Below are 224,612 nucleotides of genomic sequence, written 5' to 3' on the forward strand. Positions count from 1 at the left end.
GATCCTTACCGGCCCCGGGCACGCCTTCCTGCTTCCGATGTCGGCGTTCGGGGGCGCGATCCTGCTGGTCTGGGCCGATCTGATTGCCCGGTCCGCCTTCGACGGGCGCGAGATCCCGATCGGCGTCGTCACAGGAGTGATCGGAGCGCCCTTCTTCGCGTTCCTGCTGCGGCGCCACCGGGAGTCGTCGTGACCGGGCAGGAGGAGCACCGCATGCGGATCGACGTCGAGTCGGTCGCCTGGCAGGTCAACGGCCGCACCATCATCGAGGACATCGACCTGCTCTGCGAGCCGGGCACCTTCACCGGACTGCTCGGCCCCAACGGCTCGGGCAAGACCACTCTGCTGCACGTGATGGCCGGTCTGCGCCGGCCCAGCCGGGGCCGAGTCCTGGCCGACGGTCACGACCTGCACCGGATGTCTGGAGGTGACCGGGCCCGAGCCGTGGCACTGGTCGAGCAGGACGCCAGCACCAACCTCGACCTGACCGTGCGCGACGTCGTGGGCCTGGGGCGGATTCCGCACCGGGGTCGCTGGGCAGGTGCGCCGGACGACCCGGACGCGATCGAGGTGGCGATGGAGCTCGCCAGGGTCTCCGACCTTGCCGAGCGTCGGTGGCCCACGCTCTCCGGTGGCGAGCGGCAGCGAACCCAACTCGCGCGCGCCGTGGCGCAACGACCCGCCGTACTCCTCCTCGACGAACCGACCAACCACCTCGATCTCGGTCACCAGCTCGACTTCCTCACCCGGGTCCGCGAGCTCGGGCTGACCACGGTGGCGGCCCTGCACGACCTCGAGCTGGCGCTCGGATTCTGCGACCGGCTGGTCGTGCTCGACCGAGGTCGTGTGGTCGCCGCAGGCACCGTCGACGAGGACGTGCTGACACCCGAGCTCCTCGCTCACGTGTACGGCGTGGATGCCTCCGTCGAGAAGCACCCGGTCACCGGCCGGCCACACCTGCACTGGAACGGACCGATCGCAGGGACGGTGCACGCATGAGTCACGTCGTACTCGTCGGGATGTCCGTGCGGGAGGTCGAGGCGGGGGAGCGGCTCCAGCGCGTCGCCGACCGCGTGGGGTCGGCCAGCATCGCCTTCCTGCAGATGGGCGAACCGTCCCTGCACTCGGAGCTCACCCGGCTGGCCGATGCCGACCACCGCGAGATCACCCTGGTCGGAGTCAGCCTGGGAACGATGGCGCCCGCCACCTCATGGCTGCGCCGCATCGCCAGCCACTGGTGGCGCGAGCGGACCGCAGCCACTCGTCCGACCGTCTCCGTGGCCACCGCGATGATGCGCACCGATCTTGACCTCGACCTGGTCCTCGACGTGACCCGGCCGATCACCGGCACCGAGGCACCCCTCGCCTCCGCGGCCTGGGAGCAGGTGCCCGGTCACCGTCACCAGGTCCTCGTCTGCCGCGGACCACGCTGCACCGCACTCGGGTCGGACACGACCGCCGAGGCGCTGGCTCGTGAGCTGGTCCGACTCGAGCAGGGTGACGACGACGTGCTCGTCACCCAGACCGGCTGCCAGTTCCCCTGCAACCACGCCCCCGTCGTCTCGGTCCAGCCCGACGACGTCTGGTACGGCCGGGTCACCCCCGAGGTGGTACGCCGCATCGCCGGCAGCCACCTCGTCGAGCATCGGCCGCTCGACTCCCACCGGCTTCCACGAACGACCCACCAGCTCACCGATCACGATCTCGCCCAGGACCTCGACACCCAGGAGAAGGCCCATGACTGACCAGCCCGGCACCGTCCGCATCGCGCTGCTCTCGACCTCCGACACCGACCTGCTGTCCGCCCGATCGGCCGACGCCGACTATGCCCTGGGCAACCCGTCCCGGCTCGACGTCCATGAGGACCTGCCCCGCCTGCTCGACGGGGCGGACCTGGTCGTGGTCCGCATCCTCGGCAGTGTCCGCTCCTGGCAGGACGGCATCGACGCCGTGCTCGCCGCAGGTGTGCCTGTCGTCGTGCTCGGCGGCGAGCAGACTCCTGACGCCGAGCTGATGAGCCACTCCACCGTGCCGGTCGGGACGGCTGCCGAGGCGCACGCCTACCTGGCCCAGGGCGGTCCGGCCAACCTGACCAACCTGCACGCGTTTCTCTCCGACACCGTGCTGCTGACCGGTGTCGGCTTCGAGCCGCCGTACGTCGTGCCCGAGTGGGGCTGGGCGGAGCGCCCCGTCGGTGATCGACCGATCGAGGACCGATCGATCGAGGACCGATCGATCGCGGACCGATCGATCGCGGACCGGCCCAGGGCCAGGGTCGGCGTGCTCTACTACCGCGCCCACGAGGCCAGCGGCAACGCCGGCTTCGCCCATGACCTGGCCGATGCGCTCGACGCGACGGGCGAGGCGGTCGGACTGCCGATCTTCTCCTCGTCACTGCGCACCGCGCCCGATGAGCTGTACGACGCCCTCGGCTCACTCGATGCGCTGGTCGTCACCGTCCTCGCGGCCGGAGGCACCAAGCCCGGGACCGCCAGCGCCGGCGAGGACGACGAGGCGTGGGACGTGGAGCGGATCAAGGCACTCGACATCCCTGTCCTGCAAGGGCTCTGCCTGACCTCGAGCCGCGCGGAGTGGGAGGAGAGCGACGACGGCGTCACCCCGCTCGACTCGGCCAACCAGATCGCGATCCCCGAGTTCGACGGTCGCATCATCACCGCTCCGTTCTCCTTCAAGGAGATCGATCCTGATGATCCCGCCGGCCTTCCCCGCTATGTCTCCGACGAGGAGCGCTGCCGCCGGGTCGCGGGCATCGCGGTCAACCACGCCCGGCTGCGACACATCGCGCCGGGGGACCGCAAGATCGCAGTGATGCTGTCGGCCTATCCCACCAAGCACTCCCGCATCGGCAACGCCGTCGGCCTGGACACTCCGGTCTCCGCGATTCGGTTGCTGCGCCGGATGCGTGAGGCCGGCTATGACCTCGGCCCGGCCGGCGGAGAGGTCACCCGGTTCCTCGACCTGGACGACGACACCGAGGCCGGCAACGGCTTGATCCACGCCCTCATCGCCGCTGGTGGTCAGGACGAGGAGTGGCTCACAGCTGCCCAGCTCAGCGAGAGCCACGTGCGCATCTCCGCCTCGGACTATGAGCGATGGACGGCCGACCTCCCCGAGCAGCTGCGTGACGAGATCGTCGAGGCATGGGGCGCCGCGCCAGGCGAACTCTTCGTCAACGCCGAGGGTGAGATCGTCCTGGCCACCCTGCGGGCGGGCAACCTCGTGGTGATGATCCAGCCGCCACGCGGCTTCGGGGAGAACCCGGTCGCGATCTACCACGACCCGGAGCTGGCGCCGAGCCACCACTACCTCGCGGCCTATCGTTGGCTGCAGGCCCCGCAGGAGCAGAACGGCTTCGGTGCTCATGCCGTCGTACACCTCGGGAAGCACGGCTCGATGGAGTGGCTGCCCGGCAAGAACGCCGCCCTCGCCGCGACCTGCGCCACCGACGCGGTGATCGGCAACCTGCCGCTGATCTATCCGTTCCTGATCAACGACCCGGGCGAAGGGGCCCAGGCCAAGCGGCGCGCACACGCCACGATCGTCGACCACCTGATCCCGCCGATGGCGCGGGCCGAGTCGTACGGCGACATCGCCAAGCTGGAGCAGCTGCTCGACGAATACGCCAACATCGCCGCGATGGATCCGCCCAAGCTGCCGATGATCCGTGCCCAGATCTGGACTCTGATGCAGTCGGCCCAGATGCACAAGGACCTCGGGCTCGAGACCCAGCCCGGGGACGAGCAGTTCGACGACTTCATCATGCACGTGGACGGGTGGCTGTGCGAGGTGAAGGACGCCCAGATTCGCGACGGACTGCACATCCTCGGTCAGGCGCCCTCCGGTGAGGCAAGGGTGAACCTGGTCCTCGCGATTCTCCGGGCGACCCAGATCTGGGGCGGCCAGCAGGCCTCCTTGCCTGGCCTGCGCAACGCACTGGGCCTCAAGGAGGACGCGCCCGCGACCGAGGTCGACGCCATCGAGAGCCGCGCGAAGACACTCGTGCAGGAGATGGAGAACGTCGGCTGGGACGTCGCCGCGGTGCCGCAGGTGCTGGCCGCGCACGAGCCGGACGCATCAGCCGACCTGACCGCGATCCTCGAGTTCGCCGCGACCCAGGTGGTGCCGCGTCTGGCCGGGACCGCCGACGAGCTCGACGCGGTGCTCCATGCCCTGGACGGCGGGTTCATCCCGGCCGGGCCGAGTGGCTCCCCCCTGCGTGGGCTGGTCAACGTGCTCCCGACAGGGCGCAACTTCTACACCGTCGACCCCCGCGCGGTGCCCTCCCGCCTGGCGTGGGAGACCGGTGTGTCCATGGCGGAGTCACTCGTCCAGCGCCATCTCAGCGAGACCGGTGACTACCCGCGATCGGTGGGTCTGTCGGCCTGGGGGACCAGCGCCATGCGCACCTCGGGGGACGACATCGCCGAGGTCCTGGCGCTGATCGGCATCCGGCCCGAATGGGACCCCGCCTCCCGTCGGGTCAACGGACTGACGGTGATCCCGCTGGAGGAGCTCGGCCGTCCGCGCATCGACGTCACCGTCCGCATCTCCGGCTTCTTCCGCGACGCCTTCCCGCACGTCATCGCGATGGTGGACGACGCGATCCGGATGGCCGCCGAGCTCGACGAGCCCGAGGACCAGAACTTCGTCAGGGCCCATGCCCAGGCGGACCTGGCCGAGCACGGGGACGCCCGTCGTGCCACCACGCGCATCTTCGGCTCCCGGCCCGGTGCCTATGGTGCCGGCATCCTGCAGGTGATCGAGTCGGGCAACTGGCGCGACGACAAGGACCTGGCCGAGGTCTACACGGCCTGGGGCGGCTTCGCCTATGGCCGGGACCTGGACGGTGTCGCAGCCAGCGACGACATGGAGTCCAACTATCGGCGCATCACCGTCGCGGCCAAGAACATCGACACCCGCGAGCACGACATCGCCGACTCCGACGACTACTTCCAATATCACGGCGGCATGATCGCCACCGTCCGCGCGCTCACCGGCAGGGCACCTCGGGCGTACGTCGGCGACTCGACGACTCCGGATGCCGTGCGCACCCGGACCCTCGCCGAGGAGACCGCCCGGGTCTTCCGGGCCCGCGTGGTCAACCCGCGCTGGATCGGCGCCATGCAACGGCACGGCTACAAGGGCGCGTTCGAGCTGGCTGCCACAGTCGACTACCTCTTCGGGTTCGATGCCACGGCAGGGGTGGTGCACGACTGGATGTACGAGAAGCTCGCCCAGGAATATGTCCTGGACGAGACCAACCAGGAGTTCATGAAGGACGCCAATCCGTGGGCGTTGCGCGGCATCATCGAGCGCCTGCACGAGGCCGCCGACCGGGAGCTGTGGGAGGAGCCCGACCCGGACCTGATCGCGGCCATGCAGCAGGTCTACCTCGAGCTCGAGGGTGACATCGAGGACCGGCAATGACATCGCGTGCGATCCGGGACACCCTGTGAGCCGGCGGATCAGGATCGTCGGGATCGGTTCGGGCCACCCGGACCAGATCACTCTGGAGGCGGCCGCGGCGATCGCATCGGTCGACTATGTGATCGCGGCAGCCAAATCCCCCGATGATCCACTGCTGGAGGCCCGACGCGAGATCTGCCGGCGTCACGGAAACCCCGAGGTCATCGCCGTTCCCGATCCGGAGCGCGATCGCATGGATCCCGCCGACTACACCGGTGCAGTGACGCACTGGCACGACGCCCGCGCGGCGGCGTACGAGCAGGTCCTCCTCGAGCGGTATGGCGACGCGGCGTTCCTGGTGTGGGGTGATCCGATGCTCTACGACTCGACGATCCGCGTGGTCGAGCGGATCCACGAACGCGGCAACGTCCACTTCGACTGGGACGTGTTGCCGGGGATCTCGAGCCTCCAGGTGCTGGCCGCCCGGCACCGGATCGTGCTTCACGAAGTCGGACAGCCGACGGTGATCACCACGGGTCGCCGTCTCCATGAGGCGATCGCCGACGGCGCGGAGAACATCGCAGTGATGCTCGATGCGCATTTGGCCTGCGCCGACCTCGCCGAGCCCGCGCAGTGGCACCTGTGGTGGGGCGCGAACCTCGCGACTCCGGCGGAGGTCCTGGTCGCCGGATCCTTGGACTCCGTGCTTCCACGGGTACGTCGTGAGCGAGAGGTCGCCAAGACGGCGTCGGGCTGGGTGATGGACACCTACCTGTTGCGTCGGCGCGGATCCCGACGTTGATCCCGGCGGTGGACATGGCGCGACGAGTGGACTAAACAAGGATCCTCAGTGTGACCCGGGCCACTCTCGTAGTGGGCGGTCTCGGGCCCTTTCGGGAGGGAGATCACGTATGGAACCGGGACTCCGGAGGCGGGTCGCCGCTGCTGTCGCGTGCTTGACGATGACGGCCGGACTCTCCGGCTGCTTCCTCAACGATCCGAACGACGCGGAGAGTGGCCTGGGCGGCAACGCCTTCGCCACGGGTGGCACCCAGGACGGTGACGGCAAGGTGCAGATCATGGGCACCTTCGGCGGCCCCGAGCAGAAGGCGTTGCTGGCCTCGCTCGAGGACTTCGAGAAGGAGTCCGGCATCGAGATCGACTATGTCTCGGAGAAGGACCTGCCGACCGTCATCAAGCAGAAGGCCAAGGCAGGCGACACCCCTGACATCGCGCTGTTCCCGCAACCCGGCGGGCTGCTCGAGCTGGCCGACGAGGGGCACATCCAACCGATCGACACCTACCTCGACTATGACGCGCTCGAGAAGAGCCTGGTTCCTGGGTTCCTCGAGGCAGCACGGCTCAACGGCCGGGTCTATGGCGCGCCGATGAAGATGGCGGTCAAGAGCCTCGTCTTCTATCCGAAGAAGGCCTACGAGAAGGCCGGCTATGACACCGCGCCGAAGAGCCTGGAGGAGATGCGCCAGATCGCCGGGGAGATGAAGGCGGATGGCACGGCCCCCTGGTGCATGGGCTGGAACGACGCGCAGAACACCGGTTGGGTCGGCACCGACTGGATCGAGGAGTTCGTGCTGCGAGAGGCCGGACCCGACGTCTATGACGAGTGGGTCGACCACGACATCGCCTTCGACGACCCGCAGATCATCAAGGCCTTCGAGGCCTTCAAGAAGACAGTGCTGGCCGACGGGCAGACCTACGGCGGGACCAAGACGATCCTCAACACCAACTTCGGTGAGTCGATCACCCCGGAGTTCTCCTCCCCGCCCAAGTGCTTCTGGCACAGGCAGGGCGACTTCATCCTCTCGTTCCTCCCCAAGAAGATCGGCGCGAACGTCGACGAGGAGGTCGGAGTCTTCGTGCTGCCTCCCTCCGAGAGCGGCTTCAAGGGTCAGCCGATCCTCGGTGGAGGCGACACCGCAGCCCTCTTCAACGGCAACGACAAGGAAGCGATCGAGGTGATGAAGTTCCTCACCTCGGACGAGTTCGGCGGCCCGTGGGCCAAGGCCGGTGGCTGGCTCTCACCGCACCAGAGCTTCGATGCCGAACAGTATTCGTCCGAGATGACCAAGCAGATCGCAGAGATCGTCGCCCAGGTCGACGTCTTCCGTTTCGACGCCTCCGACCTGATGCCGAAGGCGGTCGGCTCGGACTCCTTCTGGGACGGGATGGTGGCGTTCGCCAAGGGAGAATCGGCTGCCAAGGTGACCAAGCGGATCGACGAATCGTGGCCGGAAGAATGAGCAGCGCCACCTCCACGCAGACCCGGGAACCGGCCCGAGAACCGTCGAGCGACGAGCCCGAGGCCTACGGTCGCGCCAACTGGCTGAAGGTCGGCATCGGCCTGGCTGGCGTCTGGCTGCTGGGCTGGGGACTGGCCAACCTGTTCCTCTCCTTCGGCTACTACCCACAGTGGTACGGCCACAAGCTGGTCATCGCGCTGCTCGCCGTCATCGGCGGCGTGGCCGGGGCCGCGGCGATCTTCTGGTTCCTCAACATCCTCGTCGAGGGGCTGCCGGGTTGGCTCTGCACCCGGCTCCTCCCGCTGGTCTACGTGTTGCCCGCGTTCGGCTTGATCTGCCTGATGCTCGTCTATCCCGTGCTGCAGACCGTCAACTACTCGTTCGCCAACGCCGACTCCACGGCGTACGTCGGGCTGAGCAACTATCGCGAGATCTTCACCGAGGACGAGTTCCAGTCCTCGATCCTCAACAACCTGCTCTGGCTGCTGATCGTGCCCGCGGTGACGGTCGCCATCGGCGTGGTCGTCGCGGTGCTGGCCGACAAGCTCTCGGCGCGGGGCGAGAAGGTCGCCAAGTCGATGATCTTCCTGCCGATGGCGATCTCCTTCGTCGGGGCCTCGGCGATCTGGAAGCTCGTCTACGACTACCGCAACAAGGGCGAGAACCAGACTGGGCTGCTCAACGCGGTCTGGACCGGGCTCGGCGGCGACCCACAGGTGTGGCTCGCGGTCAGCGACGCAAAGCTCAACTCGATCCTGCTGATGGTGATCCTGATCTGGCTCCAGGTCGGCTTCGCGATGATCCTGCTCTCCTCCGCGATCAAGGGCGTCCCGCAGGAGACCCTCGAGGCAGCGCGGATCGACGGTGCCAGCGAGCTCCAGATCTTCTGGTCCGTGGTGGTGCCGCAGATCAAGGGCACCGTGATCACCGTCTTCATCACCGTGCTGATCCTGGTGCTGAAGGTCTTCGACATCGTCTACGTCCTCACCGACGGACGGAACCAGACCAACGTGATCGCCAACCTCTTCTTCACCGAGCTGATCGCTCGCGAACAGGCCGGACGTGCCTCTGCGATCGTGGTCATCCTGCTGCTGGCCGTGCTGCCCGTCCTCGTCTACCAGGTCCGGCACTTCCGCCGTGAGGAGGCAGCACGATGAGCCTGAGGATGAAGGACGGCCGCCCGATCAGCCCGGTCGCGATCGTCGCCACGATCGCTCTCGCCCTGCTCTGGACGATCCCGACGATCGGCCTGCTGGTCTCGTCGTTCCGGTCCCGCGACGAGCAGATCTCCAGCGGCTGGTGGACCGCCCTGGGCGACCCGTTCGGCACCGGATGGACCCTGGACAACTACAGCGGCGTGTTCGAGGGCGGCGGCTTCGGTACGGCGTTCATCAACGGGCTGGTGGTGGCAATCCCGGCCACCGTCATCCCGATCATGTTCGCCGCGTTCGCGGCCTATGCGTTCTCCTTCATGGACTTCCGCGGCAAGGACATCTTGTTCATCGTGATCGTTGCGGTGATGGTGGTCCCGATCCAGGTCGCCTTCCAGCCGATGCTTGACCTGCTCGGCCCTCGGGGCCTGGGCATCAGCGGGCAGTACATCGCGGTGTGGATCCTGCACACCGGCTTCGGTATGCCGCTCGCGGTCTACACGCTGCGCAACTACATGTCGACGCTTCCGCGCACCGTGATCGAGTCCGCGAAGATGGACGGCGCCACACACTTCCAGACCTTCTGGCGCCTGATCGTGCCGATGTCGATGCCGGCCCTGGCCGCCTTCGCGATCCTCCAGTTCCTCTGGGTCTGGAACGACCTGTTGATCGCCAAGCTCTTCCTGAGCTCGGACAACACCACCGTGATCGTCAAGCTGCAGCAGCTGCTCGGGGCGCAGGGACAGGGCACCGAGCTGCTGACCGCGGGAGCCTTCATCTCGATGGCCGTCCCGATGCTGGTCTTCTTCAGCCTGCAGCGCTACTTCGTCCGCGGCCTCACCGCGGGTGCCGTCAAGGGATGAGAGGGAATCGATGGGAACAGTGACCTTCGACAAGGCGCAGCGGTGGTATCCCGGAGCTCCCGAGCCCACCGTGCCCGGCATCGACCTCGAGATCGGCGACGGCGAGTTCATGGTGCTCGTCGGGCCGTCGGGGTGCGGGAAGTCGACCACGCTGCGGATGCTTGCCGGGCTCGAGGAGGTCAACTCCGGCCACATCTACATCGGGGACCGCGATGTCACCACGGTGCCGCCGAAGGACCGGGACATCGCGATGGTCTTCCAGAACTACGCGCTCTATCCGCACATGACGGTCGCCGACAACCTCGCCTTCGCGCTGAAGATGGCGAAGATGCCCAAGGCCGAGCGCAACGAACGGGTCAAGGAGGCCGCGGAGCTGTTGGGGCTGACCGACTACCTGGACCGCAAGCCACGGGCGCTGTCCGGTGGCCAGCGGCAGCGCGTCGCGATGGGTCGCGCGATCGTCCGCAAGCCGCACGTGTTCCTGATGGACGAGCCGCTGTCCAACCTGGACGCCAAGATGCGCGTCCAGACCCGCACCGACATCGCGAAGCTGCAGTCCGACCTGGGTGTCACCACCGTCTATGTCACCCACGACCAGGTGGAGGCGATGACGATGGGAGACCGGGTCGCGGTGATGAACAAGGGTGAGCTGCAGCAGGTGGACACACCGCTGGCGCTCTACGACACCCCGGTGAACCGGTTCGTCGCCGGCTTCATCGGGTCACCGGCGATGAACTTCCTCGAGGGCGAGAGCACTACCGACGGGGTGCTCGTCGCCGGCACCGACTACACGGTGCCGGTGGCCCGCGACCTCATGGCCAAGGCCAGGAGCGGCGTGACGGTCGGCGTACGCCCCGAGGCCTGGCACCTGGCCGAACAGGGCGAGGAGGGCCTGCCCGTCAAGGTGACCGTCGTGGAGGAGCTGGGCGCGGACGCGTTCATCCACGGGACCTGTGGCGTGGCAGGAGCGCCGAGCCTGGTGGTCTTCCGCGCCGAAGGGCGTCGTCACCTGCAGAAGGGATCCGAGGTCAAGATCGTCGCCGACCCCGAGCGGGTGCACATCTTCGACGACCAGACCGAGGAGCGGCTGTCCTGATCAGCTCGTGGCGCGGTGCGCCGTACGCCGAATCCCGTCGGTGACCGTCTCCCACAGCTCGACCGGGAGGTCGTGGCCCATGCCGTCGATCAGCAGGAGCTCGGATCCAGGGATCGAGGACGAGGTGGCCCGCCCTCCGGAGACGTGCACCATCTTGTCGTTCATCCCGTGCACGACCAGGACGGGCACCCTCACCGAGTGCAGGTCGCGCGAGCGGTTCGGCTGGGTGAGCACAGCCATCATGTGGCGCAACACGCCTGGCCCGTTGAGTCCCCGGTCCCAGGTCTCCTCGGCCCGTCGGGTGGCCTTCTGGTGCCCCTCGGGATAGGCGGGGGAGCCGATCAGCTGTGCCATCGCCACCGACTGGGCCAGGTATTCGCCACGCTCGGCGGGTCGCTTGGCCAGCAACCTCGAGAACAGGGACGGGTGCTGCCAGCCGACGGTCTTCTTGCCGGTGGTCGACATGATCGAGGTGACCGAGCGGATCCGGCCGGGGTGGTGGATCGCCATCGTCTGCACGATCATCCCGCCCATCGAGATGCCGGCGACGTGGGCCGATTCGATGCCGAGGTGGTCGAGCAGGCCGATGCCGTCCGCGGCCATGTCGACCAGCGAATAGGGCGCCCTGGCCCGCAGGCCGCTGAAGGCACGTACGACGTCTGCGCGGGAGACCCGTCCCGGCATGCTCGTGGAGCGCCCGGTGTCGCGGTTGTCGTAGCGGATGACGTGGAAGCCCTTGCTGGCCAGGAGCTCGCAGAACCCCGAGTCCCACCAGTTCATCGGGCCGCCGAGGCCCATCACGAGCAGGACCGCATCGTCCGAGGGGTCGCCGAAGGTCTGGTAGCAGAGCTCGACGCCCGTGCCGAGCGGTGCGAAGAGCTCCTCCGACACGGAGATCTCTGGTGATGTGCTCATGCCTCAATCAAACACGACGGCACCATGGAACTGGACAATTGCCCAGTTTTTGTCGCTGCTGGCCCTACCGTGAGCGAATGGGCAACTCACTCGCCGACTTCCTGGCGCCCGATGGCTTCACCCAGCCACGGATGCACGCCCTGCTCAAGGAGCTCGCCGTCGCCCCGGAATCCGGGCGGGCGATCCTGCGGGCAGCCCACGGTCGGCGCGAGCTCCGAGCCACGCCGTACGTCGACCGCTCACCGCAGCGCGCCGGCGAGCCGGTGCTCCTGGTGCCGGGGTTCCTGGCCGGGGACTACACGCTGCGGCTGTTGGCCCGGACCCTGCGCAGCAACGGCTTTCGCACCTATCGCTCGCAGATCACCAGCAACGTCTCGTGCCTGATGGGCAACTCGTCGATGCTGGAACGTCGCCTCGAGGCGATCGCCACCAAGCGTGAGCGGAAGGTCCGCGTCGTCGGCCACAGTCTCGGCGGAATGCTGGCCCGGGGCCTGGCCGTACGGCGTCCTGACCTGGTCTCCGGGATCATCACGATGGGCAGCCCGATGCTTGCCCCCGGCACCTCCCACCCGGTCCTGCTCACCGCGGCCGACGTCCTGGTCCGGTTGAGCCGTGCCGGGGTGCCTGGCCTGATGAACGAGTCCTGCGTGGCCGGCGACTGTGCCCGGTTGGCGTGGGAGGAGTCCCGCCAGCCGATGCCCGAAGGTGTCGGGTTCACCTGCATCTGGTCGCACGGCGACGGGCTGGTCGACCCGCTCGCCTGCGTCGATCCCGCATCCAGGTCGATCGAGGTCCGCGCCAGTCACATCGGGTTGGCGATCGATCCCCGCGTCGCCGACTGCGTGGTCGCCGAGCTGCGGGCCCAGGACGCGACGGTCATCGCGCGTCCGACCGCCTCCTGAGCGTGCCCGTTCCGCGCCGAGGAGGTCGGCCGGTTGCCGGTGAGGCTCAGCCGTCGAAGTCGATCGCGCTGTAGGCGCTGAGCTTGCGCAGCTTGTGCTCGCTGATGATCTGTCGGATCGTGCCGCTGCGCGAGCGCATCACCAGCGAATGCGTGGTGGCGCCGCCGGCGCGATAACGGACGCCCTTCATCAGCTCGCCGTCGGTGATGCCGGTGGCCACGAAGAAGCAGTCGTCACCGGTGACCAGGTCGTCGGTGGTGAGCACGGCGTCAAGGTCGAGGCCGGCGTCGATGGCCCGCTGGCGCTCCGCGTCGTCGGTGGGCCACAGGCGCCCCTGGATCACGCCGCCCATGCACTTCATCGCGCACGCGGTGATGATGCCCTCGGGGGTGCCGCCGACGCCCATCAGCAGGTCGATGCCGGTGTCGGGACGGGCCGCCATGATCGCGCCGGCGACGTCGCCGTCGGTGATGAACTTGATCCGGGCTCCGGTCGCGCGGATCTGCGCAACCAGGTCGTCGTGGCGGGGACGGTCGAGGACGACGACGGTGACGTCCTCGGCGGTCGAGCCCTTGGCCTTCGCCACCAGGCTGATGTTCTCGGCGACGGGCAGCCGGATGTCGACCACGTCGGCGGCCTCGGCCCCGGTGACGAGCTTGTCCATGTAGAACACGGCCGAGGGGTCATACATCGTGCCGCGCGGGGCCACGGCGAGCACGGAGACCGCGTTGGTCATGCCCTTGGCGGTCAGGGTGGTTCCGTCGATCGGGTCCACGGCGACGTCGCACTCTGGCCCGGTGCCGTCACCGACCTGCTCACCGTTGTAGAGCATCGGGGCGTTGTCCTTCTCGCCCTCGCCGATCACGACCGTGCCGTTCATCCCGATGCTGGAGATCATCACCCGCATGGCGTTCACGGCGACGTCGTCTGCGCCGTTCTTGTCGCCCCGCCCGACCCAGCGGCCGGCGGCCATCGCAGCGGCCTCCGTGACGCGGACGAGTTCCAGTGCGAGGTTGCGGTCGGGGGACTCGGGGGCGACGCGAAATTCCGGCGGGCGTGTAGGCATGTGGCGAATGTTATCGGCTCAACGCCGGGGTTCGTCGTACGCCCGCACTGATGTCTCCTTCGTGGACGCCCAGACCGCCCGTCCGGGCACCAGGCCGAGCTCGGTGGCGGCGGCCGGTGTGACGTCCGCGATCAGCTCCGGTCCGGTGCCAGCCGTGCGTACGACGACCCGCACCGCGCCGCCGTGAGTGGTCACCCGGCCCACCTCTCCGTGCCACCGGAGCCGGGCCGAGCCCTCGGGCTCACCCAGGGACAGGGTGACCGCGGAGGGTGGGAAGGCGAGCAGGGACCGCTCGCGGTGCACGACGTTGAGCCCGACCAGGCGCGCCACGTGGTCGGTGGCCGGGCGCTGGGAGACCTCGTCGGGGGTGCCGTCCTGCACCACCGCGCCCCGGTCCAGGACCAGCACCCGGTTGGCCACCGTCAGGGCGTCGATCGCGTCGTGGGTGACCAACACCGAGATCCCGCCGAACTCGGCCAGGTGAGCGGCCAGCTCGATCCGCAGTGCGGTCGCGACCCCGACGTCCAGCCCGCTCATCGGCTCGTCCAGGAGGAGCAGGTCCGGTTCGGTGGCCAGGGCTCGTGCGATCGCCACGCGCTGCGCCTGCCCTCCGGAGAGCTGTCCGGGGCGGCGCTCGGCCAGGTCGGCGACGCCGAGGCGTTCGAGCCATGCGTCGGCACGGGCCAGCGCGGCCGCCTTGGCCAGGCCACGCGCCCGAGGTCCGAAGGCGACATTGCGGCGGGCGTCGAGGTGGGGGAAGAGGAGCTGGTCCTGGAACACGACGCCCAGGCCACGCTCGCGAGTGGGACGTGTGACCAGGTCGGTGCCGTCGAGCAGCACGCTCCCGGTGGCGGGAACCAGTCCCGCGATCGCCTTGACCATGCTGGACTTCCCGGCGCCGTTGGGACCGATCACCGCGATCACGTCACCGCGCTCGGCCGCGAAGGCGGCGTGCACCCGGCCCGGGACCTCGAGGGAGACCTGCAGGTCGCTCATGGTGTGGCCAACCAGCGGTCTCGCAGTGCCACCAGCACCACGACCGAGAAGACCAGCAGGACCAGGCTCAGCGAACGAGCCGCCTCGGGGTCGGAGTTCATCGAGACATAGATCAGTGAGGGCATGGTCTGGGTGGTGCCCTCGTAGTTGCCGGCGAAGGTGATCGTGGCACCGAACTCGCCGATCGAGCGTGCCCAACCCAGCATCATCCCGGCCAGGATCCCCGGCATCGCCAGCGGCACGGTGACGGTGCGGAAGGTCAACCAGCGGGACGCACCCAGGGTCGCTGCGGCGGCGTCATACTCCTTGCGCGCGGAGCGCAGTGCCCCCTCGATCGCCAGCACGACGAAGGGCAGCGACACGAAGGTGTGCGCCACGACCACACCCGCAGTCGTGTAGGGCAGCGCGAAGCCGGTCAGCTCCCACAACGGCTTGCCGATCAGGCCGGTCCGCCCGAACGCCGCCATCAGGGCCACGCCCGCGACCACCGGGGGGAGCACGAGCGGGATGGTGACCAGGGTGCGCAGCAGGCCACGGCCGGGGAACTCGAGGCGGGCCAGGACCCACGCCAGGGGCAGTCCGAGGACCAGGCAGGCCAACATCGCCACGGTCGCGGTGAGCACCGAGAGCCACAGCGCCTGGCGCAGCTCGCGAGAGGCCAGTTGCTCGCCGAGCAAGGACCACGGTGTGCTCAGCACCAGGGCCACCAGCGGAACCAGCAGCAGCAGCGTGCCCAGCACGGCAGGGACCAGCAGTCTGGCCGGCGGTCGACCGAGCGGATCCGTCATGGCCGGCCGAAGCCTGCGTCGGCGAGGATCTGCTGTCCGGCCGGGGAACTGACGAAGGCGACCCACTTGTCGGCCAGGCCCACGCTGTCGTCCTGCTCCAACCGTGCGATGAAGTAGGGGTTCAGCTCGGTCTCGGACCCGGGGATCTCGATGACCTCGACCTCGTCGCGGGCCACGATCGCGTCCGTGGCATAGACGAACCCGGCATCGGCCTCCCCGGAGGCCACCTTGGCCAGCACCGCCTTCACGTCGATCTCCTTGCTGCTCGGCGACGCAGCGGTCTGGTTGTCGGCGAGCAGGGTCACCGCGAGCCGGCCGCAGGGGATCTTGTCGTCGCAGCGGACCCAGTCGCTGCCGGCCAGGTCGTCGATGCCGGTGATGCCTGCTGGGTTGTCTGCCGGGACGACGAGGACCAGTCGGTTGGTGGCGAACCTCACCGGGTCGGCAGCCAGGGCCTTGCCGGTCTCGGCCACCTGCATCGACTCCTCGTCGGCGGTGGCCAGGACGTCGCCCGGTGCGCCCTGGGTTGCCTGCTCGGCCAAGGTGGTGCTGGAGCCGAAGGAGAACCTGACGTTGACGCCCTCGTTCTGTTCCTCGAAGGCAGCCTCGAGCAACTGGAAGGGCTCGGTCAGCGATGCTGCCGCGGCGACGGTCAACTCGGTGTCGTCGGTGCCCGAGGAGCACGCGGTGAGCCCGAGCAGGGCCAGGAACGGTATGACGAGCAGGTTGCGGTGGCGGGGTCGGCGCACGTCTCAGATCCTCTCGATCACGACGTTCGTGGACTTCACCGAGGCGATGGCCAGGGCCCCGGGCTCCAGCCCGAGCTCGTCGGCGGCCTCGGCACTCATCAGGCTGACCAGTCGGTAGGGCCCGCAGATCATCTCGACCTGGGCCATCACCGTGTCCCGGACCACCCGGGTGACGATCCCGGAGAGCCGGTTGCGGGCGCTGACTCGCGGTGCCCTGGCGTCGCCTCGTTCGGGATGCTCGGCCAGTGACTGGGCCAGGGCCGCCAGGTCGACGCCGTTGATCACGGTGCGGCCACCGTCGAGGCGGGCGGGCAACCGGTCGTTGTCGATCCAGCGGCGCACGGTGTCGTCGCTGACGCCGAGGACATCAGCTGCTTCCGCAACCCGATAGGTGTTCACGGTCACATCATGCCGCATCTGCGGTGATCTGGCTCGGATCGTGCTGCAGGTGCGGCTTCGAGCGCTCGCCCTGCTGGCCAGATGGGTGGTGATCGGGGCGGGTCGGCTAGCGTTGCCCCGTTCGACCAGACCTTCCCAGGAGCATCGTGGATCTCGCCTCTCGCACCACAGCCCGTGCCTGCCCGACCCCGGTGACCGGGCGATGAGCGCCGGCGGATCGGGGCGCTACACCCGCAAGAACTCCGGGATGCTCGGCGCGATGATCGTCACGGTCGGGATCATCATCATCTTCGTCGCCTTCCGCGCGGTCACCCGCGATGACCTGGTGATCGAGCGTGAGACGGTCGACTACCTGTCGGTGGTCGAGGCCCTGCAGGAGGGGCGCACCGGCGAGATCGCCTATCCGCCCGCGCTTCCCGAAGGTCGCCGTGCGGTCGATGCGTCGGTGACCGAGGAGACCCTCTGGAAGCTCGACACCCTGCACGGCAACACCGACTTCCTCGGCGTCTACCAGTGCCGGGTGCCAGTGAAGACCTGCGCCGAGAGCACGCTGAAGGGTGACGCCGAGCGTGGCAAGGAGATCACCGTCGAGAGCGCCCTGGGCACGACCTGGCAGTCGTGGAAGGGCACGGACGGTGACCGAGGCATCTCGATCGAGCTCGAGGACACGGTCGTGATGGTCTTCGGGACCGTCGGGCAGGACGAGATCGAAGCGGTGGCCGCGTCCCTGGTCACCGACCCGGTGTCGCCGGACCGTCCGAAGGCTTGACTACCGGGCCGCGAGCTCAGCTCGCGTCGGACTCCACGGCGGCGTCGAGCCGCTCGCGTGCCCCGTCCAGCCAGCCCTGGCAGGTGCGGGCCAGCTTCTCGCCACGCTCCCAGAGCGCCAGGGACTCCTCGAGCGTGGTGCCGCCGGCCTCGAGCCGATGCACGACGGTGACCAGCTCTTCGCGAGCGGCCTCGTAGCTCAGGCTCTCCTCGACGGCCTGGGCCGCGGTCATGGTGTCGTCAGTCATCGGTGTCCTCGTCGGATGGGGTCTCGGTCGGGCCGGCGACCGGCTCGAGCTGGTCAACGGCGGTGGTGGTGGCATGCAGGCGTCCGTCTGCGACACGGACCGACACCTCGGCGCCGGACTCCAGCCCTGCCACCGAGGTGAGCACGTGCCCGGAGGAGTCTTGCAGCACTGCATAGCCCCTTTGCAAGGTGGCGAGGGGCGAGAGAGCGCTCACCCGCGCAGCGTTGTGGCGGACGTCATCTGCGGCACGGTCCAGTCGGTGCCGCAGTGTGCGACGGGCCCGGTCGCGCAACTGGTCGATCTCGTCGGCCCGGTCGGCCAGCAGGTTGCGCGGATCGGCCATCGAGGGGCGGCTGCGGAGCGCGTCCAGGGCGGCTTCCTCGCGGTCGATCCAGTGCCGCAGGCCGGCGCGCAACCGCTCGCGCGCCTGGGCCACCCGCTGCACCTCCTCGGCCATGTCGGGCACGATCCGCTTCGCCGCGTCCGTGGGGGTGGCGGCCCGCCAGTCGGCGACCAGGTCGAGCAACGGGGTGTCCGGCTCGTGCCCGATCGCCGAGACGACCGGCGTACGGGCCTGGTGCACCGCCCGGATCAGCGCCTCGTCGGAGAACGGGAGCAGGTCCTCGACCGAGCCGCCGCCGCGGGCGATCACGATCACCTCGATGTCGGGGTCGGCCTCGAGCTCGCTCAGCGCCGCGGTCACCTCAGGGACACACTTGGGCCCCTGCACGGTCGTGTGGAGCACCCGGAACCGGGCGCCCGGCCAGCGTCGCTTGGCCACCTCGAGCACGTCGCGCTCGGCAGCCGAGTTGGCGCCGGTGATCAGGCCGATCGCCCGGGGCAGGAACGGCAGCGGACGCTTGAGCTCTGCTGCGAACAGGCCTTCAGCGGCCAGGAGCTGGCGGCGTCGCTCGAGTCGGGCGAGCAGCTCTCCGAGGCCGACCATCCGGATCTCGCGCGCATGCAGCGAGATCGTGCCCCGGACCGGATAGAACGAGGGCCGCGCATGCACCAGCACGCTGGCGCCCTCGACCAGGGGCGGGTTGAGGCCGTCGAAGAGCACCTTGCTGCAGGTCATCGACATCGAGATCTCCGCGACCGAGTCGCGCAGGGTCATGAAGACCGTGTTGGAGCTGGCCCGTCGGTTGACCTGCGCCACCTGGCCCTCGACCCACACCGCGCCCAGGCGGTTGATCCAACCGTTGAGCCGGTCGGCGATCACCCGCAGCGGTGCGGGTGATTCGGGGGAGGTCTCCAGTGCCATGCCTGAGACCCTAGGACCTGGCACCGACAGACGGCGTACGACGTGCCCACGGGCTTGTCACCGAGGGTGGGAAGTGAACGCCTGTCGCCTAGACTCGGGCCCATGAGCACCGATCTGGGAACTCCCGTCGTCATGTCGCCCGACGAGGCGGAGCGCGCCGTTCTCCTGGCCGCGCCGCGTGGCTACTGCGCCGGTGTGGACCGGGCGGTGATCACGGTCGAGAAGGCGCTGGACCTCTATGGCTCGCCGGTCTACGTCCGCAAGCAGATCGTGCACAACAAGCACGTCGTGGCCAACCTTGAGGCCCGTGGCGCGATCTTCGTGGAGGAGGTCGAGGAGGTGCCCGAGGGTTCCACCGTCGTGTTCTCCGCGCACGGCGTCTCTCCGGAGGTGCACCGCCAGGCCGAGGAGCGCAACCTGAAGACGATCGATGCGACCTGCCCGCTGGTGACCAAGGTGCACCACGAGGCCAAGCGCTTCGCCGCCGACGACTACGACATCCTGCTGATCGGTCACGAGGGGCACGAGGAGGTGGAGGGAACCGCCGGCGAGGCGCCCGACCACATCCAACTCGTCCAGGGTCCCCAGGATGTCGCCAACATCGTGGTTCGCGACCCGAACCGGGTCTCCTGGCTCTCGCAGACCACGCTGTCGGTGGACGAGACGCTGGAGACCGTGGCCGCGATCCGCGAGCGGTTCCCCGCGCTGCTCGACCCGCCGAGCGACGACATCTGCTATGCCACCCAGAACCGCCAGATGGCGGTCAAGGAGATCTCCACCGAGGCCGACCTGGTGATCGTGGTCGGCTCGGGCAACTCCTCCAACTCGGTGCGCCTGGTCGAGGTCGCCCTGGAGGCCGGCGCAAAGGCCTCCTACCGAGTCGACGACGCCAGCGAGATCGACGAGGCCTGGCTCGAGGGAGTCAACAATGTCAGCGTCACCTCCGGTGCCTCGGTCCCCGAGGAGCTCGTCGAAGGAGTGCTGGTCTACCTCGCCGAGCGTGGCTATCCCGACGCGCGTGCGGTGCACACCGCCGAGGAGTCGCTGATCTTCGCGCTGCCGCCGGAGCTCCGCAAGGACATCCGCGCTGCCCAGCAGGCGAAGGCCGCAGGGAACTGACGATGGCCCGCTTCCTCGACGTCCACCCCGAGAACCCGCAGCAGCGGCTGATCGACCAGATCGTCGAGCAGCTGCGCGACGATGCGCTGATCGCCTACCCCACCGACTCCGGCTATGCCCTGGGCGCCCAGCTCGGCAACCGCGACGGTCGCGACCGGATCCTGCGGATCCGCGAGCTCGACGACAAGCACCACTTCACCCTGATGTGCCGCGACTTCTCCCAGCTCGGTCACTTCGTGCACGTGAACAACACGGCGTTCCGGGCGATCAAGGCCGCGACCCCGGGGCCCTACACGTTCATCCTGCCGGCGACCAGTGAGGTGCCGCGGCGGTTGATGCACCCGAAGAAGAAGACCGTGGGTGTCCGGATCCCGACCTCACCGTTCGTGCACGCCCTGCTCGACACCCTCGGTGAGCCGATCCTGACCAGCACCCTGATCCTTCCCGGCGAGACCGAGCCACGCACGATGGGCTGGGAGATCAAGGAAGAGCTCGACCACGTGGTCGACCTGGTCATCGAGGCCGGCGAGGTGCCGGCCGAGCCGACCACCGTGATCGACTGGTCCGAGGACGCCCCGGAGGTTGTCCGGATCGGCGCCGGAGACCCCTCCCGCTTCGAGTAGGTCCGTTCGGGGCGGTCGCGCTTGAACGGAACCGCCACCGTTCACCAGCCGGTGCCGACCAGCTTCCGCACCCGTATCCGCAGTGGCAGCAGGGCGCCGATGGCGCTGGCCAGGAAGCCGAGGGTGACCGTCCAGACGGCGAACCCGAGGTCCGCGCCCACCGCGTCGAGGTCGATCAGCATGCCGAAGTGGGCCACGAGGGCGAGGAAAGCCATGGTGGCAACGACGGGGCGGGCGAGGTTCGGGCGGATCCCGAACGGACGCACCCCCAGGATGACCAGCACCATCACCACGACGAGCAGGGCCAGCAGGACCCAGCCCAGCCAGCCGAAGTAGGCCTCGGAGTAGACGTGGCCGGTGAACCCCTCGTCGCGGGCCGCCTCACCGATGTCGTTGAAGCTGACGTCCTCTGCCCAGGGCAGGAACGCGAAGCCGGCGAAGCACAGCAGCGCCCCGACCGTGGTGAGCAGGGTTGCCCACACGGTGGTGGTGTGGCGCAGCGCCTGGCTGGCGAACTTCGGCGGTACGCCGCTCGGCAGCGGCTGGCCCAAACGCAGCAGCACCCTGCCCGCGAGGTCGTTGCCGGGCAGCAGGAAGGTGACCCGAGGACCGAGCAGGCCACCGAGGGCCAGCACGAACGCGCCGGGGAGCCAGAGGAGGAGCCCGAGGTCTGCCACCACGCGGCTGACCACGGAGTCCGAGTCGTTGTCCGGGAGCGAGGGACTGGCGGTGACCTCACCGGCCGGACCATCCGGAACTGCGGCACCGATGTCGTACATGCCGGCCAGGCAGACGAGCACGACCACTGCGGCGACCACGACTGCCAGCGCCCGCGCAGCGGCAGTCAGGGCCTTGCGGCGCAGCCCGATCGCGGAGATCAGGGCGAAGAGGCTGCTGACCGCTGTCAGGGCGATCAGCAGCCAACCGAAGACCAGTGAGGAGATCGTCCCGGGATCGGGTGCCCGCCGCGCCCCCTCGGTGGCGTCTCGGACGGTGGAGACCATCGAGAAGAGTCCGGCCTTGTCGGGCTCGGCCACGGGATTCTCGCTGGGCCACTCGATCAGCCCGGCGCTCACCCACGGCAGGAACAGGGCGATCACCATCAGGAGTGCGCCGACGCAGACGAGCACCAGCCCCATCCCGGGCCGCTCCTGGCGCACCATGCCGGCGTCCTCGGGCGAGCAGTCCATCGTGTGCGGTTGAGCCGTGGCAGACCCGGGGCCCTGCGGCGCAGGGGGCCACGGTCCGCGTTCGGGCAGGGGTGGGCCAACTGAGGTCATGGACCCCGTCTGCCCGTCACCGGACCAGGGCAAACCCTGAGCAAATCTTGAGGAAGGCCTTGGCAGAAACCGCGGCAGAGTGAAGGTTCAACCATCACGATGGACCGGTGAGCACTCCACATCTCGACGACCGCCTGGAAGTAGCCCTCGGCGGCTATGACGATGGCCTCGGCGTACAGCAGTCGACGGTCGGTTGTGTCGTCCCCTCGTACAACGAGGAGGCAACGATCGCCTCAGTCCTCGACTCGTTGCTGATGCAGACCCGGATGCCCGACGTGATCCACGTCGTGGTCAACAACACCACCGACGAGACGGTGGAGATCGCGGGCCACTACGCCGGAGTCCAGCGGCGGGTGAAGGGCGGTGTGGAGGCGACCACCGAGATCTTCATCCACGACATCGGGGAGAACCCCGACAAGAAGGTCGGTGCGCTCAACTACGGCTACTCCCTGGTGGAGGGCTGCGACTACCTGCTCGGCGTGGACGGTGACACGACCGCAGACCCGCACGCCATCGAACACCTCGTCGCGGAGATGGAGAGCGACGACCGGATCGGGGGCATCTCGGCGATCTACAGCATTGACGACTCCGACATCACGGGACTCATTCCCTCCTTCCTGATCGCCGGCCAGCGAGCACAGTTCGCGGCCTTCAACATGCAGAACATGCTGCGTGGGCGGAACATGGCTGTCCTGGGTGGGCAGTTCTCGATCTTCTCCACCAAGGCGCTGCGCAGGGTCATGGTCGACACCAACCAGCGCCGCCCCTGGGTCAAGGACAGCGAGGTCGAGGACTCACTGCTCTCCCTGCAGATCAAGAGTGCCGGCTTCCTGACCAAGATCAGCGCCCAGGCCAGGGCCAACGTCGGCGGGATGACCACCCTGAAGTCGCTGGACGCGCAGCAGGTCAAGTGGAACTACGGCGCCATCGAGCTGATGTGGCCGGGGCAGCGCGGCGACACGAAGGGGCAACCGTTCCATCCCAACCTGCGCCTGCGCTGGTTCGAGCACCTCTCGATGGTCACCAACATCTTCACCCGTGTCGGGTTCGTCCTGTTGCTCTGTGCCTCGCTGACCATCGACGCCTTCGTGTTCACCGCCTGGTGGCTGATCCCGCCGGTCGTCGCGACCTTCTTGAACGCTCGGGTCGCGCACTCGATGCAGGACCGCAACCGCAAGGACTACCTCTTCGCCCTGACCCTGGTCGCGGCCGAGGTCTACATGCTGGTCCGGATGGGCCACTTCCTGCGCTCGTGGTTCAAGTTCTTCTCCAACCAGCAGAGCGACAACTGGGCAGCCCAGGCTCGCGCGGAGAGTGGCAAGGGTGGTCACGGCTATCTGATCCCCGCCGCCACCGTGCTGGTCCTGATGGGCGGGGCCTTCGCGGGCTGGAGCCAGCTGGCCATCAACACCCAGTCCGACGTCCTTGCTGTCGCCTGGCCGGTGCTCGGCATCGTGACCATTGCCCAGACCGCTGCACTCATGATCAAGGCGCTCCGGCGCTACAAGGGATACAAGGTATGAACGCCACACTCACCACCACCCTCAGGGGTCTCGTCGCAGCGCTCACCTGCCTGCTCGTCCTCGGTGCCTGTTCGCCGCTGGACCAGTTCGGCAAGGGCGAGGCGACCAAGGCCACCACCGAAGAGACCGCGGCGCCGGAGCAGGAGAAGTTCGTCTCGCAGTTCACCCGCGACGGCACCTACCAGTCCCACGTCGATGTCGACGGCGTCGATTTCGTCTACACGATCTGGCCGACCAAGTCGACGCCCCGGACCAACGAGTGGTACCCGCGCGGCAGCAAGTTCTTCTCCTTCACCTTCACCGCATACGACCTGCACCGGGAGCTGCGCGACAAGTTCAAGACCAAGCGCAAGGTCTACCTGGGCAACATCCGGGTGACCAGCACGACGGCCACGACCTCCGGTGCGGTCGAGACGCCGTACCTGCTGGACGAGGAGGCCTCTCGGATAACCTTCGATCCCGAGCCGGTCAAGTCCCGGATGGGCATGCTGGTCACGGCGCCCAAGGGAGCATTCGAGCTCCGAAACCAGCAGATCGGCGAGCTGGCCAAGGACACCATCGGGCTCACCCTCGTGTTCGAGGCATCGGTCCGGATCCAGCGCTCCGCCGGTTCCAAGCGCTACGACACCGAGGTCATCCGGCAGGAGGTCCCGATCGCGATCTTCGCCTCGGACACTCCGACAGTGGCGAGCGAGATCCCGATCAATGCGAACTGACTGGCGCAGGCGTCGCCCCGGGCTCCTCCTGGTGGTGACGTCCTTCCTGGCCCTCGCGCTGATCGTGGGCACCGTCCTCTTCCTGCACGCCCGGTCGCAGGCCCCGGGCCAGGCCGACAACCCCTTCGCGCTGCGGTCGGTCTATGTCGACCCGGCCGCCAAGGTGTCAGTCGCCGCGCAGGGTGCCGCGGGCAACGAGGGGGAACTGCTGCGCAGGCTGGCAGCGGTGCCCACCGGCATCTGGTTGACCCCTGAGGAGCAGCCCGCCGGACAGGTCGGGAGCCGCGTGAAGGGGGTTGCGGAGGCCGCGCACGAGCGCAAGGAGGTCGCCGTGTTCGTGGTCTACGGGATCACCCAGCGCGACTGCACCGCGGGGGAGTCCTCGGGTGGGTTGCCCGCAGGGGAGTACGCCGAGTGGGTGCGGGAGATCGCTTCTGCGGCAGGACCCTGGACGGTGGCCATCCTCGAGCCGGACGCGCTGGCCTCGGCGCAGGAGTGCGATCTCGTCGAGCAACGTGTGCAGGCGCTCTCGGAGGCGGTCGAGGAACTGAGGGAGGCCGACGTCACGACGTACATCGATGCCGGGCACTCGAACTGGACGGAGCCGGTCGAGATGGCCGACCTTCTGGATCGTGTCGGCGTGGAGAGCGTGCGCGGCTTCGCCACGAACACGTCCGCGTTCGGCACCAACGCCGAAGAGGTGGCTTATGCGCGGCAGGTGGCCAGCCATCTCGATGGTGCGCACTTCGTCGTCGACAGCTCCCGCAACGGAGCCGGTGGCAACGGGGAGTGGTGCAATCCCCAGGGTCGGGCCGTGGGCACGAAGCCCGGCTACGTGGACGACGGTGGCCTGGATGCCTACCTGTGGATCAAGCCACCGGGCGAGAGCGACGGCGAGTGCAACGGGGGCCCTGCCGCCGGGGCCTGGTCGACCGATCTGGCCTTGGACCTGGTCCGGAATGCGGAGTGGTGAGATGACTGAAACGATTGCTGCAAGACGCCTCGGGCCACGGGACGTTCGCGTTAGGCTCCAGCCATGACAGCCACGCCCGCCACGCGCATGGCCGTCATCATCGAGGACGACGCGGACATCCGGAGCCTCCTGGACATGGTCCTCACCCAGTCCGGCTTCACCACCGTGATGGCCAGCAACGGCGCCGACGGGGTCGAGCTGGTCCGCAAGCACAAGCCGTTGTTGACGACGCTGGACGTGAACATGCCGGGCGTCGACGGGTTCGCCGCCGCCCGGTTGATCCGTGAGTTCAGCACCGGCTACCTGATCATGCTCTCCGGGCTCGGGGACGAGATCGACGTCGTGGCCGGGTTGAACGCGGGTGCCGACGACTACATCGTCAAGCCCTTCCGGCCGCGAGAGCTGCGCGCGCGGATCGAGACGCTGCTTCGTCGCCCCCGGGTGATCGAGGACCACGTCGCCGCCATGGGTGCCGCCTCCGCGGCGAACCCCCCGCTGCCTCCGACCACTCCGCCGGCCCCGCACGCGCCTGACCAAACCCTTGGGCAGCCTCCTGTCGAACCGACCCCGACCCCGGCTTCCACGCCCTCGCCCGCTACGCCTACGCGCGCGTCGGTCGCACCGGTCGCACCGGAAACGTCGGCGGGTGGCTCGCTGCACCTGAACGGCCTCGAGCTGAACCCCGAGAGCAGGACAGTGCTTGTCGACGGTCGCAACGTCGAGCTGACCCGGAGCGAGTTCGATCTGCTCGAGTCTCTCTTCCGCTCGGGTCGCAGGGTCCGGAGCAAGGCCGACCTGGTCCTCGTGCTGCGCGGCGAGTCGCACGTGACCTCGCACTACATCAATGACGCCGACAAGCGCGGCGTCGAGGTGCACATGGCCAACCTGCGCCGCAAGCTCGGCGAGAGCGCCACTTCTCCCCGATGGCTCGAGACGGTGCGTGGCGTCGGCTACCGCACCACCGCCGGAACCAACGACTGACACCCAGGAATCCTCATGACCCGCTCCTCGCGGATGGCCCGGCTCGGTGCCGTCCTCACACTTGCCCTGCTGCTCCCGCTGTTGGTCGTCATCGGGTCGGCGGGGAGCTCGTCCGCCGCAGACTCCGGACGCGTCCGCGGTCAGATCACCGACACCGCAGGCCGGGGTCTCTCCCGGATGCAGGTGATCTGGTTCAACTCGTCGGGGAAGTACCTCGGCAAGCGGAACGCCGACGCCAACGGCGTCTTCGCCGTCTCGCCGCTCGCTCCGGGTCGCTACAGCTTCCAGTTCGTCGACCGCCGGCCGCAGTACGACAAGACCAGGCGTCCGCAGAAGGACGTCACCGTCTCGGTCAAGGCCAATCGCACCACCCAGGTCCGGGGGAGGCTGCCCAGGGGCGCCATGGTGTACGGCGTGGCCACGGCCGGTGGGAAGCGTGCGGCGTCCGCGCGGATCGTGGCCGCCAACCAGTACGGCACCTCCTTCGAGGTGAAGGCGAACAACCGGGGTGAGTTCGCCATCGGTGGTCTGCCCCCGGCGAACTACTCCCTGTTCGTGTGGGATGCGAAGAAGCAGTGGGCCGGCAAGAGCACCTACGTGAAGTGGGTGAAGTCCAACACCTCGCGCAAGGCCAACGTGAAGCTGACCAGGAAGGCTGGCGGGCTCTCTGTCGACCTCTACCCGATGAGCAGTTTCCGCGGGAAGAGGCTCTGGGTCACCGCGACGAACCGAAGCACCGGGCAGTGGTACACCGCCGCGGCGAGCAGCGGGGTCGTCAGCTTCGCCGGCCTGATGCCGGGGTCCTACAAGTTGACCGTGCCCGGGGCGGGCGACCGGATCGGTCGCACGGGGCTCGTCGGCACGGTCCGCTCCGGACGGGTCACCTTCTCGAGCATGAGCCTGACCAAGCGCGGCGCCTGGATCACAGGCACCGTGGTGGACTCGGTCGAGGGCCACGGCGTCAAGGGCGCCACGGTGACCGTGCGCGACGCGCGTGGGACCGTCCTCGGGTCCGCACGGACCAACTCCAAGGGCGCCTACAAGGTGGGTGGCTCGTGGACCAGCCAGAAGTCGTTGACCGTGACGGTCACGGCCGCACACGGCTGGCTCGATTGCCCTGACCCCGATCGAGGGGCCGTCCGCTACGGATCGTCGTCCCGCACGGGGATCTCCGTAGTGACCGGCAGGGGGACGAGCGTGGCGACGATCTCCATGCGCCGGGGGAGCGTGTCGGCGACCAAGTTGTGTGTCGAGCCCAAGCCCACACCTGTCCCGACCCCGAAACCAACTGAGCCGTCGGTTCCCGCACCGGGCCCGGCCCCGACTGCAGCTCCGACCCCGACCGGGACGCCCACACCTACGCCGACCGCGCCCGCGTCCCCGGTTGCGGTACCGGCCGGCTAGAGGTTCGGAACCGGGCGTCGGCCACGCGGCGTACGTCGGGCGTCGCGACGCTTGCGATAGACCTGCTGGCGCATCGCGAGTGCGCCCAAGCACAGTGCGTAGCCGCTGATCAGCGCACCGGAGTGGTTGGCGAGCCCGGTGATCACGGCCTGGATCGTGCCGTCGACCTCGTCGGCGATGGTCGCGGAGGAAGCCAGGGCCAGCAACCAGAAGACGCTGAGCATCAGCAGGGGTGGCAGCACGCCGATCAGGAAGAAGTCGCTCGGGCGCACGCGCAGCGCCATGGCGCAGCAGGTGAGGACGAAGACCAGGTCGAAGAACCAGCCGAGACGTCCGTGGGCGACGAGCTCGACCACGACTGCGGAGAGCGCGATCGCCACCCCCATGGCGGCGACTGGCCGCCCGGGTTCGGTGCCCTCTTCCCAGAGGGTGCGTGCTCGAGCCACGACTGCCATTTTAGGCCGGTGGCGACCGGCAGGTCCTGCGGCGCGCCGCGGCAGGGACCTTCAGCCGCGCAGTGCAGCCGCTGCGGCGGCCACGGACTCGGGGTCGCCCGCCTCGGGGATCCAGGGCAGCTTGAGCCGGTCGCGTTCGGGGTCGTCGCGATAGCGGGGCACCACGTGGATGTGGAAGTGGAAGACGGTCTGCCACGCGTCGACACCACAGCAGTTGAGCAGGTTGACGCCGTCGGCACCGAGCCGCTCCACGGCCCGCGTTGCCACCATCTGCGCGGCCGAGGTGCAGGCGGCCAGGTCGTCCGGACCGACCTCGAGCAGGTCGCGGGAGTGGGTCTTCGGGATCACCAGCGCGTGGCCGTGACTGGCCGGATTGATGTCCATGAACGCGATCGTGCGCTCGTCCTCGTGGACGACACTCGAGGGGAGCTCGCCAGCAATGATCCGGCAGAAGACGCAGTCCGACATGACTGCAGGCTAGCCAGTCTCGGAGGTATTGCGGCGTGGGGGATCGAGCAGGTCCAAGTCAGGCCGGGTCTGGCCCACCGCGTCGAGCAGCTCGGCGGAGGTCAGTGGGCGGGGCGTCTCCACGACCGGTGTGGGGGCCTCGATGCGCTGGCCGTTGACGCCCAGGTCCTCGAGGCGACGGGCGGTGACGAACACGCGTGACTCCAGCGAGCCGACGGCGCGGTTGTAGTGCTCCACCGAGGCCTTTAGCGAGCGCCCGACCTTGTCGAAGTGATCGCCCAGCGTGCCCAGACGGGTGTAGAGGTCACGGGCCAGGTCGTGGATCGCCGTGGTCTGCTCCGCCAGCCGCTCCTGGGTCCAGCCGTGGGCGACTGTCTTGAGCAGCGCGATCAAGGTGGTCGGAGTGGCCAGCACGACACCGCGCTCGGCGGCACGCTCGAGCAGGTTCGGGTCGCCGTCGAGGGCGGCCGAGAGGAAGGACTCGCCGGGCAGGAAGAGCACGACGAACTCGGGGGAGCTGCCCAGCGCCTGCCAGTAGCGCTTGCCACCCAACGCGTCCACGTGGCTGCGCACCTGGCGGGCGTGGCGGTTGATGTGGGCGCGATGCTCGTCCGGGTCCTCAGCACCGGTGGCGTCGAGGAAGGCATCGAGCGGCACCTTGGAGTCCACCACCACGTTGCGGCCCCCGGAGAGGTGCACCACGAGATCGGGGCGCAGCACCGCGTCGTCGTACGTCGTGTGGTGCTGCTCGGTGAAGTCGCACCGGTCGACCAGCCCGGCCAGCTCCACGGCCCGACGCAGCTGCATCTCACCCCAACGGCCGCGGACCTGCGGCTTGCGCAGGGCAGTGGAGAGCGACGTCGTCTCGCGGCGCAGCCCCTCCGCGGAGTGCCGGACCTCGTCGACCTGCGCGCGCAACTGCCCCTGCCAGGTGGCGCGGTTGTGCTCGAGGTCGCGCATCTGCTCGGCGAGCCTGTCCAGGCCGTCCTTGATCACCGTGTCGTCGGCGACCCGGCGCTCCAGGGCGGCGATGGACTCGCGCGCCACGACCGGATCGCTGGGATGGCTCCGGACCCACAGCGCCGCGGCGAGCGCGCCGACCAGGGCCCCCAGGGCCAGACCGATGAGAAGCAGCAGGATCTCCATGCCTTCGAGCATGGACCACGCCACCGACAATCGCGGTCAAGCCGTGCGGCAGAAGCCGGTCAGTCGCTCAGGTTGACGATGACGGGAGCGTGATCGGACGGGCTGCCGAGTCCGTTGGCCTTGCCCAGTGCGGGGTCCCGCTCGTCGCGGTCGATGAAGGCTCCGGTGACCCGATCGGAGAAGGCCGGTGAGCCGATCACGAAGTCGATGCGCATGCCGCGGTTCCGCTCGAACCGCTGGCGGTAGTAGTCCCAGTAGGTGTAGCCCGCGTCGCCCGAGATGTGCGGCCGCACCACATCGGCGTACCCGTCCTCGAGGAAGGCGTTGAACGCAGCCCGCTCGGGCACCGTCACGTGCGTGGAGTTCTTGAACTGGGCGATGTCGAAGACGTCCTCGTCCAGCGGCGCGATGTTCCAGTCGCCGACCAGGGCCGTCGGCTCGTCGCGCCACTGTTGCGCGGCAGTGCGCAGTCGACCCAGCCAGTCGAGCTTGTAGGCGTAGTGCGGGTCGTCGACCTTGCGGCCGTTCGGAACATAGAGCGACCAGATGCGTACGCCGCCGCAGACGGCTCCGATCGCCCGTGCCTCCGACACCAACGGGTCCCCGAAGCCCGGCATCTCGGAGAAGCCCACCTGGACGTCCTCGATCCCGACGCGGCTGATCAGCGCGACACCGTTCCACTGGCTGAAGCCGGTCGCGGCGACCTCGTAGCCCATGGACTCGAGGCCCATCAGTGGCAGCTGGTCCACCTTGGCCTTGGTCTCCTGGACAGCGAGTACGTCGATGTCGTGGCGTTGCAGGAATGCCTCGACGCGGTCGATGCGGGAGCGAATGGAGTTCACATTCCAGGTGGCGATGCGCATGGGATGAACCTATGCGGCCAGGAACTCCTCGACGATGCCGGGCGTGGCGGCCCGGACGAAGGCGGTCGCGGCAGGGAGGGGAATGTCGCGGATGACCACCTGCTCGGCCCCCGCCGCCGTGGTGGCGACCACGGTGGCCAGGCCCCGCCGTCGCTGGAAGAAGCTCTGGGCGACGACCCAGCCGATCACTCCGTCACGCTGGAGGATCGTGCGCGTGCGCGAGGTGATCCCGGAACCGGCGACCAGGTGGTCGGGAGTGAGGGCGTGGCCGAGGTGGGCATATTCCATCCGGCCGAGCAGGCACCCGACCGGGACCACGGCCACCGCGACCGCGACGACCGGCCACCAGGGCCCGTCAAGCAGGACGACCAGTGCGACGACGGGCGCGATGACCGGTGAGAGGACGAGGACGTTGCGGACCATTGCTCGACGTCGGGCCGATGGACCGTGCATCTCGAGTCCGACCTTGACGGGCGTCTCGTCCCCGAGGATGTCCGTCGCGATCTCGCGGACCACCGGTGTCGGCGCCTGCGGCAGCACGGCGTGCACGGAGTCCTCGAGGCCGGTGACGAGAGCATGCAGCTCACCGCCGTCGACGGTGCGGAGCAGGGCGGTCTCGCGCAGCCGTACGCCGCGGACCCTGACCTCCTCGATCGTGGTTGATTGCGTGGTGAACAGCCCGCGGGTCAGGCGCAGGTTGCCGTCCTCGCGGAAGAGCCGCATGTCCCACCACTGGATCAGATAGGCCACCATCGACAGCACGATCCACAACACCAGCCCGCCCGCGAGGGCGCCCAGGATGATCAGGGTGAGCGAGGTGGCGAGCACCCGCTCGAGCACGTCACCGTCCAGCTCGATCCTGATCTCACCGGCGAACTGCGAGGTCGCGCCCAGGAAGCCGAGTGCGATCGCAAGCCGGCCCAGGCTGAACGGCGCGAAGCGCGCCCAGGCGGGCGTGAACGTGACCAGGTCGTTGACACCGCGAGCGGTCCCGATGGTCTCGGCGGGTGCTTCGCCGGCGGTATGACGATCGGTCGGCGCGGTCCGGCCGGAGAGGAGTCGGGTGCGCAGCGCGGCCGCTTGGTCCACCGACAGTGCGTTCAGCTCGATCATCGTGTCGTCGACACCGGTGCCGACCTCCACCTTCTCCAGCTTCAGCAACCGGTGCAGGACGGTGGCCTCGAGGTCGACGCTGCGGATCCGGTCGAGCGGCGCCGTGAGCCGCAACTTGTTGACCAGGCCGGTGGTGACGACGAGCTGGTCGTCTGCGATGCGGAAGCGGGTGGTGAACCAAGGGATCACGCCGAGGACGATCGAGCCGAGCACGATCAGTGGCGCGGCGATCAACGCCCACCTGGGCTGTTGGGTGCCGACACCGATCAGCGCGATGACTGCCGGGAACAGGAACTGGCGAAACGCCCCGATCGGACCGATCACCATGACCTTGGCGTCCAGGCGCTGCCATCCGCCGGGTTCGCTCACGTCGCGTCGCCCTGGTCCGCGGAGGTGATCTCGGTGAGCTCGGCGACGACCCGGGTGGCGACGTCCTCGTCCAGCCCGATGATCTCGATGGCGCCGGCGGAGGAGGCCGTGGTGATGGTGACCGCGGAGAGCCCGAAGAGGCGCATCAGCGGTCCGCGGCGGGTGTCCACGGTCTGCACCCGGGACAGCGGTGCGATCCGCTGCTTCGTGCTCAACCATCCGGTCTGGGTGTAGACGGCCCCCGAGGTCACCTCCCAGCGGTGGGTGCGGAACTTGAGCCCGGGGATCCACAGCATCAGCACGAGGTCGCCGAGCACGAGGGCCACGAAGAGCGGCAGCAACCACCACGGGTGTGGCACGAAGATCCAGAGCGCCACCAAGATCGCCATACCGATGACGAACTCGATCAGCTCCACGGTGCGCCACAGCTTGAGCTGGTTCGCCGAGACCTGGTGGGCCGGCTCGCGAAGCAGTGCAATCCGCTCGTCGCCAGCCACCTGTGGGTCAGTCATGCCTGCGAGCCTAGTCACGCCCCGGCAGCCACCGTGGGTCGGTCGATTCGGGGCAGGTCGGGGCGCGCCGTAGACTCACCGCCCGTGGCACTCACCATCGGAATCGTGGGACTTCCCAATGCGGGCAAGTCGACGCTCTTCAACGCACTGACCAAGAACGACGTCCTCGCGGCGAACTATCCGTTCGCGACCATCGAGCCGAACGTCGGTGTCGTCGGTGTGCCCGACGAGCGGCTGCCGCAGCTGGCCGAGATCTTTGGCTCGGAGAAGATCCTCCCCGCGACCGTGGAGTTCGTCGACATCGCCGGGATCGTGCGGGGCGCCTCGCAGGGTGAGGGCCTGGGCAACAAGTTCCTCTCCCACATCCGCGAGTCCTCGGCGATCTGCCAGGTGACCCGGGTGTTCCGTGACGAGGACGTCACCCACGTCGACGGCGAGGTGAACCCCGACAGCGACATCTCCACCATCCAGACCGAGCTGATCCTGGCCGACCTGGAGACCGTGGACCGGGCGATCACGCGACTCGAGAAGGAGTCGCGCAAGGTCAAGGACCTGGTCGCCAACCTGGAGGCCGCCCGCGAGGCCAAGGCTGCTCTCGAGGGCGGCACCCCGGTCATCGACACCACGATCGACCGGACGTTGCTCCGTGAGCTCTCGCTGCTCACGGCCAAGCCGTTCATCTACGTCTTCAACTGCGACGCCGAGGAGCTCGCCGACGAAGAGCTCAAGAACCGGATGCGTAAGCTGATCGCCCCGTCGGAGGCGATCTTCCTGGACGCCAAGTTCGAGTCCGAGCTGATCGAGCTCGACGACGAAGAGGCTGTCGAGTTCCTCGCCGAGGCGGGCGTGACCGAGCCGGGACTGGAGGTGCTGGCCCGCGTCGGCTTCGACACCCTCGGCCTGCAGACCTACCTGACCGCCGGGCCCAAGGAGACGCGTGCCTGGACGATCCCGAAGGGCGCCACCGCACCCGAGGCTGCCGGCGTGATCCACACCGACTTCCAGAAGGGCTTCATCAAGGCCGAGATCGTCTCCTTCGGCGACCTCCGCGCCGCCGGCACGATGGCCAAGGCCAAGGAAGCCGGCAAGGTCCGCATGGAGGGCAAGGACTATGTGATGGCCGACGGCGACGTGGTCGAGTTCCGGTTCTCGAACTAAACCTTTGGCGTGTCAGCAGTGAAGCATCACGTGGACTTCTGACTCATCTTCGCATCGCGCGTCGACCTGGAGACCCGTACACTAGGACGGGTTCCGCCGGCGGCGGAGGTCGTCGTCGCGAGAGAATGGTCCGACCACAATGAAGCGCGTCGCAGGGGCCTCGGTAGTACTCCTCTCGTCGCTCGCCCTCCTCACTGGATGCGGGAGCTCGGCAGACCTAGGCCCGATTCCGCAGCAACTGGGCGGCGCGTCGTATGCGCTGTACTTCAGCGCGCAGAGCGCAGACATCGATGGAGCGCATCACCGCGGGAGGCTGGTCCTTGTCGATGCAGATGGCTCAGTGTCTGTGTTGCCCACATGGGGGATGGATCATGGTCGACCCGTCTGGACCGACGAAGGCCTGTTCTTTAGTGATTTGAAGAACGACTATCGCCTTGATGAGACCCGGCTGACCACCATCGCGAGCCCGAAGACGGACAGCCAGTACGCGATGCTCGCGACCTCGCCGTCGACTGTGTTGGGCCTCTATAATCTGGGGTTCTCAGATGCAGGTGGCTACACGAGCCAAGTGGTCGTCACAACTGGCGACACCAGTACGCTCAGCGAGGTCGAAGGCGGCTACTACACCACTGCGAACTGTGAAGGCACGGTCTATGGCATCGGTTTGGCAACTGGGCCGTACTCGTCGACGGGCGACCCTGACACCGAGCCGGTGATGCTCAACCAGCTCACAGACACCGCTGACGGTGACGAGGAGAACGTGGGGCTGAGCGCGCAGGCCCGCGACAACGCGCTCCCCGCTAGCGCGCCGTGCCAGGGCGGGACGATCTTCTACATCTCCGATTCCATCAGCGGAGGGCTCGATTCTCCGGTCAGGCCGGTCATCTCGATGTGGGATATCGCTTCCGGGGAGTATCGCGAGGTTGCGATGGATGCTGGCCCGTTAACAGAGCGACTCATGCGCAGCGACGGCATCGGATACCCGCAGGTGAGTGCGGATTCGATTCGAGACGGACGGCTCCAATGGTTCGGTGTGAGCAACTCCATCATGTCCACCGATCTGGCGACAGGTCGGACGGAGAAGCAGTTCGACGTAGCTGGGGTCACGGACGAAGTGCTCTCATCGCAGGCATCCTTTCAAGGCGATGAAGTCGTCGTGATGGTCGACAGCGACGGATCCAATCCGTATGAGATCGTTCGATACCACCGTGATTCCGGAGTCGTGTTGTCGCGGACCGTCGTCAACTTTGCGCCGGAGGACCTCGCGGCGGGGCTGTTCCTTCGAGGATTCGCTGTCCGGCCGTAGGGTTCTTTCCGCCGCCGGATGTCTGCTCATTTATCGTGAAGACACGCCAGAGGTTGTTATCTGCGGCGACGTGGTGGTGGAGTTCCGCTTCAACGTGTAGTTGATTCTCGGCCTGACGGTTGACCGCCGAAACTGCTTACGCCGATTTGATCGCTGTCGCGGTGCTCGGCTCGTTGAGGGGTCTGGATCCGCTCCTACTAGTCTCAGAGCATGATCCAGAACGTTCATCAGCGATACATCCATGCGAGCGCTGAATCGGTCGGAGAGCTGCTGGACTCCTTGTCGACCAAGCAGGACCGGCTGTGGCCGCGTGGACAATGGCCGTCGATGAGACTGGACAGGCCACTCGGCATCGGCGCATCTGGAGGGCACGGGCCCGTGCGTTATGTGGTGGACGCATATGAGCCAGGGCGATCCGTGAGGTTTCGATTCACTGGTCCATCGGGATTTCATGGCCATCATGCATTCACTGTTTCGGAAACCGCGGATGAGTCAGTTGTGTTGCTCAGGCATGAGTTATTTATGACTGTCACCGGGCTATCCAGAGCGACTTGGTCCCTCTTTTTTCGGCCGCTTCATGACGCTCTCATCGAGGAGAGCTTTGATCGCGCTGAGTCAGAGGTAGGCAATCCGCCGGAGGTTCCTGCCAAGCGCCCGCTATGGACGAAGACTCTTCGGCTTGTGGCGTCATTGCCGAAAGCGAGCCCATTCGCATGATCCATGCTGAGCACAGGTGCGGGCCAGGCCTCCGATGGCCCCATGGGGTTTCGCTCCGACGCTGACGTGGCAGCTTCGCTGGAGATCTCTGTGTTCGAGCCGGTCTCGGTGAATAATGCCAGGGTCCCGAGGTTGGCAAAGGTTGCTAGGTGCCGGAACTCGGTGGAGTTCCGCTTCAACGTCTGATCCCCAGCGCTTCAGAACCACTCCGTCTGCTTCGACAGCCTGATGGCCCCAGCCTCATTCCGCCTGGTCCCCTCGGCAATGACAAGATTGGGCAATGACCGCAACCCTCGTGGCCCAGGGCCTGGCCGGGGGACATGGCCATCGCACCCTCTTCGAGTCACTCGACCTGACTGTCGCGCCCGGCGATGTCGTCGGCGTCGTCGGCGCCAACGGTGCCGGCAAGTCCACACTGCTCAGGATGTTGGCGGGCATCGACGAACCCCAGGCCGGAACGGTGTCGCTGTCGCCGACCGACGCCTTCGTCGGGTGGCTCCCCCAGGAGCATGAACGCGTAGTCGGCGAGACAGTCGCCGACTACATCGGTCGTCGTACCGGCTGTGCCACGGCGACTGCCGAGATGGACGCCGCAGCCGTCGCCCTCGGTGACCCGTCGAGCGCACAGGCGACAGGTATCGATCCCAACGATGTCTACTCGAACGCACTGGAGCGATGGCTGGCCAGCGGAGCTCCGGACCTCGAGGACCGGATCCCGGTGGTGCTGGCCGAGCTCGGGCTGGACCTCGGCGAGAAAGCCATCGACCAGACGCTGATGACATCGCTCTCCGGTGGGCAGGCGGCCCGGGTCGGGTTGGCCGCACTGTTGCTGTCCCGCTTCGACCTCGTGTTGCTGGACGAGCCGACCAACGACCTCGACCTCGACGGTCTTGAGCGGTTGGAAGCCTTCGTCCAGGGCCTGCGCGGCGGCGTGGTGCTGGTCAGCCACGACCGCGAGTTCCTCGCCCGTTGCGTGACCCGGGTGCTTGAGCTGGACTTGGCGCAGGGCTCCAACCGGGTCTTCGGCGGCGGGTACGACGCCTACCTGGAGGAGCGCGCCACGGTGCGCCGCCATCAGCGGGAGAAGTACGACGACTTCGCCAGCAGGAAGGCCGACCTCGTCTCCCGCGCCCGGACCCAGCGTGAGTGGTCGAGCCAAGGCGTGCGCAATGCGATGAAGAAGGCGCCGGACAACGACAAGATCCGCCGCAAGGCGGCCACGGAGTCCAGCGAGAAGCAGGCGCAGAAGGTACGTCAGATGGAGAGCCGGATCGCCCAGCTCGAGGAGGTCGAGGAACCACGCAAGGAGTGGAAGCTCGAGTTCAGCATCGGCTCGGCTCCGCGATCCAGCTCAGTGGTCTCGACGCTCAACGACGCCGTGTTCACCCAGGGCTCCTTCACCCTCGGCCCGCTCTCACTGCAGGTCAACGCGGGGGAGCGGATCGGCATCACCGGCCCGAACGGAGCCGGCAAGTCAACGCTGCTCCGCGCTCTGCTCGGTCAGCAAGCCCCGGTGCAGGGCACGGCGAGCCTCGGGACCAGCGTGATGATCGGCGAGATCGACCAGGCGCGCTCGTTGCTGGCCGGAGCCCGTCCACTTGCCGACGCTTTCGAGGAACTTGTCGAGAAGCTCTCCCCGGGTGAGGTGCGGACCCTGCTGGCGAAGTTCGGGCTCAAGGCCGACCACGTGGGTCGGCCCGTCGACGAACTGTCGCCCGGTGAGCGCACTCGTGCCGGCTTGGCGTTGTTGCAGGCACGAGGGGTCAATGTGCTGGTGCTCGACGAGCCGACGAACCACCTGGATCTCGCGGCGATCGAGCAGCTCGAGCAGGCACTGGGGTCCTACGAAGGGGCCCTGCTGCTGGTGACCCACGATCGTCGGATGCTCTCGACCGTGCAGCTCGATCGGCACTGGCGGGTGGACTCAGGAACGGTCACCGAATGAGCCGCATCCGTGGCCGCCGGAAGCCTCGTGGAGGCCGACTCTCAACCCAGTCGACCGTTCGGACGACTTGAGACAGTTGAACAGTCGATCCAGTCCTCGAGGCCGGGCGCCCGCTTGAGTGCCTCCTCGAAGGTGATGACCACGGGATAGCTGCCGGGCTGCATGTCCCAATAGGCACCGCAGGCGCGACAGTTGCGAATCTCAACCCAGTTCGCGTCTGCCACCTTCACGACCCTTTCGTCGCGCATCGCGTGGATGCACACCGCCATACAGACCTCGCAGGCACCTGCCCTGATTTCCCCCGTCACGACGTGACTCTGCGGCGAGCGGTCCGCGCCTTGCGGGTGAGGACGTGGAGCAGCAGGATCACCGCGACCAGGCCGGTGGTTGAGATCAACTGGTTCCGGGCATCGGTGTCGGTGAACATCAGCACCACCAGCGCGCCGAGTGCGACGAGAACCGCCCAGTTCGACCACGGATGCCACCAGGAGCGGATCGCCAAAGGCTGACCGCTCTCCCGCGCCTCGGTGGCCAGACGCGGGCCGAGCCGCAGCTGGGCGACGACGATCAGTGCCCAGACGACCAGCAGCGCGGCGCCGACGGCGTTGAGGAGGATGCCCAGCAGGGAGTCGGGCAGCAGCCAGTTGAGCAGCACGGCCACGAAGCCGAAGAAGATCGACACCAACACCGACACCCACGGAACGTTCGAGCGGGACACCTTGGTGAGGGCCGCCGGTCCATCGCCGCGCCGGGCCAGTGAGTAGGCCATCCGTGAGGTGCCGTAGACCTGCGCGTTGAACGCCGAGAGCAGTGCCAGCACCACGACGACTTCCATCATCGTGGCCGCGGCCGGCAGGCCGGAGAGGTCGAGCACGGCGGCGAACGGTCCGGCCTCCAGCTCGGGAGAGTTCCAGGGCATCACCAGCACCATCAGTGCGATCGAGCCGAGGTAGAAGAAGAGGATGCGCCACACGATGCTCTTCGTCGACCGGGCCACCGCGAGCTGTGGGTCCTCGGCCTCCGCCGAGGCGATGGTGACGATCTCGATGCCACCGAAGGCGAAGGCGACCACGAGCAGGCCGGCGGCGACACCGGCGAGGCCGTTCGGGGCGAACCCACCCTCGCCGAGCAGGTACGACGTACCGACCGGGTCGGTGCCGGGCAGCAGACCGAGCGCCAGCAGCACCCCGATCACCAGGAACGCGATGATCGCGGCGACCTTGATGAAGGCGAACCAGAACTCGAACTCACCGAACTGGCGTACGCCCCACAGGTTGATCACGGCGAAGAGGCTCACGACGACCAGGGCGACCACCCACTGGGGAATACCCGGTGCCCAGCCGCTCACGATGGCGGAGGCGCCGGTGATCTCGGCGCCGAGCACCATCACCAGCATGAACCAGTAGAGCCAGCCGAGCAGGAACCCTGCCCACGGTCCGAGCGCTTCTTCGGCGTAGACCGAGAACGAGCCGCTGGCCGGCCGGGCGCTGGCCATCTCGGCGAGCATCCGCATGACCAGGATGACGAGGACGCCAGCCAGGGCATAGGAGACCAGGATCGCCGGGCCGGCCGCGGCGATGCCGACGCCAGAGCCCAGGAACAGGCCAGCGCCGATCGCCGAGCCGAGGCCCATCATCGTGAGGTGCCTGGTACGGAGGCCGTGGCCGAGCTCCTCGGGGCCGGCCTCTGCCGGAACGGCTGAGCTGTCCGATGCGTCCTGCGAAGTCACCGAATCAGAGTAGGTGGCTGGCTCAGGCCGCCGCGTGGCTGGTGCTCCATTGCGTGATCAGGGTCATGGCGTGGAAGTGCCGCTCGGGGTCATCGCTGTACAGGTCGGCTCCTGTGCGCGAGTCGAGCTGGTGCGTGCCGGTGTCGTTGGTGATCCGGTAGCGATCGTTGAGCGTGCGCCAGATGTAGGTGCCGGGCAGGGGTTGTCGCACCCGGACCGGGCCGGAGGTCTTGATCCGGTGATGGTGTCGCGTCATCGGCCCGGCGTTGTCCAGACTGGTCTGGCCGGGCTCGTCAGGTCGCCCGGATCGATCTCGTCGGTAGGCGACGGTGTGGTCGATGTCCATGGCGTGCGTGGTGTTGCGGGCATAGGGATAGACGTCGGCGGGGGTGCGGGTGAAGAGGGCTTCCCGCAGGCTCCCGGTGAACGCGTAGGAGTCGGCTGGCGCAGTGGCGGCCGGGTCCAGGACCGCGGAGATGGTGACGTCGCTCAGGCGCAGCAGCTCGAGGGCTTCAGTGAGGCTGAGCGGCCCGTGTCCTTCGAGTCGGCCGACGCCCTCGGCAATCCGGCCGGTGTCGGCGGCGATCGCGAGTGCCTGGAGGGCGTCCTCGGAGAGGTGCAGGTGCAGCTGCAGGGCAGCGCGACCGGTCCTGGCACCGCTCATAGGTCCGGGTCCGGCGACGCTCGCGGGATCTGCACCGTCTCCGGCCCCCTCGGCACAGGTGGCACCCGTGGCTCCGCCCACGCCGGTCTCGCCCACGCCGGTCTCGTCCGCGCCGGCCTCGCCCTCGCCAGCCCTCTCCGCACTGTCCACATCACCAGCGGCTGCCGGGTCGATGGCGCCAGCGAGCAGCGCATGCGCGGTGGCGGGGTCGGCGATGAGCAGACCGAGGGCACGGGAGCGCGCGGTGTCGAGGGTGTCCAGGTCGTCGGACTTGATGCCCGTCGAGCGGTCGTGGGCCAGGAGTAGCTCGGCGAGTCGCTGTACCTGCTTGTCACCGGTGGCCGCATCGGCCGAGCTGAGCCGCGCATAGAGACCGCTCAGACCGCGCTGGTCGGTGCGGTTGAAGTGCGCGAACCGGAGCCGCAGCTGCGCCGTCCGCTCCGCTTCGTCACCCTCGGCATCGGCCAGGAGGACGAGCGAGTCGAGGCGCTCCAGGAGCCTGCCGGTGGGCAGCGAGGTGATCAGCGCAGCCAGGTCCTCGGCGATCTGCTGCGCCGAGGTCGGAGGGAGGTGGCGGGTCCGGGAGGCGATCTTGCGGAGCAACCACACCTCGAGCAGATCGGCGGTGGGCGACTCGAGCGTGAGCGTCCACAGGGGTTCGAGTCGATGGCGCAGGTCGAGGGCATCGGCGATCCAGGACCTGGCCGAGAGCGGATGCACCTGGAGGCTGATCCCGAGCTCGGCGGTAGCGAACTCGGAGACCAGCGGTGTCCCGTCACCGCCGAAGCGCCGGTAGGTCGGGTGCTCGCGGCGATGCTCGTCCTCACCGTCGGTCGACCCATGCCCGCGGGTCACCTCCTCGTGGTCTCCGTGCAGGTCCGCCCAGTGCGCCGCGTGGTGCAGGAGCGAGCGATCGGCGGCCCTCCGCGCGAGCACCGCGACCTCGACACCGGTGAGCGTGTCACCGGTGTCGAGGTCTGCGATCGCGTGCTCCTGCATGTCTCCAAGCCAACACGTGACCACCGACAATCCGGCTCGGAAACCGGCGCCTGGTCCCACCATCCGGACAAGTCCCGCAACTTTCTTCCAGAGCCGCGACCGCCCACGACCGAGCATGACCGCGCGTGCCCACCCGCGACGGCCCACGAAAGCCCACGACAGTCCGCGACGGACCACGCGACCGCCGTCACAAGAGGCCCACGAAAACCCACGACCGCCCGCGATGGACCAAGCGACCGCCACAACGAGCGACCCAGGAAACTCACTTGCTCGACGCTCCCGAGCCATGGCACCTTCGGCGCAGTGAACCCACTCGAACCAGCAGAACTCCTCGCGGCGTACGACGCCCAGTTGCGCACCGATGCCGAGACCCCGGGCGCTCGCTCGGTCACCCGTCTGGGCGCACTGCGCCTGGTCGAGTTCGGGAGCGGCCGAGGCTTCATCACCTACCGCGAGCTCGGAGTTGCCTCAGCAGCAGAAGTCGCAGAGCTGGTCGAGGCAGCCCTGGCCCACTTCACCGCCAACGACGCGATCACCAAGGTCGAGTGGAAGACCCGCGGCCACGACCATGCACCCGGGTTGCACGACGCCCTGGTCGCGAACGGCTTCGTCGCCCAGGAACCGGAGTCGATCATGATCGGCGAGGCGGCGCTGCTCGCCGTCGACGTCGAGCCTTCCGCTGGCGTCACGATCCGCAAGGTCACCGACGAGGCTGGCGTGACGGCCGCCTGCGCCATGCAGGACGAGGTGTTCGGCGGTGACGGGGGAGAGGACATCGCCGACGGCGTACTCAAGCGGATCGCGAAGGACGACGGCCTGGAGATGTGGGTCGCCGAGGCAGAGGGCGAAGTCGTCTGCGCCGGTCGCGTCGAACCGGTGGCGAACACCGACTTCGCCGGCATCTGGGGCGGGGCGACCATGCCGCAGTGGCGCGGCAGGGGGATCTACCGCGCGCTCACCTCGGCACGGGCGAAGTCCGCGCTGGCCAGTGGCAAGTCCCTGATCAACAGCGACTCCACGGAGTTCTCCCGGCCGATCCTCGAGCGTTCCGGACTGGTGAAGGTCTCCACGACGACGCCCTATGAATGGCGCCGCTGATACGTTGCTGCAATGGAGCAGGACACGGGCGTGGAGAACGGCGAAAGACGGCTCGAAGAGGGCGTACGGACCGACTTCACCGCGGCGATGAGCTATGCCGACTACCTCGGCCTCGACACCCTGCTCGCCTCGCAGCACCCGCTCAGCGAACCGGTGCATCCCGACGAGATGCTCTTCATCATCCAGCACCAGACCACCGAGCTCTGGTTCAAGCTGATCATCCAGGAGCTCAGCGGCGCCCGGGACTTCTTCGACGCCGACAACAACGAGCGGGCACGCAAGTCCATCGCTCGCGTCAAGCACATCATGAGGACCCTCGCCGAGCAGTGGTCGGTGCTGGCCACCCTGACGCCGAGCGAGTACGCCGAGTTCCGCGGCGTTCTGGGCAGCGCCTCGGGCTTCCAGTCCGCGCAATATCGCGCGGTCGAGTTCCTCCTCGGCAACAAGAACACCTCGATGCTCAGGCTCTATGCCGAGGGGACGCCCGAGCGTGAGCTCGTCGAAGGCGCACTGCGGAGCCCGACGGTGTACGACGCGTTCCTGCGCGCCCTGGACCGCTCCGGGCTGGCGGTGCCCCAGAGCATCCTCGAGCGCGACGTCAGCCAGGCCTGGGTGGAGCATCCGGAGCTGACCGGCGTCTTCGAGCAGATCTATCGTGACCCGGCAGCCCACTGGGAGGCCTACGCCACCTGCGAGGACCTCGTCGACCTCGAGGACGCCTTCCAGTTCTGGCGATTCCGCCACCTGCGCACCGTCCAGCGCACGATCGGCTTCAAGACCGGCACCGGCGGATCAACCGGCGTCGACTTCCTCAAGCGCGCCCTCGAGCTCACCTTCTTCCCGGAGCTGATCACGGTCAGGACCCACCTGAAGTGACCGAGACGGTCCTTGGCGGGGTGATCGATCACCATGTCCACCTGGGTCTGGTCGAACGGGACCTGCTGGCCGACTCGCCGGTCGTCGAGGTGCACGACCTGGGCTGGGATCCCGTTGCTGCACAAGGGTTTCGCGCAAATCCGCCGTCCGGGGTCGACGTCCACATCGTCGGCCCGTTCCACACCGCCCCGGGCGGTTACCCCACCGGCCGCAAGTGGGCGCCGCCCTCGTCGGTGCGCGAGATCGCCGATGCCGCCGACGCCGGAGTGGCGGTGCGGGAAGCGGTCACTCGGATGGCCTCGGGGATCAAGGTGACCCTCCACGACGACTTCGCCAACCTCTCCGAGGAGGTGCTGGAGGTCCTGGTCGAGGAGGCCCACGTCGACGGGCTCCCCGTCCTCGTCCATGCCGAGGGGCGGGGCATGGTCGAGCTGGCACTGCGGGTCGGAGCCGATGTGTTGGTGCACGCGCCGTGGACCGAACCGGTGCCCGAAGGAGTCCTCGCCGCCAGCACCCAGATGACCTGGATCTCCACCCTGGCCATCCACGCACCCTCAGACCAACAGGTCGCCATCGACAACATCGTCCGGTTCCGGGCGTTGGGCGGCACCGTCCGCTATGGCACGGACATGGGCAACGGACCGACGCCAGTGGGCGTGAACGCCGAGGAGATCCGCGCCCTCGGCCGGGCCGGGCTGCACGGCGAGGAACTGATCGACGCCGTCACGGGGGGCCCGCCGGCACTGAGTGCACCGCTGCCGCGGCCCACGAACGCAGACGAGCTGATCAGATGGCTGGGCGCCGCACGGCGCCTGCCGGCAACGATCCAGGAGGACGAATGAGCACGTATGACGACCTCGCGGCGCGGGCACAGCGGCTCGACGAAGCCGACCCCCTGGCGCGGTTCCGCGACGCGTTCGTCGACAGCGCGGACGTGGTGGCCTACCTCGACGGCAACTCCTTGGGCCGCCCGGTGCGGGCCACGCGGGACCGGTTGTCCGCGTTCATCGACGGCGCCTGGGGTGATCGGCTGATCCGGTCCTGGGACGAGCAGTGGTTCCACGCACCGACCGAGGTGGGGGACCGGCTGGGAGCTCTCACCCTGGGCGCCGCACCCGGCCAGGTGATCGTGGCCGACTCGACCACGGTGATGCTCTACAAGCTGATCCGGGCGGCCGTCGACAACGCAGCCGAGCGCAACGAGATCGTCGTGGACACCGGCAACTTCCCGACCGACCGCTTCGTGGTCGAGGGGATCGCTGCCGAGCGCGGACTGGTGCTGAGGTGGATCGACCCGGACCCGGTCGCCGGCGTCGGCGTGGACGACGTACGCGCCGTGCTCGGTCCGCGCACCGGCTTGGTGCTGCTCAGCCACGTCGCCTTCCGCTCCGGTGCGGTGGCCGACCTGCCCACGATCACGGCGGCCGCGCACGAGGCCGGAGCCCTGGTGCTCTGGGACCTCTGCCACAGCGCCGGTGCCCTCGACGTCCAGCTCGACGCGGCCGGGGCGGACCTTGCCGTCGGGTGCACCTACAAATATCTCAACGGCGGCCCGGGCTCGCCGGCATTCGGCTACGTCTCGCAGATGGCCCAGGACCGTGTGGCACAGCCGATCCAGGGCTGGATGGGAGCCGCGGACCCGTTCGCGATGGGCCACTCCTATGCAGGTGCGGCCGGGATCCGGCAGTTCGTCAGCGGGACGCCGCCGGTGCTCGCCATGCAACCGATGGTCGACATGCTCGACCTGATCGAGGAAGCCGGCATCGCCACGATCCGGGAGAAGTCGATCGCCCTGACCGGTTTCGCGATCGAGGTCGCCGACGAGCTGCTGGCACCGCACGGCGTGGTCCTCTCCTCGCCACGTGAGGCCGCCCGCCGGGGGAGCCACGTGCTGCTCGACCACCCGGACTTCCGCGAGGTCACTGCCAGGCTCTGGGAGGTCGGTGTGATCCCCGACTTCCGGCCACCCACGGGCCTGCGGGTGGGGTTGTCGCCGCTGAGCACCAGCTTCGCCGAGGTCGTCAGGGGGCTGGAGGAGACGCGCCGCCTGCTCGCCTGAGGGATTGCCTCAGAGGCTGGCCTGCCACCCGTCGTACTGTCCTCCGGCGGTCCGGGAGGCGACCTTCTCGAAGAAGGCCCGGGCCCGGCAGACCAGCTCGGGGCTGAGGATCACGTCGGTGCGTGCGGCCAGGACGAGCCAGTCGTCGCCGTCCTCGGCTTCCTCGACGGTGCGGATCTCCCAGTCGGCGGCGGTGATCTCGTCGGCAGCCTTGCGTGCGGCCCGCTCGTCGGCGGCGTAGAGCACCTGCAGCCATTCGCGCGGAGTGTCCGGCGAGCTCTGCTCGTTGATCTTCGCCAGGGTCTCGAGGTCGATCGGGTTCATGTGGGGCTCGGCCTCAGCCGCCCCGTCCCGCTTCTTGAAGAGTGCCACCCCGGCAGTCTGCCACTGTGCCGAGACTTGCGGAAAAGCGCTCAGACTCTGGTGCCGAACGCAGCGCAGTCACCGCCGCAGGGCTGCGAAGTGCGCCTCCACCTGGTCGTCGTCCCAGCCGTGCGCGTCGCGCAGACCCTCGGCGAGCATCGCCAGGTAGGCCGGACCGGGTGGAGTGTGCTCGATGGCGTCGCGCCCATGTGGCGAGGTGAAGGTGAGCATCGGCAGGCCGTCGAGCCGGCCCACCTCGATCAGCGTCTCGTAGGAACCGGGACCGGCGGCGTGCCGTCCGTCGGGAAGTCCGTCGACCAACCCGTTGAGCAGCACCTCGACCAGCGGGTCGTCCGGATCGGGGATGCGGTGCATCTCCTGGGCGGCGACGTCGGCGAACTGCTCGGCGGTGATCTTGTAGGCGCGAGCCGGGGTGGGCCCGGGGACGTCGTGGTCGTAGAACGCGACGCCGCCGCCCCACGTCCTCGACTCACCGGCGAAGTAGAGGCTCCCCGGGAGCTCCACCGCGACGTCGGCCACCGGGAGCGTGGAGTCGCGGGCACCGGCGTAGGTGACCCGGGCCCCGGGCGGACAGCCGCCCTCGAGGTAGCACCGGAGCCGGACCAGTGACATGTTGGACCCATAACTGACGTACCAGAGGTGTTGTGACATCGCCCCTCCGTTCTAGCAGGTCGGGTGCGAGGTGAGATCGGCCACCGGACCGTCACCAACGTTCCAGTGGCGCGTTGGTCCAGCGACCGGCTCCCGATACCGGCACAGGAGGAGTGGAACGACGTGGCATGGCCGATTCCCAGGTTCAAGGCTCACCCGGAGGGCCTTGAGGGGCGCGATCCGGACTTCATCCGACGGATGCTGCCGAGGCTCTGGGTCGGTACGGCGCTCTACTTCCGCCCCGAGGTGAACGGCTTCGACAAGGTCCCTGACGAGCCGGTGCTCTTCGTCGGCAACCACAGCGGGGGCGCGAACGTCCCGGACACCTTCGTCTTCACCCTCGCCTACAACACCTGGTTCACCGTGGACGGGCGGCCACTTATCGGCCTGGGCCACAAGATCGTCGCCAACGCTCCGGTGATCGGGAACATGGCCCGCAAGTTCGGCATGGTCACCGCTCATCGCGACGCCGCGGACAAGCTGCTGCAGGCCGGCGCCAACGTGCTGGTCTATCCGGGCGGCGACGTCGAGGCGCTGCGGCCGTGGACCCAACGGAACACGATCCGTTTCGACGGCCGCAAGGGCTTCCTCAAGGTCGCCCACCGCAACGGCGTCAAGATCGTCCCCGTCGTCGCGACCGGGGGACACGACACCTTCTTCGTGCTCAACGACGGCCGCCGGACGGCCAAGCTGCTCGGCCTGGACAAGCTCCTGAGGGTGAAGTCGGTGCCGATCTCCGTGTCCATCCCGTGGGGCATCGTGCCGGGGGACCTGCCGCACATCCCGTTGCCGGCGAAGATCCGGATCCAGGTGCTCGACCCGATCGACCTGCACGAGATGTTCGGTGACGAGCCGGACTGGGACGCGGCCTACGACTACGTGACCAGCGTGATGCAGGTCGGCCTGTCCAGCCTCGCCGCCAAGACCGTGCTGCCGGTGCTCGGATGACCGTCGCAGTCTCACGATCCCGCGTCGTACGCCGTGACGCCGACGACGTCGCGGCACTCGTCACCGATCCCTCACGGCTGCTGCCGTTCCTCGCCGACTTCGGGCGCTTCGACCCCCTCGGCGAAGACGAATATGACGTGTTCCTCGACATCGGCACGATCCACGTCGGTGGTCGGGTCCAGATCAGCCGACCCGATGCCCGCACCCTGTTCTGGCACTCGATCCGGGGCACCACCCACACGCTCGAGCTCCGGGTCGATGACCACGAGCAGGGCAGCCTGGTGACGATGACCCTCACGTTGACCCTGTTCGGCCTGGCCGTCGCCCGGATCGCCGAACTGATGGCCCGCGGGATCATGGACCGGCACGTGATCGCCGGGCTGGAGCAGCTGAGGCACGCACTTGAGTACGACGAGTTCGGCTGACGGTTGTGGCGCGTGACCAGTTGCGCGCGTGACCCGGTGACCCCTGCGCCGTTGTCGTTGCATGAAGCACACTTCTCTGCGGCTGGTCAGTGCCGCTGCCGTCCTGCCGATGCTGCTTGCTGCCGGCGTCGTGTCGAGTGCGGCCGACGAGGCGCGGCGTACGTCGAACGCGGACGGCAGCCGGGTCTCTGCGGCGAGCCAGGAGCTCGACGCTGCAGCGGCCAAGGCGTTGGCCGCGAAGGCGGAGTCGCTGTCGGCGTCCCAGTCGGCGAAGGCCCCGACGAGCGCCGGGGTCGGGCACCCGAAGGCCACCGGCACGAAGGCAACCGCGGCGGCCAAGGCCAAGGCACCCGCCAAGAAGCCGTTGGTCTACAAGGAATATGTCTCCCTGGGTGACTCGTGGTCCGCGGACGTGAAGCTGATCGACGCCCATGGTCTGCCCGATGCAAGGCACGCGCCGATCGATTGCGCCCAGTCACAGGTGAACTATCCGAAGCTGCTGGCCGCGGCGCTGAAGGTGAAGATCCACCGCGACGCTACCTGCGGCTCCGCCACGACCGACGACTTCTATGCCCCGCAGACCGCCTTCATCGGCGGCACCAACCCGCCGCAGTTCGACCGGCTCACGAAGAAGACCGACCTGGTCACCATCGGCATCGGCGGCAACGACGCCTCGGTCGCCGCCGCGGCCCTCGACTGCCTCAACGTGCTTCCGGTCAACGTGCCGGTGCCGCTGCCGGCCCTGGACCTCGGCCTGCCGCTGGTGCCCTCGGCGTTGCCGCTGGGTGGGTGCAAGGAGCGCTTCACCGCCGGTGGCGTCGACCAGTTGGCGGTGGCGATCAAGGCGTCCGAGCCCAAGCTGATCAGGGCGATCAAGGACGTCCGCAAGCGTTCGCCGAAGGCGCGGATCCTGATGGTGGACTACCTGGCGGCCGTGCCGCCGAAGACCTGCTACCCGTTCCTGCCGATGACCGAGTCCGACCGGGCCTACCTGGCCAAGGCCTTCCGCTCCCTCAACGCGATGGTGAAGAGCGCGGCGAGGAAGGGTGGCGCCGAGTTCGTCGACACCTACACCCCCTCGCTCGGTCACGACGTCTGTGCGGCTCTCGACAAGCGGTACGTCGAGGTCGTCGGCGTCTCGGTCAACGACCTGGGCATCGGGATCCCGGCCCACCCGAACTCGGCAGGTGCCCGGGCCCAGTTCCGTGCGGTGCTCAAGCAGGTCAACAAGCGCTGATCGGTCGCGTTGGCGCATCGCTCAGGTAGCGCGCAGGGGCTCGCCGACCGAGTGCATGTGTCGCAACGCGATCGCATAGGACTCGACCAGTCGGGCCTCGGCATAGTCGACACCGAGCTCGCGGCAGTAGTCGCGCACGATCGGCTGCGCCAGGGGCAGGTTGGCGCACGGCATGCTCGGGAACAGGTGGTGCTCGATCTGGTAGTTCAACCCGCCCAGGGCCACGTCCACGACCGGACCGCCGCGTACGTTGCGCGAGGTCAGCACCTGCTTGCGCAGGAAGTCCGGCTCACGCGCACCGGTCAGGGTGGGCATGCCCTTGTGGTTCGGGGCGAACGAGCAGCCCAGGTAGAGACCCAAGACTGCCTGGTTGAGGAGCAGGAATGCGACCGCCAGGCCGGGGGAGAGCACCGTGAAGGTGAGGCCGGTCCAGCCGACGACGTGCAGCACCAGCAGCCCGGCCTCCAGGCGCCTGGCCGAGAGTCCCGGCCGGAGCACTGCCCGGAAGCTCGAGACATGAAGGTTGAACGCCTCGAGGGTGAGCAGTGGGAAGAACAAGAAGGCCTCGTACTTCCCGATGAACCGGGCGACACCACGCGCCTCGACCGCCTGGCCCTGCGACCAGACCAGCAGCTCGGGTGACACGTCGGGGTCGAGCTCCTCGTGGTTCGGGTTCGCGTGGTGCCTGGTGTGCTTGTCCATCCACCAGCCATAGCTCATCCCGACGCCGAGGTTTCCGACCAACCTTCCGGCGAGCTCGCTGGCCCGGCGGGTGCGGAACACCTGGCGGTGCGCGATGTCGTGGGCCAGCAGGGCGAGCTGGGCGAAGACGACGGCGAGGCCGACGGCGGTCAACAGCTGCCACCAGGTGTCACCGAAGGTGACCAGGGCGGCGGCGCCGGCAACGAGCGCGACGCCGACCAGGACGAAGCGAGCGGCGTAGTAGCCCCGACGTCGCTCGAGCAGTCCCGCCGCGTCGATGCGGCGGCGCAGCTCTGCGAAGTCGGAGCCGCCATGGGTGGCACGGCCGGGTTGGGTGGGGGTCTGGATGCTCATGCCTCGAGTCTTCGCCCCGATCGCCTCGGAGGCGATGGTCCCCGGACCCGGTTCGTGGTGGTGCCAGCACCACCGTCGGGCGTGCCCGGCAACCGACCTCTGACCCGGTTGACCTACGAGCTCGGGTCGCCCGCGCGCTCGAGCACGCCGAGCACGATCAGCACCTGCGCCACGATGTAGGTGAGCATCACCCAGAACGAGCTGTGCCCTATGGTCACGTTCTCGGCGAAGGCATCGATCGCGATCAACCCGTCGGAGACGAGGAAGAGTGCGCCGCCGACCCAGATCAGTCGCCCGAGCCCGGTCGCGAGCACGGCCATCGTCCCCAGCAGCGCTCCATAGACCAGCACCGGGACGAGCATGCCGCCCGCACCGGGAGCGCAGATGGCAACCAGCAACACCACGGCGACGGCGTACGGCGTCAGCGCGATCCGGTTGATCGCCAGCACCGACTGGTCGGCATACGGCCGGAACGCCACCACGTAGGCGACCTGAGCGAGTGCGAAGAAGCCGACCATCAGCAGGAACGCTGCGTCGCCGTCCACGAAGCGCGGCGCGGTGTCGCCGAGCCAGCTGAAGGCGAGGGCGACCAGGGTGAGCCGGACCAGCCGGCTGCGCGGGGCCGAGGTTGCGGTCCACAGCGCCAACGCCAGCAACGCCATCAACACGGGCTGGGTGGGGTCCGAGACCGCGTCGACGCCGGTCCACTGGGCCCACAGGTGGATGCCGCTGACGGCACCGAGTGCGCCCAGCGCCAGCACGGTGGGGGTCGGCTGTCCGAACATCTCAGGCCTCTTTCCGGTCACGGGTGACATAACCGATGAGGATGCCGATCGCCACGCCGATCACCGTCTCGACACCCCGGTCGATGATCAACGTTCTGGTGGGAGTGGGTGCGGCCAGGTGGACCATCAACAGGGCCAGCGGGGTGATCGCGACCAGGGCGATGGCGTAGTTGCGACCGACCAGCAGCTCCGCGGCGACCTGCATCACCACCACGACCAGGATCAGTGCCAGGACGGGCAGGTCGAGCTCCAGCAACAGTGCGGCGCTGACCAGGCCGAGTGCAGTGCCGATGATCCGCTGGATGCCGCGCACCGCTTGGGGGAGCAGGTCCTTGGCGACGAGTGGGACGACTGCCGAGACCATCGCCCAGTAGGGGTGGCCGATCCCGATCGCGGTCGCCAACGACCCGGCGATCACCACGCTGGCCACAGCCCGGGCGACGTGTCGCCGGGCCGCGCGCCGCGGCGGAGGCCGCAGACGGGTGGGGCTCGACAGCGGTGCGCCGGTGCGCAGTCGGCGCCAGGCTGCTCCGGCCGATCCGACCAGGAGCGAGAAGAGTGCGGAGCTCCCGGCCACGCCCACGGCGATCGGCAGGTCCGTGGCCTCGCCGGGGATGGACGCCACCGCCGCGAAGGCGAAGATCAGGAACAACGGGCCGGGCGGGTGCCACGACTCGACGTCGGAGATCCAGGAGCCGACCCCGGCCACGAGAGCCGCGACCGGAACTGCGAGCCAGCCCCGGTGATCCGAGATGCTGACCAGTGCGCCCAACCCGACGGCCCAGGTGAGCAGCACGGCCAGGGTGACCTGCATCCGGACTCGTTCGAGTCCCACGACGGAGCGTCCGTAGAGCGAGGTCATCGCCCCGAACGCGGCATAGATCGACCACGGCACCTGGTCCACGGACCACAGGATCAGCAGGGGAACCAGGACCGAGATCCCCGCACGCAGCGCCACCCGGTGTGCGCCGTTGTGGGCGCCCAGCCTGAGCACCTCTCTGGCAACTGTCGTGTGGGCTGGCATCGGACCATTGTCCCGCGCCTCCTAGGATCCGCTGCATGGGACACGAGTTCGACCGCGACATCGCCGTCACCCGCGTTGACGAGACCACTTTCACCGCCGAGCTCGGTGCTGGCTGGGACGTCGGCGGCGCCGTCAACGGTGGCTACCTGCTGGCCACCATCGGCAACGCACTCGGCCAGGTCGCTCCCGGCAAGCCCGACCCGATCGTGGTCAGCTGCTTCTACCTCACCGCGGCCACTGCCGGCCCGGCCACGATCGTGACCCGGACGATCCGTGACGGCGGCAGCATGGCCACCCTCGCCGCCGACCTCGTCCAGGACGGCCAGCCGCGGATCACGGTGACCGCGACCTACGGTGACCTGTCCGCCCTGCCCGACGACGTGCGCACCACCGCGACCGCACATGAGCTTCCTCCGCTCGAGGAGTGCGTCCCCTCCTCGATGGCACCCGAGGAAGTACGCCGGATGGCACCGCTGATGGGCCGCTTCGACCTGCGCCTGGACCCGGCGTACGCCGGCTGGGCCGTCGGTGAGCCGAGCGGGAACGGGATCATCCAGGGCTGGATCCGCCTGGTCGACGAGCGCGAGCCGGACCCGCTGTCGCTGCTGCTGATGCTCGACGCGCTGCCCCCGGTCACCTTCGACCTCGGCATGCCCGGCTGGGCGCCGACCCTCGAGCTCACCGCGCACGTGCGGGGCGTCCCGGCGCCGGGGTGGCTCAGGGTCAGGCACGAGACCCGCAACATGGCCCGCGGCATGTTCGAGGAGGACTGCGTGGTCTGGGACTCCTCGGACCGACTGATCGCCCAGAGTCGCCAGCTCGCCCGCTCGCCACGCTCGCGCTAGGAGCCCGTGCGGGACTACTCTCGAGAGCGTCGAGAGGAGCAGTCGATGGCTGCCACAGTGCTCATGGTCGGCACCCGCAAGGGCTTGTGGGTCGGCCGGTCGGACGAAGCTCGCCAGGACTGGGAGTGGAGCGGACCTCACTTCGACATGGAGGAGGTCTACTCCTGCATGGTCGACACCCGCAGCGATCCGCCGCGACTGCTCGCCGGTGCGGCGTCGAGCTGGCTCGGTCCCCAGGTCGGCCGCTCAGACGACCTCGGCGCGACCTGGCAGAGCACACCCGAGGCGATCCGGTTCCCCAATGACGTCGACGCATCCGTGGAGCGGGTGTGGCAGCTCGTGCCCGGCCCGGTCGACGGTGAGGTCTATGCCGGCAGCGAGCCCGCCGCGGTGTGGCACTCGACCGACAGCGGGGAGACGTTCTCGCTCTTGCGCGGGCTCTGGGACCACCCGCACCGCACCGAGTGGGCGGCGGGCTTCGGCGGACAGGCCTTCCACACGGTGCTCCCGCACCCGACCCGGACCGGATCGGTGCTGGCTGCGCTGTCCACCGGCGGGGTCTATGCCAGCGATGACCACGGTGAGAGCTGGGAGCCGCGCAACGCCGGGATCCGGGCGGACTTCCTGCCCGAGGGCGAGCAATATCCCGTCTTCGGCCAGTGCGTGCACAAGGTGGCCAGGCACCCGGAACGTCCCGAACGGCTCTATGCCCAGAACCACGGGGGCGTCTACCGCTCCGACGACGAAGGACGCTCGTGGACGTCGATTGCCGAGGGACTCCCCGCGGACTTCGGCTTCCCGATCGTGGTGCACCCGCGCGAGCCGGACACGATCTTCGTCTTCCCGATCAACGGCGGCGAGGCGCGATATCCACCCGGCGGCCGGGCGCGGGTCTGGCGCAGCCGCGACGCGGGGGAGTCCTGGCACGAATCCGGAGACGGGCTGCCGGAGACCTTCCACGTCGGGGTGATGCGCGACGCGATGTCTGCCGACGACCATGACCGCACCGGCCTCTACCTCGGCGCCCGCAACGGCACCGTGTGGTGCTCCACCGACGACGGCGACTCGTGGCGACAGGTCGCCGCGAACCTGCCCGACGTGATGGCGGTGCGGGCCGGACGGGTCTGATCGACGCGCGGCTCAGGCGCGCTCGGCGAACCAGCTCCGCTTCATCGTGAACACCCAGCGCCGCAACGGGTGCTCGGTCACCGACCAGAAGGCTCCGCCGTCGGTGCCCGAGGGCCAATAGCTCAGGTCCTCGCAACCGATCGGTGTCGCCCACCTGAATCGGCGGAACCTGGCAGCCGCCCCGGGCGCCACATGTCCGACGTACACGCTGCCGGGCAGGAACGGGCCGTTGGAGGTGGTGATGTGGAAGGTGTCCTCGACCACCGCGATGCCCTGCATCCCCATGATCCCGGGGTCCGCGAGCATCGCCGGGCCGCTGTGTCCGTCGCCGCCGATCACCAGGTGCATGCTCTCGGGGTCCATCGCGAACCGCGCCAGCCGGGTGGAGGAGGTGCCGCGGCCATATTCGCCGACAACGAGCTGCGGACTCGGCCCGCTGCGGTCGATGGACATGAACGAGTAGCGCAGCCGGCCCAAGCCCTCGTCGGTGTCGGCCCGGTAGGAGAAGCGGACCGGCAGGACATAGCGATAGCCGAAGGTGGAGACCTTCTCGTCGCTGTCGGCGCCCGGATAGGTGAGCAGCCCGCGGTCGCGGATCCCGTGGTCGTCGGGAATCCGGAGGATGTCGTCGACCCGGCAGGTCATGAAGCCCTTGCCCGTCGCGGCGATGTGCAGGTAGGGACCGGCCCAGACGATGCCGCCGGCATGCACCTTCAACGGCTTGAGACTCATCCGGCCGTCCTTGTCGCGGACCGGGACCACCAGCAGGACGTGGCGATAGCGCAGCGTGTCGAGGTCCACGAAGGTCAGCCGTGAACCCTTGTTGATCCCGTCGACCTTCTTGGAATACCAGGTGACCACGGCCAGGCGGCGCTGGTCGCCGTCGGCGCCGAACGCGTCGGCCGACGTGGTGATCCCCTGTGGCCACCAGCGCTTGGTGAGGGTGTCGGACCGCTCCCAGCGAAACGCCCGGTCGACCGCACGGCCCAGGGCCCAGGCACTGCGGCGAGCCTTCCGGTTCAGGTCCGCCAGCAGTACGTCGAGACCCGCGCGGCCACCGAGCCGCTCGGCCAGCTCATCGATCTCGTCGCTGTTCTCCTCGGTGCGACGCAGGCGGAAGCCGGGCACGAAGGTGTGGGGCGAGGACATGGGTTCAACCATAGGAGGGGAGATAATGAAACGGTGAGAGGCATCTTCTTCAGCGACGACGACGCGGGCGCGGTCGTGGCCAAGCTGACCAGCCAGGGTTGGGAGGCATCCGTCGTCCGGGAGCGACTGGCCGGTGAGGACGACGACGAGGACCACCCGTGGGCGGTGGTGACCGACGCGCCCGACATCGTCTTCGAGGTGATCGTCGACCAACACGACGGCTGGCTCGACGCCGAGGAGCCGGAGCCGGCGACACCTCCAGCGCCTCTCGACCTGCCCACGGCCCCCAAGCGGATCAAGCGCCCGCACTAGTCTTGGGCCATGACCGCTGAGCCCCTTGCCACGCACCGTCTCCTGCTCGTCCACGCCCACCCGGACGACGAGTCCATCGGCCAGGGCGCCACGATGGCGAAATATGTTGCCGAGGGACGCGGCGTCACCCTGGTCACCTGCACCGCGGGCGAGATGGGGGAGATCCTGGTCCCCGAGCTGGAGCACCTCGCGGCCGACAAGGACGACAAGCTCGGCGAGCACCGCAAGGGTGAGCTCGCCAAGGCGATGGAGACGCTCGGTGTCACCGACCACCGCTTCCTCGGCGGCTTCGGGACCTACCGCGACTCGGGGATGAAGTGGCACGCGGACGGGCACGCGGTCGCTGCCGACACGCTGCACGAGAACGCCTTCTGGCACGCCGACCTGACCGAGGCCGCCAACCACCTGGTCACCGTGATCCGCGAGGTCCGGCCCCAGGTGCTGGTCACCTATGACCAGTTCGGCGGCTACGGCCACCCCGATCACATCCAGGCCCACCGGGTGGCGATGTACGCCGCCCAGCTCGCCGCCGTGCCTTCCTACCGCCTCGACCTGGGCGAGCCCTGGGAGATCGCCAAGATCTATTGGGGCGCGATGAGTGAGACCCGGATGCGCGACAGCCTCCGCGCGATCCGCGCGACCGGAGACACCACCACCTTCGAGGGGATGGACCCCGACGGTGAGATGGGTCCGTTCGTCACCCCCGACGACCAGCTGGCCGCGCGCGTCGACGCCACCGAATACGTCGACGTGAAGATGGCCGCGTTGAGGGCCCACCGCACCCAGATCGAGGAGGACGGGTTCTTCTTCAGCGGCGCGGAGAGCGGGCACGCCTTCTGGGGCGACGAATACTTCCGGCTCGCCAAGGGCACGCAGGGCCCGGTCGGTGACGACGGCCTCGAGAACGACCTGTTCGCCGGCCTGGCATGATGCCCCAGACCGGCCTGATGCCCCGGACCGGCCTGCTCCCGCTGAGGGGGCCGCTCCTGGCGCTGGCTGCCCTGGCCTGCTGCGTGGTGGGGGTGATCACCGGGGTGGCCTCGGTCGCGGTGCACGAGAAGAACTGGCTGCTGTTCCTGCTGGCGCTCGCTGCGCCGCTCAGCTGCGCGCTCGCGCTGCGACCCGGATGGCTGCGCTGCGGGTTTGTCGCCGGATGGGTCGCGTTGCTCTTCGTGGCGCTCCAGACCAGGCCGGAGGGTGACTACGTGGTGATGTCGAGCCCGCGAGGTTATCTGCTGCTGGCTGGCGCGCTGGTGTTGATCGTCCTGGCCGTGGTGACCCTTCCGCGTCCGGGGCGAGCCGCCGAATCGGAGCCTGAGAAGCGCCCAACCTAGGATGTCGCTCGTGAAGAAGCCCTCATCGGAGAGCAACGGCGGCCGCGTGGTCATCCTGACTGTGCTCGGCCTCCTCGTACTGGTTGCCGTCGGCTATGCCGCGGCCTATGCCGGGGCGGGGGCGAAGGTGCCGCGCGCCACGACCGTTGCGGGCATCGATATCGGCGGCAAGGAACGCGGCGACGCGATTGCCGCGCTCGAGAAGGGACTGGCCGAGCGCGACTCGATCCAGGTCACGGTCGACGGCAAGGCCGCGTCTGCGATCGGTGCCGAGAAGGCCGGGATCACCGTCGACACCGCGGCAACGGTGGAGCAGGCAGGCAGCGGCAAGAGCTGGTCGCCGTCGCGGCTGTGGAACTACTACACCGGCGGCGACGAGGTTGAGCCCGTCATCGACGTCGACGAGGACGCTCTCTCCGCTGCCCTCGATGAGCTGAACAAGAAGGTCGGCACCGAGCCCAAGGAGGGCCGGGTCGCCTTCCGCCGCGGCGAGGCCGTCACCATCGCCGGCAAGTCCGGGGAGGGTGTCGACCCGGACGCCGCACGGGATGCACTGGTCCGGGCAGCCGTGTGGGGCGAGAGCGCCGAGCTCGAGCTCGTCGAGATCAAGCCCGAGATCGACGAGACCGACGTGCAGGACGCCCTCAACGAGTTCGCCAACCCGGCCACCTCGGGTCCGGTCACGCTGGTCTTCGACAAGCACAAGGTGGTGCTGACCCCTGAGGAGTTCACCCCGGTCCTGTCCATGAAGGCCGCGGACGGGAAGCTCGCGCCCGAGCTGGACGAGAAGAAGCTCTCGAAGCTGGTCCGGTCCAAGTTCGCCGAGGACATGGGCCAGCCGGTCGACGCGACCGTCAAGCTGGTCGACGGCAAGCCCAAGGTGATCCCCGGCAAGCCCGGCGTGGACTATGACCAGAAGGACATCAACGAGGCGTTCCTCGCCCTGGTGAGCAAGGAGTCCGGCCGACAGGTCAAGGTCCCCTCGAAGGTCGTCAAGCCCAAGTTCACCACCGCCGACGCCAAGAAGCTGGGGATCGTCGAGGAGGTCTCGAGCTTCTCCACCTACTATCCCCATGCCGAATATCGCAACGTGAACCTCGGCCGTGCCGGGGAGCTGATCGACGGAACCGTGCTGAAGCCCGGAGAGACCTTCTCCCTCAACGACATCGTCGGGGAGCGGACTGCCGCGAACGGGTTCGTCGAGGGTTACATCATCTCCAACGGGATCCTGAAGAAGGACTACGGCGGTGGCGTCTCCCAGATGGCCACCACGGTGTTCAATGCGATGTTCTTCGCCGGCTACGAGGACGTCGAGCACCGGCCGCACTCGTTCTACATCGACCGCTACCCGGTCGGCCGCGAGGCCACCGTGGTGTGGGGAGCGTTGGACCTCGCGTTCAAGAACGACACCGAGCACGGTGTGCTCATCGACGTCGAGGTCAACAAGAGTGGCCCCGGCGGGCAGGGCGAGGTCAAGGTGACGATGTATTCCACCGAGGTCTGGGACATCACCAGCTCCACCGGCGACCGCTACAACTTCACCTCGCCCAAGACCCGCGAGCTGACCACCGACGACTGCGAGCCCAACGCGGGGTATGGCGGCTTCGACATCGACGTGTGGCGCTACTTCCACAAGCCCGGCTCGTCGAAGGTGGAGAAGAGCGAGAAGTTCCACACCACCTACACGCCGTCCGACAAGGTCGTCTGCAAGTAGCTTCAGCTGGGCGGGCTCAGGTAGGCGAGTGAGTGGTGGGTGCTGAACCCGAGCGACTCATAGAGCGCCAGCGCGGGGGCGTTGTCCACCTCGACATGGAGCCACAGCGTGGTCACTCCCTGCTCGGCTGCCCGGTCGACCAGCTCGGCGATCATCCGGCGGGCGACACCGCGGCGCCGCAGCTGGGGTACGACGCCGAAGGCGTGGATGCCCATCCAGTCCCCGGAGATCCCGGCGCGGGCGCTGGCCATCACCTCGCCGTCCACCGTGATGGTCAGCTCGAGCCGCGGGCCGTCCTCGGTGATCTGCATGCCGTCGACGTCGCCCTCGGGGTCGTCGGTGGGGCCCCAGGTTGTCACGGTGCGCAGCAGGCGCGCGGTCCGCGACAGCGAAGCGATCTGGAAGTGTGCGCTGCCGCCCTCGACCACCGACCAGCCGGCGGCCAGGAAGTGGGCCTCGACAGCCGAGTCGGTCTCCACCTGGAGCAACACGGCGCGATCGCGAGAGGCATAGAACGCGCGCACCTCCTGCTCGGCCTCGGCCAGGGATGATCCCGGGTCGCCCATGGCCAGGCAGGAGTTGGCCCGTTTGAGCAACCGGCCGACCGGAGCCGGGTCACTGCGCAGCTCCCAGTCGCCCAAGGAACGCCGCTCGACGTGGGGCCACAGCACCAGGGCGTGGCCCTCCGCCTCACGCGGGGAGACCCGGTGGCGCACCGAGGGGCGCGGGGGGACCGGCTTGCCGGAGACGATCTCGGCGATGGGGATGGCGACCTCGGGGCCGGACTCCGGCGCGACCACGCAGGTGCCCTCGCCCCACGACGTACAGGTGCCGAGCACGTCGGTGAAGGCCGGGCCGCCGGTGGGTCCGGTCTCACCGGGGACCAGACGGCGTACGACGACTCGCTGCCCGACCACGTGCGGACCGAGCAAATGCTTGCCCACGACTTGGGAGTCAGGGCGCGAATCCATGCCCGGGATACTAGACTGTGCCGCAGCAACCCGCTCTGTAGTGCAAGTCCTCAGGAGGAACTGGTGACCTACGTCATCGCCCAGCCGTGTGTCGACGTCAAGGACCGCGCATGTGTCGACGAGTGTCCGGTCGACTGCATCTACGAGGGCAAGCGGATGCTCTACATCCACCCCGACGAGTGCGTCGACTGCGGTGCCTGCGAGCCGGTCTGCCCCGTTGAGGCGATCTTCTACGAGGACGACACCCCGGAGCAGTGGAAGGACTACTACGACGCCAACGTGAAGTTCTTCGACGACCTCGGTTCCCCCGGCGGCGCGGCCAAGATGGGTGAGATCGACAAGGACCACCCGTTCATCGCTGCTCTCGAGCCGCAGAACCAGGACCACTGATCCCTCACGTGGGCACGGTCTCGGCCAAGCTGCCTGACTTCCCCTGGGACCACCTGGTCCCGTTCGCCGACAGGGCGCGTGCGCATGTCGACGGCATCGTCGACCTCTCGGTCGGCACGCCCGTCGACCCGACGCCTGCCGTCGCGCAGGAGGCGTTGACCGCTGCTGCGGACAACCCCGGTTATCCGGTCACGATCGGCAAGGTCGAGACGCGGCAGGCCGCTCTCGACTGGATGGAGCGCCGCCTCGGCGTCAGGGGTCTCGGCCTCGACGCCGTGCTGCCGGTGATCGGTTCCAAGGAGCTGATCGCCAGCCTGGCGCTGCACCTGGGCGTCGGTGCGCGAGACCTGGTGGTCCATCCGCGCCTTGCCTATCCGACCTATGAGGTCGGTGCGGCGCTGGCGGGGGCCCGTTCGCTCGCCGCGGACTCGCTCACCTCGATCGGCCCCGAGGTGCCCAAGATCCTCTGGATCAACTCGCCGTCGAACCCGACCGGCAAGGTGCTGCCGATCGACCACCTGAAGAAGGTCGTCGACTGGTGCCGTGACCGGGGCACGATCCTGGTCTCCGACGAGTGCTACATCGAGATGGCGTGGGACGCCGAGAAGCAGCCGATCTCGGTGCTGCACCCGGACGTCTGCGGCGGCAGCAGCGAGGGCATCCTGACCGTGCACTCGCTCTCCAAGCGCTCCAACCTGGCCGGCTACCGCTGCGCCTTCGTCGCCGGCGACCCGGCGCTGGTCGGCGAGCTGTTGGCCGTGCGCAAGAACCTGGGCCTGCAGATGCCCGGCCCCCAGCAGATCGCCATGGTCGCTGCGCTCGACGACGACGAGCACGTCGCCCAGCAGCACGCGCGCTATGCGGCTCGGCGGGCGAAGCTCCGCGAGGCGCTGGAACGCAACGGCTTCCGCATCGACGACTCCGAGGGATCGCTCTATCTCTGGGCGACCCGCGAGGAGGACTGCTGGAAGACCGTCTCCGACCTGGCCGACCTCGGGATCCTGGTGGCTCCGGGCGCGTTCTACGGCGCTGCCGGGCACCAGCACGTGCGGGTGGCCTTCACCGCCACCGACGAGCGGGTGGACGCAGCCCTCTCGCGCCTGGCCTGATCCACCGCAGTTTCGGGCAGTCCCGATCAGCGGGGCAACCACGGTGAGTCCCGGCGTCGCAGTTCTACGGTGGCGCGGTGTCCATGAAGAAGAACGCGCCCGCGACCCATCCCCACCTCCTGTCCCCGGGACGGATCGGTGTGATGGAGGTGAAGAACCGCGTCGTGCTGCCGGCGATGGACATGAACCTCTGCGTCGACGGTGAGATCGAGCAGGGCGACATCGACCACTACGTCGCGCGAGCGAGGGGCGGGACCGGGCTGATCATCACCGGAGCCAGCGCCATCGCCTTCCCCGCAGGCACTGCCAGTCTCAAGGAGCCCGGACTCTCCGACGACAAGTTCATCCCCGGGCTGCGCGCGCTCGCCGACGCGGTCCACGCGGCCGGCAGCAAGCTGTGCGTGCAGAGCACGCACCACGGCAAGGTGTCCCGCATCGACACCCGGCAGGGACGTGCGCTGCTGGTCCCCTCGGAGCCCGACTACACCCTCGACATGAGCGCCTTGGCCGACAACACCGGCGAGGAGCTCGCCCGGATGGGCGCAGTGACCGGCGGCAAGCAGCCGAGCCACCACGTGGCCACCCTGGAGGACCTGGCCTGGTTGGTCGAGACCTGGACCGCCGCGGCGGTGCGGGTGATGCAGGCCGGTGCCGACGCGATCGAGATCCACTGCGCCCACGGCTACATCCTCGGCGCCTTCCTCAACCGTCGCGACAACCTGCGCACCGACCAGTATGGCGGATCCCTGGAGAACCGGGCCAAGCTCGCCTGCGAGGTGATCTCCTCGGTGAAGGCAGCGGTCGGCGACAAGCTGGCAGTGCTGGTCCGGGTCGCCGGCGAGGAGTTCGGCCAGGAAGGTGGGCTCACCTCCGAGGAGGCCTGTGCCGCCTCGGTGCTCTTCGAGCAGGCCGGTGCCGACGCCATCCACGTGACCGGGTGGGGCCGCAACCCCTTCGCCAACTTCACCGACGGCCCGTTGCCCAACAAGGTCGGCGCCTATGTCGACCTGGCCGCCGCGGTCAAGAAGCACGTGTCGATCCCGGTGATCGCAGTCGGGCGCGTCCTGCCCGGCGTGGGGGAGCGCGCCCTCGCCGAGGGCAAGGCCGACTTCGTCTCGATGGGCCGTCAGCTCCTGGCCGACCCGGAGATCGTCAACAAGCTCGCCGCCGGCACGCCGCAGGCGATCCGACCGTGCATCAACTGCTACGTCTGCGTCCAGGAGAACTTCTGGGATGACAGTCCCATCTGCGCGGTCAATCCCGCGCTCGGTCGCCAGACCCCGCTCGACCTCGGCCCGACCCGGTCACGCAAGCACGTGCTCGTGGTGGGCGCGGGCCCCGGCGGACTCGAGACCGCACGCGTCCTGACCGAGCGGGGTCACCGGGTCACCGTCGTGGACCGGTCCGACCGCCTCGGCGGCACGCTGTGGTTCTCCACGCTGACCACTCCCGACAACGAGCAGCTCCTCGACTGGCTCACCAGTGAGGTCGAGCGACTGGACATCGAGGTCCGGTTGGGCACCGAGGCCACACCCGAGCTGGTCCGCCAGATCAACCCCGACCACGTCGTGGTCGCGACCGGCGCAACGCGCGGTCGCCCGGCGGTTCCGGGCGGCGACCTGCCCCACGTCCACACCGGCGACACCCTGCGCGACCTGCTCCTGGGTTCCGCCGACGGTGACAACGGCACCCGGTTCATGCGCACGATGGGCAAGCTCGGCAAGCTGTCCGGCGTCACGAAGAGCCCCGAGGCGATCCGTCGCCTCACCCGCACCTTCCTGCCGATGGGCAAGGACGTCGTCGTGATCGGCGGGTCGCTGGTCGGCCTGGAGCTCGCGGAGTGGCTGGCCGAGCGCGGCCGCAACGTGGTGCTGGTCGAGGAGGGCCAGGCGCTCGGCCTGCCGATGGCGATGCCGCGCCGCTGGACCGCCGTACGCCGTGCCGGCGAGGAGGGCGTGGTCCTGCACCGTCGCGCGACGGTCACCGCGATCACCAAGGACCACGTCGAGTTCACCGTCGGGGACCAGGCGCACACTGCCCCCGCTGACCTGGTGATTCACGCCGCGGACACCGCTTCGGGTGCCCCGCTCGCGGAGCTCCTGCGCGAGGCGGGAGTGCCGGTGGACGTGGTCGGCGACGCCGCCGAGGTGGGCTACATCGAGGGCGCGATGCACTCGGCCTGGGACGTGGCCGCGACCATCTGATCCGGCTGGATCACTCGTGCACGTCGACGTGCACGTGGTCGCGGTGCTCGAGGATGGCGACGGTCTCGTCCGACTTGCCGGATACGTCGCCGGGGTCGAAGTCGCGCCAGCCGTCGTCGGCGCGACGAGCGGTCCAGATCATGTCGTCATAGATGACGGTGGCGATGTCGAGACGGTCGGCCTGGGCCACGAGGTAGTAGGCCATCGCCCAGCCCTGCTTGCGCTGCTGCTCGTTGATCGGCCGGAAGAAGACGTCGACCGCGCGACCCTCGTAGTGCGCCGAGCCCTCCATGTGGCCGCTGCTCACGCCTTCGGGGGAGAAACCGCCGACCGACTGGTCGCCGAACGCGCCCTCGAGGTCGACCAACACGTCGGCAGCGCGTGCGGTCAGGCCGTTCTCGTCCAGCTCGGCTGAGGCCTTGGCGACCTTGGCGTCGACCTTGCAGGAGAACTGGCCGCCCTGGGAGTTGCCGGTCAGTGCCGAGGCGAGCGCGCGGGCGTCGGCGGCGTGGTCCTCATAGGCCTCAGGGAACCCGGAGCGCTGCACCCGCTGGGCGGCCTCGGTGATCCGCATCTCCTCATAGCCCTCGATCTTCTCCAGGGCGTCATAGAAGGCGTTGGTCGAGTAGTAGGGACTCATGATCTCGTCGCGAGTGCCCCAACCCTGCGAGGGCCGCTGCTGGAACAACCCGATCGAGTCCCGGTCGCCGTGCTCGATGTTGATGATCTTCGATTCCTGGTAGGCCGTGGCCAGGGCGATGCTGACCGCCCGCGCCGGCAGCCCACGACGTACCCCGATGGCTGCGATCAGCGCGGCGTTCTCGGCCTGCTCCAGACCGAGGTCAACCTTGTGCCCGTCGACCTCGACCTGACAGCCGTCGGATCCCGGCAGGGGCCCGAACCCGCGGTCCACTGCGACCGCTACGCCGACGACCACCCCGATCACCGACAGTGCGCCGATGATCCTCGTCCGGGTGGACACGGTCAGTCGTTGGCGTGCAGGGCGGCGTTGAGCTCGATGCCCTGGCCCTTCCACGCAACGGCCTCGATGGCGCCGCTGACCGAGTTGCGGCGGAAGAGCACGTTGCTGGCTCCCGAGAGCGAGGAGGCCTTGACCACCCGGGTCTCACCGTCGTCGTCCTTGACGGCGACCTTGGTGCCCGCGGTGATGTAGCACCCGGCCTCGACGACGCAGTCGTCGCCCAGCGAGATGCCCAGCCCGGAGTTGGCGCCGAGCAGGCAGCGCTCACCGATGGAGATGACCGCCTTGCCACCACCGGAGAGGGTGCCCATGATCGAGGCGCCGCCGCCGACGTCGGAGCCGTCGCCGACCACGACCCCACCGGAGATGCGGCCCTCCACCATCGAGGCGCCGAGGGTGCCGGCGTTGAAGTTCACGAAACCCTCGTGCATGACGGTGGTGCCGGAGGCGAGGTGGGCGCCGAGGCGGACCCGGTCCGCGTCGCCGATGCGGACGCCGCTGGGGATCACGTAGTCGACCATTCGCGGGAACTTGTCGATGCCGTGGACGGTGACGTGCTGGCCGGCGGCGCGCAGCCTGGCGCGAGTCAGCTCGAAGCCCTCGACGGCGCACGGACCGGCGCTGGTCCACACCACGTTGGTGAGCAGGCCGAAGGTGCCGTCCAGGGAGAGTCCGTGGGGCTGCACGAGGCGGGTCGAGATCAGGTGCAGGCGGAGCCAGACCTCCTCGGTGCTGCTCGGTGCGGCGTCCAGGTCGCTGATCGAGACCAACCGAACCTCACGGCGTACGCCGCGCAGCTCGTCGTCGCCCTCGAGCGTCGTCAGCTCGGCAGGGGCCGTGGCGTCCTGGGGAGCGGCGCCCATCTCGGGGGCCGGGAACCACACGTCCAGGACGGTGTCGTCGGGGGTCAGAGTGGCGAGGCCCCATCCATGGGCGGCGCGCTGGCTCGAGTTCTCAGTCACGCCTCAACCCTACGGAATGACCGGGAACCACCGGGCACCCCGTGTGCCCGGTGGACGTGCCCGGTGGACGTGCACAGTCCACGCAGGTCTGGCCGCGTCATCGATCAGAAGAGATAGCTCGAGACCTTCCAGGTCCCGGACGAGTCGGTGGTCAGATAGACCGTCAGCTCCCCGACGTCGTTTCCACCCGACACCATCGGCACCTCGTAGATGGCGAGGGACGGGGTGCTGGTCGTCTCCTTGGGCTCCCCGAAGGTCACGCCCTGCTCGTCGTCGAGCTTGATCTCGTCGCAGTCGGCGATCTCGGGGATGTAGAGCACGGCCTTGGCAGCGTCGCAGTCGTTGGCGACGATGGCGGCGACCAGGGTGTTGACGGTGCTGAGCGCGTCGGTGCCTCCGCTGCCGGGTTGGGAGGTGCCGGGGCTCGCGCCGGGCGCGGGCACGGTGCTACCTGAGCCGCCGTCCCCGGAACCGCCGTCGGATCCGGACGCGCCGGGGGAGGAGCTGCTCGACTGGGGCCTGACGCCGAAGCTCTCTACCTTCCACTCGTCGTCGACCTTCACCACGACCATCGCGATGGTGGTGTCGACCTTCTGGCCGGTGCTCGGGTCGGAGGCCTTCGTGTCCACGTTGAAGCTGACTCGGTCGTCGTCGCTGGAGGATTCCTCGGGATCCTCGAACGAGATGTCACCCTCCGGCGGGACCGTTGACGCGCAGTCCTCCTCGTTGGGTGTCCGCAGTGCCTGGGCGGCCTCGCAGTCGCGGTCGCGCAGGGCCTCGACGTACGCCGTGGCCACCGCCATCGCGCTGCCAGCGTCGCCATCCGTCTTGTCGTCGCTGTCGTTGTCATCGCTTCCGAGGGTCAGCACCAGGGTGATCACGATGCCCACGATCAGAAGCAGGCCCACGACGATCGCGATGATCACCTTCCAGGGCGGGCCGCCGGGCTTGTTGGGGCCGCCCGGGCCGTTGAACGGACCGCCGTACTGACCGCCGCCGTACTGGCCGGGCTGCTGGGCGCCGTACTGACCGCCGCCGTACTGGCCGGGCTGCTGGGCGCCGTACTGGCCGGGCTGCTGGCCCCACTGCTGCTGACCCTGCTGCGGGTTCCACTGCTGCTGCTGGCCCCACTGACCGGGCTGGGCGGGCTGGTCTGGGTTGTTCTGGCCCGGGTTCTGCGGGGGGAACTGGCCGCCGGGGTGCTGGTCGCTCATGGCACAAAGCATGCGCAGCGCAGCGGTCCGTCAAACCTCCCGCCACGACGCGACTGCACCGCGGGCGCCGGAGCCTGAGAACTGATTGGTCCCGGCCGCCGTGTCGGGTCTAAACTGCGCACAAGAGCGTTCGAGCCGTCATCAGCGGCGAGCTTCCGGAAGAACGGGTCCGCCAGCACCGGGACCCCACTAGAACCGGACGGGCGGGCCCGTCACAGCCTGAGTTGAGTGGCCACCGTCGCGACAGCCGGACAGTGGCAAACGAGGTGGTACCGCGGTCATCCGGCACAGCCGGTGAGTCGTCCTCGTGGCAGCAGCCCGAGTTGCACGACGTACGACCAGGAGACCCGATGACCTATCCCAAGGCTTCCACCGACGAGACTTCCGGCGTCGCGTCGAGCCCGAGGTTCCCCGACCTCGAGGAGCGCGTGCTCGCCTACTGGAAGGACGACGACACCTTCGTCGCCAGCGTCGAGCAGCGGGATGCCGGCGCCAACGGCGAGAACGAGTTCGTCTTCTACGACGGGCCGCCGTTCGCCAACGGGCTGCCGCACTACGGCCACCTGCTGACCGGCTACGTCAAGGACGTCGTCCCGCGCTACCAGACGATGCGCGGCAAGCGCGTCGAGCGCCGCTTCGGCTGGGACACCCACGGGCTGCCCGCCGAGCTCGAGGCGATGCGTCAGCTCGGTCTGAAGACCACCGACGAGATCCACGAGATGGGCATCGAGAAGTTCAACGACGCCGCTCGGTCCTCGGTGCTGAAGTACACCGGCGACTGGGAGCAGTACGTCACCCGCCAGGCCCGCTGGGTCGACTTCGACAACGACTACAAGACGCTCAACCCCTCCTACATGGAGAGCGTGATCTGGGCGTTCAAGACCCTGCACGAGAAGGGTTACGTCTACGAGGGCTTCCGGGTCCTGCCCTACTGCTGGAACGACGAGACGCCGCTGTCGAACCACGAGCTGCGGATGGACGACGACGTCTACAAGCAGCGCCAGGACCCGGCCGTCACCGTCGGCTTCGAGCTCGCGCCGACCGGCCAGGACCCGGTCCTGGACGGTGCGCTCGCCCTGATCTGGACCACCACTCCGTGGACGCTGCCCTCCAACCTCGCGGTGATGGTCGGCTCCGAGATCGCGTACGTCGTCGTCGAGGCGCCGGTGCCCGGGCGCACGGCTCCGGACGGCAGCGCGGTCACCGCCCGCTACCTGCTCGCCGAGGCCAGGTTGTCCTCCTACGCCCGCGAGCTGGGCAACGAGGACGGCGAGTTCGAGGTGCTCGGTCGTTACCTCGGCTCCGACCTGGTCGGTCGCACCTACACGCCGCCGTTCACCTACTACGCCGGCCACGAGAACGCCTTCCGCATCGTCGCCGCCGACGACGCCGTCACCACCACGGACGGCAGCGGGCTGGTGCACAGCGCCGGCGCCTTCGGAGAGGTGGACAAGGAGGTCACCGACCGCGAGGGCATCGAGGCGGTGATGCCGGTGGGCAAGGACGGCCGCTTCACGCACCCGGTCGAGGAATATGCCGGGATGCTGGTCTTCGACGCCAACCTGCACCTCATCGACCACCTCAAGGCGGCCACCCGCGGCGAGGGCGAGACCGGGGCGGTGTCCACAGGCACGGTCCTGCTGCGCCGCGAGTCCTACGAGCACTCCTACCCGCACTGCTGGCGCTGCCGCGAGCCCCTGATCTACAAGGGTGTCTCGTCCTGGTTCGTCGAGGTCACCAAGTTCAAGGACCGGATGCTCGAGCTCAACGAGCAGATCCGCTGGACGCCCGACCACATCAAGCACGGCCAGTTCGGCAAGTGGCTGGAGAACGCCCGTGACTGGTCGATCACGCGCAACCGGTTCTGGGGATCCCCGGTGCCGGTGTGGAAGAGCGACGACGAGGCCTACCCGCGCCTGGACGTCTATGGCTCATTCGCCGAGATCGAGCGCGACTTCGGCACGCTGCCCCGCAACGCAGCGGGGGAGCCCGACCTGCACCGTCCCTACGTCGACCAGCTCACCCGGCCGAACCCCGACGACCCGACCGGGAAGTCGACGATGCGTCGCGTCGAGGACGTCCTCGACGTCTGGTTCGACTCGGGCTCGATGTCCTTCGCCCAGGTGCACTACCCGTTCGAGAACGCCGAGTGGTTCGCCGGCACCGACGGCCAGGGCGGGCACTTCCCGGGTGACTTCATCGTCGAATACATCGGCCAGACCCGCGGCTGGTTCTACACGCTGCACGTGCTGGCCACGGCGCTCTTCGACAAGCCGGCCTTCCAGTCCTGCATCAGCCACGGCATCGTGCTCGGCTCGGACGGCAACAAGATGTCGAAGTCGCTGCGCAACTACCCCGACGTCAGCGAGGTCTTCGACTCCGCCGGCGCCGACGCCATGCGCTGGTTCCTGATGGCCTCGCCGATCCTTCGTGGCGGCAACCTGGTCGTCACCGACCAGGGCATCCGCGACACCGTGCGCCAGGTGCTGATCCCGCTGTGGAACAGCTGGTACTTCTTCTCGCTCTACGCCAACGCAGCCAACGGCGGGCAGGGCTACGAGGCGCAGAGCTGCCTGGGCCGTGCGGACACGTTGCAGAACCCGCTGGACCGCTACCTCCTGGCCAAGACGCGACAGCACGTCGAGCAGATGACTCGGCAGATGGATGCCTACGACATCGCCGGTGCCTGCGAGACGACCCGGACCTTCCTGGACGTGCTCACCAACTGGTACATCCGCCGTTCCCGGGAGCGGTTCTGGTCCACCGGCGACGACCTGGACAAGGACGCCTTCGACACCCTCTACACGGTGCTCGAGGTGCTGTGCCGGGTGAGTGCGCCGCTGTTGCCGCTGACCCTGGAGGAGATGTGGCGCGGGCTGACCGGTGGGCGCTCGGTGCACCTGACCGACTGGCCCAGCGTCGACGACCTCCCGGCCGATGACGACCTGGTCGCCTCGATGGATGTCGTGCGCGACGTGTGCTCCTCGACCTCCGCGCTGCGCAAGAGTGCGTCCCTGCGCAACCGGCTGCCGCTGTCGATGCTCACGGTCGTGGTCGACGGGGCCGAGTCCCTGTCGGGCTTCTCCTCGATCGTTGCCGACGAGGTCAACGTCAAGTCCGTGCGCCTGCTCGACATCGCCGACCCCGAGGCTGCGTCGTACGGCGTCTCGCAGAAGCTCACCGTGAACGCCCGCGCCGCAGGCCCCCGCCTGGGCAAGAACGTCCAGGTGGCGATCAAGGGCTCGAAGTCCGGCGACTGGTCGGTCGACGAGGACGGGACGGTCACCTCGGGAGGACTCGCGCTGGTCGAGGGCGAATATGCCCTGGAGACGGTGGCTGCCTCGGGCGACCAGACCGCCACCGGCATGCTGCCGCGCGGTGGATTCGTCGTCCTCGACACCGTGGTCACCGCCGAGCTCGCGGCCGAGGGCCTGGCCCGCGACCTGGTCCGCGCAGTGCAGCAGGCTCGTCGCACCGCCGGCCTCGACGTCTCCGACCGGATCGCGCTGAGCATCGGTGGCCCCGAGGAGGTGCTGGCCGCGGCCCGCGCCCACGAAGGACTGATCGCCGGGGAGACCCTGGCCACCTCGGTCCTGATCGAGGGCACTGTCGAGGGCGCCACTGTCGAGCTCGGCGACGGGCTCAAGGCAACCGCCGGCGTGGCCCTGGCCTGATCTGCCGACTCGGGACTTCACGCGGGAGGCACTTTCCCAGTGGTCAGGGTGCGCTGGCAGGCCGGCGCCTGATGTCGGAGAGGACCGGCGGCGTGGCCAGGACCAACAGTACGAGTCCAGTCGGGATGACCACCGGGAAACCGAACTCGAGATAGCCGACTGCGCCGAGGACGCCGCCGAGGAAGAAGAGCGCCACCAGGAGGGCCAGGATTCCGAGCTTTCGCAGGTCTGCCTCGACCGGCGGAAGCCCGGGAGTGCGTTCGCGGTAGGCGAGCTTGCCGAGCTCGATCCCGATGTCGGTGATCATGCCCGTGACATGGGTGGTGCGGATCTGCGCGCCGGACAGCTTGGTGATGATCGCGTTCTGCAGACCCATGGTGAAGCCGAGCACGGCGATGATGCTCAGGGCCCGTCGTGGACCCTCCAGGCCCTCCGCCAGGACTCCGAACGCGAGGATCAGCAGTGCCTCGAGGAGCAGGACGTTCGCATATCGCCCCTGCAGGCCCCGACGCCTGCCCCAGTTGAAGATGACCGCACAAGTGATCGCTCCCAGGACGAATCCGATCAGGGCGGTGACAGCGAGCCAAGCAGCTTGGCTGAAGCCGAGGACCAGGGCGTCGGCGACGGTGGCGGTGAGACCGGTCATGTGGGAGGTGTAGGCCGCCACCGCCACGAATCCGACAGAGTTCAGGATCCCGGCGGTCAACGCCAACAGACTGGCCAGTTGGACGTTGCGGATCGGGCTCCGCTCGGCGCCAGTGAGTCCGAACATGCTCTGGAGCCTTTCACGCCCATCCCGGGTCGGGCCGGGTGGACAGCGGCCCGGGTGTGCCAGCAACTGCGACAGGCCGGGAGCCCGACAGACTCAGGAGGTAGGGGCGGTCAGTCCCAGCTTGACGGCGAGCCGCTCCAGATGGGCGACGGCCTCGTCCTCGCCGGCGTCCGGGATGCCCCAGATCAGCTCGGTGACGCCGGCCTCGGTCCACTCGGCGTAGTCCTCGGGCGTCGGCTTCCTCGCGACCAGCACGTGGATCTCGGGGGAGCCGTCGCGACCGGCATCGGCCCAGGCCTGCTTGAGGGAAGCAGCCTTGTCGCCGATGCCGGTCTCGATCGGGGTCGTCATCCACCCGTCCGCGTGTGCCGCGATCCAGGCGAATGTCTTGGGTCCTCCACCTGCGCCGATCAGCAGCGGGACGTGGGACTGCACGGGCTTGGGCCAGGCCCACGAGGCGCCGAAGCTCACGAACTCCCCGGAGTAGGACGCCTCGTCCTGGGTCCACAGGGCCCGCATCGCCTCGACGTACTCCTTCAGCACGGTGCGGCGCTTCTTCGCCGGCACGTGGTGGTCGGTGAGCTCGTCGACGTTCCAGCCGAAGCCGGCGCCCAGGGTCACCCGGCCACCGGAGAGGTGGTCCAGGGTGGCGATCGTCTTGGCCAGGGTGATCGGGTCGGACTCGACCGGGAGCGCCACCGCGGTCGAGAGCCGGATGTGCGAGGTGACCGCGGCCGCGGTCGCGAGTGAGACCCACGGGTCGAGGGTGCGGGTGTAGCGATCGTCGGGGAGGGTTTCGTCACCGGTGCCCGGGTGGACGGCCTCGCGCTTGACCGGGATGTGCGTGTGCTCGGGCACATAGAACGTGTCGAAGCCGCGGTCCTCGGCGGCCTTGGCTGCGGCAGCGGGGGTGATGCCGCGGTCGCTGGTGAAGAGGACGATTCCGTTGCGCATGGACTGAATCTAGAACACGTTCCAGTTCTTGACCAGAGCTAGCACGCACTTCGTGTCCGAGATGGCGACCGGGGCGCAGCAACGGCGCTCGCCTACGATTGCCCACATGCCGGAACTCGATCTCTCAGCCGACGCCGTCACCCTCACCGAGGCCCTCGTCAACATCGAGTCGGTGAGCCGGGACGAGAAGGCGATCGCCGACGCGATCGAGATGGCCCTGACCGGTCTCGATCACTTGCATGTCACCCGGCACGGCAACACCATCGTGGCGCGCACCGACCTGGGGCGCGAGGACCGCGTGGTGATCGCGGGCCACATCGACACCGTCCCGCTGAACAACAACCTTCCGGCCCGGCGCGAGGGCGACCTGCTGCACGGCCTGGGGACCTGCGACATGAAGGGCGGGGTCGCTGTCGGGCTCAAGCTGGCCGCAGGCGTTCCGGACCCCGATCGAGACGTCACTTACGTGTTCTACGAGGCGGAGGAGATCGAGGCCGAGCACAACGGGCTCTACAAGCTCAGCATCTCCCATCCCGAGCTGATGCAGGCCGACTTCGCGATCCTGATGGAACCCTCCAACGGCGTCGTCGAAGCAGGGTGCCAGGGCACCATCCGGGTCGAGGTGACCACCCGCGGCGAGCGGGCGCACAGCGCGCGGAGCTGGATGGGTGTCAACGCGATCCACGGTGCCGCCGAGATCCTCGAAATCCTCAAGGCGCATCAGCCGCGCAAGCCGGTGATCGATGGGCTGGAGTTCCACGAGGGGCTCAATGCGGTCTTCATCTCCGGCGGCGTCGCTGGCAACGTCCTTCCCGATGAGTGCGTCGTGACCGTGAACTACCGCTTCGCCCCGGACCGATCGGCCGACGATGCGGAGGAATGGCTCCGCCAGCTCTTCGCCGGTCACGACGTGGTGGTGACCGACAAGTCTCCCGGTGCCCTGCCCGGACTCTCGGTCCCGGCCGCTGCGGCGTTCATCGAGGCCGTCGGCGGCACCGCCAACCCGAAGTTCGGCTGGACCGACGTCGCGCGCTTCAGCGGGCTCGGCGTACCGGCGGTCAACTTCGGCCCCGGCGACCCGCTGCTGGCCCACAAGCAGGAGGAGTTCGTCCCGATCGCGCAGATCGTCGAGTGCGAGCGCCAGCTCCGCGCCTGGCTCGGGGCCGAGGCATGAGCGGCAAGGGGGAGAAGAAGCGTGGCGACAAATATCGCGGACCGGTGATGATGCGCCGTTCCCAGATCGACAGTGGCACCACCGACCAGCGGCTGCTCGACTCCCGTGGCCCCTCGGACTGGGTGCACACTGACCCCTGGCGCGTCCTGCGGATCCAGTCGGAGTTCGTCGAGGGCTTCGGCGCGCTGGCCGAGCTCGGTCCGGCCATCGGTGTCTTCGGCTCTGCGAGGACCCAGCCCGAGGACCCCTTCTACGCCAAGGGCGAGGAGGTGGGGCGCAAGCTGGTCGAGGCCGGTTTCGCCGTGATTACCGGCGGTGGCCCCGGCGCGATGGAGGCGGCCAACAAGGGGGCCTCCGAGGCCGGTGGCGCCAGCATCGGGCTCGGCATCGAGCTTCCCTTCGAGACCGGGCTCAACCAGTGGGTCGACAAGGGCATCAACTTCAGGTACTTCTTCGCCCGCAAGACGATGTTCGTCAAATATTCCCAGGGCTTCGTGGTGCTGCCCGGGGGCGTGGGCACCCTGGACGAGCTCTTCGAGGCGATCACCCTGGTCCAGACCCAGAAGGTCACCTCGTTCCCCGTGGTGCTGATGGGCGTGGACTACTGGTCCGGTCTTCTCGACTGGCTCCGCGACTCCGTGCTCGCCGAGGGCAAGATCAGCGAGGCCGACCTCGACCTGTTCACCCTCACCGATGACGTCGACCTCGCGGTGCGGCTGATGGTCGAGGCCCGCGAAGGCCGAGGCCCCACGGCACGAGCCCCCAAGCAACCGGAGTGATCGCCCGATGATGTGGTTCTTCGCCATCCTGGCTGTGCTCGCCCTCGGCGGGGTCGCCGTGGTCGCCTCGGGCAGAGGGGCCCCGATGGCCGAGGTGCACAGCGACCGCCCCGACGTACTCGTCCCCGCAGACCGCCAGCTGCACGGCAGCGACCTGCGCCGGATCCGGTTGAGCACGGCCGTGCGGGGCTATCGGATGGACGAGGTCGACGCACTGCTCTCACGCCTGGCCGCACAGCTCGAGGCGAGCGAGGCTCGGGCCGCCGGGCCCGACGCCGACCCGCTCACCGGGGAGGTCGATGGCGGGCCGAGGGGCGGATGAGGCAAACTCACCCCCGTGCCCCTCACTTGGATCGTCTACATCCTGACCGCGCTTGCTGTGGTCGTCGTGATGCTGACCCGGGTGCGTCTGGGAGGTGACCGGGGAGCCGGCCGGTTCCGGATCTCACCTGTTCTGCTCAACATCCACACCGGCGCCGGCGTGCTGGCCATCCTCATCTGGACGGCCTTCCTCGTCACCGGCGCGGGCGAGGGTGAGGGACATTCGATCGTCGGCGTGGTGGGTCTGGCCTGCTTCTGGCTCACCACCGTCGTTGGCCTGATGATCCTCTTCCGGTGGCTGCCCAGCACCGGCAAGCACTCCTCGGAGGCCGTCCATGACACCTGGAGCACCGGTCCGGGCTTGTCCGTCCTCGCACACGTCGGGATGTTCCTCGGCGTCTGCGTCTTCACCTGGGCATATCTGACCTCTGCTGTGTGAGGAACAACCACGATGAAGACTCGGGTCCTGATCATCGTTTCCCTCGTCCTGACCGCCACCTTGTTGGCGGTCCCGTCCCAGACCAGCGCCGGAGGATTTCCGGCGGTCACCGAGACGCGGATCCTCGGCCACTCGGTCCAGGGTCGCCCCATCCGGGCCTGGCGCCTGGGCGATCCGAATGCCTCGCGAAAGGCCGTCATCGTCTCGACGATGCACGGCAACGAGGACGACACCTACCTGATCCTCAACGAGCTGCGCGGTGGTGATCCGATCAGGGGGATCGATGTCTGGGTGGTCCCGAAGTACAACCCCGACGGCTATGCGCGCCGGAGCCGCAAGAACGCGCGCGGCGTCGACCTGAACCGCAACTACCCGCACGGTTGGCGTGACCTCGACGGCAACTACGAGTCAGGTCCCCGCGCCATCTCCGAGCCGGAGACCCGCGCGATGATGCGGTTCCTCGACGAGATCAAGCCGCGCTACCTGATCAGCTTCCACCAGCCGCTCCACGGCGTCGACCTCGACACCAAGAGCAACTACCTGGCCCGCAAGCTGATCTGGCACCTGAAGCTGCCCGGCAAGCGGTTCACCTGTGGCGGCGTCTGCCACGGCACCATGACGAGTTGGTACAACTACAAACACCCCGGCAACGCGATCACGGTCGAGTACGGCCAGAGCCCGAGCCGCTGGCACCTGACCCGCAGGGCGCCGGACCAGCTGCTCAAGGTCCTCACCGCCCGCCGCTGACGGGTACGTCGTACGCCCGCGTCAGCGTCCCTCGAACTGCGGCTTCTGCTTGGCCACGAACGAGGCGACGGCGGCGCGGTGGTCCTCGGTCGCGCCGGTGTGCGTCATCATCGCGGACTCGAAGGCGACCGCCTCCTCGAAGGAGGTCCCGGCCGCGTGCGTCAACGATCGGCGGATCGAGCCGAACGACTGGGTCGGTCCGTTGGCGAGCCGGGTGGCCAGTCGGGCGACCTCGTCGTCGAGCTCCTCGGGTGCAACCACCGTGGTGGCCAGTCCCAACTCCTTCGACTCGGCCGCGGACAGGGTGCTGGGGAAGTAGAGCAGCTCGAGTGCCTTCGCCCGACCGACCAGTCGGGGCAGGGTCCACGAGGCACCGGTGTCGCAGGACAGCGCGATCCCGGTGAAGGCCAGGTTGAAGCCGGCGGTGGTGCTGAGGATCCGGAAGTCGCAGGCGAAGGCCAGGCTGGCGCCGGCTCCGGCCGCGACGCCCTGGACTGCGGCGACGACCGGCTTGTTCATCGTGGCGATCGCGGTGACGATCGGGTTGTAGTGCCGGTCCACGGTGGAGAACAGGGCATCGGTGTCACCGCTGTCGAGGAGCTTGATGTGCTCCTTGAGGTCCTGCCCGACGCAGAACGCGCGCCCGGTCCCGGTGAGCACCAGGCATCGCACGGTGTCGTCCTCGGCCACCTGAGTCACCGCATCCAGGAGTGCTTCCTTGGTGGCGATGTCGAGGCTGTTCATCGCCTCGGGACGGTTCAGGGTGATGGTGGCGATGTGGTTCTCGATGTTGAGCAGGATGGGGTCGGACATGGGGTCGGACATGGTGTTCCTTTCGGGGAGTCTCAGAAGAGGATGCGGTCGACGAAGCGGTCCGCGCCGGGCTTGAGTCGGGTCGCCTCGGCGCGGAAGTGGTCTGCGGCCGCGGTCCCGGGCCAGTTGAGAGGCAGCAACGCCTCGGGCAGGCCGGGATCGCGGAAGAGGAACTTGCGCCACTCGTGGACCAGCCGGAAGCGCTGGGCGAACTCGTCGCGATCCGGGTCCGGGCCGGGTGGGGCGACGTCGCTGCGCACGGCCTCGAGCCAGCCGGCATATTCCTCGCCCAGCGCCGCCAGGTCCCACCCGGAGAGCGGAAAGGACGGGGGAGAGAACCCGAGCGATTGGGTCCGAGCCGCGGAGGTCGACTCGCGCTCGAGCATCCCGTCGAGCTCCGGCTGGGGCCAGGGGCTCGCCCACAGACCGTCTCGCAGCTCGGCGAAACCCATCCAGCGCAGGGATGTGCGCACCCGCTCGCGCCGGCCACGATCTGGGATCGGATCGAGGACGACCAGGTGCCAGCAGCCGTCCCAGACCCGGTTGCGGGTGCGATAGATCCGCTGTCGCGCCTCTTCGAGACGGCCAACGGCCTGCTCCGTGGCGCGATAGCCACGCCCCGCGGCGAGGGTGACCGGGACCAGCCAGTCCTCGCGGACCATCCTCGAGATCGCGGTGCGCACCGCCTGGGCCGAGATGCCCGCGGGCTCCAGGAGCCGCACCAGGGCGGCCACCGGGGCCTCGTTGCCGCGCGTGCGGAGCAGGTCTCCATAGACGTCGAAGAGGGCCGACCGCGCGTGCATGGGAGGAGTCTGCCAGCCCCCGGGTGTGACGTGGGTTTCCACCCTGCAGGGGGCATGGGGGATAATGAAGGTGCGTACGGCGTCACAGGGCGCGGGCATGAACACAGGAAGAGGTTCGCTGATGGCGGCGATGAAGCCACGGACCGGTGACGGACCGATGGAGGTCACCAAGGAAGGCCGCGGAATCGTGATGCGGGTTCCGCTCGAGGGCGGTGGCCGTCTTGTTGTCGAGCTGAACGCCGACGAAGCCAAGGAACTTGGCGATCTGCTCAAGGGTGTTGTTGGCTGAACCAGTGGCCACACCGACGCGAATCCCCGTCCTACCCACCCAGGTCGAGCCCCCGGCATACTCCCTAAGCGGAGCGCCGTTCGACCACAGCGACGACGCGAGCAATGACCGAGCGGTCGTTGCCGTGCCCGTGCTGGCGGGTGAGGAGGACGGGTCGCTCGTTCTCGGCCCCGGTGCGGCAGACGTAGCCGAGGACCTCGGTGTCGACCTGTTCGCGGTCCTCGAGCACCACCGCGCAAGCGGCAAGCCCGGTGAGGTGACCACCCACCCGGTCCTTGATCACCCGCGCTGGAGCGCCGTCCACCTGGTCGGCGTCGGAAGCGGCGGGAACGACGACCTGCGCCGCGCCGGCGCGGGCCTGGCCAGGGTCGTCAAGGACCAGCCCCTGCTGGTCAGCTCGGTTGCCACCCTCGGTGACGCCGACGGGCTCGAGTCCTTCGTGACCGGCCTGAGCCTGGGCTCGTTCGAGTTCCACTGGCGCAAGGACGGCCCCAAGGCACAGCCCGTACGCCGCGTAGTGCTGGCCGGTGGACCTGACCTGCAGCCGGCCCTCGACCGGGCCGTTGCGATCGCAGGCGCCGGCTGGACGGCAAGGTTCCTCGCCTCCGTCCCCTCCAACTTGAAGAACCCCGCCTGGTTGGCCGACCAGGCCGTGGCCCTGTCCGACATCCCGGGCCTCAAGGTCACCGTCTGGGACGAGGACCAGCTCGAGGCCGAGGGCTTCGGCGGGATCCTGGCGGTCGGCAAGGGCTCTGCCACGCCGCCGCGCCTGATCCGCATCGACTACACGCCGTCACGCAAGTCGAACAAGGGCCATGTCGCCCTGGTCGGCAAGGGCATCACGTTCGACACCGGCGGGCTGTCGATCAAGCCCGGCGAGGCGATGGTCAACATGAAGCGGGACATGACCGGCGGCGCGGTCGTGCTGGCCACGATGGCGGCACTGCCGGCGCTGGGTTGCACCGTCAAGGTGACCGGCTTCATCGCCAGTGCCGAGAACGCGATCAGCGGCAACTCGTTCCGGCCTGGCGACGTGATCCGCCACTATGGCGGTCGCACCACCGAGGTCACCAACACCGACGCCGAGGGCCGACTGGTCCTGGCCGACGCGATGGCCTATGCCGTGGCGAAGGTGAAGCCCGACGTGCTCGTCGACATCGCCACCCTGACCGGCGCGATGAAGGTGGCCCTGGGCCTGCGCACCGGCGGCTACTTCGCCAACGACGAGGCCCTGGCCGAGCTGATCGCCGAGGCCGGCGGGGCAGCCGGTGAGCCGCTCTGGCGGATGCCGCTGGCCAGTGTCTATGAGGAGAAGCTCTCCTCCAAGGTCGCCGACGGCGACAACGGGGCCGGCAACCCCGGCGCGATCACGGCAGCGCTGTTCCTGCAGCACTTCGCCGGCGAGGTGCCCTGGGCGCACCTGGACGTGGCCTCCGTGGGTGACGCACCCGAGGATGACCATGAGTGGACACCCGGCCCGACCGGGTTCGGTGCCCGCACCCTGCTGCAGTGGCTGGGTGGCGAAGCGCCGCTCGCCGGCATCCGCTGAGCGGAGCCGACGAGCGGGTGGTCCCGGTTATTCCGGGATCCACTCCTTCTTGATCGCCAGCAGGCCATCGCCCACGGGCAGCAGCACCGGGACCAGGCCCTCGGACTCGACAACGAGTCGACCCAGGTCGCGGATCGCGACGGTCTCCTCGTCGCGCTGCGCCGGGTCGGCCACGCGGTCGTGCCACAGGGCGTTGTCGAACGCCACCACACCACCGGGACGCAGCAGGCGCAGCGCCTCCTTGAGGTAGTCGGCGTACTCGCGCTTGTCCCCGTCGCAGAAGACGAGGTCGTAGTGACCGTCGGTGAGGCGGGGGAGGACGTCGAGTGCCGCACCCGGGATGGTGCGCGCCCGGTTGGCGGGAACGCCGGCGTCGCTGAAGCCCTGCTTGGCCAGGCGCTGGTGCTCGGTCTCGATGTCGACGGTGGTGAGGACTCCGTCGGCGCGCATGCCGCGCAGCAACCACAGGCCCGAGACCCCGGTGCCGGTGCCGATCTCCACCACGGCGCGGGCGTCGAGGACGGAGGCGAGGAAGCGAAGCGATGCGCCGACGCCGGAGCCGATCGGGACGACCCCGACCTCTTCGGCGCGCGATCGCGCGGCGGCGAGGATCTCGTCCTCGGGCACGAACTCTTCGGCATAGGTCCAGCTGGTGGGCTTGATGGGCGTGGTGATGACGGCCTCCTGAGTTCGTACGACGCACCGTTGCGGTGACCCTACAACGAGCGGCGCCCACCGCTGCGCGCTGCGATGCAGGAACACGACGCCTGGCCCCTGCGTTGCACCTGCGGGTGGGACCCTGAAGAGTGTGCCCCCAAGAGTGGGTCCAGCGAGTGACAGGCTCAAAGCAAGTCCCTGTTGATTGCTCAGGTTCTTCTCAGTCGTGATCCCTAGCGTAGGAGTTGTCAGGTTTGAGGCTGGTTCGTGCAAAGGAGATCGCCGTGACCGAGTCGCAGGTGTCACCGGGAGTGCCGACGTGGGACGAGATCGTCTCGCAGCACTCCGAGCGCGTCTACCGCCTCGCCTACCGGCTGACCGGCAATCGCGCCGACGCCGAGGACCTCACCCAGGACGTCTTCGTCCGGGTCTTCCGTTCGCTGTCCGGCTACAGCCCCGGCACGTTCGAGGGATGGCTGCACCGGATCACCACGAACCTGTTCCTCGACGGGGCGCGGCGCAAGCAGCGGATCCGCTTCGACGCGCTCTCCGACGAACGTGCCGACCGGCTCCGGGCCGAGGGCGGCATCCCGCACGACGAATATTCCGACCAGAGGTTCGACGACGACATCGAGCAGGCGCTGGCCCAGCTGCCGCCGGACTTCCGCGCGGCGGTCGTGCTCTGTGACGTCGAGGGACTTTCCTACGACGAGATCGCCGAGATCCTGGGCGCCAAGCTGGGCACGGTCCGCTCCCGCATCCACCGCGGCCGGACGATGCTCCGCGAGGCCCTTGCCCACCGCGCACCCTCGGCCGGTCGCGAACGCTACAGCGGGCCCGGGGTCGCCACCCGGTTCGCCACCTCGACCCGGGGAGGGCGTCGATGATCGGCCCGGTGATCGGTCATGTCGGTAGCCGGGTCGGTGCCCTGGTTGACGGGCAGCTGCCCGCCGCCGAGGCCGAGAGGCTCTGGGCACACGTGGTCAGTTGTGGTCAGTGCCGCGACGCGGTCGAGCGGGAGGGCTGGGTGAAGACCCGGCTCGCCGGTCTCCGCAGTGACGGGTGCCAACCCGCGGCTCCCAACTATCTGCAGGCCGTCCTCTGCCAGCCCCCGAGCGGACCTGAAGACCGGGAGACGACGTACGCCGATCCTGCCGGTCGACGTCGAGCGGTCACCGTGGCATTCCTCGGTGCCAGCTCCGTCGGCGTTGCCGTGGTCGGTGTCCTCGCACTCACCGTTCCGGCCCAGTCGCCGTCCCTGGACCGGCGTGGTCCGGCGACCTCCATCTCGCGAGTCACCGAGGGCCCGGCCAGCGCCGTACCGGTCACCGCAACCGGTGGCTCGGTGAGCGCGACCCAGTCCAGTGCGCAGTCCAATGCAACCGCGCAGCCCGGTGCGTCCAAGACCGAGTTGCTTCCCGAATGGGTGAGGATCACCAAGTGAACGACAACCACACGCCGGAGCACGAGGACCGCGACGACGCCGAGGTGACGGCTGCGCTCCCGATCGACGACCGGGAGGACACCCTCTCCCTGGACCGCGACGAGCTGGAGCAGTCCGGAGCCTCGCCGGAGGACCCCCGCGAGGGGCCGCAGACCTACGCGCCTCCTGCGCCCGGTGCCGTTCCGGCCGGCCGACCCGCTCCGGGCTACGCCGGTCCCAGCTCCTACGCGCCGCACAACGGTCCTTCGACCCACGCTCCGGGGCAGCAGCAGTCAGCTCAAGCCGGGCAGCCCGGACAGTTCGCTCAGCCGGGGCCCAGCACCGGGCTGCCGCCCACGCAGCGCCCCGACGCTGGCCAGCACCAGGGCATGGGCGGCTACGGACCTGCCGGCGGCTACGGCCCGGGCAACACCGCGGTCCTCGCCCCCCAGCATGCCCAGGGCCCGGGGCAGCCACCGGCGACCAGGACCCGGGACACCAAGGTGCTGCCCGGCTGGTTCTGGCCGGTGCTCTGCGCAATGACCCTGGTCCTCGGCCTGATGGGTGGCGCACTCGGCGCCCTGGTGATCGACAAGACCAATGACCCGACCACGTCCGGTCGCACCAACGGCGGCCTGGCCGACGTCACCACGGTCACCGATGCGCCACTTCCCAAGGACGGCAGCGTCGCGGCGGTGGCCAAGAGCTTGCTGCCCAGCACCGTCCAGATCATTGCCGAGTCTAGCGGCGAAGGCGCCACCGGCTCCGGCTTCTTCCTGGACAAGGAAGGTCACGTGGTCACCAACAACCACGTGGTCGCCAGTGCAGCCGACGGCGGCAAGATCCAGATCGTCGACCACAAGCGCAAGCGTCACGACGCCACCGTGGTCGGCCGCAGCCCGGTCTATGACCTGGCGATCCTCTACGTGGAGGGTCTCGAGGACGTCACCCCCGCGTCCCTGGGCACCTCGGCCGACCTCAACGTCGGTGAGACGGTGGTCGCCATCGGTTCACCGCTGGGCCTCGACAGCACGGTCACGTCCGGCATCGTCAGCGCGTTGAACCGCCCGGTCACCACCGGGAACAGCCAGGACGACCAGTCCTACATCAATGCAGTCCAGACCGACGCCGCGATCAACCCCGGCAACTCCGGTGGACCGCTGGTCGACCTCGAGGGCAGGGTGATCGGCGTCAACTCCGCCATCGCCACCACCGGCGGAGGCCTGGGTGGGGAGTCCGGCAACATCGGCGTCGGCTTCGCGATCCCGATCGAGCAGGTGATTACCACCGCCGACCAGATCCTCAAGAACGGCAAGGCGCAGTACCCCGTCATCGGCGCCCAGGTCCAGAGCGACAAGGACGGTCGCGGAGCCAAGATCGCCGAGGTCATGAAGGGCCAGCCCGCCGAGGAAGCCGGTCTGAAGAAGAACGACATCGTCACCGCACTCGATGGCCGTGCCGTCACCGACAGCCCCAGCCTGATCGTCGCGATCCGCGCCCACGTCCCGGGCGACACGGTCACCTTGACCGTCGATCGTGGTGGCAAGGAGATGGAGCTCAAGGTCGAGCTGGAGGGCCAGGTCGGCTGAGCGGGCGAGCCCCCGCAGCAGCACACCCAGCCAGCAGGACTCACTCCTCGGCCCGGTAGCGCGGATCCACCTGTTCCGCGTCCAGGCCGAGGAGTTCTGCGATCTGCTCGACGACGATCATCAGCACCATCGCCTCCAGCTCCTCACGCGAACCGCACCGCTGCTCGATCGGCCGGCGGAAGAGCACCAGCCGAGAGGCCTGGCCGCCCGTGCCCCGGATCAGGGACGAGAGCGGAACGTTGTCCGGCGCCCAGTCGTCCGGGACCAGGGGAGTGTCCTCGACGGCATACTCCAGCAGCCCAAGGTGCCTCTCCCAGCGCGTCTCGATCTCGGTGACGATGCCGAGCACCAGCGAGTCGAACCGCTCCCGGCGAGTCGGCCGGGGCCGGGCTCGGAGTCCACCCGGGGTCTTGGCTGGCAGGATCTGCGGACCGCGCAGTCCGTGGTCGCGACGATCGCGCCTCGAGAGGCTCATGCGGTGAGCCTAATCCGCAGCCGGGCACTACCGGGGTAGCGTCTGCCCCGTGAATCCCGCACGTCGTTGCTCGCGTACCGCATGTGGCCGCCAGGCGGTCAACACGCTGACCTATGTGTACGCCGACAAGACGGCGGTCCTCGGCCCGCTCGCGACCTATGCCGAGCCGCACGCCTACGACCTGTGCGAGCAGCACAGCGAACGACTCAGCGCCCCGCGTGGCTGGGACGTGCTGCGTCTCGCCGCCGACCCGAGCACGCTGGAGCCGAGCAGCGACGACCTGCTGGCACTGGCCGACGCCGTCCGGGAGGCCGCACGTCCGATCGCGCCGGCGATCGAGCCCGAGGCGCCAGCCGGCCTTGCCGCCGAGTCCGGCCGGGTCACCACCCGTCGCGGTCACCTGCGCGCGATCAGCAGCGACTGACCAGCAGCGACTGATCAACGCCTCGCGGTGAGACCTCTGGTCCTGACGAGCCCTTGGCGTGTCGCTGGACCCGCCTGCGGCTAGGCTCCTGCCATGCCCGATGCAACGACGCTCGACCAGGCCAACCTGCAGGCCATCTTCAAGGCGTACGACGTGCGTGGCACCGTCGGCGACCAGATCGACGAGCTCCTCGCACGTCGCATCGGTGGTGCCTTCGTCGCCGTCACCGGCGCTTCCTCCGTGGTGGTCGGATACGACATGCGGCCGTCCTCCCCGGGCCTTGCCCAGGCCTTCGCCCAGGGCGCGACCCAGGCCGGTGCCGACGTCGTGATGATCGGCCTCGCCTCCACCGACCAGCTCTACTTCGCCTCCGGTCACCTCGACCAGGCCGGCGTGATGTTCACCGCCAGCCACAACCCCGCGGCGTACAACGGGATCAAGATGTGCCGCCCCGGCGCGCGCCCGATCGGCGCCGAGACCGGCCTGCTCGAGATCCGCGACGCAGTCTCCACCGAGGTCGTCGGCGAGCGGACCGGCCAGATCACCGAGCAGGACGTGCTCGCCGACTACGCCGCCCACCTGCTCTCCCTGGCCCCGATCAAGGGCCGCCGGCTCAAGGTCGTTGCCGACGCCGGCAACGGGATGGCCGGACTCACCGCGCCGGCCGTCTTCGAGAAGCTCGGCGACGCGGCCGAGCTGATCGAGATGTACTTCGAGCTCGACGGCACCTTCCCGAACCACGAGGCCAACCCGATCGAGCCGGCCAACCTGGTGGACCTGCAGGCGAGGGTGCTGGCAGAGCAGGCCGACATCGGCCTCGCCTTCGACGGCGACGCCGACCGCTGCTTCCTGGTCGACGAACGGGGCGAGCTGGTCTCGCCCTCCACCCTGACCGGCCTGATCGCGGCCCGCGAGCTGGCCCGTGAGCCGGGGGCGACGATCATCCACAACCTGATCACCTCGCGATCCGTCCCGCAGATCGTCACCGAGCTCGGTGGCACCCCGGTGCGCACCCGCGTGGGTCACTCGTTCATCAAGGCGACCATGGCCGAGACCGACGCCATCTTCGGCGGCGAGCACAGTGGGCACTTCTACTTCCGTGACTTCTGGCGCGCCGACTCCGGGATGCTGGCGGCCCTGCACGCGCTGGCCGCGCTGGCCGAGGGCGATCAACCACTCTCCGAGCTGCTGGCCGAGTTCGTCCGGTTCTCCTCCTCGGGCGAGATCAACTCCACCGTCGCCGACCAGGAGTCCGTGGTGGGTGAGCTCGAGACGGAGTGGTCGGCCACCCCGGGCGTGAGCATCGACCACCTCGACGGCCTCACCGTCGCGCACGATGACTGGTGGTTCAATGTCCGTGCCTCCAACACCGAGCCGCTGCTGCGCCTCAACGCCGAGGGTCGCGACGAGGCCACCATGACCCGCATCCGAGACGACGTACTCACCGTGATCAGGAGAGACCAGTGACCGATCCAGCCGTCAACCTCGACCCGAAGCTGCTCGAGATCATCGTCTGCCCCGACTGCCACGGGGACCTGTCCCTGCAGGGAGCCGAGCTGGTCTGCGCCGGTTGCGGACTGGCCTACCCGGTCCGGGACAACATCCCGGTCCTGCTGGTCGACGAGGCCCGCACCCCGGCCTGATGGGCACCTGGTTCGACGAGTCCCGCCTCGACGACGAGTCGGCACTGGCCGGCATCGACCTGATGCTGCGCGCCCTGGCCGAGTCCGGGTCCAGGGTCCGTAGGGCCTCGGGCGATGCCGCCGAGGCGGTCGAGGCCGGGCTGGAGCGGATGCAGAACACCCGCCCGCGCGCGGTCATCGCCGCAGGTCCGGACTCCCGTCTGCTGCGTGCCGTGCTCGAACCGTGGTGCCCGGTGCCGTTCGTGGCGTGGCCCGGAGCCGCCCTGCCCGGCTGGGCGGGAAGCCTCGACCTGGTCGTGATCCTGGCGCCCGAACGCTCCGACCCCGCCGCCGCGTCCGCCGTGGCCGAGGCCGTACGCCGCGGCTGCCACGTGGTCGTCGCCTGCCAGCCCGACTCGATGGTGGCCCAGCACGCCGCGGGTCGGTGGAGCACGGTCCTGCCGATCGACTCGGGGGACCAGCTGGCGACCGCCGTGGTGATGCTCGACTACCTGAACCGGGCCGGACTCGGACCGGCCTCCGACGCGGAGGAGGTCGCCGGCGACATGGACGCGGTGGCGATCGCCAGCTCGCCGCACCGGGACCTGGCCGTCAACCCGGCCAAGATGCTGGCCATCTCGCTAGCTGATGCCAACCCGATCGTGTGGGGCGGTTCCGTGCTGGCCGCCCGCGCGGCCAGGCGGGTGGCCGAGTCGATCCGGCGCGCCTCCGGGCGTGGAGCCCTCGCCGGCGACGCCGAACACCTGCTCCCGGTGATCGAGGCCACCCGGCCCCGCGACGTCTTCGACGACCCGTTCTCCGACGAGCCCGGTGACCTCCGGCCGGTGCTGGTGATCCTCGACGACGGCGCCGACGAACCGGTCGCCCACGAGCAGCGCGAACGGCTGGTCGCAGCAGCCGAGAGCCGCGGGGTGCGCGTGGAGACCGTGGAGACCGACGCCAGCAACGAGGTGGGCCGCTACGCCTCGCTGCTGCTCACCGGCAGCTATGCGGCGGCCTACCTCCAGCTCGGCCTGGTCGAGGACTAGCCAGCGAACCGGCTGCCCGCACGGTCGTGCCACGGCACGGGCTTGGGCGCAATGCCCTAATCTTTCACCCGTGACTTCAGCGGAGAACGCCCAGTGAGCGGCGGCCTGTTCGCCCTGCTCGACGACGTCGCCGTCCTGGCCCGCCTGGCGGCGGCCTCGATCGACGACGTGGGGGCCGCTGCCGGCCGGGCCAGCGCCAAGGCCGCGGGCGTGGTCATCGACGACACCGCGGTGACCCCGCAATATGTCTCTGGCCTCGCTGCCGAGCGCGAGCTCCCGATCATCAAGCGGATCGCGATCGGCTCGATCCGCAACAAGCTGATCTTCATCCTCCCGGCGGCACTGCTGCTCAGCCAGTTCCTGCCCTGGTTGCTCACCCCGATCCTGATGATGGGCGGCACCTACCTCTGCTACGAGGGCGCCGAGAAGATCATCGAGAAGTTCTTCGGCGGTCACGAAGAGTCCGAGCAGCTGGCGACCGAGATCAGTCCCGAGCAGGAGAAGACGATGATCTCCGGTGCCATCCGCACCGACCTGATCCTCTCCGCCGAGATCATGGTGATCGCGCTCAACGAGGTCACCGACCAGCCCTTCGTGGCTCGCGCAGCGATCCTCGTCGTGGTTGCCCTCGGCATCACCGCGCTGGTCTACGGCGTGGTGGCTGCGATCGTGAAGATGGACGACATCGGGATCCGACTGACCCGCACCCGCTCCGGGCTGGTGCAGAAGGTCGGTCATGGGATGGTCCGCGGGATGCCCGGGCTGCTCGCCCTGATCGGAGCCGTCGGCACCGTGGCGATGCTCTGGGTCGGTGGGCACATCCTGCTGGTCGGAGTCGACGACCTCGGCTGGCACTCGCCGTACGAGTTCGTGCACCACCTCGAGGAGCAGGTCCACGACGCCACGGGTGCCTTGGGTGCCGTGCTGGGTTGGCTGACGAACACGGCTGCCTCGGCCGTGATCGGACTGGTCGTCGGCGGCATCGTGGCCGGGATCATGCACTTCCTGCCCTTCGGGCACGGCAATGCGGCCGAGGGGGAGCACGGTACCAAGGCCGAGGGGCAGACCGGCGAGACCAGCAGTGACGTCGATGGGCAGCACGGAACCCACTGACAAGGCGTGAGCCGGAGATTCCACCGCGATGCGCCCGCGCTTGTAGGCTGGGTCCAGTCCGCGCGGGAGATCCCGAATAGATGCAGATGCAGCCGCGGATCCAGTCGAACACGTTGAGGACTCTTCGATGGACTACAAGGTCGCAGACCTGACCCTGGCCGAATACGGACGCAAGGAGCTCAGCCTCGCCGAGCACGAGATGCCCGGACTGATGGCGCTCCGCGAGCGTTATGCCGACTCACAGCCCCTGGCCGGCGCGCGCATCGCCGGCTCGCTGCACATGACCATCCAGACCGGCGTGCTCATCGAGACGCTCGTCGCCCTCGGCGCCGACGTGCGCTGGGCATCCTGCAACATCTTCTCCACCCAGGACCACGCCGCCGCGGCGATCGTCGTGGGCGACGGCACCGTCGAGAACCCGACCGGCATCCCGGTCTTCGCCTGGAAGGGCGAGACCCTGGGCGAGTACTGGGACCTCGCCGAGAACGTCTTCGACTTCACCGACGCGGACGGCAACGCCGTCGGCCCGAACATCCTCCTCGACGACGGTGGCGACATCACGCTGCTCGTGCACAAGGGTGTCGAGTTCGAGAAGGCCGGAGCCGTGCCTGGCCAGGACACCACGGACAACGAGGAGTACAAGGAGGTCCTGCGCGTCCTGGACCGTTCGCTGAAGAACAACCCGTCGCGCTGGACCAACATCGCCAACGACATCAAGGGCGTCTCCGAGGAGACCACCACCGGTGTGCTGCGCCTCTACGACCGCTTCAAGGAGGGCTCGCTCCTCTTCCCGGCGATCAACGTCAACGACTCGGTCACCAAGTCCAAGTTCGACAACAAGTACGGGTGCCGCCACTCGCTGATCGACGGCATCAACCGTGGCACCGACGTGATGATCGGCGGCAAGGTCGCCGTCGTGTGCGGCTACGGCGACGTCGGCAAGGGCTCGGCCGAGTCCCTGCGCGGCCAGGGTGCTCGAGTCATCATCACCGAGATCGACCCGATCTGCGCGCTCCAGGCAGCCATGGACGGCTTCGAGGTCCGCCGCCTGGACTCGGTCGTCGAGACGGCCGACATCTTCATCACCACGACCGGCAACTTCAACATCATCACGGTCGAGCACTTCAAGAAGATGAAGAACCAGGCGATCGTCGGCAACATCGGTCACTTCGACAACGAGATCGACATGGCCGGCCTCTCGAAGATCGACGGCATCGTCAAGGACGAGATCAAGCCCCAGGTCCACCAGTGGCTCTTCCCGGCCGCCGACGGCCGCGAGGCCAAGAAGATCATCGTCCTCAGCGAGGGTCGCCTGCTGAACCTCGGCAACGCGACCGGCCACCCGTCGTTCGTGATGTCGAACTCGTTCACCAACCAGGTGCTGGCCCAGATCGAGCTCTACACGAAGACCAGCGAATACCCGGTCGGCGTCTACGTGCTGCCCAAGCACCTGGACGAGGAAGTTGCGCGCCTCCACCTGGACGCCCTCGGCGTCGAGCTCACCGAGCTCAGCCAGGAGCAGGCCGACTATCTCGGCGTCCCGGTGGAAGGCCCCTACAAGGCCGACCACTACCGCTACTGAGCGGACCGGGATGAACGCATCAGGCGATTTCGGCAAGGGGCGCGTACTCGTCGTCGACGACGACGCGTCGCTTGCCGAGATGCTCAGCATCGTGCTGAGGCAGGAGGGCTTCGACGCCCGCATCTGCACCCGGGGCGACACGGCGCTCAGCGAGTTCCGTGACTACCGCCCCGACGTGGTGCTGCTCGACCTGATGCTCCCCGGCAAGGACGGCATCGACGTCTGCAAGCAGATCCGGGCCGAGTCCGGCGTCCCCATCGTGATGCTCACCGCCAAGGGTGACACCGTCGATGTGGTCGTCGGGCTCGAGTCCGGCGCGGACGACTATGTCGTCAAGCCGTTCAAGCCCAAGGAGCTGATCGCCCGGATCCGGGCCAGGGTCCGTCGGGCCGAGGCTCCCGGCGCGGAAGGGCTCACCATCGGTGACCTGACCATCGACGTCACCGGGCACGCCGTGTTCCGGGCCGACAAGCCGATCAACCTGACCCCCCTCGAGTTCGACCTCCTGGTCTGCCTGGCCCGCAAGCCGTGGCAGGTCTTCACCCGCGAGGTCCTCCTGGAACAGGTGTGGGGCTATCGGCACGCGGCTGACACCCGGCTGGTCAACGTGCACGTCCAGCGACTCCGGTCCAAGGTCGAGCACGACCCGGAGAACCCGGAGATCGTCGTCACCGTCCGCGGTGTGGGGTACAAAGCCGGAACCAGCTAGCCGGCCATGCGCTTCGGTCGGATCGCGGGCGCGATCACCAGGGGACTGACGTTCTGGCGGCGATCGATCCAGGCCAGGGTCGTGATGAGCACGATGCTGCTCTCCGCCCTGGTGGTCACCGTCGTCGGCTGGTTCCTGCTCCAGCAGACCCGCGACGGGCTCGTCGACGCACGCGTCGACCGGGTGCTGGCCGAGGCCGCCAACGAGACCGAGGACGCGCGCGCCCGCCTCGCCGCGGTGCCCGGGGCCGACGACGAGGCCAGCCTGCAGCTGCGGCAGCTGATCGAGCCGATCATCGCCCGCGGCGCCTCACGCGGCTTCGAGGTGGTGGTCAACGGGCCGCTCGGCGACGAGCCGACCGTCCTGGCCGCGAGCGGTCCACGTTATTCGCCGGGTCTCGACCTGGACAGCGTCCCGGACGAGCTGATCGACCAGCTCGACGAGGGGGAGAGCAGCGCCTGGACCTTCACCGAGGTCAGCTATCTCGCCGAGTCCGGGCGTGAGTCGATCGCCGGAGTGGTGGTCGGTGCCCGGATCCAGCTCCCGGCTGACGGCCGCTACTACACGATCTACTACCTCTACCCGATGCAGCAGGAGCAGGAGACGCTCGCCCTCGTCTCGCGCGCCCTGCTCACTGCTGGCGCTTTCCTGCTCGTCCTGGTCGGTGCGATGACCTGGTTGGTCGCCCGCCAGGTGGTCAACCCGGTGCGAATGGCACGGCGTACGGCCGAGCGGCTCGCCGCCGGTCACCTCGAGGAGCGGATGCGCGTCCACGGTGACGACGACATCGCGCGCCTGGCCACGTCGTTCAACCAGATGGCCTCCAGCCTCCAGCGCCAGATCCGTCAGCTCGAGGAGCTCAGTCGGGTGCAGCGCAGGTTCACCTCCGACGTCTCGCACGAGCTCCGTACGCCGCTGACCACCGTGCGGATGGCCGGTGACGTGCTGCACGACGCCAGGGCCGAGTTCGACCCGGTCACCGCACGTGCGGCCGAGCTCCTGCAGACCGAGCTGGACCGCTTCGAGGGCCTGCTCAGCGACCTGCTGGAGATCAGTCGCTTCGATGCGGGAGCAGCGGTCCTCGACCTCGACGACGTCAACCTGGTCGATGTGGCCCACCGGGTGGTGGACATGACCCGGGCGCTGGCCAAGCAGCGCGACACCACCGTGGTCGTCGAGCCACTCACCGAGCCCGTCCTGGCCGAGGCCGACGGGCGTCGGCTCGAGCGGATCGTGCGCAACCTGGTCAGCAACGCGATCGACCATGCCGAGGGCCGTGGCATCGTGATCTATGTGAACGGCGACGACCACTCCGCCGCCATTGCGGTCCGCGACCACGGCATCGGTCTCGAACCGGGTGAGGCGTCCTTGGTCTTCAACCGGTTCTGGCGCTCGGACCCCGCGCGCGCCCGCACCAGCGGCGGCACCGGCCTCGGACTCTCCATCTCGCTCGAGGACACCCACCTGCACGGCGGCTGGCTCCAGGCCTGGGGCGAGTCGGGCGCCGGCTCGCAGTTCCGGCTGACCCTTCCTCGCCGCGCCGGCGGAGTGTTGCGCCAGAGCCCACTTCCGCTCGTCCCGACGGATGCCGTCCCGTCCCGAGTCGTGGTGGAGGACGCATGATCCGGCGAATCGGGCTGCTGGTCACGGGGCTGCTCTGCGTCCTGCTCAGCGCCGCCTGCGTCTCACTGCCCGAGGACGGCTCGATCCGTGCCGGCAGCGCGACCGCGACCGGCTCGACGGACGCGGGCTTCCCCTATGACCCGCGACCGCCCCAACCGGGCGAGACCCCGATCGAGATAGTCAGGCACTTCCTCGACGCGATGCTGGCCACCCCGACCTCGACGGTCGTCGCGAAGCAGTTCCTCTCCACCACGGCCCGGGCCGAGTGGCGTCCCGAGCGGCAGATGATCACCTATCAGGACTTCGAGACCCCGGAGGGTGACGACGAGGTGACCCTGGCCCTCACCAACGCCCATCACCTCGACGCAGGTGGGCGCTGGCGCGGCGCGCTGCCGGAACAGGCCAGCACCATCCGGTTCACGATGACCACCGAGGGTGGGGAGTGGCGGATCGGTGACCTCCCGGACGCGACGATCGTCTCGGACGAGTTCTTCGCCTCGCGCTACCAGCAGGTCTCGCTGCACTTCTTCGACCCGACCGGGAAGATCCTGGTCCCGGAGCCGGCCTTCGTGCCGCGCGGCGGTCAGCTGGCCAGTGCCCTGGTCCGCGGGTTGCTGCAGGGGACCGATCCGCGGTTGCGCGACGTTGCGGAGTCCTTCATCCCCGAGGGGATGTCGCTGGACCTGTCGGTGCCGGTGTCGGCCGACGGGATCGCGACGATCTCGCTGCGCGGTGACGACGGCGCTCTGGACGCAGACGCAGTGGAACAGATGGCGATCCAGTTCGCCTGGACGCTCCGCCAGGACCCGGCGGTACGTCGACTGCGCATCCTGATCAACGACACCCCGGTCGCCCTCGAGGACGCGCCCACGGTCTTCGACGTCGACATCGGAGCCGACCACGACCCGGCAGAGGCCTATGCGTGGCCCGATCCCTTCGCCCTGCGCAACGGGCGACTGGTCTCGGTCGCCGGGGAGGTCGAGGGCCGCACCGACGGTCCGTTCGGAGCCAGCACCCTCGGCCTGCGCTCGGTCGCGGTCGACCTCGAGGGTACTCGTGCGGTCGCCGTGAGCACGGACGGCAGGTCCCTGTTGGAGGCTCCCGTGGAGCGGACCGAGGGGGAGGGCGCACGGACCCTGGTCTCCGGCGCGACGGACCTGCTGCCCCCGGCCTGGGACCACGCCGACCGGATCTGGTTGGTCGACCGGAGCGCGGGCGGTGCCCGGGTGTCGGTGGTCATCGACGGCACGAACACCCCGGTGCGGGTGCCCGGCATCTCCGGTGCCGACGTCTCCTCCTACATCGTCTCGCGGGACGGCAGCCGACTGGCCGCAGTGGTCTCCACCCCCACCGGGGACGTGGTGATGCTCAGCCGTCTCGCCGGCGCCGGCGAACGGCCGCGGGCGACGGCGGCGGTCCGGATCTCTCCGGACACGCCCGAACCGGTGCGCATCAACGACATCGCCTGGCAGTCCCCGACCAGGATCCTGGCCGTGGTGCCGGTGGCCCGGGGGATCTCGCAGGTGAGCTCGTTCCCCGTCGACGGCTCACCGGCGACCTCCGGGGTACGTCGTGCCGAGGGCGTGGTCCGCCAGGACATCGTCGAGCTGGTCGCCTCGCCAGTGGCCGACACCGATGTCTGGGGCGTGGCCGCCAACGGCAGGGTCCATGACCTCCGCGGTGAGCGGGGCGCCGCGCTGCCCGAGCCCGGCCTGGTCTCGCTCGGCTACGTGGGCTGAGCCCGCTTCTCCACAGGTTGGCCCCGGGGCCTTGTGCCGGCGTCGCGCACCGGGTCGCATTGGTCGGGTGCTTGACTCCCTGATCGACTCCCTGATCGACTTGGTGACCGGCTCCGCATGTGCCGGGTGCTCACGGCCCGGGGTGCTGCTGTGCCGGGACTGCGAGGCCGCACTGCAGGGTCATGTCGCGCGCACGCCACCGTCCCCGTGCCCACCGGGACTGCGTGATCCGTGGTCGGCGGGGGAGTATGCCGACGTGTTGCGCACGCTGTTGCTGGGGCACAAGGAGGAGCATCAGTTCGGGCTGCGCAGGCCCTTGGGCCACCTCCTCGCAGCGGCCACCGCCGGCCTGCTGCAGGCGACCGGCACACCTGCCGGACAACAGGTGCTGCTGGTCCCGGTGCCGTCACAACCCGCGACCGTCCGTGCCCGTGGCCACGATGCGACCCGGGTGCTGGCCCGGGTCGCGGCCAGGCAGCTCCGTGGCCGCGGATATGCAGCCGAGCCGGCCCACCTGCTGCGGGTGGGTCGGGTGCGCGACCAGGCCGGTCTGGACTCGAGGCAGAGACATGCCAACCTGACCGGTTCGATGTCGTGCCGTCCCGCGGCCCGGGCCGCGTTGTCGGCCCGTGGCGTACGGGCGTGGACGGTGGTGGTCGACGACGTGCTCACCACCGGTGCGACCGCCCGAGAGGCCCAGCGAGCACTGGAGTCGGCAGGGGTGCCGGTGCTCGGCATCGCCACCGTGGCCGCCACCCGCAAGCGTTTCGTCGAGGAGCGAGGAACTCGTGGCGAACTTTCAGCTCTTCCGCTGGTCTTAACCTCGCCGACCGACTAGCGTCTCGTTATGGAGTCCGTTCGGGTCCGTGGTTGCGTCGTCAGGACGCTCAGCGCGTCGTGGCGGCAAGCCGATGCCAGTCGCAGGCAAAGCGGTCCACGTAAGTCCTCCCGGGCACTCGCCCGGTGCGGACGATCACGGTGCGGCTTAGAGATAAGTCCTGCCCCGTCCCCGTCGTCAGATGCGACGGACCGGCGGGAGAGGGTGGGTAGTGGCATCAAGCTGCGAGAGCCCCAGCAGGCGATTGTGGGGTCGAAGACCAGGTCGGCCGGACGGACTCCATTCCACACCGTCGCACCACCCTCCCGGGTGGCGCTTCGGCATGCTCGCTGAACCCAATGAAAAACGGGAGGTCAACATGGATGTTGTCGTGAACGCCCGCCACTGTGAGGTGTCGGACCGTTTCCGTAGTCATGTCGAGGAGAAGCTCGCCAAGCTCGAGAAGCACGACCACCGCATCATGCGCGTGCTCGTCGAGGTCGAGAAGGAGCGGAATCCGCGTCAGCACGACCGGGCGGTCCGGGTCGAGCTGACCGCGCTGTCCAAGGGCCCGGTGATCCGCGCCGAGGCCGCCGCAGACGACAAGATGGGTGCGCTCGACCTCGCGCTGGACAAGATGGCCTCGCAGATGCGCAAGGCCGCAGACCGTCGGCGCGTGCACCGCGGCCGGCACACTCCCGTTTCTGTCGGTGAGGCGATGGCCGATGCCGATCCGACCCTGGTCACCGACTCGAGCGACGACGAGGAGATCACCGAGCGCCAGGTCGGACCGATCTCGGTGACCGGCGACGGACCGCTCGTGGTCCGCGAGAAGTCCCACGGGGCCACTCCGATGACCCTCGACCAGGCCCTCTACGAGATGGAGCTGGTGGGCCACGACTTCTACCTCTTCGTCGACAAGGAGAGCGAACGCCCCTCGGTCGTCTACCGCCGCCGTGGCTATGACTACGGCGTCATCTCGCTGGAAATGACCACCTGACTGACCCGTTCGTGTGATGGACATGTGGTCCGGCCGGGCGCTTGGAGCAACTCCAAGTGGCCCGGTCGTGCCATGATGACCGGGTGAGCGACAACCATGACGGCGAGACCGAACCGATTCGCGTGCTCGTGGTCGATGACCAAGAGCTGTTCCGGCGCGGACTGACGATGCTGCTGGGCGTCGAGTCCGGCATCGAGGTCGTCGGTGAGGCGGGTGACGGCATCGAGGGCACCGACCTCGCAGCCTCGGTCGCCCCGGACGTCGTCCTGCTCGACGTCAGGATGCCCAAGCGCACCGGCATCGAGGCCTGCGTGGCGATCAAGGAGCAGGTCCCGTCCGCGAAGATCATCATGCTCACCGTCTCCGACGAGGAGGCCGACCTCTACGAGGCCGTGAAGAGCGGAGCCTCGGGCTACCTGCTCAAGGACTCCTCGATCGACGAGGTCGCCCAGGCGGTGCGCGTCGTCGCCGATGGCCAGTCGCTGATCAGCCCGTCGATGGCGGCCAAGCTGATCGATGAGTTCAAGGCGATGTCCAAGCCCGAGAAGGACCAGATGCCGGGTCTGCGGCTCACCGAGCGCGAGCTCGAGGTCCTGCGCCTGGTGGCCAAGGGGCTGAACAACCGCGAGATCGCGCGTCAGCTCTTCATCAGCGAGAACACCGTCAAGAACCACGTCCGCAACATCTTGGAGAAGCTCCAGCTGCACTCACGCATGGAGGCAGTGATGTATGCCGTGCGCGAGAAGCTGCTCGACATCCCCTGATCGTGGTGGACTCCCTCAGCGCGGCCCAGGCACGCAGGATCGCGCTGGCCGCCCAGGGGTTCCTCGATCCCGCGCACGCGACACCGACGCTGCGCACCCTGCGCCGTACGGTCCAGCGGACCGGAGTCCTGCAGGTCGACTCGGTCAACGTGTTGCAGCGCGCGCACTACATGCCGCTCTACTCGCGGATGGGTCCCTATGACGTCGACCTGCTCCGCCGCGCCAGCCACCACACAAAGGCGCAGCCGCGCCAGCTGGTGGAGTACTGGGCGCACGTCCAGGCGTTGATGCCCGTCGACCTGTGGCCGCACATGCAGCACCGGATGGACTCCTACCGGGCCACGCGCGGCAAGTGGTGGCCGCTGGCGGCCGCGCAGGAGGGCCTCGAGCACGAGGTGCTCGCGGCGGTGGCCGACCGCGGTCCGGTGACCGCACGACAGCTCGACGAGCAGTTCTCCACCGGTCCGCGCGAACGCGAGCACTGGGGCTGGAACTGGTCCGAGGCACGCAAGGTGCTCGACTTCCTGTTCATGATCGGCGACGTGGCGGTGGCAGGTCGCAACGGCTCCTTCGAGGTCGTCTACGACCTGCCCGAGCGGGTGCTACCGGCCGACGTCCTCGCCGTGTCCCGCCCGAGCGCCGAGGAGTCGTCGCGCGAGCTGGTGCGACGCGCGGCCATCTCGCACGGCGTCGCCACGGCGAGGTGCCTGGCCGACTACTACCGGATGCCGATGCAGCCCGGAAGCGGCGGCATCGGGGCTGCGCCGGCCATAGCCCAGCTGGTCGAGGAGGGTGAGCTGCTGCCGGTCCGGATCGAGGGGTGGAAGCGGCCGGCATACCTGCACCGCGACGCGCGCATTCCCCGCAAGGTCGACGCACGCGCCCTGCTCAGCCCCTTCGACCCGGTGGTTTGGGAACGGGAGCGAGCCGAGCGGCTCTTCGACTTCCACTACCGGATCGAGATCTATGTGCCGGCTGCCAAGCGGGTGCACGGCTACTACGTGCTCCCGTTCCTGCTCGGCGATCGGCTGGCCGCGCGGGTCGACCTCAAGGCGGACCGGGGCACGGGGCGACTGCTGGTGAAGGCGGCGTACGCCGAGCAGGCAGCGCCGGCGGACACCGCGATGCACCTGGCCGCAGAGCTCGACCGGATCGCCGGGTGGCTGGGTCTCACCTCGATCGTGGTGGAGCCACGCGGCGACCTTGCCGCGGGACTCGTGGTGGAGGTCGCTAGGCTGCCCTGAGACATCGGGCTACCGAAGGAGCCACACAGTGGGCTGGTTGATCGGCATCGTCGTCCTGGCCGCAGTGGCCGCGCTCGTGGTGTGGTTCGTGCGGCGCAGGTCCAAGCCCGCGGACGGACCCTTCCAGCCGGACGACGTGGTCGGCACGGCCGACCTGGTCTCCACCGATGCTCTGCGCACGTTGCAGAACGGCGACGTGATCGAATACCTCGGCCACAAGTGGTTCGTGCGGGGTCGACTCGACTTCAACGAGGACGGCTACGTCTGGACCGAGCACCTCCTCGACGATGCCGAGGAGAAGCGCTGGGTCAGCGTGGAGGACGACGAGGGCTTCGAGGTCTCGCTGTGGCACTCCATCCCGCTCGGCGACATCGACCAGGGCACCGCGGGTGACCGCGACGTGATCGTGGCCGGGACCGCCTACCGACTCCAGGAGCGGGGCACCGCCCGATTCTCCGCCCTGGGCAGCACCGGCACCGCGCCCAGCGGCCAGATCGACTATGCCGACTACAGGAGCAATGACGGCAAGCTCCTCGGCTTCGAGAAGTTCGGGTCCTCGTGGGAGGCCTCGGTCGGCGAGATGCTGCAGCCGTTCGAGCTGACCGTGTTCCCCGGCAGCGACCGGACCGAGTGAGCCTGACCCGGATGACTGGACCCACCATCACGACGCCGGCCACCACACCGGCCCCGCACCGGCTCGCCGTCCCGTTCAGGGACGTGCGCGGCGCGGCCCTGCGCTGGGCGCTCGACCTGCCGGCGCGCGAGGCACTGGCCACCAAGGTGATCAGCCTCGGTGACGGTGCCGGCGTGCACGCCCCGGTCGTCGAGCTGAGGGTCCTCGGCGCCTCGCACCAGGTGCTGGTCCGCAACGGGACCGAGGAGTTCTCCGAGACCGTGGCCTGCGACCTGGTCGCGGGGGAGATGCTGCCGGCCAACACCGCTCGGCCCGGCTATGGGTTCACCTCGAGCACCGAGGTGTTGTCGCAGTCCGCACTCGCCGAGAGGGTGGACGACCTCGTCCAGCACCTTGACCCGAGCCCGATGGCCATCGTCGCCGGTTTCCCCGGTGATCGACTGGCCGTGACCGCACTCGAGCTGTCCGTCACCGATGACGTCCTGACCTGGCAGACCTGGCATGCCTATCCGCAGGCCGGCGAGCTCGTCCGGACCCACTCGCAGCTGGTCCTGGAGGTGACCAACCGTGTCTGACTTCCGCTCGAACCCGCCGCCACCACCACCCAACGGCCCCGGTGGACCGGGTGGTCCCGGTGCTCCTGGTGGCCCCAACGGTCCCGGTGGACCTGGCTGGCCCCCGGGCAACCCGCCGCGTTCGCCGTACACGGGTCCCAGCTCCTCGGGAGACGGACCGCGCTGGACCCTGATCGCGGTCATCGTCGGCGCACTGCTGCTGCTCTTCGTGATCCCGGTGATCGTGTCCGCGGCCGGCAACACCAGCCCGGAGAAGTGGTTGAAGGACAACTACTCCGCGCAGGGTGGCGACGTGGACTCCTCGTCCGGGCTGCGGTTCACCTCTGCGGACCCCGTCGACCAGACGGTGGCCGCGATCGACGCGGGAACTGATCCCTCGGAGAAGCGCCAAGAAGGTTCGACCTACTACCTGCGCTACAAGAGCGACTGGCTGGTCGAGGTCGAGGCAGCACCCGACGGCTCCGGTTCCGAGGTCGTCCTGTTCGAGTTCGATGCCGGCTATCAGAGCCATGGCGCAGTGCTGTTCTTCTGGAGCAGCCACTATCAGCAAGGCGGCGGACTCTTCCGCGGCGGCGGCGGAGGTAGCGGAAAGTGAAGGAAACCCGATGAACGATCTCCTTGAAGGTGTCCTGGCGTCGCTGGCATTCGGCGCTGCGGGACTGGTCCTGCTCGCGCTCGGCTACTGGCTGGTCGACCTGATGACCCCGGGCCACCTGGGCCGACTCATCTTCGTCGAGCGCAACCGGGACGCCGCACTGGTCCTGGCGTCCTCCCTGCTCGCGATCGGCGGCATCGCGGCGAGCGCGATCTATGGGGCCGAGTCCGACACCTGGGACACCCTGCTCGAGACGCTGGCCTATGGAGCGGTCGGGATCCTGATGCAGGCAGCTGCCTTCGTGGTCCTGGACCTGCTCACTCCCGGCAAGCTGGGTGACACCCTCACCGACGAGCACGACGACCCGGCCGTATGGGTCGCCGTGGCGATGAACGTGGCCGTCGGGCTGATCGTCATCGCTGCCCTGTCATGACGCTGTCCCGACCTTGACGCATCCCGCACCCGCCACAGCGGAACCCCCGGCGCCCTCGGGCGCAGGAGGCGAACGACCCGCTGGCCGGGCGATGATGGTGGTCCTGCTCGTGGCCGTCTTCATCTGCGCCGCGTGCGGACTGGTCTACGAGCTGGCCCTGGTCACCCTGGGCAGCTATCTCCTGGGCAGCTCGATCACCCAGACCTCGATCGTCATCGCGGTCACGATGTTCGCGATGGGCATCGGCGCCCTGGTCGCCAAGGGATGGCTCGGCCGCCCGCTCCTGGCGTTCCTGGCCGTCGAGCTCGGGCTCGCCGTCGTCGGTGGGTTCAGCGTCCCGATGCTCTACCTCGCCTTCGCCTGGCTGGAGTTCTACACCCCGGCGATGGTGCTCTGCGCGTTCGCGATCGGGCTCCTGATCGGGGCCGAGATCCCGTTGCTGATGGAGCTGCTGCAGCGGCTGCGTGCCCAGGACGCGGCACGCGCGGTGGCCAACATCAACGCGGTGGACTACATCGGCGCCCTGGTCGGTGGCCTGGCCTTCCCGTTCCTGCTGCTCCCGCTGTTCGACCTGTTGATCGGCACCCTGGTGGTGGCCGCGTTCAACGTCGCGGCGGCCTGGTTGGTCGCGTTCGCGCTGCTGCGGGGCCGCCGCCGGCTGGGACAGGCCAGCGTCGTGTGTGCGCTGGTCCTGGCCCTGTTGGCCACGATGGCGTGGAAGGCCTCCGAGTTCGAGGCGACCGCGCGTCAGCTGCTCTACCGCGACCCGATCATCCACGCCGAGCGCTCGGCGTACCAGGACATCGTGGTGACCCGTGGCGGCATCGTCGGCCCCGAGCGCGCGGACGTCAGGCTCTTCCTGGACGGCGACCTGCAGTTCTCCTCGGTCGACGAATACCGCTATCACGAGGCGCTGGTCCACCCGGCGATGGCCGGAGCGCACCGTCGGGTGCTGATCCTCGGCGGCGGCGACGGGCTGGCGCTCCGGGAGGTGCTGAAGTATGACGACGTCGAGGAGGTCGACCTGGTCGACCTCGATCCCGCGGTGACCGACCTGGCCCGCACCTTCGAGCCGATCAGCAGCCTCAACCGGCACTCGTTCGACGATCCCCGGGTGAGGCGGACCTCGGCGGACGCCTTCACCTGGGTCCGCGAGAACACCGACAGCGAGCGCTTCGACGCGATCATCGTCGACTTCCCGGACCCCGACTCCACGGCCACCGCCAAGCTCTACTCGCAGGAGCTCTACGCGATGCTGCGCCCGATGCTGGAACGCGACGGGCGGATGGTGGTGCAGTCGGGGAGCCCATTCTTCGCCGCCAACGCCTTCTGGTGCGTACGTCGTACCCTCGCCGCCACCGGCCTGTCCACCGTCCCGTTCCATGTCGACGTGCCGTCCTTCGGCGACTGGGGGTTCGTGCTGGCGACCCACGGCCCGAGCAAGCTCGCACTGCCCGCCGAGCGGCCGGCCGGGCTGCGCTTCGCCACCCCCGAGGTGCTGCGGGCGGCGACCGTCTTCCCGCCCGACCGCGCCGACCGACCGGGCGAGGTCTCCACGCTGCTGGATCCGGCGATCCTGGACTACACGCGCAGCGGCTGGGTCGGCTACTGAGAAGTCGCTGAGGAAGCGTGCCTCGACCGCATCGAATCTTGGTCTCGTGGGTAGCATGGCCTGCGGCGTAGGGCTGACCGGTCCTGATGCCGGCTCGACCATCTACCCAGGGAGTTCCTCCTCGTGCCTGCCATCCTCGACAAGATCCTCCGCATCGGCGAGGGCAAGATCCTTCGCGAGCTCGAGGCGATCGCCAAGGCCGTCAACGCCATCGAGGACGAGTTCGTCAAGATGAGCGACGACGAGCTCCGCGGGATGACTGCAGAGTTCAAGGAGCGCCTGGCGAAGGGCGAGACCCTCGACGACATCATGCCGGAGGCCTTCGCCACGGTCCGCGAAGCCGCCAACCGGGTGATCGGCCAGCGCCACTACGACGTCCAGATCATGGGTGGCGCGGCGCTGCACAAGGGCAACATCGCCGAGATGAAGACCGGTGAGGGCAAGACGCTGGTCGCGACCCTTCCCGCCTACCTCAACGCCCTTGCCGGACAGGGCGTCCACGTGGTCACCGTCAACGACTACCTGGCCAAGTTCCAGTCCGAGATGATGGGCCGCATCCACCACTTCCTCGGGCTGAGCACCGGCGTGATCCTGCCGTCGATGCGTCCCGCGGAGCGTCGCGAGGCCTATGCCTGCGACATCACCTACGGCACCAACAACGAGCTCGGCTTCGACTACCTGCGCGACAACATGGCGGCCAGCATCGAGGACTGCGTGCAGCGCGGCCACGGCTTCGCCATCGTCGATGAGGTCGACTCGATCCTGATCGACGAGGCTCGCACCCCGTTGATCATCTCCGGCCCGACCCAGGACGAGGTCCGCTGGTATGCCGAGTTCGCGAAGATCGCGCGTGCGATGACCCGCGACGTCGACTACGAGGTCGACGAGAAGAAGCGGACCATCTCCGTGCTCGAGTCCGGGATCACCACCGTCGAGGACCACCTCGGCATCGAGAACCTCTATGACTCGGTCAACACGCCGCTGATCTCCTTCATGAACAACTCCATCAAGGCCAAGGAGCTGTTCCGCAAGGACAAGGAATATGTCGTCATGGACGGCGAGGTGCTCATCGTCGACGAGCACACCGGCCGCATGCTCGCCGGTCGCCGCTACAACGACGGGCTGCACCAGGCCATCGAGGCCAAGGAGGGCGTGACCGTCCGCGAGGAATACCAGACCCTCGCCACCGTCACCCTGCAGAACTACTTCCGCCTCTACAAGAAGCTCTCCGGGATGACCGGTACGGCGATGACCGAGGCCAGCGAGTTCGACAAGATCTACAACCTCGGCGTCGTTCCCATCCCGACCAACAAGCCGATGCAGCGCAATGACCAGCCCGACCTCGTCTACCGGACCGAGGACGCCAAGTTCGAGGCGGTCGCCGACGACATCGCGGAGCGCCACGGCAAGGGCCAGCCGGTGCTGATCGGCACGGTCTCGGTCGAGAAGTCCGAGCGCCTGTCCACGCTGCTCAAGAAGCGCAACATCCCGCACAGCGTGCTGAACGCGAAGGTGCACGCCGACGAGGCGCGGATCGTCGCGATGGCCGGCCACAAGGGCGCGGTCACCGTGGCCACGAACATGGCCGGACGAGGCACCGACATCATGCTCGGTGGCTCGGTGGAGTTCCTTGCCGACGAGGAGCTGCGCAAGAAGGGCATCGAGCCGACCGGCGACACCGCCGAGCAGTACGAGGCCGAGTGGGAGCCCACGCTCGCGCGCATCAAGGAGCAGGTCAAGGCCGAGCACGACGAGGTGAAGAAGGCCGGCGGACTCTATGTCGTCGGCACCGAGCGTCACGAGTCGCGCCGCATCGACAACCAGCTCCGCGGTCGTTCCGGCCGTCAGGGAGACCCGGGGGAGTCGCGCTTCTACCTCTCGCTCCAGGACGAGCTGATGCGCCTGTTCAAGGCCGACATGGTCGACCGGATGCTCACCGTGCTGAAGATCCCGGACGACGTGCCGATCGAGCACAAGCGGGTCACCAACTCGATCGCCAGCGCGCAGTCGCAGCTCGAGGCCCAGAACTTCGAGTCCCGCAAGAACGTCCTGAAGTATGACGACGTGATGGACCGCCAGCGCCACGTCATCTATGACGAGCGGCGCGAGGTCCTCGAGGGTGCGGACCTCAAGGACCAGATGATCACCTTCATCGACGACGTCATCGAGGGCTACGTCAACGGCGCCACCGAGGGCTTCGCGGAGGAGTGGGACCTCGAGGCGCTGTGGGTCGCGCTCAAGCAGCTCTACCCGATCACGATCACCCTCGACGAGATCGAGGAGCGTGCGGGTGGACGGGCCGCGCTGTCGCGCACCGAGATGATCAGCGAGCTCCAGGCGGACGCCCAGGCGGCCTATGCCGAGCGCGAGGCGACACTCGGCGAGGAGAACATGCGTGACCTCGAGCGCCGCGTCGTGCTCTCGGTGCTCGACCGCAAGTGGCGCGACCACCTCTACGAGATGGACTACCTGCGCGAGGGCATCTACCTGCGTGCCTACTCGCAGCGCGACCCGCTGGTGGAGTACCAGCGCGAGGGCTTCGACATGTTCACCGCGATGATGGACAGCATCAAGGAGGAGTCGGTCGGCTTCCTGTTCAACCTGGACGTCCAGGTTGAGGAGGAGGAGCCTGCCGGTGAGGTCGAGGGCGACGCCCCGGCTGCCGAGGAGGAGCACACTCCCCGGATCACGGCCAAGGGCCTCGAGGCACCCAAGCAGGTGCAGAACCTCTCCTACACCGGTCCCGCGGAGGACGGCGAGGCCGAGGTCACCGGCCCGGCCCCGGCGAGCAACGCCGACGACCCGTTCGCCGGCACCGGCCGCAACGCCGACTGCCCGTGCGGTTCGGGCAAGAAGTACAAGAAGTGCCACGGGGCGCCGAACGGTCCGACCGGGCACACCACCCGCGTCAACGGCTGAGCAGCTCCACGAGAAACGGCTGAGCCGCTCCGCCCGAGCGGCTCAGCCGAACTCGAGCGCGGTGGCCTGCCAGCGCCCGCCGAGCACCTCGAGTCGTCCGGCGAGCACCCGGAAGCGCGGACCGCAGCGCAGCAGCGCGGAGAACTCGACGACCTCGTCGTCGAGGAAGCTGGTGTGCACCGTCTGGACCTGCGGGCGCACTGCCGGGTGCCGCGAGGGACCCTTGCCGCCCTGGTGCACCCTGGCTCGGGAGACGACGCCGGCCCGGTAGGCGAGCTCGTTGTGCACCGCCGGTGTCGTCCAGCGCAACAGCTGCGAGACCGGTCGCGCCCCGTTGGTGACCTCGGAGACGGCTTGGCTGAACGTGTGCACCCAACGCTGCAGGTCACGTCGTACGACGGCGGGCACGTCGACCACGTCGGCTCCCCGCAGGGCGGTCGTGGGGGCAGAGGCCGGGGGCTCGAGGGCGGAGTCGATCTCGAGGGCCAGGGTTCCTTGCACGCTGGTCGTGCCGAGCCCGTCACCACGGCGGGGACTCACCAGTGACATCACGGCCCGGGGGTTGCCTGCGGTGACCGAGCGCGGGCCGGTGGCAGTGCGGGGGCCGGTGGCTGTGCGGTTGCTGTTCATCACTTCTCCTTGGGTGAGGCGGGCAGGTCGAGGGTGGTGCCGGGGTGGATCAGGTCGGGATCAGAACCGATCAGGTGCCGGTTGGCAGCCCAGATTTGGCGCCAGGCCCGGGTGATCTCGGAGTCGTCGGCTCCCGGTGCCAGGCGGGACTCGGCGAGTCCCCAGAGGCTGTCGCCGGGCTGCACGGTGTGCCGGGCACGGTGCGAGGCCGGCGACCCAGTCGGGTTGCGGGTCGGTTCCGGTCGGTCGTGGCCCGAGACCGGGGCCGGGTCCTGCGAGGCGGCCCGGTCGGGGAGCGGCAGGCCGGAGAGCACCGTCCGATCGCCGGGGACCGGCGCCGGCGGTTGCCCGACCGTGGTGTCCGCGTGCGCCGGCGCGAGGCCGGCGACAAGGCTCAGGCCACAGGCGGCCAGCACCACGCGGCGCACGCCGGCTGGGCCGAAACCGATGTGGAGCGCGGTGCCGGCCTCGATGCAGGTGACCAGGGTGACCAGCCAGAACCACGCCAGGCACGCGGTGAGGACGACGGCCGCGCCGGGCACCAGGACCTCGTCGAACCGACCCGTGGCCAGGGTCTGGTCGTCCAGGGCCGCGGCACGAGCCAGGTCATCGGCAAGCAGTCGTAGGGCCGCTGCCGCCGCGGTGGTGACGACGGTGAGGACGAGCAGGCAACGCAGGAGCGGTGCCGGTGGTGATTCCCGAGTAATCATCGCAATGCTTTCGTTTGCGTGTGTTTGCTTGAGTCAATTCCTGTTCGGCGCCTTAGTCAAGCGTTTGTCCACAGGCTCCGCTCGCAAGGACCCGGTCGAAGGGAGGCCCTAGCCTGTGTCCATGACCTGGGAGAGAGACCTGTTCGACTTCCTCGACGATCTCGAGGCGCAGGCAGAGAGCGCGTTCGCCGAGGAGCGTGAGTTCGAGGTGCTCGACCGAGCGCGCGGAGAATATGCCAGCGTCGGCCTGCTCGAGCGGCTGATGGCCAGCGTCGGGGGACAGGTCGGGTTGCACCTGCTCGGAGTGGGCCACCTCGAGGGACGACTGGCCAGGGTGGCCGACGGATGGTGCCTGCTGGAGAGCGGCGGCCACGAGTGGATGGTGCGCCTGAGCGCGATCGAGCTGGCACGCGGCCTGTCGACCCGGGCGGTCCCGCCGGACGCCTGGCCGGTGACCGCCAAGCTCGGCTTCGGCTCAGCGCTGCGGCGGATTGCCGAGTCGGGGTCGCGGTGCCAGATCAGGCTGATCGGCGGGGGACAGTACGACGTACTGCCTCAGCGGGTGGGCGCCGACTTCCTCGAGGCCACGACCGGGACGCAGGGCGAGAGCGTCCTCTACCGGTTCGAGGCGATCGCCGCCGTGCACACGCCCCAGGGGTGAACCGGTGAATGACCGGCCGAGCGCAGGTCAGGTCGCCTCGGGGTCGTAGGGCGGGAGCTCACCCTCGACGAGCGCGCGCCGATCCGCCTCGGCGGACTCGTTGTCGGCATCGTTCATCGCCTCGATGATGTGCTTGCGCACGATCGTGCGGGGATCCAGGTCGCGGAGCTCCAGGTCGGAGAACTCGGGGCCCAGCTCGTTGCGCAGGTCGTCGCGCGTGGTGTCGGCGAAGCTCTTCATCTGCCGGAAGAAGCGTCCCGCTTGACGGGCAAGATCAGGCAGCTTGTCCGGACCGAAGACGAGCACCGCCACCAGGGCGATGACTGCCATCTCCGGCAGCCCGACACCGAACACGGATCAGAACCTGGCGGAAGGAGTCAGCCCGAGTTGCATGCCGGCCAGTCCGCGACCGCGACCGGAGAGGTGGTCGGCGACGCCGGCGAGTTCGCGAGCGGCAAGGGCCGACGGGTCGGCCTCGACGATCGGCTTGCCCACGTCGCCACCCTCGCGCAGGGAGATGTCGAGAGGAATCCGGGCGAGCACCTTGACGTCATAGCCGAACCGCTCCGACAAGGTGGCGGCCACGCGGTCGCCGCCGCCGGAACCGAAGACCTCGAGGCGGTGGTCCTCGCCCTTCTCGGCGCAGTGCGGGCAGGGGAGATAGCTCATGTTCTCGATCACGCCCACCACACGCTGGTGCATCATCGAGGCCATCGTCCCGGCGCGCTCGGCGACCTCGGCCGCGGCCTCCTGCGGCGTGGTGACCACGACGACCTCGGCGCTGGGCAGGTGCTGGCCCAGGGAGATCGCGACGTCACCGGTGCCCGGCGGAAGGTCGAGCAGCAGCACGTCGAGGTCGCCCCAGTAGACGTCGGCGAGCATCTGGACCAGGGCCCGGTCGAGCATCGGGCCACGCCATGCGACGACCTGGTCGCGACGCGGCTTGAGCATCCCGATCGAGATGACCGAGACGCCCGAGGAGGTGGGGACGGGCATGATCAGGTCGTCGACCTGGGTGGGGCGCGAGTCGCCCACACCGAGCATGGCCGGGACCGAGTGGCCATAGATGTCGGCGTCCACGATGCCGACCTTCAGGCCCTGCTTGGCGAACGACAGTGCGAGGTTGACGGTGACCGAGGACTTGCCGACACCGCCCTTGCCGCTGGCGATCGCATAGACCTTGGTCAGCGACCCGGCCTGGGCGAAGGGGATCTCCCGCTCGGCCTTGCCGTCGGAGAGGACGTTCTTGAGCTCGCCACGCTGCTCGGCGGTCATCACGCCCAGCTCGAGGTCGACGCCACTCACGCCGGGGACCCGGCTGACGGCCGCGGTCACGTCACGATTGATGGTGTCCTTGAGGGGGCAACCGGCGACGGTGAGGAGCACCTTGACCGACACCATGCCGGCCTCGCCGATCTCGACGGTGTCGACCATTCCGAGATCTGTGATGGGACGCTTGATCTCGGGGTCGTTCACGGTGGCCAGCGCCGCGTGGACCTGCTCGATGGTGAGGGTGCTCATGGCTCCCAAGACTACGCGCTACCCGGCGAGGAGTCGTTTCCGGGACCGGGATCTGGAGACTCGGGAGGAACCACACCGCGATCCTCCAGATCGCCCATCAGGGAGCGGAGCTCGGAGCGCAGGAAGTCGCGGGTGGTGGTCTCGCCGACGGCCATCCGCAACGAGGCGACCTCGCGGGCCAGGAACTCCATGTCGGCGTGGGCGCGCGCGTTGGCCTGACGGTCCTGCTCGGCGATCACCTTGTCCCGGGTCTCCTGCCGGTTCTGGGCGAGCAGGATCAGCGGAGCGGCGTACGAGGCCTGCAGGCTCAGCATCAGGGTGAGGAAGATGAACGGGTAGTCGTCCCAGCGCAGGTCCTCGGGTGCGAGCAGGTTCCACACGATCCAGATCAGCACGAAGGCCGTCATGTAGATCAGGAACTTGGCGGTCCCCATGAACCGGGCGAACTGCTCGGCGAAGACCCCGAACGTGTCCGAGTCGTACGACGGGCGCCGGACCAGGGAGCGACGTACGTCCTGGGGCGTGTCGAGGCGGGCGCGGCGCTGGTCAGCCATGCGTCACCCCGGTGCGGGGCATCCGGTCGCGCCAGTTGTCGGGAAGCATGTGGTCCAACAGGTCGTCGACGGTGACCGCGCCCAGCAGGCGCCCGTCCTCGTCGACCACCGGAGCGGCAACCAGGTTGTACGTCGCCAGGTGGGCGGCCACCTCGTCGATGGACATGTTCGGCCGCAACGGGTCGAGGGTGGTGTCCAGTGCCGCGGCGACCAGCGTCGAGGGCGGTTCGCGCAGCAGCTTCTGGATGTGGGCGACCCCGATCAGGCGACCTGTGGGGGGCTCCAGCGGCGGGCGGCAGACATAGACCAGGGCCGCGAGCGACGTGGTCAGGTCGGGGTTACGCACGTGCGCGAGAGCATCGGCGATGGTGGCGTCGGTCGGCAGGATCACGGGCTCGACGGTCATCATCGCGCCGGCAGTCTGCTCGGCGTACGACATCAACCGCTTGACGTCCTCGGCGCCCTCGGGCTCCATCAGCTCGAGCAGCTCGGCTGCGGTCTCCGGGGCGAGGTCGGCGATCAGGTCGGCTGCGTCGTCGGGCGACATCTCCTCCAGCACGTCGGCTGCGCGCTCGCGCTCGAGGAACTGCAGGATCTCGACCTGGTCCTCCTCGGGAAGCTCCTCGAGGACGTCGGCCAGGCGCTCGTCGTCGAGCTCGGCCACGACCGCCGCACGCCGATCGGCGGGCAGGTCGTGGATCATCGTGGCCGCATCCGCGGGACGCATCTCGTTGAGCTTGGCGAGCAGCTGGGTGGCGGCCTGGGTGTCCTGCTGACGCGTGACACCGCTCACCTCCTGCCACTCCATGACGTGGGTCTGCCCACGCCGCCGGAAGCCGTGACCCGGCTCCTGGAGCGCCACCCGGCTGAGCACCCAGTCGCGGTTGCGCGCCTGCTCCATGGCCACGTCATAGACGGTCCCGGTGATCTCGGTGCCGTCGACGCGGACCTGGCGGTCGAGCATCTCGCCGATGACCAGGGTCTCGGTCGGTCGCTGCTCGAAGCGGCGCATGTTCAGCAGGCCCGTCGTGTAGACCTGACCTGCATCGATGTTGGTCACCCGGGTCATCGGGACGAAGATCCGGCGCCTGCCGAAGACCTCGGCCACCAGGCCGAGCACCCGGGGCTGACTGATCTCGCTGCGCACCGACACGACGAGGTCCCTGACCTTGCCGACCTGGTCGCCCTGGGGGTCGAAGATCGGCAGCCCGATCAGTCGGGCCACGAAGACGCGGGAAGGGGCAGTGCTCACGAAAAGCAACCGTAGCCGGTGCGGTGCTGCCTGCGTGTTAGCGTGCCGAGGTTCGCGCGGGAACTTTGCCGCGCCACGACGTACGGCCCCTCGCGGGCCGACCCGGAAAGGAACCATTCAATGGGCCGACTTGCCACCACCGAGGGCCTGACCGACATCCAGGAAGAGATCCTGAAGACGGTCCGGCAGTTCGTCGAGGAGAAGATCATCCCCGTCGCCCAGGACCTGGAGCACGCGGATGAATACCCCACCGAGATCATCGAGGGTCTCAAGGAGCTGGGCATCTTCGGGCTGACGATCCCCGAGGAGTTCGGCGGCCTGGGCGAGTCCCTGCTGACCTATGCGCTCGTCGTCGAGGAGATCGCCCGCGGCTGGATGAGCGTCTCCGGTGTGATCAACACCCACTTCATCGTCGCCTACCTGCTGATGAACCACGGCACCCAGGAGCAGAAGGAGAAGTACCTTCCGCGGATGGCCACCGGCGAGGTGCGCGGCGCGTTCTCGATGTCCGAGCCGTCCCTGGGCTCCGACGTCTCGGCGATCTCCACCAAGGCCACCAAGGCCACCGACGGCAGCTACTCGATCACCGGCCAGAAGATGTGGCTGACCAACGGTGGCACCTCGACCCTGGTCGCAGTGCTGACCAAGACCGACGAGGGTGCCGACTCGGTCTACAAGAACATGTCCACCTTCCTGGTCGAGAAGGAAGCGGGCTTCGGCGAGACGGCTCAGGGCGTCACCGTCCCCGGCAAGCTCGAGAAGATGGGCTACAAGGGCGTCGAGACGACCGAGCTGATCCTGGACGGCCACAAGATCGCCGCGGACCAGATCCTCGGCGGCGAGCCCGGCAAGGGCTTCTTCCAGATGATGGACGGCGTCGAGGTCGGCCGGGTCAACGTTGCCGCGCGTGCCTGCGGCCTGGCTTGGCGCGGCTTCGAGCTCGGCATCGCCTATGCCCAGCAGCGCAAGACCTTCGGCAAGGTCATCGCCGAGCACCAGGCAGTGCTCTTCCGCCTCGCGGAGATGGCGACCAAGGTCGAGACCGCCCACACGATGATGGTGCGCGCCGCGCGGCTGAAGGACACCGGCCAGCGGATGGACGTCGAGGCCGGCATGGCCAAGATGGTCGCCTCCGAATATGCCAACGAGGTCGTCGAGGACTCCTTCCGCATCCACGGTGGCTACGGCTACTCCAAGGAGTACGAGATCGAGCGCCTGATGCGCGAGGTCAAGTTCATGCTCATCGGTGAGGGCACCTCGGACATCCAGAAGATGATCATCGGGCGCAGCCTGCTCAAGGACTACAAGCTGAAGGGCTGAGCCCACAGCGCGAAGAGGCCCGATCCCCGGTGGGGATCGGGCCTCTCGTCGTTGTGGGCTCAGGAGCTGGGGGTGGTCGATTCCTTGGCCGAGGGGCTGCTGGAGCTCTTCGGTGCCTTGGCCTTGGTGGCACGCCAGGACCACGACGCGAGGACGCTGTCGACCAGCTTGGTGCGTGAGGTGGCGCCGAGCTCGGGGGAGAACGAGAAGGTGATCACCGTGATCGCTCCCTTGTCGTCGATGGTGACGAGCTCCTCCAGGAAGTAGCGCACGGAGTCGACCTTCGCGGCGCCGCGATAGTGCAGCGCCTCGACCCCGTCGAGGACCACCCGGGGCTGGACATCGAGATCCGGGACGGTCTTGGCGAGCTGCGAGGCCACGGATGCCTCCAGCTCGTCCAGGGTCGAACCTGCCGGGGCCTTCTGGTGGGCCACGGTGATGTTGTCCAGGAACCCGTCATCGGCGTCGGCCTCCTCCGCGACGGAGTCGATCGAGGGGTCGGTGGCCAGCGGCGTGCCCTTCACCCAGCCCTTGGGCATCCGATAGGTGTAGCCCTTGCCCTTCACCGTCTTGCCGGTGGCAGGGCGGCCGAAGTCGGTGTCGCGCAGGGCGGTCTCGCTCGCGGACGGCTCAGCGGTGGCCGAGGGCGATGGCGAGGCCGACTTCTTCGCGTCGGGCTCGTCGTCACCGCCGCAGGCGCCCAGCAGGCTCAGGCCGAGCACTGCTGCCAGCGCAGGGGCCAACGCAGGGGCAAGGAACCTGGCCCGGGTCGGGTGGGACGGGTGCTCGGATCGCTTCATCGATCTCCTTGGACGTCGGCGGTGTTCCACTGCCACGATGCGAGCACCTGGGTGATCAGGCCCTGACGCTCGCTCAGCGATCGTTCGGCTGAGATCGTGAAGGACAGTGCATACATGGTGCCATCGTGCAGCACGGCGTACTGGTCGAAGATGAAGTCGGCCCGGCCGGTGTTGGCCTCGGCCCTCGCGTGCGCGGCCGTCAGAGCGTCGATGCGCACCCGGTCGCCGATCACGATGTCGTCGCTGAGGTAGCCAAGATCGGCATGCGCGTTGTTCTCGTAGGCGTTGAGCGTCTTGTCCTCGAGGACCGTCACGGTGAGGTTCTCGCGCACGCCGTCGACCTCGGGGCCGGCCATCGCGGTGTCCGCGGCCATGTCCTCGCGGGCGAGGTCGGCAGAGATGTCCGTCCAGCCCGGGGGAGCGGTCCAGGAGTAGTCGGTGCCGCTGACCTCCTTGCCCCGGATCGACGAGCCGGCCTCGGCGGCCCCTGCAGGACCGGGGTTGCTCGGGACCGACTTGTTGAGTGCGTCCAGGTCGGGCAACCAGGTGGAGGAGTCCTGCGGCTCGGAGGTCTCGCTCGACTGGTCCGGGTCCGCACTCGCACCCATGGATGCCTCGGGTTTCGACACGTCCGCCCCGCAGCCGCTCAGGGCGATCAGGGCTGCCACGAGGGCAACTGCCGATGCACGGCGCGGCGGACGGGACATGCACCTCAAACTACCCCGTTCCCTGCCAACAAACCCCTTGGCCACGACACGTGGTGGTGCGATGGTGGAAGTCCGACCGACTCGAGAAGGGCGATCACATGACCGACGCCAGTGAGGCCAACGCCGATCTGAAGGCCAAGATGCGCGAGGCACTCGACAAGAAGAACCAGGCCAGCCACCCCACCGATGCGGATGGACATCCGACGGGCCACGAGAAGGTGCACGGGTCCGAGGTCGACGGCGGAGCCGCCCCGAAGATGCACCGCCGCAAGGCCGGCGGCGGGGGTGCCTGAGCAGCGCTGAGAGGAAAATCTCGCTGAGACGGGGTGCGGTACGGCGCCAGGGGCGTCCTAGTCTGGGTGCCCACACCCCGTCCCAGCAGAGGAGCATGTCGTGCAGTTCGGCCGCAGCTATGAGGAGTTCGAGGTCGGAGCGACCTACAAGCACTGGCCAGGAAAGACGGTCACCGAGTTCGACGACCACATGTTCTGCCTGCTGACCATGAACCACCACCCGCTGCACCTCGACGTCAACTACGCCGAGGAGACCACCCAGTTCGGCAAGAACGTCGTGGTCGGCAACTACGTCTACTCGATCCTGCTGGGCATGTCCGTGCCGGACATCTCGGGCAAGGCGATCGCCAACCTCGAGATCGAGTCGCTGCGCCACGTCGCGCCGACCTTCCACGGCGACACCCTCTATGGCGAGACCAAGGTCCTCGACAAGTGGGAGTCGAAGTCGAAGGACGACCGCGGCGTCGTCTACGTCGAGACGATCGGCTACAACCAGGACGGCAAGATCGTGTGCATCTTCCGTCGCAAGGTGATGGTCCCCAAGGACAACTACCTCACCTCGCGAGGTGGCGAGCAGCCCGGCCGCCCGGTGCCGCAGCCGGACAAGAACTGGCCCGGCGAGCAGAAGGCCGACTGAGCAGACGCTGGCTGATCTCACGCCGACTGATCAGACGCCGAGCCGTCACTTGTTCACCGTTCGACTGGTGAACAAGTGACGGCTCGTTGCGTTCAGCGCTCGACCACGTCCGGCTCGTTGACCGGGGCGAAGTGCTTGGCCAGCGGCCAGATGGCCAGGATCAGCACCATCGGCACGGCGAAGCCGAGCCGCAGCGAGTCCGCCCCGACCAGCCCGGTCAGTACGGCGCCGAGCAGCGCGCCGACATAGTTGAACTGGTTGAACCGGCCGATCACGACGTCGACCCGCGCCTGGCGGAGCTCCTCGGGCACCTCGGGGCCGCCCGCGATCCGTGCCGCTGCGGAATAGCTCAGTGGTGCGATCACCGCGACTCCGAGGCCGAGCAGGGTGAACCCCACGACGGCGATCTGCCAGGCCGGCGCGGCGACCACGACGACCAGCGCGAAGGCGGCCAGCACCCCGCCGGCCCGCAGCACGGCCACGGGGCCGAACCGGGTGACGAGTGCGTCGCCGCCCAGGCGCATCAACAAGGTGGCCAGCAGGTAGGGGAACGTGGCGAGGGCGACGAGTCGCTCCGGCGTGGCGAACGTGGTGTCCAGGTAGGTCGGTCCCCAGGCGGTCGCGGCCGTGTCGACCATGTAGAAGAGCACCATGCCCAGGCCGACCAGGACGATCGGTCGCCAGAGGACCTCGACCGCCGGGCCGTGCGCGGTCGGGTCCGTGGCCCGGGGCAGGAACGGCCCGAAGGCGACGATCAGGGGGATGACGGCAGCGGCGACGACGGGGTAGAGCCCGGTCGCGGCGAGGGTGATCCCGGCCCCGATCAGCCCGCCCAGGGTCCAGGCGCCGTGGAACGAGGGCAGGATCGTGCGCGCATAGACGCGCTCGACGGCGACGGCCTGCATGTTGCTCGCGGCATCGACGAGTCCTAGGCCGACGCCGTACACCGCCAGGCCGGCGACGAATCCCGCGAAGCTGGGCGCCGCGGCGACCAGGGCAGCGCCCAGTGCGATCACGACGAGGCCGCCGCGCAGCACCGTCCCGCTGGGGATCCGCTTGGCCAGGGACTCGGCAAGCACCGAACCGACCCCGGCCAGCAGCACCATCATCAGCAGCAGCCCGGACAGGGCGGCCTCGCCGATGTCCCACTTGTCCTTCAGCGCGGGCAGTCGGGTGGTCAGGCTGATGAAGAGCAGCCCCTGGGCCAGGAACGCGCCGGCGACGGCGGCGCGCGCACCGACCGCAGCGGATGCCGCGGACGTCGGCGGAGCAGGGAGCACCCGGGGAGCATGGCACAGCTGGGCGTCGGTGGTGCATGGTTCGGCCCAAGCTCGTCCGGCAGCGGCGGGGCCGCCTCTGCCATGCTGGCGCCATGACGCATGAGCTGTGGCTGGTCCGGCATGGCGAGACTGAGTGGAGCCGCGACGGCAAGCACACCTCGGTCACCGACCTGCCGCTCACCGAGAACGGGACCGAGGTGGCGCGGTCGCTGGCCGAGAAGCTCGGCGGCATCGACTTCGACCTGGTGCTGAGCAGCCCGCGGATCCGGGCCCGGCACACCGCGGAGCTGGCGGGCTTCGGCGATGCCGAGATCGACGACGACCTGGTCGAGTGGGCCTATGGCGACTATGAGGGGATCACCACCAAGGAGATCCGTCGCACCGTGCCCGGTTGGACCGTCTGGACGCACCCCTCCCCGGGCGGGGAGAGCGAGGCGGAGGTGGCCACCAGGCTCGATCGCGTGGTCGCTCGCGCGCTGGCCACTCCGGGCCGGACCCTGGCCTTCGCGCACGGCCACTCGTTGCCGGCGCTGGCTGCACGCTGGCTCGGGCTGCCCGCCTCCGCTGGTCGGATGTTCCGCCTCGACACGGCCACGATCTCCGTGCTGGGACACCACCGCGAGACCCCGGTGATCCTGCGGTGGAACGCTTGACGGCTGCCTGATCCCTGGCCCACGGTGGGAGGCGTGCACCTGTCGGCGACGTGTCCTCGGTGCCCGGCGCCGACGATCCCGGCCGCCGGTTCGCCGTCCTGCCCGACCCATGGCGAGGTGGCGCCGCTGTGGAGGCCACGCGTTGCGTCGTACGACGCACTGGCCGAGCACCTCGCCCATGCCGACGGCTTCCCGACCTATCTGCCCTGGCCGATGGCCGCCGACTGGCGGGTGACGGACTTCGGGGTGGTGCGCGGGAGCAACGGTCCGCGGGCGACGATGAGCGCCGTCGCAGGCTGGACCGATGCCGACGGCCCCGTCGAGCTGCTGGTGGTCAGCGAGGAGGCGGGCACCGGCCTGGGAGCCCGCGTGGCGCGCACCGTGCACTCGGATCCCGGCTCCACGATCCAGGCCGATCGGCCCGCGGTGCGGATCAGGCTGGACTCGCAGCAGGTCCCGCTCTGGGCGATCCCGACCGACGACGCACACGAGGCGATGGAGACGTCGGTGCTTGCAGGGGAGGCTCATGGACGGTGGCTCTGGTTGGTGGTCCGACCGGCCTCGGCGGTGATGGTGCTGCACAAGGACTGGTTGCTCGCCGACGTCTCCGGGATCGGGGCACCGCTGCTGGAGCTGGCCTTCGGAGGCCCAGCCCCGCACTGGTGAGCGACCCTGCTGAGGCAGGAGGGCCACGCCATCACCGGAGTCGCTGCGCCCCCTCCATTACGCTGCCCGTGTGCGCATCGATCTCCACACCCACTCCCGCGCCAGCGATGGCACCGACACGCCTGGTGACCTGGTGCGGGCCGCAGTCCGGTCGGGCCTCGACGTGGTGGCACTCACCGACCACGACACCCACGACGGGTGGGCCGAGGCGGCGCAGGCGGCAGCGGAGACCGGCATCACCCTGGTGCGGGGCATGGAGATCAGCACCCGGCACAACGGCAAGAGCGTGCACCTGTTGGGCTATCTGCCCGACCCCGACCACCCACCCCTGGTCGCCGCGCTCACCGGCATCCTCGACGGGCGCAACGCGCGCCTGCCGGCCATCCTGGCCCGCCTGGTCGAGCTCGGCATCGAGATCGAGGAGGCGGAGGTCCACGCCCTGGCCGGTGACCCGGCTGCGACCGGGCGCCCGCACATCGCCGACGTACTGGTCGAGCGCGGGATCGTGGTGGACCGCACCCAGGCGTTCAACGAGTTCCTCAGCCCCGGCCGGCCCGCCTATGTGACCCGGACGGCCGCCGATCTTCGCGAGATGATCGGGATCGTGGCGGACGCCGGCGGGGTCACCGTGATCGCGCACCCGTGGGGACGGACCGATCCGGCGGGGATGGGCGAGCCCGTACTTGCCGACCTGCGCGATGCCGGCCTGTCCGGGATCGAGGTCGATCACCAGGACCACTCGCCGCAGGCCCGGGCGGATCTCACTGCGATTGCCGACAACCTGGGCCTGGTCCGGACCGGCTCGAGCGACTATCACGGCCTCGGGAAGACCAACCACGACCTCGGCTGCAACACCACCGACCCCGAGCAGTTCGAGCGGTTGATCGGATTGGCCGAGGGTGCTGCCGCGGCGTCGGGTCGAGTGACACCCGGTGTGCTGCGTCCCTGAACGACACGTTTGTCCCGCCATGACCGTGCCGTCCCACCGGGCCACCTGATCGGGCATGATGGACCCCGATGACCACGACAACTCTCGCGATCGCGAACCAGAAGGGCGGCGTCGCCAAGACGACGACCGTCGCCTCACTGGGTGCTGCCCTGGCCGAGCTCGGCCACAAGGTGCTGCTCGTCGACCTCGACCCCCAGGCGTGCCTGACCTTCTCGCTCGGCATCGACCCGGAGGACCTCGAGTTCTCGGTGCACCACGTGCTGACCAAGGGACTCGCCCCGAGCGAGGTCATCATCGAGACCGAGGACGGCGTGGACCTGATGCCCGCGACGATCGAGCTGGCCCGCGCCGAGGCCGACCTGCTCACCCGCACGGGACGCGAGCACGTGATCAAGGGTGCGATCGAGGACCTCGAGGAGGCCGGCATCCACTACGACTGGGTGCTGCTGGACTGCCCGCCGTCGCTGGGTGTGCTCACGGTTGCCGGTCTGACCGCGGCCGACGGCGTACTCATCCCGCTGCAGTGCGAGACCCTGTCGCACCGTGGTGTCGGGCAGCTGCTCGACACGGTGCATGACGTCCGCAAGTTCACCAACCGCAAGCTGAAGGTCTGGGGCGTCCTGCCCACGCTCTTCGACGGCCGGACCAACCACTCGCGCACCGTCCTCGAGACCATCTCGGAGACCTATGAGCTCGACGTCATCGAGCCGCCGATTCCGAAGACCATCAAGTTCGCCGAGGCGCCTGCCGCCGGCCGGTCGATCCTCGCCACGAACAAGAGCAACAAGGGCGCGATGGCCTATCGCGAGGTCGCGGCGAACCTGGTGAAGCGCAAGAAGAAGTGATCGTGCGATGAGTCGCCATCGGCTCGAACCCACGCGGCCTCGCTATGGCCGGGTGGCCGCGCTCGGCGCTGCGCTCGCGATCACGCTGGTCGCCGCACTGGGCGGGGTCGGCCTGATCCCGAGCACCGTGGGCGGGGACCCGGCCAGCGCCGAGCAGCAGACACAGGCCGAGCAGGCCCCTGCCGCTGCAGAGAAGCGGATTGCGGATCCGGTGGTGCTCGATCCGCCGGTCAACCTCGCGCCGCAACGCTCGGGCACCGGGCGGCGGATCGTGTTCAGCCAGGAGTCCCAGCGGGTCTGGCTGATCACCCCGAAGAACCAGGTGGCCCGGACCTATCCGGTCTCCGGCAGCGTCACCGACAACCTGGCCAAGGGCAGCTATCAGGTCTTCTCCCGCTCCGAGCGCGCAACCGGCATCGACGACTCCGGCACGATGAAGTGGTTCGTCCGGTTCGCCCACGGTCGCAACGCAGCCATCGGGTTCCACGACATCCCGGTCAACAAGGGCAAGGCCGTCCAGAGTGAGGCCCAGCTGGGCACCGCGCGCTCGCACGGCTGCATCCGACAGGCCAGCGACGACGCGCGCGAGCTGTGGAAGTTCGCCCCGATCGGCACCAAGGTCGTCGTCATCTGAGCTGACCCCACGGGGTCAACGCGGATCGGCAGGGCACACGGCAAGTGCAGACCGGTCCCCAAATGGCAGTACGCCGACCCGCAGCTGCGGATCGGCGTACTGGCCGAATCAGGGGGCTACTCGGGCCCGCGGGATCACTCCCCGGAGGTTGCCTTCTGGGTGGGCTTCTCCGTGCTCGCCGCGGCAACCTGCTCGCCGCTGCGGGTCCGGCGCCGACGGCGGTTCCGGTTGCTCTTCTGTCCCGACTTCTCGCCGCTGGTCTCGGTGGAGGCGGCCCGGTCCGAGCGACCGCCCTGGCCACCACGACCACCACGGTCACCGCTGCGGCCACCGCGGCCGCTGTCGGCGCGCGGTGCCTGCGGCTCCGGGTCCTTGATCCGACCCTTGGTGCCCGGCGCGATGCCCAGGTCGGTGTAGAGGTGCTCGGAGGTCGAGTAGGTCTCCTGGGGCTCCTCGAAGGGCAGCTCCAGGGTCTTGTTGATGACCTTCCAGCGGGTCAGGTCGGCCCAGTCCACGAAGGTGATCGCGACACCGGTGGCGCCGGCGCGGCCGGTGCGGCCGATCCGGTGCACGTAGGTCTTGTCGTCCTCGGGGCAGGTGTAGTTGATGACGTGGGAGACGCCGGCGACGTCGATGCCGCGAGCCGCGACGTCGGTGGCGACCAGCACCTTGATCTTGTCCTCGCGGAAGCGGGTCAGCGCCTTCTCGCGAGCGACCTGGGCCATGTCGCCGTGCAGCGGGCTGGCGTTGAACCCGCGCTCGGAGAGGTCATCGGCGATCCGCTGCGCCTGGCGCTTGGTGCGGGTGAAGACGATGACCTTGTCGGCGTCGTCGGCCTGGAGGACCCGGCCGATGATCTCGGGCTTGTCGAGGTCGTGGGCCTGGTAGATGAACTGGGCCGTGGCTGGGACGGTCTGGTTGTCGGCCGAGGACTCGGCTCGGATGTTCATCGGGTGCCGCATGTGGGTGCGGGCCAGGGCGATGATCGCGGCCGGCATCGTGGCCGAGAAGAGCATCGTCTGACGGGTCTCGGGGGTCTTCGAGAGGAGCTTCTCCACGTCGGGGAGGAAGCCGAGGTCGAGCATCTCGTCGGCCTCGTCGAGGACCACGGACTTGCAGTGGCTCAGGTCGAGGGCCCTGCGGTTGGCCAGGTCGATCAGGCGACCTGGGGTGCCGACGACCACGTCGACACCGGTCTCGAGGGCCTCGAGCTGCGGCTCGTAGCCGACGCCGCCATAGACGGTGAGGACGCGGATGCCGCGGTCCTTGCCGGCGAGCTGGAGGTCCTTGGAGACCTGGAGCGCGAGCTCACGGGTCGGGGCCACGATCAGCGCCTGCGGCTTGCCCTGGGGCAGCTCGACGTAGTCGGGGTCGTGGGCGGCCACGGAGCGCTGGAGCACCGGGATGCCGAAGGCGAGGGTCTTGCCTGTGCCGGTGCGGGCCTGGCCGATCAGGTCGGTTCCCATCAGGGCGACCGAGAGGGTCATCTCCTGGATCGGGAACGGGTTGACGATGCCGGCGCGCTCGAGCGCGTCGCAGATCTCGGGCAGTACGCCGAGCTCTCTGAAGGTGGTGGTCACGTGCGATTTCGCTTCCATGAGTAGGTCTGTGCGGCCGACTTCTGGGAAGGATCTGCCGCGCACATGCGATCGGCTCTGGTCTGCTCGGATGGGTCCGGCGACTGGGCCGAGACGGGGGCGCAACTCGGGTCGCGCCACGCAATGACCTCAAGTCTATCGGTACGCTGCAGACATGACTGAATCCTCACCCGCCGCCGAGGGCGTCGCGTTCTCCGATCCGTCGTACCGCGCTGCGGTGGTGGACCTGCTCGGAGTCATCGCCTACGGCGAGATCGCCGCGTTCGAGCGGCTGGCCGAGGATGCCAAGCTTGCTCCGGACCTGGCCGACAAGGTGGCGCTGGCGACGATGGCGAGTGCCGAACTGACCAACGTCAACAAGCTCCGCGACCGGCTCGAGGAGCTGGGTGCCGACCCGTTCGAGGCGATGGCGCCGTTCAGCAAGGCACTCGACTCCTTCCACGAGCACACCGCGCCGTCGAACTGGCTCGAGGGCCTGGTCAAGGCGTACGTCGGAGACGGGCTGGCCCGCGACTTCTATGCGGAGATCGCGGCGTTCATCGACGTCGACACCCGAGAGCTGATCCTCGACTCGCTCGACAACGCGACGCACAGCCAGTTCGTGGTGGACCGGGTGCGCAGCGCGATCGCGGAGGACCCCCGCGTCGGTGGTCCGTTGGCGCTGTGGGGTCGCCGGCTGATGGGTGAGGCGCTCACCCAGGCCCAACGTGTTGCCGCCGACCACGATGCGCTCTCGGCGCTGCTCGCCGGGGGAGTGGACCGGCCCGGGATGGACCTTGCCGCGCTCGGCCGGATGTTCAACCGGTTGACCGAGCGGCACGCGCTGCGGATGGAGGAGCTGGGCCTGGCTCACTGAGCCCCGCCCCCAGTCCTCGCCTGTCCCAGCCCGCAGCTCACTCGGGTGGGCCAGATCACCGCGCCCAATAGTTGCTTGATGAAATCAATTGATTCATAATCGTTGACATGGGCAAACAGTTCGAGCATGACGCGGCGTTCGAGGAGTTCGCGGCCAGCCTCTTCCGACTCACCCGCACCCTGCGCTCCACCCAGGGCCTGTGGGTGCAGCTGCCCGGCGGGCTCAAGCGCTCGGACGTGACGATCCTCAAGCTCGTCGACGAGCTGGGGGAGTGCCGGCCGGGAACCATCGCCGACCGGCTCGGAGTGGGCCCCTCGGTGATCAGCCGGCAGCTGGCCAACCTCGACGACGAGCAGCTGATCAGTCGCCGTCGCGACCCCGAGGACGGCCGTGCCGAGCTCATCGTGATGACCGAGCTGGGCGGTGAACGACTCGCTGCCATGCGTGCCGCCTACGTGCTCGGCATGCAGGAGCACTTCACCGACTGGACCGACGAGCGAGCCCGCACCGCAGCAGCGCTGCTCAACGAGATCTCCGACCACATCGCTCCCTCATTGGGACGCGACGCGGGTCGACACACGAACACTAAGGAAGACGCATGAGCCAGCCCGTCCACGACGAGCCCAACCTGTCGCACAAGGAGATCCTGGAGGTCCTCGCCGGCCTGCTGGCGATGCTCTTCGTCGCCATGGTGAGCTCGACCATCGTCAGCACCGCGCTGCCGACGATCATCGGCGACCTGCGCGGGAACCAGACGCAGTACACCTGGGTGGTCACCACCACCCTGCTGGCGATGACCGTCTCCAGCCCGATCTGGTCGAAGCTGGCCGACCTGTTCGACAAGAAGCTGCTCGTCCAGATCTCCGGCGTCGTCTTCCTGCTCGGCTCGCTGGCCGCGGGCTTCGCCCAGGACGTGCCGCAGCTGCTCGCCGCCCGAAGCCTGCAGGGCCTGGGCGTCGGAGGCCTGCTCGCCCTTGCCCAGGCGATCATGGGCTCGATCATCCCGCCGCGTGAACGCGGCCGCTACAGCGGATACATGGCCTCGGTGATGGCCGTCGCGACCGTGTCCGGACCGCTGATCGGTGGCCTCCTGGTCGACACCGTCGGCTGGCGCTGGTGCTTCTGGGCAGCCGTCCCGATCTCGCTGATGGGCCTGGCGGTCCTGCAGAAGTTCCTGCACCTGGAGAGCGTGCGCCGCGAGGTGCACATCGACTGGTGGGGCGCCCTGCTGATCACGATCGCGGCCAGCCTCCCGCTGGTGTGGGTCTCGTTCGCCGGCCAGCGCTTCGACTGGGCGTCGGTGGAGACGGCGTACTTCCTCGTCCCCGCCGCCCTGGCCGTCGTGGCCCTGGTCTTCGTCGAGCGCAACCACGCCGAACCGCTGATCCCGCCGAAGATCCTGCTCGAGCGGACCACCATCCTGGCCATCGTCGCCAGCATCGCGGTCGGCATCGCCCAGTTCGGTACGTCGGTCTTCCTCAGCCAGTTCTTCCAGGTGGCACAGGGCTTCAGCCCGACCGAGGCCGGACTGCTGATGCTGCCGCTGATCCTGGGCAGCATGATCGGCGCGACCGTGTCGGGACAGCTGATCACGCGCACCGGCATCTGGAAGCCCTACATGCTCATCGGCACGGTGATCCTGATCGCCGGGCTGGTGCTGATGGGGCCGACCGACCACGAGACCCCGATCTGGCACCTGAGCGTCTCCATGGTGATGATGGGGATCGGCCAGGGCACCCTGATGCAGAACCTCGTCCTGGTCGTCCAGAACACCGTGGACGTCCGCGACATCGGCGCTGCCAGCGGAGTGGTCAGCTTCTTCCGCTCACTGGGCGGCACCGTCGGGATCGCCGTGCTCGGCGCGATCCTGACCAACCGGGTCAGCGACCACATCGCCACCGGCCTCACCGCCGAGGGGCTCCCGGTTCCGGAGAACGCCACCGGTGGCGGGAACCTGGACCTGGACTCGCTCCAGGAGCCGTTCCTGACCATCGTGCGCCACGCCTACGGCGACAGCACGGGCTACATCTTCGTGGTCGCGGGCGTGATCTCGGTGATCAGCCTGGTCGCCATCTGGTTCATGCCGGTGACCGAGCTGCGGACCACCGTGCGCAAGCAGGACGAGCGCGATCCGCTGAGCATGGAGCAGCCGGTCGACTGATCGGCCCGTGACTGATTAGCCCGTACTGATCTCAAGTGATCGATCAGCGGGAACTGATCACCGGCGCGACGGACCAGTCGCGCCGGTGATTCCTGCAGCGAGCATGACCAGGATCGCGGCGGTGACGACCTGCCAGGTGTGGCGCCACCAGTCGATGCGTGCGGTCTCGGGGTCGAAGACCTGGGCATAGGCCCAGTTGCCGATCAGCATCCCGCCGATGCCGCACAGCACGGTCAACCAGAGCGGGATGTTGTCACGGTCGCCGGGGGCGATGAACTTGCCCAGCAGACCCACGACGGCGCCACCGAGCAGCACCCACAGGATCGTGTCCATGTTGCGCGTCGATCAGGAGCGGAAGCCGACCGCGCCACTCACGCCGCCGCCGATCTCGGCGTACGCCAGACGCGCGGTGGGCACCAGGATGCGGCGTCCCTTGGTGTCGGTCAGGCTGATCACGCCTTCGGAGGCCACAGCCTCGGTGATGTGCTTCTCGACGGTCTCGATGTCCTGGTCGACGTCGATGACGAGCTCGCGCTGTGCCTGCTGAATGCCGATCTTGACCTCCATGATGGGGCCACCTTTCGTGAATGTGGTTGGAGCGGGGTGTGTGGGTCAGTCGTGCAGCGGATAGCCGCGTACGCCGCGCCAGGCCAGGCCGGAGATCAGGGCAGCGGCATCATCGCGACCGATGGACGACGCGTCGTCGAGCCAGTAGCGGGCGCTGACCTGGGCCATGCCCACCAGGGAGACGGCCAGCAGGTGGGCCGCCTCGTCGGGCAGGCGGGTGTCCTCGTGGATGACCTCGGCGATCATCCCGGCGCACTCCCTGGTCACCCGTTCGGTCTGGTCGCGCACGGCCGGCTCGTTGGTCAGGTCGGACTCGAAGACCAGGCGGAACGCGCCGGACTCGGCGGCGACGTAGTCGTAGAACGCGGCCATCGCGGCGGCGACGCGGAGCTTGTTGTCATCGGTGGAGGCCAGCGCGGAGCGGCAGCCCTCGATGATGGTGCTGCACGAGGTGTCCAGGAGGGCCAGGTAGAGGTCGAGCTTGCCCGGGAAGTGCTGGTAGAGCACCGGCTTGGAGACCCCGGCGCGATCGGCGATGTCGTCCATCGCGGCGGCGTGGTAGCCGTGGGCGACGAACACCTCCAGGGCTGCCTCGAGGAGCTGGGCCCGACGTGCCTTGCGCGGCATACGTCCGCCGCGGGGCCGGACGTCGTCCAGGTCGTGCTGCCCAGTGCTCAACTCATGCTCCTCGCTCTGCGGTGTTTCGAATTGGAAGCCTACCCGTGCGTCACTTGTCGATTCGCGCTGGCCACGTCCGGATGACGGGACACGTCATGGCACCGGGTCGGACGCGGGGACGATTGCCGGGAACATGACGACGGCCCTGCGTGTTGTGCCGGTTGTCAGGACATCACCTTGCTGAGGAGAGTTTCAGTGCCCTATCCCGCACTCGTGGAACCAGCCGACGAGCTGACCATCGACGAGGTCCGCCGCTACAGCCGGCACCTGATCATCCCGGACGTGGGGATGAGCGGGCAGAAGCGCCTCAAGAACGCCAAGGTCCTCGTGATCGGCGCGGGCGGGCTCGGTTCGCCGGCGATGCTCTACCTCGCGGCCGCCGGCGTCGGCACCATCGGCATCGCCGAGTTTGACGAGGTCGACGAGTCGAACCTCCAGCGCCAGGTCATCCACGGACAGTCCGACATCGGTCGTCCCAAGTCGGAGTCGGCCCGGGACTCGATCAAGGAGATCAACCCCTACGTCAACGTGGTGATCCACGAGGGCCGCCTGGACAACGACAACGTGTTCTCGGTCTTCGAGGGCTACGACCTGATCCTGGACGGCACCGACAACTTCGCGACCCGCTACATGGTCAACGACGCGGCGTACTTCCTGAAGATCCCCTACGTCTGGGGCTCGATCTACCGCTTCGACGGCCAGGCGTCGGTCTTCTGGCCGCACGCGGTCAACGAGGACGGCACCTCGGCCGAGGCGCCCTGCTACCGCTGCCTCTACCCCGAGCCGCCGCCGCCGGGGATGGTCCCGTCCTGCGCCGAGGGTGGCGTGCTGGGTGTGCTCTGCGCCGCGATCGGCTCGATCCAGGTCAACGAGGGCATCAAGCTGCTCACCGGCATCGGCGACCCGCTGGTCGGCCGGCTGATGATCTATGACGCCCTCGAGATGGAATACCGCAAGCTCAAGGTCCGCAAGGACCCCAACTGCGCGCTGTGCGGCGAGAACCCCACCGTCGAGTCGCTGATCGACTACGACGCCTTCTGCGGGGCCGTCTCGGACGAGGCCGCCGAGGCTGCCGTCGGGTCGACCATCTCGGTCACCCAGCTCGAGGCGATGATCAAGGACAAGGACAACGGTGGCGAGGACTTCGTGCTGATCGACGTCCGCGAGCCGAACGAGTTCGAGATCAACAAGATCCCGGGCGCCGTGCTGATCCCCAAGGGTGAGTTCCTCAACGGCAATGCGCTCGAGCAGCTACCCAGCGACAAGAAGATCGTGCTGCACTGCAAGTCCGGCGTCCGCTCCGCGGAGTGCCTGGCGATCGTGAAGGGCGCCGGCTATTCCGACGCCGTGCACGTCGGTGGTGGCGTGGTGGCCTGGGTCAACCAGATCGACCCCAGCCAGCCGTCGTACTGAGCTGACACGTCCGCCGCTCCATGGCGGGAACCGGATCCCGGGTGCGGGTCCTCCGATCATCGTGAATCGGAGGGTCGCCTCGGGATCCGTGTCATTTCGCCCTCGCCTAACGTGTGCCACATGGCTGAACCGACCCCCGCCGAGGAGTACGCCGAAGCAGTGCTGCGCGTTGCCGAGTCGGTGCCGCGCGGCCGGGTGACGACGTACGGAGCGATCGCCGAGGCCGTGGGTGCCGCACTGGGCCGCGGCGGTCCTCGGGTGGTCGGCAACGTGATGGCGCGCGAGGGGGCCGCGGTGCCGTGGTGGCGGGTGGTCCGCGCCGACGGTTCGCTGGGCTGCAGTCGTGGCAGTGACGCGCACCAGAACTGGCTCGCGGAAGGTACGCCGCTGCGCAGGTCCGGGGCTGTGGACGTGGCCGCGGCGTTCTGGCGGCCTCCACCCTTGGCTCAGGCGCCCACTGATGCGCCCAGTGATGTGTCCGGTGAGGCACTGTCGGTGCCCGATGATGGAATCGGTTCGTGACTTCCTACCGCCTGATCACCGGATCCGCCGATGCCGTGGCCGTGCCACGGCTGGACGAGTTCCAGCAGCAGGTCGTCGACCACCCCGGAGGCCCGCTGCTGGTGCTGGCGGGTCCTGGCACCGGCAAGACGACGACGCTGGTCGAGGCGATCGTCGACCGGGTCGACAACCGCGGCGCGGCGCCCGATTCGGTCCTGGCGCTGACCTTCTCGCGCAAGGCCGCCGAGCAGCTGCGTGACCGGGTCACTGCCCGGCTGGGTCGCACGATGTCCTCGACGATGTCCTCGACGTTCCACTCCTTCGCCTACGGCCTGGTGCGCCGCTATGCGCCGGCCGAGCTCTATGAGGCGCCGCTGCGGTTGTTGTCCGCGCCCGAGCAGGACGTCGTTCTCCAGGAGCTCCTCTCCGATGCCCCCGAGTCGGTGGCCTGGCCCGACTCACTGCGCCGCGCTGTCAACACCCGTGGGTTCGCGCGTGAGGTGCAGGCCGTGCTGGCCCGGGCCCGGGAGAAGGGGCTGGACGGCCACGACCTGCGAGAGCTCGGCATCGCGGAGGGGCTCGCGGAGTTCGTGGCGGCGGGGATCTTCCTCGACCAGTACCTCACCGTCCTCGACTTCGGCGGCGCCATCGACTACCCGGACCTGATCCGGCGAGCGGTGAAGGAGGCCGAGCGCCACCGCGACGAGCTGCGCGCCGAGTTCAGCCACGTCTTCGTCGACGAATACCAGGACACCGACCCAGGACAGGTGGCCCTGCTCCAGGCGCTCGTCGGCGATGGCGGCAACCTCACCGTGGTCGGTGACCCGCACCAGTCGATCTACGGCTTCCGTGGCGCCGAGGTGCGCGGGATCCTCGAGTTCCCCACGGTGTTCCCGAAGCGCTCCGGCGAGCCGGCCGACGTCCTCGCCCTGCGTACGACGCGCCGCTTCGGCCAGCACCTGCTCCTCGCCTCGCAACGCGTCGCCAGGCGACTCTCCCTCAACGGGACCATCGCCGAGGAGGCACGCGAGGCCTTCCTCGAACCGGTCGCAGCGCCCTCCGAGCACGGTGACGGCCGGGTCGACGTGCTCACCTTCGACACCGCGCGCGCCGAGACCGAGCACCTGGCCGACGTCCTGCGCCGGGCGCACCTCGAGGACGGCATCGCCTGGTCACGGATCGCGGTCCTGGTCCGTTCGGGTCGCAACACGATCCCCGCGCTGCGGCGTTCGCTCGGTGCCGCCGGGGTGCCGGTCGAGGTCGCCAGCGACGACACCCCGCTGGTCCGCGAGGTCGCGGTGATGCCGCTGCTCGAAGCGCTGCGGGCGGTGGTCAACCTGGACAACGACGATCCCCAGAGTGCCGGGTTCATCGACACCGATCGTGCCCACGCGCTGCTGGTATCGCCGCTGGCCGGCCTGGACGCGAGCGACGTACGCGCGCTGGCCCGTGCGTTGCGGGTCAAGGAGAAGGCGGCAGCAGCCGAGTCGGGGGAGAAGGTCCGCACCTCGCCGGAGCTGCTCCGGGCAGCGGTCCTCGATCCGTCGATGCTGGACGGCGTCGGGGTGCCCGCGGTCGAGCGCGCCCGTGCGTTGGCCGAGCTGTTGCAGTCGGCCCGGATGCGGCTCGAGTCCGCAGGAACCGCCGAGGAGGTGCTGTGGGAGCTGTGGGCCGGGACCTCGTGGCCCCGCCGGCTCCGTGCCCAGGTGGAGGCAGGAGGCGGGTCCGCTCGGCGCGCCCACCGCGACCTCGACGCGATCTGCGCCCTCTTCGAGACTGCGGCGAAGGCTGAGGAGCAGCGTGGCCACACCGGCGTACGGGAATTCTTGGCGACCCTGCGCGCCCAGGACATCCCCGGCGACACGTTGGCCGATCGCGGCGTGCGCGGTGAAGCCGTCAGGCTGCTCACGGCCCACCGGTCCAAGGGCCTGGAGTGGGACCTGGTCGTGGTGGCACACGTGCAGGAGGACGGCTGGCCGGACCTGCGCCGCCGGGCGACGCTTCTGGGAGCCGACCGGATCGGCTCGGACTCGCTCCTGCCCCCGCTGTCGATGCGCGAGCAGCTGATGGAGGAACGCCGCCTCTTCTACGTCGCCTGCACCCGCGCCCGGAGCCGACTCGTGGTCACCGCGGTGAAGTCGCCCGAGGACGACGGCGAGCAGCCCTCCCGGTTCCTCGAGGAGCTGGGGGTGCGGCTGGTTCACGTCCAGGGTCGTCCGCGCCGCCCGCTCTCGCTGGCCGGCCTGGTCGCAGACCTGCGCCGCACCGTCGCCGACCCCGAGACCAGTGAAGGGCTCCGGGAAGCCGCAGCCCGACGACTGCGGCGCCTCGGCGCCGAACGGATCGGGGAGCGCGCGCTCGTGCCGCAGGCCGACCCGGCCACCTGGTGGGGGACCCGGGCGGCGACCTTCGCCGAGATCCCGGTCCGTCCGGCCGAGAAGCCGGTCAGCCTGTCGGCCTCCGCACTGACCGCGATCGCCGAGTGCCCGGCGCGATGGTTCCTCGAGCGCGAGGCCGGCGGCTCGATGGCAGCGACCTCGGCGCAGGGCTTCGGCCTGGTGGTGCACGCGATCGCCGAACGAGTCGCCCGCGAGGAGCTCAGCGCCGACCCTGCCGACGTGGACCAGTTGATGGAGCACGTCGACCAGGTCTGGGACCGGCTCTCGTTCCGGACCCCGTGGTCGGGACGTCGCGAACGTGAGGAGCTGCGCCTGGCGCTGGTCCGCTTCCTCAACTGGCACGCCGCCAGCCCCCGTCGACTCGTCGGGATCGAGCAGGAGCTCACCGCCCAGGTGACACTGCCGGACGGGCAGCAGGTGACGCTGCACGGCTTCGCCGACCGGATCGAGGTCGATGCCGAGGGCCACGTGGTCGTGGTCGACCTCAAGACCGGGAAATACAAGCCCACCAACGCCGAGGTCGACGTACACCCGCAGCTCGGCCTCTACCAGCTGGCGGTCGAGCAGGGCGCGGTCGACGACCTCATCGGCACACCCGCCCGTCCCGGCGGCGCCGAGCTGGTCCAGCTGCGCCACGGCGCGAACGGCAAGGTCTCCGTGCAGGCACAGAAGGCACCCACCCAGGACGGGGAGCGATCGGTGGAAACCCAGCTGATGGATGCGGTCACCCTGATCCGCAACGAGGAGTTCCCGGTCCGCGCCGGTGCACACTGCGACCGCTGCGCGTTCCGGGCGATCTGCCCGATCCAGGGCGCCGGGACGGTGCTGTCATGAGCGCCGAGACGCCCCTGATCAGCTCGCCCGCCGAGCTGCAGAAGGTGATGGGCACCGACTTCCAGGTCAGTGACCAGCAGTGGCAGGCGATCTCGGCGCCGCTGGCCCCGGCGGTCGTCATCGCCGGTGCCGGCTCCGGGAAGACCGCGCTGATGGCGGCCCGGGTCGTCTTCCTGGTCGCCAACGAGATCGTCGCGCCGCACGAGGTCCTCGGGCTCACCTTCACCACCAAGGCGGCCTCGGAGTTGGGCACCCGGATCCGGGACTCCCTCGCCACTGCCGGGTTCGGACCGGGCACCGGCTCGGGCGCCGGACTGGGCACCGGGTTGGGCGCTGGGCTGGGCACTGGATTGGGCGGTGATGACTCCGAGGAGACGCTCGAGCCGACCGTCGCGACGTACAACGGCTATGCGAGCTCCCTGCTCTCCGAGCACGGACTGCGCATCGGCCACGAACCCGACACCCGGGTGATGGCCGACGCGTCGCGCTACCAGCTCGCCGCGCGTGCCATCTCCCGGCACACCGGCCGCATCGAGCTGCTCAGCGACCACCCGGACACCGTGGTCAACTACATCCTCGCCCTCGAGGGTGCGATGAGTGAGCACCTCGTCGACGTCGAGCAGGTGCGGGCCTTCCAGGCCACCGAGATGCCGCGCGTGGAGAAGACGATCGCCACCGCGCGTGCCAAGGCCGATGCCAAGAAGGTGCTCAACGCGATGCAACGTCGCGAGGAGCTGCTCGGACTGGTGGCGACCTATCGCCGGCTCAAGGCCGAGCTCGGACTGATGGATTTCAGCGACCAGATCGCACTGGCCGCCCGGCTCGCCGACGAGCATCCCGAGGTGGGGGAGTTGGAGCGGAGCAAGTTCCGCATCGTCCTCCTCGACGAATACCAGGACACCTCGGTCGCGCAGGCACTGATGCTCAGCCAGCTCTTCGGTGGCGGCCACGCGGTGACCGCCGTCGGTGACCCCAACCAGGCGATCTATGGCTGGCGCGGAGCGTCGGTGGCCAACATCCTCGGCTTCGGCAACGACTTCCCCGACGCCGATGGCTCGACCGACGTGCCGATCCACCCGCTCACCGTCAACCGGCGCTCCGACCGCCGGATCCTCGAAGCCGCGAACCGGCTGGTGACACCGCTGCTGGAGAAGTTCCCCCAGGTCCGGGCCCTTGAGGCCGACGAGCGTGCCGCAGACGGACAGGTCCGGGCCTCGGTGCACGAGACCTATGAGGCCGAGCTGGTCTGGCTCGCCGAGCAGGTCGCCGAGGTCCACGAGCAGATGGAGGAGAAGGCCTGGCGCGAGATCGGCGTGCTGACCCGGGACAACAGGCACGCCGCGGACGTCTTCGACGTGCTCTCCTCGCGCGGGATCCCGGTCGAGATCGTCGGCCTCAACGGACTGCTCCGCCTGCCCGAGGTCGCCGAGGTGGTCGCCACCCTCACCCTGCTCAACGACCTCACCGCCAACGCCTCGCTGCTCACGTTGCTCACCGGACCGCGCTGGGCGATCGGGCCCAGGGACCTCGCGCTGTTGGGCAAACGGGCCCGCGAGCTCGCCGGCACCGGTGCCGGATCAGGGGGCGCACCGGCCCTCGACGAGCAGCTGACCAGCGCGGTCGAGGGTGCCGACCCGACCGAGATCAGCTCCTTGTGCGACGCGCTCGACGACCCAGGCGAGGCCGCCTACTCCGCAGCCGGCCTGGAGCGGTTCGCGCTGCTGCGCGGTGAGCTGAGGATGCTGCGTGGGCACGTCGGCGAGCCGCTGCTCGACCTGGTCCGCCGGATCATCGACACTACCGGGATCGACATCGAGCTGGCCTCGTCGACCAGCGAGGCGGTGGCTGCGCGTCGCGACAACGTCGACCTCTTCGTCAAGGCAGTGGCCGAGTTCCAGCCCATCGACGGCGAGGTCAGCCTGACCGCGCTGCTGGCCTACCTCGAGACCGAGGACGAGATGGGCACCGGGCTCGACGTCGCCACGCCCACCGAGGCCGACTCGGTGAAGCTGCTGACCGTGCACCGGGCGAAGGGGCTGGAGTGGGACGCCGTCTTCGTCGTCGGCGTCGGCGAGGAGAAGTTCCCGACCACCCGCAGCCGCACCCAGTGGGTCTACGGGCCCGGGGTCCTGCCCAATCCGCTGCGCGGCGACCGGCACTCGCTGGCCCAGCTGGCTGGCTATGAGAAGGACCAGCTCGGCGCGATGATCGCCAAGGCCAAGGAGCTCGAGCAGGAGGAGGAGCTGCGGTTGGGCTACGTGGCCTTCACCCGGGCGAGACACCTGCTCTCGGTCTCGTCCTACCTGTGGAACGACCAGCGCAAGAAGCCGGTCGGGCCCTCGCCCTACCAGCGCCTGGTGCTGGAATGCCTCAAGGACTGGGGACAGGAGCCGGACTCGTGGTTGGAGAAGCCACCCGCCGAGACCGACAACCCGCTGCTCGAGCACGTGGCCACGGCACCGTGGCCGGTGACCGAACGGACCCGGGAGGCACTGCAGCGGCTCCAGGCCGCAGAGGTGGTGCGCGAGGTGGATCCGGAGGCCGACGACGAGCTCGACCTGGTCGAGTCGTCGGTCGTCGCTGCCTGGGACACCGAGCTCGATCGACTCCTCGTCGAGGCCCGGCGTGACCGGGCGAGCGAGGTCGACGTACCTCTGCCGAGCAGCCTGTCCGCCACCACCCTGGCCCGGCTCCGCGACGACCCCGAGGGCCTGGCTCGTGACCTGGCCCGCCCGATGCCGCGACAGCCTTCTCCCACCGCTCGCTTCGGGACCCGGTTCCACGCCTGGGTCGAAGCACGCTTCGGGCAGCAGAGCCTGCTCGACCCCGACGACCTGCCGGGTCGAGCCGACCTGGGCATCGACGACGAGTCCGACCTCAAGGAGCTCACCGAGCGCTTTGCCTCGGGCCCGTTCGGTCAGCGCGTGCCGCTCGCCATCGAACCGCCGTTCGCGCTGGTGCTCGGCCAGCAGGTGATCCGTGGCCGGATCGACGCGGTCTACCTCGAGCCCGACGGCACCCACCTGGTCGTGGACTGGAAGACCAACCGGGCGCCCAACGCGGACCCGCTCCAGCTGGCGGTCTATCGCCTTGCGTGGGCCGAGCTGAACGGGTTGCCGGTGGAGCAGGTTCGCGCGGCCTTCCACTACGTGCGGACCGGGAAGACCGTCGAGCACACCGAGCAGCTGTCGGGGCGTGACGAGCTCGAGAAGCTGCTCGGCTGAGCGGCGACATCTGAGGTTTACGGAGATGACCTGCGGATCTCACCTAGGCTGACCGACATGCGATTCTCGGAACGAGCCGCGCGGCGTCCTCGCCGCGCGGCCTTCGCCGTCTTGGTCACCGTTCTGCTCTGCGTGCCCGTGCTGAGCCCGCCATCGGCGAGCGCAGACCGCGCGGACGTGCGCAAGGACCAGTGGTGGATCTCCCTGCTCGGTTCGAGGATGCCTGGCAGCACACCAAGGGCGAAGGTGTCGTGGTGGCCGTCATCGACAGTGGTGTCGAACCCTCAGGCGACCTCCAGGGAGCGGTCCTGGAGGGGTTCTCCGTGGATGGCAAGGGGCCCGGGAACGAGGACATCGACCGGAAGGCTTACCACGGCACCGTGATGTCAACCCTGATCGCAGGACGCGGGACGGGCCCCGGCGTGATGGGATTCGCCCCCGAGGCGAAGATCCTGCCGGTCCAGGTGCCCGTGCTCAACCAGCACGAGTACACCGCCGAGGCGTTGACGAAGCTCGCGGCGCTGCCGGACCCGCCCGAGGTCGTCAACATGTCCTACGGCGCGTTCGGCAAGTGTTCACCCGACGAGCAGGCAGCGGTCAACGCGGCGATCGCCAAGGACATGATTCTGGTGGCGGCCATCGGGAACGTCCACAGCACCAGCCGTGGCTACGACCACGAACGCACACCCGCCAGTTGCAAGGGTGTGATCGCGGTGGGCGCCTACGGCTTCTTCGGCAACGAGGCCAGCGGACCGACCATCAAGATGTAGCAGGGCTCCGGTGTCGGAAGTGAGCACCAGCCCTACGCCGCGCTGGCCGGCCCCGGAATGCGCATCGTCTCCTTCCTGCCCGGTTCCACACAGCCGACGTACAACACCGGCACCAGCGACGCCGCTGCGATCGTCTCCGGCGGCTTCGCGTTGCTCTCCGCTCAGTTCCCGGAGATGACTTCCCGCGAGATCGTGACGCGTGCGCTCCACACCGCGAAGCAGGGCGAGGACGGGAAGTCTCCGCGTGACGAGGCGTGGGGATTCGGCGCGATGCGTCCGACGAACGCCATCGAGGAAGACGTTCCGGCCGATGCGCCGAACCCGATCTATGACGCCCTCGATCAGGAAGCGATCTCGGACGCTGCGACGGACACGGCGGCTCCCAGCGATGACAACAGCACCGGCACGTCGCAGGACGGAGCCGACGCAGAATCATCGGCGTCCGACGAGGGGAGCTCGATGCCGCTGTTCCTCGGCGTGGGAGGGGGCATCCTGCTCCTCATTCTTGTCGCGCTCGCTGGCGTGATGTTCGCGAGGAAGCGTTCCGGCTCGTCCGCGGGGACCAGGTGACGATCAGGCATCGGTAGCCTGCTCAGTGTGACTGCACTCGAGCCCCTTGTCCTTCCCGCTGTCGACGGTGACTGGGAGGAGTGGCTCGATGCCCGGTGCGGTGCCGCACTGGAAGCGGCCGCCGCATTGCGCAACGAGCTCGTCGCGGCACCGGCCGCCGAAGCACTCGACCTGTGGAACCGGCTCGGCATCGAGCTGGCCGACATCTTCGCCGTCGCCAGCCTGATCGCCCAGGTGCACCCGGTCGAGGCGGTGCGCCAGCGAGCCGAGGGATTCGAGGTCGAGGCCAGCCGGTTCCGGACCGGACTGATGCTCGACGGCGAGGTCTACGCCGTGTTGTCGAGCGTCGAGACCGAGTCGCTGGATGAGGGCGGACGACGGGTGCTGGAGCACAGCCTGCGCGACTTCCGGCGCGCCGGCGTCGACCAGGACGAACAGGTCCGCGAGCGGCTGCGCGCGATCGACGAGCGCGAGGTCGAGCTCGGCCAGGCCTTCTCCCGCGGGATCCGCGACGGCCGCCGTACCACCGTCCTTCCCGCCTCCGCGATCGAGGACATGCCCGAGGACTGGCGCCGCGCGCACCCGGTGGACGAGAACGGCAACGTGCACGTCACCACGGAGGGACCCGACACGGTCCCGTTCATGACCTTCTCCACCGATGCCGAGGCCCGTCGTCAGGTGGTCACCGCGTCGCTCAACGTCGGTTGGCCCGACAACGATCCGGTGCTCAAGGAGCTGCTCCAGATCCGCCACGAACACGCACAACTGCTCGGCTATGCCGACTGGGCGGCGTTCGACGCGGAGGTGAAGATGATCGGCTCCGGCCCGGCGATCGCCCGGTTCAACGACGAGCTCGCCGCCGACTCGCTCGAGGCAGGCGAGCGTGACCTTGCCGTGCTGCTCGAACGCGCCCGCCGTGACGACCCGGCGATCGAGCGGATCGACCTGGCCAACTGGCGCCACTACGCCGAGGTGGTGCGCCGCGAGCAGTTCGACGTGGACGCCCAGGAGGTACGCCGCTACTTCGACTTCACCAAGGTGCGCCAAGGCCTGCTCGACGTGACGGGCCGACTGTTCGGCCTCACCTACAGCCCGGTCGAGGACGCCTCGGCCTGGCACGACGAGGTGACGACGTACGACGTGTCGCTCGACGGGGAGCCGCTGGGCCGGATCCACCTCGACCTGCACCCGCGCGAGGACAAGTACAACCACGCCGCCCAGTTCGACCTCGTCCCCGGTGTGCTCGACACCCAGCTGCCCGAGGGCGTGCTGGTCTGCAACTTCCCGCGTGGGCTGATGGAGCACAGCCAGGTGGTCACCCTGTTCCACGAGTTCGGTCACCTGCTGCACCACGTGCTCGCGGGCCGGCACAAGTGGATCCGGTTCTCCGGCGTCGCCACCGAGTGGGACTTCGTCGAGGCACCCAGCCAGATGCTCGAGGAGTGGGCTTGGGACGCGGACGTGCTGGCCACCTTCGCCACCGACGAGTCCGGTACGCCGATCCCGGCGGACCTGGTCGCCCGTATGCGGGACGGCGAGGAGTTCGGCAAGGGCTTCCTGGCCCGGACCCAGAGCTACTACGCGGCCGTCTCCTACGCGCTGCACGTCGAGCGTCCCGATGACCTGACCGCCCGGGTCAATGAGCTCGCCGACGCCTACCAGCTGATCGGGCCGATTCCGGACACCCACTTCCACTGCGGCTTCGGACACCTCGAGGGTTATTCGTCGGGCTACTACACCTACAAGTGGAGCCTCGTCATCGCCAAGGACCTGTTCTCCGCCTTCGATCCCGACAACCTGTTCGAGCCCGGGGTCGCGACGCGTTACCGCGACCTGGTGCTGGCTCCCGGCGGCAGCAAGGACGCCGCGGACCTGGTCCGCGACTTCCTCGGCCGCGACTACGACAACAAGGCGTTCAAGGCGTGGCTCTCACGCGAGCCGAAGGCGTCGCGATGAACTCCGTCCTGCCCCACGTGGCCCTGTCGATGCACGCCCACGACCGGCACGGCCTCGAGCGCACCGATGAGGAATGGCTCGACGCGAAGTGGAAGGACCCGTCGACCCGAGTCCTGGTGCTGTCGGGCACGAGGATCCGTCCCGTGGATCGGCAGATCGTGTGGGTGACGCCGCAGGAGGCGCCGGCCGACGGGCTGCGGATCCTGCTCGGCACCCGGGAGGAGGCCACCCACTTCGCCGTCGTCGTCGAACCGGACAAGGCGCCGGGGGACAAGCAGGAGTGGCACGTGCTGCGTGCGCTGTTGCCCGCGCTCGAGAACGACGTACTCACCGCGCCGCTGGTGATGCACGCGATCGGGATGGCCGAGTGGCACTGGGCGACCCGCTTCTGTCCACGTTGCGGAGGGCCGCTGGACGCGCGTCAGGCCGGCCACGTGCTCGAGTGTCTGGATTGCGGCAAGCAGCAGTTCCCGCGCTCCGACCCCGCGGTGATCATGATCGTCACCTTCGGCGAGCCCGGCTCAGCCGACGAGATGTGTCTGCTCGGTCGCAGCCCGGCGTGGCCCGAGGGTCGGTTCTCCACGCTGGCGGGCTTCGTCGAGCCGGGCGAGACGATGGAGGACGCCGTACGCCGCGAGGTCGCCGAGGAGACCGGCGTCGAGGTGGGTGAGGTGACCTACTTCGGCAGTCAGCCCTGGCCGCTGCCGGCAAGCCTGATGGTCGGTTTCTCCGCGCGGGCCACCTCCACCGACATCCAGGTCGACGAGTCCGAGATCGCCGAGGCGAGGTGGTTCACCCGCGAGCAGATTCGTGACGAGGCGACGTCGGGAGCGGTGGTGCTGCCGGGCGGGATCTCGATCTCGCGGTCGCTGATCGAGGCGTGGTACGGCGGGTCGTTGCCCGGGCACTGGTGAAAAAAGCGCCAATGACCCGACGGAGTCACCGGGTACCGGGTGACTCTGGCGCTTCCCGGGCAAGATCTTGCCCGGGAACCGGTGGAGTTGCCCGGGAAGTTCCGCTAGATCGAGCCAGTCGGACTCAGCCGAGTTCGGCGATCTTGGCCTTGACCTGCGCGAGGCTCGGGTTCGTCTGGGCGCTGCCGTCGGAGTAGACGAGCGTGGGAACGGTCTGGTTGCCGCCGTTGGCCTGCTCGACGAGGAGGGCGGCGTCGGGCTGCTGCTCGATGTCCACGATCTCGTAGGAGATCCCCTCGCGGTCCAGCTGGGACTTCAACCGGTGGCAGTAGCCGCACCAAGGAGTGGTGTACATCGTGAAGGCGCTCAAGGGATTGTCCCCTCCGACATCTAGTGTGATTGCTGGTTTCATCAGGCCAACCAGTTCTTGAGGTGAATTGTTCCATGCCAGCCGACCTGCCCGACCTTCATCGGGGCGGCGACGACCTGCTCAGCGCCCTCGACCCCGAACAGCGTCGGGTGGCCGAGGCGCTGCGCGGTCCGGTGCGCGTGCTCGCCGGCGCCGGCACGGGCAAGACCCGCGCGATCACGCACCGGATCGCCCACGGCGTGGCCACCGGCGTCTACCAGCCGACCGAGGTCCTGGCCGTCACCTTCACCACCAAGGCCGCAGGCGAGATGCGCACCCGACTGCGCCAGCTCGGCGCACCGGGTGTGCAGGCCCGCACCTTCCACGCGGCCGCTCTGCGCCAGCTGCGCTACTTCTGGCCGACCGTGCACGGTTCCGAACTGCCACAGCTCACCGAGTCCAAGCTCCCGCTGATCGGCCTCGCGGTCAGTCGCCAGCGCCTGCGCGCCGACAAGGGCACCATGCGTGACCTGGCCTCCGAGATCGAGTGGGCCAAAGTCAGCAACGTCCGTCCCGAGGAATACGCAACGCTGGCTCCTGCGCGCAACCGCGAGGTCAGCGGCCTCGACCACGCCACCGTGGCCCGGGTCTTCAGTGCCTACGAGGACGCCAAACGCAGCCAGGGGCGGATGGACATGGAGGACGTCCTGCTGCTGAACGCAGCCCTGCTCGCCGAGGACGAACGGGTCGCGGCGCAGGTACGTCGCCAATACAAGTTCTTCGTCGTCGATGAGTTCCAGGACGTCTCGCCGCTCCAGTCCGCGCTGCTGGACCTGTGGCTCGGGGGTCGCGACGAGATCTGCGTGGTCGGTGACCCGGCACAGACGATCTACAGTTTTGCCGGCGCCAACGCCGACTACCTGCGCAAGTTCACCGCCAAGCATCCCGGCGCCACCTCCATCGAGCTGGTTCGCAACTATCGCTCGACGCCCGAGGTGATCGGTGCCGCCAACCACCTGCTCGCCGGCACCAGCTCGCGCGGCGTGGAGCTGCGAGCCCAACGTCCCTCGGGCGACAAGGTCGAGTTCGTCGAGCACGCCGACGAGGTCGCCGAGGCCGAGGCCGTCGCAGCACGCATCAAGCAGATCCACGCCGCAGGGACCCCGCTCAGCGAGATCGCCGTGCTGTTCCGGATCAACGCCCAGTCCGAGGCCTTCGAGGACGCACTCTCGGCGCGGGGCATCGCGTACGTCGTACGTGGCGCCGCCCGGTTCTTCGACCGTCAAGAGGTGCGCCAGGCGATCACCCTGCTCCGTGGCACGGCCCGGTCCAGCGGCGGCACCGACTCGATGGTCGAGGACGTCCGGGGGACGCTGTCGGGGATGGGCTGGAACGCCGAGCCGCCCACCGGACGCGGCACCGCTCGCGACCGGTGGGAGTCGCTGCAGGCACTGGTCTCCCAGGCCGAGACGTTCGCCGCCACCTCCCAAGGCGCGGCGGACGGCGCCCTGGGTGCTTTCGTCGACGACCTGGACCGCCGAGCCGCCGAGCAGCACGCACCGGTGGCCGAAGGCGTCACCCTGGCAACGCTGCACACGGCCAAGGGCCTGGAGTGGGACGCCGTCTTCGTCTGCGGTGTCCAGGAGGGATCGATCCCGATCTCGTTCGCGCAGACCCCGGCCGAGGTCGAGGAAGAACGTCGCCTGCTCTATGTCGGGGTGACCCGGGCCCGGCTGCAGCTGAGCGTCTCCTGGTCGCTGGCCCGCAACCCGGGCGGTCGTTCCACCCGGCGCGCGTCGCGGTTCCTGCACGGCCTGCGCCCCGAGAACTCGACAGGCCAAGCAGGAAGTGCCCGCAAGCCTAAGAAGGCCGCTCGGGCGGCGATGTGCGGCACCTGCGGCAAGCCGTTGAGCAGTGCCGCCGAGCGCAAGGTGGGCAGGTGCGGTGACTGCCCGGCGACCTATGACGAGGCACTCTTCGAGCGATTGCGGCAGTGGCGCAAGGAGCGGGCGAGTGACGACGGGGTGCCCGCCTATGTCATCTTCACCGACAAGACGCTGGAGGCGATCGCCGAGGCGCGGCCCGACAACGAGGCCAAGCTGCTGCGCATCAGCGGGGTGGGCCCGGCCAAGATCGAGCGCTATGGCGAGGCCGTTCTGGAGCTGATCGAGTGAACGAAAAGAAAATTTGAAGAAATACCCAGAAAATCGATTGCCCATTACATGGGTGGCACGATAGTTTTCTTCCACTAGCAAATCCGCGCATCACGATCTTGGCAAGATCAGCGCCCGACTCACCTGAGGAGGTGGACCCCCATGAAGAACCTCGACATCACCATCACGACTGCTCCGCAGTCGCGCATCGGCATGTCCGCGTCCTGGACGTCCGCCTACACCTTTGGTGGCGGCGCCTGCGGTCGAGTCGATGCCCCGGCCGTGAAGCACGCTGCCCGCATTGCGGGAGCCCCCTTCGGGACCAGTGTCTGGAGTCCACCGTCTGATTGAGGAAACTCAACCAGCAGCCTCCAGGCCGCGGAACCCGATAACCCGGGATCCGCGGTCTTTTTGTTTGGCCAGATGCGTCTGGCCCCGCCCGATCCACACCCGACAGATCAGGTCACAAGGAGGTGACACACATGACCATCAGCGTCCTCGACAAGCCAGCCGACTTCTCACTCGGTGGCCTTCATCAGGCGGCTGACACCGTCGATGAGGAGCTCTTGCCCTGCCGGGTGAACAACCCCGAGCTCTTCTTCGCTGAGTCACCCACCGACGTGGAGCACGCGAAGACCCTTTGCACCGACTGCCCCGTGCAGTCGCTCTGCCTCGCCGGCGCCTTGGAGCGCCGCGAGCCCTGGGGGGTCTGGGGCGGCGAGCTCTTCCTCCAGGGAGTGGTGATTCCCCGCAAAAGGCCGCGCGGCCGCCCCCGCAAGAACGCCGCAGCCTGAGCGGCCCCACCCCGAAGGAAACCAGAACAGACATGAACAACTACACGAACCGGAGTCACGACATGAGTCTCATGCACGAAGAATTGGCACGCGCGCAAATGTCCGCGCGCCTGGGAGAGGCGCAGGCAAGCAGGCGCGGTCACCAGGTCGCGATGGCCCGTCGGCTCAGCCGCAAGGCTGAGCGGGCCGCGCAGCAGGCACGCCTCGCACTGGCTCGCCTGTGAGGCCCGGCCGGGCGCGAAGGTCGCGTCCCGGCCCGGCTGAACCCTGCGAGCCTTCCGGGATCACGCATCCCGGAACCCATCAACTGGCTGGGCCGGTGGTCATCGACCACCGGCCCGGTCTAGTTTTGTAGCCGTGGCAGCAACCTGCGACTTCTGCGGCAAGCAGGCCGACGGCGAGGACCTCCCGTTGACCTGGACCACGGCGACGGAGAACGGCCGGCGCCGAGTCTTCTGCGACACCTGTTCGCGCGAACACCTCAGAGCCATGGAGAGCAAGCTCGACTCCGAGTGGTGGTGAGCGGCCCGCTCAGAAGGCCACCGCTCGACCCCAGGCGCATCCGCACGAGGGGTGCTGGCGCCACTCGGTGAGCGGCAGCTCGAGGTCGGCGTCGAAGTCGATCGAGGTCGAAAAGGTCCTCGGCGCCCGTCCGTCGATCCAGTTCACGATGTCCCTGGCCAGCCACAGCACCGCCATCTCGACGAGATCGTGGTGGATCGGCTCCGGCAGCCCGTCCCGGGCGTCGGTGGCGGCGGCGTACTGCGCCACGATCAACGCACGCCGCGGATCGCGGTCGGTGTGGTGGGCGTCCACGCACCGCACACAGGCGGTCTGACCCGGGACCACGAACGGGCCGGCGGTCACCGTGCCCTCGGAGCAGACCAACACCACGTGCGGCAGGTCGTCGCGGATCCAGTCGTCGAAACGCTCCCGCTCCGGCTCACCGCGCGACAGGTGCACCGCCAGGAGTGGTTGCCGGTCCAGGTCGACCCCGGCGTCGTCGAGAAGTTGGCTGAGCCGTTGCGCTGCCCGCGGCAAGCCACGGTGGGAGACCTCGACGGGGATGTCACCGCGCCGCGCCAGCAGCGCTGCTGCCTCGTCATGACGGTCGCAGAACAGGGCGCTGAGCGACTCACGGAGGCTCGGGGACGGCTCAGCGCCTAGCGCGGCGAGGAAGGTGTCGGCGTCGAGCACCAGGTCGTGCTCGAGCAGGGCGGCACACAGGCGGCGTACGTCGTGACCCAGCACGGGCGGGGGAGCGGGTGGCACACCGTTGCGCAGCGCCTCGAGGACCTGATGGACCTCGTCCGTGTCCGGCGCGGTCACGGCGAGATGTTCCCCGAGGCCGATCTGGATCCGGCCGTCCTCGCGGCGGCACAGGCGCACGCCGGGCCGCAGCAGGGGACGGGCCGGGAATCCCGGGTGACGAACGTGAGGCATGGCGGCACGATTCCACAGCGGGGGACCGGCTGTGGTGCTTCATCCACAGGGGCCGGAAGAAGGCCCGAACAAATGACGATGGCGCGGCCCGAGGGGGGCCGCGCCATCGTGTGGTGCTGTGGGGCGAGTGTTACGCCTTGCCGAGGATCCGGTTGAGATTGGTGCCGCACTCGGGGCACACGGCCTTCGCCATGCGGGTGCCCTTGTCGTTCACCTTGACCTCACCCGAGGCCTCGCGCTTGGCCTTGCACTTCACGCAGTAGAACTCGCCGCTCCAGGTCTCCGCCATGACGGCCTCCTTGCCTATGTGTATCTCGGTCGTCGCGACGGGGTTGGGGGGAAGCCCGCCGGGGTCTCACGGATCTCCGTGGTGACCACCAAAAACACTACGCCACGCCTGAAGAAACCCGCGGGAGGCTCCCCGTGGCGCTTTGCCACGGGTTTCCCGGTGGCCGGTCAGGGTGGGCGTCACCCCCGACTCCTGGCCCGACCCCTACCCTCGAGACATGTCCGAGAACGAGCTCACCTCGCTGCCCTACCTCGACGTCGACCGGCCGGAGTCGGGGGTTGTCGTACTCACCCTGGCCGACCATCCGCGACGCAACGTGATGTCGGATGAGATGACTGCATCCTGGGTGCAGGCCATCGACGCCCTGACTCGAGAGCCGGGACTGCGAGCGGTGGTGGTGACCGGGCAGGGGAGCGCGTTCTGTTCCGGTGGCGATCTGGGCTGGCTGTCCGCCGAGCCCGACGCAACCGTGGACGAGCTGCGCGCCCGGATGCTGCCGTTCTATCGCGCTTGGCTTTCGATCCGCCGGCTCGAGGTGCCCACCATCGCGGCGATCAACGGTCCCGCGATCGGGGCCGGGCTCTGCGTGGCGATGGCCTGCGACCTCAGGTATGCCGCCTCCTCGGCGCGGATGGGCGCCCCGTTCGTGAAGCTCGGGCTGCATCCCGGGATGGCCTCGACCTGGCTGTTCCCCGACGTGCTCGGCCCCGCCGTGGCGCGCGACCTGCTGCTCACCGGACGCCTCGTGCGCGGCGAGGAGGCGGTCAGCCTCGGGCTGGTCTCCCGGGTGATCCAGGACGAGGGCTTCCTGGACGAGGTGGTCGCCACGGCTACTGGGATCGCCGCCAACGCCCCGGTCGCGACCCGGTTGACCAAACTCGCGCTGGGCGGCGCCGGCCACCGCGACATCGAGGCTGCTCTGCAGTGGGAGGCGCTGGCCCAGCCTGTGACGATGGCGACTGCGGACCTGCACGAGGGCATCGCGGCCGCGCAGGAGAAGCGGTCACCGCGGTTCGAGGGCCGCTGAGAAAGGTAGACACAGAAGGGGCCTCCCGCCTGCCACCACCACGCGTGCCTTCCCCTTGCCAGCATGGCGACGGATGACCGGAGGCCCCATCTGCGGCTGAGGCTAGGGCCAGCGGAGTCGCCCGGTCAATGCGCAATTCACGCAGCCTGTGGACAAGGCTGTGCAAAACATGTGGAATCGATGCGGATTCCTGTGTGAAACCAGTGGACGGGCGTGTGGACAACGAACCCCGGAATCCACCGAACTGGCCCCTGAACAGGGAAAACAATCGCCGCCGGTTGTGGACGGAGAAGAATCATCGAGATCGGAGCAGCATCGTGACACAGCAGGCGCCCACGCCCGTGGCAGCGCTGCGCAGAATTGCCTTCCTGCTCGAGCGCGCACGCGAGGACACCTACAAGATCAAGGCCTTCCGCAGCGCCGCCGCCGCGATCCTGCCGCTCGCCGAGGACGAGCTGGCCGCCAAGACCGCCGAAGGCACGCTCACCGACCTGCCCGGCGTCGGCGCGAGCTCGGCGAAGGTGATCGCCGACAGCGTCGCCGGTCGGGTGCCGGAGCGCCTGGCCAAGCTCGAGGAGCAGTACGCCGGCCCGCTGGCCCCTGGTGGCCGCGAGCTGCGCAAGGCGCTGCGCGGCGACCTGCACTCCCACTCCGACTGGTCCGACGGTGGATCGCCGATCGAGGAGATGGCGTTCACCGCGATCGAGCTCGGCCACGACTACCTGGTGCTCACCGATCACTCGCCACGCCTGACCATTGCCCACGGTCTCAGCGCCGAGCGGCTCGGCAGGCAGTTGCTGGTGGTCGACGCCGTCAACGAGCACCTCGCCGGCTCGGGGTTCCGGATGCTGAAGGGGATCGAGGTGGACATCCTCACCGACGGCGCGCTGGACCAGAGCGAGGAGATGCTCGCCCAGTTGGACCTGCGGGTGGCCAGTGTCCACTCCAAGCTGGCGATGGACGCCGAGCAGATGACGCGACGGATGATCGCCGCCGTCGAGAACCCGTTCACCAACGTGCTCGGCCACTGCACCGGCCGCCTGGTCACCGGGAGCCGGGGCACCAGGCCCGGCTCGCGGTTCGATGCACGCAAGGTGTTCGAGGCCTGTCTGGCCAACGACGTCGCCGTCGAGATCAACTCCCGACCCGAGCGACGCGACCCACCGACCGCGCTGCTGGAGCTCGCCCGCGACCTCGGCTGCCTGTTCTCGATCGACTCCGACGCGCACGCGCCCGGACAGTTGGACATGCTCGACTATGGCTGCGAACGGGCCGAGGCCGCCGGCATCGAACCCGAGCGAATCGTCAACACGTGGTCATCTGAGCGCCTCGTCGCGTGGGCAAACGGCTAGCGTTGCGCCCATGGTCGAACGGGAGATCGAGGTGCGCCGTTCCAAGCGACGTCGCCGCACCGTCTCGGCCTATCGCGACGGGGACAAGGTCGTGGTGCTGATCCCGGCCAGCATGACCAAGGCCCAAGAGGCCGAATGGGTCGAGACGATGGTGGCCCGGCTGGACAAGCAAGACCAGCGACGCCGCCCTTCCGACGAGCAACTCTTCAAGCGCGCGATGGACCTGTCGACCCTCTACTTCGGCGGGATCATTGAGCCCGACTCGGTGCGCTGGGTGGAGAACCAGAACTCACGCTGGGGCTCCTGCACGCCGGGGGACCGGTCGATCCGGCTCTCACACCGACTGCAGGGAATGCCGGTGTGGGTCGTCGACTATGTCCTGGTCCATGAGCTCGCGCACCTGATCGAACCCAGCCACAATGAGGAGTTCTGGAGTTGGGTGGACCGCTATCCCAAGGCCGAGCGGGCCAAGGGATTCCTGATGGGGTGGTCCTCGGCGGCTGACATGGACGCCCCCGCCAGCGATCACGTGGACTGATCGGGTGGACGACTAGGCGCACTGAGCGGGTGGACCGAGCGGGGCGTTCGCGATCAGCGAGCCGCCACTAGGTCCCGCGCCAGGGCGATGAGCCGGTCCATGTCGTCCTCGAGCCCCTCGGGCAACTGATCGACGGGCCACCAACGTACGTCGAGCGACTCGTCGCTGGCGGCGTGCGCGGCACCTTCCGGGGCCACCGCCACGAAGCGCACGTCCAGGTGCGCGACCGTTCCACGTGGATCGCAGAACGGCACGGCGTGCTCGTCGAGCTGCACCGGCGTCGCGATGAAGTCCAACGAGCTCAACCCCGACTCCTCCAAGGCTTCGCGTAGGGCGACCCCGGCAAGGGTCTCGTCCTGTTCCTCGCAGTGACCGCCGAACGCGAACCAGCGCTTGGCCTTGCGATGCAGGTTCAGCAGCACCGCCTGGCCATCATGGGAGAGGACCAGGGTTCCGGCGGTGACGTGAGCGGGAAAGCACTCACGCCTCATCCCTTCCGGGTGCTCTTCGAGGTGCGCGAGGATCCGTTGTCTGTGCTGCTCCTGGGCGGCATCGGGCGCGGTCCAGGACCCGAGCACGTCCAACGCGTCGTCGTGCAGGTTCACGCGTCGGGGGAGTCGGGGGAGTCCCCGCCGGTGTTGTCGCCCTTGCCCTCGCCCTGGCTGTCGTCGAGCAACTTGGCGAGCTCGGCGTCGAAGTCCTCATCCGAGAGCGACACGGACTCGGCCGTCTCCTCGCGGAAGCCCAGCGGGTCGTCGAGGTCATCGGCGCTCGGCAGCAGGTCGGGGTGCAGCCACACCGAGTCGCGGCCGTCGTTGCCGTGCCGGGTGCGGAGCGATCCCCACAGCGTGGAGGCATCGCGCAGGCGGCGCGGTCGCAACTCGAGACCGACCAGTGCAGCGAAGGTCTCCTCGGCAGGCCCGCCGGCAGCCCGGCGACGGCGTACCGCCTCCTGCAGTCGGGTCGCGGCCGGCATCCGCTCGTTGGCGGCCTGACCGACCACGTCGTCGACCCAGCCCTCCACGAGTGCCAGTGTGGTCTCCAGTCGCAACAGCGCGGCCTGCTGGGCGGGGGTCTGCTTGGGCTCGAACAGCCCGCCCTCCATCGCTTCCTGGATCGCGGTCGGGTCGCCGGGGTTGAGGTTGCGCATCTGCTCCTCGATGCCGGCGGTGTCGATGGTGATGCCGCGGCCATAGTCGGCGACCGCGGAGATCAGGTGCTCGCGCAACCACGGCACGTGGGCGAAGAGGCGCTGGTGAGCGGCTTCGCGCAGCGCGAGATAGAGGCGTACGTCGTCCGAGGTGATGTCGAGGCCCTCGGCGAACTTCGCGACGTTGGTCGGGACGAGTGCGGCCCGCCCGGCCGGACCCAGCGGCAGGCCGATGTCGGAGGCAGTGAGCACCTCGCCGGCCAAGCCGCCAAGAGCGGTGCCGACCTGGCTGCCGAACATCGCACCACCCATCTGACCGAGCATCCCGATCAGCGGACCGGCCATCGCCCTGGCTTCCTCGGGCAGCGCCTTGCCCATCGCGGCGACGACGTGCTCGGCGACGGGCTCGACCAGCACCTGCCAGACCGCCCGCGTCGACTCGATCCATTCCGCACGGCTCCAGGCCGCGGTGGAGGTCACGCCGGAGGGGAACTCGCAGGCCTCGTCGAGCCAGTGGTCGGCCAGGCGGACCGCGTCGGCGACCGCGTCCTGCTCGCGCTGCGAGGGCGAGGGGTCGGGCTCCTTCGCGACGGCCTGCCGAGCGAGGTCACCGGCCAGCTTCCAGTTCACTGCGCCGTCGTGCGGGGCCATCATCGACTGCATCTGGCTCATCAGCGCGGAGAGGTCGGGCATCCCGCCGGCACCGGGTCCGCCGACGCCGCCGAACGCACCGAAGATCTGCTCGAACGGTGTGCCCTTGAACGGGTTCTCCGGCTGCTCGCCGGGGTTTTCACTCATGGCACCAAGTTACTCGCCCGCTGGTCATCATGTGAGGGACGGATAGTCTCGGTCCATGACTGCTGCACTTCCATACGGCGTACGCCTGGTGGCTCTGCGCGACGAGGCCCTGTCGGTCGACGAAGCGCTGAGCGCGGTCGAGGACGACACCACAGGTGGGGTCACCTGCTTCGTGGGCCGGGTCCGCGACCACGACGGCGGTCGCGGGGTGACCGGACTCGAGTATGTCGCCCACCCGAGCGCCGAGACGAAGCTCGTCGAGGTCTGCGCCTCGGTGGTCGCCGAGCACCCCGGAGCCCTGCTGGCCGCGGTGCACCGGGTGGGGAAGCTGGCGATCGGGGACGCGGCCGTCGTGGTTGCGGCCTCGGCTGCGCATCGCGACCTCGCCTTCGCCGCCTCGCGAGCGCTGATCGACCGGCTCAAGGCCGAGGTGCCGATCTGGAAGCACCAGCTGTTCGAGGACGGCGACGAGGAGTGGGTGAACTCGCCCTGACGGGCGCGTTGCACCACTGCGACGAGGGCCGGCGTGGAAGACTGGACGCGTGGAGATCCTGTGGTGGCTGGCGCCTCCCGTCGTCGTGACCGTGGTCGCGATGGCCTGGGTGTCGTGGCTCGGACGCGTCGGCCGTGGTGAGGTCGACCGCAACGTCGCCGTGGAGCGGATGGCCAGGGCCCTTCGCAAGGACCACCCCGGCCAGCGTGCGCCCGGACCGGCAACGACCCGGCCCCGCGATCGCAGCACCGGCATCGCCGTACGCCCGTCACGCAACCGTGACGACGCGGGCGACGTACGCCGTTCCGCCTGATCCCAGGTGCCTCCCGCTTGTGACCGGATGAGAAGGTTGGCCGCATGAGTCGGCGCACCCTCGCGATTGTGATCTCCGTCCCCCTGATGGTGGCGCTGTGGATCGCTGCGGCGATGGTGCCCGTCCCCTATGTCACCTTCTCGCCCGGAGTCACTGTCGACGTCCTCTCCGAGGTCGGCGGCCAGGAGCGGATCCAGGTGCAGGGCCACGACACCTATTACGACGGCGGCGAGCTGCGGATGACCACCGTGTCGGTCACCACCGCGGAGAACAAGGTCAGCCTGTTCTCCGCGCTGAGCGCCTGGCTCAGCGACGAGCGGGCGGTGCAGCCCTACGACGCCTACTACGAAGAGGGCACCACCAACGAGCAGAACGACATCGAGTCGTCGGTGCAGATGGTCTCCTCCCAGGACGCCGCGATCGCGGCAGCCCTGCGCGCGCTGAACTATGACCTGAAGCCGACCGTGGAGATCTTCCACGTCAACCAGGACAGCCCGGCCGACGGCAAGCTCGGCGTGCGGGACCGGATCGTGCGGGTGAACGGCAAGGACATCAAGGGTGACGTCTCCCTGGTCGCCAAGCAGGTCAAGGCCGCTGGCACCAAGCCCGTCACGTTCACGGTGATCCGCGACAAGAAGCGCTCCACCGTCAAGGTCACCCCCGAGAAGGTGGACGGCAAGCCGATGGTGGGCATCACCTCGGGACCCAGCTTCGTCTTCCCGTTCCAGGTCGCGGTCAACATCGACCCGAGGATCGGCGGGCCCAGCGCCGGCCTGATGTTCTCTCTGGCCATCTTCGACACGCTCACCAAGGGCTCGCTGACCGGGGGACACCGGATCGCCGGGACCGGCACCATCGACGCCGAGGGCAAGGTCGGGCCGATCGGCGGAATCCAGCAGAAGATCCCCGCCGCCCGCAAGGCCGGCTCCGAGCTGTTCCTCGTGCCCCCGGACAACTGCGAGGAGGCGCTCGGCGGCGCCAACGGCGACATGCGCCTGGTCCGCGCAGACACCCTCGAGTCCGCGCGCACCTCGATCGAGACATGGGTCAAAAACCCGAAGGCCAAGTTGCCCTCCTGCAAGGACGTGAAGTGAATGACTGGCCCTGAAGACATCGGCCCTGACGAAACCGGCCCTGAAGAGACTGGCCCTGACGGGATCGACAGCCTCGACGATGCCCTGGCGGACCCGGCACTCGCCGCGGCGGTCCACGAGCTCGAGCTGCATGCCGCGGCCGACGGCTGGGACCAGAAGTCCCGGCTCTACGCGCTCGCCCTGACCAGTGACCTGGTCGCCAAGGAGCCCGGCCTCGCCGCGGCCCTGGGGCTCGACGCCGCCAGCGCCGAGGGGTCGTTCACCCCGATCGAGCAGGAGCTCGACGCATCGGTGCCGTTCGAGACCGTGCTGGCCTCGATCAGCTGGCCCGACGAGGTCGTCGGCTGCGCCGCGGTCGTCGAGCGCCTGGTGCTGCCGCCCGACGTGGATGCCGCGATCCCCGAGGATCCCGAGGCTGCGTTGACGTTCGCCCAGGAGCACCCCCTTCGCCAGGAGGTACGCATCGTGGCGGCCGCCGTACGCGACGGCTCGACCTATTCCGCGCTGAGGTTGCGCGCCCACGACGACGACACGTCCGTCGTCGGTGGGGCAGACCTCGTTCCCGAACTCGTAGAACTGCTGCGTGCCACCCTTGAGGGTGACAGTCCTGAGGAGACCCGGACATGAGTGACATCTTCGACGATGAGCCCCGCCAGCCCACCCGGCAGGCTCCGAAGCGTCCCGGACGCTCCCGGGCCCTGTGGATCACCCTCGGGATCGTGGTCGCACTGGTCCTGGCCTTCACCGGCTTCGCCTCGTTCTGGTCCGAGCGGCTGTGGTTCAACTCGGTCGGCTACGAGAGCGTCTTCTCCAACCTGATCCGCACCCGGATCGGACTGTTCCTGGTCTTCGGCCTGCTGATGGCCGTCGTGGTCGGGATCAACCTCTACCTGGCCTACCGGTTCCGGCCGATCTTCCGCCCGGCCTCTGCCGAGCAGGTCAGCCTGGATCGCTATCGCGACGCGGTGCAGCCGATCCGCGTCCTCCTGCTGATCGGTGTCGCCGGAGTGGTCGGCGCCTTCGCGGGTGCCACGGCTGCGGGCAAGTGGCGCGAGTTCATGCTCTGGCGCAACGGTGAGTCGTTCGGCAAGAAGGACCCGTTCTTCGACAAGGACATCGGGTTCTACCTCTTCGACCTGCCGTGGCTGCACTTCCTGGTGGACTTCACGATGGCAGCGGCCGTGATCGCGCTGATCATCGCGGCGATCGCGCACTACCTGTATGGCGGGATCAAGCTGCAGTCGTCGACCGACCGGTTCTCCGGGCCGGCCGCCGTGCAGCTGTCGGTGCTGCTGGGAGTCTTCGTGCTCGCCAAGGCCGTCGACTACTGGCTCGACCGCTTCGACCTGCTCAACCAGGGTGGCTCGCTGATGACGGGCATCGGCTACACCGATGACCACGCGGTGCTGCCTGCCAAGAACATCTTGATGTTCATCGCGCTGATCTGCGCGGTGCTCTTCTTCGCCAACATCATTCGCCGCACCTGGATCCTGCCCTCGGTGGCGCTCGGGCTGCTGGTGCTCTCCTCGATCCTGCTCGGGATGATCTGGCCGGCCATCGTGCAGCAGTTCCAGGTCTCGCCGTCGCAGGCGGTCAAGGAGGAGCCCTACCTGCAGAAGAACATCGACGCGACCCGTTCGGCGTACGACATCGAGGACGTCGAGGTCACCGACTTCAAGGGCGAGACCGACCTCAGCACGGCCCAGCAGGCCGAAGAGGTCACCAACATCAAGGAGATCCGTCTCCTCGACCCGGCCCTGGTCCGTGCGACGTTCGAGCAGCTGCAGCAGGAGAAGGGCTACTACTCCGTCGGTGACGTGCTCGACGTCGACCGCTATGAGATCAACGGCGAGAAGCGCGACGTCGTGATCGGTGTCCGCGAGCTCAACCAGGACGGTCTGCCCGAGGGCAACAAGAACTGGTCGAACCTGCACACCGTCTACACCCACGGTTTCGGCGTCATCGCCGCCTTCGGAAACCAGCGTGACCTGGAGAACGAGGCGCAGTCGACGCGTGACGAGCCGGTCTGGCTCGAGCAGGGGCTGCCGCCCACCGGCGAGCTCAGCAAGATGTCCGAGGACGGCTATCGGGGCCAGATCTACTTCGGTGAGAAGAGCCCCGACTACTCGATCGTCGGCAAGGCCGAGGAGGACGCGCGCGACGTCGAGCTCGACATCCCGGACGACTCCGAGACCGGCAGCGCCCGGACCAACACCTATGACGGTGCCGCGGGCGTGCCCGTCGGTGGTCTGTTCCACAAGGCGATCTATGCGTGGAAGTTCGGTGAGCCGAACATCCTGCTCTCGGATCGGGTGAACAAGAACTCCAAGATCCTCTATGACCGCGACCCGCGGCTGATGGTGGAGAAGGTCGCCCCGTGGCTGACCGTCGACGCCGACCCCTATCCCGCGGTGGTGGACGGCAAGGTCGTCTGGTTGATGGACGGCTACACGACCACCGATCAATATCCGCAGGCCGAGCGTGGCTCGTTCCAGGACATGACCAGCGACTCGTTGGACACGGACAACGAGTTCCGCACGCTGCCGACCGACGAGATCAACTACATGCGCAACGCGGTCAAGGCGGTCGTCGATGCCTATGACGGCACGGTGACCCTCTATGCGTGGGACGAGAAGGACCCGCTGCTCAAGGCGTGGCGCTCGGCGTTCCCCGGCACGGTGAAGGACAAGAAGGACATCCCCGCGGACCTGCTGGCGCACATGCGTTATCCCGAGGACATGTTCAAGGTGCAGCGCTACCAGTTGGCGGCCTATCACGTGGACAAGGCGAGCACGTTCTATGAGGGCAACGCGCGCTGGGCGGTCCCCGAGGACCCGAACTCGCCCGGACAGCTGCAGCCGCCATACCGGCTCTCCGTGCGTACGCCGAAGGGTGGCGAGGAGCCGATCTTCTCGCTGACCTCGGTCTATGTGCCGAACAACCGGCAGAACCTGGCTGCGTTCGTTTCGGTCGACAGCGATGCGTCGCTGGACACCTACGGCAAGATCCGCGTCCTCGAGCTCGGCGGCACCCGCGTCGACGGGCCCGGCCAGGCAGCTGCCCGGTTCGGATCGAACGACGAGATCCAGCGCCGCCTCGAGGCGTTGACCCGCAACTCGAACGTCAAGACCATCAACGGCAACCTGCTCACGTTGCCGGTGGGGGACAGCCTGCTCTATGTGCAGCCGGTGTATGCCGTGCGCCAGGGCACCAACACCGCGAACTATCCGGTGCTGCGCCAGGTGCTGGTCTCCTTCGGTGAGAAGACGGCGATCGGGCAGACGGTGGCCGAGGCGGTGGCCAAGGTGCTGGAGGTCGACATCTCCGAGGGGAAGACTCAGCCGAAGGGCGACCCCAAGGACCCGAAGACACCCAAGGGCACCGTCCAGGAGCAGCTCCAGGACCTGCTGGTCGAGGCTGACCAGAAGTTCAAGGACGCCGACGCAGCGCTGAAGAAGGGCGATCTCGCCGGGTATGCCGACATCACCAAGGAGGCCGAGAAGCTGATCACCGAAGCTCTCGAGCTCTCCCAGCAGGAGCCCGCAAAGAAGGAGTGACACAGGCCACCCGGGTTGGATTTGGACTGGGACGGGGCATCACGTAGTGTTCTGTTCACCGACGCGGGGTGGAGCAGCTCGGTAGCTCGCTGGGCTCATAACCCAGAGGTCGCAGGTTCAAATCCTGCCCCCGCTACAAAGAAAGTCCAGGTCAGCCACAGGTTGACCTGGACTTTTGCTTTGGGGGCAAACATGCGATCCCATCGTTTACCCATCACATTGATCGTCGGTGGTCGAGTAGCCCGCGAGGAACGAGCGGGCATATCGAGACCGATCCGGTCGCTTCGGGACTGCTCGTCCCGCCTTGCACACCTGATGTGCATGAACACCACGGACCTGGGGCTGGAGCGCCTCATCGGGGTCGAGAACTCGCCGAGTACCTCGGTGTCCCCGTGCAGACCATCTACGACTGGCGGCTGTCCGGCCGGGCGCCGCGGGCCTACAAGTTTGGCAAGCACCTACGGTTTGCGGCGAGTGACATCGCCGCGTGGCTGGAGGAGCGGCACGAGGGCGGCTCTCATGAGTAGGCCACGCATCCCCATCGGCGGGTACGGCGAGATCACGTTCATCCCGCGGGCAAAGGGCAAGGTTGAAGCTCGGACCCGGTTCCGTGACTGGGACGGGCAGACGCGACTGGTGCAGGCGACGGCGACGTCGAGACCGGCAGCTGAGGCGGCCCTGAAGAAGAAACTCACCCAGCGCAACGCCTTTCAGCCCGTCGACACCACGCTCACGCCCGACAGTCCCTTTCCGGCGTTGGTCGACTACTGGCTGGCGGACCTGGACCTGGAGAACCGGATCGCTCCCGCGACCCGTTTCAACTACGAGCGGGACATGGAGCGGCTGGTCCTCCCGGCCTTCCGCGGCTATTCGCTGCGCGAGATCGGCGTCGCGCGCTGCGATGCCCTGCTCAAGCAGTTGGGTCAGGAGTCGTACTCCGCGGCGAAGCGGGCGCGGACTGTGCTGCGGCAGTCGTTCGCGCTGGCGGTGCGGCACGAAGTGCTGGTGCGCAATCCGATCGACAACGTCTCCCGACTCCACAAGCCGAAGCGGACCCCGACGGCCCTGAGCGCCACCGAGGTCAACGCGATCCGCGCCGTGATCAAGGCGTGGGAACAGTCCAGCGGTACCTCGGGCCCGAACCCCGACGGCCAACTCGGTCAGATCGTCGAGGTCATGCTCGGCACGTCCGCCCGGATTGGCGAGGTCCTCGCGATCCGCCGCCGCGAGCTGGACCTGACGACGACGCCGGCGACACTACGGATTTGCGGCACGGTCATCTCCGAGCGCGGCGTCGGGACCTACCGACAGGAGCACCTGAAGACCGACCGTTCCAACCGGGTGGTCGCGCTGCCGTCCTTCACGGCCGAGGCACTCCGGCGACGGTTGGCCATCATGGCGGATCATTCGCTGGACGCGCTCGTGTTCCGCAGCCGGGAGGGGACCCCGCTCACGACGGCCAACGTGCGGCGCCAACTGCGCAAGGTCCTCGGTGCCGCGGCCATCGAGGGCGTCAGCCCGCACATGTTCCGCCGTACGGTCGCGACGGTGATCAACGAGCAGGCCAGCCTGAACTTGGCCTCGGAGTTGCTCGGCCACACCGATCCGAAGGTGACTATCGAGCACTACATCCGCCGCAACGAGCAAGTGAACCCGCTGACCGCCGAGCTGCTTGATCAGGCGTTCGCGCGCGACGATGACTAACGCGGATCGAGCTCGTCGGCCCACGCGTCGAAGTACGCGCGGATCTCGGCGATCGGGACACCGACGTCGGGGAAATCCTCGTTGCCGATGCGTTGGTGCGACCGGAGCGTCTGCGCAAACACGGGGAGGTCGAAGCCCAGGTCTGCCTCGGCTGCAGCTCGCACTGTGTCGGCTCGGTCGAACCGTTGGTTGAGCACGTAGACATCGACGAAGTCGCGCGGCTCCGCGCGCCCGAAAAGCGCGAGCGTCGTGCGCACGGCGAGCTCGGCGGGGGCGAAGGACGGCCCTGCGATGGTGACGGTGGGTGCGCCGGTCGGCGGGCTGTCGACGGCGAGGTCGATGAGGACGACTTCTGGGCCGGTGATCGCCCAGCGCCGGAACTCCTCGCCGGTGCGCTTAAGTTCGACGGACCACCCGCGTTCAGTGACAGCGGTGACCAGCGCATCGCTGGCGGTGTCGACCCTGCCGAGTTGGCGGGTGGTGAAGAAGTCGAGATCCTCAGTTGGCCGAGGCACGATGCCCTGGGCATGAGAGCTCCGCCGCCTGCAAGCAGAAACCCGGCCGACTCGGGCAGCGAGAAGAAAAGCGTGGCCAGCGCTACCTGGAACTCGCTGAGCCCAGAGTCACTCATGCGATCGCGCCGAATGAGGTGATGAGCGGCTCCCATTCGTTCCGGATCCCCGCCGGGATGACAAGGTCGTCCCAGAGGTCGACGAGCAGTGCTCCATCGATGTAGGTGAGCAGATCGGCGGGCTCGCCTTCGCGGAGGACGATCTCGTAGACCCTGGCGCGGTCGCGCCGGTCGCGAAGGTTGTAGGGACGCGAGGGGCCGGACCAGTGCAGGTGCTGGGGCAGCGGCACCGTCGCGAAGGCTTTGGCGGTGTCGAGGCGCCACAGGCGATCAGGCACGACGAACGGCTCACCGCGGGCACCGGGGTGGGTGGTGAAACTGACGCGGGGCACGAGGTCGAGGTCGAAGCCGCTGCTGTTGACGATTCGCTCGGCGACAGCGAGCGTCGGCGACTTGGTGCCGTGTTCGTAGGTCGAGAGCGTTGGCTGCGAGGTGCCGGAGCGGCGCGCCAACTCGCGCTGCGACAGTCCACTGCCGCGGCGTGCGCGCTCGATGATCGTTCCAGCCATGCCCATCATGATATCCGCTTAGATATCGCTCTTCAAGGTCTGCGGATCTCGTGGGCCAAGGCAATAGTCTCCCGTTATCGTTATACTTTTGACATGACTGCCAAGCCGCTCGCCCGGACGGTGTTGTGGGACGTCGCGGCCGAACAGCACGGCTTCGTCACCTCGCAGCAGGCGACCGGCGCCGGCATCGGCAAGCACGCGCTACAGATGCTCGTCCACCGGGGAACGCTCCACCGGGTCGCGCACGGCGTCTACCGGTTGCCGCAGTATCCGGTCGGCGAGCACGAACACCTGATGCTGGCGGTGCTGTGGACCCGGGTGCCCGAGGCGGCGCTGTCGCACGAGACCGCGCTCGACGCCTACGGCATCTGCGACGTGAATCCCATCCGCATCCACCTCACCGTCGCCAAGCGGCGACGGTGAGGTGCGCGGACGGAGACGACTACGTCGTGCACTACGAGGACCTGGCCGCGAAGCAGATCGGCTGGTGGCAGGAGATCCCGACGGTCACTCCGGCGACGGCCATCGCTCAATGCGTTGTCTACGGCACTCCGATGTACCTGCTGCGCCAGGCGATCGAACGCGGGCACAGGCAGGGGTACCTCAAGGCTGCCGAAGGAGACGAACTGACCGCAGCATTGGAGTGCGCAGGGACGGGTGACTGAAGTTGTCGTTGTCAGGGCAACCCCGCTCGGTCAAACTCCTGCTGCAACCTCGGGCGACGCCGGTGGATCTCTCGCAGATCCGCTATCAGGTCGTTGACCTCCGCTGACTTCGCCGACCCAGCGCTGAGCTTGCGCATCGTCGCCAGCCGCCTGGCGGCGAGCTTGTAGTTCTTGGCGTTCGCGTCGTGGAGGAGCCCCTCCACGAGGCGCTGATGGATGGGAAGCACGGCAAGTGGGTCGATCTTTTCGTAGACCTTCACAAGCTCGGCCCAGGTGGAGCCACTGTCGAGTGCGAGTGAATGCGCCAGGTTCCAGGCGAACTCGGGTTCTTTGAGCGTGTGGAGTGCGAAGAGGACCGCGTCGCTCGGGCTCGCGGCGAGGCTGGCTACGACCTCGTCGTGGTATTCGGGCCATGCCTTGCCGGCGGCCTTGTGCAGCCGTGCCGCCGAAGTCGACGAGGGCCACTTGCGGAACACCGAGAGCCGCGCGTTCAACTCTTCGCCTGGCCGGTGTGCCTCCAGCAGCCCGCACCAGTAGTCCGCCGCCTTGCGGGACTGGTGCCCGCGGTCGAAGTCGGTGGCCTGCTTCGCCCAGTCGATGGCGAGGTCGATCTCGCCGATCTCTTCGAATGCTTCGGCGGTGTCCTCCAGCCAGGCCGCAACCTTCCGGTCCTTGGCGTGGGTGCGGATGATCGCGTCGATGTCGTGGTCGAGGACGGCGAGCCGCTGGGCGTTCCAGTCCAGGGTGAACCATTCGTGGGAGTGGCCGGAGTTCCACCGGTCGGCAGGACGGGGACCGAGCTTCGCTTCGACCTCGGCCAGCCGCTTGCGGTACGACGCTATGCCGAGCTCGCCGAGTGCCGGGGCGTACGCGACCGGATCGAGCTCGAAGTAGTCGACTTCGCCGTCATCGAACTGGAACTTCATCATCCAGTCGATCAGCTTCCCGACCGGCGTCCTGGCCGCGGCCGCCACCTGCGGGTGGAGCACCAACAGTCGTCGGCAGGCGTCGCCGATGATGCCGCTGGAGTCGTCGGCCCGGGCGATCACCTTCAGCGACGACGCGAGCGCCTTGTGGGTGACGGTGTAGATCTCGGCCGGATCGGCAGTCGGGATCGCGGACTCGAGGATGTCGACCGCCTCGTGCATGTCGAGGCCGTGCGCGTTGGCGGCGCTGTACCGGTAAAGGTCCGAGCGGGTGCGGATCAGCGGGAGTACGGCGTCGGCGAGGGTGCTCATGGGTGCCATCCTCTCGCCCCGCCGTTCGCCGGTCGCATCTCTCGCTGGGTCATGCTCATCCTCGTCCTGCTCGTCGCCTTCTTCATCGTCTTGATCATGACTCCCATGGCCACGCCATCCTTCCCGCTCTCCACCGCCTCTGGCTTCCTTCCCACGCTTCTTGCAACCGAGGGCTTGAACGTGGACGAGGTCATCAACGTCCTGAAGCGTGAGGTCGAGTCGGTGACCGGCTGCCAGTTGGTTCACGTCACCTTCCAGCGGGACCGGGAGTGGATCACCCTGCCCCCCGGGGAGCCAACGAAGCCGGCGGAACCGAGCCCCTCAACTGGTGAACGGGTATTCGTGCAGGACAACGGCGACTCCTGGACGTCGACGACGGCTGTGGCGGTCTTGAACGGCGCCCCGGGCCGACTGTTCCTTCGCAGCTTCGCCCGGCCCGACCCCGAACAACTGTTCGTCATCGAACGGTTGGGCGATCTCCTCGGGACGGCGCTCGCGGACGCGCAGGTGCACGAGCGCCACCGCCGACGCGCCCACGAACTCGATGCAGCCAATAACGAGATGGCGCGCACCGTCGCGGCGCTGCAGCACCGTGAGGGGGTGCTTGAGGAGTTCGCCCGACTCGCCACGTCCGGGACTGAACTCGACGTGGCCACCTCGCTGAGCCGGTTCACTGGCTCCACGGTCGTGCTGCGGGACAGATTCGGCCACGAGACGACCCGGATCACGGTTGCCGGCCGGTACCAACCGGTCCTCGAGCGAACCTCGCTCGAGGAGGTGATCGGCGGACGCCCCGAACTCGGCACGATCGAACTGGAGGTGCCATCGGACAAAGAGCAAGACGACGCATTGTTCGCTCTGCAATACGCCGGCGTCGCACTGGGGCTGCTGAGGGCTCATGCCGCAGGGATGAATGAACTGGAGAACGGCTTGAGTCGAGACCTCCTCGACGACCTTCTCGAAGGGCTCCCGAACGACGTTGCCGTGGACCGGGCATCCGCCCAGGGCCACGACCTTGGCGTTCCGCACGACTTGATCGTGTCCGCGTGGTCCTCCGACCGGAGTCAGCGCGGGCACGACCGCGACGTCGATCACCTCCGGAGGGCTTTGGCTCGTCAGCGGCTGCCCTGCTTGGTCGGCCGGAACCAGGGGCTGGTGGTCGCTCTCACCTATCGAGGTGTCGACATCGGCCGCTTGTTCGACGACTTGTCCCGCGGTTACGGCAACACCAACGGTGTGATCGCCAAGGGGGAGCCGTTCAACTCGCCGCAGCAGATCCCACGAGCCTATGAGCAAGCCCAACGAGCACTCAGGGCTCGCCAGCAGTCCCCCAAGCCGTATGGCTCCATCGCCTACGCCGACTTGGGAGTGGACCGGCTCCTTGCCCTTGACGCCAATGCCGACGAGGTCGAACGCCTCGTCAGTGACTGGCTCGGCGACCTGCTGAGCTACGACGGGTCTGCTGCACGATCTGGTGACAGTCTGACCTGCCCCACCAACAGGGTTCCAGTCGTTAGTCACGCAGTCTGAGTGGCTGGCGTGGTCATGATTGTCTCGAACTCGATCGGGGTCAACCTGCCGAGGCGGTCTTGTCGGCGGCGGGCATAGGTGCCACGCATCCCGCGGGTCAGCAGGACGACATGGACGTTCTGCACCAGTCGAAGAATCTCATCATCGGTGAAGGAGATCCCGCGGCGCGGCATGTTCTTGCCCGCCTCACGGTCGTACCGGAGGTCAGATCCAATGATCACGCCCGCGTAGCTGACGTCGTAGGTCTGAATGGTGTGGATGACACCCGGTGCGACCAAAGCATTCGCTGTCGGCGATGCGCGCGCTGCGACTGGTGATTTGGTACAGGCCATCGCCGGCCAGACGCTGGATCAGGAAGGACTCCAGGTCTAGGCAGCCAGACTTGTTGTAGGACAGATGCTGACGGAAGCGAGTCGCTACGTTCAGGGACTCTCCAACGTAGATCCGGTCATCGCCGTCGGGCCATTGGAAGCGCTCGAGGAGCTCGCCCGCCTCGATGGCGACGCTCTTGGCCAGATGGCGGGGCCATGGAACTTGGCCATTTCTGCAGGATGACTCAGCGAATGATGCTGGCGGCCGGGAATGTCGTGGGACAGACAAGTAGCCATGGCCATATACCCATGGGGGGTATATGGTCGAGCCATGAGCACGCATCACCACGACACCAACTCAATCCACCCGTCTGGCACTCACCCACACGATGAGCACGCCGTTGCCGACGCAGAACACCACGGCGGACATGACCATGGCGGCCATGGCGGCCACCAAGGTCACGGTGGCCACGGCGATCACGTCGGTCAGTTCCGACGCCTGTTCTGGATCATGTTGGTCCTCGCGATCCCGGTGGTTGCCTTCAACGCGATGTTCGCTCACCTCGCCGGCTATGACCTGCCAGAGGACGGTTGGGTCCAGTGGATCTCGCCGATCCTCGGCACGGTCCTTTACTTCTGGGGCGGTTGGCCGTTCCTGACCGGAGCGGTCTCGGAGATTCGCACGCGCAAGCCCGGGATGATGCTGCTCATCGGGCTGGCGATCACGGTGGCGTTCGTGTCGTCGTGGGGCTCCACACTGGGTCTGCTCGATGAACAGTTGGACTTCTGGTGGGAGCTGGCGCTGCTGGTCGTGATCATGCTCTTGGGCCACTGGATCGAGATGCGTTCGCTGGCCCAGACGACCTCCGCGTTGGACTCGTTGGCCGCCTTGTTGCCCGACGAGGCCGAGAAGGTGGACGACGACGCCGTGGTGAAGGTTGCTCCGTCGGATCTGGTCGTGGGTGACGTGGTCATCGTTCGCCCGGGTTCGGCGGTTCCTGCCGACGGGGAGATCGTGGATGGCAGCGCCAGCATGGACGAGTCGATGGTCACCGGCGAGTCCAGGACGGTACGTCGTGAGGTGGGGGAGCCGGTGGTGGCGGGAACCGTTGCCACTGACTCCGGAGTGCGGGTGAAGGTCACCGCGATTGGTGAGGACACCGCGCTGGCGGGCATCCAGAAGCTCGTCGCGGATGCCCAGGCGTCCTCGTCGCGTGCGCAGCGGATCGCCGACACCGCAGCCGGTTGGTTGTTCTGGTTCGCCCTGGGGTCGGCGGTCATCACTGCCATCGTCTGGGCACTCGTCGGCCTGCCGGATGACGGCGTCGTACGCACCATCACCGTGCTCGTCATTGCCTGCCCCCACGCGCTGGGTCTCGCCATCCCACTGGTGGTCTCGATCGCGACCGAGCGCGCGGCCCGCGGCGGCGTGCTGATCAAGGACCGACTCGCCCTGGAGTCCATGCGCACGGTGGACGCTGTCCTGTTCGACAAGACCGGCACCCTGACCAAGGGTGAACCCACCGTCACCGGCGTCAAGCCCGTCGAGGGGTACGCCGAAGATGCCGTCCTGGCCCGGGCTGCTGCCGCGGAGAGTGACAGCGAGCATCCTTTGGCCAAGGCCGTGACCGGCGCCGCGGCGCACCGGGGACTGGACGTTCCGACGTACACCAACTTCTCGTCGTCACCGGCGGTCGGCGTCCGGGCGGATGTCGAAGGGAGCGTGATCGAGGTCGGCGGGCCCTACCTGCTGGAGCAGCACGGTCTGGCCGAACTGCCGATCGCCGACCAGTGGCGCACCGAGGGCGCCATCATCTTGCACGTCGTCGCCGACGGTGAGGTGATCGGCGCCCTGCGGCTGGCCGACGAGATCCGGGCGGAATCGCGTGACGCCGTCGATGCGCTCCATGCGGTGGGTGCGCAGGTGGTGATGATCACCGGGGACGCCCAAGCCGTGGCCGAAACCGTCGCCGCCGAGCTCGGCATCGACCGGGTGTTCGCCGGTGTACGGCCCGGGGACAAGGCAGCCAAGGTCGCCGAGCTGCAGCGTGAGGGCCGCAAGGTCGCCATGGTGGGCGACGGTGTCAACGACGCCCCGGCCCTGGCGCAGGCCGATGTCGGGATCGCCATCGGTGCCGGCACGGATGTGGCGATCGGATCGGCCGGAGTGATCCTGGCCAGTTCGGACCCGCGTTCGGTGCTGTCGATCTTCGAGCTGTCGAGCGCCGCATACCGCAAGATGAAGCAGAACCTGTGGTGGGCAGCGGGATACAACCTGATCAGCGTTCCCCTCGCGGCAGGGGTCCTGGCTCCGATCGGATTCGTCCTGCCGATGAGCGTCGGAGCGATCTTGATGTCGGCCTCGACGGTCGTGGTGGCGCTCAACGCGCAACTCCTACGTCGTCTTGACCTGACCCCTGAGCGGAGTGCGGTCAGGATCCTGAACCGTGCTGTGTCCGGCTGAGTAGGCTGACGGCGCCGGTCCCGCACGCATTCGAGCAACAGGACTATTGATGATCAAGAAGTTTGCAGCGCTGCTCTGCGTCGTACTCGCATTCGCCGTTCTCACCGCCTGCGGCGGTGATGACGAGCCGTCGCTCAAGACGCACACGGCCGCTGACGGGAGCAACTTCAACGACGCCGACGTCACCTTCGCGACCGAGATGATCCAGCACCACGCCCAAGCGCTGACGATGGTCGACATGGCCCAGGGTCGTGAGTTGGATCCCGAAGTCGTCGCACTCGTGGAGGGCATCCGCGAGGCCCAGGCGCCCGAGATCGAGCAGATGGTCGACTGGCTCACCGGGTGGGACAAGCCCATTCCCGAGACCTCGCGCGACCACGCACACGCGCACGGCGACATGGAGATGGACGCCGACATGCCGGGAATGATGTCGGCCGACGACATGGCCCAGCTCGAAGCCGCCAGCGGCGCTGACTTCCAGCGGATGTGGCTGGAGATGATGATCGAGCACCACGAAGGCGCCATCAAGATGGCCAAGACCGAGCAGGAACGCGGCGTCTCGGAACCCGCGGTCGAGCTGGCCAAGGCGATCGCTTCATCGCAGGACGCCGAGATCGCGACGATGAAGGACCTGCTCGACTCCTGACAGGCAGCTCGTGACCTCCGGTGCGGGTGAGGAGCGACCCTGCAGCCGTGGCAGGGACCGTTAGCCTGTGCCGATATGCGATGCCTCCCAACCCCCGAGAGCGCGGTGCCTGATGAGGACTGATCAGACGCCCGACCGGCGCGAACTCGAGAGCTATCACTCCCGAGTCCGTGGCTCTCTTCTCGGTGGAGCCATCGGTGACGCGCTGGGCGGGCCGGTGGAGTTCTGGAGCCTGGAGCAGATCCAGCGCGAGTGCGGTCCGGATGGCGTCAGGCGCTACGTGCCCGAGAACGTCGCCGGGTCGTCCGTGTATGGCCGGATCACCGACGACACCCAGATGACGCTCTTCACCCTCGAGGGGATGATCCGCGCGGCAGTCCGGCGAGACCGCGGAATCGGTTTCACCGTGGCCGCGGTCCACCACGCCTACGACCGATGGCTCGACACCCAGCTCCAGAACGGCCCGGATGGAGAGCGGGACGGGTGGCTGATCAACGAACAGTGGCTCTACTCCCGCAGGGCGCCGGGCAACACCTGCCTCTCCGCCCTTGCTGAGCCGCGCGGCGGCCAACGCAAGCTCGCCCAGTTCGGCGTGGTGGCGACGAACAACTCCAAGGGGTGTGGTGGCGTCATGCGCAGCGCTCCCTTCGGTCTCGTGCCGCACTGGGTGTGGTCCTCGGACCTGCAGTTCGACTCAGCGGCAGAGGCTGCTGGCTACACCCATGGCCACTCGACGGGTCAGGTGGCGTCGGGTGCGTTGGCCGTCCTCATCGGGGCGATCATGCGCGGCCACGACCTGCCAGGCGCGATCGAAGAGACCCAGAGCCAGCTGCGCGTCCGCGATGCCGGGGGCGAGACCTACCTGGCGATCGAGCAGGCGACCGAGGTCGCGCGCAAGGGCCCGGGTGCTGAGCACATGGAGTCACTCGGAGGCGGCTGGGTGGCGGAGGAGGCCCTGGCGATGGCGATCTATGCCTGCCTTGTCCATCCGGAGCCCGATCAGATGCTCGACGCACTGTCACTCTCGGTCACCCACTCCGGCGACAGCGACTCCACCGGTGCGATCTGCGGCAACATCCTCGGTGCGCTTCACGGTGAAACGGCCTTGCCGCCCGAGCTCGCGTTCGCGGTCGAGGGACGCGGCACGATCCTGACCCTGGCCGACGACTTCATCTATGAGTTCACCGCCAGCGACCGATTGCACGGCGACTACGGACCGGACACGAGGTGGACGCAGCGCTACCCGGGTTGGTGATCGCGGAAGAAGTGCCGGGTGAGCAGAACGCTCGTCGGCCGGGCGTTCCGCGACGAACCACCGGGGCCACCCACTAGTCTGGAATCCAGTTCATCCATCCGACAGGAGAACCACCCATGGTCAGCACCATCGTCACCGGAGTCGACGGCAGCGTGCCCGCAGCGGCCGGTGCCCGCAAGGCCGCCGAGCTCGCGAAGGCGTTCGGAGCCACGTTGCACGTGCTGTCGGCCTATGGGGACTTCGAGGCGGAGACCCTCGAGATCGGCTCGGAGAAGATCCTGCTCACCAACGAGCAGGAGGCACAGCAGACCGCACAGCAGGTCCTGGTCGACCTGCGGCGTGAATTCCCGGGCGTCGAGATCGTCGCCAGCCCCGCAGAGGGCAAGCCGGGCGAGGCCTTGGTCAGGGCTGCGGAGTCACTGCACGCCGACATCATCGTCGTCGGGAACAAGCGAGTCCAGGGGATGGCGCGCGTGCTCGGCTCCATCGCCCGTGACGTCGCGGCCCACGCCTCCTGCGACGTCTACGTGGCACACACCCACTCGCGCTGACCGGACGGCCGCAAGAGGCCGAGCCGTTCAGCTGGGCGCGCGCTCGACGGCTCGCCACAGGGCATGAGTGCCCGGGAACCCCTTGAGCTCGACCTCGGCCGGCTCGACGAAGTCGATGAACGGGTCATCGCCCACCGCTTCGCGCACCTGCGCGCTGACCAGCACCCGCTCCGCGTCCGCTTGCGCGGCCACGCGCGCAGCCATCGCCACGTTGCGTCCGAACCAGTCACCGTCTCGTTCGATGGCGGTGCCCACGTGCATGCCCATCCGCACCGAGACCGGGAGCCCCCGCCGAGCGCTGTCGCCGAGTGCGGCGATGCGGCGCTGGATGCCCAAGGCAGTCGCGATCGCGTCGGCGGGATCGCCGAAGACCACCATGAATCCGTCGCCCTGTGACTTCACCACGTGCCCACGGTGCGCCGAGACCTGCTGGCGGATCAGCTTGTCGTGGCGCTCGAGGATCTTGATCCAGGCCGCGTCACCGTGCTGCTCGTTGAGCTCAGTCGAGCTCACGATGTCGGAGAAGAAGATGGTGATCGTCCCGTCGGGACCGGTCAACTTGGCGATCTCGGAGCGGTCCGCCAGGGCGATGCCGGTGAGCTCCTCGATGGAGCTGGTCAGGAACCCGCCAACGCCCTGCTCACGGACCTTGGCGGCGGTGTCGACCACGGTGCGCAGCGCATGGGTTGTGACGTGAGTGGCCTGCCGGGCCAGGCTGCGGTTCGGGTGGTTGCCCGCGCGGAGACCGGAGCGAGACGTCGTACGACGCTCGGGACGTTGCGCCGAGGCCAACTCGTGTTGCGTGCGGCTCAGCTGCCGCCGGGTGGACCGCAGACGCACCGTCGTCAGCACCAGCAGACCCACGACGACACAGAGCGCCACGGTCAAGAAGATCGACAACGCGTCCACGCGCGGCAGCCTACGAGGTCGCGGTCGCGCGCAGGCGGAAGAGTCGGTTGCTGTCGCGCGGCACACCCTCGCAGCTGCGTGCGGTACCCCGATCGCAGCTGAACCGGCGCGACGTGTTCGACAGGCTCACACTCACCTTCGTCACGCTGCCGCGATGGAACGGCACGCTGAACGAGGCGTTGCCGCTGCTGTTCAGCCGGATCGGCTTGCGCTGAGTCACGCCACCGGGGCGGTGCAGCACCAGATAGGCGCGCGTGCTGTAGGACGGCGCGTCGATGGTCACCCGCAGCCGCCACTTCGACGACAGCGCGGCGTGCGGCGCGATCGAGTAGGACTTCGAGCCGAGCTGCGGGATCCGGGTGCGCACCGTGCCCGTGGTGGGTCGCGACCAGGCCAGCGTCCAGGCCCCAGCCGTCCTCGCGGAGGGATAGCTGCGCCCCTCCGGATAGAACTTCGCCGGGATCGTGTTGCTGCCCGCGAACCGCGACAGGTCGTCGGCCAGGCTCGAGCCGTGCTTGCCCAGCGCTGCCTGGATGGCCTGGAAGGAGAACACCCGGGCGGAGCGCGCCTCGTGCCAGATCTCCTGCACGATGCCGGCACCGTAGGACTTCGTCAGGTGCTCGAAGAAGATCCAGTTGCCGTACCAACCGTCGGGGTGGTCCAGGGGCATGTCCTGGTGGCGCAGGCTGCTCAGCGACAGGTATTGACGATTGTCGTTGATGTCGTCGTGGACCTGCTCCTCGATCCAGGTGGCGGTCCCCTCCATCAGCCACTGGTCCTCGGTGACGTCGGTGCTGAACTGCGAGAGGTGGAAGAACTCGTGGGCGAGAGTCACCTTCATCGAGTCGAGCGGCGGCGTCGGGAAGTCCTCGAAGTCGTCGTCGATCACCAGGAATCCGGACAGCCGGCTGCCGCGCCCCTCGGTCTCGGCGTAGCCGTAGATGCCCTGGGCGCCGGTGTCACCGAGATAGATGTCGATCAGGCCCGTCCTGTCCTCCGGCGCGAGGTTTCCGCGGGTGCCGTCGCTGAGCGGCGGAAGGAAACCGAGACCGTAGATCTCCTTCGTCCAGACGACCTCTGCCTCCTGGGCCACCCGCTCCACCTGGTCGGGTACGTCGTTGGCGTTCTCGTCGGTGAGGTCCGGGCGGTGGTGCCCGCTGGCGGCCCAGTGCACACAGAAGTGCTCCGAGCAGTAGGCGCGATCCGCACCCACCGGATAGCCGATCGAGTCGGTCGGGCCCGGGCTGGAGGGCCTGCTGAGCAGTCGTCGAGCGCGGTCCTGCTCCGAGGCGGGAAGGTCGTCAAGGCTCTGGCGTACGTCGAGCAGCGCCAGCGTCACGTCGGTCGTCGGATCCGCCGCTGAGCCTGAATCGGAGCCTGTATCGGGGACCAGTCCGCGGGTGCCGGTTGCGGGTGCTCCAGCGAGCAGATCCTCCGCGGTCTCGAGCGCCTCGATCGCGACCGCGGCGGGATCCGGCGCGGCAGCGCCGGGGGTGGCCGTCTCCGGTGTCGGGGTGGGCTCATCGGCCACGGACTGGAGCGGCACCACCAGCGCGGCGGCCAGGGCCAGGCCGACCGTGGCACGACCGATCACACGAGCGATCGGGCGGGCAGACGGTCGGGCGGGCAGGCCGTCGGGCGACACACGATTGGACACCACCGAAACCTACTAGCAGAACGCGTCCAGGCGGGCACGAACGCGCGTGCCTGTCACAATCATCACGCGATGACGATTCCGACGATGACGCAGACGACGAGCCCCAAGACCGGTCTGGGCGCAGACAACGACGCGGCCCGACGTACAGCCCTGCGCCGGATGCAGGCAGTGGCCCTGGGCCTGCTGCTCTTCGCAGCCGTGGTCTATGTGCTCACCCACGGCCAGGATGGCTGGCTCGGGTTCGTGAACGCCGGCGCCGAGGCCAGCATGGTCGGCGCGATCGCCGACTGGTTCGCGGTCACCGCGCTGTTCCGGCACCCGCTGGGCCTGCCGATCCCGCACACCGCGCTGATCCCGCGCCGCAAGGACGACCTCGGCAAGGGACTGGAGGAGTTCGTCGGCGAGAACTTCATGGCCGAGGACATCGTCCGCGAGCGCGTGCTCGCAGCCGAGCCCACCCGACGGATCGGAGCCTGGGCCGCGCACGAGGAGAACGCCCGCAAGGTGGTCGAGGAGGTCACCGAGATCGCCGCGGCCGCACTGGGCCGGGTGCGCGAGGAACACATCGTCGAGGTCGTCGAGTCCGTGCTGGTGCCCCGGTTCCGCGAGGAGCCGATCTCACCCATCCTCGGCACCTTCGTCACCGAGGCGGTGCGCGACGACCTGCACCACGGGCTGGTCGACCTCGCCCTGGAAGAACTGCACGGGTGGCTGACCGAGAACCACGACACCTTCACCGAGGTGCTGGGGGAGCGGGCGCCGACCTGGGTGCCGCTGCGGGTCAACGAAGTGGTGACCACCCGGATCCACGCAGAGGCCCTGCGGTGGATGGCCGACATCCGCTCCGACCCGAACCACCGGGCCCGCCACGCGCTCGACTCGATGCTGCGGCAACTCGGCCAGGACCTGCTCTTCAACGACTCCACCCAGGAGCGTGCCGAGAACCTCAAGCTGCGCCTCCTGGACCACCCGCAGTTCGCGGCGACCGGGATCTCGCTGTGGAAGGCGCTGCGCAACGCCCTGCTCGCGGCCCTGCAGGACGACGCCGGTCCGCTCAAGAAGCGGCTCACCGACGAGCTGGTCACGGTGGCGCGCCGGTTCCGCGACGACCCCGCGATGCAGCGTCGCCTCGACGACCTCGCCGCCGACGCGGTGGTGTTCGGGGTCAACCGCTATGGCGCGGAGCTGACCACGGTGATCACCACCACCATCGAGCGCTGGGACGGCAAGGAGGCGGCCGAGCGGATCGAGCTGCACGTCGGTCGCGACCTGCAGTTCATCCGGATCAACGGAACGATCGTCGGTGGCCTGGTCGGCGTGCTGATCCACACCGTGTCGGTGCTCCTGCCCTGACCGCCCCCTGGTCATCTCTGGAGAGGCTGGCTGGGACCAGAGCCGTACGCCGCGCAACAATGTGGCCATGAGCACCGACGTACCGATCCGCGACGAGTCCATCCGCTTGGGCCAGTTCCTCAAGCTCGCCAACCTGGTGGAGGACGGCGCCGAGGCCAAGGCCGTGATCGGTCAGGGCCTGGTCAGCGTCAACGGCGAGGTGGACACCCGCCGGGGACGCCAGCTCGTGCTCGGCGACGTCGTCGCGCTGGGCGGGGTCAGTGTCCGCGTCGCCGTGGAGGACCCGAACGCAGACGACGGCCTGCCCTGGTAGGGGACAGGCCGTCGTACACGGGTGAGGCTCAGGAGATCTTGAGCAGGTCCACCACGAAGATCAGCGTCTCGCCGGGCTTGATCACGCCGCCGGCGCCACGGTCGCCGTAGCCCAGGTGCGGCGGGATGACGAGCTGGCGACGGCCGCCGACCTTCATCCCCTGCACGCCGGTGTCCCAGCCGGAGATGACCTGGCCGATGCCGAGGCGGAACTGCAGCGGGGCGCCCCGGTTGTAGGACGCGTCGAACTCCTCGCCGCTGGAGTGGGCCACGCCCACGTAGTGCACCGATACGGTGTCGCCGGCCTTGGCCTCGTCGCCGTCACCCTCGGTGATGTCAGTGATCACCAGGTCCTTGGGGGGCTCGGGGTCGAAGAAGTCGATCTCGGGCTTCTCAGTGCTCACGCGGGTTTCTCCTCAGGTCTGGTGCAGGTAGTTGTCGAGCTGGTCACGCTCGAACTCGAGTTCGCCGATCCGGCTCTTGACCACATCGCCGATGGAGATGATGCCAGTCAGCACTCCGTCGGTGACCACGGGGACGTGGCGGATCCGGTGCTCGGTCATCAGCTGCATCAGGTCGGTCACCGGACTGGTCGCCTCGCAGGTGCGCACGTTGGTGGTCATGATCGAGGCGATCGTGGCCGAGAGCACCTCGGTGTCCTCGTGCAGACGGCGTACGACGTCGCGCTCTGAGACGATCCCCTCGACCTGGCGTCCGTCACTGCTGACGATCAGGGCCCCCACGTTGTGTTCGGCCAGGGCATGGATCAGGTCGCGGACGGTGGCGTCCGGGGCGATGGTGACCACGTCCTGTCGGGGCTTGCCGCGCAACACGTCATGGATGTGCATGGGACCTCCTGGGTGCAGTTGTGACACGCATCACGCTAGTGCCGCACTGCCGCGTTGAACAGGCCCTGTCCACCGACCCCCAGGCAGCTCAACCCAGGCAGCTCAACCCAGGCAGCTCAACCCAGGGGAGGCTCGTCGCCCTCGGTGCTACGACGTCGCGAGCGCAGGTCGTGCACCGAGCCGCCACCGTCGCGGTCCAGACCCTCGTTGACGGCCGCCGAGCCGAGGAACCCCAGGGCTGCCTCGTGCAGGTGACTGTTGCTGGCCAGTGCGTTGCCGCCGAAGGGGCCGGGCGTCCCGTCGAGCGAGGTGAACGTGCCGCCGGCCTCGCGCACGATGATGTCGAGTGCTGCCATGTCATAGAGCTCGAGCTCGGGCTCGGCGGCCATGTCCACGGCGCCCTCGGCCACCATCATGTAGGACCAGAAGTCGCCGTAGGCGCGGGTGCGCCAGCAGCGCCGGGTCAGCGACAGGAAGTCCTCGAGGCGTCCGCGCTCATCCCAGCCCGAGAGCGAGGAATAGCTCAGCGAGGCGTCCTCGAGGCGGCGTACGTCCGAGGTGTGGATCTGCTGGGCCTTCAGCAGCGAGCGGCCGGTCCACGCGCCGTTGCCCTTCGAGGCCCACCAGCGGCGCTGGAGCAACGGTGCGGACACGACGCCGAGCACGACCTCGTCGTCGACGACCAGCGAGATCAGGGTGGCCCAGACCGGTACGCCGCGCACGAAGTTCTTGGTGCCGTCGATCGGGTCCACGACCCAGCGACGCTGACTGTGCCCCGTGGTGCCCTGCTCCTCCCCGACGACCGCGTCGCGGGAGCGGACCCGCGACAGGGTGCGGCGGATGCTCTCCTCGACGGCCTGGTCCGCGTCCGTGACCGGGGTCAGGTCGGGCTTGCTCATCACGTGGAGGTCGAGGGCCTTGAACCGCGCCTGGGTCAGAGAATCCGCGTCGTCGGCCAGCACGTGGGCCAGCCGCAGGTCGTCGGTGTAGTCGATCGGCATGAGCACAGGCTATTCCTTCCGCTCCCGCTAGGGTTGGCCCCATGGAGTTGAACGGACTGCCGGTCCACCCTCTCATCGTGCACTTGGCGGTCGTCATGATCCCCGTCGCGGCGGTGTTGGCCGCCCTCTACGGTGTGGTCAAGTGGCGCTGGGCCCTGCGCTGGCCAATGGTCGGGACGTCGTTCGCGGCACTCGGCTCGGTGGTGCTCTCGTGGTATTCGGGCAAGGACCTGCTCAAGCGCAAGCCCGAGCTGGAGCAGATCATCCAGCCGCACCAGGAGCGCGCGGACATCCTGTTCTGGGTGACCATCGTCTTCGTGGTGATCGTGCTGCTCGCGGCGTTCCTGATGGGCGGCCCGTCGGGGCTGGTCTCCGGCAAGGGTGCGCGGATGCGTCGTCCGCACATCGTCGAGTGGACCCTGGTCAGCCTGTTGGCGATCTTCGCGCTGATCCTGATCTCGATGACCTTCGCCACCGGCGAGCAGGGCGCCCGGCTGGTCTGGGCCTGATCGGTCTGGCCTGACCTGTCTGAGTTGATCGGACGAACGATCAGGGGGACTGGTCCGGTGCTCCCTCACGTGAGGCGAGCAGCCGGCGGAACGACTCGACCCGCTCCGGGTCGACCTCGCCGTCGGTCATCGCCACGTCGAGTCCGCACTCGGGCTCGTCCTCACCGTGCGTGCACCCCCGAGGGCAGTCCTCGGTCATCTCGTCGAGGTCCGGGAAGGCCTCGATCAGGTTCTCCGGCTGCACGTGGGCGAGCCCGAAGGACCGGATGCCCGGAGTGTCGATGATCCAGCCGTCGTCGCCGGGCAGCGGCAGCATGTAGGCCGAGGTGGAGGTGTGCCGGCCACGCCCGGTCACGGAGTTGACCACGCCCACCTCGCGTTGGGCGGTCGGGACGAGAGCGTTGACCAGGGTGGACTTGCCGACGCCGCTGTGACCGACCAGGACGCTGGTCTTCCCGGCGAGCACCTGGCGCACCGGCTCGACGTCCCCGCCGCGTTGGGTGACCACCCAGGGCACGCCCAGGGAGCGGTACGTCGACAGCAGGGTCTCCGGATCGGCCAGGTCGGACTTGGTCAGGCACAGGATCGGCTGCATGCCCGCGTCGTACGCCGCCACCAGAGCCCGGTCGATCAGCCGCGGCCTCGGCTCGGGGTCGGCCAGAGCCGCGACCACGACGAGCTGGGAGGCGTTGGAGACGATCACCCGCTCGACCGGGTCGTCGTCGTCGGCGGTACGGCGCAGCGTGGTGGAACGCTCGTTGACCTCCACGATCCGGGCCAGGCTGCCATCGGCGCCGGAGACGTCCCCGACCACTCGCACCGAGTCACCCACCACGACGCCCTTGCGGCCCAGCGGGCGCGACTTCATCGCCATCACCTTGCGACCGTCGTAGCGCAGGGTGAACCGGCCACGGTCCACGGTCACCACGACGGCGTCGACGGCATCCTCATGAGCGGGTCGATCCTTGGTGCGGGGGCGGGTACGCCGCCGCGGCCGGTCATAGTGCTCGATGTCGTGCTCGTGGTAGCGACCGCTCATCCGGCAGTGCCTCCCGTGGTGGCGGCGCTCATCGCAGGCCCGCCCAGAACTCGGCGAAGTCGGGGAACGTCTTCGCGGTCGTCGCGATGTTCTCGACGAGCACGCCCTCGACCGCGGCAGCGATGATCACCCCGGCATGGGCCATCCGGTGGTCGGCATAGGTGCGGAAGACGCCGCCGTGCAGCGGAGCGGGCTTGATCGACAAGCCGTCGTCGTGCTCGGTGACCTCGGCGCCGAGGTTGCCCAGCTCGGTGGCCAGGGCGGCGAGCCGGTCGGTCTCGTGGGCCCGGATGTGCGCGACTCCGCGCAGGTGGGACGGTGAGTCGGCCAGGGCGCAGAGGGCGGCGACGCACGGCGTCAGCTCGCCCACGTCGTGCAGGTCGATGTCGATCCCCTCGAGTCGCTCCGGACCCTTCACCGTCAGGCCGTCGTCGCCCAGGGCCACGTGGCAACCCATCCGGGTGAGGATCTCGCGCAGCTCGTTGCCGGCCTGGTGGGTCTCGGCGGGCCAGTCGCGCACGGTCACCGACCCTCCGGTGACGGCGGCCAGGGCCAGGAAGGGGGCGGCGTTGGAGAGGTCCGGCTCGATCTCGTGGTCCACCGGCGCGATCAGGCCCGGAGCGACGACCCAGCGGTTGGCGTCCGAGTCGTCGACGTCCACACCGTGCTGGCGCAGCATCGCCACGGTCATCTCGATGTGGGGGAGCGACGGCACGGGCTTGCCGTCGTGGCGTACGTCGAGGCCCTGGTCATAGCGGGCGCCGGCGAGCAGGAGCGCCGAGACGAACTGCGAGGACGCGGAGGCGTCGATGACCACGGCGCCGCCCTGCACCGAGCCCGACCCGGTGACGGCGAACGGGAGCCGGTCGCCCTCGCTCACGTCCATGCCCAGCGAACGCAGCGCGGTGAGGATCTCCCCGACCGGCCGGTTGCGCATGTGCTCGTCGCCGTCGAAGTCGATGGTGCCGGTCGACAGACCGGCCAGCGGTGGCACGAAGCGCATCACGGTCCCGGCCAGGCCACAGTCGACGGAGGCGTCCCGGTCGAAGGCACGGGGGGTGACGGCCCAGTCGTCGCCGGAGGTGTCCACGTCGGCGCCGAGCGAGGTCAGTGCTTGTGCCATCAGCAAGGTGTCACGCGAGTGCAGGGCACGGCGTACGACGGAGGGACCTTCGGCCAGTGCGGCCAGGACCAGGGCACGGTTGGTGAGTGACTTCGATCCCGGCAGCGAGACGGTGACGTCGACGGGCGCGGTGAAGCGCGGGGCGGGCCAGGGATCGGCGAGAGGGGTGGTCACAGGACGAAGGGTATCGGCCCCGCGACGTCACGGCAGCAGGGCGGATTTCCAGCTGGCGCTGTTGTTGCTGGTGTCGGCGTCGGTGAAGTTGTCCGCGACCACGCTGGCACGGACCGAGGTGAAGACCTCGAGGACCAGGTCGATCCGCACCGCCGGGTCGGCGGCGGTGACGGGACAGGTGAACTTCGTGGTGAGGCCGACCCGGTCGCACTTCTTCGAGATGCGACCGAAGGCGAGCAGGTTGCTGTCGATCGTGATCGTGGCGTGGCCGTTGGGCGGGTAGCCGCTCGTCGTGATGTCCAGGCGGGTGCCGAAGGTGTGGCGCGTCTTGGCAATCGACAGCTTCAGGTCGTGGGTGACCGGCGGTTCGGTGGGCGCGGTCGGGGACGGCTCCGGCTCGGGTGGGGTGTCGGTGGGTGCCGGGCTGGGGTCGGCCGGTGCTGTCGGTGTCGGGTCAGTTGAGGTCGGGTCCGATGTCGGCTCGGTCGGACCCGGGGCGTCCAGCGTCGGGTCGGTCGAGGGTGAGTCCGTCGGGGTCGTGCCCATCGGCGGCGCGAGCAACGGCGCGGGCACCGGTGCCTCGGAGAGCGGGTTGGGCGACGGCGAGGACGGTGCGGTGGGCACAGGGTCCGTGGCCTGACCGGTGACCTGCTCCGCGGTCTTGGCGGGAGCCGGCTCGGCGCTGCGGACGATGCCGGCAGGGGGCGAGCCGGCGGTCTGCGGGGAGTCGTCACCCGTCGTGATCGCGACGACACTCACCCCGGCAACCGCGGTGACGGCCGCGACCGAGCCGACGGCAGCGGCCTGCGTGTTGGCCAGCACGAGGTCTTTCGCCCGGCCGAACAGGAGCAGCAGGCCGCCCTTGGCGGCCAGCGTGCCACCTGCGCCGGCAAGGTAGGTCGTCCCGGCCACGCTGCCGAGCAGCAGCGGCGCCAGCAGGGCGCCGAGGTTGGAGTTGACCTCGGTCAGCTCGAGATAGATCGCCATGCACGGTCGGCACTCGTCCAGGTGCTTCTCGACCTTGCCGGCGTCGCGCTTGGAGAGCCCATTGCGGACGTAGCCACCCAGGTGTTCGTGCGTCCAGCGGCACTGCGCGTCCTCGAGCTCCACGGCGTGCGAGTTGAGGAACGCCTGGCGCAAGCCTTCACGTGCGCGATAGGCGAGCGCGGAGACCGAGTTGGCGCTCATCCCGAGCAGGGTCGCGACCTCGGCCGGCTTGTGGCCCTCGACCTCGGTGTGCCAGAGCACCAACTGCCAGCGCTCGGGCAGGGAGGCGAACGCCTTGGCGGCGGCCGCGTTCTCGAAGCCCTCGACGGCGGTGTCGCGGAACGGCACGCCGGGATCGAAGGGTTCGAGGTCGCCGGTGGTGTGCAGCTTGCTGGTGGAGCGGATGCGGTCGATGTGCAGGCGGCGTACGGCGGTCAGCAGGTAGGCGCGGAAGGCCAGGTCGGGCCCGCGACCGTCCTGGAGCACCTTGAGCACCTTGGCGAACGCATCCGAGACGAGGTCGTCGGCATCGGAGTGGTTGGTCAGTTGCCTGGCCAACCGGCGGGCGGCGTCGACGTGGCGCTCGAAGAGGTCGCCATATGCGGACAGGTCGCCACCCCGGACGGCCGAGATGAGCTCGGCGTCGCCCGGACCGTCGATCTCGGCAAGCGTGGTGGTCACAGAGCATCCAACGATCAAGTGGGCAAAAGATGACGTTTTGTCGATCAATCGTGGCGAGGTACCCGAGGTGACCGAAAAGAATTCCTGGGAATCGCGTCATGGTTCCCACCTGGGCCCGTTCCATTGCTGCACGTGGGAGCACGACACCGAGGGGAGCAGCCGTGGGTTTCTTTGCGACAAGAGCGCGAAAGGACGACACGGCGGGTCCCGAGGCAGGGAAGGAACTGCAGGAGAGCGTACGGCGGGGGTTGCCGGCGCACTTCGAAGCAGTGGGGGAGGCCCTCGCCTCGGGATCGGGCTCCATCGAAGCGTGTGAGGTGGCCGGGAGCAGGCTCGCGCAGGATGGTGCGTCGCTCGACGACGCCCTCGAGGCGCTGAACCGGACAGCGCTCGCGGTGACGGGCTCGGAGCCGGTCTTCGCCGACGTACGCGCACTGTCGATGGCGTGGAGCGAGTCGACGCTCGCCTATCTGCACCAGCTCAGCTGCGAGGACCCGATGACCGGACTGGCCAGCCTGGCCCACATCCGCAGCCGGCTCAGCGAGCTCTACCGCGGTGCCCACTCTGTCGACAAGACCCATGCCCTGGTCGTCCTCGACCTGCCGAACGACCCGGTCGGCGGCGACTCCTTCACCCGCGCGATGCGTCTGGTCCGGCTCGGCGAGGTGGCGCGCACGGTCTTCGCCGGCTCCGAGACGATCGGACGCTCGGGCAGCCAGCGGGTCGTGGTGATCGCCGAACGTGACGGCCGCCTCGGCAGACGGGTCGCGCTGCTGCGCAAGCTGGTGTCCTCGGAGCCCACGCGGCTCTGGATCGAGGGGCTGCCGCAGACCGACGAGGCCGCGGCCCTCCTGCTCGACGAGCTCTGCCGGCGCTGACCCGCGAGCCGCAGGTCTGGTCAGGGGCACCTCTAGGCTGTGTCACATGTGCGGCCGCTATGCATCCTCACGCCAACCCGAGGACCTGATCGAGGAGTTCGAGGTCGAGGAGGCGCTGATCCCTGCGCCACTCGAGCCGGACTTCAACGTCGCGCCGACCAAGGAGGTCTACGCGGTCCTCGAGCGGCCGGCGAAACAAGAGCGACCGCAGCAGCGTCAGCTGCGGGTCCTCAACTGGGGCCTGATCCCGTCGTGGGCCAAGGAAGCCTCGATCGGGAACCGGATGATCAATGCCCGGATGGAGACCGTCGCGGAGAAGCCGGCCTATCGGCGGGCGTTCGCTGCGCGTCGCTGCCTGCTGCCGGCCGATGGCTACTTCGAGTGGTACCCGACCCAGCAGGTCGGCAAGAACGGGAAGCCGAAGAAGCAGCCGTTCTTCATCCGTCCACGCGACAACGGCGTGCTGGCCATGGCCGGGCTCTATGAGATCTGGCGCGACCCGAGCCTGCCCGAGGATCACCCGAGCCCGTTCCGGTGGACCTGCACGGTGATCACCACCGACGCCGAGGACGACCTCGGCCACATCCACGACCGGATGCCGCTGATGGTGCCGACCGAGCGGTGGACTGACTGGCTCGATCCGACCACCCGCGGCGCCGAGCTGCTGGACCTGCTCGAGCCGGCAGCGCCCGGGCGGCTCGAGGCCTACCCGGTCTCGGCGATGGTCAGCAACGTGCGCAACAACGGACCCGAGCTCATCGAGCCGCTGCCGATCGACGACCTGCCCCGGGAGCACTGATGGCCACCGCCACGAAGATGATCGAGACCCCGCACGGACCGGGCCGTCTGGTCTCCTCGCGTGCGCGCAACCCGATCGCGACCCTGCTGCTCAGCCACGGCGCCGGCGCCGGGATCGACACCCACGACCTCGAGGCGCTCGCCCGCGACCTGCCCGGGCAGGGCATCACCGTGCACCGCTTCGAGCAGCCGTGGCGGGTGTCCGGACGCAAGGTGGCCACGCCGCCTCCCACGCTCGATGTCGGCCTGACCGCGGCGGCCAAGGCGACCCGACCGCGTACGCCGCTGGTGGTCGGCGGACGCTCGGCAGGTGCCCGTTCGGCCGCGCGCTGTGCGAGCGACCTCGGGGCCGCCGGCGTACTCGCGCTGTCCTTCCCGCTGCACCCGCCCGGCAAGCCGGAGAAGTCCCGGTTGCACGAGCTGGAAGGCGCCGGGGTGCCGACGCTGGTGGTGCAGGGGGAGCGTGACCCGATGGGCACTCCGCCGGAGTTCCCCGAGGGCACCAACCTGGTCGAGGTGCCCGCGGCCGACCACTCGCTGCGGGTCGCCAAGAGCGCGCCGTTGAGCCTCGAGGAGGTCTCGGCCCTGGTGGTCGAGGCGACCCTGGAATGGATCGTCCGGGTGATCGCGCGCTGAGCGTGGTGCGTGAACCTGGGTCGGCGCGGGAATGGTTTTCCCACCAGTCGCGTTGAGTAGGACATGCTCGACCTACTCGATCGTCCGACTTCCCCGCTAGGCTGGGAGGCGATGACTGAATCCCTGACCGGTGATCTCGACATGAGTGACTTCGACATCGCCAACGAGTCCGACGCAGAGCGTTCGCTGCGGTTCGAGCGAGACGCCCTGCCCTTCCTCGACCAGCTCTACGGCGCGGCCATGCGGATGACCCGCAACCCGGCCGATGCCGAGGACCTGGTCCAGGAGACCTTCGCGAAGGCGTTCAGCGCCTTCCACCAGTACAAGCCCGGCACGAACTTGAAGGCCTGGCTCTACCGGATCCTCACCAACACGTTCATCAACAACTATCGCAAGAAGCAGCGTCAGCCGCAGCAGTCGATGGCCGAGGACGTCGAGGACTGGCAGTTGGCACGGGCCGAGTCGCACACGTCGACCGGCTTGAAGTCCGCGGAGATGGAAGCCCTCGAACATCTCCCCGACTCGCAGGTCAAGGACGCTCTGCAGCGTCTGCCCGAGGAGTTCCGCCTCGCGGTCTATCTCGCAGATGTCGAGGGATTCCCCTACAAGGAGATCGCGGAGATCATGGAAACTCCGATCGGGACCGTGATGTCCCGTCTGCACCGTGGGCGTCGCCAGTTGCGCGAGATGCTCTCCGACTATGTGCGTGAGAACTCCGTGCTGCGCATCGACGGAGAGGGTGACGAGTCGTGAGCGAAGAGACCTTTCCCCGCGGCGAGGACTGTGCCGACTTCATCGAGCGCATCGTCTACCTCATCGACAACGAGCTCGAGGAGGGCGACTGCACCGTCGTGCGTGCCCACCTCGAGGAGTGCGGGCCGTGCCTGCGCAAATATGACCTCGAGCGCACCGTGAAGGCCGTCGTCGCCCGATCCTGCGCCGAGTCCGCCCCGGTGGGCCTGCGTGATCGAGTCCTGGTGCAGCTGCGTCAGGTGCAGGTCGAGATCACCGAACGCTGAGATCGACGGGCCCGATTCGCGGCGAACCCGCGTTTCCTGCGACAATGGCCGCCGCAGATCTCACAGGAGGACACCATGGGCAAGACTGGCCGCAAGCGCCGCGCTCGTAAGAAGAAGGGCGCAAACCACGGCAAGCGCCCCAACGCCTGATCATCAGTCGTTGACGAAGCCCCCTCGCTCCTCGGAGTAAGGGGGCTTCTTCGTTTCCTTTGGTGGCTCGGACCTGGGTGCGCGAGACTCGGTCCATGACCACTCCCGAGCTGGCCGCCACCCGCACCTTCACCGTCACCGATCAGGACACCGCGCTCGCGGTCGGCTCCGGTTCGTTGCGGGTGCTCGGCACGCCGCGCCTGCTGGCCTGGTGCGAGGCAGTCACCTGTGAGGCGATCGCTCCCGCAGTCGGTGAGGGCAAGACCTCGGTGGGCACCCGGATCTCGCTGGAGCACCTCGGTGCGAGCGCGGTCGGCCGGCAGATCGACGTCGACGCAGGCGCGTCGTACGTCGACGGGCGGCTGGTCCGGTTCGCCGTCTCGGCGCGGATGGACGGCAAGCTGGTCGGCAACGGCGAGGTGACCCGGGTGATCGTCGATGTAGAGAAGTTCATGTCGCGTCTGTGAAGAGGACGATCGAGCACGATGGAACCCCGGCGCGCCCCTGACGCGTCTGCCAGAGTGAGGACCACGCCAACCGGGCGGGCCGATCGGGGACGGTGGCATGGGGCGCGACGACGAGTTCAGTGAGTACGTCGCCTCGCGCTGGACACGACTCGTGCGCTCGGCCGTGCTGTTGGGCTGCTCGCCCGCTGAGGCTGAGGACATCACCCAGACGGCGCTGACCAAGTGCCTGGTGCACTGGTCGAAGGTGCAGCGAGCCGATGACCGTGACGCCTATGTTCACCGGGTGCTGGTGAACACGTTCACCTCCGAGCGGCGTCGTCGTTGGACGGGTGAGCGGCCGGTTCAGGTGTTGCCCGACGACGGCACTCCCGATGGCACCGACGCGGTGGACACTGCCGACGCGATGCAGCGTTCCCTGGCCAGACTCAGCGCCGACCAGCGGGCCGTGGTGGTGCTGCGGTTCTATGCGCACCTGTCGGAGCAGCATACGGCTGCCGCGCTCGACGTACCGGTCGGCACCGTGAAGAGCCGCCTCTCCCGGGCGTTGAAGGTCCTCGCCGAAGACCCCCACCTGAGCGAACTGCGAGGCACGTCATGAGCGACGAGACACTGGCCGAGATGCTTGAGCGCACGGCCGACCGCACCGAGGTCGGTGCCCCGCCGATGAACCAGATGTACGCCGCCGCGCAGAGGTCCCGGCGCCGTCGCGGAGCCTGGACCGCACTGGCATCGGCCGCGGCCGTCGCGACTGTGATCGGCGGAATCGCGGTGCTGTCGCCGGACCCCGGGGGGAAGCCTTCGGTTGCCGAGCCCGGCCTCGTCACCCCTGCGCCGGGGATGCGGCTGGTCGGGATCGAGAACGTGGTGATCGAGGTGCCGCAGGAGTGGGGGACGAACGAGGTGCGGTGTGGCACCCCGCAGGCAGACACGGTGGTTATCGATCAGGGCCTCACTCCCGCTTGCGGGTGGAGTCGGCCGGCCGTCGTGAGCAGCGTGAAGATCACTCGAGATGGGCGTGATGTCGCCGCGAAGTGGGAGCAGATCGAGGTTGACGGAGTGAAGGCATCTCGTGCGGAGATCCCCTGTACCCATTACTTCGACGTCGGCGGAGGGATGAGTGACATCTGTCGGTCGGCTGTCGAGTTCCCCGAGCAGGACGTCCAGGTCCTGGCTGAGGTGTCGAACCCTGATCTGGACCAGGCGCGTGCCGAGGTGGACGAAATCCTGTCCCGGATCCGGGTCCTGCCCGACGGCCAGACCACCATCCCGCTGCGCGAGTCGGTCTCTCTGGAGATGCAGGCGAAGTCAGGTGCCGAATACGTTCGGCTACTCAAGCAGATGGGTCTCGAACCGCGCGTGGAGTACGTGGAGAACAAGGAGATCCCGGACGGATTCGCCGTCGGCGTCGATCCGGTTGTTGGCACGCCGGTCAAGGTCGGCGAGGAGGTCACCGTCCAGATCACCGGTGACGCCGCGAAGAACACCACCGCTCCAACGACCGAGGAGACGAAGGCTCCGGGCAAGGACAAGACCGATGGAACCGAAACCCTCGACATCCCCGACGGGAAGCAACTGGTCGCCAGCGGTCGGTTCGCCTTCACCGTGCCACAGGACTGGGGCATGAACACGACCGAGTGCGGAACCCCATCAGTGAACACGGTCCTGATGCCAGTGGGACTGGGGGAGCGGTTGTGCAAGTTCTACCGCCAGCCAGGGGTGCAGACGGTGGAGTTCGGCTCAGGATTGTCCAGAGCTGGAATCGAGAATCCGGAGCGGGTGCAGGTGGACGGCAATCAGGCCAGACGGGAAGAGATCCAGTGCGACCCGCTGGAAGGGACGCCGGGCGCAGTGCTGTGCTCGGGTGGGCTGTACTTCATAGACGACCAGGTGACTCTTCGGGCAGCGTCCTCGCACACGGTTGAAGCGACGGCTCGCCTCCAGGTCGAGCAACTCCTCAGCGGAGTCAGCGTGCTGCCCGATGGCTGGGCCGGGGTGCCAGGTCTGGATGACGCCAACAATCACCCGGACGGCAAACCAACCGAGCGGTATCGCGATGCTTTGGAAGACCTTGGCTTCGAGGTGGCGATCAGGACGATCACCGAAGGCTTCACCACGGGCGCGAAAGAGGGGACCATAGTGGAAGTCTCTCCGGCGCCTGGCAGTGTGCTGCGCAAGGGCGAACAGGTGACCATGACAGTCACCAAGAACGATTGAGGGAGACAGCAGTGGATAGCAGCCACGTGGTGCGAGTAGATCACTGCCATCTTCCGAAGTCGGCTCAGTAGCCCAATCGGAACGCAATCAATTCAACGCCCGGCACCGGCGACCAGTCCCGCTCCGGCAGCCGCTCGAATCCGAGCCGTGCATAGAGCCGGTGCGCGGCGGCCATGCCGGGCAGCGACGAGAGCACCATCGCCGAGTCACCGTCCGCCCGGGACAACGCGATGCAGTGCTCAGCCAGGGCCACTCCCACGCCCTGCCCCTGTGCGGACGGTGACACAGCGAGCATCCGGAACTCGCCCTCGCCGGGCCGGCTGATCTCCCGCCACACCGAGCCCGGCGGGCACCACGTCACGCAGCCGAGCAGAGTTCCTGAGTCGTCCGAGGCAACCCACAGTTCCGCCTCCTTCGCGCGAGCTCTGGCATCGCGCAACTTGTCGACGTACGGATCGGCCGGCCCCAACGTGAAGTCGGCGTACGCAGCAGCAGTGAGCTCGCCGAGAGCGGCGTACTCCGAGGGTTCGGCCAGGCGGACACGCATCAACGGACCTCGGCCATCAGATCGAGGGCATCAGATGCCGAACGTGTTCCGCGGGTAGGCCGCGTTGACGTCGGTGATCACGTTGACCAGGTAGGGCACGCCCGAGTCGAAGGCGCGGTCGATGGCCGGCCCGATCTGGCGCGGGTCGGTGACGGTCTCCCCGCCACCGCCCAGGGCCTTGACCACCTCGTCGTACGCCGTCTGCGGCGCCAGGTCGGCGGCCACGTCATAGCCGTAGAGCATCTGCATCGGCCCCTTCTCCAGCCCCCAGGCGGAGTTGTTGCCGCAGACCATCACCACCGGGAGGTCTTGACGGACCAGGGAGTCCACGTCCATCAGCGAGAAGCCCGCCGCTCCGTCGCCGAGCAGGAGCACCACCTGCGAGGACGGGCGGGCCAATCGTGCCGCCATCGCCGCGCCGAGGCCGGCGCCCAGGCAGCCGTAGGGGCCGGGGTCGAGCCATCCGCCGGGTCGCTTGGGCTCGACGAACTTGCCCGCGAACGAGACGAAGTCGCCGCCGTCACCGATCACCACGGCGTCGTCGGCAAGGCGCGGAACGAGCTCGCCATAGATCCGAGCCGGGTGGATCGGGTCGGCCTCGGCGCTGAGCAGTGCGCTGTCCCGCTCGACGGTCGCGGCCACGGTCTCCTGCAGCGATGAGACCCACGGCTTCCAGTCGGGCTTGCGGACCACCCGATCGACCGCGTTGGCGAGACCTTCGAAGCACAGGGACAGGTCGCCGTGGGCCGAGCCCGCGAGCGTCGCGTGCCCGGACACCTGGGCCGCGGAGTCGGCGATGTGGACCACCTGCGCGGCGGTGGCTCCGTCCTTGCCGCCGAAGACTCCATAGCCGAGCCGGAAGTCCAGCGGCGTGCCCACCACGACGACCAGGTCTGCGCCGTTCAGTGCCTGGCCACGTGCCTTGGTGACCAGCAGCGGATGGCCACCGGGGACGACGCCGCGTCCCATCCCGTTGGTGATCGCGGGAACTCCGAGCGCCTCGACGAACGAGAGCGCAGCGACCTCGGCGCGATCGGCCCAGACGTCGGTGCCCAGGATGAACACCGGGCGCGAGGACTGGCCGAGCAGTTCGGCGATGGCAGAGATGGCATCCGGGTCCGGCGCCTCGGCCGAGCGCTCAGCGGGGCCTGACCAGGCGACCTCGGCGGAGTTGAAGAACTCGTCCATCGGCACGTCCACGAAGACCGGTCCGCGGTGCGAGGATCCGGCCACGGTGAAGGCCTGGTCGATGCCGGTGGCGATCTCGCCCGCGGTGGGGATCGTCCTGGCCAGCTTGGAGATCGGCGCCAGAATCGGCGGCTGGTCGAGCTCCTGCAGGCTGCCGGTGCCCCAGCGGTTCTGCGGTGCGCGTCCGCCGACGACCACCATCGGGGACCCGGCGAACTGCGCCTGCGCGATCGCGCTGGCCCCGTTGGTGACACCCGGGCCGGCGGTGAGCACGGCGAGGCCCGGCGTACGGGTCAGCTTGCCGGTCGCCTCGGCCGCGAACGCGGCGGTCTGCTCGTGGCGCACGTCGACGATGCGCATCGGCGGATCGGCCTTGACCGCTCCGTCATACATCGGGAAGACATGTGCGCCCGAGAGGGTGAACATCGCCTGCGTGCCGTGCGCGCGGGCAACGTGTACGGCGTGCTCGCCGCCGTGGCCGGAGAGTGTGACGTCGCTCATGCCGATGAGGCTAGGCCATCGCGCCAGACGATGGGGCCGAGCGACGAATTCAGCGTGGGGTCAGGTACTCCGAGTTGGTGCGGCGCAGCGCCTCCGACAACGTCAGCAGCAGGTCGGAGCGGAACTCGGGACGCGGGGAGCCCAGCGACAGCTGCAGGTTCAGGCCCCTCAGGAACGACTGGGAGTTGAACGCGCGAGCGGTGGGATCGAGCGCGCCACCCTGGGAGGCGATCCGGTTGATCCACGGTTCGAGCACGTTCAGCGGGACCAGGTTGCGCCGCAGCACGTCCATCGCCGCGGCGGCCAGCCGGTCCGGCTCGCCGTTGACGAGCCGGTGGTGGGTGCTCAGGTGCAGCCGGTCGCTGATCACGTCGAGGATCACCGTCAGCTCCGCGGCACCCACGCCCGGAGAAGCGGCCAACGCTCCCAACGCGTCGGCGCCGTGGGCCACGGCGTGCGCCCAGCCCTTGTCGGCGACGTGGCCACGCAGGTCCTGCTCGCGCAGGAACCAGGAGGCCAACCGGTCACCCCAGGTCAGCACCTTGTCGGTGGTGAGCAGGTCCGCCACGTTGTTGCGGCGCAGGCACTCGGCCAGCACGAGGGCCGAGAAGCTGCGCCGGAAGACGTTGTCGGAGTCCTTCTCGCCCAGTCCCACCGCGAGTCCCGCCGCCATCCCGTCGCCGAGCCCGCTCAGCAGGTCGTCATAGACGCCACGAGAGATCCAGGTGGCCAGCACCAGATAGGCGGTCTCGTCGCGACGCGCCGGATCGATGCTTCCGAGCATCGCGGTCAGCTCCGCTGTGAGGTCGGTCAATGGGCGGTCGTCGGGCACCTCAAGACCTTTGGCGCGCACGTTTTCCCAAGATGTCCAGCCCATACTGACAGTCTGCCAGTAGACGAGTGACGCTTGCCAACTTGCGTCGAGTGCCTCGTCAGGGATGGACAGCACTACCCTGACGGGGTGCCGACACTCGACGAACTGGCCACCGCGCACACGGACCTCGACGGCGACGACATCGCCTGGCTCGAGCGTCTGATGGCGGACTGGCAGATCATTGCGGACCTCTCGTTCGCCGACCTGGTCCTCTGGTTGCCGGACAACGAGGGGAAGGGCTTCTGGGCCGGCGGGCAGATGCGCCCGACGACCGGTCCCACCGCACTGCTCGACGACGTGGTCGGCACCTTCGTGCCCGAGGGACGGCGTCCACTGCTGGACCAGGCGTTGCGCACCGGCCGGGTGATCCGCGAGGGCGACCCGGAGTGGCGAGACGACGTACCCGTGCGGGTGGAGACGATCCCGGTGCGCCGCGCCGACCGGGTGATCGCGGTGGTGGCGCGCAACACCAACCTGATGGGTGTGCGTACGCCGAGCCGCCTGGAGCTCTCCTACCTCGAGACCGCGGCCGACCTGACCCAGATGATCAGCCTGGGCCTGTTCCCCTCGCCGGGCGACCGCAGCGACCACGCGGACACCCCGCGGGTGGGTGACGGGTTCGTCCGGGTCAGCGCGGCCGGCATCGTCACCTATGCCTCACCGAACGCGCAGAGCGTCTATCGACGGCTCGGCCACACCGGCGACCTGACCAACCGGGTGCTGGTCGACCTCACCCGGGAGCTGATTCCGCCGCGTCGCCGTCCGGACGAGGAGACCCTCGGTGCGGTGCTCGGCGGACGCAGCCACAAGGATGCCGAGATCGGCACCGACGGGCTGGTCGTGGTGGCGCGCGCGATCCCGCTGCGTCCCGCCGGGGAGCACATCGGCGCGCTGATCCTGATGCGCGACATCACCGACCTACGACGCCGTGACCGCGAGCTGGTCACCAAGGACGCCACGATCCGCGAGATCCACCACCGGGTGAAGAACAACCTGCAGACGGTGGCGGCACTGCTGCGGCTCCAGGCCCGGCGGATGGGCAACCCGGATGCCAAGGCGGCGCTCGAGGAGGCCGTACGACGCGTCGGCTCGATCGCGATCGTCCACGAGACGCTGAGCCGGGCCGTCGAGGAGTACGTCGACTTCGACGAGGTCGCAGACCGGCTGGGCCGGATGGTCACCGATGTCAGCGCCGTGGGGGAGAGCGTGAAAGTACGTCGCTCGGGTTCCTTCGGCGTGCTGACCTCGGAGGCCGCGACGGCCCTGGCGATGGTGCTCACCGAGCTGCTGCAGAACTCCGTGGAGCACGGCTACCAGGCGGGGGACCAGGGCCAGATCTCGGTCGAGGCGCGTCGACTGGTCGGCCGGCTGCACGTCACCATCGAGGATGACGGACTGGGCCTGCCGGAGGGATTCGACCTCGAGTCGACGGTCAACCTCGGCCTGTCGATCGTGCGCACGCTGGTGGAGTCCGAGCTCGACGGGCAGCTCGAGCTCGGAGCAGCTCATGCGCCGCTGACCACCGGGACGCGCGCGCAGATCGACATCCCGATCGATTGAGTCGACCGCGAAGTCCGGTCAATCCAGGAGCCGGGGTCGACCGAGAACCCCGGTGGAGATCTGCGAAGTCCGTTCGCGCGGGTGCCGCTGTTGAGGTCAGGCGGTACGGACGCGGGCCCGGGCGTTGCGGCGCTTGAGCGCGCGACGCTCGTCCTCGCCGAGTCCACCCCAGACACCGTGGTCCTGTCCCGCCTCGAGGGCCCAGGCAAGGCACTGTTCGCGCACCTCGCAGCGTCGGCACACCTGCTTGGCCTCTTCGATCTGAAGGATCGCGGGACCGGTGTTGCCGATCGGGAAGAACAACTCCGGGTCTTCGTCGAGACACGCGGAGCGATGGCGCCAATCCATGGCGGGGGACTCCCTCTTTCGTAAGTCGTCGGCGGCCTGCGGGTCGCCACGTTGAGTTCAAGTGCGCGCAGGCAGATGACTCACCTGTTTCGGGCGCACGGAACAGATTCGCAAGAGAACGGGCCCAAGACAACCCCTTACAGGGGTCACTTTGGTCACAAGTAGAGTTTTCCACGTGATCGACTCTCCCGAAGACCGCTCGCCGGCCCCCTTGACCGTGGCCGCGAGCCTGGCTGCAGTCCAGGCCCTGGTCCTGCTCGGCTACGGGATTCTCGAGCTCACGAACACCTCCACCGAGCGACTCGCGATGGGCCTGACCTCGGCCCTGTTCTTCGTGCTCTACGGCCTCGCCCTGGGGTGGGGCGCCTGGCTGCTCTCCCGTGGATCGTCGGGTGCGCGCAGCCCGATCGTGCTGACCCAGCTGATCCTGCTCGGCGTCGCCTGGAGCTTCCGTGGTGGCGAGACCACCATGGTCGCGATCGTGGTGGCGGCTGTCGCGGTCGTGGTGCTCGCCGGGATCTTTCACCCGGCCAGCATCGAGCGCCTCGACGAGCGCGCCGCCATGGACGACTGAGAGGCCCTCCCGCTGAGCGGTCGAGTCGGGTCAGCCGAGTCGGATCAGCTCTCGGCCAGTGCCTCGCGCAGGTGCTCGAGCGTCTTGTTCAGCAGCCTCGAGACGTGCATCTGGCTGACGCCGACCTCGGCTGCGATCTGGGACTGGGTCATGTTCTTGAAGAAGCGCAGCATCAGGATGTTCTTCTCCCGCGCCGGCAACTGCTCGAGCAGCGGCTTGAGCGACTCGCGCAGCTCGACGTGCTCCAGGCCGGCGTCGTCGACACCCATCGTGTCCAGCATGGTCAGCGCGCCGCCGTCCTCGCTGCTGTCCCCGGCATCGAGTGAGAGCGTCGAGTAGGCGTTGCTCGACTCGATGCCCTCGATGACCTCCTCCACCGGACAACCGATCGCCTCAGCGAGCTCGGAGGGGGTGGGGGAGCGACCCAGAGACTGGTTCAGCTCGGCGGTCGTGGCGCTGATCTGCATCCGCAGCTCCTGCAACCGGCGGGGGACCCGGATCGCCCAGCCCTTGTCGCGGAAGTGGCGCTTGATCTCGCCGATGATGGTGGGAGTTGCGTACGTCGAGAACTCGACGCCCCGGTCGGTGTCGAAGCGGTCCACGGCCTTGATCAGCCCGATCGTGCCGACCTGGACCAGGTCCTCGTAGGGCTCACCGCGGTTGCGGAAGCGCCGTGCGCAGTGCTCGACGAGCGGCAGGTGCAGCTGGACGAGGTCGTCGCGCGCGACGGAGCGTTCGGCCGTGCTGCGCTCCTGGTCGCCGACGATGGCGAACAGCGCAGCACTGGCCCGTTTCATTGCCGCGAGCGGCGTCTCGGGTGGGCCCCCGGTCTCGGTACTCATCTCAGGCGTCGACCGTCGAGTGCATCGTCATCGAGACGATCAGGTTGCCCTCGGTGTGCGCGAACTCTGCATGTGTCGTCAGAGCGGTGAGGACTTGCCAGGCGAAGCCTTCCTCCTCCGGCAGCTCGGGCGAGGCGGTGGGGACCGAGATCGTGATCGTGACCTCGCCCGGCGACAGGTGGAAGGCGCAGGTGAGGTCACTGCCCTCGGTCGCGGACGGCAGCACCATGGCGCAGGCCTCGCCCACGGCCATCCGCAGGTCCTCGATGTCATCGACGGTGAAGTCGAGCCGGGCCGCCAGGCTCACCGTGGTGGCACGCAGCACGGAGACGTAGGCGCTGTCTACGGGGAGCCTCAGCTCGACGTCGGGTCGCATGCGCCCAACATATCGCTTGGCCTGTCCGGTGGCCGATGACCGGGCCGAGGAGATCAATCGGCTCGAGGACGAGGCCGGGTGGAAGCTCGGCTGGCTGGAAGGTCAGTCGGCTGGAAGTTGCGGAAATGACCCGAGGGGCCGATCCCGCGGTGTGCACCGCAGGGATCGACCCCTCGAGCGTCAGTCTCTGACCGTTCGTGGAGGAACGGGATCAGGCCTTCTTGGTCTCCCAGAAGATCTCAGCGATCTCGTCGATCTTCGCAAGCAGGTCGTCGGCCGCCTTGGCGTCCATCGTGCCCTTGGTGCCGCCGGCACCGGCGAGCTTGGTGGCCTCGTTGACCAGGGTGTGCAGCTGCGGGTACTTCTCGAAGTGCGGCGGCTTGAAGTAGTCGGTCCACAGCACCCACAGGTGGTGCTTGACGAGCTCCGAGCGCTCTTCCTTGATCAGGATCGCGCGGGTGCGGAAGTCCGGGTCGTCGTTGTCGGCGAGCTTGCCGATGACGGCCTTGATGGACTCGGCCTCGATGCGGGCCTGGGCCGGGTCATAGACACCGCACGGCAGGTCGCAGTGGGCGGAGGCTTCGACAGTGGGGGCGAACAGTCGCTCAAGCATGCTTGGCGTCCTTTCGTCAGGGGGAATGTGCACGTGACTGCGACACTACTCCGCATGCACACTGCTCGTCAGCCGGGTCTGCCGCGATTCGGGATGGCCCTCGTCCGTGGCCGGTCGATGGAGCCCCGACTCAGCGAGGGCGACCGCCTCCTCGTGCAGTACGACGTACCGGTGCGGCCGGGGCAGGTCGTGCTGGCGCGATTCCCCGACGGGACGCTCGCAGTGAAGCGGGTCGCCGAGGCGCGGGAGGCCAGGACCGGCGCGCCGGGCTGGTGGCTGCTCAGCGACAACGCGGACGAAGGCGTCGACTCCCGCCACCGCGGGGTGATCCCCGCCGACGACGTGGTGGCCGTCGTACGCCTGCGGATCTGGCCGATGCCTCCGTGGGCGCGGCCGGCACGGTGACGCACGTCTCATTCTCGGACGGCTGGTGGTCGGTGATCGCGATGCGAGGCCAGCCTGTGAGAACATTGACGCGCAGGGAGACCCCCTGGTCCGACAAGTTCCGCGAACCACCTCAAACGCGTCGAGCTGGGCCTGCCACCACCACATCTCTCTCTGGAAAGTTCCGTCATGTCTGCCTCTGAGAACCCCGTCCGCCAGGAACACCCCTATTCAGGTGATCCGGTCTTCGACCTTCACGTCGGGGGAAAGATGGGCATCCGTTCGGCAGTCGAGCTCGCAGGCGCCGAGGAGCTCTCGCTGGCCTACACCCCGGGTGTGGCCCGAGTGTGCGAGGCGATCGCCGAGCACCCTGAGTTGACCCAGCACTACACCTGGGTGCCGAACACCGTCGCCGTCGTCACCGACGGCACCGCCGTGCTCGGTCTCGGCGACATCGGCCCCGCCGCGGCAATGCCGGTGATGGAGGGCAAGGCCGTGCTGTTCAAGCAGTTCGGCAACGTGGACGCGATCCCGATCTGCCTGGCCACCACCGACGTCGACGAGATCGTCGAGACCGTGGTGCGGATGGCCCCCTCCTTCGGTGGCATCAACCTCGAGGACATCTCGGCCCCGCGCTGCTTCGAGATCGAGCAGCGCCTCAAGGACCGCCTCGACATCCCCGTCTTCCACGACGACCAGCACGGCACCGCCGTCGTCGCCCTCGCAGCCCTGAAGAACGCGCTGAAGCTCACCGGCCGACCTGCCGAGACCACCCGAGTGGTGATCTCCGGCGCCGGCGCGGCAGGCGTGGCCGTCACCCGGATCATGCTTGAGGCCGGCATCCGCGACATCGCTGTCGTCGACCGGCAGGGCGTGCTCAACTCCGAGCGCTCCGACCTGACCCAGGTCAAGCGTGACCTGGCCCGCGACACCGCCGACAACTTCGGACGCTCCGGCTCCCTGGCCGACGTGATGAAGGGCGCCGACGTCTACATCGGCGTCTCGGGCGGCACCGTTCCCGAGGAGATCGTGGCCACGATGGCCGACGACGCGATCATCTTCGGTCTCGCCAACCCGACCCCCGAGGTGCACCCCGACGTGGCCCACCGCCACGCCCGTGTGGTGGCCACCGGTCGCTCGGACTTCCCGAACCAGATCAACAACGTGCTCGCCTTCCCGGGCATCTTCCGCGGTGCCTTCGACGTGCACGCCACGGCGATCACCGAGGGCATGAAGCTTGCCGCTGCCGAGGCGCTGGCCGCACTCGTCGGGGACGAGCTGAGCGAGCAGCTGGTCATCCCCTCGCCGTTCGACCCCCGGGTCGGCCCGGCCGTTGCCGCAGCGGTCTCCGCGGCCGCACGCCGCGACGGCGTGGCCCGGATCGTGGACTGACCAACCGCACTGCGAACCACCCCTCGGCCGCCTCCGCGCGAGTCGCTAGGCTCGAACCATGTTCGCCGTCTATGCCGACAAGTTCTCCTCCGACGACCCGTTGAGTGGCCTGGTTGTGGGTGAGCGCCCCGACCCGGTGGCCCCCGACGGGTGGACCACGGTCACCGTCAAGGCCGCCTCCCTCAACCACCACGACCTCTGGTCGCTGCGCGGTGTGGGCCTCAAGGAGGAGTCGCTGCCGATGATCCTCGGCTGCGACGCCGCGGGCATCGACGAAGACGGCAACGAGGTGCTGGTCCACGCGGTGATCAGTGACCCGGACTGGGCCGGCGACGAGACCTTCGACCCGAAGCGCTCGCTGCTCTCCGAGCGCCACCAGGGCACCTTCGCGGACAAGGTGATCGTGCCGCGCCGCAACGTGATCCCCAAGCCTGCCTCGATGTCCTTCGAGGAAGCCGCCTGCCTGCCGACCGCGTGGTTGACCGCCTATCGCATGCTCTACACCCAGGGCGGGCTCAAGGCCGGTGACTCGGTACTGGTCCAGGGTGCCGGCGGCGGTGTGGCCACCGCCCTGATCGTGCTGGCCCGCGCAGGTGGGCTCAAGGTGCTCGCCACCAGCCGCGACGAGGCCAAGCGCACCCGCGCGCTGGAGATCGGCGCGCACGAGACCTACGAGTCCAACGAGCGGCTCCCGGGCAAGGTCGACGCGGTGATGGAGACGGTGGGCCGGGCGACCTGGTCGCACTCGATCCGCTCCCTGCGCCCGGGCGGCAAGATCGTGATCAGCGGGACCACCTCGGGTCCGAAACTCGACGACGCCGAGCTGACCCGGATCTTCTTCCTGCAGCTCAGCGTGATCGGCTCCACCATGGGCACCCGGTCCGAGCTGGCGGCGCTGACCCAGCTGCTCGACGCCTCCGGTGCCCGTCCGCTGATCGACCGCACCATCGCGATGGACCAGGCCCGCGAGGGCTTCGCCGCGATGGCTGAGGGCGACGTGTTCGGCAAGATCGTCTTCACCCGATGACGCGGGTACATCTGGTCACCGGCGCCGGCTCCGGGATGGGGGCCTGCCTGACCCGCTCGCTGGTCGACCGCGGGGACGAGGTGTGGCTGGTGGCCCGCTCTGCCGAGCGCGCGCGCGAACTCGAGCAGGTCTATGCCGGTGCTCGCACACTGGTCGCCGACCTCGCTGAGCCGGAGTCCCTGGCCGAGCAGCTCACCGAGCTGCCCGAGCGGCTCGACAGCCTGCTGCACATCGCCGGTGTGGTCGACCTCGACCGGGTCGAGGTCCAGTCTGTGCAACAGGTGCGTCACCAGCTCGACGTCAACCTGCTCGCCCCGATCGAGCTCACCCGCCTCTGCCTGCCTGCCCTGCGGGCCGGGCGGGGGACGGTGGTGGTGGTGAACTCCGGCGCAGGGCTGAACGCCAACGCGGACTGGACGGCGTACGCCGCCTCGAAGTTCGGCGTCCGCGCCTTCGCGGACGGGCTGCGCGCAGAGGAGAGCGGCAACGGTGTCCGGGTGACCACCGTCTATCCCTCGCGCACGGCCACGCCGATGCAGGAGAAGGTGCATCGCCAGGAGGGACGGGACTATGACCCGGACCGCTTCATCCAGCCGGAGACGGTGGCCGCGACCATCCTGCACGTGCTCGACCTGCCCGTCGACGCGACCTTGACCGAGATCACGGTGCGTCCCAACAGCTGAGCCGTCCGCGCGGCGAGGTTTCACGGCTCGACACGGCGGGCACCTGTCCCAGGCGCCTCTCACCGGACGGGGCACTAGGATTCCCGGGACATCATTCCCGGGACATCGACGTGAAGGGGGACACCAGCGTGGCGGGCTTGCCGCAGGAGGGTCAGCCCTTCGGCCGATACGACATCGATCGTCGCATCGGTCGGGGAGGCATGGGCGTCGTCTATGCCGCCGTCCAGCGGGGCCTGGGCCGTCAGGTGGCGCTCAAGGTGCTCTCCTCCGACCTGGCCGACAACGAGGACTACCGCCACCGCTTCCTGCGCGAGGCGGAGGTGCTGGCCCGGCTCGACTCCCCGCACATCATCCAGGTGCACGACGCCGGCGAGCAGGACGGCTGGCTCTACATCGCCACCCAGCTGGTCCCCGACGGCGACCTGCAGCAGATGCTGAACACCAGCGGACCGCTGGCCCCCGAGCTCGCCCTGGACCTGACCGCACAGGTCGCCGACGGCATCGAGACCGCGCACCGGGCCGGCATCATCCACCGCGACATCAAGCCCTCCAACGTGCTGCTGCGCCGACGCTCGGACGACGACCTCCAGGCATATGTCTGCGACCTCGGCATCTCCCGGGTGATGGACTCGGCGCACACCAAGACCCAGGGCGTGATCGGCACGTTCGCCTACATGGCGCCCGAGCGGCACGAGGGGCTCGACGCGACCGAGGCCAGTGACACCTATGCACTGGGCTGCCTGCTGTGGGCCTGCCTGTCGGGCGAGGCGCCCTACCGCGGCACCGACGGCCAGGTCCTGATGGGACACCTGAACGGGGCAGTGCCGCAGCTGCCCGGTAGCGACCCGCGCAGCGTGGCGATCAACGCGATCCTGCGCCGCTCGATGGCAAAGGTCCCGGCCGAGCGGCACCGTACGGCGGCAGAGTTCCAAGCCTCCTGCGAGGCAGCAGCCAAGCTGGGCACCTCGGGTCCGCGCAACGTCCCGCCGGCGAACTCCTGGCCGGCTCCCGGGTCGCAGGGCTCGAGCCCGCAGTTCGCCTCCGGCCCGCACCACTCGAACCCACAGTTCGCCTCGGGCCCCCAGCACCAGTCAGGCCCCCAGCACCAGTCAGGTCAGCACCTGTCCGGTCCCCAGCAGCAGTCGGGCCAACACCAGTCGGGCCCGCAGCACCAGTCCGGTCATGCTGGCTTCAATGCTCCGCAGCCGTTCGCCGCTCAGGCGCAGTGGGACCGAACCGGGGGACCGGCCAAGCAGTCCGGCAACGACAACAGGCTCACCTGGGCGATTGCCGGGCTGGCCGTGTTGATCCTGATCGTCGGCGTCGTGGCGATCGTGGCGCTCAACTTGGGGGACAAGAAGGGCCCGAACTCGCCGGACGGTGTCACGGACGTCGCGGACGCGCCGACCAGTGCCAGCAACGGTGACTTCTGCCCGGCCTTCGACAAGGTCCAGGACGCCTCGGTCTCCTTCGACTCCGCGAAGTCGAGCATCCAGGAGTTCAAGGACGTCGGGACCACGGAGGGCACGAGCGAGAGCCAGCGCAACGGCTTCGAGAAGTTCGTCGCCCTGGTCGAGGACAGCGAGAGCCAGAGCGACTATGCCACCGGCCTGAGCGACCTCTCCGTCGGTGACAGCACCGACGTCTATGCGTTCCTCTCGCACGGTCGCACCATCTGTCCCTGACGGGACCATCAGTCGCACGGTCGTCGGGGCGTTCGCCTCGCCACGTCGTCATGGAGATCTTGACGCACCAGGTGCGTCAAGGGCTCCATGGCCGTCAGCCGAGGGCGCCAACCAACATGCGCCTGGCGGTTCCCGGTGAGAGTCGCTCAGTCGTCGGGGTCGTCGAGCCGGGCCAGCCAGGTGGCGAACCGCTCGACGGGGATCTCGAACTCAGGGAACGTGTCGGTGAACTCCTGCAGACGATCGGCGATCCACGCCAGGGTGACCTCTTCGTCACCCCGGCGCTTCTCGAGCTCTTCGATGCCGCGATCAGTGAAGTACATCGCTGACCTGCCTCAGTCGAACGCCGCGTCGAGCAGGTTGCGCTGCTCCTCCTGGTGACGCTTCGCGACACCGACGGACGGGGAGGAGGACGCACGACGCGTGACCGGCTCGACGGTGATGTCGAGCGCGTTCCACACGTTGAGCGTGTAGTGCGGCCACGGGCCCATGTTCTGCGGCTCGTCCTGGACCCACCGGACCTTCTTGAGGTTGGGGAACTTGGCGATCTCCGCCTTGATCTCCTCGGTCGGCGTGGGATAGAGCCGCTCGACCCGGGCGATGGCGAACTTCTCGCCGTTGTCCCGCTTCTTGCGATCGACCATCAGGTCCCAGGTCACCCGGCCCGAGCAGAGCAGCAGGGTCTCGACCTTGTCCGGGTCGGCCTCGCCGTCACCGATCAGGGGCAGGAATGAGCCCTCGGTGAAGTCCTCGGGCTGCGAGGCGGCTTCCTTGCGCTTGAGCATCGACTTGGGCGTGAAGACCACCAACGGACGGTGCTCCTCGCCGAGCGAGTGGCGACGCAGCAGGTGGAAGTAGGACGCCGGGGTGGACGGCTGGGCGACCACGAAGGCGTCCTCCGCACACATGGTGAGGAAGCGTTCGATGCGGGCCGAGGAGTGGTCCGGACCCTGACCCTCATAGCCGTGGGGCAGCAGCAGGACGACGCCCGACTGCTGGCGCCACTTCGCCTCGCCGGCGGTGATGAACTCGTCGATGACGGTCTGCGCGCCGTTGACGAAGTCGCCGAACTGGGCCTCCCAGAGGACCAGTGCCTCGGGGCGGGCGACGGAGTAGCCGTACTCGAACCCGAGCGCGGCGTACTCCGAGAGCAGCGAGTCATAGATGTAGAACTTCGCCTGGTCCTCGGTCAGCGAACGCAGCGGCGTCCACTCGTCGGCGTTCTTGCGGTCGATGATCGTCGCGAAGCGCTGCACGAAGGTGCCGCGTCGCGAGTCCTGACCGGCCAGACGGACCGGGCGGCCCTCCATCAGCAGCGAACCGAAGGCGAGGATCTCGCCGGTTCCCCAGTCGATCGGGCCCTGGGTGATGGCCTTGGCGCGACGCTCGAGCTGCGGCATCACCTTCGGGTGGACGGTGAAGCCCTCCGGAGGTGTGACATATGCGTCCGAGATCCGCTTGAGCACCTCGACCGGGACCGAGGTGGTCGCCTCGCCCGCGGGCTTCTCGGGGTAGTCGGGGACCGTGGTCCACTCGTCCGGGACACCGGTGGCCTCGCGGACCTCGGTGAAGACCCGCTCGAGCTGCTGCTGGTAGTCGCGCAGCACCTGCTCGGCCTCTTCGATCGTGATGTCGCCACGACCGATCAGGGACTCGGTGTAGAGCTTGCGCACCGAGCGCTTCTGCTCGATCAGGTCATACATCAGCGGCTGCGTGTACGACGGGTCGTCGCCCTCGTTGTGACCGCGGCGGCGGTAGCACACCAGGTCGATCACGACGTCCTTGTCGAAGGCCTGGCGATATTCGAAGGCCAGGCGTGCAACGCGGATGCAGGCCTCCGGGTCGTCGCCGTTGACGTGGAAGATCGGCGCCTGGACCATCCGGGCCACGTCGGTGCAGTAGAGCGAGGAGCGCGAGGAGCCGGGTGAGGTGGTGAAGCCGACCTGGTTGTTGACGACCAGGTGGATCGTGCCACCGGTGCGGTAGCCGCGCAGCTGGGAGAGGTTGAGCGTCTCCGCCACCACGCCCTGTCCGGCGAAGGCCGCGTCACCGTGGACCAGCAGCGGCATCACCGGGAAGAACTCCGAGCCCCGGTCGAGCACGTCCTGCTTGGCCCGGGCGATGCCCTCGAGGACCGGGTCGACGGCTTCGAGGTGGGACGGGTTCGCCGCGACGGAGACCTTGATCTTGTCGCCGGAACCGGCCACGAACTCACCCTCGGCGCCGAGGTGATACTTCACGTCGCCGGAGCCCTGGACGGTGCGCGGGTCGATGTTGCCCTCGAACTCGCGGAAGATCTGCGAGTAGTTCTTGCCCACGATGTTGGCCAGCACGTTGAGACGACCGCGGTGGGCCATCCCGATCGTGACCTCGTCGAGAGCTGCCTCGGCGGCCGCCTCGCAGAGCTCGTCGATGACCGGGACCGTGGTCTCGGCACCTTCGAGGCTGAACCGCTTCTGGCCGACGAACTTGGTCTGCAGGAAGGTCTCGAACGCCTCGGCCTGGTTGAGCTTGAGCAGGATCCGCAGCTGCTCCTCGCGAGGAGTCTTGGTGTGCGGCTGCTCGACGCGCTCCTGGATCCAGCGGCGCTGCTCCGGGTCCTGGATGTGCATGTACTCGATGCCGGTGGTGCGGCAGTAGGAGTCACGCAGGATGCCGAGGATGTCGCGCAGCTTCATGAAGCGACGACCCTCACCACCGAAGGAACCGGTGGCGAACTCGCGGTCCAGGTCCCACAGCGTCAGGCCGTGCGACTCGATCTCGAGGTCCGGGTGGCTGCGCTGCTTGTATTCCAGCGGGTCGGTGTCGGCCATCATGTGACCGCGCACGCGGTAGGCGTGGATCAGCTCCAGGATCCGGGCCTGCTTGCTGATGTCGTCGTCGTGCGTGGTGGCGATGTCCTGCGCCCAGCGGATCGGCTCGTAGGGAATTCGCAGCGACTGGAAGATCTCGTCGTAGAAGCCGTCCTCGCCGATCAGCAGACCGTGCAGGCGGCGCAGGAACTCACCCGACTGGGCACCCTGGATGACGCGGTGGTCGTAGGTCGAGGTGATGGTGAGGATCCGGCTCACCGCGTTGCGGGTGAGGATCTCCTCCGACGCGCCCTGGAACTCGGGCGGGTAGTCCATCGAGCCGACACCGATGATCGCGGACTGCCCGGCCATCAGCCGGGGGACCGAGTTGTTGGTGCCGAGGCCACCGACGTTGGTCAGGCTGATCGTGGTGCCGGTGTAGTCGTCCATCGTGAGCTTGTTGTCGCGGGCCTTGCGGATGATCGCCTCGTAGGCGGTCCAGAAGCCGGCGAAGTCCATCGTCTCGGTGGCCTTGATGGACGGAGCCACCAGCTGCCGCGTGCCGTCGGGCTTCTGCTGGTCGATGGCAAGACCGAGGTTGATGTGCGCGGGCGTCACCTGGGTCGGCTTGCCGTTGGTCTCGGTGTAGGAGTTGTTCATCTCCGGCATCGTCTTGATCGCCTTGATCAAGGCGTAGCCGATGAGGTGGGTGAACGACACCTTGCCGCCGCGGGCGCGCTTGAGGTGGTTGTTGATGACGGTGCGGTTGTCCCACAGGAGCTTGACCGGGATGTTGCGCACCGAGGTGGCGGTGGGGACGTCGAGCGACGTCTCCATGTTCTTCGCCGTCGCCGCAGCGATGCCACGGAGCACGGTGTGCTGCGGCTCGTCGGTCGGCTGGGAGACAGCGGTCGGCTTCGGGTCGCGCGGCTCGGGGTTGGCGGTGCTCTTGGCCGGCTCGGCTGCCTTGCTCACCGGGCGGGGCTTGGCGACGGGCGCCGGGGAAGCGGCAGGCTTCGCGGGCTCGGCCGGTGCTGCTGCCTTCGGCTTGGCGGCGGGCTTGGCGTCCGACGACGCGGGCTTGGCCTCCCGGGCGTCAGCGGCACCGGGCTTCTTCGCGGCGCCGTTGGAGTTGCCCAGGTCCTTGAAGTAGGCGGTCCATTCCGGCCCGACAGACGTCGGATCCTTCTGGTATTGCTCGAACATCTCGTCAACGAGCCATTGGTTGGCTCCGAAGTCAGAAGTCGGGTTGTTCTGAGAAGACTCAGCCACGGCTAGGTTCGCCTCTTCCGGTGCGGCAGATCGTGTAGGTGGATACAAGCCATAAGGCTAGACCCACCGGGCAACAAATGCGGAGGCCGGTACCCCTTCTGTTGCATGGTGAGAGCAGCGATGGAGGGAGGAGCCAACATGGGCACTGATCTGGGACTTCGACGACCCTTGAGGATGGTCGTGCTCTCGGGCGTGTCGGCAGTGCTCGGATGCCTCGTGCTGGTTGGCTGCTCGGGCTCCGACAAACCGTCCGCGACACCTCCGGACGACCCGGCCCAGGAGTCCGCATCTGCCGGGCACGGGCAGGCCGAGGTCGCCGAGCCCGGCCTCTTCGTGAGCACCGGCGCCCGCACCGGCGGACTGACCGAGTCGCGTGCCGACAGCGTCACCGAGCAGGTCGGCGAGGTGGTCGGTGACTGGATCGAGGCGGCATACCTGAAGGGACCCTGGCCGCGCACCGACTTCAAGAAGGCGTGGCCGCGCTTTAGCAGTGGTCTCAAGGCGAAGGCGCGCGCCGAGCAGTCGGTGACCTCCAACGCGTCGATCGGCTCCCGCATCGACGGCGTCCGGGTCGAGAAGCGCCGCGTCGCTGTCGACGTACTCGCCGTGCGCACTTACCCGGCCGGTGCCACGGCACGGGTCGACCTGGTCTTCGTGACGTCCGGAGAGGTCCGCCAGCGGGTCCACGTCAAGGGCGAGCTGCACCTGACTCCGATCGGTTCACGCTGGCAGGTGTTCGGCTACGACCTGTCGCGTACGGCGAAGACGTTGCCCCCTCCGGTGAAGGCTCCCCAGGACAAGACGAGCCCGGATGAGGGGAGCGCGCGATGAGCCGACGACGTATCCACCCGGCTTGGCTGGTCGCACTCCTCGCGGTGCTGATGCTGGTCCCCAACGGCTCGACGGCAGCGAGCGACGTGGTCGTCGTACCGGTCCGCAAGGCCAGCGCGATCGACCTCAGCCCGCACGTGATCTGGATCCTGGCCCTCGGCTCGGACGCACGCCCCGGTCAACGGATGACCCGCAGCCGCGCCGACGCGATCCAGCTGGTCGGGATCAACACGAGGACCGGTGCGGCAACCGCCATCGGGGTGCCCCGGGACTCGTGGGTCCGGATCCCGGGCCGTGGCAACGACAAGATCAACTCCGCGATGGTGCTCGGTGGACCGCAGCTGATGGCCCGCGCCGTCGAGGACCTGGTCGGCATCGAGTCCGACTACGTGATGGTCACCGACTTCACCGGATTCCGTGCCCTGATCGACGAGATCGGGGGTGTGGAGCTCCGTTCGACGAAGGCGTTCTCGGACCCCAAGCTGACCGCCGGGTCGTTCCGCAAGGGCAAGAACGACGTGGGCGGCTGGGGCGCGCTCTCCTTCGCCCGGATCCGCAAGCCCCTGCTTGGCGGAGACTTCGAGAGGTCCGCCCACCAGCAGGAGGTGTTGCGCGCGATCCACGCCAGGCTCCGTTCCCAGCAGCACCGGCCGGGCTTCCTCGACCAGGGCACGCTGGCCGTGATCAAGCACGTGGACGCGCAGGTGTCACCCAAGGCGCTGTTCCGGCTCACCCGTGCGGTCACCTCGGTGCGCGCGGACCGGATCAGTCGTTGCGTGATCGGCGGCTCCGTGGGGGAGACCTCCGGTGGCGCGAGCGTCGTGTTCCCGAACAGGCAGCAGGCTGGCCGCTATGGCAGGGACGCCGAGAGGGACGCGGTCCTGCGCTGTTGAGCGGCTCCGGCTGTTGAGGGCCCTGCTCAGTCCTGCTCGACCGCGGCCGCGAGTCGATCGATCGAGGCCTGCAGATTCTCGGGGAGCGTGCGCTGCGCGATCGCCACCCGACGCTCCTCCTCGAGCAGGGTCCAGTCATAGGTGTGGGTGACCCGGGTGGTCGCCTCATCCACGGGCTCGAGCTCCCAGCGCCACTTGTGCCCGGGACGTTCCTGGCCGGGCTCCGAGGGCATCCAGGCGATCAGGCGACCCTCCTCGAACTCCACGACATGGTTCTCGCGGACCCGCCCCGAGGTGTTGGTCATCTCGAAGACGTCGCCGACGGCGTGGACCCGCTGGCCGGCGTCGGCATGGCTGAGGTTGTCGTTGCCGTCCCAGCCGGGCTGGGCCGACGGGTCGGTGATCAACTCGAAGATCTGTGCGGCCGGCGCCGCGATCTCGCGGCTGGCACTGACGATGCGCTGCTCGGTCATGGCGCAGATTCAAGCACGCGCGAGGTACGACGTACGTCGTGCGGTGGGTGGGTGCCTCCGGCAGGATTCGAACCTGCGGCACCTGGTACCGGAAACCAGTGCTCTATCCCCTGAGCTACGGAGGCGTGCGCCCTTGGCGTGGCCAGGGATGCGATGCCGAACACTACCGGGCGATACTCACTGAGGTGAAACCGAGGTCCGCCGATAGGCTGGGCGGGTGACCCCCGAACAACTCTCCGCTGCTGTCGTCGATGCACTCACCTCGCTGGTCGGGGAAGGCGCCCTCGCCCTTCCCGACGGTGTTCCCACCGAGGTGACGATCGAGCGACCCCGGCAGAAGGGCCACGGCGACTACGCCACCAACGTCGCGCTGCAGCTGGCGAAGAAGGCCGGCACGAACCCGCGCGCCCTGGCCGAGCTGGTCTCGAGCAAGCTGCTGGCCACCGACGGCGTGGCCGCTGTGGAGGTCGCCGGCCCCGGCTTCCTGAACATCAGCATCGACGCCGGCGCCCAGGGCGACATCGCCGCCCGGGTCGTGGCCGCGGGGGCGTCGTACGGCACCTCGCAGACCCTGGCCGGTCAGAAGATCAACGTGGAGTTCATCTCCGCCAACCCGACCGGCCCCCTGCACCTGGGCCACACCCGGTGGGCCGTGCTCGGAGACGCGATCGGACGGGTGCTCTCCGCCGCCGGCGCCGACGTCACCCGCGAGTTCTACATCAACGACCGCGGCGTCCAGATGAACAAGTTCGCCGCCTCGATCATCGCCTCGGCCCTGGGCGAGGAGAAGCCCGAGGACGGTTATGCCGGCGGCTACATCGACGACCTGGCGCGTGCGGTCGGAGCGGCCGAGCCCGGCATCTTCGAGCTGCCCGCGGCCGAGCGCCTCGCGGCGGTGCGCAGGGTCGGCTACGCGATCCAGCTCAAGGAGCAGCAGGACGCCCTGACCCGGTTCAACACGCACTTCGACGTGTGGTTCTCCGAGGTCTCGCTCCACGACGGCGGCGCCGTGCCCGAGACGCTGGCCCGGCTCAAGGAGCTCGGCCACGTCTTCGAGGACGGCGGCGCACTGTGGATGCGGACCACCGACTTCGGTGACGACAAGGACCGGGTGCTGATCAAGTCCGACGGCGAGCTGACCTACTTCGCCTCCGACACGGCTTACTACCTCAACAAGCGCTCGCGTGGGTTCGACCACTGCATCTATCTCTTGGGCGCCGACCACCACGGATATGTCGGCCGGCTCAAGGCGATGGCTGCCTGCGCGGGTGACGACCCCGCGCAGACCCTGGACGTGATGATCGGTCAGCTGGTCAAGATCCTGCGCGACGGGGCCGAGCTCAAGCTGTCCAAGCGCGCCGGCACGATCGTGACGCTCACCGAGCTCGCCGACGAGATCGGCGTGGACGCGCTGCGCTACTCGCTGGCTCGCTATCCCGCCGACTCGCCGCTGGTCCTCGACGTCGCCGAGATCACCAAGGCGTCCGCGGACAACCCGGTCTACTACGTGCAGTACGGCCATGCCCGTACCTGCCGGATGATCGAGAACGCCAAGGAGCTGGGGATGTCCCTGCCCACCGGCGAAGGGTTCGACCCCTCCTTGCTCTCCCACGAGCTCGAGGGACGGCTGCTCCGCGCACTGGCCGAGTTCCCGCGGGTGGTGGCCAGCGCTGCCGAGCTGCGCGAGCCGCACCGGATCGCGCGCTTCCTCGAGGACACCACCTCGATCTTCAACAAGTGGTACGACACCCGCGAGTGCCGGATGCTGCCGCAGGGCGACGAGCCGGTCACCGCGCTGAACAAGTCGCGCCTTGTCCTGGTCCACGCCACGCGCACCGTGCTGGCCAACGGCCTGGACATGCTCGGCGTCACTGCTCCGGAACGGATGTGACCTGATGCGTGCACACGAGGCCGGATGGGCCCACGCCGAGGGAGCGCGCGGTCCCGCGTGGCTCCAGGTCCCCGAGGACCCCAATGCTCTGGTCACCCACCTGTGGTCGACCAGCGCAGCGAAGAACGACGACGGCGCGCTCGTGGTCGGCGGTGTCGACATGCGTGACCTGGTCGCCGAGCACGGCTCGCCGGCCTACGTCCTGGACGAGGACGACTTCCGTGGCCGCGCCCGTGGCTTCCGCGACGCGTTCGCTGCCTACGACGTCTACTACGCCGGTAAGTCCTTCCTGTGCACCACGGTGGCGCGCTGGATCGTCGAGGAGGGGCTGCGTCTCGACGTCTGCTCCAACGGCGAGCTGAGCGTCGCGCTGCGCGCCGGAGTGGACCCGGTGTTGATCGGCTACCACGGCAACAACAAGACCGCGCCCGAGCTGGCGCGCGCGATCGAGGTCGGCGTCGGTCGGATCGTGGCCGACTCGTTCCACGAGATCGAGCGACTCGTCGACCTCTCCGCCGATGCGGAGCGCCCGGTCGGCGTGATGATCCGCGTCACCGCCGGCGTCGAGGCACACACCCACGAGTTCATCGCGACCGCCCACGAGGACCAGAAGTTCGGTTTCTCGATCACCTCCGGCGACGCCTTCGAGGCCGTACGCCGTGTGCTCGCCGCCCCGGGCCTGGAGCTGTTGGGTCTGCACAGCCACATCGGTAGCCAGATCTTCGACTCGTCAGGGTTCGAAGTGGCTGCTCGCCGCGTCCTCGCCCTGCACGCCCGCGTGCGCAGCGAGCTGGGCGTCGAGATGCCCGAGATGGACCTCGGTGGTGGCTTCGGCATCGCCTACACCACCCAGGACGACCCCTCCACGCCGGCGAAGCTCGCGGCGGAGATGAGCGCCATCGTCGCGCGTGAGTGCAAGGACCTCGGTGTCGCGGAGCCGCGACTGTCGATCGAGCCGGGTCGTGCCATCGCCGGCCCGAGCGTGTGCACCGTCTATGAGGTCGGCACCGTCAAGGAGGTCGCCCTCGACGGAGGGGCCCGGCGCACCTACATCAGCGTCGACGGTGGGATGAGCGACAACGTGCGCACCGCGCTCTATGACGCCGACTACTCCTGCACGCTGGCTTCCCGGCACTCCGAGGCGGCCCCGGCGCTGGCCCGGGTGGTGGGCAAGCACTGCGAGTCGGGCGACATCGTGGTCAAGGACGAGTTCCTGCCCTCGGACATCGTCCCGGGGGACCTGCTGGCGGTCCCCGGCACCGGCGCCTACTGCCGGTCCCTGGCCTCCAACTACAACCACGCGCTGCGTCCTCCGGTGATCGCTGTGCGGGACGGTGCAGCGCGAGTCATCGTGCGGCGCGAGACTGAGGACGACCTTCTGGCAACCGACGTGGGAGCAGTGCAGTGAGTGAGGCCGTGGATTCGGTGGGGGACAAGCGACTGAAGGTCGCAGTCCTCGGATGTGGTTCGGTCGGGTCGCAGGTGGTGCGGCTGCTGACCGAGCAGTCCGACGACCTGGCAGCCCGGATCGGTGCCCCGGTGGACCTGGTGGGGGTGGCCGTTCGTCGGCTCGACGCCCCACGTGAGGTCGACCTGCCCGAGGGGTTGCTGACGACCGACGCGCACGCACTGGTCTCGCGCGGCGACCTGGACCTGGTCATCGAGGTGATCGGGGGCATCGAGCCCGCGCGTCCGCTGATCCTGGCGGCCCTGGCAAATGGTGCCTCGGTGGTCACCGCCAACAAGGCACTCGTCGCCGAGGACGGGCCGACCCTCTTCGAGGCGGCTGAGAAGGCGGGTCGCGACCTGTTCTACGAGGCCGCCGTGGCCGGTGCGATCCCGATCCTGCGTCCGCTGCGCGAGTCGTTGGCCGGTGACCGGGTGACCCGGGTGCTGGGCATCGTCAATGGCACCACCAACTTCATCCTCGACAAGATGGACACCTCGGGTGCCGGCTTCGCCGAGGCCCTCGAGGAGGCCCAGGAGCTCGGCTATGCGGAGGCCGACCCCACGGCCGACGTGGAGGGCTTCGACGCCGCCGCGAAGGCGGCGATCCTGGCCAGCCTCGCCTTCCACACCCGTGTCAACGCTGCCGACGTCTATCGCGAGGGCATCTCCGATGTCACCGCCGCCGACGTCGCCTCCGCCCGCGAGATGAAGTCCGTGGTGAAGCTGCTGGCGATCTGCGAGCTCAAGAACGGCGCAGTCTCGGCCCGGGTCCACCCGGCGATGATCCCGGCAACACACCCGCTGGCATCGGTTCGCGAGGCCTACAACGCAGTCTTCGTCGAGTCCGAGGCCGCCGGACAGCTGATGTTCTACGGCCCCGGTGCGGGCGGTGCGCCGACCGCCTCGGCCGTGCTCGGTGACCTGGTCACCGCAGCTCGCAACCGCCTCTCCTCGACCGTCGGCTCGGGGGAGTCGGCCTATGCCGACCGCGAGGTCCTGTCCATGGGCGAGACGGTGACCCGCTATCACGTCGGCATCGACGTCGAGGACAAGGCCGGCGTGCTGGCCGCCGTGGCCACCGCCTTCGCCGAGCACGGCGTCTCCATCCAGACGGTTCGACAGGAGGGCCGCGGAGCCGAGGCGCAGCTGGTCGTGGTCTCGCACCGCGCCACCGACGCCCAGCTGCGGGCGACCGTCGAGCACCTGCAGGAGATGGACATGGTTCGCGAGGTCACCTCCGTGATGCGCGTGGAAGGAACGAACGAATGAGTGCCCCCCTGAGTGGTCAGCAGCCGCGCGTGCACCAGTGGCGCGGCGTCATCGAGGAATATCGCGAGCTGCTCGACATCCCGCAGGACACGCCGGCAGTGACGCTGGGCGAGGGCGGCACCCCGCTGGTGGAGTCGCGCTGGCTCTCCGAGGTCACCGGTGGCCAGGTCTGGCTCAAGGTCGAGGGCGACAACCCCACCGGCTCGTTCAAGGACCGCGGGATGACCGCAGCCCTCTCCGTCGCGGTGCACCAGGGCGCCCAGGCGGTGGTCTGCGCCTCGACCGGCAACACCTCTGCCTCGATGGCCGCCTATGCCGCCAAGGCCCGGATCAAGCCGCTCGTGCTGGTGCCCGAGGGCAAGATCTCCGCCGGCAAGATGGCCCAGGCGATCATGCACGGCGCCCAGGTGATCATGGTCCGGGGCAACTTCGACGACTGCCTGAAGATCTCCCGCGGCCTGGCCGAGCACTATCCGGTCGCGCTGGTGAACTCGGTCAACCCGATCCGTCTCGAGGGACAGAAGACGGCCTCGTTCGAGGTCGTCGACCGGCTCGGCGACGCCCCGGACTTCCACCTGCTCCCGGTCGGCAACGCCGGCAACATCTCGGCGTACTGGCTGGGCTATCGGCAGTATGCCGAGCTCGGTCGGTCCACCCGGCTGCCCGTGATGCGGGCCTACCAGGCCGAGGGCGCGGCACCGCTGGTCACCGGCCAGCCGTTCCCGAACCCGGAGACCAAGGCCACCGCGATCCGGATCGGCAACCCTGCCTCGTGGAAGCTCGCCGAGAGTGCCGCGTCGGAGTCGGGTGGACGGTTCGCCTCGGTCACCGACGAGCAGATCCTGATCGCGCAGCGCCAGCTGGCCAGCAACGACGGGGTCTTCGTGGAGCCGGCTTCGGCTGCAGGGATCGCCGGGATGCTGCAGGACCTGGAGCGTGGCGAGTCCTATGCCGACAAGACCGTGGTGGTCACGGTGACCGGTCACGGGCTCAAGGACACGGTCACCGCACTGGAGGGCTTCGGCGACGTGGTCGACAACGTCATCGACGCGAACGTGGACGACGCGGCGGCCGTTGCCGGTCTTGTCTGATGGCGCGGTTCATCGAAGGACCGGTCACCGTCTCGGTGCCGGCCACCTCGGCGAACCTCGGCCCGGGCTTCGACTCCCTGGGACTCGCACTCTCACTGCGTGACGAGCTAACCGCCTCGGTCGACGGGGTCGGCCTGGAGGTCCGTGTCGAGGGCGCGGGCTCGGACGAGGTGCCCCTCGACGAGAGCCACCTGGTGGTGCGCGCGATGCGCTGTGCCTTCGAGCAGATGCATGCGGCTCCGACGGGACTCTCGCTGAGGTGTCGCAACGTGGTCCCGCACGCGCGTGGACTCGGGTCGTCCTCGGCCGCCATCGTCGGCGGGATCGTGCTTGCTCGTGCCTTGGTTGCCGGTGGGTCACTGCTGATGGACGACGATGCCGTCTTCCGGCTCGCAGCCGAGATGGAGGGCCACCCCGACAACGTGGCGCCGGCGTTCCATGGCGGCTTCGTCATCTCGGGACGTGAAGCCGGGGAGTTCTATGCGACCTCGGGATCGCTTGACCCGCGCATCTCCGCAGTGGTGTTCATCCCGCCGACCCCGGTCTCGACCGAGGTGGCCCGCGGGCTGCTCCCGGAGACCGTGCCGCACGCCGATGCGGCCGCCAACTCCGGTCGCGCCGCGCTCCTGGTGGCCAGCCTGGCCTCCAGGCCCGAGCTGCTGCTGAGGGCCACGCGGGACTACCTGCACCAGGACTACCGGGAGTCCGCGATGCCGGAATCGCTGGAACTGGTACGTCGTCTGCGCGACGCCGGCCACCCCGCGGTCGTCTCCGGAGCCGGACCGACCGTGCTGGCCTTCACCGACGGACCGTCCCGACCGCTGGCCGACTGGTCCCCGGGTCCCGACTCCCTCGTGGCGCAGTGTCCGGACGGTTGGACTGCGCTACACCTCGACCTGGAGACTGCCGGCGCACGCGTCGAGTCGTGACCGGATGCTGCTCCATCGCGGGTGATGATCCTGCTAGGCTGGCCGCGCGCCATGGTCATCCGGCGTTCGCCCCCACAGTCTCCGTGGGGTGCACCTCTTCCTCTGCAATCCGCCAGTGAGTGACGGCGTACGCCGTGACCCGGCCAGGGTTTGCGAGGCACACAATTCAGAAGGCGAAGGGCTCACGTGAGCGAAACCACCGAACCCACCACTCCCACCAACGACGCACCCGAGTCCGCAGGCGCGGCCCGCAAGCGCGGAGGGGGCCTGAACTCCATGTTGATCGCGGATCTGCGCTCCATGGCCGGTGGCATGGGCATCGGCGGCGCCGCCAAGATGAAGAAGGCCGACCTCGTCGCGGCGATCAAGGCCGGCCAGTCGGGTGGGGCATCGGCCTCGGCCGAGAAGTCGGCTCCGTCGAAGGCAGCCCCCGAGAAGCAGGCTGACCAGAAGCAGGCCGACCAAAAGTCGGCCCACGAGAAGCCCGCGCCGGATGGGCTTTCCGACCAGAGGTCGGCACCCGAGGAGCGGGCACCCGAGGAGCGGGCACCCGAGGAGCGGGCCCCCGAGGAGCGGGCCCCCGAGGAGCGGGCACCCGAGAAGCAGGCACCCGAGAAGCAGGCACAGGCCAATCAGGCCACCGAGAAGCAGGCAGCACCCGAGCAGGGTGAGTCCGCGGCAGCTGCGCAGGAGCAGGGTGTTCGCCGCCGGACGCGCGGCGAGCGGTCCGCCGGTCAGCAGGACGACCGGTCCGGGGCCGAACGCGATGACCAAGGCGCGGATGGCCAGGGCGCGGGCGGACAGGGCGCTGGTTCCGAGCAGGGCACGGACAGGCCTCAGGAGCACGAGCAGGGCGAGGACCGGTCGGGGGACCGGGGTCGGGTGCGAAACCGCAACCGGAACCGCGACCAGCAGAACCAGCCCGAGCACAAGCAGGCTGACCAGAACCAGGGCGATCAGAACCAGTCCGGTCAGAAGCAGAACGACCAGAAGCAGAACGACCAGAAGCAGGGCGGTCGCGACCGGCAGCAGGGCAACCAGCAGAAGCAGGACCGCCAGAAGCAGAACGACCAGAAGCACAACGACCAGAACGAGCAGGGTGGTCACGACCAGGGCCAGCGCGGCCAGTCGGGCAACCAGTCCGGCGACCAGGACCAGGGTGACGGCGATGGAACCGGCCGCAATCGCCGGCGTCGCGGCCGTGACCGCGACCGTACGGGTCGAGGCAACCGCAACGAGCCGGACACCACCATCCTCGACGACGACGTGCTGGTCCCCGCAGCGGGCATCCTCGACGTCCTCGACAACTACGCCTTCGTCCGGACCAGTGGCTATCTGGCCGGTGCCGACGACGTCTACCTGTCGCTGTCCATGGTCAGGAAGTTCGACCTGCGGCGCGGCGACGCTGTGGTCGGGCAGGTGCGCCAGCCCCGGGAGGGCGAGCGCAAGGAGAAGTTCAACCCGATGGTGCAGATCGACTCGGTCAACGGGGCCGACCCCGAGGCCGTCACCGACCGGGTGGACTTCGACAAGCTGACCCCGATCAACCCCACCGAGCGACTGCGACTCGAGACCAAGCCCACGAACCTGATCGGTCGCATCATCGATGTGGTGGCCCCCATCGGCAAGGGACAACGCGGTCTCATCCTCTCGCCGGCCAAGGCCGGCAAGACCACGCTGTTGCAGTCGGTGGCCGCGTCCATCACCGCCAACAACCCCGAGTGCCACCTGATGGTCGTGCTGGTCGACGAACGTCCCGAGGAAGTCACCGACTTCGAGCGCTCGGTCAAGGGCGAGGTCATCTCCTCCACCTTCGACCGGCCGGCCACCGACCACACCGCCGTGGCCGAGCTGGCCATCGAGCGGGCGAAGCGGCTCGTCGAGCTCGGTCACGACGTCGTGGTCCTGCTCGACGGTGTCACCCGGCTGGCCCGTGCCTACAGCAACTCCACTCCGGCAAGCGGGCGCACCCTGGCGGGTGGCGTCGACTCGGCGGCACTCCACCCCGCCAAGAAGTTCTTCGGCGCCGCGCGCAACATCGAGAACGGCGGCTCGCTGACCATCCTGGCGACCGCCGCCGTGGAGGGCACCTCGGAGATCGACGAGGTGATCCTCGAGGAGTTCCAGGGCACCGCCAACATGGAGCTGCGGCTGCGCCGTGACTTCGCGGCGAAGCGGATCTTCCCGGCGATCGACCCGGTCCAGTCCGGCACCCGTCGCGAGGAGCTCCTGCTCGGCGAGGAGGAGCTGGCGATCTCGTGGAAGTTGCGCGAGATGCTCTCGGCACTCGAGACGGAGCAGGCGTTGGAGACCCTCATCGAACGGATGGGGAAGTCGCAGAACAACATCGAGTTCCTCACCCGGGTTCAGAAGGGCACCGGCGCTCGATCTGGCACCGAGTAGGCCGGTCGCCCCCTACACTCCTGCCATGGCAAAGATTGTCGTGGCTGATGACGACGAAGACATCCGCGAACTGGTCGTGTTCAAGCTCCGCCAGATCGGACACGAGGTCGTGGCCGTGGGGGACGGCGCAGCCGCGGTTGCGGCCTGCGTGGAGCACGAACCAGACCTGGCGCTGCTGGACATCATGATGCCCGGCATGAGCGGACTCGACGCGGCGCGCGCCCTCCGCGCGGACGCTGCTTCCGCGCGACTGCCGATCATCATGCTCACCGCGCGGGCGCAGGAGTCCGATGTCGAACAGGGCTTCAGCGTGGGTGTCGACGACTACATCACAAAGCCGTTCTCCCCACGAGAACTTGCCTCGCGAGTGGCCGCCGTACTCGCCCGGAGTGGTGGGTGAAGCTCGTCCTCTGGGTGGTCGTCGGACTGCTGCTGGCAGCCGTGGCGTTCATCCTGCTGCTGCTCATTCTCAGGGTGGGCGGAGGCATCCGCGAGGCGCGCCGTGCGCGCGAGCATGCGGTCTCACGGCAATCCGTGCTGACGCTGATCCTCGGTGAACCCGAGGAGATCGACCGGGCTCGTGCCGAGCTCGTTGCCATGCGGGGGGGAGTGTGGCGGCGGGCCGAACAGCAGATGTTCAGCCTGCTGCCGAAGGTCTCAGGTGACGCACGTGAGCGACTCGTTGAGATCGTGCGCGAGGCCGGCGCCGCGGATCAGGCCCGAAGGATGCTCAACGCGCGGTCCCTCGTGGTCCGATGCCGCGGCGCCCACCGGCTGGGGGCACTGGGTGAAGCCGCCGACGTGCCGGCCCTGGCCGCGCGTCTCGACGACCGGTCCTTCCTCGTGCGCAGGGTCACCTTGCGGGCTCTGGGCAACATCGGCTCACCCGCGGCGGTCCCGGCGATTCTTGCGTCGGCCCAGGATCCACAGTTGACGCGTGATGTCGTCTCCGCCCTGCAACGGATCGGAATGGACGCGGCTCACGAGCTGCGTGACCGCCTTGCAGAGTGCTTGGCCGGGCAGGATGACCACACCGAGCGGATCGCCGAGTTGATCGCCGTCAGCCTGGGCCTGATCGGCGACACGGCTGCCGTTCCCATCTTGAGTCGGGCCCTGGAGACGACGAGCGATCCGGTGCGGGCGGAGGCGGCGACTGCCCTGGGCCGGATCGGCACCCCGTCAGCGGTGGATCCGCTGATCGAGGCACTCGACACCGATCACGACCGCGTACGCCGCCACGTGGCGCAGGCACTCGGAGAGATCGGGGACGCCCGTGCCGCGGCCGCACTGGGAGCCGCGCTGCTGGAGTCGCCGCGTCTGACGGCGCGGGCTCTGGCCGCTGCCCTCCTGCGACTCGGGGTGGACGGGCGAGAGGTCCTCACCGCGCACTCCTCGCCCTATGCTCGCGAAGCACTGGTAATTGCCGACCTCAGGGAGGGGGTGGGATGAACTGGGTCGAGACTCTGCGCCTGCTCATCGAGGCGATGGGTTGGTCCTTCGTCACGTATTCGGTGCTGATCAACTCCAGCTTCCTCGTGCTCACCGTTCTGGCCGTGGCTGACTTCGTCGGCTATCGCCGACGGGTGGAGTTCGCGGCGTACGACGAGACCTTCGGGGAGCCGCTGGCCCGCGGTGTCACGGTGCTGATGCCGGCATACAACGAAGAGGCGACCATTGTTGAATCGGTGCAGGCCATGTTGGCGATGCGATACCCGGACTTCGAGATCGTCGTGATCGACGATGGTTCCAAGGATGCAACTATCGCGCGGATGATCGAGGCCTTCGATCTCGTCGAGGCACCCCTGGTCGTCGACGACCTCGTGCACAGTGACAGCCAGGTGCTCACGACCTACCTCTCCCGCAAAGGCACCAACAACCTGGTCCTGGTCGCGAAGACCAATGGGGGCAAGGCAGATGCACTCAACGTCGGCATCAACATGGCCCGCAAGGAACTCGTGTGCATGGTCGACGCCGACTCGCTCCTCGACCCCGACTCGTTGCTGCACGTGTCGCGTCCCTTCGCGGACGATCCTGAGCGAGTGGTGGCCGCCGGCGGGGTGATCCGCATCGCCAACGGGTCGAAGGTCATCAACGGCCGCGTCACCCACGTCAGGATGCCTCGTCGTTGGCTGGCGCGGGTGCAGGTCGTGGAGTACCTGCGCGCCTTCATGATCGGCCGAGCAGGCTGGTCGGCCACCGGTGGCCTGCTGATCATCTCCGGCGCCTTCGGCATCTTCCGCAAGGACGTCCTGGTGCAGGTCGGTGGTCTGGCCACCGATTGCATCGGGGAGGACGCCGAACTGGTGGTCCGCATCTACCGGTGGATGGGTGACGAGAAGATCGACGGCCGCGTGGTCTTCGTCAGCGAGCCCGTCGCATGGACCGAAGCGCCTGAGGACCGTGCGGTGCTGGCCAAACAGAGGGCCAGATGGCACCGCGGGCTCGCGGAGATCCTCGGCCGTCACCGGGGCATGCTGCTCCGAGGAAAGTACGGCGTGATCGGCCTGGTCACGATGCCCTGGTTCGTGGTCTTCGAGTTGCTCGCGCCTTTCCTGGAGTTGTTCGGTGTGGCCTACTTTGTCGTGGTGATGGGCCTGCTGGGGATGGAACACCTCGACCTGCTCGGCGGTCGGGACCTGGTCGACATGTGGCTCGTGCTCCTGCTGCTCGCGGCCTCGGTGCTCTATGCCTTCCTCCTGACCCTGGTCGCTCTGCTCGCCGAAGAGGTGTCCTACCGTCGATATCGCGGTGCGGGTGACTTGCTGCGAGCCGTCCGTGGCGCTCTGGAGGAGAACTTCGGTTACCGACAGTTGACCGCGTGGTGGCGGGCCAAGGGGGCGGTCGAAGCGGTTCGCAAGTCCTCACACGAGTGGGGCGACATGAAGCGTCAAGGGTTCGGGAGCGATCAATGAGGAACCGGGTGCCGACAGTTGGGGAGTTGTTGGCCAAGATGGTGATCCCGCTGCTCCTGCTGATGCTGCTCCTGGGGCTCCTCGGGATCGTCGGTGTCTATCGCACCAACCATGCGGTGGTCCAGGTTGTGGATCGGGTTGCTCCGGCCCAGTCTGCAAACCAAGCGTTGCTTCAGGCCGTGACCGATCAGGAGACCGGACTGCGTGGCTGGGCCCTGAACGGCGCGGACGCTGCGTTGGCTCCCTACCGTGACGGAATGGCTCGCCAACCCGAGATCGTGGCAGACCTGCGCGAACACGTCGACTTCGACCACGAGCTCGAACCCCTCATCGACCGCCAGGACGAACTCGCCAAGAAGTGGGTCAAGGTCTATGCGGAGCCACGACTGGCTGACGGTCACGGACGCGACGGGTATGACGTCCAACGCTTCGTGGATGGGAAGGCGCTGATCGATGAGCTGCGGGAGGTCAACGCGAGGGTCGACAGCAAGCTGGAGCAGGAGGCAGCGGCTGCGCGCGATCTGGGACGAAGAGCCTATCGACGTGCCATCCTCGTGGTGATCGTCGTGACCCTGCTTGCCGGGCTGCTCGGCTGGATCCTGGTCAGGCGCCTGCGGCGTGACCTCCAGGAGCCGCTCAAGGACTTGGAACGCACCGTGGCGCTGTTGGCCGCGGGTGATGCCGGAGCACGGGCAGCGCTGGGTGGACCCCGAGAGGTGTCTGCCGTTGCCGTCGCGGTCAACCGGATGGCCGAGGAGAACGAACGGGCGCAGCAAGTCGAAGAGGCGACCCATGCCCGCCTGCTCGACCTCGACCAAGCCAAGACGGACTTCGTCTCCAACGTGTCCCATGAGTTGCGCACCCCGCTGACCAGCATTCAGGGATACCTCGAACTGCTCCACGACGAGTACGACGAGGTGCCGGGAGCCGATCGCAAGTGGGAGGTGGTCAATCGCAACGTCAAACGTCTCGGGGTGCTGATCGAGGACCTGCTGACACTGGCACACATGGAGAGCCGACACACCACGCTGACCGAGGTCGACCTCGCCACCGTCGTCGAGGAGGTGGTGGTGGACCTGCGCATCGCCGCCGCCAACAAGGGGGTGACCATCTCCGTCGACCTCCCCGCCCGGGCACCTTTCGTCCTGGCGGACAAGATCCAGCTCCTGCGCGCATTGCTCAACATCGTCACCAATGCCGTCAAGTTCTCGCGCGCGGGAGGCAAGGTCGACATCCAGTTGCGCAAGGAGGGTGACGAGGCCGTCCTGACAATCCGTGATGATGGCATCGGCATCCCGGCCTCTGAGCTCGCCAATCTGGGAAGTCGCTTCTTCCGGGCCTCCAACGCTGTCCAGATGGAGATCAGCGGAACCGGTCTCGGCGTACGCATGGTGCAGACGATCATCGAGAAGCACGGAGGCAACGTCACCTTCGACTCGGCGGAGAACGAGTTCACGCTCGTGACCGTCCGGTTGCCGATGCGTCACCAGGCCGTGTGGCACGGTGACGAGGCTGGTCACGACGAGACCGGGGGCACGCCCGAGGTGGAACCGAGGGAACAAGTCTGACCTGTGCGGCGTTCAAGGGGGTCGTGACCATGACCTCGCGCGCAGCCACCGGACCCCGGTCCACGACCCGACGCGCGGGCACCGCGCAGATCGTGCTGGTGCTCGGTGCACTGATCGCACTCGGCCCGCTGAGCATCGACATGTATCTCCCGGCGTTCCCGGGGATCGCGGAGGAGTTCTCCAGCAATGAGGCGAGTGTCCAGCTGACCCTGACCGGGATGTTGCTCGGGCTTGCCACCGGACAACTGATCATCGGTCCACTCTCGGACGCGTTCGGTCGCAAGCGTCCGCTTCTCACCGGTCTCGCAGTGCACGCCCTGGCGTCCGTGCTGTGCCTGTTCGCGCCATCGATCGAGATGCTGGCCGGTGTCCGTCTGCTCCAGGGGTTCGCCGGTGCCGCGGTGAGTGTCACGGCGATGGCGATGGTCCGCGACCAGTTCGAGGGAATCGCTGTCGCGCGGATCATGTCCCGACTGATGCTGGTCATGGGCGCTGCCCCGATGCTGGCCCCGACGCTGGGCAGCCAGGTGCTGCGTTGGTCGGACTGGCGGGGCATCTTCGGTGTGCTCGCGGCTGCGGCCGTGGCGCTCGTCATGCTCGCAGTGTTCGCCTTGCGCGAGACGCTTCCGCCCGAGCGGCGTCGGCCCGCCCGGATCGGCGCCAGCATCAGCACCTATCGGTCCTTGCTCCGCGATCGTGCCTTCCTGGCCATCGCCCTGATCGGTGGACTGATGATGGCCTCGATGTTCACCTACATCTCCGGAGCGTCGTTCGTCTTCCAGGAAGGTTTCGGTGTCGGTGAGCAGGAGTTCGCCATCATCTTCGGGGTCAACGCGTTCGCGCTGATCCTGGCCACCCAGATCAACCCCCTGCTCCTGCGCCGGTTCCGGATCATGGACGTGATGACCGTGGCGATGATCGGGGCGGGCCTCTCCGCCCTGGCCCTGGTGGTCCTGGGAGCCACAGGTGTCGGCGGCATTGCCGGTGCGATGATCCCGCTCACCGTGGCTCTGGGCTGTGGGGGACTGGTCGCGCCGAACACGCCGGCCCTGGCCCTGAGCCGCCACGGTGAGGCCGCCGGATCCGCCGCAGCGATCCTCGGCTTCCTCCAGTTCGGCATCGGCGGTGCGATGGCTCCCGTCGTGGGCGCCTTCGACTCCACCACCACGGTCCCGATGGGAGCCGTGATGGGCTCGGCGATCGGCATCGCACTGCTGCTCATGGTCCTGGTCCGGCGCGACGAGCAGGTGCGCACCTTCGGCTGAGCGAGCCTCCACCTGCAAGGGTCGGGATGCGTCGCGGGTGCGGGAATGCCTCGATTGGCGCGGGTGTTGATCACGGTGGCACACTTGTGCGCTGGTTCCGGTTCACGCGCCACATCCGGTGGGGCGACCCGGCACATCTAAGCGAGGACACCATGCAGAAGGACATTCACCCCGAGTACGTCGACACCCAGGTGACCTGCACCTGCGGCAACACGTTCACCACGCGCAGCACCAAGACCGACGGCGTCATTCGCGCCGACGTCTGCTCCGCGTGCCACCCGTTCTACACCGGCAAGCAGAAGATCCTCGACACCGGTGGCCGCGTGGCCCGCTTCGAGGCCCGCTACGCCAAGAAGGCTGCCGACAAGAAGTAGCTTCCCGCCAGCGCCGGTCCCCGCATCACGCGGGTGGCCGGCGTTGGCCATTTGTCGGTACACCGCGTCCGGGCCAGCCCGGCACCGAGAAGGGGAAGCACGATGTTCGAGGCAGTCGAGGGGCTCGCGGCCGAGCACGCAGATGTTGAACAGCGGCTCGCGCAGCCGGAGACCCACGCTGACCAGAGACTGGCCAAGCAGCTCAACCAGCGGTACGCCGAGCTCTCGGCCATCGTGCGCACCTGGCAGGACTGGCTCCAGCTCGGCGACGACATCGAGGCAGCGCGCGAGCTGGCCTCCGAGGACGCCGCGTTCGCCGAGGAGGCGCTCTCCCTCGCCGATCGCCGGGGCACGGTCGAGGAGCGGCTCCGCCACCTCCTGGTGCCGCGCGAAGCCAGCGACTCCAAGGACGCCATCCTCGAGGTGAAGTCGGGAGAGGGAGGCGAGGAGTCGGCACTCTTCGCCGGAGACCTGCTCCGGATGTATGTCCGCCACGCCGAGCAGCGAGGCTGGACCACCGAGATCCTCGACTCCACGCCGTCCGACCTGGGTGGCTACAAGAGCGTGACGATGGCCGTGAAGGCCAGAGGAGTGCCCGAGCCCGGTGAAGCACCGTTCGCGCTGCTCAAGTTCGAGGGCGGCGTCCACCGCGTGCAGCGGGTTCCCGTCACCGAGTCGCAGGGCAGGGTGCACACCTCGGCCGCCGGGGTGATGGTCTTTCCCGAGGCCGAGCAGGTCGACGTCACCATCGACGAGAACGACCTGCGCATCGATGTCTTCCGTTCGAGTGGACCCGGTGGGCAGAGCGTCAACACGACCGACTCCGCCGTGCGGATCACCCACCTGCCCAGTGGCATCGTGGTCAGCTGCCAGAACGAGAAGTCGCAGCTGCAGAACAAGGAGTCCGCGATGCGCATCCTGCGTGCCCGGATCCTGGCCGCAGCGGAGGACGAGGCCAACGCCGAGGCCAGCGAGGCGCGCCGCTCGCAGGTCCGGACGGTCGACCGGTCCGAGCGGATCCGCACCTACAACTATCCCGAGAACCGGATCTCCGACCACCGAACCGGCTACAAGTCCTACAACCTGGACGCGGTCTTGGACGGAGACCTCGGTCCGGTGATCGACAGCTGTGTCCAGGCCGACCTGGCCGCACGGCTCGAGGCGCTCGAGTCATGACCAGCGAGGTGCGTGACCTGCTCCGCGAGGCCGGTACGACGCTCGACGCGGCCGGTGTGGCCAGCCCCGACCACGACGCCGCCGAGCTCCTCGCGTTCGTCCTCGACACCTCGAGGGGTCAACTGCTGCTGGCCGACGGTCCCGACTCCGAGCAACGCCAGCGCTATGCCGAGCTGATCACCCGTCGGGCGTCCCGCGAACCGCTCCAGCACCTCACCGGGACCACCGGCTTCCGCTACGTCGACCTGGCGGTCGGCCCCGGCGTCTTCACTCCTCGCCCGGAGACCGAGCTGCTGGCGGGGTGGGCCGTCGAGCAGGCCCGTATGGTCAGCGCGACCGGCCGGGCTCCGGTCGTGGTCGACCTGTGCACCGGATCGGGTGCGATCGCCCGATCCATCGCGCACGAGGTCCCCGACGCCCGGGTGCACGCGGTCGAGCTGGACGAGGTCGCGCACGGCTGGGCCGCGCGCAACCTGGCCGGGACCGGTGTGGAGCTGCGTCACGGTGACATGGCCGACGCCTTCGACGACCTGGCCGGCACGGTGGACGTGATTGCGTGCAACCCGCCCTACATCCCGCTCGAGGCGTGGGAGAGCGTCGCCGTCGAGGCGCGCGACCACGACCCGCACCTGGCGCTCTTCTCCGGAGACGACGGGCTGGATGCGATGCGTGTCCTCGAGACCCGCGCAGCGCTGCTCCTCGGCCCCGGGGGAGTCGTGGGCGCCGAGCACGCGGACGTCCAGGGAGTCTCGGCCCCGGCGGTGTTCACCGGCGCCGACCGTTGGGTCGACGTACGCGACCATCTCGATCTGGCAGGTCGCGCGCGCTACCTGACCGCCCGACTGGCACGATGATGGCCATGCGTTTCCCGACCACGGACGATTCCGAGCGCCAGGCCGCCATCGACGCGGCAACAGTCGCCATTCGTCGCGGCGAGCTGGTGGTCCTGCCCACGGACACCGTCTATGGCATCGCTGCCGATGCCTTCGACGCGGTGGCGGTCGCCGGTCTGCTCGAGGCCAAGGGTCGTGGCCGCGACATGCCGCCGCCCGTCCTGGTCAGCGCGGCGACCACCCTGGACGCCCTCGCCACCGGCGTACCCGGCTATGCCCGGGCACTGGTCGAGGCGTTCTGGCCGGGCCCGCTCACCATCGTCTGTCGCGAGCAGGGCTCGCTGCAGTGGGACCTGGGCGACACCCGCGGCACCGTCGCGATCCGGATGCCCGACCACCCGGTTGCCCTCGAGATCCTCGAACGCACCGGCCCGCTGGCCGTCAGCTCGGCCAACATCTCCGGGGAGCCGGCCGCGATCAGCGCCGACCAGGCCGAGGAGATGCTCGGGGACGCCGTGTCGGTCATCGTGGACGCGGGGGAGTCCCCGGGCGAGCTGGCGTCGACCATCGTCGACGCCACCGGCCCGCACGGCCGGATCCTCCGGGCCGGTGCGCTGAGCCTCGACCAGTTGAACGAGGTGCTGGAACCACTGGGTGCGACCCTCACCGATGAGGGCTGATGCGGGAATATCTCCTCGTCTTCCTGGTCGCCGGATCGGTGACCTACCTGCTCACCGTCATCGCCCGTGAGTTCGCCCTGCGCACGAACGCCGTGGCACAGGTGCGTGACCGTGACGTCCACGCGATCCCGATCCCCTACTTCGGCGGGTTGGCCATGCTCGGCGGCCTCACCGCCGCCTACTTCGTGGCCCGGCAGCTCCCGTTCCTCTCGCTGAGCACCCCCAACGTCTTTCGCGACGCCGGCGTCGTGCTGGTGGCGGGAGGCCTGATCTGCATGGTCGGGGTGCTCGACGACCTGTTCGAGCTCGATGCGCTGACCAAGCTCGGCGGCCAGGTGCTGGCGACGGGGTTCCTGATCGCCTTCGGCGTGCAGTACCGCTTCTTCCCGGCCCCCGGCGACGTCCAGTTCGCCCTCGACCCGTCCCAGGCGGCGTTGCTCACCGTGTTCACCGTGCTGGCGACGGTGAACGCAGTGAACTTCATCGACGGCCTCGACGGGCTCGCCGCCGGTGTCGTCGGCGTGGGCGCGATCGCCTTCTTCCTGTTCTGCTACCAGATCGCGCACCTCAACGACCAGTCGTTGGCCGTCACCGGAGCGCTGCTGTGCGCGGCGCTGGGCGGTGCCTGCGCCGGGTTCATCCCGCACAACTTCTATCCCGCCAGGCTCTTCATGGGCGACAGCGGTTCGATGTTGCTGGGCCTGTTGCTCTCCGCCTCGGCGCTGACCCTGTCCGGTCAGTTCTCCGCTACCGAGGTCACCCAGGGTGGCGGCGGCTCGGACGCCAGCCTGCTGCCCACGCTGCTGCCGATCATCGTGCCGCTGTCCATCCTGATCGTCCCGTTCGCCGACCTGATCCTCGCGGTGATCCGCAGGACCCGGCGAGGTCAGGCGTTCTACCAACCGGACAAGCAGCACCTGCACCACCGGATGCTGGAGATCGGCCACTCCCACGGCAGGGCGGTCCTGATCATCTGGCTCTGGGCCAGCCTGATCGGCTTCGGCACGGTGCTGGTCAGCCTCTATGCGAGTGGTCTGACGTGGTTCCTGGTCGCGCTCTGGCTGGTGGTCACCGTCGTCCTCACGTTCGTGGTCCCGCGGGTCAAGGGCGTGGAGAACCCCTTGCAGAGTTGACGATTCGCATGCGTTCCGGACTTTGTGCTACTTTTCACAAGCGCCCAAGGGTGCGATTCTTGACCCCGAGAGAACGGCCGCCGTCATGACGACCGAGTTGAAGCGAAGCAGCGCCGCCCATGGCGGATCTGCGCTCCTCGGTGCCGGTCTCACGGCCCTGGTTCTCGGCCTCGGCACTGCGCTGGTCGGGGTGCTGGTCTCCGGCTCGTCCGCCCTGCTCGGGGCCCTGATCGGCACCGCGATCATCATCGGTGTCTTCGGCACCGGCGCCCTGGCCGTCGACCTGATCTCTCGCACCATGCCCACGATGTCGCTGCTCGTGGCCCTGATGACCTACCTCCTGCAGGTGATCGGGATGGGACTCATCTTCGTGGCACTGAAGGCGTCAGGGGCGCTGGACAGCGCCGTTGACGCGAGGTGGCTCGGGGGAGTGGTGATCGCAGGAACACTCGTCTGGCTCACCGTCCAGGTGGTCCTCGCGACCCGTCTGCGCCTGCCGGTCTACGACCTGAAGGACGCGGGTGAGCGATGAGATTCCAAGACTGCTATTGTCCGGTTCGCGATGGCTCAGCAGAAACCTCCGACCGCGCACACCGACAAGGGATCCGGCGAACCACAGGGCGACCCGTGGCACGCATTCGGCTACATCACCTCCGGTGTGTTCGTCTATGGAGCGCTCGGCTGGGGACTGGATCGCTGGCTGGGCACGTCGTACCTCGTGGCGATCGGGATCCTGCTCGGCGCAGTGTTCGGGATCTACATGACCTGGGCCAGATTCAGACCAACGTCCACAGACCAGAAGTAGTTCAGCTGCCGACACAGGAGACACCGTGAGTTCAGTCGCGACGTCCGTGACCAGGGCCGAGGGCTTCAAGCCGCCGAGCCCGGGGGACTTCAACCTCCCGCCCATCGGCCCGGACAAGACGTTCGAATGGCTGGGGGAGACGCACTACCTCGGCGTCACAAAGCCGATGATCCAGCTCGTGCTCGTCGCCGGCATCGTCTTCATCTTCTTCTGGGCGGCCTCGCGCAAGCGCGCCATGGTCCCCAGCCGGCTCCAGTACGTCGGGGAGCAGGGCTACGGCTTCGTGCGCAACTCGATGGGCCGCGACATCATCGGCAGCCAGGACTTCCTGAAGTACACGCCGTACCTGTTCGCGCTCTTCTTCTTCATCCTGATCAACAACTTCCTCGGCAGCATCCCGTTCTTCCAGTTCCCGACGTTCTCGCGCTCGGGCCTGGTCTACAGCCTCGCGCTGATGAGCTGGATCATCTACAACGCGGTCGGCATCAAGAAGCACGGTTTCGGTGGCTACATGAAGCTGATGTGTGTGCCGTCCGGCGTCAGCCCGGTGATGTACCCGCTGCTGGTTCCGCTCGAGTTCATGTCGAACATCCTGGTTCGCCCGGTCACGCTGGCCCTGCGTCTGTTCGCGAACATGTTCGCCGGCCACATGCTGCTGATCCTGTTCGCCCTCGGTGGCCAGTACCTCATCTTTGAGATGGCCGGTGCCTACTCGGTCGTCGGTGTGGTGGCCTGGCTGCTCTTCATCCTGATCTCCTTCCTGGAGCTCCTGATCCAATTCCTGCAGGCCTACGTGTTCGTTCTGCTGAACGCCATGTACATCCAGGGCTCCCTGGCTGACGAGCACTGACCCACCGCACCACCTGACTCTTCTCCACCCCCGTTTCCAGCAAGAAAATAACCGAAAGGAAGATTGCCGTGGACGGCACTCTGAACGGCTCGCTCAACATGATCGGCTACGGCCTCGCTGCCATCGGCCCCGGTATCGGTATCGGTCTGATCTTCGCTGCCTACATCAATGGTGTTGCTCGCCAGCCGGAGGCCCAGGGCCGCCTGCAGACCATCGCCATCCTGGGCTTCGCGCTCGCTGAGGCGCTCGCGATCATCGGTATTGCCCTCGCGTTCGTCCTCAACTGACGCGTTCGCATCCAGACTGACGTAGGACCCGGAAGAAGGACCTGCCCATGCAGACACTGACCATCCTCGCAGCCGAGGAGGGGCACGAGCTGAACCCGCTCATTCCCCACCCGGTCGAGCTGGTGCTGTCGCTCGTCGTTTTCGGGATCCTCTTCTTCGCTGTGAAGAAGTGGGTCGTGCCGAACTTCGAGGCGACCTTTGCCGAGCGCACCTCGGCGATCGAAGGCGGCCTCGCGGCCGCTGAGACCAAGCAGGCCGAGGCCGACGCCAAGCTCGCTGAGCTTGACCGTCAGCTCTCGGAGGCTCGCCACGAGGCCGCGCGCATCCGTGAGGAAGCACGCGAACAGGGCGCCGCCATCGTGGCGGAGATGCGGGACCAGGCCAACGCCGAGTCCACCCGCATCATCGAGCACGGCAAGGCCCAGATCGAGGCCGAGCGCCAGCAGGCGGTCACCTCGCTCCGGGCCGAGGTCGGTTCGCTCGCGACCGGCCTGGCCGGGCGCATCGTGGGCGAGAGCCTTGATGACGAGGCTCGCCAGAGCCGTGTCGTCGACCGCTTCCTCGCCGAGCTCGAGGCAGACGGCGCCGCGAACGGGGCGCGCTGATGTCCTTCCGTGGTGCTTCGGCCGAGGCGTTCGCATCGTTGACCACCGACCTGGACGGGACGGTCTCGGGCGCTCCCGAGACCGCCGCTCGGGTCGGTGGCGACCTGTTCTCGGTCTCCGGCGTGCTCCGGACCGAAGCTGGCCTGCGCCGAGTGCTCACCGACGTGTCGGTGGCGCCCGAGGCGAAGGCCGGACTGGTCCGGGACATCTTCGGCGACAAGGCCGTCGACTCCGTGGTGACGCTGGTGGCCTCCGCGGTCGCCAAGCGTTGGACGGTCGGACGAGACCTCGCCGACGCTCTCGAGCGGCTGGGAGTCCTGGCCACGGTGAAGTCCGCGGGCAGCGACACCGGTCGCCTCTCGGACGAGCTGTTCGAGATCGGTCAGCTGGTCAAGAACACTCCCGAGCTCCGCGACGCCTTCTCCGACCCTGCCCGGTCGCAGGAGGACAAGCGCGCGCTGGTGCACACCCTGTTCGACAACAAGGCGCTGCCGGCATCGGTCGCTCTCGTCGAGCAGGCCCTGGCGGGCACCTACCGCACCGTGGGGGTGGCGCTCGCTGAATATCAGCAGGCCGCCGCCGAGGTCCACGGACAGAGCGTGGCAGAGGTGCGAGTCGCCACTGCGCTGTCCGAGGCTGACCGCCAGCGACTGACCGACGTACTGTCGAGGCAGTACGGCCGGGCAGTGCACCTGAACGTGGTCGTCGACCCCGGCGTGATCGGCGGTCTCCGTGTGGAGATCGGCGACGACGTCATCGACGGCACCGTTTCCAACCGGCTCAGCGAAGCCGGTCGCAAGCTTGCCGGCTGACCACTCAGCCAGGCACCAGAACTGAACCGAGCAGACTCTAGATAAGGAAGTGTGATGACGGAGCTTTCGATCCGTCCGGACGAGATCCGGGACGCGCTGCAGCGCTTCGTGTCGGACTACAAGCCCGAGACCGCCAGTCGTGAGGAGGTCGGCACTGTCGCCGAGGCCGGCGACGGCATCGCCCGCGTCAGCGGCCTGCCGTCCGTCATGGCCAACGAGCTGCTCGAGTTCGAGGACGGCACCCGTGGCCTGGCCCTGAACCTCGACACCCGCGAAATCGGTGTCGTCGTGCTGGGTGACTTCGCCGGGATCGAGGAGGGCCAGACGGTGCGTCGCACCGGCGAGGTCCTCTCCGTCCCCGTCGGCGATGGTTACCTCGGCCGCGTCGTGGACCCGCTCGGCAACGCGATTGACGGTCTGGGGGAGATCTCGACCGAGGGCCGTCGTGCCCTTGAGCTCCAGGCGCCCGGCGTCATGGAGCGCAAGTCGGTCCACGAGCCCCTCTCCACCGGCATCAAGGCGATTGACGCCCTGACCCCGGTCGGCCGTGGCCAGCGCCAGCTGATCATCGGTGACCGCGCGACCGGCAAGACCACGATCGCGATCGACACGATCATCAACCAGAAGCAGAACTGGGAGTCCGGTGACCCGGACAAGCAGGTTCGCTGCATCTATGTCGCCATCGGCCAGAAGGGTTCGACCATCGCCTCCGTGCGTGGCGCCCTCGAGGAAGCCGGAGCGCTCGAGTACACCACCATCGTGGCGTCCCCGGCCTCCGACTCCGCCGGCTTCAAGTACCTCGCCCCCTACACCGGTTCGGCCATCGGCCAGCACTGGATGTACGGCGGCAAGCACGTCCTCATCGTCTTCGATGACCTGACCAAGCAGGCCGAGGCCTACCGCGCCGTGTCGCTGCTGCTGCGTCGTCCGCCGGGCCGCGAGGCCTACCCGGGTGACGTGTTCTACCTGCACAGCCGGCTGCTCGAGCGTTGCGCGAAGCTGTCGGACGAGATGGGCAAGGGCTCGATGACCGGTCTTCCGATCATCGAGACCAAGGCCAACGACGTGTCGGCATTCATCCCGACCAACGTCATCTCGATCACCGACGGTCAGATCTTCCTGCAGTCCGACCTGTTCGCGGCCAACCAGCGCCCGGCCATCGACGTCGGTGTGTCGGTCTCGCGCGTGGGTGGTTCGGCGATGACCAAGGCGATGAAGGCTGTCACCGGATCGCTCAAGGTCGACCTGGCGCAGTTCCGTGCCATGGAGGCGTTCGCCATGTTCGCCTCGGACCTCGACGCGGCCTCGCGCCAGCAGCTCGACCGCGGTCAGCGCCTGATGGCCCTGCTCAAGCAGCCGCAGTACTCGCCGTACCCGATCGACGAGATGACCGTTGCCCTGTGGACCGGCACCTCGGGTCGACTGGACAAGGTTCCGGCTGACGACGTGCTGCGCTTCGAGAACGAGTTCCTCGACTACCTGCGTCGCTCGCACGACGGCATCCTTGCCGGCATCCGCGAGACGCTGAAGTTCGAGGACTCGACCGAGGACCAGCTGGCAGCGGCCTACGACTCCTTCCTCGACCAGTTCGAGACCTCTGACGGCCAGTCGATCAAGGCTGGCAAGGAAGAGCACGTCGCTCTGGAGGACGAGGACGTCGAGCAGGAGCAGATCGTCAAGCAGAAGCGGGGCTGACCATGGCCCTCTCGGTGCGCGAATATCGCGCGCGGATCAAGTCGACCGAGTCGATGAAGAAGATCACGCGTGCCATGGAGCTCATCGCTGCGTCCCGGATCATCAAGGCACAGCAGCGGGCACAGGCGGCAGCGCCGTACGCCCGTGAGCTGACCCGAGCGGTCTCGGCCGTGGCGAGCTTCTCCAACGTCGACCACGCCCTGACCACGGAGCCGGAGAACCCGACGCGGGCTGCGGTCCTGATCGTGACCAGCGACCGAGGCTTGGCCGGTGCCTACTCCTCGAGCGTGCTCAAGGAGGCCGAGCGCCTCCTGGAGAAGCTCCGGGCCGAGGGCAAGGAGGCTGATCTCTATGTCTCCGGGCGCAAGGGGGAGGCCTACTTCCGCTTCCGTGGGCGCCCGATCGTGCAGAGCTGGACCGGATTCTCGGACCAGCCGACGTACGACGTGGCGCACGACATCGGTGAGACGCTGATCCAGGCGTTCCTCAGCGATGACGAGACGACGGCGGACGAAGGCGTGGCCCCGGGTGTCGACGAAGTGCACGTGGTCTACACCCGCTTCCGCTCCATGCTCGTCCAGGAACCGACCACCGTTCGACTGCTTCCGCTGGAGGTCGTCGAAGGTGAAGAGGCCCCGGACGACGCTGATCTGCTGCCGCTCTATGAGTTCGAGCCATCGCCTGCCGACGTGCTCGACTCCCTGCTCCCGCGCTATGTCCAGAGCCGGATCTTCTTCGCCCACCTGCAGGCTGCCGCTTCCGAGCTGGCCGCCCGACAGAAGGCGATGAAGTCCGCGACCGACAACGCGGACGAGCTCATCAAGAAGTACACCCGTATTGCCAACCAGGCCCGTCAGGCCGGCATCACCCAGGAAATCAGCGAGATCGTCGGTGGCGTCAACGCGCTTGCCGATGCCAACGCCGGCCAAGACTGAAGCGGAGAAGTGAGAGAAGACATGACTGCCACTGTCAATGAGGCCACCGAGACCACCGCTGGTGGCATCGGTCGCATCGCCCGGGTCATCGGCCCGGTCGTGGACATCGAGTTCCCGACCGACAACATGCCGGGCATCTACAACGCCCTCGAGTGCACCTTCGAGCTGGAGGGTGAGTCCAAGACGATCATCCTCGAGGTCGCCCAGCACATCGGTGACGGAATGGTCCGCGCCATCTCCATGAAGCCGACCGACGGACTTGTCCGTGGCGGCCAGGTCGTCGACACCGGTGAGTCGATCACCGTCCCCGTCGGTGACGCGACCCTCGGCAAGGTGTTCAACACCACCGGTGACTGCCTGAACCTGGAGGACGGCGAGACCCTCGAGGTCAGCGAGCGTTGGGGCATCCACCGCAAGGCGCCGGCCTTCGACCAGCTGGAGTCGAAGACCCAGATGTTCGAGACCGGGATCAAGGTCATCGACCTGCTCACCCCGTACGTGACCGGTGGAAAGATCGGTCTGTTCGGTGGTGCCGGCGTCGGCAAGACCGTGCTGATCCAGGAAATGATCGCCCGTGTGGCCAAGAACCACGGTGGTGTGTCGGTGTTCGCCGGTGTCGGCGAGCGCACCCGTGAGGGAAACGACCTCATCGTCGAGATGGAAGAGGCCGGCGTCATCGGCCAGACCGCCCTCGTCTTCGGCCAGATGGACGAGCCGCCGGGCACGCGTCTTCGTGTTGCGCTCTCCGCGCTGACGATGGCGGAATACTTCCGCGACGTGAAGAACCAGGACGTGTTGCTCTTCATCGACAACATCTTCCGGTTCACCCAGGCCGGTTCCGAGGTCTCCACGCTGCTCGGTCGGATGCCGTCCGCCGTTGGTTACCAGCCGAACCTCGCCGACGAGATGGGTCTGCTCCAGGAGCGGATCACCTCGACGCGTGGTCACTCGATCACCTCGATGCAGGCGATCTACGTGCCCGCCGACGACTACACCGACCCGGCACCGGCGACCACCTTCGCCCACCTGGACGCGACCACCGAGCTCTCGCGAGAGATCGCCTCGCTCGGTATCTACCCGGCCGTGGACCCGTTGACCTCGACGTCGCGAATCCTCGACCCGCAGTACATCGGCGCGGACCACTACAACACCGCGGTGCGCATCAAGTCGATCCTGCAGCGCAACAAGGAGCTCCAGGACATCATCGCGATCCTCGGTGTCGACGAGCTCTCCGAAGAGGACAAGGTCATCGTCTCGCGGGCGCGCCGCATCCAGCGGTTCCTCTCGCAGAACACCTACGTTGCCAAGCAGTTCACCGGCATCGAGGGCTCGACCGTGTCGATCGGCGACACCGTCGAGGCGTTCACCAAGATCGCCGACGGTGAGTACGACCACGTTGCCGAGCAGGCATTCTTCATGTGCGGCGGCCTCGACGACGTCGAAGCCAAGTGGGCCGAGATCCAGAAGAACCTGTGATGGCAGACGCACTGCGAGTCGAACTGGTGGCAGCCGACCGCCTGGTGTGGTCGGGCGAGGCCAAGATGGTCGTCGCCCGCACCACCGAGGGTGACGTCGGTGTGCTCCCGGGCCACGCTCCGATGCTCTCGCTGCTCATCGAGGGTGTCGTCGACATCCAGACGCCCGAGGGCGAGACCTGGGTCGCGGCCGTCGCACAGGGATTCCTGTCGGTGGCCAACAACCGGGTCTCGATCCTCTCGGAGTATGCGGAGATGTCGCACGAGATCGACCTCGAGAAGGCGCGTCACGACCTGGAGCGCGCACACGCTGCAGGCGAGAACGAGGACGCGGCGCAAGAGGCCGTCCGGCACGCCGAGGCCCGCATCCGCGCTGCGGAGAAGGCCTCCTGAAGCACCCATTCACCCTCCCGCTAGAGTGACGCCACGCGCG

229 protein-coding genes, 2 tRNA genes and 1 pseudogene (1 of these 232 running past the window's edge) are annotated in these 224,612 nt (G+C 68.5%); 156 read left to right on the forward strand and 76 right to left on the reverse strand.

Going from position 1 to position 224,612, the window contains the following annotated elements:
* The 9 genes from BJ980_RS16535 to BJ980_RS16575 form a co-directional block, all read left to right on the forward strand.
* Positions 1-193: the 3' end of a FecCD family ABC transporter permease gene (locus BJ980_RS16535; protein ID WP_179503966.1), read on the forward strand. Its footprint begins 788 nt before the window's first position; only the last 193 of its 981 coding nucleotides appear in the window; its start codon lies off the left edge, out of view; the stop codon is at positions 191-193.
* A gap of 20 nt (positions 194-213) precedes the next feature.
* Positions 214-999, forward strand: a complete 786-nt coding sequence (locus BJ980_RS16540) for an ABC transporter ATP-binding protein (RefSeq protein ID WP_179503303.1) — start codon at positions 214-216, stop codon at positions 997-999.
* Positions 996-1,745 (forward strand): (2Fe-2S) ferredoxin domain-containing protein, encoded by a 750-nt coding sequence (locus tag BJ980_RS16545; RefSeq protein WP_218855554.1) that lies wholly within the window; start codon positions 996-998, stop codon positions 1,743-1,745. Before BJ980_RS16540 ends, BJ980_RS16545 begins: the two co-directional genes overlap by 4 nt.
* Positions 1,738-5,448 carry a cobaltochelatase subunit CobN gene (gene cobN / locus BJ980_RS16550; RefSeq protein ID WP_179503304.1) on the forward strand — a complete coding sequence of 1,237 codons (3,711 nt, stop codon included), beginning with the start codon at positions 1,738-1,740 and terminating at the stop codon, positions 5,446-5,448. The genes BJ980_RS16545 and cobN overlap by 8 nt, the downstream gene beginning before the upstream one ends.
* 25 nt (positions 5,449-5,473) lie before the next feature.
* Complete coding sequence (gene cobF, locus BJ980_RS16555; protein WP_179503305.1) at positions 5,474-6,229, forward strand: precorrin-6A synthase (deacetylating); 756 nt, start codon at positions 5,474-5,476, stop codon at positions 6,227-6,229.
* Between the two features lie 160 nt (positions 6,230-6,389).
* Positions 6,390-7,688 (forward strand): ABC transporter substrate-binding protein, encoded by a 1,299-nt coding sequence (locus BJ980_RS16560; protein ID WP_218855555.1) that lies wholly within the window; start codon positions 6,390-6,392, stop codon positions 7,686-7,688.
* Complete coding sequence (locus BJ980_RS16565; RefSeq protein WP_179503307.1) at positions 7,685-8,845, forward strand: carbohydrate ABC transporter permease; 1,161 nt, start codon at positions 7,685-7,687, stop codon at positions 8,843-8,845. The genes BJ980_RS16560 and BJ980_RS16565 overlap by 4 nt, the downstream gene beginning before the upstream one ends.
* A complete protein-coding gene (locus BJ980_RS16570) occupies positions 8,842-9,702 on the forward strand; it encodes a carbohydrate ABC transporter permease (protein WP_179503308.1) in 861 nt (286 codons plus the stop codon). Before BJ980_RS16565 ends, BJ980_RS16570 begins: the two co-directional genes overlap by 4 nt.
* Before the next feature lie 10 nt (positions 9,703-9,712).
* Entirely contained in the window at positions 9,713-10,798 is a 1,086-nt protein-coding gene (locus tag BJ980_RS16575) for an ABC transporter ATP-binding protein (protein WP_179503309.1), read from the forward strand.
* Here the strand turns inward: BJ980_RS16575 and BJ980_RS16580 are convergent, their stop codons facing one another.
* On the reverse strand, positions 10,799-11,713 hold the full coding sequence (locus BJ980_RS16580; protein ID WP_179503310.1) for an alpha/beta fold hydrolase: 915 nt from the start codon (positions 11,711-11,713) through the stop codon (positions 10,799-10,801).
* A gap of 77 nt (positions 11,714-11,790) precedes the next feature.
* Between BJ980_RS16580 and BJ980_RS16585 the strand changes: the two genes are divergently transcribed.
* Positions 11,791-12,615, forward strand: coding sequence for an esterase/lipase family protein (locus tag BJ980_RS16585; RefSeq protein ID WP_179503311.1), 825 nt, complete (start codon positions 11,791-11,793; stop codon positions 12,613-12,615).
* Positions 12,616-12,661: 46 nt separating this feature from the next.
* Here BJ980_RS16585 and glpX read toward each other — a convergent pair whose 3' ends face one another.
* From glpX to BJ980_RS16610, 5 genes are read right to left on the reverse strand one after another with little or no spacing between them, the layout of a single operon-like run.
* Positions 12,662-13,681, reverse strand: a complete 1,020-nt coding sequence (glpX, locus tag BJ980_RS16590) for a class II fructose-bisphosphatase (RefSeq protein ID WP_179503312.1) — start codon at positions 13,679-13,681, stop codon at positions 12,662-12,664.
* A gap of 18 nt (positions 13,682-13,699) precedes the next feature.
* A complete protein-coding gene (locus BJ980_RS16595; protein ID WP_179503313.1) occupies positions 13,700-14,677 on the reverse strand; it encodes a sulfate/molybdate ABC transporter ATP-binding protein in 978 nt (325 codons plus the stop codon).
* Complete coding sequence (locus tag BJ980_RS16600; protein WP_179503314.1) at positions 14,674-15,465, reverse strand: ABC transporter permease; 792 nt, start codon at positions 15,463-15,465, stop codon at positions 14,674-14,676. Before BJ980_RS16600 ends, BJ980_RS16595 begins: the two co-directional genes overlap by 4 nt.
* A complete protein-coding gene (gene modA / locus BJ980_RS16605) occupies positions 15,462-16,214 on the reverse strand; it encodes a molybdate ABC transporter substrate-binding protein (RefSeq protein ID WP_179503315.1) in 753 nt (250 codons plus the stop codon). Before modA ends, BJ980_RS16600 begins: the two co-directional genes overlap by 4 nt.
* Before the next feature lie 3 nt (positions 16,215-16,217).
* A complete protein-coding gene (locus tag BJ980_RS16610; RefSeq protein ID WP_343047844.1) occupies positions 16,218-16,613 on the reverse strand; it encodes a TOBE domain-containing protein in 396 nt (131 codons plus the stop codon).
* A gap of 202 nt (positions 16,614-16,815) precedes the next feature.
* Between BJ980_RS16610 and BJ980_RS16615 the strand changes: the two genes are divergently transcribed.
* On the forward strand, positions 16,816-17,382 hold the full coding sequence (locus BJ980_RS16615) for a DUF4245 family protein (protein WP_179503317.1): 567 nt from the start codon (positions 16,816-16,818) through the stop codon (positions 17,380-17,382).
* 16 nt (positions 17,383-17,398) lie between these two features.
* Here the strand turns inward: BJ980_RS16615 and BJ980_RS16620 are convergent, their stop codons facing one another.
* Both BJ980_RS16620 and xseA read right to left on the reverse strand, forming a co-directional pair.
* Positions 17,399-17,629, reverse strand: coding sequence for an exodeoxyribonuclease VII small subunit (locus tag BJ980_RS16620; RefSeq protein ID WP_179503318.1), 231 nt, complete (start codon positions 17,627-17,629; stop codon positions 17,399-17,401).
* Positions 17,622-18,893, reverse strand: coding sequence for an exodeoxyribonuclease VII large subunit (gene xseA / locus BJ980_RS16625; RefSeq protein WP_179503319.1), 1,272 nt, complete (start codon positions 18,891-18,893; stop codon positions 17,622-17,624). Before xseA ends, BJ980_RS16620 begins: the two co-directional genes overlap by 8 nt.
* Positions 18,894-18,995: 102 nt before the next feature.
* On the opposite strand from xseA, the gene BJ980_RS16630 reads away from it, so the two are divergent.
* Both BJ980_RS16630 and BJ980_RS16635 read left to right on the forward strand, forming a co-directional pair.
* Positions 18,996-20,012, forward strand: a complete 1,017-nt coding sequence (locus BJ980_RS16630; protein WP_179503320.1) for a 4-hydroxy-3-methylbut-2-enyl diphosphate reductase — start codon at positions 18,996-18,998, stop codon at positions 20,010-20,012.
* A gap of 2 nt (positions 20,013-20,014) precedes the next feature.
* Complete coding sequence (locus tag BJ980_RS16635; RefSeq protein WP_179503321.1) at positions 20,015-20,635, forward strand: L-threonylcarbamoyladenylate synthase; 621 nt, start codon at positions 20,015-20,017, stop codon at positions 20,633-20,635.
* A 41-nt stretch (positions 20,636-20,676) separates the two neighbouring features.
* Here BJ980_RS16635 and BJ980_RS16640 read toward each other — a convergent pair whose 3' ends face one another.
* The gene (locus tag BJ980_RS16640) at positions 20,677-21,915 is read right to left on the reverse strand and encodes a hypothetical protein (protein WP_179503322.1); all 1,239 of its coding nucleotides are present in this window, start codon (positions 21,913-21,915) and stop codon (positions 20,677-20,679) included.
* Between the two features lie 107 nt (positions 21,916-22,022).
* On the opposite strand from BJ980_RS16640, the gene BJ980_RS16645 reads away from it, so the two are divergent.
* From BJ980_RS16645 to BJ980_RS16665, 5 genes are all read left to right on the forward strand, one after another.
* The gene (locus tag BJ980_RS16645; protein ID WP_179503323.1) at positions 22,023-23,438 is read left to right on the forward strand and encodes a glycosyltransferase; all 1,416 of its coding nucleotides are present in this window, start codon (positions 22,023-22,025) and stop codon (positions 23,436-23,438) included.
* On the forward strand, positions 23,435-24,154 hold the full coding sequence (locus BJ980_RS16650; protein WP_179503324.1) for a hypothetical protein: 720 nt from the start codon (positions 23,435-23,437) through the stop codon (positions 24,152-24,154). Before BJ980_RS16645 ends, BJ980_RS16650 begins: the two co-directional genes overlap by 4 nt.
* Positions 24,144-25,127, forward strand: a complete 984-nt coding sequence (locus tag BJ980_RS16655; protein WP_179503325.1) for a glycoside hydrolase family 6 protein — start codon at positions 24,144-24,146, stop codon at positions 25,125-25,127. Before BJ980_RS16650 ends, BJ980_RS16655 begins: the two co-directional genes overlap by 11 nt.
* Positions 25,128-25,190: 63 nt before the next feature.
* On the forward strand, positions 25,191-26,108 hold the full coding sequence (locus BJ980_RS16660) for a response regulator transcription factor (RefSeq protein WP_179503326.1): 918 nt from the start codon (positions 25,191-25,193) through the stop codon (positions 26,106-26,108).
* A 15-nt stretch (positions 26,109-26,123) separates the two neighbouring features.
* Positions 26,124-27,512 carry a carboxypeptidase-like regulatory domain-containing protein gene (locus tag BJ980_RS16665; RefSeq protein WP_179503327.1) on the forward strand — a complete coding sequence of 463 codons (1,389 nt, stop codon included), beginning with the start codon at positions 26,124-26,126 and terminating at the stop codon, positions 27,510-27,512.
* On the opposite strand, the gene BJ980_RS16670 is transcribed toward BJ980_RS16665, so the two are convergent.
* The 6 genes from BJ980_RS16670 to BJ980_RS16695 are packed head-to-tail and all read right to left on the reverse strand — an operon-like array spanning position 27,509 to position 32,438.
* Positions 27,509-27,958: a DUF6542 domain-containing protein gene (locus tag BJ980_RS16670; protein ID WP_425490338.1), complete on the reverse strand. Its 450-nt coding sequence runs from the start codon at positions 27,956-27,958 to the stop codon at positions 27,509-27,511. The genes BJ980_RS16665 and BJ980_RS16670 overlap by 4 nt on opposite strands.
* Positions 27,959-28,018: 60 nt before the next feature.
* Positions 28,019-28,435: an HIT family protein gene (locus tag BJ980_RS16675; RefSeq protein WP_179503329.1), complete on the reverse strand. Its 417-nt coding sequence runs from the start codon at positions 28,433-28,435 to the stop codon at positions 28,019-28,021.
* A gap of 9 nt (positions 28,436-28,444) precedes the next feature.
* Positions 28,445-29,581: a DNA recombination protein RmuC gene (locus tag BJ980_RS16680; RefSeq protein ID WP_179503330.1), complete on the reverse strand. Its 1,137-nt coding sequence runs from the start codon at positions 29,579-29,581 to the stop codon at positions 28,445-28,447.
* Positions 29,582-29,640: 59 nt separating this feature from the next.
* The gene (locus BJ980_RS16685; protein WP_179503331.1) at positions 29,641-30,444 is read right to left on the reverse strand and encodes an exodeoxyribonuclease III; all 804 of its coding nucleotides are present in this window, start codon (positions 30,442-30,444) and stop codon (positions 29,641-29,643) included.
* A gap of 9 nt (positions 30,445-30,453) precedes the next feature.
* On the reverse strand, positions 30,454-31,926 hold the full coding sequence (locus tag BJ980_RS16690; protein ID WP_179503332.1) for a PH domain-containing protein: 1,473 nt from the start codon (positions 31,924-31,926) through the stop codon (positions 30,454-30,456).
* On the reverse strand, positions 31,923-32,438 hold the full coding sequence (locus BJ980_RS16695) for a PH domain-containing protein (RefSeq protein WP_179503333.1): 516 nt from the start codon (positions 32,436-32,438) through the stop codon (positions 31,923-31,925). Before BJ980_RS16695 ends, BJ980_RS16690 begins: the two co-directional genes overlap by 4 nt.
* Before the next feature lie 84 nt (positions 32,439-32,522).
* Between BJ980_RS16695 and ychF the strand changes: the two genes are divergently transcribed.
* From ychF to BJ980_RS19360, 3 genes are all read left to right on the forward strand, one after another.
* The gene (gene ychF, locus BJ980_RS16700; protein WP_179503334.1) at positions 32,523-33,596 is read left to right on the forward strand and encodes a redox-regulated ATPase YchF; all 1,074 of its coding nucleotides are present in this window, start codon (positions 32,523-32,525) and stop codon (positions 33,594-33,596) included.
* Positions 33,597-33,735: 139 nt separating this feature from the next.
* Positions 33,736-34,902: a hypothetical protein gene (locus BJ980_RS16705; protein ID WP_143907615.1), complete on the forward strand. Its 1,167-nt coding sequence runs from the start codon at positions 33,736-33,738 to the stop codon at positions 34,900-34,902.
* Between the two features lie 997 nt (positions 34,903-35,899).
* Positions 35,900-37,564 carry an ABC-F family ATP-binding cassette domain-containing protein gene (locus BJ980_RS19360; RefSeq protein WP_179503335.1) on the forward strand — a complete coding sequence of 555 codons (1,665 nt, stop codon included), beginning with the start codon at positions 35,900-35,902 and terminating at the stop codon, positions 37,562-37,564.
* Between the two features lie 41 nt (positions 37,565-37,605).
* Here the strand turns inward: BJ980_RS19360 and BJ980_RS16715 are convergent, their stop codons facing one another.
* From BJ980_RS16715 to BJ980_RS16725, 3 genes are read right to left on the reverse strand one after another with little or no spacing between them, the layout of a single operon-like run.
* Positions 37,606-37,872: a hypothetical protein gene (locus BJ980_RS16715; RefSeq protein WP_179503336.1), complete on the reverse strand. Its 267-nt coding sequence runs from the start codon at positions 37,870-37,872 to the stop codon at positions 37,606-37,608.
* The gene (locus BJ980_RS16720; protein WP_343047845.1) at positions 37,869-39,293 is read right to left on the reverse strand and encodes an amino acid permease; all 1,425 of its coding nucleotides are present in this window, start codon (positions 39,291-39,293) and stop codon (positions 37,869-37,871) included. Before BJ980_RS16720 ends, BJ980_RS16715 begins: the two co-directional genes overlap by 4 nt.
* Positions 39,294-39,315: 22 nt before the next feature.
* Positions 39,316-40,956, reverse strand: a complete 1,641-nt coding sequence (locus BJ980_RS16725; protein ID WP_179503337.1) for an HNH endonuclease signature motif containing protein — start codon at positions 40,954-40,956, stop codon at positions 39,316-39,318.
* 303 nt (positions 40,957-41,259) lie between these two features.
* Here BJ980_RS16725 and BJ980_RS16730 point away from each other — a divergent pair, with 303 nt between their 5' ends.
* The 4 genes from BJ980_RS16730 to BJ980_RS16745 are packed head-to-tail and all read left to right on the forward strand — an operon-like array spanning position 41,260 to position 44,989.
* A complete protein-coding gene (locus tag BJ980_RS16730) occupies positions 41,260-42,054 on the forward strand; it encodes a GNAT family N-acetyltransferase (RefSeq protein ID WP_179503338.1) in 795 nt (264 codons plus the stop codon).
* A gap of 12 nt (positions 42,055-42,066) precedes the next feature.
* Positions 42,067-42,930, forward strand: a complete 864-nt coding sequence (locus BJ980_RS16735; protein WP_179503339.1) for a tryptophan 2,3-dioxygenase — start codon at positions 42,067-42,069, stop codon at positions 42,928-42,930.
* Positions 42,927-43,772 (forward strand): amidohydrolase family protein, encoded by an 846-nt coding sequence (locus tag BJ980_RS16740; RefSeq protein ID WP_179503340.1) that lies wholly within the window; start codon positions 42,927-42,929, stop codon positions 43,770-43,772. Before BJ980_RS16735 ends, BJ980_RS16740 begins: the two co-directional genes overlap by 4 nt.
* The gene (locus tag BJ980_RS16745) at positions 43,769-44,989 is read left to right on the forward strand and encodes a kynureninase (protein ID WP_179503341.1); all 1,221 of its coding nucleotides are present in this window, start codon (positions 43,769-43,771) and stop codon (positions 44,987-44,989) included. Before BJ980_RS16740 ends, BJ980_RS16745 begins: the two co-directional genes overlap by 4 nt.
* A 9-nt stretch (positions 44,990-44,998) precedes the next feature.
* Here the strand turns inward: BJ980_RS16745 and BJ980_RS16750 are convergent, their stop codons facing one another.
* Positions 44,999-45,361 (reverse strand): ribonuclease E inhibitor RraB, encoded by a 363-nt coding sequence (locus tag BJ980_RS16750; RefSeq protein WP_179503342.1) that lies wholly within the window; start codon positions 45,359-45,361, stop codon positions 44,999-45,001.
* Between the two features lie 69 nt (positions 45,362-45,430).
* On the reverse strand, positions 45,431-46,024 hold the full coding sequence (locus BJ980_RS16755; RefSeq protein ID WP_179503343.1) for a histone deacetylase: 594 nt from the start codon (positions 46,022-46,024) through the stop codon (positions 45,431-45,433).
* Positions 46,025-46,147: 123 nt separating this feature from the next.
* Here BJ980_RS16755 and BJ980_RS16760 point away from each other — a divergent pair, with 123 nt between their 5' ends.
* The 3 genes from BJ980_RS16760 to BJ980_RS16770 all read left to right on the forward strand — a co-directional run bounded on the left by BJ980_RS16760 (position 46,148) and on the right by BJ980_RS16770 (position 48,634).
* Complete coding sequence (locus tag BJ980_RS16760; protein ID WP_179503344.1) at positions 46,148-46,972, forward strand: 1-acyl-sn-glycerol-3-phosphate acyltransferase; 825 nt, start codon at positions 46,148-46,150, stop codon at positions 46,970-46,972.
* A complete protein-coding gene (locus BJ980_RS16765; protein WP_179503345.1) occupies positions 46,969-47,397 on the forward strand; it encodes a hypothetical protein in 429 nt (142 codons plus the stop codon). The genes BJ980_RS16760 and BJ980_RS16765 overlap by 4 nt, the downstream gene beginning before the upstream one ends.
* 61 nt (positions 47,398-47,458) lie before the next feature.
* Positions 47,459-48,634, forward strand: coding sequence for an SGNH/GDSL hydrolase family protein (locus tag BJ980_RS16770; protein WP_179503346.1), 1,176 nt, complete (start codon positions 47,459-47,461; stop codon positions 48,632-48,634).
* 21 nt (positions 48,635-48,655) lie between these two features.
* On the opposite strand, the gene BJ980_RS16775 is transcribed toward BJ980_RS16770, so the two are convergent.
* From BJ980_RS16775 to BJ980_RS16785, 3 genes are all read right to left on the reverse strand, one after another.
* Entirely contained in the window at positions 48,656-49,690 is a 1,035-nt protein-coding gene (locus tag BJ980_RS16775; RefSeq protein ID WP_179503347.1) for a fatty acid desaturase family protein, read from the reverse strand.
* Between the two features lie 113 nt (positions 49,691-49,803).
* Entirely contained in the window at positions 49,804-50,475 is a 672-nt protein-coding gene (locus tag BJ980_RS16780; RefSeq protein WP_179503348.1) for a lysoplasmalogenase, read from the reverse strand.
* Position 50,476: 1 nt separating this feature from the next.
* Positions 50,477-51,499: an FUSC family protein gene (locus BJ980_RS16785; RefSeq protein WP_179503349.1), complete on the reverse strand. Its 1,023-nt coding sequence runs from the start codon at positions 51,497-51,499 to the stop codon at positions 50,477-50,479.
* Positions 51,500-51,534: 35 nt separating this feature from the next.
* On the opposite strand from BJ980_RS16785, the gene BJ980_RS16790 reads away from it, so the two are divergent.
* Together BJ980_RS16790 and BJ980_RS16795 are read left to right on the forward strand one after the other, a co-directional pair.
* On the forward strand, positions 51,535-52,344 hold the full coding sequence (locus tag BJ980_RS16790) for a thioesterase family protein (RefSeq protein WP_179503350.1): 810 nt from the start codon (positions 51,535-51,537) through the stop codon (positions 52,342-52,344).
* A gap of 45 nt (positions 52,345-52,389) precedes the next feature.
* The gene (locus tag BJ980_RS16795) at positions 52,390-53,472 is read left to right on the forward strand and encodes a WD40/YVTN/BNR-like repeat-containing protein (RefSeq protein ID WP_179503351.1); all 1,083 of its coding nucleotides are present in this window, start codon (positions 52,390-52,392) and stop codon (positions 53,470-53,472) included.
* Between the two features lie 12 nt (positions 53,473-53,484).
* Here BJ980_RS16795 and BJ980_RS16800 read toward each other — a convergent pair whose 3' ends face one another.
* Positions 53,485-54,621 (reverse strand): hypothetical protein, encoded by a 1,137-nt coding sequence (locus BJ980_RS16800; RefSeq protein WP_179503352.1) that lies wholly within the window; start codon positions 54,619-54,621, stop codon positions 53,485-53,487.
* Between the two features lie 33 nt (positions 54,622-54,654).
* Between BJ980_RS16800 and BJ980_RS16805 the strand changes: the two genes are divergently transcribed.
* Genes BJ980_RS16805 through BJ980_RS16820 form a run of 4 tightly spaced genes read left to right on the forward strand, consistent with a single transcriptional unit; the run spans position 54,655 to position 57,981 of the window.
* Complete coding sequence (locus BJ980_RS16805; protein WP_179503353.1) at positions 54,655-54,933, forward strand: hypothetical protein; 279 nt, start codon at positions 54,655-54,657, stop codon at positions 54,931-54,933.
* Positions 54,934-54,942: 9 nt separating this feature from the next.
* Positions 54,943-55,863 carry an N-acetyl-1-D-myo-inositol-2-amino-2-deoxy-alpha-D-glucopyranoside deacetylase gene (mshB, locus tag BJ980_RS16810; protein ID WP_179503354.1) on the forward strand — a complete coding sequence of 307 codons (921 nt, stop codon included), beginning with the start codon at positions 54,943-54,945 and terminating at the stop codon, positions 55,861-55,863.
* Positions 55,860-56,267 (forward strand): hypothetical protein, encoded by a 408-nt coding sequence (locus BJ980_RS16815; protein ID WP_179503355.1) that lies wholly within the window; start codon positions 55,860-55,862, stop codon positions 56,265-56,267. The genes mshB and BJ980_RS16815 overlap by 4 nt, the downstream gene beginning before the upstream one ends.
* Before the next feature lie 10 nt (positions 56,268-56,277).
* Positions 56,278-57,981, forward strand: coding sequence for a VanW family protein (locus BJ980_RS16820; protein WP_179503356.1), 1,704 nt, complete (start codon positions 56,278-56,280; stop codon positions 57,979-57,981).
* 2 nt (positions 57,982-57,983) lie between these two features.
* On the opposite strand, the gene BJ980_RS16825 is transcribed toward BJ980_RS16820, so the two are convergent.
* A complete protein-coding gene (locus tag BJ980_RS16825) occupies positions 57,984-58,952 on the reverse strand; it encodes a GNAT family N-acetyltransferase (protein WP_179503357.1) in 969 nt (322 codons plus the stop codon).
* 63 nt (positions 58,953-59,015) lie between these two features.
* Between BJ980_RS16825 and fdxA the strand changes: the two genes are divergently transcribed.
* The 3 genes from fdxA (at position 59,016) to BJ980_RS16840 (ending at position 62,655) form a co-directional block, all read left to right on the forward strand.
* Entirely contained in the window at positions 59,016-59,342 is a 327-nt protein-coding gene (gene fdxA / locus BJ980_RS16830; RefSeq protein WP_179503358.1) for a ferredoxin, read from the forward strand.
* Between the two features lie 8 nt (positions 59,343-59,350).
* A complete protein-coding gene (gene dapC / locus BJ980_RS16835; RefSeq protein ID WP_179503359.1) occupies positions 59,351-60,451 on the forward strand; it encodes a succinyldiaminopimelate transaminase in 1,101 nt (366 codons plus the stop codon).
* 83 nt (positions 60,452-60,534) lie between these two features.
* Positions 60,535-62,655, forward strand: coding sequence for an oxidoreductase (locus BJ980_RS16840; protein ID WP_179503969.1), 2,121 nt, complete (start codon positions 60,535-60,537; stop codon positions 62,653-62,655).
* A gap of 10 nt (positions 62,656-62,665) precedes the next feature.
* Here BJ980_RS16840 and BJ980_RS16845 read toward each other — a convergent pair whose 3' ends face one another.
* The 3 genes from BJ980_RS16845 to BJ980_RS16855 all read right to left on the reverse strand — a co-directional run bounded on the left by BJ980_RS16845 (position 62,666) and on the right by BJ980_RS16855 (position 65,813).
* Positions 62,666-63,637 (reverse strand): VldE C-terminal domain-containing protein, encoded by a 972-nt coding sequence (locus tag BJ980_RS16845; protein ID WP_179503360.1) that lies wholly within the window; start codon positions 63,635-63,637, stop codon positions 62,666-62,668.
* Positions 63,638-63,639: 2 nt separating this feature from the next.
* On the reverse strand, positions 63,640-64,599 hold the full coding sequence (gene dapD, locus BJ980_RS16850) for a 2,3,4,5-tetrahydropyridine-2,6-dicarboxylate N-succinyltransferase (protein ID WP_179503361.1): 960 nt from the start codon (positions 64,597-64,599) through the stop codon (positions 63,640-63,642).
* 104 nt (positions 64,600-64,703) lie between these two features.
* Entirely contained in the window at positions 64,704-65,813 is a 1,110-nt protein-coding gene (locus tag BJ980_RS16855) for a hypothetical protein (protein ID WP_179503362.1), read from the reverse strand.
* Positions 65,814-66,163: 350 nt separating this feature from the next.
* Between BJ980_RS16855 and ileS the strand changes: the two genes are divergently transcribed.
* Positions 66,164-69,487, forward strand: a complete 3,324-nt coding sequence (gene ileS, locus BJ980_RS16860) for an isoleucine--tRNA ligase (protein WP_179503363.1) — start codon at positions 66,164-66,166, stop codon at positions 69,485-69,487.
* 43 nt (positions 69,488-69,530) lie between these two features.
* Here ileS and BJ980_RS16865 read toward each other — a convergent pair whose 3' ends face one another.
* Both BJ980_RS16865 and BJ980_RS16870 read right to left on the reverse strand, forming a co-directional pair.
* Positions 69,531-70,259, reverse strand: a complete 729-nt coding sequence (locus tag BJ980_RS16865; RefSeq protein WP_179503364.1) for a YoaK family protein — start codon at positions 70,257-70,259, stop codon at positions 69,531-69,533.
* 93 nt (positions 70,260-70,352) lie between these two features.
* Complete coding sequence (locus tag BJ980_RS16870; RefSeq protein ID WP_179503365.1) at positions 70,353-71,213, reverse strand: LLM class F420-dependent oxidoreductase; 861 nt, start codon at positions 71,211-71,213, stop codon at positions 70,353-70,355.
* A 106-nt stretch (positions 71,214-71,319) separates the two neighbouring features.
* Here BJ980_RS16870 and dapE point away from each other — a divergent pair, with 106 nt between their 5' ends.
* From dapE to BJ980_RS16895, 5 genes are read left to right on the forward strand one after another with little or no spacing between them, the layout of a single operon-like run.
* Positions 71,320-72,387 (forward strand): succinyl-diaminopimelate desuccinylase, encoded by a 1,068-nt coding sequence (gene dapE, locus BJ980_RS16875; RefSeq protein WP_179503366.1) that lies wholly within the window; start codon positions 71,320-71,322, stop codon positions 72,385-72,387.
* Positions 72,384-73,166, forward strand: a complete 783-nt coding sequence (locus BJ980_RS16880) for an LOG family protein (protein WP_246279994.1) — start codon at positions 72,384-72,386, stop codon at positions 73,164-73,166. Before dapE ends, BJ980_RS16880 begins: the two co-directional genes overlap by 4 nt.
* Before the next feature lie 7 nt (positions 73,167-73,173).
* Entirely contained in the window at positions 73,174-73,488 is a 315-nt protein-coding gene (locus tag BJ980_RS16885; protein WP_246279995.1) for a DivIVA domain-containing protein, read from the forward strand.
* A 15-nt stretch (positions 73,489-73,503) separates the two neighbouring features.
* Entirely contained in the window at positions 73,504-73,926 is a 423-nt protein-coding gene (locus BJ980_RS16890; protein ID WP_343047846.1) for a hypothetical protein, read from the forward strand.
* 12 nt (positions 73,927-73,938) lie between these two features.
* Entirely contained in the window at positions 73,939-74,673 is a 735-nt protein-coding gene (locus BJ980_RS16895; protein WP_179503367.1) for a M14 family zinc carboxypeptidase, read from the forward strand.
* A 21-nt stretch (positions 74,674-74,694) separates the two neighbouring features.
* Here BJ980_RS16895 and BJ980_RS16900 read toward each other — a convergent pair whose 3' ends face one another.
* Together BJ980_RS16900 and BJ980_RS16905 are read right to left on the reverse strand one after the other, a co-directional pair.
* Positions 74,695-75,486 carry an enoyl-CoA hydratase/isomerase family protein gene (locus BJ980_RS16900; protein ID WP_179503368.1) on the reverse strand — a complete coding sequence of 264 codons (792 nt, stop codon included), beginning with the start codon at positions 75,484-75,486 and terminating at the stop codon, positions 74,695-74,697.
* Positions 75,487-75,518: 32 nt separating this feature from the next.
* Positions 75,519-76,289 (reverse strand): PaaX family transcriptional regulator, encoded by a 771-nt coding sequence (locus BJ980_RS16905; protein WP_179503369.1) that lies wholly within the window; start codon positions 76,287-76,289, stop codon positions 75,519-75,521.
* A gap of 121 nt (positions 76,290-76,410) precedes the next feature.
* Here BJ980_RS16905 and BJ980_RS16910 point away from each other — a divergent pair, with 121 nt between their 5' ends.
* Together BJ980_RS16910 and BJ980_RS16915 are read left to right on the forward strand one after the other, a co-directional pair.
* Positions 76,411-76,578 (forward strand): DUF3117 domain-containing protein, encoded by a 168-nt coding sequence (locus BJ980_RS16910; RefSeq protein WP_179503370.1) that lies wholly within the window; start codon positions 76,411-76,413, stop codon positions 76,576-76,578.
* Positions 76,579-76,582: 4 nt separating this feature from the next.
* Positions 76,583-78,127, forward strand: coding sequence for a leucyl aminopeptidase (locus BJ980_RS16915; protein WP_343047847.1), 1,545 nt, complete (start codon positions 76,583-76,585; stop codon positions 78,125-78,127).
* Positions 78,128-78,154: 27 nt separating this feature from the next.
* Here the strand turns inward: BJ980_RS16915 and BJ980_RS16920 are convergent, their stop codons facing one another.
* Positions 78,155-78,790, reverse strand: a complete 636-nt coding sequence (locus tag BJ980_RS16920) for an O-methyltransferase (protein WP_425490363.1) — start codon at positions 78,788-78,790, stop codon at positions 78,155-78,157.
* 278 nt (positions 78,791-79,068) lie between these two features.
* Between BJ980_RS16920 and sigE the strand changes: the two genes are divergently transcribed.
* Genes sigE through BJ980_RS16935 form a run of 3 tightly spaced genes read left to right on the forward strand, consistent with a single transcriptional unit; the run spans position 79,069 to position 81,796 of the window.
* On the forward strand, positions 79,069-79,671 hold the full coding sequence (gene sigE, locus BJ980_RS16925; protein ID WP_343047848.1) for an RNA polymerase sigma factor SigE: 603 nt from the start codon (positions 79,069-79,071) through the stop codon (positions 79,669-79,671).
* On the forward strand, positions 79,668-80,228 hold the full coding sequence (locus BJ980_RS16930) for an anti-sigma factor (RefSeq protein ID WP_179503372.1): 561 nt from the start codon (positions 79,668-79,670) through the stop codon (positions 80,226-80,228). The genes sigE and BJ980_RS16930 overlap by 4 nt, the downstream gene beginning before the upstream one ends.
* The gene (locus tag BJ980_RS16935; protein WP_343047849.1) at positions 80,225-81,796 is read left to right on the forward strand and encodes a S1C family serine protease; all 1,572 of its coding nucleotides are present in this window, start codon (positions 80,225-80,227) and stop codon (positions 81,794-81,796) included. Before BJ980_RS16930 ends, BJ980_RS16935 begins: the two co-directional genes overlap by 4 nt.
* A gap of 40 nt (positions 81,797-81,836) precedes the next feature.
* Here BJ980_RS16935 and BJ980_RS16940 read toward each other — a convergent pair whose 3' ends face one another.
* Positions 81,837-82,271 (reverse strand): metallopeptidase family protein, encoded by a 435-nt coding sequence (locus BJ980_RS16940; protein ID WP_179503373.1) that lies wholly within the window; start codon positions 82,269-82,271, stop codon positions 81,837-81,839.
* Between the two features lie 49 nt (positions 82,272-82,320).
* Here BJ980_RS16940 and BJ980_RS16945 point away from each other — a divergent pair, with 49 nt between their 5' ends.
* From BJ980_RS16945 to secA, 19 genes are all read left to right on the forward strand, one after another.
* On the forward strand, positions 82,321-82,695 hold the full coding sequence (locus tag BJ980_RS16945; RefSeq protein ID WP_179503374.1) for a DUF3499 family protein: 375 nt from the start codon (positions 82,321-82,323) through the stop codon (positions 82,693-82,695).
* A 93-nt stretch (positions 82,696-82,788) separates the two neighbouring features.
* On the forward strand, positions 82,789-84,162 hold the full coding sequence (locus tag BJ980_RS16950) for a phosphomannomutase/phosphoglucomutase (RefSeq protein WP_179503375.1): 1,374 nt from the start codon (positions 82,789-82,791) through the stop codon (positions 84,160-84,162).
* Complete coding sequence (locus tag BJ980_RS16955; RefSeq protein ID WP_179503376.1) at positions 84,159-84,338, forward strand: Trm112 family protein; 180 nt, start codon at positions 84,159-84,161, stop codon at positions 84,336-84,338. Before BJ980_RS16950 ends, BJ980_RS16955 begins: the two co-directional genes overlap by 4 nt.
* A complete protein-coding gene (locus BJ980_RS16960) occupies positions 84,338-85,366 on the forward strand; it encodes an SIS domain-containing protein (protein WP_179503377.1) in 1,029 nt (342 codons plus the stop codon). Before BJ980_RS16955 ends, BJ980_RS16960 begins: the two co-directional genes overlap by 1 nt.
* A gap of 93 nt (positions 85,367-85,459) precedes the next feature.
* A complete protein-coding gene (locus tag BJ980_RS16965; protein WP_179503378.1) occupies positions 85,460-86,479 on the forward strand; it encodes a DUF808 family protein in 1,020 nt (339 codons plus the stop codon).
* A gap of 127 nt (positions 86,480-86,606) precedes the next feature.
* Positions 86,607-88,061 (forward strand): adenosylhomocysteinase, encoded by a 1,455-nt coding sequence (gene ahcY, locus BJ980_RS16970; RefSeq protein WP_179503379.1) that lies wholly within the window; start codon positions 86,607-86,609, stop codon positions 88,059-88,061.
* A gap of 10 nt (positions 88,062-88,071) precedes the next feature.
* On the forward strand, positions 88,072-88,770 hold the full coding sequence (gene mtrA / locus BJ980_RS16975; protein WP_179503380.1) for an MtrAB system response regulator MtrA: 699 nt from the start codon (positions 88,072-88,074) through the stop codon (positions 88,768-88,770).
* A gap of 6 nt (positions 88,771-88,776) precedes the next feature.
* Positions 88,777-90,393: an MtrAB system histidine kinase MtrB gene (gene mtrB / locus BJ980_RS16980; protein ID WP_179503381.1), complete on the forward strand. Its 1,617-nt coding sequence runs from the start codon at positions 88,777-88,779 to the stop codon at positions 90,391-90,393.
* Positions 90,390-92,132: an LpqB family beta-propeller domain-containing protein gene (locus BJ980_RS16985; protein ID WP_179503382.1), complete on the forward strand. Its 1,743-nt coding sequence runs from the start codon at positions 90,390-90,392 to the stop codon at positions 92,130-92,132. Before mtrB ends, BJ980_RS16985 begins: the two co-directional genes overlap by 4 nt.
* Positions 92,133-92,199: 67 nt before the next feature.
* Complete coding sequence (locus BJ980_RS16990) at positions 92,200-92,970, forward strand: phosphoribosyltransferase family protein (protein ID WP_179503383.1); 771 nt, start codon at positions 92,200-92,202, stop codon at positions 92,968-92,970.
* Positions 92,971-93,328: 358 nt separating this feature from the next.
* On the forward strand, positions 93,329-93,949 hold the full coding sequence (gene hpf, locus BJ980_RS16995) for a ribosome hibernation-promoting factor, HPF/YfiA family (protein WP_179503384.1): 621 nt from the start codon (positions 93,329-93,331) through the stop codon (positions 93,947-93,949).
* An 83-nt stretch (positions 93,950-94,032) separates the two neighbouring features.
* Positions 94,033-94,713, forward strand: a complete 681-nt coding sequence (locus BJ980_RS17000; protein WP_343047850.1) for a response regulator — start codon at positions 94,033-94,035, stop codon at positions 94,711-94,713.
* A 5-nt stretch (positions 94,714-94,718) separates the two neighbouring features.
* The gene (locus BJ980_RS17005; RefSeq protein ID WP_179503385.1) at positions 94,719-95,957 is read left to right on the forward strand and encodes a DNA glycosylase AlkZ-like family protein; all 1,239 of its coding nucleotides are present in this window, start codon (positions 94,719-94,721) and stop codon (positions 95,955-95,957) included.
* A gap of 28 nt (positions 95,958-95,985) precedes the next feature.
* A complete protein-coding gene (locus BJ980_RS17010) occupies positions 95,986-96,591 on the forward strand; it encodes a DUF4178 domain-containing protein (RefSeq protein WP_179503386.1) in 606 nt (201 codons plus the stop codon).
* A gap of 11 nt (positions 96,592-96,602) precedes the next feature.
* Positions 96,603-97,166: a DUF2617 family protein gene (locus BJ980_RS17015; protein ID WP_179503387.1), complete on the forward strand. Its 564-nt coding sequence runs from the start codon at positions 96,603-96,605 to the stop codon at positions 97,164-97,166.
* Positions 97,159-97,761, forward strand: coding sequence for a DUF4247 domain-containing protein (locus BJ980_RS19120; protein ID WP_179503388.1), 603 nt, complete (start codon positions 97,159-97,161; stop codon positions 97,759-97,761). The genes BJ980_RS17015 and BJ980_RS19120 overlap by 8 nt, the downstream gene beginning before the upstream one ends.
* A gap of 10 nt (positions 97,762-97,771) precedes the next feature.
* Positions 97,772-98,194: a DUF350 domain-containing protein gene (locus BJ980_RS17025; RefSeq protein WP_179503389.1), complete on the forward strand. Its 423-nt coding sequence runs from the start codon at positions 97,772-97,774 to the stop codon at positions 98,192-98,194.
* A 94-nt stretch (positions 98,195-98,288) separates the two neighbouring features.
* Entirely contained in the window at positions 98,289-99,806 is a 1,518-nt protein-coding gene (locus BJ980_RS17030; RefSeq protein WP_246279997.1) for a polyamine aminopropyltransferase, read from the forward strand.
* A gap of 123 nt (positions 99,807-99,929) precedes the next feature.
* The gene (gene secA, locus BJ980_RS17035) at positions 99,930-102,725 is read left to right on the forward strand and encodes a preprotein translocase subunit SecA (RefSeq protein WP_179503391.1); all 2,796 of its coding nucleotides are present in this window, start codon (positions 99,930-99,932) and stop codon (positions 102,723-102,725) included.
* 42 nt (positions 102,726-102,767) lie between these two features.
* On the opposite strand, the gene BJ980_RS17040 is transcribed toward secA, so the two are convergent.
* Positions 102,768-103,355 carry an Rv3235 family protein gene (locus tag BJ980_RS17040; protein ID WP_179503392.1) on the reverse strand — a complete coding sequence of 196 codons (588 nt, stop codon included), beginning with the start codon at positions 103,353-103,355 and terminating at the stop codon, positions 102,768-102,770.
* Positions 103,355-104,065 (reverse strand): LysM peptidoglycan-binding domain-containing protein, encoded by a 711-nt coding sequence (locus BJ980_RS17045; protein ID WP_179503393.1) that lies wholly within the window; start codon positions 104,063-104,065, stop codon positions 103,355-103,357. The genes BJ980_RS17040 and BJ980_RS17045 overlap by 1 nt, the downstream gene beginning before the upstream one ends.
* Positions 104,066-104,186: 121 nt before the next feature.
* Between BJ980_RS17045 and BJ980_RS17050 the strand changes: the two genes are divergently transcribed.
* The gene (locus BJ980_RS17050; protein WP_179503394.1) at positions 104,187-104,726 is read left to right on the forward strand and encodes a hypothetical protein; all 540 of its coding nucleotides are present in this window, start codon (positions 104,187-104,189) and stop codon (positions 104,724-104,726) included.
* Positions 104,727-104,753: 27 nt separating this feature from the next.
* On the opposite strand, the gene BJ980_RS17055 is transcribed toward BJ980_RS17050, so the two are convergent.
* From BJ980_RS17055 to BJ980_RS17070, 4 genes are read right to left on the reverse strand one after another with little or no spacing between them, the layout of a single operon-like run.
* Positions 104,754-105,080, reverse strand: a complete 327-nt coding sequence (locus BJ980_RS17055; RefSeq protein ID WP_179503395.1) for a sec-independent translocase — start codon at positions 105,078-105,080, stop codon at positions 104,754-104,756.
* A 3-nt stretch (positions 105,081-105,083) separates the two neighbouring features.
* The gene (locus BJ980_RS17060; RefSeq protein ID WP_179503396.1) at positions 105,084-106,247 is read right to left on the reverse strand and encodes an Mrp/NBP35 family ATP-binding protein; all 1,164 of its coding nucleotides are present in this window, start codon (positions 106,245-106,247) and stop codon (positions 105,084-105,086) included.
* Positions 106,248-106,258: 11 nt separating this feature from the next.
* Positions 106,259-106,801 carry a DUF1003 domain-containing protein gene (locus tag BJ980_RS17065; protein ID WP_179503397.1) on the reverse strand — a complete coding sequence of 181 codons (543 nt, stop codon included), beginning with the start codon at positions 106,799-106,801 and terminating at the stop codon, positions 106,259-106,261.
* Positions 106,794-108,053, reverse strand: coding sequence for a magnesium transporter MgtE N-terminal domain-containing protein (locus BJ980_RS17070; protein ID WP_179503398.1), 1,260 nt, complete (start codon positions 108,051-108,053; stop codon positions 106,794-106,796). The genes BJ980_RS17065 and BJ980_RS17070 overlap by 8 nt, the downstream gene beginning before the upstream one ends.
* Positions 108,054-108,173: 120 nt before the next feature.
* Between BJ980_RS17070 and BJ980_RS17075 the strand changes: the two genes are divergently transcribed.
* A complete protein-coding gene (locus BJ980_RS17075) occupies positions 108,174-109,373 on the forward strand; it encodes an acyl-CoA dehydrogenase family protein (RefSeq protein WP_179503399.1) in 1,200 nt (399 codons plus the stop codon).
* Positions 109,374-109,432: 59 nt separating this feature from the next.
* Here BJ980_RS17075 and BJ980_RS17080 read toward each other — a convergent pair whose 3' ends face one another.
* Together BJ980_RS17080 and BJ980_RS17085 are read right to left on the reverse strand one after the other, a co-directional pair.
* The gene (locus BJ980_RS17080; protein WP_179503400.1) at positions 109,433-110,173 is read right to left on the reverse strand and encodes a hypothetical protein; all 741 of its coding nucleotides are present in this window, start codon (positions 110,171-110,173) and stop codon (positions 109,433-109,435) included.
* Entirely contained in the window at positions 110,170-110,880 is a 711-nt protein-coding gene (locus BJ980_RS17085; protein WP_179503401.1) for a hypothetical protein, read from the reverse strand. The genes BJ980_RS17080 and BJ980_RS17085 overlap by 4 nt, the downstream gene beginning before the upstream one ends.
* A gap of 98 nt (positions 110,881-110,978) precedes the next feature.
* Here BJ980_RS17085 and BJ980_RS17090 point away from each other — a divergent pair, with 98 nt between their 5' ends.
* A complete protein-coding gene (locus tag BJ980_RS17090) occupies positions 110,979-111,173 on the forward strand; it encodes a DUF5302 domain-containing protein (RefSeq protein ID WP_179503402.1) in 195 nt (64 codons plus the stop codon).
* Between the two features lie 100 nt (positions 111,174-111,273).
* Positions 111,274-111,810: a MaoC/PaaZ C-terminal domain-containing protein gene (locus BJ980_RS17095; RefSeq protein WP_179503403.1), complete on the forward strand. Its 537-nt coding sequence runs from the start codon at positions 111,274-111,276 to the stop codon at positions 111,808-111,810.
* Between the two features lie 92 nt (positions 111,811-111,902).
* Here the strand turns inward: BJ980_RS17095 and BJ980_RS17100 are convergent, their stop codons facing one another.
* Positions 111,903-113,090: an MFS transporter gene (locus tag BJ980_RS17100; protein ID WP_179503404.1), complete on the reverse strand. Its 1,188-nt coding sequence runs from the start codon at positions 113,088-113,090 to the stop codon at positions 111,903-111,905.
* A 92-nt stretch (positions 113,091-113,182) separates the two neighbouring features.
* Between BJ980_RS17100 and BJ980_RS17105 the strand changes: the two genes are divergently transcribed.
* The 5 genes from BJ980_RS17105 (at position 113,183) to BJ980_RS17125 (ending at position 116,837) form a co-directional block, all read left to right on the forward strand.
* Positions 113,183-113,743, forward strand: a complete 561-nt coding sequence (locus BJ980_RS17105) for a histidine phosphatase family protein (protein ID WP_179503405.1) — start codon at positions 113,183-113,185, stop codon at positions 113,741-113,743.
* A gap of 33 nt (positions 113,744-113,776) precedes the next feature.
* Entirely contained in the window at positions 113,777-114,409 is a 633-nt protein-coding gene (locus BJ980_RS17110; RefSeq protein WP_343047851.1) for a DUF6758 family protein, read from the forward strand.
* Between the two features lie 70 nt (positions 114,410-114,479).
* Entirely contained in the window at positions 114,480-115,358 is an 879-nt protein-coding gene (locus BJ980_RS17115; RefSeq protein WP_179503406.1) for a PHP domain-containing protein, read from the forward strand.
* A 68-nt stretch (positions 115,359-115,426) separates the two neighbouring features.
* Positions 115,427-116,203 (forward strand): ParA family protein, encoded by a 777-nt coding sequence (locus tag BJ980_RS17120; RefSeq protein WP_179503407.1) that lies wholly within the window; start codon positions 115,427-115,429, stop codon positions 116,201-116,203.
* Positions 116,204-116,210: 7 nt separating this feature from the next.
* The gene (locus BJ980_RS17125; RefSeq protein ID WP_179503408.1) at positions 116,211-116,837 is read left to right on the forward strand and encodes a L,D-transpeptidase; all 627 of its coding nucleotides are present in this window, start codon (positions 116,211-116,213) and stop codon (positions 116,835-116,837) included.
* 134 nt (positions 116,838-116,971) lie between these two features.
* Here the strand turns inward: BJ980_RS17125 and BJ980_RS17130 are convergent, their stop codons facing one another.
* Positions 116,972-118,435: a DEAD/DEAH box helicase gene (locus BJ980_RS17130; protein WP_179503409.1), complete on the reverse strand. Its 1,464-nt coding sequence runs from the start codon at positions 118,433-118,435 to the stop codon at positions 116,972-116,974.
* Between the two features lie 154 nt (positions 118,436-118,589).
* On the opposite strand from BJ980_RS17130, the gene BJ980_RS17135 reads away from it, so the two are divergent.
* From BJ980_RS17135 to BJ980_RS17145, 3 genes are all read left to right on the forward strand, one after another.
* Positions 118,590-119,291, forward strand: a complete 702-nt coding sequence (locus tag BJ980_RS17135) for a ferritin-like fold-containing protein (protein WP_179503410.1) — start codon at positions 118,590-118,592, stop codon at positions 119,289-119,291.
* Positions 119,292-119,398: 107 nt separating this feature from the next.
* Entirely contained in the window at positions 119,399-119,893 is a 495-nt protein-coding gene (locus BJ980_RS17140; protein WP_179503411.1) for a MarR family winged helix-turn-helix transcriptional regulator, read from the forward strand.
* Entirely contained in the window at positions 119,890-121,452 is a 1,563-nt protein-coding gene (locus tag BJ980_RS17145; RefSeq protein WP_179503412.1) for an MDR family MFS transporter, read from the forward strand. Before BJ980_RS17140 ends, BJ980_RS17145 begins: the two co-directional genes overlap by 4 nt.
* Before the next feature lie 57 nt (positions 121,453-121,509).
* On the opposite strand, the gene BJ980_RS17150 is transcribed toward BJ980_RS17145, so the two are convergent.
* Genes BJ980_RS17150 through BJ980_RS17160 form a run of 3 tightly spaced genes read right to left on the reverse strand, consistent with a single transcriptional unit; the run spans position 121,510 to position 122,646 of the window.
* On the reverse strand, positions 121,510-121,785 hold the full coding sequence (locus BJ980_RS17150; protein WP_179503413.1) for a hypothetical protein: 276 nt from the start codon (positions 121,783-121,785) through the stop codon (positions 121,510-121,512).
* Positions 121,786-121,797: 12 nt separating this feature from the next.
* Positions 121,798-122,019 (reverse strand): DUF3107 domain-containing protein, encoded by a 222-nt coding sequence (locus BJ980_RS17155; RefSeq protein WP_179503414.1) that lies wholly within the window; start codon positions 122,017-122,019, stop codon positions 121,798-121,800.
* Positions 122,020-122,064: 45 nt separating this feature from the next.
* Positions 122,065-122,646 (reverse strand): TetR/AcrR family transcriptional regulator, encoded by a 582-nt coding sequence (locus BJ980_RS17160; protein ID WP_179503978.1) that lies wholly within the window; start codon positions 122,644-122,646, stop codon positions 122,065-122,067.
* 246 nt (positions 122,647-122,892) lie between these two features.
* Here BJ980_RS17160 and moeZ point away from each other — a divergent pair, with 246 nt between their 5' ends.
* The 7 genes and pseudogenes from moeZ to nudC all read left to right on the forward strand — a co-directional run bounded on the left by moeZ (position 122,893) and on the right by nudC (position 135,278).
* On the forward strand, positions 122,893-124,110 hold the full coding sequence (gene moeZ / locus BJ980_RS17165) for an adenylyltransferase/sulfurtransferase MoeZ (RefSeq protein ID WP_179503415.1): 1,218 nt from the start codon (positions 122,893-122,895) through the stop codon (positions 124,108-124,110).
* 120 nt (positions 124,111-124,230) lie between these two features.
* Positions 124,231-124,632, forward strand: coding sequence for an MGMT family protein (locus BJ980_RS17170; protein WP_179503416.1), 402 nt, complete (start codon positions 124,231-124,233; stop codon positions 124,630-124,632).
* Entirely contained in the window at positions 124,629-127,844 is a 3,216-nt protein-coding gene (locus tag BJ980_RS17175; RefSeq protein WP_343047854.1) for an ATP-dependent helicase, read from the forward strand. The genes BJ980_RS17170 and BJ980_RS17175 overlap by 4 nt, the downstream gene beginning before the upstream one ends.
* Positions 127,841-131,068, forward strand: coding sequence for an ATP-dependent helicase (locus tag BJ980_RS17180; RefSeq protein WP_179503417.1), 3,228 nt, complete (start codon positions 127,841-127,843; stop codon positions 131,066-131,068). The genes BJ980_RS17175 and BJ980_RS17180 overlap by 4 nt, the downstream gene beginning before the upstream one ends.
* Positions 131,069-131,319: 251 nt before the next feature.
* Positions 131,320-132,408, forward strand: a pseudogene (locus BJ980_RS19125) (S8 family serine peptidase).
* A gap of 27 nt (positions 132,409-132,435) precedes the next feature.
* Complete coding sequence (locus BJ980_RS17195; RefSeq protein WP_179503420.1) at positions 132,436-134,364, forward strand: M3 family metallopeptidase; 1,929 nt, start codon at positions 132,436-132,438, stop codon at positions 134,362-134,364.
* Entirely contained in the window at positions 134,331-135,278 is a 948-nt protein-coding gene (gene nudC / locus BJ980_RS17200) for an NAD(+) diphosphatase (RefSeq protein WP_343047855.1), read from the forward strand. Before BJ980_RS17195 ends, nudC begins: the two co-directional genes overlap by 34 nt.
* Positions 135,279-135,402: 124 nt before the next feature.
* On the opposite strand, the gene BJ980_RS17205 is transcribed toward nudC, so the two are convergent.
* Entirely contained in the window at positions 135,403-135,648 is a 246-nt protein-coding gene (locus tag BJ980_RS17205; RefSeq protein WP_218855561.1) for a mycoredoxin, read from the reverse strand.
* Positions 135,649-135,722: 74 nt separating this feature from the next.
* Here BJ980_RS17205 and BJ980_RS17210 point away from each other — a divergent pair, with 74 nt between their 5' ends.
* The 5 genes from BJ980_RS17210 to BJ980_RS17230 all read left to right on the forward strand — a co-directional run bounded on the left by BJ980_RS17210 (position 135,723) and on the right by BJ980_RS17230 (position 139,096).
* Complete coding sequence (locus BJ980_RS17210; protein WP_179503422.1) at positions 135,723-137,801, forward strand: ATP-dependent DNA helicase UvrD2; 2,079 nt, start codon at positions 135,723-135,725, stop codon at positions 137,799-137,801.
* A gap of 141 nt (positions 137,802-137,942) precedes the next feature.
* Entirely contained in the window at positions 137,943-138,131 is a 189-nt protein-coding gene (locus tag BJ980_RS17215; protein ID WP_179503423.1) for a hypothetical protein, read from the forward strand.
* A 131-nt stretch (positions 138,132-138,262) separates the two neighbouring features.
* Positions 138,263-138,574, forward strand: a complete 312-nt coding sequence (locus BJ980_RS17220; RefSeq protein ID WP_179503424.1) for a WhiB family transcriptional regulator — start codon at positions 138,263-138,265, stop codon at positions 138,572-138,574.
* A 98-nt stretch (positions 138,575-138,672) separates the two neighbouring features.
* Positions 138,673-138,798 (forward strand): hypothetical protein, encoded by a 126-nt coding sequence (locus tag BJ980_RS19365; RefSeq protein ID WP_281363732.1) that lies wholly within the window; start codon positions 138,673-138,675, stop codon positions 138,796-138,798.
* Between the two features lie 133 nt (positions 138,799-138,931).
* Positions 138,932-139,096: a hypothetical protein gene (locus BJ980_RS17230; RefSeq protein WP_179503426.1), complete on the forward strand. Its 165-nt coding sequence runs from the start codon at positions 138,932-138,934 to the stop codon at positions 139,094-139,096.
* 9 nt (positions 139,097-139,105) lie between these two features.
* Here BJ980_RS17230 and BJ980_RS17235 read toward each other — a convergent pair whose 3' ends face one another.
* Positions 139,106-140,017 carry a hypothetical protein gene (locus BJ980_RS17235; RefSeq protein WP_179503427.1) on the reverse strand — a complete coding sequence of 304 codons (912 nt, stop codon included), beginning with the start codon at positions 140,015-140,017 and terminating at the stop codon, positions 139,106-139,108.
* 130 nt (positions 140,018-140,147) lie between these two features.
* Positions 140,148-140,306 (reverse strand): DUF5679 domain-containing protein, encoded by a 159-nt coding sequence (locus tag BJ980_RS17240; protein WP_168618186.1) that lies wholly within the window; start codon positions 140,304-140,306, stop codon positions 140,148-140,150.
* Between the two features lie 217 nt (positions 140,307-140,523).
* Between BJ980_RS17240 and BJ980_RS17245 the strand changes: the two genes are divergently transcribed.
* From BJ980_RS17245 to BJ980_RS17255, 3 genes are all read left to right on the forward strand, one after another.
* Positions 140,524-141,333 carry an enoyl-CoA hydratase/isomerase family protein gene (locus BJ980_RS17245; RefSeq protein ID WP_179503428.1) on the forward strand — a complete coding sequence of 270 codons (810 nt, stop codon included), beginning with the start codon at positions 140,524-140,526 and terminating at the stop codon, positions 141,331-141,333.
* A 317-nt stretch (positions 141,334-141,650) separates the two neighbouring features.
* Positions 141,651-142,685, forward strand: a complete 1,035-nt coding sequence (locus tag BJ980_RS17250) for a PHP domain-containing protein (protein ID WP_343047857.1) — start codon at positions 141,651-141,653, stop codon at positions 142,683-142,685.
* Positions 142,686-142,695: 10 nt separating this feature from the next.
* Positions 142,696-143,223: a M48 metallopeptidase family protein gene (locus tag BJ980_RS17255; RefSeq protein WP_179503430.1), complete on the forward strand. Its 528-nt coding sequence runs from the start codon at positions 142,696-142,698 to the stop codon at positions 143,221-143,223.
* A 53-nt stretch (positions 143,224-143,276) separates the two neighbouring features.
* Here BJ980_RS17255 and BJ980_RS17260 read toward each other — a convergent pair whose 3' ends face one another.
* Both BJ980_RS17260 and BJ980_RS17265 read right to left on the reverse strand, forming a co-directional pair.
* Positions 143,277-143,828: an NUDIX hydrolase gene (locus BJ980_RS17260; RefSeq protein ID WP_343047858.1), complete on the reverse strand. Its 552-nt coding sequence runs from the start codon at positions 143,826-143,828 to the stop codon at positions 143,277-143,279.
* The gene (locus BJ980_RS17265; RefSeq protein ID WP_179503431.1) at positions 143,825-145,171 is read right to left on the reverse strand and encodes a zinc-dependent metalloprotease; all 1,347 of its coding nucleotides are present in this window, start codon (positions 145,169-145,171) and stop codon (positions 143,825-143,827) included. The genes BJ980_RS17260 and BJ980_RS17265 overlap by 4 nt, the downstream gene beginning before the upstream one ends.
* A gap of 55 nt (positions 145,172-145,226) precedes the next feature.
* On the opposite strand from BJ980_RS17265, the gene BJ980_RS17270 reads away from it, so the two are divergent.
* From BJ980_RS17270 to BJ980_RS19525, 8 genes are all read left to right on the forward strand, one after another.
* The gene (locus BJ980_RS17270; RefSeq protein WP_179503432.1) at positions 145,227-145,664 is read left to right on the forward strand and encodes a molybdenum cofactor biosynthesis protein MoaE; all 438 of its coding nucleotides are present in this window, start codon (positions 145,227-145,229) and stop codon (positions 145,662-145,664) included.
* Between the two features lie 49 nt (positions 145,665-145,713).
* Complete coding sequence (locus tag BJ980_RS17275) at positions 145,714-145,977, forward strand: hypothetical protein (protein WP_179503433.1); 264 nt, start codon at positions 145,714-145,716, stop codon at positions 145,975-145,977.
* Positions 145,978-146,021: 44 nt separating this feature from the next.
* The gene (locus tag BJ980_RS17280; protein WP_179503434.1) at positions 146,022-147,071 is read left to right on the forward strand and encodes a YlbL family protein; all 1,050 of its coding nucleotides are present in this window, start codon (positions 146,022-146,024) and stop codon (positions 147,069-147,071) included.
* The gene (locus tag BJ980_RS17285) at positions 147,072-147,698 is read left to right on the forward strand and encodes a PPA1309 family protein (RefSeq protein WP_246279998.1); all 627 of its coding nucleotides are present in this window, start codon (positions 147,072-147,074) and stop codon (positions 147,696-147,698) included.
* Positions 147,695-150,628 carry a UPF0182 family membrane protein gene (locus BJ980_RS17290; RefSeq protein ID WP_179503435.1) on the forward strand — a complete coding sequence of 978 codons (2,934 nt, stop codon included), beginning with the start codon at positions 147,695-147,697 and terminating at the stop codon, positions 150,626-150,628. The genes BJ980_RS17285 and BJ980_RS17290 overlap by 4 nt, the downstream gene beginning before the upstream one ends.
* Before the next feature lie 62 nt (positions 150,629-150,690).
* Positions 150,691-150,764, forward strand: a tRNA-Met gene (locus BJ980_RS17295).
* 181 nt (positions 150,765-150,945) lie between these two features.
* The gene (locus BJ980_RS19620; protein ID WP_179503436.1) at positions 150,946-151,155 is read left to right on the forward strand and encodes a helix-turn-helix transcriptional regulator; all 210 of its coding nucleotides are present in this window, start codon (positions 150,946-150,948) and stop codon (positions 151,153-151,155) included.
* A 109-nt stretch (positions 151,156-151,264) separates the two neighbouring features.
* Positions 151,265-152,332: a tyrosine-type recombinase/integrase gene (locus BJ980_RS19525; RefSeq protein ID WP_179503437.1), complete on the forward strand. Its 1,068-nt coding sequence runs from the start codon at positions 151,265-151,267 to the stop codon at positions 152,330-152,332.
* Here the strand turns inward: BJ980_RS19525 and BJ980_RS17310 are convergent.
* Together BJ980_RS17310 and BJ980_RS17315 are read right to left on the reverse strand one after the other, a co-directional pair.
* Positions 152,329-152,847, reverse strand: a complete 519-nt coding sequence (locus BJ980_RS17310; protein ID WP_179503438.1) for a nucleotidyl transferase AbiEii/AbiGii toxin family protein — start codon at positions 152,845-152,847, stop codon at positions 152,329-152,331. The genes BJ980_RS19525 and BJ980_RS17310 overlap by 4 nt on opposite strands.
* Before the next feature lie 112 nt (positions 152,848-152,959).
* Positions 152,960-153,472, reverse strand: coding sequence for a helix-turn-helix domain-containing protein (locus BJ980_RS17315; RefSeq protein ID WP_179503439.1), 513 nt, complete (start codon positions 153,470-153,472; stop codon positions 152,960-152,962).
* 93 nt (positions 153,473-153,565) lie between these two features.
* Here BJ980_RS17315 and BJ980_RS18740 point away from each other — a divergent pair, with 93 nt between their 5' ends.
* Together BJ980_RS18740 and BJ980_RS18745 are read left to right on the forward strand one after the other, a co-directional pair.
* Positions 153,566-153,895: a type IV toxin-antitoxin system AbiEi family antitoxin domain-containing protein gene (locus BJ980_RS18740; RefSeq protein WP_218855563.1), complete on the forward strand. Its 330-nt coding sequence runs from the start codon at positions 153,566-153,568 to the stop codon at positions 153,893-153,895.
* Positions 153,892-154,137 carry a hypothetical protein gene (locus BJ980_RS18745; protein WP_218855564.1) on the forward strand — a complete coding sequence of 82 codons (246 nt, stop codon included), beginning with the start codon at positions 153,892-153,894 and terminating at the stop codon, positions 154,135-154,137. Before BJ980_RS18740 ends, BJ980_RS18745 begins: the two co-directional genes overlap by 4 nt.
* 11 nt (positions 154,138-154,148) lie before the next feature.
* Here the strand turns inward: BJ980_RS18745 and BJ980_RS17325 are convergent, their stop codons facing one another.
* Positions 154,149-155,375 (reverse strand): DUF6880 family protein, encoded by a 1,227-nt coding sequence (locus BJ980_RS17325; RefSeq protein ID WP_179503440.1) that lies wholly within the window; start codon positions 155,373-155,375, stop codon positions 154,149-154,151.
* 51 nt (positions 155,376-155,426) lie between these two features.
* On the opposite strand from BJ980_RS17325, the gene BJ980_RS17330 reads away from it, so the two are divergent.
* The gene (locus BJ980_RS17330; protein ID WP_179503441.1) at positions 155,427-156,905 is read left to right on the forward strand and encodes a PucR family transcriptional regulator; all 1,479 of its coding nucleotides are present in this window, start codon (positions 155,427-155,429) and stop codon (positions 156,903-156,905) included.
* Here BJ980_RS17330 and BJ980_RS17335 read toward each other — a convergent pair.
* Both BJ980_RS17335 and BJ980_RS19135 read right to left on the reverse strand, forming a co-directional pair.
* Positions 156,893-157,237: a DNA/RNA helicase domain-containing protein gene (locus BJ980_RS17335; RefSeq protein ID WP_179503442.1), complete on the reverse strand. Its 345-nt coding sequence runs from the start codon at positions 157,235-157,237 to the stop codon at positions 156,893-156,895. The two genes, BJ980_RS17330 and BJ980_RS17335, sit on opposite strands and share 13 nt — an antisense overlap.
* Before the next feature lie 337 nt (positions 157,238-157,574).
* Positions 157,575-157,778 carry a hypothetical protein gene (locus BJ980_RS19135; RefSeq protein ID WP_246279999.1) on the reverse strand — a complete coding sequence of 68 codons (204 nt, stop codon included), beginning with the start codon at positions 157,776-157,778 and terminating at the stop codon, positions 157,575-157,577.
* Between BJ980_RS19135 and BJ980_RS17340 the strand changes: the two genes are divergently transcribed.
* The 4 genes from BJ980_RS17340 (at position 157,767) to BJ980_RS17355 (ending at position 162,132) form a co-directional block, all read left to right on the forward strand.
* A complete protein-coding gene (locus BJ980_RS17340; RefSeq protein ID WP_246280000.1) occupies positions 157,767-159,680 on the forward strand; it encodes a heavy metal translocating P-type ATPase in 1,914 nt (637 codons plus the stop codon). The genes BJ980_RS19135 and BJ980_RS17340 overlap by 12 nt on opposite strands.
* 49 nt (positions 159,681-159,729) lie before the next feature.
* Positions 159,730-160,326 (forward strand): DUF305 domain-containing protein, encoded by a 597-nt coding sequence (locus BJ980_RS17345; RefSeq protein WP_179503444.1) that lies wholly within the window; start codon positions 159,730-159,732, stop codon positions 160,324-160,326.
* Positions 160,327-160,438: 112 nt separating this feature from the next.
* Positions 160,439-161,581: an ADP-ribosylglycohydrolase family protein gene (locus BJ980_RS17350; RefSeq protein WP_179503445.1), complete on the forward strand. Its 1,143-nt coding sequence runs from the start codon at positions 160,439-160,441 to the stop codon at positions 161,579-161,581.
* A 116-nt stretch (positions 161,582-161,697) separates the two neighbouring features.
* The gene (locus tag BJ980_RS17355) at positions 161,698-162,132 is read left to right on the forward strand and encodes a universal stress protein (RefSeq protein ID WP_179503446.1); all 435 of its coding nucleotides are present in this window, start codon (positions 161,698-161,700) and stop codon (positions 162,130-162,132) included.
* Between the two features lie 27 nt (positions 162,133-162,159).
* Here the strand turns inward: BJ980_RS17355 and BJ980_RS17360 are convergent, their stop codons facing one another.
* Positions 162,160-163,041: an adenylate/guanylate cyclase domain-containing protein gene (locus BJ980_RS17360; RefSeq protein WP_179503447.1), complete on the reverse strand. Its 882-nt coding sequence runs from the start codon at positions 163,039-163,041 to the stop codon at positions 162,160-162,162.
* Positions 163,042-163,051: 10 nt separating this feature from the next.
* Positions 163,052-164,698, reverse strand: coding sequence for an MXAN_6640 family putative metalloprotease (locus BJ980_RS17365; RefSeq protein WP_179503448.1), 1,647 nt, complete (start codon positions 164,696-164,698; stop codon positions 163,052-163,054).
* Between the two features lie 69 nt (positions 164,699-164,767).
* On the opposite strand from BJ980_RS17365, the gene BJ980_RS17370 reads away from it, so the two are divergent.
* Positions 164,768-166,051 carry a DUF445 domain-containing protein gene (locus BJ980_RS17370; protein ID WP_246280001.1) on the forward strand — a complete coding sequence of 428 codons (1,284 nt, stop codon included), beginning with the start codon at positions 164,768-164,770 and terminating at the stop codon, positions 166,049-166,051.
* Between the two features lie 67 nt (positions 166,052-166,118).
* The gene (locus tag BJ980_RS17375) at positions 166,119-166,364 is read left to right on the forward strand and encodes an RNA-binding S4 domain-containing protein (protein ID WP_179503450.1); all 246 of its coding nucleotides are present in this window, start codon (positions 166,119-166,121) and stop codon (positions 166,362-166,364) included.
* 28 nt (positions 166,365-166,392) lie between these two features.
* Here BJ980_RS17375 and BJ980_RS17380 read toward each other — a convergent pair whose 3' ends face one another.
* From BJ980_RS17380 to hisN, 3 genes are all read right to left on the reverse strand, one after another.
* A complete protein-coding gene (locus BJ980_RS17380; RefSeq protein ID WP_179503451.1) occupies positions 166,393-166,767 on the reverse strand; it encodes an FKBP-type peptidyl-prolyl cis-trans isomerase in 375 nt (124 codons plus the stop codon).
* A 12-nt stretch (positions 166,768-166,779) separates the two neighbouring features.
* Positions 166,780-167,211 (reverse strand): CBS domain-containing protein, encoded by a 432-nt coding sequence (locus BJ980_RS17385; protein WP_179503452.1) that lies wholly within the window; start codon positions 167,209-167,211, stop codon positions 166,780-166,782.
* A 116-nt stretch (positions 167,212-167,327) separates the two neighbouring features.
* Entirely contained in the window at positions 167,328-168,212 is an 885-nt protein-coding gene (hisN, locus tag BJ980_RS17390; protein WP_179503453.1) for a histidinol-phosphatase, read from the reverse strand.
* 41 nt (positions 168,213-168,253) lie between these two features.
* On the opposite strand from hisN, the gene BJ980_RS17395 reads away from it, so the two are divergent.
* Complete coding sequence (locus BJ980_RS17395) at positions 168,254-168,721, forward strand: hypothetical protein (RefSeq protein ID WP_179503454.1); 468 nt, start codon at positions 168,254-168,256, stop codon at positions 168,719-168,721.
* 40 nt (positions 168,722-168,761) lie between these two features.
* Here the strand turns inward: BJ980_RS17395 and rsgA are convergent, their stop codons facing one another.
* Genes rsgA through BJ980_RS17410 form a run of 3 tightly spaced genes read right to left on the reverse strand, consistent with a single transcriptional unit; the run spans position 168,762 to position 172,725 of the window.
* Complete coding sequence (rsgA, locus tag BJ980_RS17400; protein ID WP_179503455.1) at positions 168,762-169,760, reverse strand: ribosome small subunit-dependent GTPase A; 999 nt, start codon at positions 169,758-169,760, stop codon at positions 168,762-168,764.
* A gap of 28 nt (positions 169,761-169,788) precedes the next feature.
* The gene (gene aroA, locus BJ980_RS17405) at positions 169,789-171,057 is read right to left on the reverse strand and encodes a 3-phosphoshikimate 1-carboxyvinyltransferase (RefSeq protein ID WP_179503456.1); all 1,269 of its coding nucleotides are present in this window, start codon (positions 171,055-171,057) and stop codon (positions 169,789-169,791) included.
* 27 nt (positions 171,058-171,084) lie between these two features.
* A complete protein-coding gene (locus tag BJ980_RS17410) occupies positions 171,085-172,725 on the reverse strand; it encodes a sigma-70 family RNA polymerase sigma factor (protein ID WP_179503457.1) in 1,641 nt (546 codons plus the stop codon).
* Between the two features lie 248 nt (positions 172,726-172,973).
* Between BJ980_RS17410 and BJ980_RS17415 the strand changes: the two genes are divergently transcribed.
* The 9 genes from BJ980_RS17415 to BJ980_RS17450 all read left to right on the forward strand — a co-directional run bounded on the left by BJ980_RS17415 (position 172,974) and on the right by BJ980_RS17450 (position 178,887).
* Complete coding sequence (locus tag BJ980_RS17415; protein ID WP_179503458.1) at positions 172,974-173,603, forward strand: nucleotidyl cyclase domain-containing protein; 630 nt, start codon at positions 172,974-172,976, stop codon at positions 173,601-173,603.
* Between the two features lie 46 nt (positions 173,604-173,649).
* Positions 173,650-174,402 (forward strand): SOS response-associated peptidase, encoded by a 753-nt coding sequence (locus BJ980_RS17420; protein ID WP_179503459.1) that lies wholly within the window; start codon positions 173,650-173,652, stop codon positions 174,400-174,402.
* A complete protein-coding gene (locus BJ980_RS17425; RefSeq protein WP_179503460.1) occupies positions 174,402-175,037 on the forward strand; it encodes an alpha/beta hydrolase family protein in 636 nt (211 codons plus the stop codon). Before BJ980_RS17420 ends, BJ980_RS17425 begins: the two co-directional genes overlap by 1 nt.
* A gap of 111 nt (positions 175,038-175,148) precedes the next feature.
* Positions 175,149-175,790: a sigma-70 family RNA polymerase sigma factor gene (locus BJ980_RS17430; RefSeq protein WP_179503461.1), complete on the forward strand. Its 642-nt coding sequence runs from the start codon at positions 175,149-175,151 to the stop codon at positions 175,788-175,790.
* Positions 175,787-176,056 carry a mycothiol system anti-sigma-R factor gene (rsrA, locus tag BJ980_RS17435; RefSeq protein ID WP_179503462.1) on the forward strand — a complete coding sequence of 90 codons (270 nt, stop codon included), beginning with the start codon at positions 175,787-175,789 and terminating at the stop codon, positions 176,054-176,056. The genes BJ980_RS17430 and rsrA overlap by 4 nt, the downstream gene beginning before the upstream one ends.
* A 75-nt stretch (positions 176,057-176,131) precedes the next feature.
* On the forward strand, positions 176,132-176,206 hold the full coding sequence (locus BJ980_RS19625; RefSeq protein ID WP_369759046.1) for a 50S ribosomal protein bL37: 75 nt from the start codon (positions 176,132-176,134) through the stop codon (positions 176,204-176,206).
* 95 nt (positions 176,207-176,301) lie between these two features.
* Positions 176,302-176,673, forward strand: coding sequence for a thioesterase family protein (locus BJ980_RS17440; protein WP_179503463.1), 372 nt, complete (start codon positions 176,302-176,304; stop codon positions 176,671-176,673).
* A gap of 97 nt (positions 176,674-176,770) precedes the next feature.
* A complete protein-coding gene (locus BJ980_RS17445) occupies positions 176,771-177,271 on the forward strand; it encodes a SigE family RNA polymerase sigma factor (RefSeq protein WP_179503464.1) in 501 nt (166 codons plus the stop codon).
* The gene (locus BJ980_RS17450; protein WP_179503465.1) at positions 177,268-178,887 is read left to right on the forward strand and encodes a PASTA domain-containing protein; all 1,620 of its coding nucleotides are present in this window, start codon (positions 177,268-177,270) and stop codon (positions 178,885-178,887) included. Before BJ980_RS17445 ends, BJ980_RS17450 begins: the two co-directional genes overlap by 4 nt.
* Positions 178,888-178,951: 64 nt before the next feature.
* On the opposite strand, the gene BJ980_RS17455 is transcribed toward BJ980_RS17450, so the two are convergent.
* The 3 genes from BJ980_RS17455 to BJ980_RS17465 are packed head-to-tail and all read right to left on the reverse strand — an operon-like array spanning position 178,952 to position 181,937.
* Positions 178,952-179,434 (reverse strand): GNAT family N-acetyltransferase, encoded by a 483-nt coding sequence (locus tag BJ980_RS17455; RefSeq protein WP_179503466.1) that lies wholly within the window; start codon positions 179,432-179,434, stop codon positions 178,952-178,954.
* 30 nt (positions 179,435-179,464) lie between these two features.
* Complete coding sequence (locus tag BJ980_RS17460; RefSeq protein WP_179503467.1) at positions 179,465-181,123, reverse strand: acetolactate synthase; 1,659 nt, start codon at positions 181,121-181,123, stop codon at positions 179,465-179,467.
* Between the two features lie 49 nt (positions 181,124-181,172).
* On the reverse strand, positions 181,173-181,937 hold the full coding sequence (locus tag BJ980_RS17465) for a DUF2785 domain-containing protein (RefSeq protein ID WP_343047861.1): 765 nt from the start codon (positions 181,935-181,937) through the stop codon (positions 181,173-181,175).
* A gap of 147 nt (positions 181,938-182,084) precedes the next feature.
* Between BJ980_RS17465 and BJ980_RS17470 the strand changes: the two genes are divergently transcribed.
* The gene (locus tag BJ980_RS17470) at positions 182,085-183,557 is read left to right on the forward strand and encodes a histidine kinase N-terminal domain-containing protein (protein WP_179503469.1); all 1,473 of its coding nucleotides are present in this window, start codon (positions 182,085-182,087) and stop codon (positions 183,555-183,557) included.
* Between the two features lie 96 nt (positions 183,558-183,653).
* On the opposite strand, the gene BJ980_RS17475 is transcribed toward BJ980_RS17470, so the two are convergent.
* Positions 183,654-183,905 (reverse strand): WhiB family transcriptional regulator, encoded by a 252-nt coding sequence (locus BJ980_RS17475; RefSeq protein ID WP_056686333.1) that lies wholly within the window; start codon positions 183,903-183,905, stop codon positions 183,654-183,656.
* A 175-nt stretch (positions 183,906-184,080) separates the two neighbouring features.
* Here BJ980_RS17475 and BJ980_RS17480 point away from each other — a divergent pair, with 175 nt between their 5' ends.
* Positions 184,081-184,479, forward strand: a complete 399-nt coding sequence (locus BJ980_RS17480) for a hypothetical protein (RefSeq protein ID WP_179503470.1) — start codon at positions 184,081-184,083, stop codon at positions 184,477-184,479.
* A gap of 44 nt (positions 184,480-184,523) precedes the next feature.
* On the opposite strand, the gene BJ980_RS17485 is transcribed toward BJ980_RS17480, so the two are convergent.
* The 3 genes from BJ980_RS17485 to sodN form a co-directional block, all read right to left on the reverse strand.
* Positions 184,524-185,321: an RNA polymerase sigma factor SigF gene (locus BJ980_RS17485; RefSeq protein WP_179503471.1), complete on the reverse strand. Its 798-nt coding sequence runs from the start codon at positions 185,319-185,321 to the stop codon at positions 184,524-184,526.
* Position 185,322: 1 nt separating this feature from the next.
* Positions 185,323-185,697: an ATP-binding protein gene (locus BJ980_RS17490; protein ID WP_179503472.1), complete on the reverse strand. Its 375-nt coding sequence runs from the start codon at positions 185,695-185,697 to the stop codon at positions 185,323-185,325.
* Between the two features lie 211 nt (positions 185,698-185,908).
* Positions 185,909-186,310 carry a superoxide dismutase, Ni gene (sodN, locus tag BJ980_RS17495; RefSeq protein ID WP_179503473.1) on the reverse strand — a complete coding sequence of 134 codons (402 nt, stop codon included), beginning with the start codon at positions 186,308-186,310 and terminating at the stop codon, positions 185,909-185,911.
* Between the two features lie 54 nt (positions 186,311-186,364).
* On the opposite strand from sodN, the gene BJ980_RS17500 reads away from it, so the two are divergent.
* The 5 genes from BJ980_RS17500 (at position 186,365) to BJ980_RS17520 (ending at position 191,481) form a co-directional block, all read left to right on the forward strand.
* Positions 186,365-186,715, forward strand: coding sequence for a S24/S26 family peptidase (locus BJ980_RS17500; RefSeq protein ID WP_179503474.1), 351 nt, complete (start codon positions 186,365-186,367; stop codon positions 186,713-186,715).
* A gap of 168 nt (positions 186,716-186,883) precedes the next feature.
* Positions 186,884-188,086, forward strand: a complete 1,203-nt coding sequence (locus BJ980_RS17505) for an NAD(P)-dependent malic enzyme (RefSeq protein ID WP_179503475.1) — start codon at positions 186,884-186,886, stop codon at positions 188,084-188,086.
* 58 nt (positions 188,087-188,144) lie between these two features.
* Positions 188,145-189,113, forward strand: a complete 969-nt coding sequence (locus BJ980_RS17510; protein ID WP_179503476.1) for a zinc-binding dehydrogenase — start codon at positions 188,145-188,147, stop codon at positions 189,111-189,113.
* Positions 189,110-189,796, forward strand: a complete 687-nt coding sequence (locus BJ980_RS17515; protein WP_179503477.1) for an SDR family oxidoreductase — start codon at positions 189,110-189,112, stop codon at positions 189,794-189,796. Before BJ980_RS17510 ends, BJ980_RS17515 begins: the two co-directional genes overlap by 4 nt.
* A gap of 110 nt (positions 189,797-189,906) precedes the next feature.
* A complete protein-coding gene (locus BJ980_RS17520) occupies positions 189,907-191,481 on the forward strand; it encodes a protein kinase domain-containing protein (RefSeq protein ID WP_179503478.1) in 1,575 nt (524 codons plus the stop codon).
* 146 nt (positions 191,482-191,627) lie between these two features.
* On the opposite strand, the gene BJ980_RS17525 is transcribed toward BJ980_RS17520, so the two are convergent.
* Positions 191,628-191,804, reverse strand: a complete 177-nt coding sequence (locus BJ980_RS17525) for a DUF6104 family protein (protein WP_179503479.1) — start codon at positions 191,802-191,804, stop codon at positions 191,628-191,630.
* Positions 191,805-191,816: 12 nt separating this feature from the next.
* Entirely contained in the window at positions 191,817-195,545 is a 3,729-nt protein-coding gene (locus BJ980_RS17530; protein WP_179503480.1) for a multifunctional oxoglutarate decarboxylase/oxoglutarate dehydrogenase thiamine pyrophosphate-binding subunit/dihydrolipoyllysine-residue succinyltransferase subunit, read from the reverse strand.
* A 138-nt stretch (positions 195,546-195,683) separates the two neighbouring features.
* Between BJ980_RS17530 and BJ980_RS17535 the strand changes: the two genes are divergently transcribed.
* The gene (locus BJ980_RS17535; RefSeq protein ID WP_179503481.1) at positions 195,684-196,376 is read left to right on the forward strand and encodes a hypothetical protein; all 693 of its coding nucleotides are present in this window, start codon (positions 195,684-195,686) and stop codon (positions 196,374-196,376) included.
* A complete protein-coding gene (locus BJ980_RS17540; RefSeq protein ID WP_179503482.1) occupies positions 196,373-197,269 on the forward strand; it encodes an LCP family protein in 897 nt (298 codons plus the stop codon). The genes BJ980_RS17535 and BJ980_RS17540 overlap by 4 nt, the downstream gene beginning before the upstream one ends.
* 26 nt (positions 197,270-197,295) lie before the next feature.
* On the opposite strand, the gene BJ980_RS17545 is transcribed toward BJ980_RS17540, so the two are convergent.
* Both BJ980_RS17545 and BJ980_RS17550 read right to left on the reverse strand, forming a co-directional pair.
* The gene (locus tag BJ980_RS17545; protein WP_179503483.1) at positions 197,296-197,742 is read right to left on the reverse strand and encodes an SRPBCC family protein; all 447 of its coding nucleotides are present in this window, start codon (positions 197,740-197,742) and stop codon (positions 197,296-197,298) included.
* Positions 197,743-197,794: 52 nt separating this feature from the next.
* Positions 197,795-197,867 (reverse strand) — tRNA-Arg (locus BJ980_RS17550).
* Between the two features lie 92 nt (positions 197,868-197,959).
* Here BJ980_RS17550 and argS point away from each other — a divergent pair.
* From argS to BJ980_RS17680, 26 genes are all read left to right on the forward strand, one after another.
* A complete protein-coding gene (argS, locus tag BJ980_RS17555) occupies positions 197,960-199,633 on the forward strand; it encodes an arginine--tRNA ligase (protein WP_179503484.1) in 1,674 nt (557 codons plus the stop codon).
* A 1-nt stretch (position 199,634) separates the two neighbouring features.
* A complete protein-coding gene (gene lysA, locus BJ980_RS17560; protein ID WP_218855948.1) occupies positions 199,635-201,041 on the forward strand; it encodes a diaminopimelate decarboxylase in 1,407 nt (468 codons plus the stop codon).
* Positions 201,038-202,351, forward strand: coding sequence for a homoserine dehydrogenase (locus BJ980_RS17565; protein WP_343047863.1), 1,314 nt, complete (start codon positions 201,038-201,040; stop codon positions 202,349-202,351). The genes lysA and BJ980_RS17565 overlap by 4 nt, the downstream gene beginning before the upstream one ends.
* A complete protein-coding gene (gene thrC, locus BJ980_RS17570) occupies positions 202,348-203,442 on the forward strand; it encodes a threonine synthase (protein ID WP_179503486.1) in 1,095 nt (364 codons plus the stop codon). The genes BJ980_RS17565 and thrC overlap by 4 nt, the downstream gene beginning before the upstream one ends.
* A complete protein-coding gene (gene thrB / locus BJ980_RS17575) occupies positions 203,442-204,371 on the forward strand; it encodes a homoserine kinase (RefSeq protein ID WP_179503487.1) in 930 nt (309 codons plus the stop codon). Before thrC ends, thrB begins: the two co-directional genes overlap by 1 nt.
* Positions 204,372-204,557: 186 nt before the next feature.
* Complete coding sequence (gene rho, locus BJ980_RS17580; RefSeq protein WP_343047864.1) at positions 204,558-206,774, forward strand: transcription termination factor Rho; 2,217 nt, start codon at positions 204,558-204,560, stop codon at positions 206,772-206,774.
* A 25-nt stretch (positions 206,775-206,799) separates the two neighbouring features.
* On the forward strand, positions 206,800-207,174 hold the full coding sequence (locus tag BJ980_RS17585) for a response regulator (protein WP_179503488.1): 375 nt from the start codon (positions 206,800-206,802) through the stop codon (positions 207,172-207,174).
* Complete coding sequence (locus BJ980_RS17590) at positions 207,171-208,223, forward strand: HEAT repeat domain-containing protein (RefSeq protein ID WP_179503489.1); 1,053 nt, start codon at positions 207,171-207,173, stop codon at positions 208,221-208,223. Before BJ980_RS17585 ends, BJ980_RS17590 begins: the two co-directional genes overlap by 4 nt.
* Positions 208,220-209,686 carry a glycosyltransferase family 2 protein gene (locus tag BJ980_RS17595; protein ID WP_179503490.1) on the forward strand — a complete coding sequence of 489 codons (1,467 nt, stop codon included), beginning with the start codon at positions 208,220-208,222 and terminating at the stop codon, positions 209,684-209,686. The genes BJ980_RS17590 and BJ980_RS17595 overlap by 4 nt, the downstream gene beginning before the upstream one ends.
* An 8-nt stretch (positions 209,687-209,694) precedes the next feature.
* Positions 209,695-211,254 carry an ATP-binding protein gene (locus tag BJ980_RS17600; protein WP_179503491.1) on the forward strand — a complete coding sequence of 520 codons (1,560 nt, stop codon included), beginning with the start codon at positions 209,695-209,697 and terminating at the stop codon, positions 211,252-211,254.
* Between the two features lie 29 nt (positions 211,255-211,283).
* Positions 211,284-212,519 (forward strand): multidrug effflux MFS transporter, encoded by a 1,236-nt coding sequence (locus BJ980_RS17605; RefSeq protein WP_179503492.1) that lies wholly within the window; start codon positions 211,284-211,286, stop codon positions 212,517-212,519.
* Positions 212,520-212,671: 152 nt separating this feature from the next.
* The gene (gene rpmE, locus BJ980_RS17610) at positions 212,672-212,893 is read left to right on the forward strand and encodes a 50S ribosomal protein L31 (RefSeq protein ID WP_179503493.1); all 222 of its coding nucleotides are present in this window, start codon (positions 212,672-212,674) and stop codon (positions 212,891-212,893) included.
* Positions 212,894-212,995: 102 nt separating this feature from the next.
* On the forward strand, positions 212,996-214,069 hold the full coding sequence (gene prfA / locus BJ980_RS17615) for a peptide chain release factor 1 (RefSeq protein WP_179503494.1): 1,074 nt from the start codon (positions 212,996-212,998) through the stop codon (positions 214,067-214,069).
* Complete coding sequence (gene prmC / locus BJ980_RS17620) at positions 214,066-214,923, forward strand: peptide chain release factor N(5)-glutamine methyltransferase (RefSeq protein ID WP_179503495.1); 858 nt, start codon at positions 214,066-214,068, stop codon at positions 214,921-214,923. Before prfA ends, prmC begins: the two co-directional genes overlap by 4 nt.
* 5 nt (positions 214,924-214,928) lie before the next feature.
* Positions 214,929-215,582 (forward strand): L-threonylcarbamoyladenylate synthase, encoded by a 654-nt coding sequence (locus BJ980_RS17625; protein WP_343047866.1) that lies wholly within the window; start codon positions 214,929-214,931, stop codon positions 215,580-215,582.
* The gene (locus BJ980_RS17630; protein WP_179503496.1) at positions 215,582-216,715 is read left to right on the forward strand and encodes an MraY family glycosyltransferase; all 1,134 of its coding nucleotides are present in this window, start codon (positions 215,582-215,584) and stop codon (positions 216,713-216,715) included. Before BJ980_RS17625 ends, BJ980_RS17630 begins: the two co-directional genes overlap by 1 nt.
* 85 nt (positions 216,716-216,800) lie before the next feature.
* Positions 216,801-217,247 carry a hypothetical protein gene (locus tag BJ980_RS17635; RefSeq protein ID WP_179503497.1) on the forward strand — a complete coding sequence of 149 codons (447 nt, stop codon included), beginning with the start codon at positions 216,801-216,803 and terminating at the stop codon, positions 217,245-217,247.
* A gap of 30 nt (positions 217,248-217,277) precedes the next feature.
* The gene (locus tag BJ980_RS17640) at positions 217,278-217,520 is read left to right on the forward strand and encodes an AtpZ/AtpI family protein (RefSeq protein ID WP_179503498.1); all 243 of its coding nucleotides are present in this window, start codon (positions 217,278-217,280) and stop codon (positions 217,518-217,520) included.
* A 25-nt stretch (positions 217,521-217,545) separates the two neighbouring features.
* On the forward strand, positions 217,546-218,370 hold the full coding sequence (atpB, locus tag BJ980_RS17645; protein WP_179503499.1) for a F0F1 ATP synthase subunit A: 825 nt from the start codon (positions 217,546-217,548) through the stop codon (positions 218,368-218,370).
* 98 nt (positions 218,371-218,468) lie between these two features.
* Positions 218,469-218,657: an ATP synthase F0 subunit C gene (gene atpE, locus BJ980_RS17650; protein WP_179503986.1), complete on the forward strand. Its 189-nt coding sequence runs from the start codon at positions 218,469-218,471 to the stop codon at positions 218,655-218,657.
* A 47-nt stretch (positions 218,658-218,704) separates the two neighbouring features.
* The gene (locus BJ980_RS17655; RefSeq protein ID WP_179503500.1) at positions 218,705-219,262 is read left to right on the forward strand and encodes a F0F1 ATP synthase subunit B; all 558 of its coding nucleotides are present in this window, start codon (positions 218,705-218,707) and stop codon (positions 219,260-219,262) included.
* Positions 219,262-220,074 carry a F0F1 ATP synthase subunit delta gene (locus BJ980_RS17660; RefSeq protein WP_179503501.1) on the forward strand — a complete coding sequence of 271 codons (813 nt, stop codon included), beginning with the start codon at positions 219,262-219,264 and terminating at the stop codon, positions 220,072-220,074. Before BJ980_RS17655 ends, BJ980_RS17660 begins: the two co-directional genes overlap by 1 nt.
* A 54-nt stretch (positions 220,075-220,128) precedes the next feature.
* On the forward strand, positions 220,129-221,769 hold the full coding sequence (atpA, locus tag BJ980_RS17665) for a F0F1 ATP synthase subunit alpha (protein ID WP_179503502.1): 1,641 nt from the start codon (positions 220,129-220,131) through the stop codon (positions 221,767-221,769).
* A 2-nt stretch (positions 221,770-221,771) separates the two neighbouring features.
* On the forward strand, positions 221,772-222,704 hold the full coding sequence (locus BJ980_RS17670; RefSeq protein ID WP_179503503.1) for a F0F1 ATP synthase subunit gamma: 933 nt from the start codon (positions 221,772-221,774) through the stop codon (positions 222,702-222,704).
* A 21-nt stretch (positions 222,705-222,725) separates the two neighbouring features.
* Positions 222,726-224,180, forward strand: a complete 1,455-nt coding sequence (atpD, locus tag BJ980_RS17675) for a F0F1 ATP synthase subunit beta (RefSeq protein WP_179503504.1) — start codon at positions 222,726-222,728, stop codon at positions 224,178-224,180.
* Positions 224,180-224,572 (forward strand): F0F1 ATP synthase subunit epsilon, encoded by a 393-nt coding sequence (locus tag BJ980_RS17680; protein WP_179503505.1) that lies wholly within the window; start codon positions 224,180-224,182, stop codon positions 224,570-224,572. Before atpD ends, BJ980_RS17680 begins: the two co-directional genes overlap by 1 nt.
* Positions 224,573-224,612 lie beyond the last annotated feature (40 nt).

The organism is Nocardioides daedukensis (assembly GCF_013408415.1).
GTDB lineage: Bacteria > Actinomycetota > Actinomycetes > Propionibacteriales > Nocardioidaceae > Nocardioides > Nocardioides daedukensis.

Bases quoted from the DNA above. Each gene is read 5' to 3' on its own strand.
- BJ980_RS16560 (WP_218855555.1), top strand. From the start codon at position 6,390: ATGACGGCCGGACTCTCCGGCTGCTTCCTCAACGATCCGAACGACGCG.
- xseA (WP_179503319.1), bottom strand. From the start codon at position 18,893: ATGGCACTGGAGACCTCCCCCGAATCACCCGCACCGCTGCGGGTGATC.
- BJ980_RS16800 (WP_179503352.1), bottom strand. From the start codon at position 54,621: ATGTCCTCGCCCCACACCTTCGTGCCCGGCTTCCGCCTGCGTCGCACC.
- BJ980_RS17140 (WP_179503411.1), top strand. From the start codon at position 119,399: ATGGGCAAACAGTTCGAGCATGACGCGGCGTTCGAGGAGTTCGCGGCC.
- BJ980_RS17265 (WP_179503431.1), bottom strand. From the start codon at position 145,171: ATGAGTGAAAACCCCGGCGAGCAGCCGGAGAACCCGTTCAAGGGCACA.
- BJ980_RS16595 (WP_179503313.1), bottom strand. From the start codon at position 14,677: ATGAGCGACCTGCAGGTCTCCCTCGAGGTCCCGGGCCGGGTGCACGCC.
- BJ980_RS17605 (WP_179503492.1), top strand. From the start codon at position 211,284: ATGACCTCGCGCGCAGCCACCGGACCCCGGTCCACGACCCGACGCGCG.
- BJ980_RS17120 (WP_179503407.1), top strand. From the start codon at position 115,427: ATGACCACGACAACTCTCGCGATCGCGAACCAGAAGGGCGGCGTCGCC.
- BJ980_RS17340 (WP_246280000.1), top strand. From the start codon at position 157,767: ATGTTCGCTCACCTCGCCGGCTATGACCTGCCAGAGGACGGTTGGGTC.
- BJ980_RS16950 (WP_179503375.1), top strand. From the start codon at position 82,789: ATGCCCGATGCAACGACGCTCGACCAGGCCAACCTGCAGGCCATCTTC.
- BJ980_RS17445 (WP_179503464.1), top strand. From the start codon at position 176,771: ATGGGGCGCGACGACGAGTTCAGTGAGTACGTCGCCTCGCGCTGGACA.
- BJ980_RS16680 (WP_179503330.1), bottom strand. From the start codon at position 29,581: ATGGAGATCCTGCTGCTTCTCATCGGTCTGGCCCTGGGGGCCCTGGTC.
- BJ980_RS17220 (WP_179503424.1), top strand. From the start codon at position 138,263: ATGACCATCAGCGTCCTCGACAAGCCAGCCGACTTCTCACTCGGTGGC.
- BJ980_RS17355 (WP_179503446.1), top strand. From the start codon at position 161,698: ATGGTCAGCACCATCGTCACCGGAGTCGACGGCAGCGTGCCCGCAGCG.
- BJ980_RS17375 (WP_179503450.1), top strand. From the start codon at position 166,119: ATGAGCACCGACGTACCGATCCGCGACGAGTCCATCCGCTTGGGCCAG.
- BJ980_RS17370 (WP_246280001.1), top strand. From the start codon at position 164,768: ATGACGATTCCGACGATGACGCAGACGACGAGCCCCAAGACCGGTCTG.
- BJ980_RS17160 (WP_179503978.1), bottom strand. From the start codon at position 122,646: ATGCCGCGCAAGGCACGTCGGGCCCAGCTCCTCGAGGCAGCCCTGGAG.
- BJ980_RS17655 (WP_179503500.1), top strand. From the start codon at position 218,705: ATGCAGACACTGACCATCCTCGCAGCCGAGGAGGGGCACGAGCTGAAC.
- BJ980_RS17395 (WP_179503454.1), top strand. From the start codon at position 168,254: ATGGAGTTGAACGGACTGCCGGTCCACCCTCTCATCGTGCACTTGGCG.
- BJ980_RS16840 (WP_179503969.1), top strand. From the start codon at position 60,535: ATGAAGAAGAACGCGCCCGCGACCCATCCCCACCTCCTGTCCCCGGGA.
- BJ980_RS17455 (WP_179503466.1), bottom strand. From the start codon at position 179,434: ATGCGTGTCCGCCTGGCCGAACCCTCGGAGTACGCCGCTCTCGGCGAG.
- BJ980_RS16880 (WP_246279994.1), top strand. From the start codon at position 72,384: ATGAGCGGCAAGGGGGAGAAGAAGCGTGGCGACAAATATCGCGGACCG.
- rpmE (WP_179503493.1), top strand. From the start codon at position 212,672: ATGCAGAAGGACATTCACCCCGAGTACGTCGACACCCAGGTGACCTGC.
- BJ980_RS17180 (WP_179503417.1), top strand. From the start codon at position 127,841: ATGAGCGCCGAGACGCCCCTGATCAGCTCGCCCGCCGAGCTGCAGAAG.
- BJ980_RS16815 (WP_179503355.1), top strand. From the start codon at position 55,860: ATGATGCCCCAGACCGGCCTGATGCCCCGGACCGGCCTGCTCCCGCTG.
- mtrA (WP_179503380.1), top strand. From the start codon at position 88,072: ATGAACGCATCAGGCGATTTCGGCAAGGGGCGCGTACTCGTCGTCGAC.
- BJ980_RS16940 (WP_179503373.1), bottom strand. From the start codon at position 82,271: ATGAGCCTCTCGAGGCGCGATCGTCGCGACCACGGACTGCGCGGTCCG.
- BJ980_RS16545 (WP_218855554.1), top strand. From the start codon at position 996: ATGAGTCACGTCGTACTCGTCGGGATGTCCGTGCGGGAGGTCGAGGCG.
- BJ980_RS17040 (WP_179503392.1), bottom strand. From the start codon at position 103,355: ATGAACAGCAACCGCACAGCCACCGGCCCCCGCACTGCCACCGGCCCG.
- BJ980_RS19360 (WP_179503335.1), top strand. From the start codon at position 35,900: ATGACCGCAACCCTCGTGGCCCAGGGCCTGGCCGGGGGACATGGCCAT.
- BJ980_RS17075 (WP_179503399.1), top strand. From the start codon at position 108,174: ATGGGCCGACTTGCCACCACCGAGGGCCTGACCGACATCCAGGAAGAG.
- BJ980_RS16665 (WP_179503327.1), top strand. From the start codon at position 26,124: ATGACCCGCTCCTCGCGGATGGCCCGGCTCGGTGCCGTCCTCACACTT.
- BJ980_RS16635 (WP_179503321.1), top strand. From the start codon at position 20,015: ATGGCCCGCTTCCTCGACGTCCACCCCGAGAACCCGCAGCAGCGGCTG.
- BJ980_RS16775 (WP_179503347.1), bottom strand. From the start codon at position 49,690: ATGAGCATCCAGACCCCCACCCAACCCGGCCGTGCCACCCATGGCGGC.
- BJ980_RS17660 (WP_179503501.1), top strand. From the start codon at position 219,262: ATGTCCTTCCGTGGTGCTTCGGCCGAGGCGTTCGCATCGTTGACCACC.
- BJ980_RS17090 (WP_179503402.1), top strand. From the start codon at position 110,979: ATGACCGACGCCAGTGAGGCCAACGCCGATCTGAAGGCCAAGATGCGC.
- BJ980_RS18740 (WP_218855563.1), top strand. From the start codon at position 153,566: ATGACTGCCAAGCCGCTCGCCCGGACGGTGTTGTGGGACGTCGCGGCC.
- BJ980_RS16790 (WP_179503350.1), top strand. From the start codon at position 51,535: ATGGGACACGAGTTCGACCGCGACATCGCCGTCACCCGCGTTGACGAG.
- BJ980_RS16630 (WP_179503320.1), top strand. From the start codon at position 18,996: ATGAGCACCGATCTGGGAACTCCCGTCGTCATGTCGCCCGACGAGGCG.
- BJ980_RS17025 (WP_179503389.1), top strand. From the start codon at position 97,772: ATGAACGATCTCCTTGAAGGTGTCCTGGCGTCGCTGGCATTCGGCGCT.
- BJ980_RS16615 (WP_179503317.1), top strand. From the start codon at position 16,816: ATGAGCGCCGGCGGATCGGGGCGCTACACCCGCAAGAACTCCGGGATG.
- BJ980_RS16735 (WP_179503339.1), top strand. From the start codon at position 42,067: ATGGAGCAGGACACGGGCGTGGAGAACGGCGAAAGACGGCTCGAAGAG.
- BJ980_RS16650 (WP_179503324.1), top strand. From the start codon at position 23,435: ATGAACGCCACACTCACCACCACCCTCAGGGGTCTCGTCGCAGCGCTC.
- BJ980_RS17330 (WP_179503441.1), top strand. From the start codon at position 155,427: ATGCTCATCCTCGTCCTGCTCGTCGCCTTCTTCATCGTCTTGATCATG.
- BJ980_RS16600 (WP_179503314.1), bottom strand. From the start codon at position 15,465: ATGACGGATCCGCTCGGTCGACCGCCGGCCAGACTGCTGGTCCCTGCC.
- BJ980_RS17625 (WP_343047866.1), top strand. From the start codon at position 214,929: ATGCGTTTCCCGACCACGGACGATTCCGAGCGCCAGGCCGCCATCGAC.
- BJ980_RS16685 (WP_179503331.1), bottom strand. From the start codon at position 30,444: ATGCGCATCGCCACCTGGAATGTGAACTCCATTCGCTCCCGCATCGAC.
- BJ980_RS17335 (WP_179503442.1), bottom strand. From the start codon at position 157,237: ATGGCCTGTACCAAATCACCAGTCGCAGCGCGCGCATCGCCGACAGCG.
- BJ980_RS17085 (WP_179503401.1), bottom strand. From the start codon at position 110,880: ATGTCCCGTCCGCCGCGCCGTGCATCGGCAGTTGCCCTCGTGGCAGCC.
- BJ980_RS17015 (WP_179503387.1), top strand. From the start codon at position 96,603: ATGACTGGACCCACCATCACGACGCCGGCCACCACACCGGCCCCGCAC.
- BJ980_RS16870 (WP_179503365.1), bottom strand. From the start codon at position 71,213: ATGCGCAACGGAATCGTCCTCTTCACCAGCGACCGCGGCATCACCCCC.
- BJ980_RS17670 (WP_179503503.1), top strand. From the start codon at position 221,772: ATGGCCCTCTCGGTGCGCGAATATCGCGCGCGGATCAAGTCGACCGAG.
- BJ980_RS17545 (WP_179503483.1), bottom strand. From the start codon at position 197,742: ATGACCGAGCAGCGCATCGTCAGTGCCAGCCGCGAGATCGCGGCGCCG.
- ileS (WP_179503363.1), top strand. From the start codon at position 66,164: ATGACCTATCCCAAGGCTTCCACCGACGAGACTTCCGGCGTCGCGTCG.
- BJ980_RS17235 (WP_179503427.1), bottom strand. From the start codon at position 140,017: ATGCCTCACGTTCGTCACCCGGGATTCCCGGCCCGTCCCCTGCTGCGG.
- BJ980_RS16585 (WP_179503311.1), top strand. From the start codon at position 11,791: ATGGGCAACTCACTCGCCGACTTCCTGGCGCCCGATGGCTTCACCCAG.
- BJ980_RS16865 (WP_179503364.1), bottom strand. From the start codon at position 70,259: ATGTTCGGACTCACTGGCGCCGAGCGGAGCCCGATCCGCAACGTCCAA.
- mtrB (WP_179503381.1), top strand. From the start codon at position 88,777: ATGCGCTTCGGTCGGATCGCGGGCGCGATCACCAGGGGACTGACGTTC.
- BJ980_RS17485 (WP_179503471.1), bottom strand. From the start codon at position 185,321: ATGAGTACCGAGACCGGGGGCCCACCCGAGACGCCGCTCGCGGCAATG.
- BJ980_RS16655 (WP_179503325.1), top strand. From the start codon at position 24,144: ATGCGAACTGACTGGCGCAGGCGTCGCCCCGGGCTCCTCCTGGTGGTG.
- BJ980_RS16910 (WP_179503370.1), top strand. From the start codon at position 76,411: ATGGCGGCGATGAAGCCACGGACCGGTGACGGACCGATGGAGGTCACC.
- BJ980_RS16795 (WP_179503351.1), top strand. From the start codon at position 52,390: ATGGCTGCCACAGTGCTCATGGTCGGCACCCGCAAGGGCTTGTGGGTC.
- BJ980_RS16785 (WP_179503349.1), bottom strand. From the start codon at position 51,499: ATGCCAGCCCACACGACAGTTGCCAGAGAGGTGCTCAGGCTGGGCGCC.
- BJ980_RS17350 (WP_179503445.1), top strand. From the start codon at position 160,439: ATGAGGACTGATCAGACGCCCGACCGGCGCGAACTCGAGAGCTATCAC.
- BJ980_RS17125 (WP_179503408.1), top strand. From the start codon at position 116,211: ATGAGTCGCCATCGGCTCGAACCCACGCGGCCTCGCTATGGCCGGGTG.
- BJ980_RS16960 (WP_179503377.1), top strand. From the start codon at position 84,338: ATGGGCACCTGGTTCGACGAGTCCCGCCTCGACGACGAGTCGGCACTG.
- BJ980_RS17240 (WP_168618186.1), bottom strand. From the start codon at position 140,306: ATGGCGGAGACCTGGAGCGGCGAGTTCTACTGCGTGAAGTGCAAGGCC.
- BJ980_RS17475 (WP_056686333.1), bottom strand. From the start codon at position 183,905: ATGGATTGGCGCCATCGCTCCGCGTGTCTCGACGAAGACCCGGAGTTG.
- BJ980_RS17515 (WP_179503477.1), top strand. From the start codon at position 189,110: ATGACGCGGGTACATCTGGTCACCGGCGCCGGCTCCGGGATGGGGGCC.
- BJ980_RS17145 (WP_179503412.1), top strand. From the start codon at position 119,890: ATGAGCCAGCCCGTCCACGACGAGCCCAACCTGTCGCACAAGGAGATC.
- BJ980_RS17215 (WP_179503423.1), top strand. From the start codon at position 137,943: ATGAAGAACCTCGACATCACCATCACGACTGCTCCGCAGTCGCGCATC.
- dapE (WP_179503366.1), top strand. From the start codon at position 71,320: ATGCCGGAACTCGATCTCTCAGCCGACGCCGTCACCCTCACCGAGGCC.
- BJ980_RS17270 (WP_179503432.1), top strand. From the start codon at position 145,227: ATGACTGCTGCACTTCCATACGGCGTACGCCTGGTGGCTCTGCGCGAC.
- BJ980_RS17425 (WP_179503460.1), top strand. From the start codon at position 174,402: ATGGCCACCGCCACGAAGATGATCGAGACCCCGCACGGACCGGGCCGT.
- cobN (WP_179503304.1), top strand. From the start codon at position 1,738: ATGACTGACCAGCCCGGCACCGTCCGCATCGCGCTGCTCTCGACCTCC.
- BJ980_RS16765 (WP_179503345.1), top strand. From the start codon at position 46,969: ATGACCGTCGCAGTCTCACGATCCCGCGTCGTACGCCGTGACGCCGAC.
- BJ980_RS16745 (WP_179503341.1), top strand. From the start codon at position 43,769: ATGAGCACGTATGACGACCTCGCGGCGCGGGCACAGCGGCTCGACGAA.
- BJ980_RS17595 (WP_179503490.1), top strand. From the start codon at position 208,220: ATGAACTGGGTCGAGACTCTGCGCCTGCTCATCGAGGCGATGGGTTGG.
- BJ980_RS17030 (WP_246279997.1), top strand. From the start codon at position 98,289: ATGGTGGTCCTGCTCGTGGCCGTCTTCATCTGCGCCGCGTGCGGACTG.
- BJ980_RS16565 (WP_179503307.1), top strand. From the start codon at position 7,685: ATGAGCAGCGCCACCTCCACGCAGACCCGGGAACCGGCCCGAGAACCG.
- BJ980_RS17150 (WP_179503413.1), bottom strand. From the start codon at position 121,785: ATGGACACGATCCTGTGGGTGCTGCTCGGTGGCGCCGTCGTGGGTCTG.
- BJ980_RS16930 (WP_179503372.1), top strand. From the start codon at position 79,668: ATGATCGGCCCGGTGATCGGTCATGTCGGTAGCCGGGTCGGTGCCCTG.
- BJ980_RS16985 (WP_179503382.1), top strand. From the start codon at position 90,390: ATGATCCGGCGAATCGGGCTGCTGGTCACGGGGCTGCTCTGCGTCCTG.
- BJ980_RS17155 (WP_179503414.1), bottom strand. From the start codon at position 122,019: ATGGAGGTCAAGATCGGCATTCAGCAGGCACAGCGCGAGCTCGTCATC.
- BJ980_RS17430 (WP_179503461.1), top strand. From the start codon at position 175,149: ATGACTGAATCCCTGACCGGTGATCTCGACATGAGTGACTTCGACATC.
- prmC (WP_179503495.1), top strand. From the start codon at position 214,066: ATGACCAGCGAGGTGCGTGACCTGCTCCGCGAGGCCGGTACGACGCTC.
- BJ980_RS17315 (WP_179503439.1), bottom strand. From the start codon at position 153,472: ATGGCTGGAACGATCATCGAGCGCGCACGCCGCGGCAGTGGACTGTCG.
- BJ980_RS16900 (WP_179503368.1), bottom strand. From the start codon at position 75,486: ATGTCCGACCCCATCCTGCTCAACATCGAGAACCACATCGCCACCATC.
- glpX (WP_179503312.1), bottom strand. From the start codon at position 13,681: ATGCCTACACGCCCGCCGGAATTTCGCGTCGCCCCCGAGTCCCCCGAC.
- BJ980_RS17440 (WP_179503463.1), top strand. From the start codon at position 176,302: ATGACCACTCCCGAGCTGGCCGCCACCCGCACCTTCACCGTCACCGAT.
- BJ980_RS17105 (WP_179503405.1), top strand. From the start codon at position 113,183: ATGACGCATGAGCTGTGGCTGGTCCGGCATGGCGAGACTGAGTGGAGC.
- BJ980_RS16660 (WP_179503326.1), top strand. From the start codon at position 25,191: ATGACAGCCACGCCCGCCACGCGCATGGCCGTCATCATCGAGGACGAC.
- atpD (WP_179503504.1), top strand. From the start codon at position 222,726: ATGACTGCCACTGTCAATGAGGCCACCGAGACCACCGCTGGTGGCATC.
- BJ980_RS17050 (WP_179503394.1), top strand. From the start codon at position 104,187: ATGACCTGGGAGAGAGACCTGTTCGACTTCCTCGACGATCTCGAGGCG.
- BJ980_RS16895 (WP_179503367.1), top strand. From the start codon at position 73,939: ATGAAGACTCGGGTCCTGATCATCGTTTCCCTCGTCCTGACCGCCACC.
- BJ980_RS17585 (WP_179503488.1), top strand. From the start codon at position 206,800: ATGGCAAAGATTGTCGTGGCTGATGACGACGAAGACATCCGCGAACTG.
- prfA (WP_179503494.1), top strand. From the start codon at position 212,996: ATGTTCGAGGCAGTCGAGGGGCTCGCGGCCGAGCACGCAGATGTTGAA.
- BJ980_RS17535 (WP_179503481.1), top strand. From the start codon at position 195,684: ATGGGCACTGATCTGGGACTTCGACGACCCTTGAGGATGGTCGTGCTC.
- BJ980_RS16780 (WP_179503348.1), bottom strand. From the start codon at position 50,475: ATGTTCGGACAGCCGACCCCCACCGTGCTGGCGCTGGGCGCACTCGGT.
- BJ980_RS17510 (WP_179503476.1), top strand. From the start codon at position 188,145: ATGTTCGCCGTCTATGCCGACAAGTTCTCCTCCGACGACCCGTTGAGT.
- BJ980_RS17640 (WP_179503498.1), top strand. From the start codon at position 217,278: ATGGCTCAGCAGAAACCTCCGACCGCGCACACCGACAAGGGATCCGGC.
- BJ980_RS17130 (WP_179503409.1), bottom strand. From the start codon at position 118,435: ATGGAAGCGAAATCGCACGTGACCACCACCTTCAGAGAGCTCGGCGTA.
- BJ980_RS16755 (WP_179503343.1), bottom strand. From the start codon at position 46,024: ATGTCACAACACCTCTGGTACGTCAGTTATGGGTCCAACATGTCACTG.
- BJ980_RS17245 (WP_179503428.1), top strand. From the start codon at position 140,524: ATGTCCGAGAACGAGCTCACCTCGCTGCCCTACCTCGACGTCGACCGG.
- BJ980_RS17080 (WP_179503400.1), bottom strand. From the start codon at position 110,173: ATGAAGCGATCCGAGCACCCGTCCCACCCGACCCGGGCCAGGTTCCTT.
- thrC (WP_179503486.1), top strand. From the start codon at position 202,348: ATGAGTGCCCCCCTGAGTGGTCAGCAGCCGCGCGTGCACCAGTGGCGC.
- BJ980_RS17525 (WP_179503479.1), bottom strand. From the start codon at position 191,804: ATGTACTTCACTGATCGCGGCATCGAAGAGCTCGAGAAGCGCCGGGGT.
- BJ980_RS17065 (WP_179503397.1), bottom strand. From the start codon at position 106,801: ATGGCTGACCAGCGCCGCGCCCGCCTCGACACGCCCCAGGACGTACGT.
- BJ980_RS17680 (WP_179503505.1), top strand. From the start codon at position 224,180: ATGGCAGACGCACTGCGAGTCGAACTGGTGGCAGCCGACCGCCTGGTG.
- BJ980_RS17135 (WP_179503410.1), top strand. From the start codon at position 118,590: ATGACTGAATCCTCACCCGCCGCCGAGGGCGTCGCGTTCTCCGATCCG.
- BJ980_RS16695 (WP_179503333.1), bottom strand. From the start codon at position 32,438: ATGACTGACCCACAGGTGGCTGGCGACGAGCGGATTGCACTGCTTCGC.
- BJ980_RS17490 (WP_179503472.1), bottom strand. From the start codon at position 185,697: ATGCGACCCGACGTCGAGCTGAGGCTCCCCGTAGACAGCGCCTACGTC.
- thrB (WP_179503487.1), top strand. From the start codon at position 203,442: ATGGCGCGGTTCATCGAAGGACCGGTCACCGTCTCGGTGCCGGCCACC.
- BJ980_RS16570 (WP_179503308.1), top strand. From the start codon at position 8,842: ATGAGCCTGAGGATGAAGGACGGCCGCCCGATCAGCCCGGTCGCGATC.
- BJ980_RS17450 (WP_179503465.1), top strand. From the start codon at position 177,268: ATGAGCGACGAGACACTGGCCGAGATGCTTGAGCGCACGGCCGACCGC.
- BJ980_RS17385 (WP_179503452.1), bottom strand. From the start codon at position 167,211: ATGCACATCCATGACGTGTTGCGCGGCAAGCCCCGACAGGACGTGGTC.
- BJ980_RS19365 (WP_281363732.1), top strand. From the start codon at position 138,673: ATGTCCGCGCGCCTGGGAGAGGCGCAGGCAAGCAGGCGCGGTCACCAG.
- BJ980_RS17255 (WP_179503430.1), top strand. From the start codon at position 142,696: ATGGTCGAACGGGAGATCGAGGTGCGCCGTTCCAAGCGACGTCGCCGC.
- BJ980_RS17290 (WP_179503435.1), top strand. From the start codon at position 147,695: ATGAGTGACATCTTCGACGATGAGCCCCGCCAGCCCACCCGGCAGGCT.
- BJ980_RS17635 (WP_179503497.1), top strand. From the start codon at position 216,801: ATGACGACCGAGTTGAAGCGAAGCAGCGCCGCCCATGGCGGATCTGCG.
- BJ980_RS17210 (WP_179503422.1), top strand. From the start codon at position 135,723: ATGCCAGCCGACCTGCCCGACCTTCATCGGGGCGGCGACGACCTGCTC.
- BJ980_RS17045 (WP_179503393.1), bottom strand. From the start codon at position 104,065: ATGATTACTCGGGAATCACCACCGGCACCGCTCCTGCGTTGCCTGCTC.
- BJ980_RS17280 (WP_179503434.1), top strand. From the start codon at position 146,022: ATGAGTCGGCGCACCCTCGCGATTGTGATCTCCGTCCCCCTGATGGTG.
- hpf (WP_179503384.1), top strand. From the start codon at position 93,329: ATGGATGTTGTCGTGAACGCCCGCCACTGTGAGGTGTCGGACCGTTTC.
- BJ980_RS17460 (WP_179503467.1), bottom strand. From the start codon at position 181,123: ATGAGCGACGTCACACTCTCCGGCCACGGCGGCGAGCACGCCGTACAC.
- BJ980_RS17345 (WP_179503444.1), top strand. From the start codon at position 159,730: ATGATCAAGAAGTTTGCAGCGCTGCTCTGCGTCGTACTCGCATTCGCC.
- BJ980_RS16885 (WP_246279995.1), top strand. From the start codon at position 73,174: ATGATGTGGTTCTTCGCCATCCTGGCTGTGCTCGCCCTCGGCGGGGTC.
- BJ980_RS16640 (WP_179503322.1), bottom strand. From the start codon at position 21,915: ATGACCTCAGTTGGCCCACCCCTGCCCGAACGCGGACCGTGGCCCCCT.
- BJ980_RS17285 (WP_246279998.1), top strand. From the start codon at position 147,072: ATGACTGGCCCTGAAGACATCGGCCCTGACGAAACCGGCCCTGAAGAG.
- BJ980_RS16705 (WP_143907615.1), top strand. From the start codon at position 33,736: ATGAAGCGCGTCGCAGGGGCCTCGGTAGTACTCCTCTCGTCGCTCGCC.
- ahcY (WP_179503379.1), top strand. From the start codon at position 86,607: ATGGACTACAAGGTCGCAGACCTGACCCTGGCCGAATACGGACGCAAG.
- sodN (WP_179503473.1), bottom strand. From the start codon at position 186,310: ATGCTTGAGCGACTGTTCGCCCCCACTGTCGAAGCCTCCGCCCACTGC.
- mshB (WP_179503354.1), top strand. From the start codon at position 54,943: ATGACCGCTGAGCCCCTTGCCACGCACCGTCTCCTGCTCGTCCACGCC.
- BJ980_RS17170 (WP_179503416.1), top strand. From the start codon at position 124,231: ATGGCTGAACCGACCCCCGCCGAGGAGTACGCCGAAGCAGTGCTGCGC.
- BJ980_RS16725 (WP_179503337.1), bottom strand. From the start codon at position 40,956: ATGCAGGAGCACGCGATCGCAGACCTCGACACCGGTGACACGCTCACC.
- BJ980_RS17540 (WP_179503482.1), top strand. From the start codon at position 196,373: ATGAGCCGACGACGTATCCACCCGGCTTGGCTGGTCGCACTCCTCGCG.
- BJ980_RS16675 (WP_179503329.1), bottom strand. From the start codon at position 28,435: ATGTCGGACTGCGTCTTCTGCCGGATCATTGCTGGCGAGCTCCCCTCG.
- hisN (WP_179503453.1), bottom strand. From the start codon at position 168,212: ATGCCGATCGACTACACCGACGACCTGCGGCTGGCCCACGTGCTGGCC.
- BJ980_RS17420 (WP_179503459.1), top strand. From the start codon at position 173,650: ATGTGCGGCCGCTATGCATCCTCACGCCAACCCGAGGACCTGATCGAG.
- BJ980_RS17325 (WP_179503440.1), bottom strand. From the start codon at position 155,375: ATGAGCACCCTCGCCGACGCCGTACTCCCGCTGATCCGCACCCGCTCG.
- BJ980_RS16855 (WP_179503362.1), bottom strand. From the start codon at position 65,813: ATGAGCGACCAGCACCCCGGCGGCCAGTTCCCCCCGCAGAACCCGGGC.
- BJ980_RS16540 (WP_179503303.1), top strand. From the start codon at position 214: ATGCGGATCGACGTCGAGTCGGTCGCCTGGCAGGTCAACGGCCGCACC.
- BJ980_RS17505 (WP_179503475.1), top strand. From the start codon at position 186,884: ATGTCTGCCTCTGAGAACCCCGTCCGCCAGGAACACCCCTATTCAGGT.
- BJ980_RS16905 (WP_179503369.1), bottom strand. From the start codon at position 76,289: ATGCACGCGCGGTCGGCCCTCTTCGACGTCTATGGAGACCTGCTCCGC.
- BJ980_RS17060 (WP_179503396.1), bottom strand. From the start codon at position 106,247: ATGAGCACCCTCACCATCGAGCAGGTCCACGCGGCGCTGGCCACCGTG.
- BJ980_RS16770 (WP_179503346.1), top strand. From the start codon at position 47,459: ATGAAGCACACTTCTCTGCGGCTGGTCAGTGCCGCTGCCGTCCTGCCG.
- BJ980_RS17500 (WP_179503474.1), top strand. From the start codon at position 186,365: ATGCACACTGCTCGTCAGCCGGGTCTGCCGCGATTCGGGATGGCCCTC.
- BJ980_RS17630 (WP_179503496.1), top strand. From the start codon at position 215,582: ATGCGGGAATATCTCCTCGTCTTCCTGGTCGCCGGATCGGTGACCTAC.
- atpE (WP_179503986.1), top strand. From the start codon at position 218,469: ATGATCGGCTACGGCCTCGCTGCCATCGGCCCCGGTATCGGTATCGGT.
- BJ980_RS16580 (WP_179503310.1), bottom strand. From the start codon at position 11,713: ATGAGCACATCACCAGAGATCTCCGTGTCGGAGGAGCTCTTCGCACCG.
- rsgA (WP_179503455.1), bottom strand. From the start codon at position 169,760: ATGAGCGGTCGCTACCACGAGCACGACATCGAGCACTATGACCGGCCG.
- atpA (WP_179503502.1), top strand. From the start codon at position 220,129: ATGACGGAGCTTTCGATCCGTCCGGACGAGATCCGGGACGCGCTGCAG.
- BJ980_RS16620 (WP_179503318.1), bottom strand. From the start codon at position 17,629: ATGACTGACGACACCATGACCGCGGCCCAGGCCGTCGAGGAGAGCCTG.
- BJ980_RS16575 (WP_179503309.1), top strand. From the start codon at position 9,713: ATGGGAACAGTGACCTTCGACAAGGCGCAGCGGTGGTATCCCGGAGCT.
- BJ980_RS16825 (WP_179503357.1), bottom strand. From the start codon at position 58,952: ATGGATTCGCGCCCTGACTCCCAAGTCGTGGGCAAGCATTTGCTCGGT.